This window comes from Bacillus sp. NP157 (genome assembly GCA_018889975.1).
Taxonomy (GTDB): Bacteria; Pseudomonadota; Gammaproteobacteria; order Xanthomonadales; family Rhodanobacteraceae; genus Luteibacter.
Map to the genome: position 1 here is coordinate 1205002 of CP076546.1, position 228755 is coordinate 1433756.

Annotated in this window: 212 protein-coding genes and 1 pseudogene (2 of these 213 only partly in view); 106 read left to right on the forward strand and 107 right to left on the reverse strand. The window is 66.1% G+C overall.

Annotated elements, in window-relative coordinates; genetic code table 11:
* On the forward strand, positions 1-211 hold the 3' portion of the coding sequence (locus KPL74_05415; GenBank protein QWT21441.1) for a hypothetical protein. The gene continues 128 nt to the left of window position 1, outside the view; the window shows 211 of its 339 coding nt (coding positions 129-339); its start codon lies beyond the left edge, outside the window; it ends in the stop codon at positions 209-211.
* Positions 212-394: 183 nt separating this feature from the next.
* On the opposite strand, the gene KPL74_05420 is transcribed toward KPL74_05415, so the two are convergent.
* From KPL74_05420 to KPL74_05430, 3 genes are read right to left on the reverse strand one after another with little or no spacing between them, the layout of a single operon-like run.
* Complete coding sequence (locus KPL74_05420) at positions 395-1081, reverse strand: SOS response-associated peptidase (protein ID QWT21442.1); 687 nt, start codon at positions 1079-1081, stop codon at positions 395-397.
* A gap of 58 nt (positions 1082-1139) precedes the next feature.
* On the reverse strand, positions 1140-1517 hold the full coding sequence (locus tag KPL74_05425; protein QWT21443.1) for a hypothetical protein: 378 nt from the start codon (positions 1515-1517) through the stop codon (positions 1140-1142).
* Positions 1518-1566: 49 nt separating this feature from the next.
* Complete coding sequence (locus KPL74_05430) at positions 1567-1971, reverse strand: hypothetical protein (protein QWT21444.1); 405 nt, start codon at positions 1969-1971, stop codon at positions 1567-1569.
* Between the two features lie 142 nt (positions 1972-2113).
* Between KPL74_05430 and KPL74_05435 the strand changes: the two genes are divergently transcribed.
* The 6 genes from KPL74_05435 (at position 2114) to KPL74_05460 (ending at position 6941) form a co-directional block, all read left to right on the forward strand.
* The gene (locus tag KPL74_05435; GenBank protein ID QWT21445.1) at positions 2114-2518 is read left to right on the forward strand and encodes a hypothetical protein; all 405 of its coding nucleotides are present in this window, start codon (positions 2114-2116) and stop codon (positions 2516-2518) included.
* A gap of 88 nt (positions 2519-2606) precedes the next feature.
* A complete protein-coding gene (locus KPL74_05440; protein ID QWT21446.1) occupies positions 2607-2843 on the forward strand; it encodes a hypothetical protein in 237 nt (78 codons plus the stop codon).
* Between the two features lie 117 nt (positions 2844-2960).
* The gene (locus KPL74_05445; protein ID QWT21447.1) at positions 2961-3185 is read left to right on the forward strand and encodes a hypothetical protein; all 225 of its coding nucleotides are present in this window, start codon (positions 2961-2963) and stop codon (positions 3183-3185) included.
* 87 nt (positions 3186-3272) lie between these two features.
* Positions 3273-5690 (forward strand): DEAD/DEAH box helicase, encoded by a 2418-nt coding sequence (locus tag KPL74_05450; GenBank protein ID QWT21448.1) that lies wholly within the window; start codon positions 3273-3275, stop codon positions 5688-5690.
* A complete protein-coding gene (locus tag KPL74_05455; GenBank protein ID QWT21449.1) occupies positions 5687-6565 on the forward strand; it encodes a ribonuclease H-like domain-containing protein in 879 nt (292 codons plus the stop codon). Before KPL74_05450 ends, KPL74_05455 begins: the two co-directional genes overlap by 4 nt.
* A 229-nt stretch (positions 6566-6794) precedes the next feature.
* Positions 6795-6941 carry a hypothetical protein gene (locus KPL74_05460; protein QWT21450.1) on the forward strand — a complete coding sequence of 49 codons (147 nt, stop codon included), beginning with the start codon at positions 6795-6797 and terminating at the stop codon, positions 6939-6941.
* Between the two features lie 86 nt (positions 6942-7027).
* Here the strand turns inward: KPL74_05460 and KPL74_05465 are convergent, their stop codons facing one another.
* A complete protein-coding gene (locus KPL74_05465) occupies positions 7028-7609 on the reverse strand; it encodes an FMN-dependent NADH-azoreductase (protein ID QWT21451.1) in 582 nt (193 codons plus the stop codon).
* A 130-nt stretch (positions 7610-7739) separates the two neighbouring features.
* Between KPL74_05465 and KPL74_05470 the strand changes: the two genes are divergently transcribed.
* The 3 genes from KPL74_05470 to KPL74_05480 are packed head-to-tail and all read left to right on the forward strand — an operon-like array spanning position 7740 to position 10711.
* Entirely contained in the window at positions 7740-8768 is a 1029-nt protein-coding gene (locus KPL74_05470; GenBank protein QWT21452.1) for a LysR family transcriptional regulator, read from the forward strand.
* A gap of 9 nt (positions 8769-8777) precedes the next feature.
* Positions 8778-9923 (forward strand): pyridoxal phosphate-dependent aminotransferase, encoded by a 1146-nt coding sequence (locus KPL74_05475; protein ID QWT21453.1) that lies wholly within the window; start codon positions 8778-8780, stop codon positions 9921-9923.
* Positions 9911-10711, forward strand: coding sequence for an amidohydrolase (locus KPL74_05480; GenBank protein QWT21454.1), 801 nt, complete (start codon positions 9911-9913; stop codon positions 10709-10711). Before KPL74_05475 ends, KPL74_05480 begins: the two co-directional genes overlap by 13 nt.
* Before the next feature lie 13 nt (positions 10712-10724).
* Here KPL74_05480 and KPL74_05485 read toward each other — a convergent pair whose 3' ends face one another.
* From KPL74_05485 to KPL74_05500, 4 genes are read right to left on the reverse strand one after another with little or no spacing between them, the layout of a single operon-like run.
* The gene (locus KPL74_05485; GenBank protein ID QWT21455.1) at positions 10725-11855 is read right to left on the reverse strand and encodes a C13 family peptidase; all 1131 of its coding nucleotides are present in this window, start codon (positions 11853-11855) and stop codon (positions 10725-10727) included.
* Positions 11839-12522, reverse strand: coding sequence for an acireductone synthase (gene mtnC, locus KPL74_05490; protein QWT21456.1), 684 nt, complete (start codon positions 12520-12522; stop codon positions 11839-11841). Before mtnC ends, KPL74_05485 begins: the two co-directional genes overlap by 17 nt.
* Before the next feature lie 53 nt (positions 12523-12575).
* Positions 12576-13145 (reverse strand): acireductone dioxygenase, encoded by a 570-nt coding sequence (locus KPL74_05495; GenBank protein QWT21457.1) that lies wholly within the window; start codon positions 13143-13145, stop codon positions 12576-12578.
* A complete protein-coding gene (locus KPL74_05500; GenBank protein ID QWT21458.1) occupies positions 13142-13786 on the reverse strand; it encodes a methylthioribulose 1-phosphate dehydratase in 645 nt (214 codons plus the stop codon). Before KPL74_05500 ends, KPL74_05495 begins: the two co-directional genes overlap by 4 nt.
* A 1012-nt stretch (positions 13787-14798) precedes the next feature.
* Here KPL74_05500 and KPL74_05505 point away from each other — a divergent pair.
* Positions 14799-15131 carry a high-potential iron-sulfur protein gene (locus tag KPL74_05505; protein ID QWT21459.1) on the forward strand — a complete coding sequence of 111 codons (333 nt, stop codon included), beginning with the start codon at positions 14799-14801 and terminating at the stop codon, positions 15129-15131.
* 456 nt (positions 15132-15587) lie between these two features.
* On the opposite strand, the gene KPL74_05510 is transcribed toward KPL74_05505, so the two are convergent.
* From KPL74_05510 to KPL74_05520, 3 genes are all read right to left on the reverse strand, one after another.
* Entirely contained in the window at positions 15588-17027 is a 1440-nt protein-coding gene (locus KPL74_05510; protein ID QWT21460.1) for an amino acid permease, read from the reverse strand.
* Between the two features lie 88 nt (positions 17028-17115).
* On the reverse strand, positions 17116-18606 hold the full coding sequence (locus tag KPL74_05515; protein QWT21461.1) for an amino acid permease: 1491 nt from the start codon (positions 18604-18606) through the stop codon (positions 17116-17118).
* 214 nt (positions 18607-18820) lie between these two features.
* Entirely contained in the window at positions 18821-19780 is a 960-nt protein-coding gene (locus tag KPL74_05520) for a hypothetical protein (GenBank protein QWT21462.1), read from the reverse strand.
* A gap of 148 nt (positions 19781-19928) precedes the next feature.
* On the opposite strand from KPL74_05520, the gene KPL74_05525 reads away from it, so the two are divergent.
* Entirely contained in the window at positions 19929-20474 is a 546-nt protein-coding gene (locus KPL74_05525; GenBank protein ID QWT21463.1) for an NUDIX hydrolase, read from the forward strand.
* A gap of 62 nt (positions 20475-20536) precedes the next feature.
* On the opposite strand, the gene KPL74_05530 is transcribed toward KPL74_05525, so the two are convergent.
* Positions 20537-21067, reverse strand: a complete 531-nt coding sequence (locus tag KPL74_05530) for a 3-hydroxyanthranilate 3,4-dioxygenase (GenBank protein QWT21464.1) — start codon at positions 21065-21067, stop codon at positions 20537-20539.
* A gap of 106 nt (positions 21068-21173) precedes the next feature.
* Between KPL74_05530 and KPL74_05535 the strand changes: the two genes are divergently transcribed.
* Positions 21174-22451: an FAD-binding oxidoreductase gene (locus KPL74_05535; GenBank protein QWT21465.1), complete on the forward strand. Its 1278-nt coding sequence runs from the start codon at positions 21174-21176 to the stop codon at positions 22449-22451.
* A 97-nt stretch (positions 22452-22548) separates the two neighbouring features.
* Here KPL74_05535 and KPL74_05540 read toward each other — a convergent pair whose 3' ends face one another.
* From KPL74_05540 to KPL74_05555, 4 genes are all read right to left on the reverse strand, one after another.
* Positions 22549-23475 carry an MBL fold metallo-hydrolase gene (locus KPL74_05540; GenBank protein ID QWT21466.1) on the reverse strand — a complete coding sequence of 309 codons (927 nt, stop codon included), beginning with the start codon at positions 23473-23475 and terminating at the stop codon, positions 22549-22551.
* A gap of 206 nt (positions 23476-23681) precedes the next feature.
* Positions 23682-24878: an acetyl-CoA C-acyltransferase gene (locus KPL74_05545; protein QWT22579.1), complete on the reverse strand. Its 1197-nt coding sequence runs from the start codon at positions 24876-24878 to the stop codon at positions 23682-23684.
* A 62-nt stretch (positions 24879-24940) separates the two neighbouring features.
* Positions 24941-27310, reverse strand: coding sequence for a 3-hydroxyacyl-CoA dehydrogenase/enoyl-CoA hydratase family protein (locus tag KPL74_05550; protein ID QWT21467.1), 2370 nt, complete (start codon positions 27308-27310; stop codon positions 24941-24943).
* 37 nt (positions 27311-27347) lie between these two features.
* Positions 27348-28010, reverse strand: coding sequence for a TetR family transcriptional regulator (locus tag KPL74_05555; GenBank protein ID QWT21468.1), 663 nt, complete (start codon positions 28008-28010; stop codon positions 27348-27350).
* Between the two features lie 240 nt (positions 28011-28250).
* On the opposite strand from KPL74_05555, the gene ndk reads away from it, so the two are divergent.
* From ndk to moeB, 8 genes are all read left to right on the forward strand, one after another.
* Complete coding sequence (gene ndk, locus KPL74_05560) at positions 28251-28676, forward strand: nucleoside-diphosphate kinase (GenBank protein QWT21469.1); 426 nt, start codon at positions 28251-28253, stop codon at positions 28674-28676.
* An 8-nt stretch (positions 28677-28684) separates the two neighbouring features.
* Positions 28685-29809: a 23S rRNA (adenine(2503)-C(2))-methyltransferase RlmN gene (gene rlmN, locus KPL74_05565; protein ID QWT21470.1), complete on the forward strand. Its 1125-nt coding sequence runs from the start codon at positions 28685-28687 to the stop codon at positions 29807-29809.
* Complete coding sequence (gene pilW, locus KPL74_05570; protein QWT21471.1) at positions 29799-30584, forward strand: type IV pilus biogenesis/stability protein PilW; 786 nt, start codon at positions 29799-29801, stop codon at positions 30582-30584. Before rlmN ends, pilW begins: the two co-directional genes overlap by 11 nt.
* 86 nt (positions 30585-30670) lie before the next feature.
* Positions 30671-31636, forward strand: coding sequence for a DUF4115 domain-containing protein (locus KPL74_05575; protein ID QWT21472.1), 966 nt, complete (start codon positions 30671-30673; stop codon positions 31634-31636).
* Positions 31637-31775: 139 nt separating this feature from the next.
* A complete protein-coding gene (locus tag KPL74_05580; protein QWT21473.1) occupies positions 31776-32426 on the forward strand; it encodes a tetratricopeptide repeat protein in 651 nt (216 codons plus the stop codon).
* Entirely contained in the window at positions 32423-33619 is a 1197-nt protein-coding gene (gene bamB, locus KPL74_05585; GenBank protein ID QWT21474.1) for an outer membrane protein assembly factor BamB, read from the forward strand. Before KPL74_05580 ends, bamB begins: the two co-directional genes overlap by 4 nt.
* 22 nt (positions 33620-33641) lie before the next feature.
* On the forward strand, positions 33642-35051 hold the full coding sequence (gene der / locus KPL74_05590) for a ribosome biogenesis GTPase Der (protein ID QWT21475.1): 1410 nt from the start codon (positions 33642-33644) through the stop codon (positions 35049-35051).
* A gap of 133 nt (positions 35052-35184) precedes the next feature.
* Positions 35185-36315, forward strand: coding sequence for a molybdopterin-synthase adenylyltransferase MoeB (moeB, locus tag KPL74_05595; protein ID QWT21476.1), 1131 nt, complete (start codon positions 35185-35187; stop codon positions 36313-36315).
* Between the two features lie 40 nt (positions 36316-36355).
* On the opposite strand, the gene KPL74_05600 is transcribed toward moeB, so the two are convergent.
* On the reverse strand, positions 36356-36910 hold the full coding sequence (locus KPL74_05600; protein QWT21477.1) for a GNAT family N-acetyltransferase: 555 nt from the start codon (positions 36908-36910) through the stop codon (positions 36356-36358).
* Between the two features lie 49 nt (positions 36911-36959).
* Between KPL74_05600 and folD the strand changes: the two genes are divergently transcribed.
* The 4 genes from folD to KPL74_05620 all read left to right on the forward strand — a co-directional run bounded on the left by folD (position 36960) and on the right by KPL74_05620 (position 42788).
* Positions 36960-37814: a bifunctional methylenetetrahydrofolate dehydrogenase/methenyltetrahydrofolate cyclohydrolase FolD gene (gene folD / locus KPL74_05605; protein ID QWT21478.1), complete on the forward strand. Its 855-nt coding sequence runs from the start codon at positions 36960-36962 to the stop codon at positions 37812-37814.
* A 104-nt stretch (positions 37815-37918) separates the two neighbouring features.
* Positions 37919-39373, forward strand: a complete 1455-nt coding sequence (guaB, locus tag KPL74_05610) for an IMP dehydrogenase (GenBank protein ID QWT21479.1) — start codon at positions 37919-37921, stop codon at positions 39371-39373.
* Positions 39374-39495: 122 nt separating this feature from the next.
* On the forward strand, positions 39496-41052 hold the full coding sequence (gene guaA / locus KPL74_05615; GenBank protein QWT21480.1) for a glutamine-hydrolyzing GMP synthase: 1557 nt from the start codon (positions 39496-39498) through the stop codon (positions 41050-41052).
* Between the two features lie 176 nt (positions 41053-41228).
* Positions 41229-42788, forward strand: a complete 1560-nt coding sequence (locus KPL74_05620; protein ID QWT21481.1) for a Fic family protein — start codon at positions 41229-41231, stop codon at positions 42786-42788.
* A 38-nt stretch (positions 42789-42826) separates the two neighbouring features.
* Here KPL74_05620 and KPL74_05625 read toward each other — a convergent pair whose 3' ends face one another.
* On the reverse strand, positions 42827-43771 hold the full coding sequence (locus KPL74_05625) for an AraC family transcriptional regulator (protein QWT21482.1): 945 nt from the start codon (positions 43769-43771) through the stop codon (positions 42827-42829).
* Positions 43772-43870: 99 nt separating this feature from the next.
* On the opposite strand from KPL74_05625, the gene KPL74_05630 reads away from it, so the two are divergent.
* On the forward strand, positions 43871-44899 hold the full coding sequence (locus tag KPL74_05630; protein ID QWT21483.1) for an aldehyde reductase: 1029 nt from the start codon (positions 43871-43873) through the stop codon (positions 44897-44899).
* Between the two features lie 136 nt (positions 44900-45035).
* Positions 45036-45323 carry a hypothetical protein gene (locus tag KPL74_05635; protein ID QWT21484.1) on the forward strand — a complete coding sequence of 96 codons (288 nt, stop codon included), beginning with the start codon at positions 45036-45038 and terminating at the stop codon, positions 45321-45323.
* A gap of 8 nt (positions 45324-45331) precedes the next feature.
* Here the strand turns inward: KPL74_05635 and KPL74_05640 are convergent, their stop codons facing one another.
* A complete protein-coding gene (locus tag KPL74_05640) occupies positions 45332-46006 on the reverse strand; it encodes a class I SAM-dependent methyltransferase (GenBank protein QWT21485.1) in 675 nt (224 codons plus the stop codon).
* A 167-nt stretch (positions 46007-46173) separates the two neighbouring features.
* Here KPL74_05640 and KPL74_05645 point away from each other — a divergent pair, with 167 nt between their 5' ends.
* The 7 genes from KPL74_05645 (at position 46174) to KPL74_05675 (ending at position 50791) form a co-directional block, all read left to right on the forward strand.
* Positions 46174-47934, forward strand: coding sequence for a DUF4166 domain-containing protein (locus KPL74_05645; protein QWT21486.1), 1761 nt, complete (start codon positions 46174-46176; stop codon positions 47932-47934).
* Positions 47934-48668 (forward strand): hypothetical protein, encoded by a 735-nt coding sequence (locus KPL74_05650; GenBank protein QWT21487.1) that lies wholly within the window; start codon positions 47934-47936, stop codon positions 48666-48668. Before KPL74_05645 ends, KPL74_05650 begins: the two co-directional genes overlap by 1 nt.
* Before the next feature lie 69 nt (positions 48669-48737).
* The gene (locus tag KPL74_05655; GenBank protein QWT21488.1) at positions 48738-49382 is read left to right on the forward strand and encodes a glutathione S-transferase family protein; all 645 of its coding nucleotides are present in this window, start codon (positions 48738-48740) and stop codon (positions 49380-49382) included.
* 97 nt (positions 49383-49479) lie between these two features.
* Positions 49480-49884 (forward strand): hypothetical protein, encoded by a 405-nt coding sequence (locus KPL74_05660; protein ID QWT21489.1) that lies wholly within the window; start codon positions 49480-49482, stop codon positions 49882-49884.
* Between the two features lie 83 nt (positions 49885-49967).
* On the forward strand, positions 49968-50108 hold the full coding sequence (locus KPL74_05665; protein ID QWT21490.1) for a hypothetical protein: 141 nt from the start codon (positions 49968-49970) through the stop codon (positions 50106-50108).
* Between the two features lie 30 nt (positions 50109-50138).
* Complete coding sequence (locus KPL74_05670; protein QWT21491.1) at positions 50139-50459, forward strand: hypothetical protein; 321 nt, start codon at positions 50139-50141, stop codon at positions 50457-50459.
* Positions 50460-50689: 230 nt separating this feature from the next.
* Entirely contained in the window at positions 50690-50791 is a 102-nt protein-coding gene (locus tag KPL74_05675; protein ID QWT21492.1) for an excisionase family DNA-binding protein, read from the forward strand.
* Here the strand turns inward: KPL74_05675 and KPL74_05680 are convergent.
* Both KPL74_05680 and KPL74_05685 read right to left on the reverse strand, forming a co-directional pair.
* Positions 50788-51237, reverse strand: coding sequence for a PaaI family thioesterase (locus KPL74_05680; GenBank protein ID QWT21493.1), 450 nt, complete (start codon positions 51235-51237; stop codon positions 50788-50790). The two genes, KPL74_05675 and KPL74_05680, sit on opposite strands and share 4 nt — an antisense overlap.
* A 69-nt stretch (positions 51238-51306) precedes the next feature.
* On the reverse strand, positions 51307-51972 hold the full coding sequence (locus KPL74_05685) for an O-methyltransferase (protein ID QWT21494.1): 666 nt from the start codon (positions 51970-51972) through the stop codon (positions 51307-51309).
* A gap of 84 nt (positions 51973-52056) precedes the next feature.
* Here KPL74_05685 and KPL74_05690 point away from each other — a divergent pair, with 84 nt between their 5' ends.
* On the forward strand, positions 52057-52695 hold the full coding sequence (locus tag KPL74_05690; protein QWT21495.1) for a TetR family transcriptional regulator: 639 nt from the start codon (positions 52057-52059) through the stop codon (positions 52693-52695).
* Here the strand turns inward: KPL74_05690 and KPL74_05695 are convergent.
* Positions 52692-53573, reverse strand: coding sequence for an AraC family transcriptional regulator (locus tag KPL74_05695; protein ID QWT21496.1), 882 nt, complete (start codon positions 53571-53573; stop codon positions 52692-52694). The genes KPL74_05690 and KPL74_05695 overlap by 4 nt on opposite strands.
* A 171-nt stretch (positions 53574-53744) precedes the next feature.
* On the opposite strand from KPL74_05695, the gene KPL74_05700 reads away from it, so the two are divergent.
* The gene (locus tag KPL74_05700) at positions 53745-54584 is read left to right on the forward strand and encodes an oxidoreductase (protein QWT21497.1); all 840 of its coding nucleotides are present in this window, start codon (positions 53745-53747) and stop codon (positions 54582-54584) included.
* A 5-nt stretch (positions 54585-54589) separates the two neighbouring features.
* On the opposite strand, the gene mgrA is transcribed toward KPL74_05700, so the two are convergent.
* The gene (gene mgrA / locus KPL74_05705; protein ID QWT21498.1) at positions 54590-55630 is read right to left on the reverse strand and encodes an L-glyceraldehyde 3-phosphate reductase; all 1041 of its coding nucleotides are present in this window, start codon (positions 55628-55630) and stop codon (positions 54590-54592) included.
* A gap of 213 nt (positions 55631-55843) precedes the next feature.
* Here mgrA and KPL74_05710 point away from each other — a divergent pair, with 213 nt between their 5' ends.
* The 4 genes from KPL74_05710 to KPL74_05725 all read left to right on the forward strand — a co-directional run bounded on the left by KPL74_05710 (position 55844) and on the right by KPL74_05725 (position 58991).
* On the forward strand, positions 55844-57004 hold the full coding sequence (locus KPL74_05710) for an NADH:flavin oxidoreductase/NADH oxidase (GenBank protein ID QWT21499.1): 1161 nt from the start codon (positions 55844-55846) through the stop codon (positions 57002-57004).
* Positions 57005-57025: 21 nt separating this feature from the next.
* Positions 57026-57487 carry a nuclear transport factor 2 family protein gene (locus KPL74_05715; protein ID QWT21500.1) on the forward strand — a complete coding sequence of 154 codons (462 nt, stop codon included), beginning with the start codon at positions 57026-57028 and terminating at the stop codon, positions 57485-57487.
* Positions 57484-58044 (forward strand): DNA-3-methyladenine glycosylase I, encoded by a 561-nt coding sequence (locus tag KPL74_05720; GenBank protein ID QWT21501.1) that lies wholly within the window; start codon positions 57484-57486, stop codon positions 58042-58044. The genes KPL74_05715 and KPL74_05720 overlap by 4 nt, the downstream gene beginning before the upstream one ends.
* 86 nt (positions 58045-58130) lie before the next feature.
* The gene (locus tag KPL74_05725; protein QWT21502.1) at positions 58131-58991 is read left to right on the forward strand and encodes a tetratricopeptide repeat protein; all 861 of its coding nucleotides are present in this window, start codon (positions 58131-58133) and stop codon (positions 58989-58991) included.
* A 92-nt stretch (positions 58992-59083) separates the two neighbouring features.
* Here KPL74_05725 and KPL74_05730 read toward each other — a convergent pair whose 3' ends face one another.
* Both KPL74_05730 and KPL74_05735 read right to left on the reverse strand, forming a co-directional pair.
* Positions 59084-60067 (reverse strand): hypothetical protein, encoded by a 984-nt coding sequence (locus KPL74_05730; GenBank protein QWT21503.1) that lies wholly within the window; start codon positions 60065-60067, stop codon positions 59084-59086.
* A gap of 98 nt (positions 60068-60165) precedes the next feature.
* On the reverse strand, positions 60166-60633 hold the full coding sequence (locus KPL74_05735) for a carboxymuconolactone decarboxylase family protein (protein ID QWT21504.1): 468 nt from the start codon (positions 60631-60633) through the stop codon (positions 60166-60168).
* Between the two features lie 108 nt (positions 60634-60741).
* Here KPL74_05735 and KPL74_05740 point away from each other — a divergent pair, with 108 nt between their 5' ends.
* Positions 60742-62145 (forward strand): PLP-dependent aminotransferase family protein, encoded by a 1404-nt coding sequence (locus tag KPL74_05740; GenBank protein ID QWT21505.1) that lies wholly within the window; start codon positions 60742-60744, stop codon positions 62143-62145.
* A gap of 87 nt (positions 62146-62232) precedes the next feature.
* Complete coding sequence (tadA, locus tag KPL74_05745; protein ID QWT22580.1) at positions 62233-62664, forward strand: tRNA adenosine(34) deaminase TadA; 432 nt, start codon at positions 62233-62235, stop codon at positions 62662-62664.
* On the opposite strand, the gene KPL74_05750 is transcribed toward tadA, so the two are convergent.
* Positions 62661-63491, reverse strand: coding sequence for an NAD-dependent protein deacetylase (locus KPL74_05750; protein QWT21506.1), 831 nt, complete (start codon positions 63489-63491; stop codon positions 62661-62663). The two genes, tadA and KPL74_05750, sit on opposite strands and share 4 nt — an antisense overlap.
* Before the next feature lie 8 nt (positions 63492-63499).
* Positions 63500-64327, reverse strand: a complete 828-nt coding sequence (locus tag KPL74_05755) for a hypothetical protein (protein ID QWT21507.1) — start codon at positions 64325-64327, stop codon at positions 63500-63502.
* Positions 64328-64396: 69 nt separating this feature from the next.
* Here KPL74_05755 and KPL74_05760 point away from each other — a divergent pair, with 69 nt between their 5' ends.
* The 9 genes from KPL74_05760 to KPL74_05800 all read left to right on the forward strand — a co-directional run bounded on the left by KPL74_05760 (position 64397) and on the right by KPL74_05800 (position 73572).
* Complete coding sequence (locus KPL74_05760) at positions 64397-65035, forward strand: response regulator transcription factor (GenBank protein QWT21508.1); 639 nt, start codon at positions 64397-64399, stop codon at positions 65033-65035.
* A 73-nt stretch (positions 65036-65108) separates the two neighbouring features.
* Positions 65109-66866, forward strand: a complete 1758-nt coding sequence (pgm, locus tag KPL74_05765; protein QWT21509.1) for a phosphoglucomutase (alpha-D-glucose-1,6-bisphosphate-dependent) — start codon at positions 65109-65111, stop codon at positions 66864-66866.
* Between the two features lie 2 nt (positions 66867-66868).
* Positions 66869-67417: an inosine/xanthosine triphosphatase gene (gene yjjX, locus KPL74_05770; GenBank protein QWT21510.1), complete on the forward strand. Its 549-nt coding sequence runs from the start codon at positions 66869-66871 to the stop codon at positions 67415-67417.
* A 161-nt stretch (positions 67418-67578) separates the two neighbouring features.
* On the forward strand, positions 67579-69066 hold the full coding sequence (gene zwf, locus KPL74_05775) for a glucose-6-phosphate dehydrogenase (GenBank protein ID QWT21511.1): 1488 nt from the start codon (positions 67579-67581) through the stop codon (positions 69064-69066).
* Between the two features lie 120 nt (positions 69067-69186).
* Positions 69187-69648 carry a peptide-methionine (R)-S-oxide reductase MsrB gene (gene msrB / locus KPL74_05780; protein ID QWT21512.1) on the forward strand — a complete coding sequence of 154 codons (462 nt, stop codon included), beginning with the start codon at positions 69187-69189 and terminating at the stop codon, positions 69646-69648.
* On the forward strand, positions 69645-70145 hold the full coding sequence (msrA, locus tag KPL74_05785; protein ID QWT21513.1) for a peptide-methionine (S)-S-oxide reductase MsrA: 501 nt from the start codon (positions 69645-69647) through the stop codon (positions 70143-70145). Before msrB ends, msrA begins: the two co-directional genes overlap by 4 nt.
* A gap of 130 nt (positions 70146-70275) precedes the next feature.
* On the forward strand, positions 70276-71301 hold the full coding sequence (locus tag KPL74_05790) for a histidine kinase (protein ID QWT21514.1): 1026 nt from the start codon (positions 70276-70278) through the stop codon (positions 71299-71301).
* A complete protein-coding gene (locus tag KPL74_05795) occupies positions 71298-72038 on the forward strand; it encodes a LytTR family DNA-binding domain-containing protein (GenBank protein QWT21515.1) in 741 nt (246 codons plus the stop codon). Before KPL74_05790 ends, KPL74_05795 begins: the two co-directional genes overlap by 4 nt.
* A gap of 163 nt (positions 72039-72201) precedes the next feature.
* Positions 72202-73572 (forward strand): beta-lactamase family protein, encoded by a 1371-nt coding sequence (locus KPL74_05800; GenBank protein QWT21516.1) that lies wholly within the window; start codon positions 72202-72204, stop codon positions 73570-73572.
* A gap of 2 nt (positions 73573-73574) precedes the next feature.
* Here the strand turns inward: KPL74_05800 and KPL74_05805 are convergent, their stop codons facing one another.
* The gene (locus tag KPL74_05805) at positions 73575-74222 is read right to left on the reverse strand and encodes an HAD-IA family hydrolase (protein QWT21517.1); all 648 of its coding nucleotides are present in this window, start codon (positions 74220-74222) and stop codon (positions 73575-73577) included.
* 26 nt (positions 74223-74248) lie between these two features.
* Positions 74249-74944 (reverse strand): TetR/AcrR family transcriptional regulator, encoded by a 696-nt coding sequence (locus KPL74_05810; protein QWT21518.1) that lies wholly within the window; start codon positions 74942-74944, stop codon positions 74249-74251.
* Positions 74945-75031: 87 nt separating this feature from the next.
* Here KPL74_05810 and KPL74_05815 point away from each other — a divergent pair, with 87 nt between their 5' ends.
* Complete coding sequence (locus tag KPL74_05815; GenBank protein ID QWT21519.1) at positions 75032-76585, forward strand: MFS transporter; 1554 nt, start codon at positions 75032-75034, stop codon at positions 76583-76585.
* 4 nt (positions 76586-76589) lie between these two features.
* Here the strand turns inward: KPL74_05815 and KPL74_05820 are convergent, their stop codons facing one another.
* The 4 genes from KPL74_05820 to KPL74_05835 form a co-directional block, all read right to left on the reverse strand.
* A complete protein-coding gene (locus tag KPL74_05820; protein ID QWT21520.1) occupies positions 76590-78005 on the reverse strand; it encodes a cytochrome c in 1416 nt (471 codons plus the stop codon).
* Positions 78005-79591, reverse strand: a complete 1587-nt coding sequence (locus KPL74_05825; GenBank protein ID QWT21521.1) for a GMC family oxidoreductase — start codon at positions 79589-79591, stop codon at positions 78005-78007. The genes KPL74_05820 and KPL74_05825 overlap by 1 nt, the downstream gene beginning before the upstream one ends.
* Before the next feature lie 19 nt (positions 79592-79610).
* Positions 79611-80192: a sorbitol dehydrogenase family protein gene (locus tag KPL74_05830; protein ID QWT21522.1), complete on the reverse strand. Its 582-nt coding sequence runs from the start codon at positions 80190-80192 to the stop codon at positions 79611-79613.
* A gap of 99 nt (positions 80193-80291) precedes the next feature.
* The gene (locus KPL74_05835) at positions 80292-81317 is read right to left on the reverse strand and encodes a LacI family DNA-binding transcriptional regulator (GenBank protein ID QWT21523.1); all 1026 of its coding nucleotides are present in this window, start codon (positions 81315-81317) and stop codon (positions 80292-80294) included.
* A gap of 136 nt (positions 81318-81453) precedes the next feature.
* Between KPL74_05835 and KPL74_05840 the strand changes: the two genes are divergently transcribed.
* Positions 81454-81792 (forward strand): hypothetical protein, encoded by a 339-nt coding sequence (locus KPL74_05840; protein ID QWT22653.1) that lies wholly within the window; start codon positions 81454-81456, stop codon positions 81790-81792.
* A 19-nt stretch (positions 81793-81811) separates the two neighbouring features.
* On the opposite strand, the gene KPL74_05845 is transcribed toward KPL74_05840, so the two are convergent.
* The 9 genes from KPL74_05845 to pilV all read right to left on the reverse strand — a co-directional run bounded on the left by KPL74_05845 (position 81812) and on the right by pilV (position 93481).
* Complete coding sequence (locus KPL74_05845) at positions 81812-84880, reverse strand: discoidin domain-containing protein (protein QWT21524.1); 3069 nt, start codon at positions 84878-84880, stop codon at positions 81812-81814.
* Between the two features lie 13 nt (positions 84881-84893).
* Positions 84894-85736 (reverse strand): hypothetical protein, encoded by an 843-nt coding sequence (locus tag KPL74_05850; GenBank protein QWT21525.1) that lies wholly within the window; start codon positions 85734-85736, stop codon positions 84894-84896.
* 68 nt (positions 85737-85804) lie between these two features.
* Complete coding sequence (locus tag KPL74_05855) at positions 85805-86203, reverse strand: VOC family protein (GenBank protein ID QWT21526.1); 399 nt, start codon at positions 86201-86203, stop codon at positions 85805-85807.
* A 48-nt stretch (positions 86204-86251) separates the two neighbouring features.
* Positions 86252-86845 carry a GspH/FimT family pseudopilin gene (locus tag KPL74_05860; protein QWT21527.1) on the reverse strand — a complete coding sequence of 198 codons (594 nt, stop codon included), beginning with the start codon at positions 86843-86845 and terminating at the stop codon, positions 86252-86254.
* On the reverse strand, positions 86842-87273 hold the full coding sequence (locus KPL74_05865; protein ID QWT21528.1) for a prepilin-type N-terminal cleavage/methylation domain-containing protein: 432 nt from the start codon (positions 87271-87273) through the stop codon (positions 86842-86844). The genes KPL74_05860 and KPL74_05865 overlap by 4 nt, the downstream gene beginning before the upstream one ends.
* Position 87274: 1 nt before the next feature.
* Positions 87275-91042, reverse strand: coding sequence for a hypothetical protein (locus KPL74_05870; GenBank protein QWT21529.1), 3768 nt, complete (start codon positions 91040-91042; stop codon positions 87275-87277).
* Between the two features lie 11 nt (positions 91043-91053).
* The gene (locus KPL74_05875) at positions 91054-91641 is read right to left on the reverse strand and encodes a pilus assembly protein (GenBank protein QWT21530.1); all 588 of its coding nucleotides are present in this window, start codon (positions 91639-91641) and stop codon (positions 91054-91056) included.
* Positions 91638-92966: a PilW family protein gene (locus tag KPL74_05880; GenBank protein ID QWT21531.1), complete on the reverse strand. Its 1329-nt coding sequence runs from the start codon at positions 92964-92966 to the stop codon at positions 91638-91640. The genes KPL74_05875 and KPL74_05880 overlap by 4 nt, the downstream gene beginning before the upstream one ends.
* Positions 92963-93481, reverse strand: a complete 519-nt coding sequence (pilV, locus tag KPL74_05885; GenBank protein QWT21532.1) for a type IV pilus modification protein PilV — start codon at positions 93479-93481, stop codon at positions 92963-92965. The genes KPL74_05880 and pilV overlap by 4 nt, the downstream gene beginning before the upstream one ends.
* A 479-nt stretch (positions 93482-93960) precedes the next feature.
* Here pilV and KPL74_05890 point away from each other — a divergent pair, with 479 nt between their 5' ends.
* Complete coding sequence (locus tag KPL74_05890; GenBank protein ID QWT21533.1) at positions 93961-95538, forward strand: hypothetical protein; 1578 nt, start codon at positions 93961-93963, stop codon at positions 95536-95538.
* On the opposite strand, the gene KPL74_05895 is transcribed toward KPL74_05890, so the two are convergent.
* The 5 genes from KPL74_05895 to KPL74_05915 form a co-directional block, all read right to left on the reverse strand.
* A complete protein-coding gene (locus KPL74_05895; GenBank protein ID QWT21534.1) occupies positions 95513-96055 on the reverse strand; it encodes a DUF2878 domain-containing protein in 543 nt (180 codons plus the stop codon). The genes KPL74_05890 and KPL74_05895 overlap by 26 nt on opposite strands.
* Positions 96056-96159: 104 nt before the next feature.
* Positions 96160-96459: a hypothetical protein gene (locus tag KPL74_05900; protein QWT21535.1), complete on the reverse strand. Its 300-nt coding sequence runs from the start codon at positions 96457-96459 to the stop codon at positions 96160-96162.
* A 67-nt stretch (positions 96460-96526) separates the two neighbouring features.
* Positions 96527-97747, reverse strand: a complete 1221-nt coding sequence (locus KPL74_05905; GenBank protein ID QWT21536.1) for a DUF2252 domain-containing protein — start codon at positions 97745-97747, stop codon at positions 96527-96529.
* Positions 97748-97818: 71 nt separating this feature from the next.
* Positions 97819-98736 carry a cupin-like domain-containing protein gene (locus KPL74_05910; GenBank protein QWT21537.1) on the reverse strand — a complete coding sequence of 306 codons (918 nt, stop codon included), beginning with the start codon at positions 98734-98736 and terminating at the stop codon, positions 97819-97821.
* A 355-nt stretch (positions 98737-99091) separates the two neighbouring features.
* Positions 99092-100882, reverse strand: a complete 1791-nt coding sequence (locus KPL74_05915; protein ID QWT21538.1) for a hypothetical protein — start codon at positions 100880-100882, stop codon at positions 99092-99094.
* Positions 100883-101019: 137 nt separating this feature from the next.
* On the opposite strand from KPL74_05915, the gene KPL74_05920 reads away from it, so the two are divergent.
* Together KPL74_05920 and KPL74_05925 are read left to right on the forward strand one after the other, a co-directional pair.
* A complete protein-coding gene (locus KPL74_05920; GenBank protein QWT21539.1) occupies positions 101020-101562 on the forward strand; it encodes a GNAT family N-acetyltransferase in 543 nt (180 codons plus the stop codon).
* The gene (locus KPL74_05925; GenBank protein ID QWT21540.1) at positions 101559-102035 is read left to right on the forward strand and encodes a hypothetical protein; all 477 of its coding nucleotides are present in this window, start codon (positions 101559-101561) and stop codon (positions 102033-102035) included. Before KPL74_05920 ends, KPL74_05925 begins: the two co-directional genes overlap by 4 nt.
* Before the next feature lie 129 nt (positions 102036-102164).
* Here the strand turns inward: KPL74_05925 and KPL74_05930 are convergent, their stop codons facing one another.
* On the reverse strand, positions 102165-104633 hold the full coding sequence (locus tag KPL74_05930) for a membrane-bound PQQ-dependent dehydrogenase, glucose/quinate/shikimate family (protein ID QWT21541.1): 2469 nt from the start codon (positions 104631-104633) through the stop codon (positions 102165-102167).
* Positions 104634-104876: 243 nt separating this feature from the next.
* On the opposite strand from KPL74_05930, the gene KPL74_05935 reads away from it, so the two are divergent.
* Positions 104877-105896: a LacI family DNA-binding transcriptional regulator gene (locus KPL74_05935; GenBank protein ID QWT21542.1), complete on the forward strand. Its 1020-nt coding sequence runs from the start codon at positions 104877-104879 to the stop codon at positions 105894-105896.
* Positions 105897-105905: 9 nt separating this feature from the next.
* Here KPL74_05935 and KPL74_05940 read toward each other — a convergent pair whose 3' ends face one another.
* The 7 genes from KPL74_05940 to KPL74_05970 form a co-directional block, all read right to left on the reverse strand.
* Entirely contained in the window at positions 105906-107981 is a 2076-nt protein-coding gene (locus tag KPL74_05940; GenBank protein QWT21543.1) for an acyltransferase, read from the reverse strand.
* A gap of 256 nt (positions 107982-108237) precedes the next feature.
* The gene (locus tag KPL74_05945; GenBank protein ID QWT21544.1) at positions 108238-108552 is read right to left on the reverse strand and encodes a J domain-containing protein; all 315 of its coding nucleotides are present in this window, start codon (positions 108550-108552) and stop codon (positions 108238-108240) included.
* Positions 108549-109262 (reverse strand): hypothetical protein, encoded by a 714-nt coding sequence (locus KPL74_05950; GenBank protein ID QWT21545.1) that lies wholly within the window; start codon positions 109260-109262, stop codon positions 108549-108551. The genes KPL74_05945 and KPL74_05950 overlap by 4 nt, the downstream gene beginning before the upstream one ends.
* A gap of 8 nt (positions 109263-109270) precedes the next feature.
* Positions 109271-110107, reverse strand: a complete 837-nt coding sequence (locus tag KPL74_05955; protein ID QWT21546.1) for a DUF2167 domain-containing protein — start codon at positions 110105-110107, stop codon at positions 109271-109273.
* Positions 110108-110279: 172 nt separating this feature from the next.
* Positions 110280-112220 (reverse strand): hypothetical protein, encoded by a 1941-nt coding sequence (locus KPL74_05960; GenBank protein QWT21547.1) that lies wholly within the window; start codon positions 112218-112220, stop codon positions 110280-110282.
* A gap of 116 nt (positions 112221-112336) precedes the next feature.
* Positions 112337-112630, reverse strand: a complete 294-nt coding sequence (locus tag KPL74_05965) for a hypothetical protein (protein ID QWT21548.1) — start codon at positions 112628-112630, stop codon at positions 112337-112339.
* 79 nt (positions 112631-112709) lie between these two features.
* Positions 112710-114110, reverse strand: a complete 1401-nt coding sequence (locus KPL74_05970) for a hypothetical protein (protein ID QWT21549.1) — start codon at positions 114108-114110, stop codon at positions 112710-112712.
* Between the two features lie 219 nt (positions 114111-114329).
* Here KPL74_05970 and KPL74_05975 point away from each other — a divergent pair, with 219 nt between their 5' ends.
* Positions 114330-122846 (forward strand): hypothetical protein, encoded by an 8517-nt coding sequence (locus tag KPL74_05975; GenBank protein ID QWT21550.1) that lies wholly within the window; start codon positions 114330-114332, stop codon positions 122844-122846.
* Positions 122846-123064 carry a hypothetical protein gene (locus tag KPL74_05980; protein QWT21551.1) on the forward strand — a complete coding sequence of 73 codons (219 nt, stop codon included), beginning with the start codon at positions 122846-122848 and terminating at the stop codon, positions 123062-123064. Before KPL74_05975 ends, KPL74_05980 begins: the two co-directional genes overlap by 1 nt.
* 1 nt (position 123065) lies before the next feature.
* Here the strand turns inward: KPL74_05980 and KPL74_05985 are convergent, their stop codons facing one another.
* Complete coding sequence (locus KPL74_05985) at positions 123066-123449, reverse strand: GFA family protein (protein QWT21552.1); 384 nt, start codon at positions 123447-123449, stop codon at positions 123066-123068.
* A 73-nt stretch (positions 123450-123522) separates the two neighbouring features.
* Here KPL74_05985 and KPL74_05990 point away from each other — a divergent pair, with 73 nt between their 5' ends.
* From KPL74_05990 to KPL74_06000, 3 genes are all read left to right on the forward strand, one after another.
* A complete protein-coding gene (locus KPL74_05990) occupies positions 123523-124080 on the forward strand; it encodes a hypothetical protein (protein ID QWT21553.1) in 558 nt (185 codons plus the stop codon).
* 88 nt (positions 124081-124168) lie between these two features.
* The gene (locus KPL74_05995; GenBank protein QWT21554.1) at positions 124169-125116 is read left to right on the forward strand and encodes a hypothetical protein; all 948 of its coding nucleotides are present in this window, start codon (positions 124169-124171) and stop codon (positions 125114-125116) included.
* 80 nt (positions 125117-125196) lie between these two features.
* A complete protein-coding gene (locus KPL74_06000) occupies positions 125197-125763 on the forward strand; it encodes a hypothetical protein (protein ID QWT21555.1) in 567 nt (188 codons plus the stop codon).
* Between the two features lie 793 nt (positions 125764-126556).
* On the opposite strand, the gene KPL74_06005 is transcribed toward KPL74_06000, so the two are convergent.
* Positions 126557-127237 (reverse strand): hypothetical protein, encoded by a 681-nt coding sequence (locus KPL74_06005; protein QWT21556.1) that lies wholly within the window; start codon positions 127235-127237, stop codon positions 126557-126559.
* 281 nt (positions 127238-127518) lie between these two features.
* Between KPL74_06005 and KPL74_06010 the strand changes: the two genes are divergently transcribed.
* On the forward strand, positions 127519-129531 hold the full coding sequence (locus KPL74_06010) for an oligopeptide transporter, OPT family (GenBank protein QWT21557.1): 2013 nt from the start codon (positions 127519-127521) through the stop codon (positions 129529-129531).
* Positions 129532-129572: 41 nt separating this feature from the next.
* Here the strand turns inward: KPL74_06010 and KPL74_06015 are convergent, their stop codons facing one another.
* Together KPL74_06015 and KPL74_06020 are read right to left on the reverse strand one after the other, a co-directional pair.
* Positions 129573-130361 (reverse strand): polysaccharide deacetylase family protein, encoded by a 789-nt coding sequence (locus tag KPL74_06015; GenBank protein QWT21558.1) that lies wholly within the window; start codon positions 130359-130361, stop codon positions 129573-129575.
* On the reverse strand, positions 130358-131161 hold the full coding sequence (locus KPL74_06020; GenBank protein QWT21559.1) for a hypothetical protein: 804 nt from the start codon (positions 131159-131161) through the stop codon (positions 130358-130360). Before KPL74_06020 ends, KPL74_06015 begins: the two co-directional genes overlap by 4 nt.
* A gap of 262 nt (positions 131162-131423) precedes the next feature.
* On the opposite strand from KPL74_06020, the gene KPL74_06025 reads away from it, so the two are divergent.
* The 6 genes from KPL74_06025 (at position 131424) to KPL74_06050 (ending at position 140373) form a co-directional block, all read left to right on the forward strand.
* Complete coding sequence (locus tag KPL74_06025; protein QWT21560.1) at positions 131424-132113, forward strand: hypothetical protein; 690 nt, start codon at positions 131424-131426, stop codon at positions 132111-132113.
* A gap of 223 nt (positions 132114-132336) precedes the next feature.
* Positions 132337-134712 carry a hypothetical protein gene (locus KPL74_06030; GenBank protein QWT21561.1) on the forward strand — a complete coding sequence of 792 codons (2376 nt, stop codon included), beginning with the start codon at positions 132337-132339 and terminating at the stop codon, positions 134710-134712.
* A complete protein-coding gene (locus KPL74_06035) occupies positions 134709-135974 on the forward strand; it encodes a hypothetical protein (GenBank protein ID QWT21562.1) in 1266 nt (421 codons plus the stop codon). Before KPL74_06030 ends, KPL74_06035 begins: the two co-directional genes overlap by 4 nt.
* 23 nt (positions 135975-135997) lie before the next feature.
* Positions 135998-136315 (forward strand): hypothetical protein, encoded by a 318-nt coding sequence (locus KPL74_06040; GenBank protein ID QWT21563.1) that lies wholly within the window; start codon positions 135998-136000, stop codon positions 136313-136315.
* Complete coding sequence (locus tag KPL74_06045) at positions 136312-137418, forward strand: hypothetical protein (GenBank protein ID QWT21564.1); 1107 nt, start codon at positions 136312-136314, stop codon at positions 137416-137418. The genes KPL74_06040 and KPL74_06045 overlap by 4 nt, the downstream gene beginning before the upstream one ends.
* Before the next feature lie 12 nt (positions 137419-137430).
* Positions 137431-140373 (forward strand): M15 family metallopeptidase, encoded by a 2943-nt coding sequence (locus KPL74_06050; GenBank protein QWT21565.1) that lies wholly within the window; start codon positions 137431-137433, stop codon positions 140371-140373.
* On the opposite strand, the gene KPL74_06055 is transcribed toward KPL74_06050, so the two are convergent.
* The 3 genes from KPL74_06055 to KPL74_06065 form a co-directional block, all read right to left on the reverse strand.
* Positions 140354-141130: a hypothetical protein gene (locus tag KPL74_06055; protein ID QWT21566.1), complete on the reverse strand. Its 777-nt coding sequence runs from the start codon at positions 141128-141130 to the stop codon at positions 140354-140356. The genes KPL74_06050 and KPL74_06055 overlap by 20 nt on opposite strands.
* Positions 141131-141226: 96 nt before the next feature.
* On the reverse strand, positions 141227-142363 hold the full coding sequence (locus KPL74_06060; GenBank protein ID QWT21567.1) for a hypothetical protein: 1137 nt from the start codon (positions 142361-142363) through the stop codon (positions 141227-141229).
* A gap of 159 nt (positions 142364-142522) precedes the next feature.
* Entirely contained in the window at positions 142523-142852 is a 330-nt protein-coding gene (locus tag KPL74_06065) for a hypothetical protein (GenBank protein QWT21568.1), read from the reverse strand.
* Between the two features lie 153 nt (positions 142853-143005).
* Here KPL74_06065 and KPL74_06070 point away from each other — a divergent pair, with 153 nt between their 5' ends.
* Positions 143006-143887: an SDR family NAD(P)-dependent oxidoreductase gene (locus KPL74_06070; protein QWT21569.1), complete on the forward strand. Its 882-nt coding sequence runs from the start codon at positions 143006-143008 to the stop codon at positions 143885-143887.
* A 56-nt stretch (positions 143888-143943) separates the two neighbouring features.
* Here KPL74_06070 and KPL74_06075 read toward each other — a convergent pair whose 3' ends face one another.
* Together KPL74_06075 and KPL74_06080 are read right to left on the reverse strand one after the other, a co-directional pair.
* The gene (locus KPL74_06075) at positions 143944-144810 is read right to left on the reverse strand and encodes a type 1 glutamine amidotransferase domain-containing protein (GenBank protein QWT21570.1); all 867 of its coding nucleotides are present in this window, start codon (positions 144808-144810) and stop codon (positions 143944-143946) included.
* Positions 144811-144841: 31 nt separating this feature from the next.
* Complete coding sequence (locus KPL74_06080; GenBank protein QWT21571.1) at positions 144842-145651, reverse strand: SDR family oxidoreductase; 810 nt, start codon at positions 145649-145651, stop codon at positions 144842-144844.
* Positions 145652-145939: 288 nt separating this feature from the next.
* Between KPL74_06080 and KPL74_06085 the strand changes: the two genes are divergently transcribed.
* Positions 145940-147310 carry an NAD-dependent succinate-semialdehyde dehydrogenase gene (locus tag KPL74_06085; GenBank protein QWT21572.1) on the forward strand — a complete coding sequence of 457 codons (1371 nt, stop codon included), beginning with the start codon at positions 145940-145942 and terminating at the stop codon, positions 147308-147310.
* On the opposite strand, the gene KPL74_06090 is transcribed toward KPL74_06085, so the two are convergent.
* Complete coding sequence (locus tag KPL74_06090) at positions 147267-148259, reverse strand: GlxA family transcriptional regulator (protein ID QWT21573.1); 993 nt, start codon at positions 148257-148259, stop codon at positions 147267-147269. The genes KPL74_06085 and KPL74_06090 overlap by 44 nt on opposite strands.
* Positions 148260-148499: 240 nt before the next feature.
* On the opposite strand from KPL74_06090, the gene KPL74_06095 reads away from it, so the two are divergent.
* Positions 148500-149393, forward strand: coding sequence for a LysR family transcriptional regulator (locus KPL74_06095; GenBank protein ID QWT21574.1), 894 nt, complete (start codon positions 148500-148502; stop codon positions 149391-149393).
* A gap of 9 nt (positions 149394-149402) precedes the next feature.
* On the opposite strand, the gene KPL74_06100 is transcribed toward KPL74_06095, so the two are convergent.
* The 3 genes from KPL74_06100 to KPL74_06110 all read right to left on the reverse strand — a co-directional run bounded on the left by KPL74_06100 (position 149403) and on the right by KPL74_06110 (position 152181).
* Complete coding sequence (locus tag KPL74_06100; GenBank protein ID QWT21575.1) at positions 149403-150290, reverse strand: type 1 glutamine amidotransferase domain-containing protein; 888 nt, start codon at positions 150288-150290, stop codon at positions 149403-149405.
* A gap of 97 nt (positions 150291-150387) precedes the next feature.
* Entirely contained in the window at positions 150388-151335 is a 948-nt protein-coding gene (locus KPL74_06105) for a GlxA family transcriptional regulator (protein ID QWT21576.1), read from the reverse strand.
* Positions 151336-151428: 93 nt separating this feature from the next.
* Positions 151429-152181, reverse strand: coding sequence for an SDR family oxidoreductase (locus KPL74_06110; GenBank protein ID QWT21577.1), 753 nt, complete (start codon positions 152179-152181; stop codon positions 151429-151431).
* Between the two features lie 105 nt (positions 152182-152286).
* On the opposite strand from KPL74_06110, the gene KPL74_06115 reads away from it, so the two are divergent.
* Positions 152287-152823, forward strand: a complete 537-nt coding sequence (locus tag KPL74_06115) for a MarR family winged helix-turn-helix transcriptional regulator (GenBank protein ID QWT21578.1) — start codon at positions 152287-152289, stop codon at positions 152821-152823.
* On the opposite strand, the gene KPL74_06120 is transcribed toward KPL74_06115, so the two are convergent.
* From KPL74_06120 to KPL74_06130, 3 genes are read right to left on the reverse strand one after another with little or no spacing between them, the layout of a single operon-like run.
* Positions 152824-153975: an epoxide hydrolase gene (locus tag KPL74_06120; GenBank protein ID QWT21579.1), complete on the reverse strand. Its 1152-nt coding sequence runs from the start codon at positions 153973-153975 to the stop codon at positions 152824-152826.
* 58 nt (positions 153976-154033) lie between these two features.
* A complete protein-coding gene (locus KPL74_06125) occupies positions 154034-154435 on the reverse strand; it encodes a nuclear transport factor 2 family protein (protein QWT21580.1) in 402 nt (133 codons plus the stop codon).
* Between the two features lie 29 nt (positions 154436-154464).
* Positions 154465-155199, reverse strand: coding sequence for an SDR family oxidoreductase (locus tag KPL74_06130; protein QWT21581.1), 735 nt, complete (start codon positions 155197-155199; stop codon positions 154465-154467).
* A 106-nt stretch (positions 155200-155305) separates the two neighbouring features.
* Here KPL74_06130 and KPL74_06135 point away from each other — a divergent pair, with 106 nt between their 5' ends.
* Together KPL74_06135 and KPL74_06140 are read left to right on the forward strand one after the other, a co-directional pair.
* Positions 155306-155668 (forward strand): helix-turn-helix transcriptional regulator, encoded by a 363-nt coding sequence (locus KPL74_06135; GenBank protein QWT21582.1) that lies wholly within the window; start codon positions 155306-155308, stop codon positions 155666-155668.
* A gap of 76 nt (positions 155669-155744) precedes the next feature.
* Positions 155745-156965: a PQQ-dependent sugar dehydrogenase gene (locus KPL74_06140; protein ID QWT21583.1), complete on the forward strand. Its 1221-nt coding sequence runs from the start codon at positions 155745-155747 to the stop codon at positions 156963-156965.
* 83 nt (positions 156966-157048) lie between these two features.
* Here KPL74_06140 and KPL74_06145 read toward each other — a convergent pair whose 3' ends face one another.
* From KPL74_06145 to KPL74_06160, 4 genes are all read right to left on the reverse strand, one after another.
* Positions 157049-157381 (reverse strand): nucleotidyl transferase AbiEii/AbiGii toxin family protein, encoded by a 333-nt coding sequence (locus tag KPL74_06145; GenBank protein QWT21584.1) that lies wholly within the window; start codon positions 157379-157381, stop codon positions 157049-157051.
* 174 nt (positions 157382-157555) lie between these two features.
* Positions 157556-157978 (reverse strand): helix-turn-helix domain-containing protein, encoded by a 423-nt coding sequence (locus KPL74_06150; protein QWT21585.1) that lies wholly within the window; start codon positions 157976-157978, stop codon positions 157556-157558.
* A gap of 132 nt (positions 157979-158110) precedes the next feature.
* Positions 158111-159016 carry a hypothetical protein gene (locus KPL74_06155; protein QWT21586.1) on the reverse strand — a complete coding sequence of 302 codons (906 nt, stop codon included), beginning with the start codon at positions 159014-159016 and terminating at the stop codon, positions 158111-158113.
* A gap of 154 nt (positions 159017-159170) precedes the next feature.
* Complete coding sequence (locus KPL74_06160) at positions 159171-160457, reverse strand: MFS transporter (protein QWT21587.1); 1287 nt, start codon at positions 160455-160457, stop codon at positions 159171-159173.
* Between the two features lie 159 nt (positions 160458-160616).
* Here KPL74_06160 and KPL74_06165 point away from each other — a divergent pair, with 159 nt between their 5' ends.
* Positions 160617-161705, forward strand: a complete 1089-nt coding sequence (locus KPL74_06165; GenBank protein QWT21588.1) for an alkene reductase — start codon at positions 160617-160619, stop codon at positions 161703-161705.
* 40 nt (positions 161706-161745) lie between these two features.
* On the opposite strand, the gene KPL74_06170 is transcribed toward KPL74_06165, so the two are convergent.
* Positions 161746-162537, reverse strand: coding sequence for a TOBE domain-containing protein (locus KPL74_06170; protein ID QWT21589.1), 792 nt, complete (start codon positions 162535-162537; stop codon positions 161746-161748).
* A 185-nt stretch (positions 162538-162722) separates the two neighbouring features.
* Here KPL74_06170 and KPL74_06175 point away from each other — a divergent pair, with 185 nt between their 5' ends.
* Positions 162723-165179 carry a TonB-dependent receptor gene (locus tag KPL74_06175; protein QWT21590.1) on the forward strand — a complete coding sequence of 819 codons (2457 nt, stop codon included), beginning with the start codon at positions 162723-162725 and terminating at the stop codon, positions 165177-165179.
* Between the two features lie 42 nt (positions 165180-165221).
* On the opposite strand, the gene KPL74_06180 is transcribed toward KPL74_06175, so the two are convergent.
* Complete coding sequence (locus tag KPL74_06180; GenBank protein ID QWT21591.1) at positions 165222-166148, reverse strand: LysR family transcriptional regulator; 927 nt, start codon at positions 166146-166148, stop codon at positions 165222-165224.
* A 107-nt stretch (positions 166149-166255) separates the two neighbouring features.
* On the opposite strand from KPL74_06180, the gene KPL74_06185 reads away from it, so the two are divergent.
* A complete protein-coding gene (locus KPL74_06185) occupies positions 166256-167224 on the forward strand; it encodes a pyridoxamine 5'-phosphate oxidase family protein (GenBank protein QWT21592.1) in 969 nt (322 codons plus the stop codon).
* 8 nt (positions 167225-167232) lie between these two features.
* Here KPL74_06185 and KPL74_06190 read toward each other — a convergent pair whose 3' ends face one another.
* Genes KPL74_06190 through KPL74_06200 form a run of 3 tightly spaced genes read right to left on the reverse strand, consistent with a single transcriptional unit; the run spans position 167233 to position 170161 of the window.
* Positions 167233-167919, reverse strand: coding sequence for an NAD(P)H-binding protein (locus KPL74_06190; protein QWT21593.1), 687 nt, complete (start codon positions 167917-167919; stop codon positions 167233-167235).
* A 52-nt stretch (positions 167920-167971) separates the two neighbouring features.
* On the reverse strand, positions 167972-169126 hold the full coding sequence (locus KPL74_06195) for an NAD-dependent formate dehydrogenase (GenBank protein ID QWT21594.1): 1155 nt from the start codon (positions 169124-169126) through the stop codon (positions 167972-167974).
* 18 nt (positions 169127-169144) lie between these two features.
* Positions 169145-170161 (reverse strand): aldo/keto reductase, encoded by a 1017-nt coding sequence (locus tag KPL74_06200; GenBank protein ID QWT22581.1) that lies wholly within the window; start codon positions 170159-170161, stop codon positions 169145-169147.
* 190 nt (positions 170162-170351) lie between these two features.
* Between KPL74_06200 and KPL74_06205 the strand changes: the two genes are divergently transcribed.
* Positions 170352-170897, forward strand: a complete 546-nt coding sequence (locus KPL74_06205; GenBank protein ID QWT21595.1) for a glyoxalase — start codon at positions 170352-170354, stop codon at positions 170895-170897.
* A 5-nt stretch (positions 170898-170902) separates the two neighbouring features.
* The gene (locus KPL74_06210; protein ID QWT21596.1) at positions 170903-172729 is read left to right on the forward strand and encodes a monovalent cation:proton antiporter-2 (CPA2) family protein; all 1827 of its coding nucleotides are present in this window, start codon (positions 170903-170905) and stop codon (positions 172727-172729) included.
* On the opposite strand, the gene KPL74_06215 is transcribed toward KPL74_06210, so the two are convergent.
* A complete protein-coding gene (locus tag KPL74_06215) occupies positions 172730-173884 on the reverse strand; it encodes an MFS transporter (protein QWT21597.1) in 1155 nt (384 codons plus the stop codon).
* Positions 173885-173978: 94 nt separating this feature from the next.
* Positions 173979-175421 (reverse strand): catalase, encoded by a 1443-nt coding sequence (locus KPL74_06220; protein ID QWT21598.1) that lies wholly within the window; start codon positions 175419-175421, stop codon positions 173979-173981.
* Positions 175422-175659: 238 nt separating this feature from the next.
* On the opposite strand from KPL74_06220, the gene KPL74_06225 reads away from it, so the two are divergent.
* On the forward strand, positions 175660-176580 hold the full coding sequence (locus KPL74_06225; GenBank protein ID QWT21599.1) for a hypothetical protein: 921 nt from the start codon (positions 175660-175662) through the stop codon (positions 176578-176580).
* A gap of 45 nt (positions 176581-176625) precedes the next feature.
* Here KPL74_06225 and KPL74_06230 read toward each other — a convergent pair whose 3' ends face one another.
* Positions 176626-177051: an SRPBCC family protein gene (locus KPL74_06230; protein ID QWT21600.1), complete on the reverse strand. Its 426-nt coding sequence runs from the start codon at positions 177049-177051 to the stop codon at positions 176626-176628.
* Positions 177052-177104: 53 nt separating this feature from the next.
* On the reverse strand, positions 177105-178109 hold the full coding sequence (locus KPL74_06235) for an aldo/keto reductase (protein ID QWT22582.1): 1005 nt from the start codon (positions 178107-178109) through the stop codon (positions 177105-177107).
* 206 nt (positions 178110-178315) lie between these two features.
* Between KPL74_06235 and KPL74_06240 the strand changes: the two genes are divergently transcribed.
* Positions 178316-179413, forward strand: a complete 1098-nt coding sequence (locus tag KPL74_06240) for an alkene reductase (GenBank protein QWT21601.1) — start codon at positions 178316-178318, stop codon at positions 179411-179413.
* 6 nt (positions 179414-179419) lie between these two features.
* Entirely contained in the window at positions 179420-180667 is a 1248-nt protein-coding gene (locus KPL74_06245; protein QWT21602.1) for an MFS transporter, read from the forward strand.
* Here KPL74_06245 and KPL74_06250 read toward each other — a convergent pair.
* The 3 genes from KPL74_06250 to KPL74_06260 all read right to left on the reverse strand — a co-directional run bounded on the left by KPL74_06250 (position 180664) and on the right by KPL74_06260 (position 183223).
* Positions 180664-181611, reverse strand: a complete 948-nt coding sequence (locus KPL74_06250) for an MBL fold metallo-hydrolase (GenBank protein ID QWT21603.1) — start codon at positions 181609-181611, stop codon at positions 180664-180666. The two genes, KPL74_06245 and KPL74_06250, sit on opposite strands and share 4 nt — an antisense overlap.
* Before the next feature lie 79 nt (positions 181612-181690).
* Entirely contained in the window at positions 181691-182707 is a 1017-nt protein-coding gene (locus KPL74_06255; protein QWT21604.1) for an aldo/keto reductase, read from the reverse strand.
* A gap of 183 nt (positions 182708-182890) precedes the next feature.
* Positions 182891-183223, reverse strand: a complete 333-nt coding sequence (locus KPL74_06260) for a hypothetical protein (GenBank protein QWT21605.1) — start codon at positions 183221-183223, stop codon at positions 182891-182893.
* A 219-nt stretch (positions 183224-183442) separates the two neighbouring features.
* Between KPL74_06260 and KPL74_06265 the strand changes: the two genes are divergently transcribed.
* Positions 183443-184264, forward strand: coding sequence for an aldo/keto reductase (locus KPL74_06265; protein QWT21606.1), 822 nt, complete (start codon positions 183443-183445; stop codon positions 184262-184264).
* On the opposite strand, the gene KPL74_06270 is transcribed toward KPL74_06265, so the two are convergent.
* A complete protein-coding gene (locus KPL74_06270) occupies positions 184230-184721 on the reverse strand; it encodes a hypothetical protein (protein QWT21607.1) in 492 nt (163 codons plus the stop codon). The genes KPL74_06265 and KPL74_06270 overlap by 35 nt on opposite strands.
* 236 nt (positions 184722-184957) lie before the next feature.
* Here KPL74_06270 and KPL74_06275 point away from each other — a divergent pair, with 236 nt between their 5' ends.
* Both KPL74_06275 and KPL74_06280 read left to right on the forward strand, forming a co-directional pair.
* The gene (locus KPL74_06275; GenBank protein QWT21608.1) at positions 184958-187999 is read left to right on the forward strand and encodes a hypothetical protein; all 3042 of its coding nucleotides are present in this window, start codon (positions 184958-184960) and stop codon (positions 187997-187999) included.
* 170 nt (positions 188000-188169) lie between these two features.
* Positions 188170-190689, forward strand: coding sequence for a hypothetical protein (locus KPL74_06280; GenBank protein QWT21609.1), 2520 nt, complete (start codon positions 188170-188172; stop codon positions 190687-190689).
* On the opposite strand, the gene KPL74_06285 is transcribed toward KPL74_06280, so the two are convergent.
* Positions 190627-191028: a transcriptional regulator gene (locus tag KPL74_06285; GenBank protein QWT21610.1), complete on the reverse strand. Its 402-nt coding sequence runs from the start codon at positions 191026-191028 to the stop codon at positions 190627-190629. The two genes, KPL74_06280 and KPL74_06285, sit on opposite strands and share 63 nt — an antisense overlap.
* Before the next feature lie 133 nt (positions 191029-191161).
* Positions 191162-192061: a LysR family transcriptional regulator gene (locus KPL74_06290; GenBank protein QWT21611.1), complete on the reverse strand. Its 900-nt coding sequence runs from the start codon at positions 192059-192061 to the stop codon at positions 191162-191164.
* A gap of 188 nt (positions 192062-192249) precedes the next feature.
* Here KPL74_06290 and KPL74_06295 point away from each other — a divergent pair, with 188 nt between their 5' ends.
* The 4 genes from KPL74_06295 (at position 192250) to KPL74_06310 (ending at position 195345) form a co-directional block, all read left to right on the forward strand.
* Positions 192250-192891, forward strand: a complete 642-nt coding sequence (locus KPL74_06295) for a response regulator transcription factor (protein QWT21612.1) — start codon at positions 192250-192252, stop codon at positions 192889-192891.
* A 76-nt stretch (positions 192892-192967) separates the two neighbouring features.
* Positions 192968-193900: a LysR family transcriptional regulator gene (locus tag KPL74_06300; GenBank protein QWT21613.1), complete on the forward strand. Its 933-nt coding sequence runs from the start codon at positions 192968-192970 to the stop codon at positions 193898-193900.
* Between the two features lie 87 nt (positions 193901-193987).
* On the forward strand, positions 193988-194497 hold the full coding sequence (locus KPL74_06305) for a helix-turn-helix domain-containing protein (protein ID QWT21614.1): 510 nt from the start codon (positions 193988-193990) through the stop codon (positions 194495-194497).
* Between the two features lie 152 nt (positions 194498-194649).
* Positions 194650-195345, forward strand: a complete 696-nt coding sequence (locus KPL74_06310) for a transcriptional regulator (GenBank protein QWT21615.1) — start codon at positions 194650-194652, stop codon at positions 195343-195345.
* Here KPL74_06310 and KPL74_06315 read toward each other — a convergent pair.
* Positions 195300-198437 carry a helix-turn-helix transcriptional regulator gene (locus KPL74_06315; protein ID QWT21616.1) on the reverse strand — a complete coding sequence of 1046 codons (3138 nt, stop codon included), beginning with the start codon at positions 198435-198437 and terminating at the stop codon, positions 195300-195302. The genes KPL74_06310 and KPL74_06315 overlap by 46 nt on opposite strands.
* Before the next feature lie 145 nt (positions 198438-198582).
* Complete coding sequence (locus KPL74_06320) at positions 198583-199065, reverse strand: hypothetical protein (GenBank protein ID QWT21617.1); 483 nt, start codon at positions 199063-199065, stop codon at positions 198583-198585.
* A gap of 229 nt (positions 199066-199294) precedes the next feature.
* On the opposite strand from KPL74_06320, the gene KPL74_06325 reads away from it, so the two are divergent.
* The 3 genes from KPL74_06325 to cydB all read left to right on the forward strand — a co-directional run bounded on the left by KPL74_06325 (position 199295) and on the right by cydB (position 202877).
* Positions 199295-200314: a proline iminopeptidase-family hydrolase gene (locus KPL74_06325; GenBank protein QWT22583.1), complete on the forward strand. Its 1020-nt coding sequence runs from the start codon at positions 199295-199297 to the stop codon at positions 200312-200314.
* A 137-nt stretch (positions 200315-200451) separates the two neighbouring features.
* Positions 200452-201864, forward strand: coding sequence for a cytochrome ubiquinol oxidase subunit I (locus KPL74_06330; GenBank protein ID QWT22584.1), 1413 nt, complete (start codon positions 200452-200454; stop codon positions 201862-201864).
* A 5-nt stretch (positions 201865-201869) separates the two neighbouring features.
* Positions 201870-202877 (forward strand): cytochrome d ubiquinol oxidase subunit II, encoded by a 1008-nt coding sequence (gene cydB / locus KPL74_06335; GenBank protein QWT21618.1) that lies wholly within the window; start codon positions 201870-201872, stop codon positions 202875-202877.
* Positions 202878-202999: 122 nt separating this feature from the next.
* On the opposite strand, the gene KPL74_06340 is transcribed toward cydB, so the two are convergent.
* Positions 203000-204985 (reverse strand): hypothetical protein, encoded by a 1986-nt coding sequence (locus KPL74_06340; GenBank protein ID QWT21619.1) that lies wholly within the window; start codon positions 204983-204985, stop codon positions 203000-203002.
* A gap of 92 nt (positions 204986-205077) precedes the next feature.
* Complete coding sequence (locus KPL74_06345) at positions 205078-205680, reverse strand: YjfI family protein (GenBank protein ID QWT21620.1); 603 nt, start codon at positions 205678-205680, stop codon at positions 205078-205080.
* A 135-nt stretch (positions 205681-205815) separates the two neighbouring features.
* On the opposite strand from KPL74_06345, the gene KPL74_06350 reads away from it, so the two are divergent.
* Together KPL74_06350 and KPL74_06355 are read left to right on the forward strand one after the other, a co-directional pair.
* On the forward strand, positions 205816-206301 hold the full coding sequence (locus KPL74_06350; GenBank protein ID QWT21621.1) for a YaiI/YqxD family protein: 486 nt from the start codon (positions 205816-205818) through the stop codon (positions 206299-206301).
* Between the two features lie 341 nt (positions 206302-206642).
* The gene (locus KPL74_06355) at positions 206643-207653 is read left to right on the forward strand and encodes a VirK/YbjX family protein (protein QWT21622.1); all 1011 of its coding nucleotides are present in this window, start codon (positions 206643-206645) and stop codon (positions 207651-207653) included.
* A gap of 7 nt (positions 207654-207660) precedes the next feature.
* Here KPL74_06355 and KPL74_06360 read toward each other — a convergent pair whose 3' ends face one another.
* Complete coding sequence (locus KPL74_06360) at positions 207661-208605, reverse strand: LysR family transcriptional regulator (GenBank protein QWT21623.1); 945 nt, start codon at positions 208603-208605, stop codon at positions 207661-207663.
* Between the two features lie 132 nt (positions 208606-208737).
* On the opposite strand from KPL74_06360, the gene KPL74_06365 reads away from it, so the two are divergent.
* Positions 208738-209259: a lipocalin-like domain-containing protein gene (locus tag KPL74_06365; protein QWT21624.1), complete on the forward strand. Its 522-nt coding sequence runs from the start codon at positions 208738-208740 to the stop codon at positions 209257-209259.
* A 15-nt stretch (positions 209260-209274) separates the two neighbouring features.
* Here KPL74_06365 and KPL74_06370 read toward each other — a convergent pair whose 3' ends face one another.
* From KPL74_06370 to KPL74_06390, 5 genes are all read right to left on the reverse strand, one after another.
* Complete coding sequence (locus KPL74_06370; GenBank protein QWT21625.1) at positions 209275-209904, reverse strand: phosphatase PAP2 family protein; 630 nt, start codon at positions 209902-209904, stop codon at positions 209275-209277.
* Between the two features lie 106 nt (positions 209905-210010).
* Entirely contained in the window at positions 210011-210793 is a 783-nt protein-coding gene (locus tag KPL74_06375) for an ABC transporter permease (protein ID QWT21626.1), read from the reverse strand.
* A complete protein-coding gene (locus tag KPL74_06380; protein QWT21627.1) occupies positions 210790-211407 on the reverse strand; it encodes an ABC transporter ATP-binding protein in 618 nt (205 codons plus the stop codon). Before KPL74_06380 ends, KPL74_06375 begins: the two co-directional genes overlap by 4 nt.
* A complete protein-coding gene (locus KPL74_06385) occupies positions 211404-212981 on the reverse strand; it encodes a glycosyltransferase family 39 protein (GenBank protein QWT21628.1) in 1578 nt (525 codons plus the stop codon). Before KPL74_06385 ends, KPL74_06380 begins: the two co-directional genes overlap by 4 nt.
* 100 nt (positions 212982-213081) lie before the next feature.
* Entirely contained in the window at positions 213082-214218 is a 1137-nt protein-coding gene (locus KPL74_06390; protein QWT21629.1) for an erythromycin esterase family protein, read from the reverse strand.
* A gap of 583 nt (positions 214219-214801) precedes the next feature.
* Between KPL74_06390 and KPL74_06395 the strand changes: the two genes are divergently transcribed.
* On the forward strand, positions 214802-215149 hold the full coding sequence (locus KPL74_06395; GenBank protein QWT21630.1) for a hypothetical protein: 348 nt from the start codon (positions 214802-214804) through the stop codon (positions 215147-215149).
* 370 nt (positions 215150-215519) lie between these two features.
* Complete coding sequence (locus tag KPL74_06400; protein ID QWT21631.1) at positions 215520-215882, forward strand: hypothetical protein; 363 nt, start codon at positions 215520-215522, stop codon at positions 215880-215882.
* Between the two features lie 7 nt (positions 215883-215889).
* On the opposite strand, the gene KPL74_06405 is transcribed toward KPL74_06400, so the two are convergent.
* Entirely contained in the window at positions 215890-216438 is a 549-nt protein-coding gene (locus KPL74_06405) for a peroxidase-related enzyme (GenBank protein QWT21632.1), read from the reverse strand.
* A gap of 122 nt (positions 216439-216560) precedes the next feature.
* On the opposite strand from KPL74_06405, the gene KPL74_06410 reads away from it, so the two are divergent.
* From KPL74_06410 to KPL74_06425, 4 genes and pseudogenes are all read left to right on the forward strand, one after another.
* Entirely contained in the window at positions 216561-217454 is an 894-nt protein-coding gene (locus tag KPL74_06410) for a LysR family transcriptional regulator (protein QWT21633.1), read from the forward strand.
* A gap of 110 nt (positions 217455-217564) precedes the next feature.
* Positions 217565-217927, forward strand: a pseudogene (locus KPL74_06415) (pirin family protein).
* Between the two features lie 107 nt (positions 217928-218034).
* On the forward strand, positions 218035-218268 hold the full coding sequence (locus tag KPL74_06420; protein QWT21634.1) for a hypothetical protein: 234 nt from the start codon (positions 218035-218037) through the stop codon (positions 218266-218268).
* Positions 218269-218309: 41 nt separating this feature from the next.
* The gene (locus KPL74_06425; GenBank protein QWT21635.1) at positions 218310-219194 is read left to right on the forward strand and encodes an EamA family transporter; all 885 of its coding nucleotides are present in this window, start codon (positions 218310-218312) and stop codon (positions 219192-219194) included.
* Between the two features lie 6 nt (positions 219195-219200).
* On the opposite strand, the gene KPL74_06430 is transcribed toward KPL74_06425, so the two are convergent.
* Complete coding sequence (locus tag KPL74_06430) at positions 219201-220094, reverse strand: LysR family transcriptional regulator (protein ID QWT21636.1); 894 nt, start codon at positions 220092-220094, stop codon at positions 219201-219203.
* 121 nt (positions 220095-220215) lie between these two features.
* On the opposite strand from KPL74_06430, the gene KPL74_06435 reads away from it, so the two are divergent.
* Positions 220216-220998: a dioxygenase gene (locus KPL74_06435; protein QWT21637.1), complete on the forward strand. Its 783-nt coding sequence runs from the start codon at positions 220216-220218 to the stop codon at positions 220996-220998.
* Here KPL74_06435 and KPL74_06440 read toward each other — a convergent pair.
* Positions 220995-222311 (reverse strand): sorbosone dehydrogenase family protein, encoded by a 1317-nt coding sequence (locus KPL74_06440; GenBank protein ID QWT21638.1) that lies wholly within the window; start codon positions 222309-222311, stop codon positions 220995-220997. The two genes, KPL74_06435 and KPL74_06440, sit on opposite strands and share 4 nt — an antisense overlap.
* Positions 222304-222747, reverse strand: coding sequence for a hypothetical protein (locus KPL74_06445; protein QWT21639.1), 444 nt, complete (start codon positions 222745-222747; stop codon positions 222304-222306). Before KPL74_06445 ends, KPL74_06440 begins: the two co-directional genes overlap by 8 nt.
* A 212-nt stretch (positions 222748-222959) precedes the next feature.
* Here KPL74_06445 and KPL74_06450 point away from each other — a divergent pair, with 212 nt between their 5' ends.
* On the forward strand, positions 222960-223496 hold the full coding sequence (locus KPL74_06450; protein QWT21640.1) for a YaeQ family protein: 537 nt from the start codon (positions 222960-222962) through the stop codon (positions 223494-223496).
* A 16-nt stretch (positions 223497-223512) separates the two neighbouring features.
* On the opposite strand, the gene fabR is transcribed toward KPL74_06450, so the two are convergent.
* A complete protein-coding gene (gene fabR / locus KPL74_06455; protein ID QWT21641.1) occupies positions 223513-224193 on the reverse strand; it encodes an HTH-type transcriptional repressor FabR in 681 nt (226 codons plus the stop codon).
* Positions 224194-224289: 96 nt separating this feature from the next.
* Here fabR and KPL74_06460 point away from each other — a divergent pair, with 96 nt between their 5' ends.
* Entirely contained in the window at positions 224290-225363 is a 1074-nt protein-coding gene (locus KPL74_06460) for a ferredoxin reductase (GenBank protein ID QWT21642.1), read from the forward strand.
* Positions 225364-225374: 11 nt separating this feature from the next.
* Positions 225375-226490, forward strand: coding sequence for an acyl-CoA desaturase (locus KPL74_06465; GenBank protein ID QWT21643.1), 1116 nt, complete (start codon positions 225375-225377; stop codon positions 226488-226490).
* 86 nt (positions 226491-226576) lie between these two features.
* Here the strand turns inward: KPL74_06465 and KPL74_06470 are convergent, their stop codons facing one another.
* Positions 226577-228040, reverse strand: a complete 1464-nt coding sequence (locus tag KPL74_06470; protein ID QWT21644.1) for a PQQ-dependent sugar dehydrogenase — start codon at positions 228038-228040, stop codon at positions 226577-226579.
* 149 nt (positions 228041-228189) lie between these two features.
* Positions 228190-228755, reverse strand: the 3' portion of a protein-coding gene (locus tag KPL74_06475; protein ID QWT21645.1) for a hypothetical protein. 106 nt of this gene lie beyond the right edge of the window; 566 of the gene's 672 nt are visible here — the last part of the coding sequence; the start codon falls outside the window, past its right edge — the gene reads right to left on this strand; it ends in the stop codon at positions 228190-228192.

Sequence of the window (228755 nt, forward strand, 5' to 3'; positions counted from 1 at the left end):
GGTGCCGAAGTGGCAGGCGCTGTCGAAGGACGCCAAGGGTGATGCGAAGGACGACAAGGGCGTCGTGACCTCCGGTTCCGACGGCAAGCACGAGCGCCTGGAGATCACCGCCAACGGCTCCGGTGCCCTCGTGGTCATGCGCGAACTGCAGAAGACCAAGAACAACGAATACGACGGCACCTTCCGCGACGAAGCCATCTCCTGCCTGTAACCGCCAGCTCCCTGTGTAGGAGCGCACCTGTGCGCGAACCCTCGGGTTGGGATGGGGCGAATGATGGATTGCGTTGATCGGGATTACATTGATCGGGATTGCATTGATCGGGATTGCATTGATCGATGCGGATCGCACCAGTCCATACGCATATCCCATCCCCCATCGCGCGCAGGCGCGCTCCTACACGAGCAGCGGCTGGACTAGCGTCTCGGTGTCGTTCTTCGGTGACCCCACTGCCTTCGGCACGGGGTAATAGACCAGCTCCGGTTCCGTCGCCGCCTCCAGTAGCGGCAACGCCACGTCCGCCGGTGCGAACAGCCAGTCTTCCCACGCATCCGGCGCGAGGATCACCGGCTGGCGGTCGTGGATATCCCCGCCGACCTTGCCCGGCTCGCCGGTGATGATCGTGTACGTGCGCAGCGGCTCGCCGTCCACGCCACGCCAGGCCTCCCACAAGCCGGCGAACAGCATCAGCTCGCCACCGGGTGGCTTGATGAAGTAGGGCTGCTTGCTGCCTTTCTCGCCCTGCCACTCGAAGTACCCCGACGCGGGCACCAGGCAACGGCGCTTCTTCACCGCGGCGCGGAAGGCCGGCTTCTCGGCCAGGCCTTCGCGACGGGCGTTGATCATCCGGCTGCCGATCGACACGTCCTTCGCCCACGAGGGCACCAGACCCCAGCGACTGAGCCCGACCTCGGCCTGCCCATCGCCGCCCGTGACGACCAGCGCGCGCTGGGTCGGCGCGATGTTGAAGCGATCCTCGCGCTGGTTGATCTCGCTGGCGAGGTCCAGTTCCAGCCGTTCGAGCACGTCACGGGCTTCCCGCGACAGGCTGGCCGGTCCATAGGTGGCATAGCGTCCGCACATGGCCCGAGCATACGACGCGCCGGGCATGGCTGGCGCGACGGGCAAGCGACCGTTGGATTCAGCCGCGGGGGCGCGACTCGCGGGCGCGGTCGATGGCGTCCAGCAGCTGCGAGCGATCGAACGGCTTTTCAAGGAAAACAGCGCTGAGCGGGAACGGCTCGAGGTCCTCGGGCATCCGGCTGGAGACCACGACGATCGCCGTCCTGGGACGCTCGCGCAGCACCGCCTGGAGCAGGGCCGTGCCACGACGTTCGCCGGGCGTGTCCGCGTGGATCACGATCAGCGACAGGTCGGGCATGTTCTGGAAGGCGCGCTTGGCGTCGCGATAAGTCACCGTGGCCCGCGCCGCATAGCCGGCATCGTCCAGCACCATCGCCACGGTTTCGGCGACCATGCTGGCGCGATCGAAGACAAGGGCGTCGGGACGTAGGCTCATGGCGCGATTGTAAGCCCCACCTGCCACGTTCGTGCAGATTTCGCGCAGGTCAGCCGACGGGTGTTTCCGGCGGCCACTCGCTGTTGATCGACTTCACCCGGGCCATCAGGTCGCGCACTTCCTGGTTGCGGTCGGCGATCCGGCGTTCTTCCGCCGCTTTCTGCGCGGCGTAGTCGCGGTTGGTACCCTGGACGGCTTCATGGACCAGCCGGCAGGTGTCCTCCACATGGGCGGCACGGGTGTGGAAGCCAAGCCGGTCGGCGATGATCTCCATGCGCAGGCCGGGGTGGGTCTGTTCCAGGGCGCGGGCGCGCACGGCGAAGAACTGCTGCCACTCACGCTCGGGGGCACCACTGAGAACCGCCTCAACGCGCGGAATGTCCGGGCGGTCGAACTGGTCGATGTCATCGACGGCCTCGAACGATTCGATGTCGATCCAGTCACGGCTGGCCATGCGCGCTTCCTTGAAGGTATGTGGTGGGCAGGTTCGGGGGCGCATTGTTGGGTCCTTGGCGTGGAAACGGCGTCACGGCACTTCACCTGGGTTGCACGCTTGCGAAAGAATGCTGTGCCAAGCCCCCAGGGAGACACCTGCCATGCGTTACCTTGCCTTTGCCGGCCTTGCCTTGCTCGCCGGCTGCGCCACCCAGAACGACCGCCACGTCGGCATCCACGACGTGCTCTCCAGCACCACCTTCAAGTACCAGGATGCCGCCGACGGCGACGCCACCCTGACCATCGTCCGCGACCAGGGCCTGTGGGGCGCCGGTTGCTCCAGTGCGATCTATGTCGACGACCAGGCCGTGGCGGATATGGAGATCGGCCAGCAGCTGGTCCTGCACGTGCCCTCGGGCAGCCGCAAGTTAAGCGTGATGCCGCACGGCGCATGCAGCAGCGATCGGGTGGACGTGGATGCCACCGTGGGCCAGGGCGAGACGAAAACGTTTTCGATTCCCGCCAGCGGCATAGGCCTTGGCGCGCAGGCGGCACCGAAGGCCTGAATCGATCAAAAAATCCTTGTCATTGGCGACGCGAAGGCGCAAAAATCCCCTGTGACCGCCCCGCGTCGCCATACGGGAGACCCGTGATATGCATCGACGCATCGTTGGCCAGTACTGTGTCGAGGTGCGTACGCTCCGCAATCCTGCTGGTTTGTGGAAGGCCGCCTATATCGTCGAGCACGCGCATGCGGGCCCGCGCGATTTCGTCATGATCACGCTGCTGGAAGAGTTCCTCGACGAGCGTGCCGCCGTCGACGCCGCCATGGACAAGGGCTGCCAGCACGCTGGCTGGCTTGCCGCCGCGCGCAACGCCTATTCCCCCTGAGTTCGTTCGCCCGGGCGTGACCGCCGTGGGCACCTCGCCGTAACGGAGCCGCGACGAGGCCACACCTACGTTCGGGCCATGGAGGGCGATGGGCCCTCCCGTCGCGGAGCGCCTCCCTTGGCACGCACCACCCTCTACCTTCCGTTCAATGCCGCGCCGCGTGGCCAGTGGATCGTGCGCCGGAACTACGACCTCGTCGGCCAGTTCCCCACCCAGGACGAAGCCCTCCGGCACGCCCATGCCTTGCTCACCGTCATCCGCGCCCAGCCGGGGCAGGATGCCGAGATCAAGGTGGAAGACGAGCGTGGCCTGTGGCGACTGGAGGCCGAAGTCGCCAGCTGACGGGCTGTCAGGCGGCCCGGGACGCGCCGTCGCAGGATTTGAGATCAGTCTCGGCGATAACGGGCACCCCCACGTGTCCGAGTCGCCATGGCCGCCTACCTGCAAGCCCGACGCACCGACGAGGCCGACGCGGCCCTCGCTACCACCCATGACGGCCGCACGCTGGCCCACCGCCTGACGGACAAGTACGCCGACCGGGTCGCCTCGGCGTTCACCGTATTCGGCCGTCCCGGCGACTTCGTCCCGCTGCCCGACGACCTGCCGCCCCGGCTCGCGGCCGCGCTGACGGCGCGCGGCATCGACAAGCTCTACTCGCATCAGCAGGAGGCCTGGCAGGCGGCCCGTGCCGGCCGTAACGTGCTGGTGGCCACGCCCACCGCCTCGGGCAAGACGCTCTGCTACACCTTGCCGGTGATCTCCTCCGTGCTGGAGGCGGGCGCCAAGGCCCTGTACCTGTTCCCGACCAAGGCGCTGGCGCAGGACCAGGTGTCCGAACTGCTGGAGCTGAACCGGGCAGGGGATCTCGGCGTGAAGGCCTTCACCTTCGATGGCGACACCCCGGGCGACGCGCGGCAGGCGATTCGCCTGCATGGCGACGTGGTGGTCAGCAACCCGGACATGCTGCACCAGGCCATCCTGCCGCATCACACCAAATGGGCGCAGTTCTTCGAAAACCTGCGCTACGTGGTGATCGACGAGATCCACACCTACCGCGGCGTGTTCGGCTCGCACCTCGCAAACGTGCTGCGCCGGCTCAGGCGCATCTGCGCGTTTTACGGCGTGCGTCCGCAGTTCGTGCTGTGTTCCGCCACCATCGGTAACGCGCAGGAGCATGCCGAGGCGCTGATCGAAGATGACGTGCTGGCGATCGCACGCAGCGGCGCACCCAGTGGCGACAAGCACGTGCTGTTGTGGAACCCGCCGGTGGTCAACCCCGACCTCGGCCTGCGCGCGTCCGCACGCTCGCAGACCAACCTGATCGCCCGCGTCGCGATCAAGGCGAAGATGAAGACACTGGTGTTCGCCCAGTCGCGCCTGATGGTCGAGGTGCTGACCAAATACCTCAAGGACGTGTTCGACCACGACACGCGCAAGGCGCCGCGGATCCGTGCCTATCGCGGCGGCTACCTGCCGACCGAGCGGCGCGAAGTGGAGCGAGAGATGCGCGCGGGCAACGTCGACGGCATCGTGTCGACCTCGGCGCTGGAGCTGGGCGTGGATATCGGCAGCCTCGACGCCGTGGTGCTGAACGGCTATCCCGGCTCTATCGCCGCGACATGGCAGCGTTTCGGTCGTGCCGGGCGCCGCCAGCAGCCGTCGCTGGGCGTGCTGGTAGCGACCAGTGCACCGCTGGACCAATACCTGATGCGCCATCCGGCTTTCCTCACCGAGGCGACGCCGGAGCACGCCCGGATCCAGCCCGACCAGCCGCTGATCCTGCTCGACCATATCCGCTGCGCGGCGTTCGAGCTGCCGTTCATCGGTGGCGACCCGTTCGGTCCGAACGACGCCGAGCCTTACCTGCAGGTGCTGCAGGAAGCCGAGGTATTGCATCGCGAGGGCGAACGCTGGGAGTGGATCGCCGACAGTTACCCGGCCAACGCGGTCAGCCTGCGTTCGGTCGCCGACGGCAATTTCGTCGTGGTCGATCGCACGGAAGGGCGGCAGAAGATCATCGCCGAAGTGGACTATTCCGCCGCGGCGCTGACCCTTTACGAGGGCGCGATCCACATGATCCAGAGCGTGCCCTACCAGGTGGAACGGCTGGACTGGGAGGGACGCAAGGCCTACTGCACGCGCACCCATGTCGACTACTACACCGACGCCATCGACTACACCAAGCTCAAGGAACTGGAGTGTTTCGACGGGGCGAAGGCGGGGGAGGGCAGTGCACGGCACGGCGAGGTGCACGTGGTACGGCGTGTGTCCGGTTACAAGAAGATCCGTTACTACACGCACGAGAACATCGGCTATGGCCCGGTGAACCTGCCCGACCAGGAACTGCATTCCACGGCGGTGTGGTGGCAGTTGCCGCAGGCCGTGCTGGATGAGGTATTCCGTTCGCGCCAGCATGCGCTGGATGGCTTCCTCGGCGCGGCGTACGCGCTGCACACGGCGGCCGTCGTCGCCGTGATGGCCGAGGCGCGTGACCTGCAGAAAGCGGTGGGCTCCGGCGATGGTGGCTGGTCCGCGCAGGTGGATGCCGGTGGCCGTGGGCAGATCCGCGCACCGGATGGTTCGCTGGCGCTCCCCGATGCGTTCGACCGCTTCCTGCCCACGGTCTATCTCTACGATAACTTCCCCGGCGGCGTCGGCCTCAGCGAGCCGTTGTTCCGGCGCGCACCGGAGCTGGTCCGTGACGCGCTGGCGTCGGTACTGGGCTGCGAGTGCAAGGCCGGCTGCCCGGCCTGCGTCGGGCCCGTGCTCGCCGCCGACGAGCACCGCGAAGCGACGCCCAGGGCCCTGGCGGCGAAGGTGCTCGAGTTGCTTGGAGCGCAGGCGTGAGCGACCTTGCCGCGCGACTGAAGGCGCTTCGTGCGCAGGCCGGGGTCAGGCAACCGGTGGTGGCGAAACCTGCGCCCGCCAAAGCCCCAGCCACCGTCGACCTTGCCGCGTTGCGGCGCATGGCTGGCGTGCGCGATCGACTGGGCCTGGTCCGCGCCGTGCCGTCGCGCCCGGCGACACGCGAGGTACCCGGCGAGGAAATCGCCCCCGGGCTGCGCCTGCTGGAGCAGCACTTCGCGTGGCCGGAGCCGCCCGAAGAGTTCGACCTGGCCTTCGCGCGCCTCACCACGGCGCGGCGCGAACACCTGCTGCATTTCGATACCGAGACCACCGGCCTCGCCGGCGGCACCGGTACGCGCGCTTTCATGATCGGCGCCGCCGACTGGGTCGGCGGCCGCCTGCGCGTACGCCAGCTGTACATGACCAGCATGGCGGCCGAGACGGCCATGCTCAGCGAGTTCGCCCGCTGGGTGCATGCCGACACGGTGCTGGTCAGTTACAACGGCAAGTCCTACGACGCGCCGCTGTTGTCGACGCGATACCGACTGGCGCGCCTGGCCAACCCGCTGGTGGGGCTGGTGCACGTCGACCTGCTGCACCCGATGCGCCGCCGTTATCGCCAGGTGTGGGAGAACTGCCGCATGCAGACCGCCGAGCGAAAGCTGTTGCGCATCGTGCGCGAGGATGACCTGCCGGGATCGGAAGCGCCGCGCGCCTGGCTGACCTATCTGCGCGGCGGCTCGTCGACCGACCTGGTACGCGTCGCCGAGCACAACCTGCAGGACGTGCGCAGCCTCAGTGGACTGCTGATCGAGGCACACGGCTGGGCCGCGCGGGATGCGCAGGACGCTTCGCTGGCCAGTAACGAAAAATAGACGCCGTGCCGCGCACGCTCCCGGATGCTTCCGGTGGCGAGGAGACGAGGCATGAACGAAGCAATGAAACCGTGCGACCACGTGGGTTGTGGATGCAAGGTCCCCGTGTCGCGCGACTACTGCAGCGAAAGCTGCCGCATGGCAGCCGAATCGCAGAATGTGGGCAGCGCCTGCGAATGCGGCCACGCCGAATGCCAGCAGCGACACTGATCCAGCGGAGGTACGCCAGATGACGAACGACGACAAACAATCGACCCCGGGTTACAAGGAAGAAAACCCCAAGCCGCACAGCGGCAAGGATCGCGTCCCGGGCGAAGGGCATCCGAAAGAACACCAGAACATGCCCGACAAAAAGCCCGGCAAACAAGGATCTTAAGCAAGATCTCTCTGTAGGAGCGCGCCTGCGCGCGACAGGGTCAACGTCACCCCCCATCGCGCGCAGGCCAGGCCCCGGGACAGGCCTTACGCAGCCTTGCGCAGCAACCCACCAATCCCCGCCACCGCACCATCAATGGCCTTGGCCTTGTTCTCATCGCCCATTGCCACGCCTTCGGCGCGGACGACCTCGATATCGGTGACGCCAAGGAAGCCCAGCACGGCACGCAGGTACGGCTCCTGGAAGTCCATGCCGGCGGCCGGACCGGCGCTGTACACGCCGCCGCGGCTGGACGCGATGATCACGCGCTTGCCGCCTGCAAGGCCCTGCGGGCCGTTCGCGGTGTAGCTGAAGGTCTTGCCGGCGACTGCGATGCGGTCGATCCAGGCCTTAAGCGAGCTGCTGATGCCGAAGTTGTACATCGGCGCACCGATCACGACGACCTCGGCCGCCAGGAACTCTTCCATCACCTTGTCGGCTTCGGCGGCATTCGGGTCGTTTTCGCCAGCCGGCATCGCCCAATGGGCCAGCGGGGCGGCGTGGACGTCACGGTAGGTGACCTCGGTGCCCGGATGGTGCTGGACGAACTCCGCGACGATCGCCTGGGTCAGGCCGCGCGAGACGGAATAGGCGCCCAGGGCGCTGGCGTCGATGTGAAGGAGTTTCATGGGAAGGTCCTCAGTCAGGGGTCCCACCGTCGGTGGGTATGGCGAGCAAGGTACCCTTCGGACAATCAATTGATTAGTCGGTCTGGAGTAGACTGATTGTTCTGGCTAGGAAACGACCGAAGGATCCCTGATGGAAGGCGCCCTGCAAGACCTCAACGACCTCTATTTCTTCGCCTCCGTGGTCGAACATGGCGGTTTCTCGGCCGCCGGACGCGCCCTGGGCATCCCCAAATCGCGTCTTTCCAAGCGGATCGCCCAGTTGGAAGACCGGCTCGGCGTGCGCCTGCTGCAGCGGACCACCCGCCGTTTCGTGGTCACCGAGATCGGCGAACGCTTCTACCAGCACTGCCGGGCGGTGCTGGAAGAGGCGAAGGCGGCCCAGGATGCCGTCGACGAGCTGCGCACCGAGCCGCGCGGCGTGGTCCGCATCAGCTGCCCGATCTCCATCGCCCAGAACATCCTCGGACCGATGCTGCCGGCCTTCATGCTGGAGCATCCGAAGGTCCAGGTGCGCCTCACCGCGACGAACCGCCGGGTCGACCTGATCGGCGAGGGCTACGATATCGCCGTCCGCGTACGCGAGAAGCTCGACAGCGACGCCACCCTGGTCCTGCGCAGCATCGGCTATGCGCGGAGCCTGCTGGTGGCCAGCCCGAAGTTCCTCGACAGCCACGGCCGGCCCAAATCGCTGGAGGAACTGGCCCAGCTGCCGGCCCTGTCGATGTACGAGCACGAAGGCGCCCAGGTCTGGGAACTGGTCGACGCGCATGGCAAGAAAGCCGCCGTGGAGGTCAAGCCGCGGCTGGTCAGCGGCGATTTCACCGTGCTGATCTCGGCCGCCGTGCAGTGCTGCGGCGTGGCCCTGCTGCCGGAAGACTACTGTGCGCCGATGCTGACCAACGGCCAGCTGGAGTGGGTGTTGCCGGAATACACCACGGCCCAGGGCACCTTGCATTTCGTTTATCCGAGCCGCCGCGGCCTGCTGCCGGCGGTGCGCAGCTTCGTCGATTTCCTGGCCGAACGGCTGCCCAAGGCCCAGGCCGAGTTCCACAAGGATTGCGAGAAGGTCGCGCTGGATCCCTCGAGCAGGGGGGCGATCGCCATGCAGCGCATGTTAGGATCGGCGGATACGGCCGCGTTTGGCCGTCCAAACGAATAAGGGCGTTCGATGCAGGTCGAAACCAAGCTTCCCAAGGTCGGCACGACCATTTTCAGCGTGATGAGCCAGCTCGCGCTCGAGCACAAGGCGGTGAACCTCGGCCAGGGCTTTCCTGATTTCGAGCCGCCGCCGGCGTTGCGCGAGGCGATCACCCGGGCCATGGCCGAGGGCAAGAACCAGTACGCGCCCGGCGTCGGCATCGCGAAGCTGCGCGAGCAGATCGCGCTGAAAACCGAGCGCCTCTACGGCCACCGGGTGAGCCCGGATACCGAGGTCACGGTCACCTCCGGTGCGACCGAGGCCCTGTTCTCGGCGATCGCCGCGGTGGTCCGCGCCGGCGACGAAGTCATCGTGTTCGACCCGTGCTACGACAGTTACGAGCCCGCGATCGAGCTGCAGGGCGCGACCGCCGTGCATATCCCGCTGGAACTGCCCTCGTTCGGCATCGACTGGCAACGCGTGCGCGATGCGATCACGCCGAAGACGCGGATGATCCTCGTCAACTCGCCGCACAACCCGTCCGGCGCGGTGCTGTCGCGTGGCGACCTCGACGAGCTGGCCGCGATCATCCGCGACACGCCGATCGTCGTGCTGTCCGACGAAGTCTACGAGCACATCGTGTTCGACGGCGCCGAGCACCAGAGCGTGCTTCGCCACGAGGAACTCGCCGCGCGCAGCATCGTCGTGTCGTCGTTCGGCAAGACCTACCATTGCACCGGCTGGAAAGTCGGCTACGCGGTGGCGCCGAAGGCGCTGACGGCCGAATTCCGCAAGGTGCACCAGTACCTCACCTTCTGCACCTTCCATCCAGCGCAGGTGGCGTTCGGCGAATTCCTTGAAACGTCGCCCGAGCACTACCTCGAGCTGCCGACGTTCTACCAGGCCAAGCGCGATCGTTTCCGCGCACTGCTGGCCCCGTCGCGGCTGAAGCTGCTCGACGTCCCGGGTGGCTACTTCCAGTTGGTCGACTACACCGCCATCCGCGACGTGGACGACATCAACTTCAGTGAGTGGCTGGTCCGCGAAGGGGGCGTCGCCGCCATCCCGCTCAGCCCGTTCTATGAAAGCGCGCCGGACACACGGCTGGTCCGGCTGTGCTTCGCCAAGAACGACGCCACGATGGAAGCCGCCGCGGAGCTGCTGTGCAAACTCTGACCGTCACCCTGGTGCAAGGCGCGACCCGCTGGCATGACGCGCCGGCGAACCGCGAGTACTACGGACGCCTGGTTCGCGGCGCGGCGCAGAGCGACCTCATCGTGCTGCCGGAGACCTTCCTCTCCGGCTTCACCAACGACACGCTCGGCAATGCCGAGACCATGGACGGCGAAAGCGTGGCCTGGCTGCGGGCACTCGCCACCGAGGTGAAGGCCACCGTCACCGGCAGCCTGGTGATCCGCGAGGGCGAGACGGTATTCAACCGGCTGATCTGGGCGTCACCGGATGGCTCGATGGCGTATTACGACAAACGCCACCTGTTCCGCATGGCCGGCGAACACACGCGCTACGGCGGCGGCAACGAGCGACTCATCGTCGAGTTGAACGGGTGGCGGATCCTGCCGCAGGTCTGCTACGACCTGCGTTTCCCGGTGTGGCTGCGCAACGGCCGCAACGAGGCGGCAGCGGGAGGCATGGATTACGACCTGGCCCTGTTCGTGGCGAACTGGCCGGCGCCACGCCGCCAGCCCTGGCGCACGCTGTTGCGCGCCCGCGCCATTGAGAACCTGGCCTACGTCATCGGCGTGAACCGCGTCGGCGTGGACGGCAACGACCACCCTTACGCGGGCGACAGTGCCGTGATTGATCCGGTCGGTGAGCCGCTGGTGGAGCTGGGCGCGCTGGAACAGGTCGTGACGCTGGCGATCGATCCCGCGCCGCTGCAGGCCCACCGCGAACGCTTCCCCGCGTGGATGGACGCCGACCGCTTCAGCCTCCAGGCCGACTGACCCGCCCAGCCGCCTAGGGTTTCGCCGGCGCGACGAACGGTACCGCCGGCCCGATCTTCGCCGTCTTGCGCCACGCCGCCAGCTTCTCGGCAATGCCGGCGCCGACGTCGATCTGCGGTTCGGACGGCGTCACCGCGTCTCGCTTCTCCCACCCGGCGATCTCCACCTTGGCGCGGTCGAACGCTTCGATGAAATCCGGCGTGTCGTTCAGCGCGTCGGCGAGCCAGGCGTGGCCGAAATAGGTGATGTCCGAATCGCTGCCGCAGCCGAACGAGGTGCGGTCCTTGCGTGCCGAGGTCATGACCAGGGCGCCGTCGCCACGCAGCGTCGGCACGAAGCCGCCGGAGTAGCAGGCGTTCACGACCACGACCTTCCAGCGGAAATCGTGTTTGGCGAGGATCGACTTCAGGCCGTCCGGATCCAGCTGGTCGAGCGGGATCGGATCCATGTCGACCAGCAGGCTGTGGTCGCTGCCCCCATGGGTCGCGATGTAGAGCAGGAGGATGTCCTCTTTGGGGTTCATCACCTTGCCGAGGCCGTCGAGTGCCGCTTCCAGGTTGGTCCAGCTGGCAAGCGGATGGCTGGACAGCGTGTCGGGGTGGTTCTCCAGCACCAGCGTGTGCCCCGGGCTGCCGAAGCGGCCGCCAACCAGGCGGTCGAGGTATTCCGCCTCGTTGCGGAACACGTCCTCGGAGCCGTCGCCGCCGAAGGCCACCGCGTAGACGTTGGGCTTGCCGGGGGTGCGTTTGGCCAGGTGGCCGATCGCGGCGCGCATGGCATCCGGCTGGGCGGCGAAGACCTGTTCGGGCGTCGGCGCGTTGTCCGGCCAGTTGCCCACGTCCAGTTGCATGCCCTCGTCATCCTCGGCGTCGGCGACGCTGGAGGCCTCGGCGGGCGCGGGCGTGGCGGTTGCCGTGGTCGTCGCGTGGGCGGGCTTCTTCGAAGCCACCGTCGCCGGGGTCGCAGGCACGGGCCCGGTCTCCACGGCGGTGGTCGTGGCGGGGGCCGGCAGGCCACCCACCGTGGTGGTCACGACGGGGTGGGGCCCAAAACGCAGGACGCCGGCGGTCAGCACCGCGCCGGCGATGAAGCCGGCCAGCGTGTAGATCGCCGTGCGCCGGCGTGGATCAAGGTTGGATGGCATTGAAATCCGTCACCGCCGGGTGGCCAGCGTCCTGGAGGATCAGCGGCGGCCGGACCAGGTGGGTCGTACGCATGCCGGCGTCGCGTGCGGCGTCCAGCTCTTCGCGGATGTCCGACAGGAACAACACCTGCGCCGGCGCCAGGCCGATCGCTTCGGCGATGCGCCGGTAGGAATCCACCTCGCGCTTGTGCCCGGTCTGGGTGTCGAAGTAGCCGGAGAACAGCGGGGTCAGGTCGCCGCTTTCGCTAAAGCCGAACATCAGTTTCTGCGCCGGCACCGAGCCCGACGAGTAGACGTACAGCTTGAGGCCGCGGTCGTGCCACGCCTTGAGCTGGCCGGCGACCTCGGGATACATGTGCGATACGTAGGCCTGGGCCTCGTAGCCTTCGCGCCAGATCATGCCCTGCAGGGCCTTCAGCGGCGTGGCTTTGCGATCTTCGTCGATCCAGCGGATCAGCAGGTCGATCACCTCGGTACGCGAGGCCTCGACCAGGCCGGCTTCCTTCGCCGCCTCATGCAGCCAGTGCTGCACCTCGGGTTCGTCGGCGTGCGTTTCCACGAAGGCCGGCAGGTGTTGCCGGGCATAGGGAAAGAGCACGTCCTTCACGAAATCGATCGAACTGGTCGTGCCCTCGATGTCGGTGAGGACGGCGCGGATGTCGGACATGGGGAAAACCTGCGGATCGGGGATATCCGCAGGATAGCCGAGCGGCGATGCCTTTACGACGCGCGCGCCGCCGACGGGTGGGGGTCCATGCGCGGGAAGCGCTCGGCGATGTCTTCGCCGGTGAACTTCGCCACCCAGCCTTCGGTATTGGTGAACAGGCGGATGGCGACGAAGTACGGCGCCACGCTCATGTCGAACCAGTGCGGCGTGCCATCGGGCACGCCGATCAGGTCGCCCGACTCGCACAGCACTTCGTAGACCTTGCCCTCGATGTGCAGGGTGAACTGGCCCGCGCCGGCGACGAAGAAGCGCACTTCGTCTTCGCTGTGGGTGTGTTCGTTGAGGAACTTCGAGCGGAACGCGGCGCGGTCCGGGTTGTCCGGCTTGAGGCTGATCACGTCCACGGCCTGGTAGCCGTTTTCCTGCATCAGGCGGTCGATGTCACTGCGGTAGGCGGCGATCACCTCGTCCTGGCTCGCGCCCGGCTGGATCGGCTGGTTCGCCTCCCACTGTTCGAAGCGGACGCCGACCTGGCCCAGGGCGGCGGCAATGGCGGCGTGGTCTTCATGGACCGCGACGGGGGCGTCGTGGTTGGCGTCGTCGTAAATGCGCAGACGGCTCATGGGGAAAGCCTCCGAAGGTCGAGTTCGCAGCCCAGCAGGAATTCGAGAGCCTCGAGATGGCGGCGGGTCTCCGCCATGTCGCGGCCCCAGGTGTAGATGCCGTGCCCGTTGATCAGGTAGGCGTACAGCGGCTTGCCGCTGTCGATCCAGGCATCGACCTGGGCTTCGAGCTCAGGCATGTGCTGCGTGTTGGGGAAGACGGGGATCTCAAGGACGCTGTCGTGCGTGGTGTAGCCGGCGATGGCTTTCTGCAGTTCCCAGCCTTCGAGCCTGATGCGGCCTTCGGTGGCGAACAGCCGGGAGGCGACGCTCTGGGTGCGGGAGTGGGTGTGCAGCACGACGTTGGCGTCGGGGAACCGTTTGTAGACCTGGGTGTGCAGGCCGGTTTCGGCGGACGGCCGGGACTGGCTGCCGACGGCGTTGCCGTCCATGTCGATGACCATGATGTCGTCGCGGCCGAGCCGGCCTTTGTCGCGGCCGGAGATGGTGATGGCGGCGAGGCTGTCGTCGAGGCGCATCGAGAAGTTGCTGCTGGTGGCGGGTGTCCAGCCGGCGGCGGCGAGCTCGCGTGCGGCGTCGGCGATGGCGTCGGCGCGTTGGGCGAGCAGGGCGGGTTCGATGTGGTCGTGGGTCTTGGTCATGGGTTTGGACGTCTAAATCGTGCCATCACTATACCATGGGGGTCATGACACCCATTTTCAGCCCTGTACTGACGACCTCCGGCCGAACCGCCGCCCTGTGGGGCGCACCTGTGCGCGATGGCCGGCCGCGCGGCGCTCTGGCGTGGTCGCAGGACAGCCCTCGGTGCCTACCCTCGCTGCTCAGACAGGTCCTCCGCGCTCGACAAGGTTGGCCGCAGCCGCGGCCCGTGTACTTATTGGCCTGCGGCCGCTCGCTTGTGCGGAACTCGCCTCGAGGGTAGGCACCGAGGGCTCTCCTCATCCGTGTCGCGAGCTGGTTGGACAGCCGGCCTCGCGGCGGCGGCTCGTGTAGGAGCGCGCCTGCGCGCGAACAGCCAACAGCGCGGCGATGCAGCAACCTGATTCACCGAAACCGCCTGGGCGCCTTCAAACCACGTCGAAGACATACGCAGGCTTCCTCGTTTCCATGACCCACGAACCACGATGTCGTCGGGTGAATCACTTGCCTGCATCAATGCATGGCCTCATTCGCCCGACGCCATGCTGAGGGTTCGCGCGCAGGCGCGCTCCTACCAGAGCCGTGGCGTCAGCGGTCGTTGGTGCCGGCCGTTCAACCCAGTTCGCGGCAAGGTTAAGGAGAGCCCTCGGTGCCTACCCTCGAGGCGAGTTCGTGGCGGCGAGGGTGGCGGGCGGAAGAAGCCCGCAGGGGGCCGGCCACGATGGCCGGCCGTTTCTGCCGAGACAGGAGTCGAGTCAGAAACCGCCGCCCGGCACCCGGTGCGCGGCCGTAGGCCAATAAGAAGATGGGCTGCGGAGCAGCCCCTCCTATCGCACGCCAGAACGCTGTCTGAGCAGCGAGGGTAGGCACCGAGGGCTGTCCTGCGACCACGCCCGAGCGCCGCGCAAAGGTGGGCCACCGCGCCGCGTTCAATCGTGCGTCGGTTAATGCGAATTATTCCGGATTCTGGTTTTGCGTAGGATGTCGGCATCCGTTTTGAACGAAGGTCATGGCATGTCGCAGAACGATGGGAAGGTTGAGGGGCGTCGCCGTTTTCTGAAGGTGGCAGCAGGGTCCGTAGCGGCTGCGACGGTGCTGGGAGGCCTGCCGCGCGTGGGACAGGCGCAGGATCTTCCGCATCTGCTGCCGTCGGACCCGACGGCTTCGGCGCTGAAGTACGTCGAAGACGGCACCAAGGGACAGGGTCGTAAGTCGCCGAACGATTTCTGCGCCGACTGCAGCTTCTACCAGGGCAAGGCCGGTGGCGCCTGGGGTCCGTGCCAGCTGTTCCCGGGCAAGGCCGTCGCCGCGAAGGGCTGGTGCGTATCGCACGCCCACGTCGCCTGAGTTCGGTCTCACAGATCGTTGCGACAAGGGTTTCGGGTTAAAGCCAGCCAACGAGCCAGCCAGTCGGGCAGCCAGCCCTGGTCAAGCGCCAGGAGCCAGCCGGTCCCGTCGCCAGCGATGTCAGCCAGCAAAGCCGCCGGTAGCGATTAGCCAGCCAGCCGAACCCCGGAAACACAAAGGCCAGCCGCGAGGCTGGCCTTTTTTTCATCGCTACACAAAATGCAGCCCTAGCGCGCCAGGCCGAGGAGCTGACCCGCCTGACGCGCAGGGCGGCAATCCGGGGCCCACTGCCAAGTGATTTACCCACGGAACCGGGATCATACTCCCCTCGGGGCGCGACCGGCCAATGGCAGTTAAATGACAGGCGTATTTTTGCGCATTTCGTCGCAAAAACATAAACTTAACGCATAACGTTAAGGCGATGTAAGAAGCCCCTGTAAGGGCGTCCGCGGCGCCTTATTCCGGGCGGCGGATGCGGCTGTGACGGAAGCTGTAAGCGAAGTAGACGATCACGCCGAGCAGCGTCCAGACGCCGAGCAAAACCCAGTTGCGCAAGCCGAGCGAATACAACAATGCGATGCAGCTCAGCACACCGAGCGTGCACGTCACCGGCGCGAACGGCACACGGAACGTGCGCGGTGCATCGGCTGCGGTGCGACGCAGGATCAGCACGCCGATGCACACGGCGCAGAATGCGACGAGCGTACCCATCGAGGTGAGATCGCCGAGCAGGTTCAGCGGGAACACCGCGGCGAGTGCAGCGATGCCAACACCGGTGATCACCGTGTTGAGATGCGGCGTGCGGTACTTCGGATGGATCGTCGTAAACACTTTCGGGAGCAAGCCGTCACGGCCCATGATCATGAAGATACGCGGCTGCGCGATGATCATGACCAGCACCACCGACGACAGGCCGATGAGCGCGCCGATCTCGACCAGGCCACGCAGCCAGTTCAGTTCGGGATGCTGGCGAATGGCGGTGACGACGGGCTCGGCGGTACCCAGTTCCGAGAACGGCACCAGGCCGGTCAGCACTGCCGCCATGGCGATGTAGAGCACCGTGCAGACGCCGAGCGATGCGAGCGTACCGATCGGCATGTCGCGCTGGGGATTCTTCGATTCCTGGGCGGCCGTGGAGGTGGCCTCGAAGCCGATGTAAGCGAAGAACACCAGCGAGGCACCGCGCATCACGCCCGACCAGCCGTACTTGTCGCCGCCCTGGTTTTCGGGGATGAACGGGTGCCAGTTGGCCGTATCGATGTGGCTTGCGCCGACCACGATCACCACGATGATGAGCGCGACTTTCAGCACGACCATCGCCATGTTCAGGCCGGTCGATTCCTTGATGCCCACGTAGCAGAGCCACGTCAGCGCAAGCACGATGCCGACGGCAGGCAGGTTCAGCAGGGCGCCCGTCGTGACCAGGTGGCCGTCGATGAAATCGACCGGCGCATTGGTGAGCGCGGGCGGGATGTGGATGCCGACATGGTCGAGCAGGCTGACGAAGTAGCCGGTCCAGCTCACGGCAACCGCGGAAGCGGACACGCCGTACTCGAGGATCAGGTTCCAGCCGATGAACCACGCAGCGCCTTCGCCGAGGGTGGCGTATGCGTAGGAGTACGCACTGCCCGACACCGGCACCAGCGACGCGAATTCCGCGTAGCAAAGCGCCGTGAATACGCTGCAGATCGCGGCGAGGATGAAGGACAGGATGATCGCCGGCCCCGCGTGCTCAGCCGCGGCCACGCCGGTAATCACGAAGATACCGCCGCCGATGACTGCGCCGATGCCGAGCGCGGTCAGGCCCCACGGCCCCAGCGTTCGGCGCAGGGCCGGGCCGTGGGAGTCGTCGGGATCGGCGTGCGCGGTTTTCTTGGCGAGTAACTGCTTGAGCATGGAGGGCTCGTATGACGGTGACGAAAGGAGGATAGCCGTAAAACGGCAGAGGCCGGCGGAACACCGCCGGCCTCCTGGGCGCGTTGGATCAGGTGCCGGACTTGCGCAGCTTGCTGTGCGCGAAGCCGTAGCCGAAGTAGATCAGCTGACCGATGACGATCCAGCCGAGCATCAGGCGCCAGTGCTCCTCGAACGCCTGCCAGAACAGGTAGATGCAGGCCAGGGCGCCGACGATCGAGATCGGCCACACCATCGGCACGCGGAAGCTGCGCTTCAGGTCCGGACGGGTGTAACGCAGGATCAGGATGCCGATGCACACGGTAGCGAAGGCCAGCAGGGTTCCCATCGAGACCAGCTCGCCCAGCACGCTGACCGGGAACAGGCCAGCCATGGCGGCAGCGGCGACGCCGACGATGACGGTGCCGACGTGCGGCGTGCTGAACTTCGGATGCACCTTCGCCATGGCGGGCGGCAGCAGGCCGTCGCGTGCCATCGAGAAGAAGATGCGCGGCAGGCCCATCAGCATGACCAGGATGACCGACGACAGGCCGGTGATCGCGCCGAGGACGACGATCGCCTTCAGCCAGGACAGCTGCGGGTAGAGGCCAAGGGCGGTGGCGACCGGTTCCGGCGTATTGAGGATGCGGAACGGCGCGATGCCGGTCAGGACCAGGGCGACGGCGATGTAGAGGATCGTGCAGATCGCCAGCGAGCCGAGGATGCCGATCGGCATGTCGCGCTGCGGATTCTTCGCTTCGCCGGCCGCGGTCGAGACCGCATCGAAGCCGACGTAGGAGAAGAAGACGATGGTGGCGGCGCGGAAGATGCCGCTCCAGCCAAACGTGCCTTCACCTTCGTTCGGCGGGATGAACGGGTGCCAGTTGGCCGGGTTCACCACCTTGATGGCGAAGGCCAGGAACAGCAGGATCACGGTGACCTTGATCGCCACGATGATCGAATTGACGAACGCCGACTGCGTGATGCCGACGTAGCACAGGCCCGACAGCGCCGCGATGATCACCACGGCCGGCAGGTTGATGAAGGTGCCGGTGGCCTGGATGTGGCCTTCGACGAACTGGAACGGCGCCGAGGCGAGGGCGGCCGGGAGCGTGATGTCGCTGCCGACCATGCCGCCGATCAGGCCGAGTAATTCGTTGAAGTAACCCGACCAGCCCGCGGCGACGGTCGCCGCGGCGAACAGGTATTCGAGCACCAGGTTCCAGCCGACGAACCAGGCGACGTATTCGCCGAGGGTGGCATAGGAATAGGAGTAGGCGCTGCCCGAGACCGGAAGCATCGCCGCGAATTCGGCGTAGCACAGGCCTGCCAGGGCGCAGGCGAAGCCCGCGATGATGAAGCTGATGACCAGCGCCGGACCCGCGTGCAACGCAGCGGCCTGGCCGGTGATGACGAAGATACCGGCACCGATGACGGCACCAATGCCGAGGAGGATCAGGTGGCGTGCGGTAAGGACGCGCTTGAGCTGGCCGTTGCCATGCGCGCCAGTGTCGATATGTTCGCCAGCATCGACGTGCGGCGCGGCCTCGATGGGATGCGTCGCGAAAAGTTGTTTGAACATGTGTCTCCCCTACAGGCGGAAATGCTCTTTATTTTTTTGAGACCGCCGTGGTCACCACGATGGCACGCCGCTCCCCGGATGAGTCGGCACGGCACCATAGCCCAGCGGGGCAGGACCGTACAAGCTGCGATGCGAGGCGCGCCAATGCCTTGCATGGGGAGTGGCCGATGTCACCATGACTTACGGCGGTTGTGCGTGGAACGGTGGCGATGCGTCAAAGCACCATGTTTACGGCGACCTGCGGCGCCACGTAGCTGGTCGCGTTGCGCCCTGCGACGGTGAACTGCACGCCGGCGATGAGGCCGAGGCTTGGCCCGACGTGGTATTCCACGGCGGGCGCGAGACTGAGATCCGAACTGGGCCGCGACCGCCAGGCGCGTACGCGGCCGTACGTGACGCCGCGCATCGCGGTGCTGCCCAGGTGATTCCAGATAGCTTCGCCCACCAGCACCCAGCGGCTGTCGAGCACGTACTCCGCCGCGAGCGAGGAATTCCACGCCTGTCCCGGCCGCGCCGTGCCACGAAACCCTTGCTCCGTCCCATAGACGCTGCGACCGCGCACCGAGACGCGTCCAGGCGATGGCCCCCAGGCCAGCTGGCCACGCCAGCGCAGCGCGTGGTCGTTGGCCAGCCACTGCAGCTTCTGCGCACCGACGGACAGCGTCGTCCGCGCGGTACCGTTGCCGGTGCCGTTCAGGGGATTGGCGCCGAGGTGGTGGTAGTCCCCGGTCGGGATGCGCTGCGTGACGGAAACGGCGCTGACCCACGCCGTGCCCTGGTCACCCGGTCCGCTCAGTCGCTGCTGTAGGCGGACGGCGCTGTCACCCATGCGCAGGCCGTCGGTGTGCCCGCTACGCGTGCTCGTGCGCATGGCGTTGAGCGTGAGCTGCACATTGGTGGTGTCGGACAGCCCGTAGGCCATCGGCAGGGCGACCTGCCACTGGCGGGTCGTCCAGCGGTCGCCGTGTCGCGACCGCGCGTTGTCGTAACTGCCGCGCGCATTGGTATGGATAAGGTATGGCTCGATGTTCAGGACGCCCTGCGGGAGCGTGTTCACCGCTGGGGTCGCGAGTGGGCCGGTGAAGTTCGGCACGTCTCGTGCCGGATCGGCACTGGCCAGCGCAGGCAGCAGCGCAGCCAGAGGGGTGGCGTAACGGACGAGGGATGGTGTCATCGCGGTTCCTTGCCTGGGGCAGCCGTGCTGCGGGGTCGGTACGCTCCTTGCGCACGTCCTCATGCTAGGCAGCACAACGCGGATCCGAATATCGGACTTGTCTTAAAATGACGTGCGAAAATGGCGTGTCTCCCTGAGGAATTCCCTGATGCCTGCGTTGCACTCGTCCCTCGCCGCCGCTTTCGATGCCTATGCGGCCCGCCACCCTGGCGAGAGCGATATCGCGCATTGCCGCGCGTGGCTCGACACCGAGGCGCGCCCGTTCCATCGCGAGACGCTGGACGGACACTTCACCGGATCGGCGTGGCTGGTCAGCGCGGATGGCGAGCGCGTGCTGTTGATGCACCACCGCAAGCTGCAGCGCTGGCTGCAGCCGGGTGGCCATGCCGATGGCGACGCCGATCTTGCCGGCGTAGCCCTACGCGAGGCAGGGGAGGAAACCGGCTTGCGCGATCTCACCGTGCTGCCTGCCATCTTCGACGTAGACCGCCACCAGATCCCGTCGCGCGGCAGCGAGCCGGCCCACTGGCACTACGACGTGCGCTACGTGGTCGTGGCCGGCGGATCGGAAGCCTTCGAAGCGAACGAAGAGTCGCTGGGCCTCGCCTGGCGCCAGGTCAGCGAGATTGCCGGCGACGAGGACGCTGACGCGTCGTTGCGGCGGATGGCGACGAAGTGGCTGGATCGCGGATGAGTCCGCGAGGCGGGCGCCAATGGTAAGGCGCCCGCGGGGCAACACGTGGCCGTCGACGAGTCCTACGCGGTCTCGCTGTAGCGCGCCGGCGCAGGGTGCACGGTGCCGCAGTTCGGGCAGGTCCGCGCCGCCTCCGACCGGTAGAAGGTGTCGAATACGGGCGGGAAGTCCGTCTCGATGCTCTGCAGCTCGAAGTAACGCTCGAACAGCTTCGTGTTGCAGTTCCCGCAGAACCACATCAGGCCATCGCGTTCGCCCGCGAGGCGACGGCGTTCCACCACCAGGCCCACGGACGCCGGCATGCGCTGCGGCGAGTGCGGAACCCGCGCCGGCAGGTAGAACATCTGGCCAGCGCGGATCGGGATGTCGCGCGCCACGCCGTCGTCCTGGACCTTGAGCACCATCTCGCCTTCGAGCTGGTAGAAGAATTCCGGGCCTTCGTCGTAGTGGTAGTCCGTGCGTGCGTTCGGGCCGCCCACGATCATGACGATGAAGTCGCCGTCCACGATGCACTTGTTGCCGACCGGTGGCTTGAGCAGGGCGCGGTTGTCGTCGATCCAGCGCTGCAGGTCGATGGGAGGCGTGAGGCTCATGCGGCGTCGCTTCATGAATGGATGGGCCGATCATACTCCCGGCGGGTACTTCCGGCCGGACGCCGCGTGGCGTACAACGACGGTCCTGCCCAGAGGAATGCCCCGCATGGCGTCGTGGTACCACGCCCGCCAACCCGCGCCTGCGCCCCGGCCGCCGCCGCCGCGAGGAAAGCGAGAGGCCGCCGTCGTCATCGTCGGCGGTGGCTTCGCGGGCCTGAACACCGCGCTGGGCCTGGCCGCACGCGGCGTCCGTGACGTTGTCCTGCTCGAGGCGCAAACGATCGGTTTCGGTGCGTCGGGACGCAATGGCGGCTTTGTCTTTGCCGGCTACTCCCTCGGCGAGCGGGCGCTGCTAGCCCGGCTGGGCGAAGCGCGAGCGCGTGACCTGTATGCCCGCACCGTCGCTGCGGTAAACCTCATCCGCCAGCGCATCACGGCACTGGCGATCGATTGCGACATGGTCGACGCCGGCGTGGTCTGGGCGAACTGGTTCCGCGATGCGCGCATCCTGCGCGACCGACAGCAGTTGCTGGCCGAGACCTACGGCAGCGAGTGGCAGTGGATTCCAGCGGACGCGATGCACGAGTTCGTGCGCAGCCCGCGCTACCACGATGGCCTGTACGAACGGAACGCGCTACACATCGATCCGCTGGCCTATGCACGCGGCCTGGCCACGGCGGCGGAAGGCGCGGGCGTCACCATCCACGAAGGGTCGCGGGTGCGCATGCTGGAGCGGCGCGGTTCGCGCTGGATCGTACGGGTCGGCGATGCCGAGATCGAGGCCGCCGATATCGTCCTGGCCTGTGGCGGTTACCTCGCCGGCCTGGATCGGGCGATCGATCGCGCGGTGCTGCCCATCGCCACGTACGTCATGGTCACCGAGCCGCTGGGTCCGCGCCTGGCGGAGTGCCTGCGCACCCGTGCGGCCGTTTACGACACCCGTTTCGCCTTCGATTATTACCGTCCCTTGCAGGACACCCGCCTGCTCTGGGGTGGGCGGATCTCCGTGCGTGATCGCAGCCCGCGCGCGGTGCAGCACCTGTTGTCGCGCGATCTTGCACGGGTGTTCCCGTCGCTGAAAGGGGTGAAGATCGAGCACGCCTGGTCAGGCCTGATGAGTTACGCGCGGCATGAGATGCCCCAGGTGGGGACGCATGGGAACGGGCTCTGGTATGCGCAGGCATTCGGCGGACATGGCCTGGCGCCGACGTGTGCGGCGGGCGAGACGCTGGCGGATGCGATTGCGTCGGGGGAGAAAGCCGTTCCGGCGTATGCGGCGTTTGGGTTGGAGCCGGTGCATCGGCCGTTCGGGTACCTGGCGGCGCAGGGGACGTATTGGAAGTTTGAGTTGGGGGACTGGATGAAGGGGCGGTTGGAGGGGTGAGGGTGGGGCGGGAGATGGGGTGGGCGATGGGGTGGGTGGTTGGACGGGTGAGTTATACGGGGAGGTTGGGGCGGGTGGGTCGCGCGCGGGCGCGCTCCTACAGGGTGGTGGCTTTGTCGAGCCAGATGAGGACGCCGTCGGCGTTCAGGCGGATGTCGACCTTGAGTAGCTTGAGGATCTCGTCGGGCGACAGCGCGACGCCGTGTTGCCTGGCGCGGCTGGCGTAGAGTTCGCCGAATGCCGTGGCGACGCGGGCCTTGCGATCGGGATCGGTGGCATGCCGGCGGGCGATCGCGACCATCGCGTCGATCTGTTCGTGCAGGTCGTTCGCCAGGCGTTTGACGTCGCCCACGCGATCGTAATGGGTGAGGTACATCGCCTCCGGCTCGTAGCGCATCATCCGCTCGATCGACGCATGCGCCTCGTCCGGATCAAACTGCACGGGTGAGGTCGTCGGGACGATGAACGGGCCGTTCGCCGTGTCGAATTCGCGATACGACAGGCCAAAGATGTCGCCGGTGAAGAACGCGTTGGCGCGTTCGTCGTGGATGGCGATGTGGTGCCGCGCATGGCCGGGCGTGTCCAGGCAGAGCAGCGCACGGCCGGCGAGATCGACGACGAAGCCATCGGATGCCTCGATCACGCGATCCCGGGCCACGGGCACGATCGTGCCGTAGTCGCGGCGCACGATGTCTTCACCATACACGGTGGTGGCGCCGGCGATGAGCGCCGACGGGTCGATCATGTGCCGGGCGCCGCGCGGGTGCACCGCGAGCATGGCGTTCGGCAGGTGTTTCATCAGCTCGCCCGCGCCGCCGGCGTGATCGAGGTGGACATGGGTGAGGATCAGCCAGTCGATGTCCGCGGGGCGCAGGCCGGCGGCGTCGATGGCGTCGAGGAAGCGGGGCAGGGAATGCGTCGTCCCGCTGTCGACCAGGGCACCGCGACCGCGTTCCACCACCAGGTAGGCGGCGTCGAAGGACGGGCGGCCGAAACCGGTATCGATGGTATGGATGCCGTGCATGGACATGAGCGTATCGCCATCCGGGTAGTCAGCGCATGTGTAGGAGCGCGCCTGCGCGCGACAGGTTTTTGCGATGGATGGCCAGACTGTGGTGGTCCATCGCGAAAAACTTGTCGCTATTTAGGAAATACCTCGCGCGGCAGAAAATAGCTGGCGCGCAGTAAATTCCCATCGCGCGCAGGCGCGCTCCTACATGGGGTTTGGCGTTAGAGGGCTTCGAAGATGCCGGCGGCGCCCATGCCGGTGCCGATGCACATGGTGACCATGCCGTACTTCTGCTTGCGACGGCGCAGGCCGTGGATCAGCGTGGCGGCACGCACGGCGCCGGTGGCGCCGAGCGGGTGGCCGAGGGCGATGGCGCCGCCCAGCGGGTTCACCTTCGACGGATCCAGGCCGAGGTCACGAATCACGGCCAGGGCCTGGGCGGCGAACGCTTCGTTGAGCTCGATCCAGTCCAGCTGGTCCTGGGTGATGCCGGTCTGCTTGAGCGCCTTCGGAATCGCTTCCTTCGGGCCGATGCCCATGATGTCCGGCGCCACGCCGGCCACCGAGAAGCCAACGAAGCGGGCCAGCGGGGTCAGGCCGTAATCCTTGATTGCCTTCTCCGAAGCCAGCAACAGGGCACCCGCGCCATCGGACATCTGCGAGGAGTTGCCCGCGGTGACCGAGCCGCCGAACTGGCCGTTGCGGAACACCGGGCGCAACTTGCCGAGCACGTCGAGCGAGGTATCGGCACGCGGGCCTTCGTCGATCGAGATGATCCGGCGGTCTTCCTTCACCGTGCGGTTCTTCAGGTCCGGGTAGCGGTCGTCGAGCTGGAACGGGGTGATCTCGTCCTTGAACTCGCCGGCCTGGATGGCCGCCAGTGCGCGCTGGTGCGACTGCAGGGCGAACGCATCCTGGTCCTCGCGGCTGACCTTCCAGCGCTCGGCCACCTTCTCGGCGGTGATGCCCATGCCGAAGGCGATCGCGCGGTTTTCGTCGTTCTCGAAGATGGCCGGGTTCATCGCCACCTTGTGGCCCATCATCGGCACCATGCTCATCGACTCGGTGCCGCCGGCCAGCATCAGGTCGGCTTCGCCCAGGCGGATGCGGTCGGCGGCCATGGCGATGGCCTGCACGCCCGACGAGCAGAAGCGGTTGATGGTGACGCCGGGCACCTGCTCCGGCAGGCCGGCCAGCAGCACGCCGATGCGTGCCACGTTCATGCCTTGCTCGGCCTCCGGCATGGCGCAGCCGATGATCGCGTCGGCGATCAGGGCCGGGTCGATGCCCGGGGCCTGCTCCATCACCGCACGGATGACGTGGGCGAGCAGGTCGTCGGGACGGGTATTGCGGAACACGCCACGCGGCGCCTTGCCAACCGGGGTGCGGGTGGCGGCGACGATGTAGGCGTCTTGCACTTGCTTGCTCATGGGATCGTTCCTTTAAGTGGGCAGGTCGTTGGGTAAGAGCGCGAGGCGCGTCAGTTACGCAGCGGCTTGCCCGTCGTCATCGTGTGGGCGATGCGGGCCTGGGTCTTTTCGGTCTGGGCGAGCTCGACGAAATGCTTGCGCTCGAGGGAGAGCAGCCACTCTTCGTCGACCGGCGAACCACGTTCGATGCGGCCGCCCGACAGCGTGTCGGCGATGCGGCTGGCGATCTCGATGTCGTGCGGCGAGGCGAAGTAGCCCTCGGCAAGGTTGGCCAGCGACGCGCGGAACGTCGCCGTGCTGGTATCGCCCGCGGCCGGGATGGCACGCGCCGGCATCGGCGGGCGGTAGCCCGACTCGGCCATCGCCACCACCTGGGCCTTGGCCACGTGCAGCAGCTCGTAGGCGTTGAACACCACGATGTCTTCCTTGCGCAGCAGGCCAAGGGTCTTGGCCTCGAGCGCGCTGGTCGACACCTTGGCCATGGCGACGGTCTCGAACACCTTCTTGAGGTATTCGAACGGGTCTTCCGGGTTGGCCTGCGCGGCGCGCACGGCCAGCTCCTTCAGGCCACCGCCCGCGGGAAGCAGGCCGACGCCAGCTTCGACCAGGCCAATGTAGCTTTCCAGCGCCGCGACGGTGCGCGCCGAATGCATCTGGAATTCGCAGCCGCCACCGAGGGCGAGGCCGCGGACGGCGGCGACCACCGGGACCAGCGAATGCTTGATGCGCATGCTGGTCGCCTGGAAGTTCGCCACCATGGCTTCGAACTCGGCCAGCTTGCCGGCCTGCAGCAGGCCCAGCGCACCCTTGAGGTCGGCACCGGCCGAGAACGGCTCGGACGCCTGCCACAGCACCACGCCGCGGAACTGCTGCTCGGCCAGGCCGATCGCATGCTGCACGCCGTTGAGCACGTGGTCGTTGACCGTATTCATCTTGGTCTTGAACGAGATCACGCCGATGTCGTCGCCGGTGGTCCACAGGCGCACGCCATCGTTTTCCCAAACCGTCGTGCCCTGGTCGAATTTCTCGCCGAGGATCGGGTCGGGGAAGGCCTGGCGCGCATACACCGGGTGGGTGGAACGCGGCTTCTCGGCGTTGGCGCTGGCCGAGTACGAACCCGCCTTGCCGTGCACGCCGGTGCGGCCGTCGGTCACCCATGCCGGCAGCGGGGCGCTGCTCATGGTCTTGCCGGCGGCGATGTCCTCGGCGATCCAGCCGGCGACCTGCTGCCAGCCAGCGGCCTGCCACAGCTCGAACGGGCCGAGCTTCCAGCCGTAGCCCCAGCGGATGGCGAAGTCGACGTCACGCGCCGTCTCGGCGATGTCGGCCAGATGGAAGGCGGTGTAGTGGAACAGGTCGCGGAACACGGCCCACAGGAACTGCGCCTGCGGATCGGACGAGGCGCGCAGCTTCGCGAACTTCTCGGACGGATCCTTGATCGCGAGGATGGCGGCGACCTCGTCGGAGGGCTTGCCCTCGGACGGGCGGTAGTCCTGCTTCTGCAGGTCGAGCACCACGATGTCCTTGCCCGCCTTGCGGTAGAAGCCGGCGCCGGTCTTCTGGCCCAGCGCGCCCTTGTCGATCAGGCCCTTGAGCCATGCCGGCGGCTGGAAATACTGATGCCACGGATCGTCCGGCAGCGTGTCGCCCATGGTCTTGACCACGTGCGCCAGGGTGTCGAGGCCGACCACGTCGGCGGTGCGGAAGGTGGCGCTCTTCGGGCGGCCGATGGCCGGGCCGGTCAGCGCATCCACGGTGTCGAAGCCCAGGCCGAATTTCTCGGTGTGGAACATCGTCGACAGCATCGAGAACACGCCGATGCGGTTACCGATGAAGTTGGGGGTGTCCTTGGCGTAGACCACGCCCTTGCCCAGGGTGGTGGTCAGGAACGCTTCGAGGCCGTCAAGCACGTTCCTGTCGGTGAGCCGGGTCGGGATCAGCTCGACCAGGTGCATGTAACGCGGCGGGTTGAAGAAGTGCACGCCGGTGAAGCGGTGGCGCATCTCTTCGGGCAGCGCTTCGGCCAGGCCGTTGATCGACAGGCCCGAGGTGTTGCTGGCCAGCACGGCGGTCTTCGACACGTGCGGGGCGATCTTCTGGTACAGGTCCAGCTTCCAGTCCATCCGTTCGGCGATGGCTTCGATCACCAGGTCGACGTCGGCCAGCTGGGCCAGGTCGTCTTCGTAGTTCGCCGGGATGATCGCGGCGCCCAGCGACTTCTCAGCCAGCGGTGCCGGCGAGAGCTTGGCCAGGTTCGCGATGGCCTTCAGCGCGATGCCGCTCTTGGGACCTTCCTTTGCGGGAAGGTCGAACAGCACGGTTTCCACGTTGGCGTTCGTCAGGTGCGCGGCAATCTGCGCGCCCATGACGCCGGCGCCGAGTACCGCGGCCTTGCGAATGCGTAGCGGTGTTGCGGTCATGGTGATCTCCAGGGTGCAAAAAGTCGTCCCGGCCAGCTCAGCGGCTGGCCGGGGCGTTCGAAACGGATGGGTGGCGCATGCCGGCCGCGGCGAAGCGGATCAGGTGCTCGGCGGCGGTCTCGCGGTGGTCGCGCTCGGCGACGTCGCTCTTGCGCTGGATGATGCCGAAGTCGGCCATCGCGTAAGTCAGGGCGCCGGTGACGATGTCCAGGCGCCAGTAGATGTCTTCCTTGGCCAGGCCGGGCAACAACCGGCCGAACTCGGTGGCGAACTGGCGCAGGATGTGGCCGTAGTTCTCCGACAGGAACCGGCGCAGGGTCTCGTTGTGTTCGGCGTAGGCGCGGGCCAGCACGCGGACGAAGGCGGCGCCGCCACCGTCGGTCCGGGACAGGTCCAGTGCCGGGCGGATGTAGGCGTCGAGGACATCCTCGAGGGTGGTGCCGTCCTTGCCGGCCAGCCGGTGCAGGGCGGCCAGGCGACGGCTGTTCAGCTCGTCCAGACGGCGCCGGAACACTTCCTCGATGAGCTTGTCCTTCGAGCCGAAGTGGTAGTTCACCGCCGCGAGGTTGACCCGGGCCGCGGCGGTCACCTGGCGGAGGGATGCGCCCGCGAAGCCGTGGGTGGCGAACAGGGCCTCCGCGGCGCCAAGGATCCGTTCCTTCGTACTGCGCTCACGAGAGGCGTAGGGGGCAGGGGTCATGGCGGGCCACTCCGGCTGGGTCAGTTTGAATCAAACGATCGTTTGAGAATACGCCTGCCCCGATTTGGTGGTCAATGTGCGCCGCACAACCCTGCAATCGACTTGCGGATGAGCTAGAATCCGTCAAGAATTCGTGAGCTAAGTCAGTCATTCCTGACGGCTTTGCCCCCAGACTTTCACCGGGCGCTCCTGCGGGCCCCGGCATGATCCGTTTCTTCCATCCTTTCCCGGAGCACCCGTATGGCGCTGGAGCGCACCCTTTCGATCATCAAGCCCGACGCCGTCAAGAAGAACGTCATCGGTGAAATCCTGGCCCGTTTTGAAAAGGCCGGCCTCAAGATCGTCGCCGCCAAGATGAAGCAGCTGACCCGCGAAGAGGCCGAAGGCTTCTACGCCGTCCACAAGGAGCGTCCGTTCTTCGGCGCCCTGGTCGAGTTCATGATCTCCGGCCCGGTGATGATCCAGGCGCTGGAAGGCGAAGGCGCGGTCCTCAAGAACCGTGACCTGATGGGCGCCACCAACCCCAAGGAAGCCGCGGCCGGTACCATCCGCGCCGACTTCGCCGAATCGATCGACGCGAACGCTGTGCACGGTTCGGATTCGCTCGAGAACGCCACGAACGAGATCAAGTACTTCTTCAACGACTCGGAAGTCGTTTCGCACTGAGAATTGCCGTGAATACGCCTGCCGACAAGGTCAACCTGCTCGACTTCGATCGCCAGGGCCTGCGCGATTTCTTCGCCAGCCTGGGCGAGAAGCCGTATCGTGCGGACCAGGTCATGAAGTGGATCTACCACCGTCTCGAAGACAAGTTCGAGAACATGACCGATGTCGGCAAGGCGCTTCGCGAAAAGCTCACTGCCACCTGCTATGTCGGGCCACCGTCTACCGTGTTCGAAAAGGGCGCGGTGGACGGCACCCACAAGTGGCTGCTTGGCATGGAGAGCGGCAACGCCATCGAGACGGTTTACATCCCGGAGCCGACCCGCGGCACGCTTTGCGTGTCGTCGCAGGTGGGCTGCGCGCTGAACTGCCAGTTCTGCTCGACGGCGACCCAGGGCTTCTCCCGCAACCTGTCCACGGCCGAAATCATCGGCCAGATGTGGGTCGCGGCCAAATTCCTCGGCAACGTCACGCACCAGCAGCGCCGCATCACCAACGTGGTGATGATGGGCATGGGCGAGCCGCTGCTGAACTTCGACAACGTCGTGAAGGCGATGAGCCTGATGCGCGACGACCTCGGCTTCGGCCTGGCCAGCAAGCGCGTCACGCTGTCCACCGCCGGCCTCGTGCCGATGATCGACCGCCTGTCGGCCGAGAGCGACGTGTCGCTGGCCGTGTCGCTGCACGCCGCCAACGACGAGCTGCGCACCGAGCTGGTGCCGCTGAACAAGCGTTACAACCTGGCCGAACTGGCCGCCGCCTGCGAGCGCTACATCCGCCGCGCGCCGCGTACGCACATCACGTTTGAGTACACCCTCATGAAGGGTGTGAACGACCGTCCCGAGCACGCGCGCCAGCTGATCAAGTTCATGCGCCGCCTGCCGGGGCCGAACAAGGTCAACCTGATTCCGTTCAATCCGTTCCCCGGCACGCGCTTCGAGCGCTCGGAGCCGGAGGAAATCCGTGCGTTCCAGACCCAGCTCCTGAGCGCCGGCGTACTTACCATGCTTCGTCGCACCCGCGGTGACGATATCGACGCAGCCTGCGGCCAGCTCAAGGGCCAGGTGGTCGACCGCACCCGTCGGCAGGCGGAGTTCCGCAAGAAACTCGAGGAAGGGGTAGTGAATGCGGCTTGAGCGGTGGGGGATGTTGGCGGTGCTCGCCCTGGCGTGCGCTGGCTGCGTGACGACGGGGACGGATGCGCCCGGTGCCCGGCTTAAGCAGGACACCAAGGCCGACGAAGCCCGTCACAGCGCGGAAGTGCACACCGAGCTCGGCCGTCGCTACATGGAGCAGGGCAACCTGGAAGGCGCCATGGAGAAGCTGAACAAGGCGGTCCAGTCCGACCCCAACTATGCGCCGGCACGCACGGTGCTTGCGGTGCTGTACGAGCGCATCAAGGATCCGGCCAACGCGGAGCTCAACTATCGCAAGGCCATCGCGATCGACCCGAAGAAGGGCGATGCGAACAACAACCTCGCCGTGTTCCTTTGCCAGCAGGGCAAGTCGGCCGAAGCGAAGCCTTACTTCGATCGCGCCCTGGCCGACCCGTTCTACGCCACGCCGGACGTCGCCCTTTCCAACGCGGGTACCTGTGCTGTGAAGGCCCAGGACTACGACGGTGCCGAGGGTTACCTGCGCCAGGCGATCGAGCGCAACCCGAATAATGCGGATGCCCTGTTTCAGATGGCAAACGTGTTGTACCTTAAGAACGATGCTTTCCGGGCAAGGGCCTTTCTACAGCGTTTCGACGCGCTGGGAGCGGTAAGTCCGGATTCGTTGAAGCTCGGTCGCGATATCGAGCTCCGTCTGGGCAACGGGGAGGTTGCCCAGGAATATGCCAAACGCCTGCGTGAAAAGTTCCCGGATTCGGAACCCGCGCATGCCCTCGAAGCCACTGCACGTCAATGACCTCTGTATCGTCGAATTCCAACGGTCGGGACGGGCGCGAACAAGACCTGTTCGCCGGCATCGAGCCTCAGAACAGGGAGGACGCCATGGACCCGCAGACTGATTCCCAGGCCGCCGATGGCGGTCGCGTCCTGATCGACCACGTGCCTGGCCAGGCGCAGTTCGGTTCCCGCCTGCGCGCAGCGCGCGAAGCCCGTGGCTATAGCGTCGAGGCCTGTGGACAGGCCCTGCGCCTGCCGGTGCGCCTGCTGCGCCAGCTCGAGGCCGGCGAGTACGGCGGCATCGATTATCAGGTTTATCTCAGCGGTTACCTGACCAAGTACGGCCGCCATGTCGGCGTGGACGAAGAAGCCATCCAGGCCGAACTCGCCCGCCTGACCCCGCGCCAGCCGACCCTGGTGGTCACCGGTGGCGTTTCCCATTCGCGCTACCTGCTCGAGCGCTACGTCACCGCGGCCACCTATGTGGTGCTGACCGCGATCATCGTGGTGCCGATGGTGTGGCTGGGCGTGCGTGGCACGCTGGATCGCGACATGCCGCGGCTCGCGCCGCTGGATGCCGCCCCGGTGGCCCAGCAGGATGCCCCTGCTTCGTCCTCGACCAGCGCGACGGCCGTGGCGGCTGCCCAGCCGCAGGCCACCGCGCCGGCCGAGCAGCGTGCCGAAGACCAGCAGCCCGTGCTCGCGTCCATGGCGATGTTCCCGCCGCTGGACCACAGCGCAGCGAAGGCGCCGCTGGCCACCAGTCCCGTGGCCCCGGCCAGCACCGGCACCGGCCAGGGCGGGCATGACCTCACCCTGAGTCTTCCGGCCGCCAGCTGGGTCGAAGTCACCGATGCCACGGGCCAGCGCCTGGAGTACGGCATCCTTCCCGCCGGCACGCAGAAGTCATATCACAGCGACAGCCCGCTGGACGTTCGCATCGGCAACGCAGGTGGCGCGCAGGCGACCGTCGACGGCCAGCCGGTCGCGATCGAAAGCTTCCGCCGTGCCAACGTCGCCCGCTTCCGCGTCGACGTGCGCGATGGCAAGGCCGCACCCGTCGCTTACTGACGCGCGGCCAGCCCGGTGCGCCGCCTTGCGGCGCTTTTCGGGTATCCTTACCTATTGATCCTCGCCGGCCGTCCCCGATGGCCGACGCGGGCCCGTTCTTTCCAAGGTTTGCTGCGCCTGGTGCGCAGTGGGTGATTGCATGGCATTCGACATTTACGACGACTACGAACAGGGCGAGCGCGTCCAGCAGTGGCTCCGCAACAATGGCGTTTCCATCGCCGTCGGCATTGCCCTTGGCCTGGTCCTCATCTTCGGCTGGCAGCAGTGGAAATCGCACCGCGCCGGGCATGAGCAGGAAGCTGCGGGTGTCTATTCCTCGCTGCAGGCCGCGAATGCCACCAACAAGGCGACCGAGAGCGACGTCCGCACCGACAGCCTGATGAAGGACTACGCCGATACGGCGTGGGCCGTGTTCGCAGCGAGCGAACGCGCGCAGCGCAATGTCCTGGCCGGCCAGTTCGACAAGGCCGCCGGCGACCTCGAATGGGCGCAGTCCCATGCGAAGGACGACACTCTCAAGGCCCTGGTCGGCTTGCGCGTTGCGCAGCTGAAATACGCCCAGGGCAAGCCGCAGGATGCACTGAGCGCGATCGACGCGCTGCAGGGCAAGGCGTTTAACGCCACTGCGCAGGAACTCCGTGGCGATGTTCTGGTCAAGCTGGGACGCCAGGACGACGCTCGCAAGGCCTACGAGGCAGCGATCGCCGCCATGGGCGACAGCGCACCGCAACGCGGTGTGGTTCAAACCAAACTCGATGATCTGGCCGTGGCCGGGAAGCAGGGTGCATGAAACGTTTCTGGGCAATTGCTTTGACTTCATCGCTGGCCGCCGTGGCCGGCTGCCACTCGTTCAAGAAAGAAAACGTCGAGCCGCCGACTCCGCTCGACAAGAAGTTCGAGCCGACCGTCAAGGTCGAGCGCCTGTGGAAGTCCAGCGTCGTTGACGGCGCCGCTGAATCGGGTATCCGCATGCGTCCGGCCGTGGCCGATGGCGTGGTCTATGCGGCAAGCACCGACGGCAAGATCCGCGCCTTCGACGCCAACAGCGGCAAGACGCTGTGGTCCAAGAGCACCCGCCAGCACGGCTGGTTCGGCTGGGGCGATGCCAAGCGCGAAGACGCCCGTTTCTCGGGTGGTCCCGGCGTAGGCGGTGACCTGCTCGCCGTCGGCACGCTCGATGGCCACGTGTATGCGATGAATGCGAAGGACGGCGAGCGCCGCTGGGCGGCCGAAGTGTCGTCGGAAGTCGTCACGGCGCCGGTGATCGTCGGCGACCTGGTCGTGGTTCGCTGCAACGACGGCCGCGTCTATGGCCTCGACGCCAAGAGCGGCGAACGCCGCTGGGTGTACGACCAGTCGCAGGTCCCGCTGCTCAGCCTGCGCGGCAACGGCCGCCTGCTGGTCGCCAACGGCGTGGTGTTCATGGGTACCGATGCCGGCAAGCTGGCCGCGGTGCGCCTGGACAACGGCGAGAAGCTCTGGGAACAGACCCTCGCCAGCGGCGAAGGCCGCACCGAAATCGATCGCCTCAACGACGCCGACGGCGCGATCACCCTGGACGGCACCACGCTTTACGGCGGCGCCTACCATGGCCAGCTCGCGGCGTTCGACGGTCCCAGCGGTCGCCCGCTGTGGAACCATGCGTTCTCCACCTTTACCTCGCTGGATATCCACGGCAACTCGCTGTACGGCGCGGACGACACCTCGCAGGTGTTCGCCTTCGACAAGAGCAGTGGCGCCAATATCTGGAAGCAGGATGCGCTGAAGTGGCGCTGGGTCACGGCTCCGGCCGCGCAGGGTGATTACGTCGTCCTCGGCGACCTCGACGGCCACGTCCACTGGCTGAACGGTGTCGACGGCAAGATCGTCGCCCGGGAGCGTCTCTCCAAGAAGGCGATTCGCGCCCAGCCGGTTGTTTCCGGTGACACCGTGTACGTTGAAGACGTGGAAGGCCACGTCGGCGCGTACCGCGTCGCCCATTAATTGAAGGATTGCTGTTTCCCCCATGTTGCCTGTCATCGCCCTGGTCGGCCGCCCCAACGTCGGTAAGTCGACCCTATTCAATGCGCTGACGCGTAGCAGGGATGCCCTTGTCGCCGATATGCCCGGTGTCACCCGTGATCGCCACTATGGCGTTTGCCATGTCGGCGAGCGGCCGTTCGTGGTCGTGGACACCGGTGGCCTGTCGGGTAGCGACGAGGGTATCGAGGGGTTGACCGCAAAGCAGGTTCGCCTCGCGATCGGCGAAGCGAACCTGCTCGTCTTCGTGGTGGATGCCCGTGACGGCATCCTCCCCCTCGACGCCAGCATCCTCGGCGAACTCCGTCGTAGCGGTAAGCCCGTCATCGTCGCGGTCAACAAGACCGACGGCGTCGACGAGCCGTCCGCCATGGGCGAGTTCGCCCGCTTCGGCGTGGCGGAAACGCTGCCGATGTCCGCAGCCCACAATCGTGGCGTGGACAAGCTCATCCTCCACATCATGCCGCACCTGCCGCCGGACGAAGATGCCGACGAAGAAGGGCGCATCCCGCTGGCGGAGCAGGGCATTCGCGTGGCCATCGTCGGCCGTCCGAATGCCGGCAAGTCGACCCTGATCAATCGCCTGCTTGGCGAAGAACGCCTGATCGTTTCCGACTTGGCGGGCACCACGCGCGATCCGATCCGGGTGACCCTGGATCGCGACGGCAAGCGCTTCACGCTGATCGACACGGCTGGCGTGCGACGCAAGGCGCGCGTGGAAGAGGCGCTAGAGAAGTTCAGCGTTATCAAGACGTTGCAGTCTATTTCTGCGGCGCAGGTTACGGTGATCATGATCGATGCGCGGGAGAACCTGGCAGACCAGGACCTTACGCTGATCGGCCACGTGATCGAAGAAGGCCGTGCGCTGGTCGTGGCGGTGAACAAGTGGGACGGGATGGACGCGTACGACCGCGACCAGACGGTCAAGGCGCTCGAGCGCCGCCTGCAGTTCGCCGACTGGGCCAAGACGGTGTTCATTTCCGCGCTGCACGGCACCGGCATGCGCGAGCTGATGCGCGCCGTGGTGCGGGCCCATGCGGCCGCGACCAAGGTCATGACGTCGAACGACCTGACCCGTGCGGTGGAGCAGGCCTACGAGGCTTACCAACCGCCGCTGGTGCGTGGCCATGCCCCGAAGCTGCGCTACGCGCATCCGGGCGGCCACAACCCGCCGACCATCATCATCCACGGCAGCCGCACGAAGCACATCGCCCCGGCGTATCGGCGCTATCTGGAAAACTTCTTCCGCAAGCGCTACAAGCTGGAAGGCACGCCGGTCCGCATCGACTTCCGCGACGGCGAAAACCCGTTCGCCGGCAAGAAGAACGTGCTTACCGCCGGCCAGGCCCGCAAGCGCCAGCGCATGATCCGCAACGCCAAGCGCCGCGAAAAGTAACTGTAGGAGCGCGCCCGCGCGATGCTCTGGCGGACAACGCCCCAGCGCACGATGCTCTGGCGGACGATGCCCCAGCGCGCGATGCTCGAGCGCGCAAGGCAACCCGCCCGCGCCGGATCCAGGAGTCGCCCGCATGCCCACTCCCACCGACCGCGACAGCCTGCTCGCCGCATCGCGCTCCCGTACCCGCGAAGTGACACCCGCCGATGCGCTCGCACGGCAGCGCGCCGGCGCCCTGTTGCTCGACGTCCGCGAGGACAACGAACGTGCCGGCGGCATGGCGGCCGGTGCCACGGGCCTGTCCCGCGGCTTCCTCGAACTACGCATCGACACCCTCGAGCCCGACCACGACCGCGAGATCGCCGTGATCTGCGGCAGTGGCGTGCGTTCGCTGCTGGCGGCAGGCACGCTCCATGCGATGGGTTACCGGCGCGTGGTGTCCGTGACGGGCGGCATGGCCGCGTGGCGGGCCGAGGGCCTGCCCATGACGGAAGGCCAGCTCGATGCGGACGCGGCCGAGCGCTACGCCCGGCAGGTATTGCTCCCGCAGGTTGGCGAAGCCGGCCAGGCCCGCCTTGCCGCCGCGCGGATCTGCGTCATCGGGGCCGGCGGCCTCGGCTCGCCCGTGTTGCTCTACCTCGCGGCGGCTGGCGTCGGGCATCTGACCGTCGTCGACGACGACCATGTCGAGCGGTCCAACCTGCATCGCCAGGTCGTCCACGCCGACGCCCGGGTCGGCCTCGCCAAGACCGAATCCGCCCGGCTCGCCATGGCGGCTCTGAACCCGCGTACGCGGGTCGATGTCGTGGCCGAGCGCCTGGTGGCCGGCAACGTCGAGGCGCTGCTCGCAGGCCACGATGTCGTCGTCGATGGCGCCGACAATTTCCCCGCACGCTACCTGATCGCCGCCGCCACCCGGCGGCTCGGCATCCCGATGGTCTACGCGGCGATCGAGCGCTTCAGCGGCCAGGCCAGCGTGTTCGACCCGCGCCGCGAGGACTCGCCGTGCTATCGCTGCCTGTATCCCGAGCCGCCGTCGGCCGGGGATGCGCCGAACTGCGCCGAGGCGGGCGTGCTCGGCGTGCTGCCCGGCCTGCTCGGCATGGTCCAGGCCACGGAAGCGCTGAAGCTCGTGCTCGGCATCGGCGAGCCGCTGGTCGGTCGCCTGGTGGCCTACGACGCGCTCGCCATGCACTTCCGCGAGTTCACCCTACGCCGCGACCCCGCATGCCCCGGCTGCGGCAGCATTGCGATACCCCTGTAGGAGCGCGCCTGCGCGCGAACCCACGGACTAACGAACCACCTCACGGAACAACAGAATACATCGCCGCATCAATAGGCGATCCATTAATTATCAACCGATTACGCAACAAACCTTCGAACCTGCCTCCAATACGCTCCGCCGCCTTCCGACTCGCCCAGTTGTCATGCGCGGCAACGATCTCGATCCGCGTCTCCCCAATCACATCGAAGGCGAACCCCAGCGCCAGCTTCCCCGCGCGGGTGGTCAGCCCCCGACGCTGCGCCGACTCACGCACCCAATAGCCGAGGTTCGCGAAGCGATGCTGGCGATGGCGCTGGTTGATGCCCATGCCGCCGAGGAACCGGTCCGTCTCGGCGTCGACGATGATCATCTCGAAGCCATCCCCCAGCAGCCACGCCTGTTTGCACAGACGGATCCAGTCCTGTGCCGTGGCGACGTCGTAATCGGCGGTGCACCACTCCAGCCACGGGCCGGCGGTGGCAACCGATTCGCGGACGGCCTCGGCCAGTGCTTCGGCGTCGTCGTCGCGATACGCTCGCAGGCGTACGACGCCATCGGTCAGGTCGCGCGGGTAGGGCACGGTATCAATGGTCATTGCCCATTAAATCACGGATAATGCACCGCTTTTCGCAGGCGAACTTTCCATGACGGCACGCATCCTCGACGGCAAGCGCATCGCCCACGAACTGCTGGAGCACATCGGTCGCCGCGTTGCGAAACGCGTCGGCGAAGGGCACCGCAAGCCGGGCCTGGCCGTCGTGCTGGTGGGCGAGGATCCGGCGTCGGCCGTGTACGTCAAGAACAAGCGCCGCGCCTGCCAGCAGGTGGGCTTTGAATCCTTCGCTTATGACCTGCCTGCGGAAACCTCGCAGGAGGATCTGTTCGCCCTGATCGACGAGTTGAATGCCGACCCTGCGGTGCACGGCATCCTCGTGCAGTCGCCGTTGCCGCACCATATCGATGAAGACGCGCTGGTCGATCGCATCGACGCGCGCAAGGACGTCGACGGCTTCCAGGCGGTGAACGTCGGTCGGCTGGCCTTGCGCCGGTTTGGCCTGCGCCCGTGCACGCCCAAGGGTGTGATGACCCTACTTGGCCATACCGATCGCCCCGTGCGTGGTCGCCATGCGGTCATCGTCGGCGTGTCCAATCATGTCGGTCGTCCGCTCGCACTGGAGCTTCTAATTGCTGGTTGTACAGTGACTTGCTGCCATAAGTTCACGCAGGGTCTAGATACCTTCGTCGGCCAGGCCGATATCCTCGTGGTCGCCGCCGGCAAGCCGGGCCTGGTCAAGGGCGAGTGGGTGAAGGAAGGCGCGGTCGTGGTCGACGTCGGCATCAACCGGCTTGAGGACGGGCGACTGGTTGGCGACGTGGAGTTCGCGCCGGCCGCGTCGCGGGCGTCGTGGATCACGCCGGTGCCGGGTGGCGTGGGGCCGATGACCGTGGCGACCCTGATGGAGAACACGCTGGAGGCGGCGGAAGCGCTGGATGGCTGAGGGCGGCGCCCTACAACATGCTCTGGTTTTCGGATGGGTTTGACACATTCCCTTGTGCTGCATTGCAGGGTATAATGGCGTGATTTACTCGCGGGACTAATGCTATGCGCATCCTTGCCGAGGCACTCACTTACGACGACGTGTTTCTGGTTCCCGGCCACTCCACGGTTCTGCCGCGTGATGTGGATACTTCGACGCGGTTCACTCGCGGCCTTCGCCTGAACATCCCGATCGTGTCCGCTGCCATGGACACCGTGACGGAAGCCCGCCTCGCCATCACCATGGCCCAGAACGGCGGCATCGGCATCATCCACAAGAACCTGACGCCCGCACAGCAGGCCGAAGAAGTTCGCCTGGTGAAGAAGTTCGAAGCGGGCGTCATCCGCAGCCCGATCACGGTCGGTCCGGATACCTCGATCGGCGACGTCATCGCACTGACCCGCGCCCACAACATCTCTGGCGTGCCCGTCGTCGACGGTGGCCGCCTGGTCGGCATCGTCACCGGCCGCGACACGCGCTTCGAGCGCAAGCACGACGACCCGGTGCGCAACATCATGACCCGCGAAGAGCGACTGGTCACGGTGAAGGAAGGCGCCTCGCACGACGAAGTCCTCCAGCTGCTGCACAAGAACCGCATCGAGAAGGTGCTCGTCGTCGACGACGCGTTCCAGCTGCGCGGCCTGATCACGGTCAAGGACATCCAGAAAGCCCGCGATAACCCCTACGCCGCCAAGGACTCGCACGAGCGCCTGGTCGTCGGTGCCGCGGTGGGCGTCGGTGGCGATACCGAACAGCGTGTCGAAGCCCTCGTGGCCGCCGGCGTGGACGTCATCGTCGTCGATACGGCGCACGGCCATTCGCAGGGCGTCATCGAGCGCGCCGGCTGGGTGAAGAAGCGCTACCCGCAGGTGCAGGTCATCGCCGGCAACATCGTCACCGGCGAGGCAGCCCGCGCGCTGCTCGACGCCGGCGTGGATGCCGTGAAGGTCGGCGTGGGCCCGGGCTCCATCTGCACCACCCGCATCGTCACCGGCATCGGCGTGCCGCAGATCACCTCGATCGACCTGGTCGCCACCGCCCTCAAGGGCGAGATCCCGCTGATCGCCGACGGCGGCATCCGCTATTCCGGCGACATCCCCAAGGCACTGGCCGCGGGTGCGTCCTCGGTGATGCTGGGCTCGATGTTCGCCGGCACCGAAGAGTCGCCGGGTGAAGTCGAGCTGTTCCAGGGCCGCCAGTACAAGAGCTATCGCGGCATGGGCTCGATCGGCGCGATGCAGCTGGGCTCGAAGGATCGTTACTTCCAGGACGAAGCCGACGCCGACAAGCTGGTGCCCGAAGGCATCGAAGGCCGCGTCCCGTACCGTGGCCAGATGCGCAACATCATCCATCAGCTGATGGGTGGCCTGCGCGCGTCCATGGGCTACATGGGCACGGCCAACATCGAAGAGATCCACCAGAAGGCCCAGTTCGTGAAGGTGACCGGTGCCGGCGTGCGCGAAGCGCACCCGCACGATGTCCAGATCACGAAGGAAGCGCCGAACTACCGCCTGGACTGACGCCGCCAGGCGCTCGCTCCAGGTGACCCAGGACGCCCGCTCGCAGTGGGCGTTCTGCTTTTTGAAGGGGCTGCGCGCCATGTCGCGCGGTTCCACCGATTGACTCCTTGCAGGCCGCCACGATGACCGACATCCACAGCGACAAGATCCTCATCCTCGATTTCGGCTCGCAGTACACGCAGCTGATCGCCCGCCGCGTGCGCGAGATCGGCGTCTATTGCGAAGTGTGGGCGTGGGATCACGCACCGGACGAGATCCGCGGCTTCAACCCGCGCGGCGTCATCCTTTCCGGCGGCCCCGAGTCGGTTACCGAGGTGGATTCCCCGCGTGCGCCGCAGGTGGTGTTCGAGCTGGGCGTCCCCGTGCTGGGCATCTGCTACGGCATGCAGACGATGTCCGAGCAGCTCGGCGGCAAGGTCGAGGCCGGCCACCACCGCGAGTTCGGCGCGGCGACGGTCACCTTCGCCTCGTGCGGCCTGTTCGACAACGTCATGGCCGACGGCGAAGCGCTTGGCGTGTGGATGTCGCACGGCGACCGCGTGACGAAGCTGCCGGACGGCTTCCGCGCCACCGCGTCGACCCCGAGCCTGCCGCTGGCGGCGATGGCCGACGACGAGCGCCGCTTCTATGGCCTGCAGTTCCACCCGGAAGTGACCCACACGAAGAAGGGCATGGAGCTGCTGCGCCGCTTCGTGGTCGACCTGTGCCAGGCGGCCACGTTGTGGGATGCCGCGCACATCATCGAAGACGCCGTGGCCCGCGTCCGCGAGCAGGTCGGCTCCGACCGCGTGCTGCTCGGCCTCAGCGGCGGCGTCGATTCCTCCGTCGTGGCGGCCCTGCTGGAGAAGGCGATCGGCGACCAGCTGGTCTGCGTCTTCGTCGACACCGGCCTGCTGCGCTTCCAGGAAGGCGACCAGGTGATGGCCACCATGGCCGAGCACATGGGCGTGAACGTCATTCGCGTCGACGCGAAGCAGCGTTACTTCGACGCGCTGGCTGGCGTGGAAGATCCGGAAGCCAAGCGCAAGATCATCGGCCGCCTGTTCGTCGAGATCTTCGACGAGGAATCGGCCAAGCTCGAAAACGTGAAGTGGCTGGCCCAGGGCACGATCTACCCGGATGTCATCGAATCCGCCGGTAGCAAGACGGGCAAGGCCCACGTCATCAAGAGCCACCACAACGTCGGCGGCCTGCCGGAGCACATGAAGCTCAAGCTGGTCGAGCCCCTGCGTGAACTGTTCAAGGACGAAGTCCGCCGGATCGGCGTCGAACTCGGCCTGCCGCGCGAGATGGTCTACCGCCACCCGTTCCCGGGCCCGGGCCTCGGCGTGCGCGTGCTCGGCGAAGTGAAGGCGGAATACGTCGACCTGCTCCAGCGCGCGGACGCGATCTTCATCGAAGAGCTGCGCGCGCATGACCTGTACGACCGCGTCAGCCAGGCGTTCGCCGTGTTCCTGCCGGTGCGCTCGGTCGGCGTCGTCGGTGACGGTCGTGCCTACGAGTGGGTGATCGCCCTGCGCGCGGTGGAGACCATCGACTTCATGACGGCGCACTGGGCTCACCTGCCGTATGACTTCCTTGATAAGTGCTCCACGAGAATTATCAATGAGTTGCGCGGTATTTCTCGCGTTGTTTATGACATTTCGGGCAAGCCGCCCGCGACGATCGAGTGGGAGTGATCGGGAACTCGCAGGGTCGAGTTCTCTCCGAACCGCACCAATAAAAGCCGGGCATAATCGTATTTTTCCAAATATGCCCTTTCCTAATCGATTTGATGCAGGTCTAATCGCTTTAAGACGATTTCCTGCGTTTCTAATCGATTTTGCGCGGCACGCGCCGTGCAGGCTGAGGTGGCATGAACACGTTTCCGGTCGACGGCATTGGCGCGGCGTGGTTGGCCCGGACGTACCAGGTCGCGCCACTGGCGCGTCTTCCCGTCGTCAGTCAGGTGGGCACCCGTCGTGCAACGGAAACCACGGATGGCTTTCGGCTCGAGACCTACGTTGAGTCGATGCGACCGCCGGACGAGCCGGCGGCGCACCTGCAGTTCCATCTGCGGCACGAAGTACCACACCTCGAATTCCTGGCACGCCTGTTCCAGGCGACGGGCCCGTCGATGGTGCAGTCGTGGGTGGACGCCGAGGCCACGGGTCAGTACGCGAGGCGGGCGGCGTTCCTCTATGAATGGCTGACGGGGGAAAGCCTCCAGGTACCCGCGCGCCTGGGTGGCAATTACGTTGACGCGCTCGACGCCGCCAAGCTGGTCACTGCGTCGCCCGATCGGATACGTAAGGTCGCGCGCTGGCGGATAAACGACAACCTGCCTGGCACGCCGTTCTTCAGCCCGACCATCGTCAAGACCGACGCCACGGTCCAGGCGGCCCAGCTCGACATTGCAGGCCTGCTTGGCCAGCTGACCGCCGAATTCGGCGAAGACTTGCTGATGCGTGCCGCAAGCTGGCTGACACTTCGCGAAAGCAAGGCCAGCTTCGCGATCGAGGGCGAGGCGGATCAGTCTTCACGCGTGCAGCGATTCGCTGACGTGATGGCACGTCGGACCGGAGAAGGGGAGGTTCCCTTGAGCGAGGCGCGCCTGGCTGAGCTTCAAGGCGACATCCTGGGCGACAGGACGACGGTGACTCGACTGGGTTTACGTCAATCGCCGGTCTTCGTCGGCGAAACGTTTCGTTTCGAAGAAGTGGTGCACTACGTGGCACCGCCGGCGTCGGATCTCGGGTCGATGCTCGCAGGCTTGTCCGAGTTCCTGCATCGCACGGAAGGGCAGTCGCCGGTGATGCGCAGCGCCGTTACCGCGTTCGGCTTCGTCTATATCCACCCGCTCGCGGATGGCAATGGCCGCGTCCACCGCTTCCTCATCAACGACGTCTTGCGCCGTGACGGGGTCGTGCCACCTCCCGTCATCCTCCCCGTTTCGGCGGCGATTACCGATGACTCGGCCGAGCGCAAGGCTTATGACGGAGCGCTGGACACCGTGTCCCGGCCGCTTATGGAAGCCGTTCGGAGAAACGTGTCTTTCGAAGACCATCAGCATATGTACCCGGACGGGGTCGTCTCGAACTTCCGCTTTTCTGGCGATGCGATCGCCAGGCCCGCGTGGCGGTTTCCTGACCTCGGGGCCCATGTTCGTTTTCTGTCCGGCATTCTCCGCAGGACGATTACCGAACAGATGCATGACGAGTCGCTCTACCTGCGTCGCCATGGGCGCGCGCGCGTCGCCATCAAGCAGGTGGTGGAAATGCCGGATGCCCAGGCAGACCGCATCCTGCGATCCATCGAGCAGAACAAGGGACAGCTCAGCAACGTGCTTGCGAAGGAGATGCCCCTGCTCAAGACGGCGGGCGTATGGGACGCGTTGGTCGACGCGGTTACGTCGGCGCTCGATGGCGATTCGTGACGCGGCGTCTCCCAGGATGTTGCTTTCGTCCTGGGTCGCTAGGGATCGATAGCATCGGGCTCCGGCTGTGCCCGTGCCGCGAGCCGGAACGCCCTCGGTGACTCGCCCGTTGCGCGCTTGAATGCCGTGCTGAACGCGCTTTCCGAGCCGTAGCCCAGCTCGTCCGCGAGGGCGGCCACGCTGGTCTTGCCCTCGCGCAACGCGCGTGTCGCGAGGTGCATGCGCCATGCGCCGAGATAGGCCAGCGGCGTGCTGCCCGCCACGTCGCGGAAGCGATTGGCGAAGGTCGTGCGCGACATGGCGCATGCCTGCGCCAGCTCCTCCAGGCCCCATGCGCGTGCGGGTTCGGCGTGCATCAGGCGCAGGGCGGGCGCGATGCGCGGATCGCCGAGCGCACGCAGCCAGCCGGCAGGCATCGGGCCCGAGGTCTGCAGGTGCGCGCGCAGGATCTGGATGAACAGTAACTGGGCCAACTGGGCCGAGGCGAGCTGCGTGCCCGGCTGCTCGGTGCGTCGTTCCGCGACGAGTTCGGCAAGCAACCAGCGAAACGACGTCGCCTGGGGCGAGTCCGCCGGTACGTGGATCCAGGCAGGAAGGACGTCCGCCAGCAGGCGCCCGCTGGCAGGATCGAGCTTCACGTGGCCGCCGATGTGGGCGAAGTCGGCACCGTCTCCGAGCATCGCCACGCTCTTCCCGGAACCCGAGAACACCGCCATCGCGTCGGCAGGCGGGAGCGCCAGGTCGCTGGCCAGCACCAGGCGCCGTGGGGCCGTGATCAGTCCGACATCGCCCGTGCCGAACCATGCAGGCTCTGCTTCGCCCTCGATGCGCACCCAGCAGCCGCCTTTGACCACGGCGAAGAACTTGATGCTGGACGGTGGCGGGAAGGCGATCGACCAGGGGCCGCCCGCGGAGAATCCGCCGGTGACCAGCGATTCCGCCTGGGTGAACCTGAGGATGTCGGAGAACGGGTCGGCACTCATGGCTGTACTCGCGAGCAAGTAACACGCACTCTATCGCATTCAAAGTACCGTTCGCGCTGCCTAACCTTGTCGCATCCCCACACCGACAGGTTCCAGACCATGGCAAACGAACGCGTCCTCGTCACCGGCGGCACCGGCTTCATCGCCCAGCACTGCATGGTGGCGTTGCTTCAGAAGGGCTACACCGTCCGCACCACTGTCCGCTCGCTGCAACGCGAGGACGAGGTGCGTGGGCACCTGCACACGGCGGGGGTCGATGCCGGCGAACGGCTTTCCTTCGTCCGTGCCGACCTCGGCGACGACGCGGGCTGGGCCGATGCCGTCGCGGGCTGCGCGTACGTCATCCATGGCGCCTCGCCGACGCCGTCGGGCGACCAGGTGACCGAAGACGAATGGGTCCGCCCGGCGGTGGACGGCAACCTGCGGGTGCTCAGGGCGGCACGGGCGGCCGGGGTCAAGCGGGTCGTGTTGACCTCCGCCTTCGGCGCCATTGGCGCAGGGCACAAGGCCAGCCACCGCCGACCGTTCGACGAGACGGACTGGAGCGATATCAGCGGCGACGTCTGGCTGTACCAGAAGTCGAAGACGCTGGCGGAGCGCGCGGCGTGGGACTTCATTGCGCGCGAAGGCGAGGGCCTTGAGCTGTCGGCGGTGAACCCGACAGCCGTGATGGGCCCCGTGCTCGGCGCCGACTATTCCCATTCGATCCGTCTCATCAAGAACCTGCTCGAAGGCCAGCAGGGCGTACCGCGGATCAACTCGGGATTCGTCGACGTGCGCGACGTCGCGGACCTGCACCTGCGCGCCATGGTCGATCCGGCGGCCGCCGGCGAGCGCTTCGTCGCCACCGCGGGCGAGAGCCTGTGGCTCGTAGACGTCGCCAGGATCCTGCGCGAACGGATGGGGCCGGTCGCCGCGAAGGTCACCGATCGCGTCCTGCCGAACTGGGTGGTCCGGATGGCTGCGAAGACCACCCCCGCGATTCGCTCGACGCTGCCGCTGCTCGGCATGGATCTCAATGTCACCGCGGCGAAGGCTGAGCGTATCCTCGGATGGACGCCGCGCTCGCGCGAAGACGTCATCGTCGCCACCGCGGAGAGCCTGGTGCGGCTTGGTCTTATCGCTTGAGCGCCGCGCTCGGCGGCTCTCACGCCTATCGCCCGCGGCCTACGTTCCCGTTCGGAACTCACCGACATCGCGGGCGAATGTCGCGCGTCAACATCCTCGAGGAGATTGGCGCGCGACGGCGTGCGGGAGTAAATCCATGGAATACATCTTTACCTTGAAGTACAAGCTCGCCGCTGACGACCGGAACTTCGACGAACTCGTTGAGCGACTGGGCGAGGCTGGATGCGACGACGCACTGATTGGCATGGGGCAACCTGGCCGGCTGGCGCTGGAGTTTAAGCGCGAGGCGGCTAGTGCATGCTCGGCCATGCGTAGTGCCTTGTCGGACGTCCAGCGCGCGGCCCCGTCCGCCGTGTTAATCGAAGCGAGCCCGGATTGGGTCGGCTTTACAGATACCGCCGGATGCGGTGAGCACATGGCGTGACAGGGGCATCACCAGCGCTCGCTGACCCAGCCCTTGAAGGTAAAGGCCGCATAGAACAGCTCGACGTTGCCAAAGCCCGCTTCTTCAAGGGCGACAACGTCCTGTTCGGGCGAAAGCACGGGCAGGTTTTCCTTCATTATTCGGATGCTTTCGGCGGCCTTGGCCGGATCGACAGGGGAGGTCGATACCAGCGCTGCATTTCGGCCCAGCCACTTGTCCTTGCCGGCATCGTCCGTGGGGAAGCTGTGATGGACGGTGATGAGGCGCCCACCGGGCTTCAATCGCTTGTGGATCTCCCTCAGCGTGCGGATGCGCTGGTCCTGCGGCAGGAAGTGAAGCGTGAGAAGGCAGGTCGCGCCATCGTAGGGCCCATCGGGAGCATCATCGATGTAGCCCTCATGGAACGTGACGCGCGAGGCGAGGTCGCCGAGCGTGCGACGCGCCAGCTCAAGCATCGGCGCCGAGGGATCGACACCTGTGAATCGCCAGCCCGGCTGAAGCTCGGCCATCGCTTTCAGTTCCAGTCCGCCACCGGCGCCGACGACAAGAATCCGACCATCGCTGGGAACGCACTCGGCAAGCAGCAGGCCGACCATGCGATGCAGGTCGCGCAGCCCCGGCACGTGGCGAGCCACGCGCTCGGCGTAACTGGCGACTTCGGCGGGATCGGAGAATGACGACATGAGGCTTCCTTCAGATTTAGTTGGGAGGCGGTGGCGCCTTCAACTCATGTAACATCATATGTTGCGAGAAATTCCGGCGTCAAATCGTCAGCCTTACTAAGCTGGCTTGACGCCAGCCCGGCCATTCGCAACAGTGCGGCGGTCAGCCAGAAAGGATGCTCAGGCGCATGGCGGTACCGATTCCAGGGGGCGTGTCCGAGCCGACCGTCCCGTTCGAAGCCTCGTCCATGGCACCGCCTGCTGCCACGCAAGCGAGCAAACTCGACACCATCCTGATCCTGGGCGGCTACGGTGTCTTCGGTGGCCGTCTCGCCGAACTGCTCTCCGACCTGGACGGCCTCGAACTGCTGGTCTGTGGCCGCGACCTCGCGAAAGCCACCGACTTCTGCCGGCGCTACGAAGGGCGCGCTCGCGTCCGCGCCATGCGCGTTGATCGTCGCGACATGGCCCATGTACTGGCGACGGAGCGGCCTGGGCTGGTCGTCGATGCCTCGGGTCCGTTCCAGGACTGTGGCGACCGCCCCTATGCCGTCATCGAGGCGTGCATCGACGCGGGCATCGACTACGTCGACTTTGCGGACGCGGCCGATTTCGTCTTCGGCGTTGCCAGCCTCGACGAACGGGCGAAGGCGGCCGGCGTGTTCGCGCTGTCGGGCGTCAGCAGTTTCCCTGTGCTCACCGCTGCCGTCCTGCGCGAACTCGCCAGGGGCATGGACATTGTGAGCGTGCAGGGCGGCATCGCGCCTTCGCCGTATGCCGGCATCGGCCTCAACGTGATGCGCGCGGTGGTTGGTTACGCGGGTGCGCCGGTCAAGCTGTGGCGCGACGGCAAGCCGGGGCAGGGCACGGGCCTCGCCGAAAGCATGCGCTTCACCATCGCCGCACCAGGCAAGCTGCCCTTGCGGAACATCCACTTCTCGCTGGTGGATGTTCCCGACCTGCAGGTGATCCCGCCGGAACACCCGACGATGACCGACATCTGGATGGGTGCCGGCCCGGTGCCCGAGGTCCTGCATCGCATCCTCAACCTGCTTGCGAAGGCGCGCCACCGGCTGCGCCTGCCGTCGCTGGAACCACTCTCGCCACTGTTCTACCGGGTGCTGAACCTGATGCGCTTTGGCGAGCATCGCGGCGGCATGTTCGTACGCGCCCGCGGCCATGCGGATGGGCAACCGGTCGAACGCAGCTGGCACCTCCTCGCCGAAGGCGACGACGGTCCGTACATCCCATCGATGGCGATTGAGGCGATCGTGCGCAAGCTGATCAAGGGAGAGCGCCCGGCGGCCGGCGCGCGACCGGCGACGCGAGCGCTCGAACTGGCCGATTACGACGCGCTGTTCGCGAACCGGTCCATCCATACCGGCTTTCGTGCGGACGACGCCACCGCACCGCTCTATCGCCGCGTACTCGGCAACGCGTTCGACACGTTACCGGCGACCTTGCAGGCGCTGCATGGCATCGCGGGCCACCGACAGTGGCGTGGCCACGCCGACGTACGCCACGGCAGCGGCATCCTTGCCCGGATCGTCCGGGCGCTGGTGGGCTTTCCGAAAGCCGGTTCGCACGTGCCGGTGACCGTGACGTTCACTCCGGAAGCCGATGGCGCGGAACGCTGGACCCGCTCGTTCGGCTTCAGGGATTTTTCTTCGCTACAGGCGCTGGGGCGCGGCCGTGGCGCGCACCTGCTCACCGAGCGCTTCGGCGTGGCCAGCTTCGCGCTGGCCCTCGTCGTCGACAACGGACGCCTCGCGCTCGTGCCGCGGCGCTGGTCGGTGCTCGGGATTCCGATGCCTCGATTCCTCCTGCCCCGGGGCGTCAGTCATGAATACGAGGCCGATGGCCGGTTCCACTTCGATGTCGAGATATCCGCGCCACTGGTCGGGCTGATCGTGCATTACCAGGGCGAACTTCAACCAAGGACGAGCTGATGACCCAATCCGTAAACCGCATACCCTGGGCCGATGCCGACGGCGACATCGCCTGCAACCTCGCCATGGGCCTCATGGTCCAGGCGCTGCCACAACGCCTCGCCATCGACGGGCGCCTGCACGCGGAAACGTATGTCTCCGCTGCCGGCGTGATCGCCGGATACGCCGCGCAACGCACGCTGTTCGGCGAGATGACACCGGTACCCGGAGAGAACATCCACCTGATGACCACGCGAGACGGCGGGAAATACTGGTTCGGCGATGCGCTCAATAATCTGCTCCTGCATCGCGATAACGAGGATGCGCCTCGGCGCGTGTGGGCCATGGCCGCGGCGGGGGCGATGCAGGCCGGGCTGACCGAAGCCGACCTGCCTGTGGTCGGCACGCTGTTTTCCTACGTCGCCTCGAGCATCGGCGGCGCGAACGAGGGCAGGTCGTCCGTTCCCGAGAAGCACCAGGCGCACCTGCCGGCCCGCGACCTGCTCAAGGCTGTCTGGCCGTTTGCCCTGAAGTGCTTCAATGATCCCCTCCCGGGTGCACCGCCGCAGATCGGCAAGGCGCCGGTGGCCTGGTGGGCCGCGATCGCCGCGCAGGCCGCGCTGAAACCGATCGTCGATGTCCAAAGCGTGCTCGAGCCACGGATCGCGTTGACGCTACTGATGGAGTCGGCGATCTACGCCAGCAAGCTGGACGCGACGCTGATCGGGGGTGAGTTGGCATCGGCCGTGGCCTGAACGGCCGTGGCGGCCCACGAAGTCGGTGGGGTACGCTCCGGGAACCCTGAGGCAACCGGAGATCTCGCCATGTCCGCGCTGACGCTGCACACCTTCGACTGGGTTCCCGAAGCGCCGCGCGGCTACGTCCGTGATCTGCGGGTCCGCTGGGCGCTTGAAGAAGCCGGCCTGCCGTACACGGTTCGCGGCGTGCCGTTCGCCGAGCGTGGCAGCGAACACTTCGCCCACCAACCGTTCGGGCAAGTGCCGTGGCTGACCGACGGCGAGATCTCGATCTTCGAAAGCGGCGCCGTCCTGATGCACCTGGGTAGTCGCAGCGCCCGGCTGCTGCCGACCGATCCACGCGGCAGGGCGGAGGTCACCGAATGGGTCTTCGCCGCGTTGAATTCGGTGGAGATGGCCAGCCTGCCGTGGTCGATCCTCGCCTTCTCCGGCGAGGGCCGGGACAGCTCGGCGTGGGCGCGGCTGGACGAGTTCCTCACCGCGCGCCTGCGCCACATGGATGCGGTACTGACCGGTCGCGAGTGGCTCGCCGGCCCGTTCACCGTGGCCGACATCCTGATGTCCGACGTGCTCCGCCTGGTCGATCGCTTCGACGGTCTCGAAGCGTTCCCCGCCTGCAAGGACTACGTGGCAAGGGCTACGGCGCGTCCGGGATTCACCAAGGCCAGAGCCGACCAGATCGCCCATTTCGCGGCGGCGGACGCCGCGTAGGTCCGCCCTGGTCGCGTCGGTCGACTAACGCTTCATCACCAGGAACGTCGACGTCGCCGACGTACGATCCTAAACTTGGGCAATGGATGCGCCAAAAATGAACAAGAATCGTGATTTGGTTTTCGATGAATTCCGCAAGCTTTGCGAACACATAGCTGAACTGGAGGCTTCGTACTCGCCAGAACTTGAGGCTGGTTATGAGAGCTTGCTATGTCTTATCGAGGGAGAGCCTGATAGCGAAGAACTATTCTCTGATGCGATGATCTCCTCAATACGCACCTATCGGAATGTGCGAAACGGTGGAAAACCGCTTTTGTCCATTGACGCCATAGCGTTCTGCATGCACAGATTGCGGTGGAAGGCGGTCCTTGCAACGGCAGAAAGGGAAAATGAAGAATTCTTCGCAGCGAGAGCCGACAATTCGCTACTTAGATTAATCGACTCGTTTACTGATAATTGGCGCGAGGCGGATGACTACCGGATATATCGCGAACAAGATTAGCCTTCGAAATCGTCGCTTGAACCATAAAACAACAAGTCTCTGAAATCATGCTCAGGCATTACTTTCGTCAAGAGAGTGCGTGCATGAGCATCGTGACCGAACAATCGATCAGCGAACATGACCATCGGGAGCCGCCGTCGTCCGCAACGTCGATTTCTGGGGGGCACGTCTGCAAGGCCAAACGTTTCGTTCCGAACAGGCATTCATACGTGGCGCGCGGCTGACTATTTGAAAGATATAGGGCGAGGTAGCCGATGACACGGTCGACATCACAAAGAGCTGAAGAAAGCGACTGGTTATTCAACCGGATCGTATCGAATCTCCAGTCGCTATTTGGGCATTCGAGTGACGCGGCAGTCGCACTTGCCATGGACTATTACAGGCTTTTTCAAGACCAGACTTTTTGCGAATCCATTGGAATCAGTGCTCAAGATAAAGATTTCTTTGAGCACGAGGCGCCCATGGGAATGGCGGTGAGAATTCACTACTATCTGGCACTGAAGGGAGACCCTGATCCTCAAAAATTCCTGTTTTGGCGTAGGGATTTTCAATTACGCCTACGCGAACAAAAATAACACGATCGGGCAGAATGAGAGCTACAAAGTAACCTGCGGTGGAGGAGCGAAATTTTGGCCGTACTGATTGAAGGTATTTCCGTAGTGGTTCGGTGCGAAGCGGTGATTGCCCTCTATCCCCGGGGAATTCACGCCTTCTGCGGAGATGTGCCGAACGGTTCGCACTCAATCCAAGAATTGAGAGCTCGGACCGTGACATCGGAAGCCACGCAGACAGGTAATAACTCGTCTTGAATGTGTCCCGACCGCACACGGTGCAATTGCTTGAGCAGGGCGCCCTTCCATTTCACCGTACCGGGAACCATCGGCGCATGCGCTTCGCCGACCCTTAGCGTTCCATCACCAGCAACGTCGAAGTTGCCGACGCATAGAGCTTCCCCGCCGCGTCCTTCAACGTCGCTTCCGTGAACGCCACCCGGCGACCGATGGTCAGCACGCGGCCTTCCGCCCGCATCACGCCGGTGTCTGCTGTGATGGCCTTGTGGTACGCCGTCTTCAGTTCCAGGGTCGTGTACGCCTGGGTCGGCGACAGCTTCGAGTGCACCGCGCAGCCGCATGCGGAATCGAGCAACGTGGCAGCGAAGCCGCCGTGCACCATGCCGATGGGGTTGTAGACACGCAGCGACGGCACGCCTTCGAACACGGCGATGCCGTCGCCTGCCTCGACCAGGGTGATGTCCATCGTCTCGCCGATCGGCGCACGGCCGCCCATGGCGATCATCTTGCGTAGTTGCTCCAGGCCGGTGAGGCCTGGGCCCAGCTCTTTGGCGATGTCCATCACGCAGCCCTCGTTTGACGTATGCCCATAATATGAAGGCGGACGTGGTTTACGGCAACCGTCGGCGCATCAGCCCAGCCGCATCGACAGTTCCACGTCGTCCGAGAAGGGCACGGACAGATAGCCGCTCGCGGGGGAACGGACCTTTGCGATGTATTCGGGGCTGTAGTCCGCATTGTCAGCGACGATCAACGCGCCCGGACGCAGGCGCGGTTCGAGCAGGGCGAGGATCTCCGGATAAAGCGCTTTCGCACCGTCGAGCAGCACGAGGTCGATCGACGCCGGCAGCCCGCGCGAAAGCGTTTCTAGCGCATCACCTTCGCGCAGTTCGACCAGGTCGAGGACACCGCCCGCGGCAAGGCTGTCGCGAGCGCGAACGATCTTCGACGCCTCGAACTCGGTGGTGATCAGCTTGCCGCCGCCGTTGTCGCGCAGCGCGGCCGCGAGGTGCAGGGTGGAGATGCCGAACGAGGTGCCGAACTCGATCACGCTTTGCGCGCGGATGCTGCGTGCGAGCATGTACAGGAGGGCGCCGGTTTCGCGCGATACCGGCAGGGGCATGTCGCCCATGGCGCCGTAGAACTCCAGGTACTCGGTCTTGCTCTGCATCAGGCGCACGTGGTCGTCGCTGGTCAGGTTGGCTAGGGCAGGATTGTTCGCCCAGGAAACCTTGTCGGCTTCGATGAAAAGATGGTCGATCAGGCCGGCCAGCGGTGCGGTGGTGAGGGTGGTCATGGGACTCTCCGGTTGACGTGATGGGGTGCCGGATTAGAATGTGACGAATTCGTCAGGTTTTCTATTCGCATTGCCGGGACAGCCATGAACACCCCCTCCAATCCCCCGATTTCCTCGCGAAAACAGCCCAAACAGGCGCGCTCGACCGAGCTGGTGGCGGCGATCCTGGAGGCGGCAGCTCAGGTTTTGGCGAAGGAGGGCGCGGCGCGTTTCACCACCGCGCGGGTCGCCGAGCGCGCCGGGGTGAGCGTGGGGTCGGTGTACCAATACTTCCCGAACAAGGCGGCGATCCTGTTCCGCCTGCAGAGCGACGAATGGCGCGAAACCAGCGGCATGCTCACCGCCACGCTGGCCGATGACGGCACGCCGCCGTTCGATCGCCTGCGCCGCCTCGTTCACGCCTTCATCCGCTCCGAATGCGACGAGGCGGCGATGCGCGTGGCGCTGGACGATGCCGCGCCGCTTTATCGCGACGCACCCGAGGCACGCGAAGCGAAGGCTTCGGGCGCACGCGCGTTCGAAGCCTTCGTGCTCGAAGTGCTGCCTCGCGCCGACGAGGCAACGCGCGTGATGGCGATCCGCCTGCTGCTGTCGACCTTCAGCAGCGTCGGCAAGGACTACTCGTCCACGCCACGCGAGCCCGCGGCGATCGCGACCTTCAGCGATGCGCTGGCGGATATGTTCTGCGCTTACCTGCGCGAGTTGCAGGCGCGGACGGCTTAGCCTGCCGTGCGCGCGATGTCGGCCGTGGGCGGTGCGCCGAACAGGCGCTTGTAGTCGCGGGTAAACTGCGACTGGCTATCGTAGCCAACGCTCGCCGCCACCGCGCCGGCCTGGCGTGGCGAGGTCAACAGCAGGCGCCGGGCTTCCTGCAGGCGTAACCGTGTCCGGTACTGCACCGGCGTCATCAGGGTGATCGCCTTGAAGTGGCGATGGAACGAGGTGGCGCTCATGCCGGCGACCTCGGCCAGCGCTTCGATCGACATCGGCGCGGCGTAGTGGGTCTTGATCCAGTGCGTCGCGCGGCGGATCTGCGCCACGTGCGAGCCGCTGAGCGCGAACTGCCGCAGCGTGTCGGCAAGGCTTCCGCGCAGTAGCCGGTAGTAGATTTCCTGCTCGATCAGTGGGCCGAGGTAGGGAATGTCGTCGGGGCGATCCAGCAGGCCGAGCAGGCGCGAAAACGGCTCGAGCAGGTCGGGCGTGAGCCGCGCGCTGGCCACGCCGGCAGATGCCTGCGCCGGGCCCTTTACCGCTTCGGCGGGCAGGCGGGCGAGCACGTCCGCAAGCCGGTCACGGTCGATATCCAGGGCCAGCGCGAGGTGTTCGCGGCCGTCCGGGTCGAGGAAGACCTGGGTGGCCACGGGCACGTCGACCGTCACCAGCAGGAAGGTCGAGGGATCGGCGACGAAGGGTGCCTCGCCGGCGGCGATCGTCTTGCTGCCACGCAGGATCACCACCAGCCGGGGCTGGTAGAACGTGTGCGCCGGGTGCATCGGGTAGCCGATGCGGAACAGGGTGAGGCCGGGCAGGGCGGTCTCGTGCCGCGGGTGGGCGGCATGCCGTTCGACGGCTTCACACATGGCTTCGAGCATGGCTTCCATGTGGCCATTATGGACCCGATCGACACGTCGCCTGAACAGCCGGGCTGGCAGATTGGCAGGATCGTGCAAAAGGCTGGCAGCATCCCGGTAGTCGCCCGGGGTCCACGGGTCGATCCTGTGGACGTGCCAGCCTGGCCTGGCCAACCTCTCCCCCACGACAAGGCATTCCCCATGTCCGATTCGAAGATCTGGTTCATCACCGGCTGTTCCACCGGCTTCGGCCGCGAGCTCGCCCAGCAGGCCTTGCAGCGCGGCGATCGCGTGGTGCTCACCGCACGCAAGCCCGAACAGGTGCGGGACATCGCCGAGGCCTACCCGGAGACCGCCCTCGCGCTGGCGCTCGACGTCACCGACGAGCAGGCCATCCGCAAGGCCGTCGCCGACGCGGAAGCGCGCTTCGGCCAGGTCGACGTGCTGGTGAACAACGCCGGCTACGGCTACTTCTCCGCGATCGAAGAAGGCGAGCCGGAAGAAATCCGCCGGCAGTTCGAAACCAACGTGTTCGGCCTGATCTCGCTCACCCAGCGTGTGCTGCCCGGCATGCGCAAGCGTCGCAGCGGCCACGTGGTCAACGTTTCGTCGATCGGTGGCCTGCTGGCGTTCCCGGCCACGGGTTATTACCACGCCACCAAGTGGGCGGTGGAAGGCTTTTCCGAATCGCTGTCGAAGGAAGTCGGCCCGCTCGGCATCAAGGTCACCATCGTCGAACCCGGCCGCTTCCGTACGGACTGGGCCGGGCGCTCGGTGATCGAGTCGAAGACCGTGATCGACGATTACGACGCCACCGCAGGCGTGCGCCGACGCCAGGCCAAGGAATACACCGGCACCCAGCCGGGCGACCCGGCGCGTGGCGCGGCGGCGATCATCAAGGCGGTGGATGCCCCGGAACCGCCGCTGCGCCTGCTGCTGGGCTCGGACGCGTACCAGTTCGCCAGCGAACGGCTGGTCGAACTGAAGGCGAATTTCGAGGCCTGGAAAGACCTGTCGACGAGCACGGACTTCCCCGGCTAAGCCGATCAGCCCTTGCCGATGCGCGACGACACGTCCCACAGGTCGACGCCGCCGTCGCGCGCATGCTGGTCGATCTCGGCCAGCTCGGCATCGCTGAAGGCTAGCTGCCTGACCGCATCCAGCGAGTCATCCAGCTGCTCGACGGTGCGCGCGCCGATCAGTGCCGAGGTGACCCGCGGATCGCGCAGCGTCCACGCAATGGCCATCTGCGCCAGCGTCTGCCCGCGCTTTTCGGCCATGCCGTTGAGCGCGCGGATATGCGCCAGGTTTTCCTCGCTGAGCATGGCCTTCTTCATCGAGCCGTCGCGGGTCACGCGGGCGTCGTCGGGAATGCCATTGAGGTACTTCGAGGTGAGCATGCCCTGGGCCAGCGGCGAGAACGCGATGCAGCCGGTGCCCCAGGCTTCCAGTGTGTCCAGCAGGCCGTGCTCGATGCTGCGGTTGAGCATCGAGTAGTTCGGCTGGTGGATGAACAGCGGGACGTTCTCGGCGGCGAGGATCGATGCCGCCTCGCGGGTGAGTTCCGGCGAATAGGACGAAATGCCGACATAGAGCGCCTTGCCCTGGCGATGCAGGTGCACGAGCGCGTTCATCGTCTCGTCCAGCGGCGTGTCCGGGTCGACGCGATGCGAGTAGAAGATGTCCACGTAGTCCAGGCCCATGCGGCGCAGGCTCTGCTCGCAGCTGGCGATCAGGTGCTTGCGCGTGCCGGTGGGGCCGCCATAGGGGCCGGGCCACATGTCCCAGCCGGCCTTGCTCGAGATCACCAGCTCGTCGCGATGGGGCGCGAAGTCGGCGGCGAACCAGCGACCGAAGTTTTCCTCGGCGGAACCGAACGGCGGGCCATAGTTATTGGCCAGGTCGAAGTGGGTGACGCCGCGGTCGAACGCACGGCGCAGGATGGCGCGGCCGGTCTCGAAGCGGTCGACACCGCCGAAGTTCTGCCACAGGCCGAGCGAGATCGCCGGCAGCACCATGCCGCTGCGGCCAACGCGGCGGTAGGGCATCTGGCCATCGTAGCGGGACGGGTCGGCAACGTAGGTCATGGGGATTCCTTGCGTGGGGGCGTGGGGACAGGCAGGACCCCCGATGGTAGCGAATCCCGGCGCGCACGGATTCCCCCGAAGGCGGGAATGGGCGCGGCCGCGTCGATCGGCGGATGCAGCTACGGCTAGACCGTACATACGAACGGATAAGAGCCCTTGCACCCGTGGTCGTTTGGCCCAACCCTGCGGATACGTCTTTCGCAGGATCACCGCATGCCGTCCCCCGTCCTGTTTTCGCCGCTGAACGTCCGCGGCCACGCGCTGGCCAACCGCATCATCATCGCGCCGATGTGCCAGTACTCGGCCGTCGACGGGCAGATGAACGACTGGCACCTGATCCACCTGGGCCAGCTCGCCCTCTCGGGCGCGGCGCTGCTGACCATCGAGGCCACCGCGGTGCTGCCCGAGGGGCGCATCACCTGGGCCGACGTCGGCCTGTACGACGACGCCACCGAAGACGCCATGCGGCGGACGCTCGAGGGCATTCGTCGCTGGTCCGACATCCCCGTGGTGGTCCAGCTCAGCCATGCCGGGCGCAAGGCCTCGACCGACACGCCCTGGGTCGGCGGCGCCCAGCTACCCCCGGGCGATCCGCATGGCTGGCAGACCGTGGCGCCGTCCGGCGTGCCGTTCAGTGACGGCCAGAACGCACCGCTCGCGCTGGATGCCGATGGCCTGAAGCGGATCGTCGAGGCCTTCGTCGCCGCGGCGAAGCGCGCCGACCGGATCGGTGTCGACGGGATCCAGCTGCATGGCGCGCATGGCTACCTGCTGCACCAGTTCCTCTCGCCGCTGTCGAACCAGCGCACCGATGCCTACGGTGGATCGCTGGAGAACCGGATGCGGTTCCCGCTGGAGGTCTTCGACGCGGTGCGTGCGGCGCTGCCGGCGGAAAAGCTGCTCACGATGCGGGTCTCCGCGACCGACTGGGTCGACGGCGGCTGGGACGTCGAACAGACCGTGGCGTTCGCCAAGGCCCTCGAGGCGCGCGGCTGCGATGCCATCCACGTCTCGTCCGGTGGCCTGGATCCACGCCAGCAGATCGCGGTGGCGCCGGGTTACCAGGTGCCGTTCGCGCGCGCCGTGAAAGACGCCGTGTCGATCCCGGTCGTCGCCGTGGGCCTGATCACCGAACCGGAGCATGCCGAGGCGATCGTCGCCAATGGCGATGCCGACCTCGTCGCGCTGGCACGTGCCGCGCTTTACGATCCACGCTGGCCGTGGCACGCCGCCGCCGCCCTGGGCGGGCAGGTGAGGGCGCCTAAGCAATACCTGCGCTCGCAACCCTCGCGGCACCGGCACCTGTTCCACACGGAGACCGCCATGCGCCCCGCCGCCGGATGGCAGCGTGGCGCTGACGGCCACTATTCCTGATCCCCGACCCGGAGCCTCGCCATGGCCGCCCCCGTCCCTCCGTTTACTCACGAAAGCGCCGTCCATAAGGTCCGCCTCGCCGAGGACGGCTGGAATAGCCGCGACCCCGCCAGGGTGTCGCTGGCCTATTCGCCGGACAGCGTCTGGCGTAACCGTTCCGAGTTCGTCACCGGCCGCGAGGCCATCGTCGCGTTCCTCACCCGCAAATGGCAGAAGGAACACGAGTACCGCCTGATCAAGGAACTGTGGGCGTTCACCGGCGATCGCATCGCGGTGCGCTTTGCCTATGAGTGGCATGACGACAGCGGCAACTGGTTCCGTTCCTACGGCAACGAAAACTGGGAGTTCGATAGCGAAGGCCTCATGCACCATCGTTATGCGTCGATCAACGACCTGGCGATCAGGGAGTCGGAGCGGAAGTTCCACTGGCCGCAAGGGCGTCGCCCCGACGACCACGCCAGCCTGTCGGAGCTCGGCCTTTGACGACGCGTTGCAGCTGGGCGGGCAGCGACCCGCACTACATCGAATACCACGACAGCGAATGGGGCGTGCCGCTGCACGACAGTCGCATGCTGTGGGAGCAGCTGATGCTGGAAGGCTTCCAGGCAGGCTTGTCGTGGATCACCATCCTGCGCAAGCGCGAGAACTTCCGCAAAGCGTTCAAGGGCTTCGATCCGGCGAAGGTGGCGCGCTTCGGCGAAAAGGACATCCTTCGCCTGCTTGGCGACGAAGGGATCATCCGCTCGCGGGCCAAGATCGAGGCGACGATCCAGGGCGCGAAGATCTACCTCGACATGCAGGCGAAAGGTGAGACGTTCGACGATTACTGTTGGTCGTTCACCGACGGCAAGATCCTGCGCGGCGATGGCGTCACCGTTCATGCGCAGACGCCGTTGTCGGCGACGATCTCGAAGGACATGAAGAAGCGTGGCTTCAAGTTCGTCGGGCCGACCATCGTCTATGCATGGATGCAGGCGGTAGGCATCGTCGACGACCATGCGGGCAGCTGTTTCCGCCACAAGGCGGTGAAGGCAAGCTAACCGCAAGCTTTTGCGGTGTGATCCATCGTGCGAACTTTCGTTTGATCCACTACTCAAATGGCCCACACGGAGCCCGGAACCACGTCATGCATAAGTTCATGCTTTCCTTCCTCCTGGTCGCCCTGGCCTCGGTGGCGAGCGCCAACGATTCGCCCAAGGATGTCCAGGCGATGATCGCCCGCGGTGACTATCCGGCGGCGGAAACGGCGTTGCGCGAGGCGGTCTCGGAACATCCCAAGAGTGCGAAGGCGCATTACGTGCTGGCGGAAGTGCTCGCCCACGAAGGCAACATCGGCGAGGCGAAGACGGAGGCCGGCAAGGCTGCGGCGCTCGATCCGCAGACGACGTTCACCGACCCGGCGAAATTCCAGGCCTTCCGCCAGAAGCTCGATGCCGCGCTCGCGCCGGCGACCGCCCGTCCGTCGTCATCGTTGCGCAACGTCGATGCGCCGCAGGCGGCGGTCGGTGCGCCACGCGAGGCCGGTAGTTCGCACCTGACGGGCTGGCTGGTGTTCGGCGCGGTCGTGGCGCTGGTGATCTTCCTGTGGTCGCGCCGGCGCAATGCGTCGAACGGCCCGCAGGGTTACGGCGCGCCGCAGGGCTACGGCTCGGTGCCGCCCATGAACAACCCGCCGCCGTACGGTGGCGCACCGGGCTACCCGGGTTATGCACCGCCGCCGTCCTCGGGCATCGGTTCGACCATCGCCGCCGGCGTGGGTGGTCTCGCCGCGGGCGCGCTGCTCGACGAGGCGCTACGCGGGCATCGCGAAGGTGGTGGCGATGTCACCCGCGATGTCGGCTCGACGGGGTTTGTGCAGCCGGATCCGTCGGCACAGGCCTACGACGATCTGCGCGATGATCCGATCGACATGGGTAACAACGATAGTTCGTGGGATGACGGTGGGTCTTCGGATGACGGCGGGTCATCTGACGATAATTCGTGGTGATTTAAAGCATTCGCGCGCAGGCGCGCTCCTACATGGGGTTCCGATGCCCGGGTAGGAGCGTGCCTGCGCGCGATGGCGTTTCGCGATGGCCCTCAATACGACCCAGGCGGCGCCTTCTCCCCCCACCATCCCTCGTCCGGCCGGTGGTGGGCCCTGATCCCGCCGTAAAACGTCAGCGCCCGCAGCGCCCACTGCCGCGACACCCCCAGCAGGTAACCCAACGGCGCCTTTGCCCGGTCGAGCCACGCATGCTGCCCGGGAAACGACGGCGTCATCCCGAGGTATTTGCGGCACACCCGGTTGAACTGGTGGACTCGCGCGTTGCGCACGGTCTGGCTGGTGTAGAAGGTCACGCCGATCGAAATCGACACGCCATCGTCGCCATGCACCCAGTCGGTGTCCGACCGGGTCATGTGCGGCGAAGTCGTCGGGAAATACACACCATCGCCGGGGCCGCTGTCGAAATCGTGGCTGGTGGCGCGCGACGCGTCGTCCAGGCGCACGTCGCGCAGGGTGTGGCTGACGATGAAATCCTCGACGTGCCTGGCACTCACCGCGTCGCGGTTTTCCGGCTCCCACACGCTCAGCGTCTTCCGGCCATGCAGTTGCATCCAGAAGTTGTTTTCGCGATCGATGTGGAACGGCGTCACCGACGGCGGTGCCGAGATGAAGATGAAGCCGGTGACGTTGAAGATGCCAGGCTGTTCGCGCTCGATCAGCGGCCGCAGGCCATCGATGATCTCTTCGAGCAGCGCGCGGTAGCGCGGCACGGCTTCCACGTTGTACAGGGCGATCCACGAACCGCTCTGCTGGATCTTCTCGAACACCTGCTCCAGGTCGCGTCCGTCGGTTGGACGCGGCTCATGGCGAAAGGCCGAGTCCTGCTGCAGCCCCGGCTTGACGAAGCGGCACTGTTCCTTCGGCATCAGCTCGCGGGCGAGGTTGGCCAGTTCCGGTAACTGGAACAGCGGATGGCGGTGGAAGTTGTGGCGCAGCCGGGTAATCCGTTGCGTGGAGAACCCGGCCGGGTCCAGGGGCCACACGATGTGCGGCTCGTCGATGGCGCGCTGATCCATGGTCGCTCCCCTTGAAGCATTCAAATCCCCTGCCAGCAAGGAAAGCCTCGTACGAAATTTCGTAGGCCGCCAGTCGACGGACGGCCTAACCGCATGGATTAGCTGGCGCGGGCCAGTCGCGAGGCCGCCATCGGCTCGTTGCGGAAGGCCACGCCGAGGCGGTTGAACGCACTCATCAGGGCGATCGCCACCGACAGGTCGGCGAGTTCCTTCTCGTTGAATTCGGCGGCGGCCGCGGCGTAGTCCGCGTCCGGCACGGCGGTCTCGGCCACGTTCGCGACGGATTCCGCCCAGGCCAGCGCGGCCTGTTCGCGCGGGCTGAACACCTCGCCGGCTTCGCGCCATGCCGAAGTGAGGATCAGCTTCTCGAACGGCACGCCGTGCTTGTGCAGGTCCTGCGAGTGCATGTCGATGCAGTAGGCGCAGTGGTTGATCTGCGAAACGCGCAGGTAAACGAGGTCGACGAGGTTCTTGTCCAGTCCGCTCGAGGCGAGGTAACCGTGGGTGGCGATGAAGCCTTTAACCGCCTCCGGAGCGGCCTTCATGTAGTTGATGCGCTTGCTCATGTCATTCACTCCGATAGCGAGGGTGGGTTTTGCGATAGGCATAGCGTGCGCCCCACTTGGTCTATTCGATAGAGCCAAGAATGCGGCTGACGGATGTACCATGGCCGCATGGACGGTTCCTTTGGCATTCGCATCGACCGGGGCGCGCGGCAGTCGCTGAGCGCGCAGATCGCCGACGGCATACGCAGCGCGATCCACGAGGGACGGCTGGCACCGGGCGCGCGGTTGCCGTCGTGGAACGATCTCGCGGCCCAGCTGGGTGTCGCCCGTGGCACCGTCCGAATGGCCTATGAGCAGCTCGCCGACGGGCAATACGTGCTGCCGCAGGGCGCCGCCGGCACGCGCGTCGCCGGTCGTTTGCCGGCGCAGCGGCAGCCACTGGAGGCCGCGCGGCCGCGACCGTCGCTCGGCACGTTCCCGGCCGGCGCCACCGCCCCCGTGCCGTTCCAGATGGGCGTGCCCGCGGCGGACCTGTTCCCCGTGGCCCTGTGGAGCCGCGTGCTCGCGCAGGCGGCACGCGAGGCGGCCGCGGTGCCGGTGGGTTACCCCGATCCGCGCGGCGAGCCTGCGCTTCGCTCGGAAGTCGCGGCGTATCTTGCCGTGGCCCGTGGCATGGCCTGCCAGCCCTCGCAGGTGTTCATCACCCATGGTTACGCCGGCGCCCTGAGCACCATCCTGCGCGTGCTTCGGGTGCAGGGGGCGGACGCCTGGTTCGAGGAGCCGGGCTATCCGTTCGCCCGCACGGCGCTGGGCTGGGCCGGGTTGCGACCGGTGCCGGTACCGCTCGACGGGCAAGGCATCGACGTCGAGGCGGGCAGGGCGCTGGCACCCCACGCCGCGCTGGCCCTGGTCACGCCCGGCCAGCAGGCACCGATGGGCATGACCATGTCGCTGGAGCGCCGGCTGGCCTTGCTCGACTGGGTGCATGCGGGCGAACGCTGGATCGTCGAGGACGACTTCCTCGGCGAACTACAGCTGTCCCGGCGTGCCGCACCGGCACTGGCCTCGATCGACGGCCGCCGGGTCGTCCACATCGGCACGTTCAGCAAGACCATCGCGCCGGCGTTGCGCATCGGCTACCTCGTCGTGCCCGTGGCGCTGGTCCCGTCCGTCGAAGAAGTGGTCGGCACGCTCGAGCCCGCGCCGCCGCCGGTCGTGCAGCGCGCGGTGGAAACCTTCATGCGCGAAGGCCATTACCTGCGCCACCTGCGACGGATGAAGCGCGCGTACACCAGCCGCCGCGACGCCTTGTCGGCGGCCCTGGATCGGGCGGGCCTGACCCATGAAGGTGGCGGCCTGGCGCTGCGCGTGCCGTTGCCCGATGCCGTGGACGATGTCGCCATCGTGCAGGCGGCGCTCGGCGAAGGGCTGTCACCCGTGCCACTGTCCGCGTGGTACGCCGGGCCCGCCCGTCGATCCGGCCTGTTGCTGGGCGTGACCAACGTGCCTGAAGCGCAGGCGCAAGCGCTGGCGGACCGTCTCGCGGCGGTGATCCGCGCAGCGACCGGCTAGAATGCGCGGCCAGCCAGGAAACCCCGCTTGAACACGCCCGTGCCTACCGATAGCCCCACGCCCTTCGACGACGCCGACCGCGCGTGGATGGCGCGTGCGCTGGAGCTGGCGGCGCATGCGCGCGACGCGGAAGGCGAAGTGCCGGTGGGTGCCGTGCTGGTGATGGAGGGCAAGGCCGTCGGTATCGGCTGGAACCGCAACATCACGTTGAACGATCCGACCGCACATGCCGAGATCCAGGCCCTGCGCGCCGCGGGCGAAGCCTTGCAGAATTACCGTTTCCCCGGCGCGACGCTTTACGTCACCCTGGAACCCTGCGCCATGTGCGCGATGGCGATGGTCCACGCACGCGTGGGACGCGTCGTCTACGGCGCTGCCGACCCGAAGACCGGTGCGGCGGGCAGTGTGTTCGACACCCTGGTGTCCGAACGGCACAACCACCGGGTGAGCGTCGCGGGCGGCCTCGAGGCCGAGGCGGCGGGCGACATGCTGCGCCAGTTTTTCCGCGCACGCCGCTAGGCGTACGGTGCGAGCGCCTCGGCGCAACCTTGCTCGATCTTCAACGTAAGCAGGGCGTCGGCGCGGGTGACGCCGAGATTGAGCGACGCGATCGGCAAGCCGAGTCGCGAGCCTTCCAGCACGAAGCGATAGCCCGAGTACACCATCAGCGACGAGCCGACCACCAACACGGCATCCGCGCGCGCCAGGTGAGCCCAGGCCGTATCGACGCGGGCACGCGGCACGTTCTCGCCGAAAAACACCACGTCGGGCTTGAGGATGCCGCCGCATACCAGGCACGGCGGCACGTGGAACGTGGAGAAATCCAGGCCATCGAGGTCGGCGTCCCCGTCGGGCGCGATGCGTGCGTCGAGGTCGGTCCACGCCGGGTTGTCGGCCTGCAGCCGCTGCTGCATCGCATTGCGCCGGGTGATCTCGCCACACTGCATGCAGCGCACGCGATCGATCCGGCCATGCAGGTCCACGACGTTGAGGCTGCCCGCGGCTTCGTGCAGGCCGTCGACGTTCTGGGTGAGCAACAGCTCAATCCGACCCGCCTGTTCGAGCTTCGCCAGCGCACGGTGCGCGACGTTGGGGCGGATGCCGTCGAAGTAGCGCCAGCCGATCATCGCCCGCGCCCAGTAGCGTGCCCGGGCGGGCTCGCCGCTCATGAACATCTGCAGGGTCATCGGTGGGCTGCGCTTCCACTGGCCCTGGCCGTCGCGATAGTCGGGAATGCCCGAATCGGTGCTGATGCCAGCGCCCGTGACGACGAACATGCGCCGGTGCGCTTCCACGAAGTTTCGGAGGGCGTCGGCGTGGTCGTCCGTGGCGTGGGGCGCGTTCACCTGCATGACTATAACGGATCGCCTGCGGCGACGGCGCGCAGGCGGGCGAGGGCCCACGATGCGTCCGCCGCGAAGCGGCGCACCTGTGCCTCGACCTCGGCCAGCGGCTGCGTCGCTACCGCGTGCTCGAGCCGGATCCCCGTGCTGGCCAGCGTAGTCGCCTCGGCCATGCCGAGTGCGCCCGATACGCGATGCAACCACTGCTGGATCGCCAGCGCATCGGCGCTGGCCAGCATGGCGTCGAGGGCGCGGAGGTCGGTGGTCAGCGCATGGTCGAGCGTGGCGACGACCTCGCGCATCGCGGCATCGCCACCCAGCGTCATCCGCAAGGCGTCGATGTCGATGTGCGGTGGCCGCGGCGGCACCACGAACTCCAGTTCGACGATGGCACGCGGCGTGGCGCCGGGTTCGACGTGGAAGGTACCGCCGAGGGCCTGCACGACATGGCGTGCATGCGGCTCCTCGCTCGCGCCGACGACCGTGAAGTGCACCGTCTGTCGCGACGGCGCATCACGCACTACGTCGACCCGCAGGGCGACGTGGCCATGCTCGTCGTGGCCATGTCGGATCGCCTGCACGAGCAGGACGGCGATCGCTTCGCCGAGGCGGGCGTGCGGACCGTCGAGGTCGCCTTCCAGCGCGGGATCGACATCCAGTTCGATGGCGACGCCGTGGCGTCGCGCCAGTGGCGCATAGCCACGCCCGAGCCGCTCGAGCAGGTCGGGCAGGTTGTTTGCGAGGTCGACGCGGGCACGTCGCGCCGCGTGGCGAAGCGCCAGCGCATCGAACCATGCCAGCAGGCGATCGGCTAGCGCATACAGGCGTGTTGTGCTCAACTCTGCGCCCCGTCGCGGAAGCCAGGAAGCTGGCGGGTCAATGGAACCTGGAACACGGAAGGACTACCCATGGCGTATCGCGTCATTATCGCCGACGATCATCCCGTCGTACTCAAGGGCATCGGCCTTGCACTGGCCAGCGATGGTGTAGGGCAGGTCGTCGGCGAAGCTCATTCGCCTGCCGTGCTGCTGCGCATGCTGGACGACACCGCATGCGATGCGCTGATCACCGACTTCAGCATGCCGGCAAGCACGCACGACGGCCTCGCCATGCTGAAGGGCGTGCGCGATAGCTATCCCTCGCTGCCGGTGATGGTCATCACCACCATCGCCAACCCCGCCTTGTATCGGGAAATCCTCGCCCTCGGCGTGCTCGGCCTCGTCGGCAAGTCGGGCGATGCGCGCGAAATACCGGAAGCGCTGCGGGAAATCATGGCCAGGCATGTCTATCTGGGTACCTCGGTGCAAACGATGTTGGGTGTTGAGCAGGGTGCCATCCTCGGGACGGAAGGCACGCTGGCCGACCTGTCGCCGCGGGAGCTGGAAATCCTGTGCCTGTTCGCCGGTGGCAACAGCGTGACCGACATCGCTCGAAGCACCGGCCGTGGTCTCTCCACCATCAGCCAGCAAAAGTCGAACGCCATGCGTAAGTTGCACCTGGCCAGCGACGCGGAAGTCTTCGAGTACGTCGAACGGCTCCGCCTCTAGGCATCGCGCGAACCTTGCCACCATAGCCAGCCGGCGAGGCCGCGGACATGGAAGATTTCTCAAAAGGGCGCGTATGCTTGGCCGCTCGCACGCGGCGCTGCCTGCACGCCCGCTTGACAACCCCGGCCGACGGCCGCGACTACAATGCCCGACCGGACGCCACGGGGCGGCCGCAGCAAGGAGATCCACGGTGAGTGCCAAGATCAGCCCCCTCGCGGGTAAGCCCGCCACCGACGGCACGCTCGTCGACATCGTCGCCCTGGTGGATGCCTATGCCGACCTGAAGCCCGACCCGTCCGTGCCCGAACAAAGGGTCGTGTTCGGCACCTCGGGGCATCGCGGCTCGTCGTTCGAGCGCTCCTTCAACGAAAGCCACGTGCTGGCCGTGGTCCAGGCGATCTGCGAATACCGCCAGCGCACCGGCGTCGACGGCCCGGTTTACGTGGGCATCGACACCCACGCCCTGTCCCAGCCGGCGTTCGAGAGCACGCTGGAAGTGCTGGCCGGCAATGGCGTCGAGGCACGGGTCTCCAGCGGCGGCGAGTACACGCCCACGCCGGCGGTGTCGCACGCGATCCTGGTGCACAACCGCGGCCTCGAGCGCGGCCTGGCCGATGGCATCGTGATCACACCGTCGCACAATCCGCCGGATAGCGGTGGCATCAAGTACAACCCGACCCACGGTGGCCCCGCGGACACCGACGCGACCAGGTGGATCGCCGATCGCGCCAACGCGTTGATCGAAGGCGGCCTGCGCGAGGTCAGGCGCATGCCGTATGCGCAGGCGCTGAAGGCGTCGACTACGCACGAATTCGATTTCCTGCAGCGCTACGTGGGTGACCTCGGCGATGTGCTCGACCTGGACATCATCCGCGCCGAGGGCGTGAAGATGGGCGTCGATCCGCTCGGCGGTGCGGGCGTGCACTACTGGCGCGCCATCGGCGAACGCTACGGGCTCAACCTCACCGTGGTGAGCGAGACCGTCGACAAGACGTTTTCCTTCATGTCACTGGACTGGGACGGCAAGATCCGCATGGATCCTTCGTCCTCTTATGCCATGCAGCGCCTGATCCATCTCAAGGATCGCTTCGATGTCGCCTTCGCCTGCGACACCGACCACGATCGCCACGGCGTCGTCGCGCCGAGCACCGGCCTGCTGCCCGCCAACCATTACCTCGCCACGGCGGCCTGGTACCTGTTCCAGAACCGTCCCGGCTGGCGGCCCGACGCCGCGGTCGGCAAGACCGCCGTGAGCACGGGCCTGCTCGATCGCATCGCCGACCACCTCGGCCGGCCGTTGCTGGAAGTGCCGGTGGGCTTCAAGTATTTCGTGCCGGGCCTGTTCGACGGCAGCCTCGGCTTCGGTTGCGAGGAAAGCGCGGGTGCCTCGTTCCTGGCCAAGGACGCCTCGCCGTGGTCGACCGACAAGGACGGGATCGTCGCCGCCTTGCTCGCTGGAGAGATGACTGCGCGACTGGGCCGCGACCCGGGCGATGTCTATCGCGAGATCACCGGCAAGCTCGGCGACCCGGCCAACGCGCGCATCGATGCACCGGCCAGCCACGCGCAGAAGCAGAAGCTGTCGAAGCTCGCCCCCGCGCAGGTCACGACCCGGACGCTGGCCGGCGATCCGATAGTCAACGTGATCAACCAGGCCGACGGCCAGCCGATCGGCGGCATCAAGGTGATGTCCGAGCGCGCATGGTTCGCGGCGCGCCCGTCGGGCACCGAGGACATCTACAAGGTCTACGGCGAAAGCTTTGCCGGCAAGGACCATCTGGCCCGCGTTCTGGAAGAAGCGCAGGCGATGGTCGACCAGGCGCTGGGCTGAGCATGGACGCAACGCCGCTGAAGGTGCTGGTCGGTTCGCATAACCCGGTGAAAGTGGGCGCCGTGCACAACGCGCTGGCCCCGCTATTCCCCGGGCGGCTGGTCGAGTGCGTCGGCATGCATGCCCCGTCGGGCGTGCCAGACCAGCCGATGACCACGGCGGAAACCCGCGAGGGGGCGTTGAACCGCCTGAACTTCTGCCGGCAGAACGGCGACGCGGATTACTTCGTCGCCCTGGAAGGCGGCGTCGAAGTGACCGAAGACGGCCCGGGCACCTTCGGCATCGTCGCCATCGCCTACGGCGAGACCGTTTCGGTGGGCCGCAGCGCGTGGCTGCCGTTGCCGCCGGCGGTGTACGAGGCCCTGCTGGATGGCGATGAGCTGGGCGACGTCATGGATCGCCTGTTCGGCACGGTCAACATCAAGCAGCAGGGCGGGGCGATCGGCCTGGTCACCAACGGCCACGCCACCCGCGAGAGCGCCTACACCCAGGCACTGGTGCTGGCGATGGCGCCGTTCCTGCATCCGGAACTCTACGGCGTCAGCCTGTAAAGCGCGCGACGAAGGGCCGGCGGAGCCTCGCGGCACAACACCTATGCCGCCCGGGCAATGATTTAGATCGATCCAGCCCCTTGAATCCGGGGCATTACCCCTTATCCACGTATCCATCGACGACGGCACCGCCGCCGCCTTCCTTCGTCCCGGATACCGTCATGCCCGCCTCCAGCCAGCTCGAACCCGTCGCTTCCTTCGATTACGTCATCTTCGGCGCCACCGGCGACCTGACCATGCGCAAGCTGCTGCCTGCGCTGTACCGGCGCTTCGCCGAAGGCCAGGTCCCCGCGGACGCGCGGATCATCGGTACGGCGCGCTCGCCGCTCGACGACGCCGCCTACCGCGAGCGCGCCCGCAAGGCGCTCACCGACTTTGTCCGCGGCGACGAGTTCGTCGACGCCACGGTCGAACGCTTCCTGGGCCTGATCCACTACGTGAGCCTGAATGGCGCGGAGTCTGGCGGCAACTGGGCCGGCCTGGCCGACAAGCTGGGTGGTGCCGGCCCGAGCGAGCGCGTGCGCGTGTTCTACCTGGCCACCGCGCCGGATCTCTACGGCGACATCGCGAAGAACATCGACGACAAGGGCCTGCGCACCGAACAGTCGCGCATCGTGCTGGAAAAGCCGATCGGCACCGACCTCGACACCGCGCGCAAGGTCAACGAAGGCGTCGGCCGGCATTTCCCGGAAAACAGCATCTATCGCATCGACCATTACCTGGGCAAGGAAGCGATCCAGAACATCATCGCGCTGCGTTTCGCCAACCCGATGCTCGAGCGCATGTGGGATCGCGAGTCGATCGAATACGTGCAGATCACCGCGGCGGAAACCGTTGGCCTGGAGGGCCGTGGCGGTTACTACGACGGCTCCGGCGCGCTGCGCGACATGATCCAGAACCACCTGCTGCAGGTGCTGACGGTGGTCGCGATGGAGCGCCCCGCGTCGCTGGATGCCGATGCGCTGCGTGACGAGAAGGTCCGCGTGCTGCGTTCGCTCAAGCCGCTCGACCGGCACAACCTCGCCGCCAACGTGGCGCGTGGCCAGTACGTGGGCGGTGTCGCCGGCGGCCAGTCCGTGCCGGGCTATCGCGACGAACTGCCGGACGCCACCCCGAGCAACACCGAGACCTTCGTCGCGCTCAAGGCCGAGATCGACGCGCCGCGCTGGCAGGGCGTGCCGTTCTACCTGCGCTCGGGCAAGCGCATGCCCGAGAAGCTGACCGAGATCGTCATCCAGTTCCGTGCCGGCGAGCCGGGCCTGTTCGGCGAGGCACGCCCGGGTAGCCGCCTGGTCATCCGCGTGCAGCCGAACGAAAGCGTGGTGCTGCCGCTGTTCGTCAAGCAGCCGGGCAGTGCGCTGGGCCTGGACGAGGTGGATGCGCTGTCCAACCTCGGCGAGCCGGGGCGGATGCGCTTCCGCGACTCCTATGAAGGCCTGATGCTGGATGCGGTGAAGGGAAGCCCGGCCCTGTTCGTGCGCAAGGACGAGACCGAGGCCGCGTGGGAGTGGGTCACCCCGATCCTGCAGGGCTGGAGCGATGCGGCGAAGGGGCCGGATGCGTACGAAGCCGGCACCTGGGGCCCGGATTCCGCCCGCGAACTGCTGGCCCAGGCCGGCCATGCGTGGGTGGAAGACATCGCCGCCTGAGCATCGCCTCGGCCCCGGGTTCACCCGTTGGGGGCATTGCATACACGCCGCCAGCCCGCATTATGTGGGCAGCGGCGACGCGGACGCCCGCGACGCCGGTCTTCCCCTCTGGAGGCCCCCATGTCCGATTACCGCAAGTCCCCCGAGGCCCTCGCCCGCCTCAGCCCCGAGCAGTTCCGGGTCACCCAGCAGAATGGCACCGAGCGCCCGTTCCACAACGCGTTCCATGAAAGCAAGGACCCGGGCATCTATGTCGACATCGTGTCAGGCGAGCCGCTGTTCTCCTCGCTCGACAAGTTCGACAGCGGGTGTGGCTGGCCCAGCTTCACCCAGCCGCTGGAAAGCGAGCACGTGGTGGAAAACCGCGACACGACGCACGGCATGATCCGTACCGAGGTGCGCTCGACCCATGGCGACAGCCACCTGGGCCACGTTTTCCCAGATGGCCCGCGTGACCGCGGCGGCCTGCGCTATTGCATCAACTCGGCGTCGCTGCGGTTCGTCCCGCTTGCCGACCTCGAGAAAGAGGGCTACGCCGAGTACGCCCAGCTATTCGCCAACACGAAGGGAGGTGTCGCATGAGTTCCCGTGCCATCCTGGCCGGTGGTTGCTTCTGGGGCATGCAGGACCTGATCCGCAAGCAGCCCGGGGTGATTTCCACCCGCGTCGGCTACACCGGCGGTGACGTACCGAATGCCACCTATCGCAACCACGGCACCCACGCCGAGGCGATCGAGATCGAGTTCGACCCGGCGAAGCTGACCTATCGCAAGGTGCTGGAGTTCTTCTTCCAGATCCACGACCCCAGCACGCTCAACCGCCAGGGCAACGACCTGGGCCTGAGCTACCGTTCGGCGATCTTCTACCTGGACGACGAGCAGAAGGCGATCGCCGAGGACACCATCGCCGACGTGAACGCGGCGGGGCTGTGGCCGGGCAAGGTGGTGACGGAAGTCGCGCCGGCCGGCCCGTTCTGGGAAGCCGAACCCGAGCACCAGGACTACCTCGAGAAGTACCCGAACGGCTACACCTGCCACTTCATCCGGCCGGACTGGGTCATCCCCAAGCGCGCCGCCTGAGTGCACCGCCCGCCGCCGGCTCTGGTATAAGAGCCGGCGGTAGGGTTCGAGGGGACAAGCCATCGTGGCCAGCGCGGGCAGGTCAGTTCCATCCGCGTGGCGGCGACACGCCGCATGGGCGTGGCTGGCCTTGCTGGTGGCGATCGGCCTGCTGCGCGCCTCCAACCGTTACCTCGTCGACGTGGCCAACGGCCATGCGACCATCTTTCTTCCACGCTTCGTCGAAGAACTCACCGGCTCGCTGAGCTTCGGTGCGTGCCTGCCGTTGCTGTTCATCGCACTGCGGCGGATGCCGCGCACCTGGTGGGCGCACGCGCTTGTCTTCAGCCTGCTGTCGCTGGTGCAGACCAGCCTGATGATCGCCTCGCGCCAGGTGGTGTTCCGCCTGCTCGACCTCGCCTCGTGGGCCTATCCGCCGAACGTCTGGCGCTACCTGATGGAAGTGCCGACCCAACTGTTTTTCTATGCGGTGATCGTCGCCGGCGTTTGGCTGTTTGATCGCTACCGCGAGGGCCAGGCGCGCGAGCTGCGCAATGCCCAGCTGGAATCGGCCCTGTCCGAAGCCCGGCTCGAAGCGCTGCGCCTGCAGATCAATCCGCATTTCCTGTTCAACACCCTCAATGCCGTGTCCGAGCTGATGTACGAGCGGCCGCGCGCGGCCGACGAGATGCTGGCCCGGGTCGGCGCACTGCTGCGCGCCACGCTGGCGGCGACGGGGCAGGAGCACAGCTTGCGCGAGGAAGGCCAGTTGCTTGAGCTGTACCTCGACATCCAGCGTGCGCGTTTCGCCGACGGCCTGGATGCCGAACTGGCGATCGACGAAGGCGTCGCCGGCGTGCGCGTACCGTTCCTCGTGCTGCAACCCCTGGTGGAGAACGCGATCGAGCACGGCGGCGTCGGCGATGCACGCTTCGTCCGGATCGACGCCCGTCGCGACGGGACACGGGCGGTGGTCACGGTGCGCGATGGCGGCGGCCGGGGCGATGCGGTCGCCATGGAGGCGACGCCGCGCGCCGGCCATGGCATCGGCCTCGGCAACGTCGCCGCACGGCTCCGCCACCTGCATGGCGATGCCGCGGGCGTGCGCCTCGATGCGGCAGCCACGGGGTCGGTGGTGACCGTATGGCTGCCCGCGCGCGAGGCAACGCCGCCATGACCCTGCGCGCCGTGGTCATCGACGACGAAGCGCCGGCGCGCGCAAAGCTTCGCCGCTATCTCAGTACCTGCGACGGCGTGGCCTGGGTCGGTGAAGCGGCGGATGGCCCGACGGCCGTGGCACTGGTCCAGCGTGAGCGTCCGGATGTGATCTTCCTCGACATCAGCATGCCCGGCATGGATGGCTTCGGCGTGCTGCAGGCACTGGGCGATCCGCTGCCTGCGGAGATCGTGTTCGTCACCGCGCATGCGGACCAGGCGGTGCGCGCGTTCGAGGTGCATGCCTTCGATTACCTGCTAAAACCGGTGGGGCCGGACCGGTTCGAGCGCACCGTGCGCCGCTTGTGCGCGCGGCTCGTGCCGTCGGCGGCGAAGCTCGACGGGCTGCTCGGCGACCTGCCGGCGCCGACGCATTACGCCGAGCGCCTGTTGCTGCCGCTGCCGGGCGCCGACGGCGCGGAGCTCGTGCCGGTCGAGCGCATCGACCGGATCGCGTCCGACCGCAACTACCTCGAGGCCTTCGTCGATGGCGTGCCACGCCGCCTGCGCGGCACGCTGGACGCCATGCAGGCGCGCCTGCACCCCTCGCGTTTCGTCCGGGTCAACCGCTCGACCGTGGTGCGGCTGGACGCGATCGCCGAAGTGCAGCCGTGGCCGGATGGCGAAAAGCGCCTCGTGCTGCACGACGGCAGCCGGGTGACCTGGACCCGGCGTTTCCTCCCCGACGATCTTCGCTGAAGGCCGTTCGCCGGCTGCGCCGGCGCGCGCTCCCGGGTGGTGACGATATTCGTCCCTGGGCAATGCCGGTGTTCGTCCCCGGGCGGCGGCCCTTCGTCCCGGACGGTCGTCCGCCGCGGCCGCCTCCGCGCGATGCTCGGCTCCAGCCACCGGGAGCCTCGCCATGCGTAAGCGCACGATCATCGCCACCGCCGTCGCCCTGGCCATCGCCGTGGGTGCCTGGGCCACCACCCGGCCCGACCAGGCCATCCGGGTTGCCGCGGGCGTGGCCGCCCATCATGTCTGCTCGATGACCTTCGTCGGCAGGCAGGATCCCGACACGATCTATCGCGAGCTGGTGACGCCGATGATCGGGGCGACGCCGGCGAAGCTGCTGAAGGTGCACGTCGACCGCGAGGCGCAGACGGTTACGGTCAACGGCCTGGTCTCGGCGCTGGCGACGGCGCGTTATACCCCAGGCTACGGCTGCCGGCTGGCGCTGCCGGGCAATCGCCCGCTGGCGGCGGTGACGGCACGGGTCGCCGCCCGCGACGACGGCTTCGCGCCCGAAGCCGTGGTCACCACCGACAAGCCCGCCGTCACCGCGGCGCTGGACCGGGTCTTCGCTGAAGCGCCAGGCGCACCGCCGAAGGTGGTCAAGGCCGTGGTGATCGTCAAGGACGGCAAGGTCGTGGCCGAGCGTTACGCGCCGGGCTATGGCATCCACTCGGCGCTGATCAGCTTCTCGGTCGCCAAGTCGTTCACCAACGCGTTCCTCGGCATGCTGGCGATGGACGGCAAGGTCGACGTGAAACGCCCGCTGGGTGCCGCCGAATGGTCGGCGCCCGGCGATCCGCGTGGCGCGATCACCATCGAAGACCTGATGCGCATGCAGAGCGGCCTCGCCGCCGAAGAAGCGGAATCGGCCTTCAGCCCGGTGGCGAAGATGGAATTCCTGCACGCCGACATGGCCGGCTTCGCCGCGATGCAGCCGGCGAAGGAAGCGCCGGGCAAGACCTTCGAATACACCTCGGCCGACACCGTGTTGCTCGATCGGATGCTCGGCGAACGCATCGGCGGTGGCGCGGCGGGCTTGCGCGACTTCGCCCGCAGGCGCTTGTTCGATCCGATGCACATGGGCGAGGTGACCATGGAAGTCGACGGGCAGGGCACCTTCGTCGGCTCGACCTATGTGTTCACCAGCGCTCGCGACTACGCGCGTTTCGGCCTGCTGTATCTCAAGGACGGCGTCGCGCCGGACGGCACGCGACTGCTGCCGCCCGGCTGGGTCGACTGGTCGCGCCGATCGGCGCTGGGCGCGCCTTACGGCGCCGGCTTCTGGACCAACGACGGGCCGAGCGACGTCGCCCGGCAGCGCGTGGAGGGTGGCTTCCCGAAGGATGGATTCTTCGCCAGCGGCACGATGGGCCAGCGCATCTACATCGTGCCGTCCGCGCATCTCGTCATCACGCGCTTCGGTTATTCCGCGCCGCCCAACTACGGCATCGAAGACGATGTCCGCCTGGTCAAGGCGGCCATCGAGGCCTGGCGCTGAGCCTACAGATCGAGCAGCTGGGGCATGCGGTCGATCACGGCGACTGCACCGGCGCTGGCCAGGTCCAGTGACTTGCGATAGCCGTAGCTGACCATCACCAGGGCGACCCCCGCATCGTGCGCGGCCAGCATGTCGCTTTCCGAATCGCCGACCATCAGCACCTTGTCGAGCGCCACCCCGGCCTGCGTGGCGAGGTACTGCAGGGGCACGCCACTGGGCTTGCGCTGCGGCAGGGTGTTGCCGCCGGTGATGCCGTCGATGTACTGGAGCATGTCGCGTGCCTCGAGCAGCGGACGGACGAATTCTTCGTTCTTGTTCGTGCACACGGCGAGCTTCACGCCTTGCGCGTGCAACGCGGCCAGCGTGTCGACCACGCCGTCGTAGGCGATGCCGTCCAGGGCGGTCTCGGCATAGTGCTCGAGGAAGCCAGGCATCACCTCATCGATGCTGGCGTCGCTGCCGGCATCCTGGAAGGCGTAGGTAATCAGCTGGCGCGAACCTTCGCCGACCCAGCCGGTGATGGTGGCGACGTCGTAGGTCGGCAGCTTCCAGTCGCGCAGCGTGCGGTTCACCGATTCGGCGATGTCGGCGGCGCTGTCGACCAGGGTGCCGTCGAGGTCGAAGATGACGAGCGAGTAGGGAAAGGCCAAGGGTCCGCTCCGGCAAAAGGTCGATTCTACGCCTTCGCCGGCCCCAGCCCATGGCCGAGCAGGGCCGCCGCATGGCGACGGATGGATGCCTCGTCGATTTTCTTGCGGATGGGATCGTCCTTCCATTTGCGCAGCGCCGTCATCGGCAGCATGGTCAGCGACATGATCGATACCATCACCAGCGCCGGATCGAGGTCCGGATGCATGCGTCCTTCGGCCTGCCACTGGCGGATCTTGTCGATCAGCGCGGCCTGGCGTGCATGGTCCACCGATTTCTTCATGTGCTTGCGGAACGAGTCGTCGTCGGTGAGCAGGTCGCCAAAGAACACCGGCGCGATCCACGAATGCTCGGTGGCCAGGTCCATGAAGCGCATCGCTACCTCGGTGAAGGCCGACACCGGGTCGTCGGCGTGCTCCTGGAAGATCGCCTCCACGCGGCCGCGCATCGGCGCGATGTGGGCGGCGTGGATCTCCTCGAACAGCTGTTCGCGGGTCCTGAAGTAGTAGTGCACGGCGGCGGGCGTCATCCCGGCGGCGCGGGCGATGCCCGCCAGCGTGGTGCCGGCGTAGCCATGCCGGGCGTACAGCGCGAGTGCGATCTCGATCAGGCGGGTGCGTTGGTCGGTACCGTCCGGCTGGCCCTGGGGGCGGCCGGGTGGCCGGCCGCGGCGCGGTGCCCGGGTGCTGGCCGTCTGGGGGAGGGGTTTGTCGGTAGTGCTCATCGGGAATCAATAACACGCGGCTGGGCCCTTGCCTTGCGACCCGTTGCCGCATATATTAACTGACGACTTAATTAATTACATCCCATCATGGCCGTAGCCCATCGCCCCGAACCCGCCGACACCCCCGCCGGCGTGGTTGAACCCAGCCTCGCTCCCGTCCCGCCACAGCCCTCGCTACGCCTGCTCTTCCCGGCGCTGATGCTGGTGATGCTGCTGGCGGCGCTGGACCAGACCATCGTCTCCACCGCCTTGCCGACCATCGTCGGCGAGCTCGGCGGCCTCAGCCAGCTGTCGTGGGTGGTCACCGCCTATCTGCTGACGTCGACCGTCGTCGTGCCGCTCTACGGCAAGTTCGGCGACCTGTTCGGGCGCAAGATCGTCCTGCAGACGGCGATCGTCATCTTCCTGATCGGCTCGGTGCTGTGCGGCCTGGCCCAGGACATGGACTGGCTGATCGCGATGCGTGCGCTGCAGGGCCTTGGCGGTGGTGGCCTGCTGGTGATCACCATGGCGGCGATCGGCGACGTGATCCCGCCCGCGGACCGCGGTCGTTACCAGGGCCTGTTCGGCGGCGTGTACGGCCTGGCCACGGTGATCGGCCCGCTGCTCGGCGGCTTCATGGTCGACCACCTGTCGTGGCGCTGGATCTTCTACGTGAACCTGCCGCTGGGCATCCTTTGCCTGCTGGTGATCGCCGCGGTGTTCCATCCGCATACGCGCCACGTCAGGCACGCGATCGACTGGTTCGGCGCGTTCTTCCTCGCGCTCGCGCTCAGCTGCATCATCCTGTTCACCACCGAGGGCGGCACGCGGCTGCCGTGGGATTCGGTCGAGCTGTGGGCGATCCTGGCGATGGGCCTGGTCGCGGTCGGCGGCTTCATCTACGAAGAGCGCGTGGCCAGCGAGCCGATCATCCCGCTGCACCTGTTCCGCCATCGCACCTTCTTCCTCTGCAGCATGATCGGCTTCTTCGTCGGCACGGCGCTGTTCGGCTCGACGACCTACCTGCCGCTGTACCTGCAGGTGGTCAAGGGTGTGTCGCCCACCGGCGCCGGCATGCAGTTGCTGCCGCTGATGGGTGGCGTGCTGGTCAGCTCGATCGTCGTCGGTCGCGTGATCAGCAAAATCGGTCGCTACCGCATGTTCCCGATCATGGGGACCTTCATCGGCGCCGTGGCGCTGATGCTGCTGGGCAGCGTGGAGGACGACGACCCGCTGTACCTGATCTACACCTACGCCGGCATCCTCGGCCTGGGCATCGGCATGGTGATGCAGGTGTTGATCCTGGCCGCGCAGAACAGCGTGGAGCCGAAACTGATGGGCGTCGCCACCTCGGGCGTCACGCTGTTCCGCTCGATCGGTGGTTCGATCGGCGTATCCGTGTTCGGCGCGCTGTTCACCCACGGCCTGCAGTCACGCATGGCGGACGTGATGCCCGCCGATGGCATGGCTGGCATGGGGCCGCGTGCGTTCGGGCCGGATGCCGTGGCGAAGATGCCGCCGGAGATCCACGAGCGTTACCTGCATGCGTTCGGTTCGTCGCTGCACGTGGTGTATCACGTGGGCGCCGCCGTCGTGTTCTCCGGCTTCCTGCTGGCGTGGTTCCTGCGCGACGTGCCCTTGCGCGGAAAGGGCACGTGAGCGCTTAGCGGCGTCGGCGTCGGCGGCGGAGCAGGGCGAGCACCAGCCAGAACAGCAGCACGACCACCACCACGCCGCCGACCATCAGGTACGGGGTGAGGCGTAGCAACAGCGGCTTCGGTCCGCCGGAACGGATCGATGCGACGTCGGCGGCGCTGACCGTCACGCCCGGGTTGCCGAAGTGTTGTTCGACATAGGTCGCGACGGCGGCCACCTGGGCATCGTCCATGTCGCGCGCGAACGCCGGCATCGACACATGCGCATCCGCACCCCGGCGATCGACGCCATGCAGGATCGCCATCACGAGGTTGTCGGCGTGCGACAGGCCGACGGCGCGGTTGTGGCTGAGCGACGGGAAGTACTGATCCTGCGTACCACGGCCGTCGGGCTGGTGGCAGCTGGCGCAGGCACCGGCATACAGCGTCGCGCCGTCGGTATCGTTGGCGAGGCGCAGGGCCGACGGATCCGCGTTGCCATCCACGCGCTGCGGTTCACGCATGCCCAGCGCGGGTAGCGGCGCACCGCCCTGGTAGTCGTACGCCGGATGCGTATCATCGGCGTCCCGGATCGGCGCCACCGTCTTCAGGTAGCTCGCCATCGCGAACAGGTCGTCGTCGGACAGGTGGCTGAGGCTTTGCTCGACCGCTTCGGCCATGCCACCCGCGGCCTGGCCCTTGCCCTTCACGTGGCCGTTCTTCAGGTAGCCGGCGAGTTCTTCCGTGGTCCAGCCGCCGATGCCGCTGACCGGGTCGGAGGTGATGTTCGGTGCGATCCAGCCGTCGATCTTCGCGCCGCCCAGGTAGGCAGCCTGGTCTTCGGCCATCAGGAAGGTGCGCGGGGAATGGCACGAACTGCAGTGGCCCAGCACGTCGACGAGGTACTGCCCGCGCTTGACCTCGCCCGGCTGCGCTTCGTGCAGGCCGTTGCCGAGGTAAAGCAGGTTCCACCCGGCCATGGTCCAGCGCATGCCGTAGGGGAAGGGCAGCTTCGTCTCGGGCACGGCGTTGTCGTCGGCCGGCACGCCGTGCATCACATAGGCGTAGAGCGCGTGGATGTCGTCGTCGGTCATGCCCGCGTAGGCGGTATACGGCATCGCCGGGTACAGGTGGCTGCCCTTTGCGTTGACGCCCTTGCGCACGGCGTCGGCGAACTGCGCTTCGCTGTACCCGCCGATCCCGTGGCCGGTCGATGGGGTGATGTTGGACGCGTAGATATTGCCCATCGGCGAGCCGATCGCCCGGCCGCCCGCCAGCGGATGCGCCGGGCTGGAGGTGTGGCAGGCGGCGCAGTCGGCGGCGGTGGCGACCGCCTTGCCGCGTGCGATCAGCGCGGCGTCCTGGGCGTGCCCGGGCGTCGCGCAAAGCGTGGCCAGTGCGAGGGCGGCGCCGGGAAACCATCGAAGCATGCGTTGGATTCGCATCAGATTTCCTTGTGGATGGTGTCGGCGATGCGGATCGCCAGCGCAACGCCGGTCAGCGTCGGATTGATCACGCCGGAGGCGGGGATGACGCCGGTGGTCGCGAGGAACAGGTTGTCGTGGTCGTGCGTGCGGCATTCGCCGTTCACCACCGAGTCCTTCGGGTCGCTACCCATGATCACCGTGCCCATGATGTGGTCGCGGTTCTGCCAGCCCGATTCGTCTTCCACCACTTCGGCGTTGAAGATCTTCGCGAAGCGCGCATAGTCGGCCTTCGCGACGGCCTTGCCGGCCTTCACGTAATCGTCCACGTCGTAATGGACGGTCAGCATCGGGATGCCGAGCGCGTCTTTCTTCGCGCTGGGCGTCACCCGGTTGCTGGCCCGGGGCAGCATCTCGAACACGGTGCCGACGTCGATCCAGCGGGCGGCATCGTGGCGGATGCGCTCGTCCAGCTCGGGACCGACGATGCCTTGCTTGAGCAGGCGCTCGGCCACCGTGCGATTGGGCACGGCGTTCGACATCGAGTGCTTCACCGCCGAATGCTGCTTGCGGAAATCGCCATCGCGCCAGTTGAAGATGCCACCCTGCTGGACGGCCCCGCGACCCGGCCACAGCGGTTCGTCGCCGATCATCAGCAAGCCGATGCCGGTGTGGTCCATGAGGTTGCGGCCGACCTGGTCGGAAGAGTTGGCGACCTCGGAGATCAGCAGCAGCTTGGGCGTTTCCAGGCCATGTGCCGCGACGATGAAGTAACGGGCGGTGATCCGCGTATCCGTGCCGTCCGGCTTGCGGTAGTGCACGGCGACGATCTTGCCGCCCGCGCCCTTTTCCAGCTTGTAGGCGGTGGATTCGGTGAGCAGCTTCACCCCCGCGTTCTCAGCGTGGGTGGCGTGCATGTCGCCGCTGTACATCGCCCCGATCGGGCAGACCGGCATGCAGTTGTTGTTGCCGCAGCAGGCCGGGCGGCCATCGTAGGGCCGGGTGACGCGACCGTTCGGCTCGTGGATGTAGTGGTAGCCCTCGGGGGCGAGGCGCTTGTCCAGCTGCTGGTTCATGTACGTGGTGGCATCGGGCGGCAGCGGATACGGCTGCGAGCGCGGCGGCCATGCCTTGCCACCCTGGCCGCTCTGGTCTTCCTCGCCGTTGCCGGCGACGCCCAGCGCGTACTCGGCGCGCACGTAGTACGGCTCCAGCGTGTCGTAGTCGATCGGCCAGTCACGGCCGACGCCGTACAGGGTGTTCAGCCGCATGTCGTTGGGCAGGTAGCGCCAGCAGGCCGCGGCCCAGTGCCAGGTGGTGCCGCCGACCAGCTTGAGCATGCCGGGGCGGAAATTGAACGAACCGGTGTTCTCGAGGTAATCCGGGTCGTAGGACGTGTGCGCCCACGGCTCGTTCGGATACGGATCGTTGAAGTTGGCCTTGCGCGACGACGTGCGGAAGTTCTCGACGATCTTCCAGCGCGGGATGCGCGAGCCGGCTTCGAGCATGATGACCGAATGGCCCTGCTTCGCGAGTTCGAACGCGGCATTGCTGCCAAGCGCGCCCGAGCCGATGACGATGACGTCGGCGTCGTAAGTGATAGTCATGGGGATGTCCTGCGCCGGGTCAGTCGCTGGCGATGGTGGTGGGCGCGGCGGCCCAGTAGTCCGTGCCGGCACGGGCGTAGGTCGGGATCACGGTGACGTCGTGCGTGGGCTCAAACATCAGCGCGCCGGTGTAGGTGATGAAGGCGGTGTCGTCCTTCGCCACCAGCGACTTCGGCTCGCCGGTGTAGCCGAGGTACCAGCCGCTGACGATGCTGACCACCAGGGCTTTCATGTCCGGGTCGCGATCGACCGGCGAGTCCTTGAACCTGCGCATGTCGTCGATCCCGGCGGCGTCGAGCGCACGCGCGAGTGCGGCGATGCGCGCGGGAAAACCGCGGTCGCCCCCGGCGAGGGCGACGAACAGGCGTGCGGAGATGTCCGCAGGGAGGCCGTCGCGACCGGTGAGGCGGCGACCGAGCGTGAGGAAGGCGTCGAGTTCGGCCGCGCTGGCCTGGGCGGGCGTGGCCGCGTAGGCCATGCGGGACCAGGGGAGCAGGGCGCCTGCGGCGGCGACCAGGCCGGCGGAAACGAGGATACGACGGCGCGCCGGGTTTTCAGGCATGTCGCCGCCAGGCCCCGTTGTCGCATGGGGAGCATGCATGGTGGCTTCCTTGGAGGGTGGCTGTGGATGCAAAGCCGCCGAAGTATAGGAAGCGGTTTTGAGGTAAACCCCTCAAAAAGCCATCTTGATGGTTTTACCTCAACCGACTTCCGGCAGGTTCTCGCGCATGACGATGCTGCTCGGCTGCAGGTGCGGCGCCGGCGTGGCTGAGCGCCCGAAGCGCGCGAGTACATGCTGCAGTGCGCGCGCGACCTGTGCGGCGAGGTTCTGGTCGAGCACCGCGTCCATCCGCCCCAACTCGAGCAGGCGCCGGTTACTGTCGGTGAGGTCGTGGCCGATGAAGACGACGTCGCGCGGGCGGGTCTGTTCGACGAGGACCTGGGCCACGCCTTCGTCGCCCACCGAGGTGTTGTAGATCCCGCGCAGCCCAGGCACGGCGCGCAACACGTCACGGGTGATTTCGGCGGTGCTGAGCGGATCCTCGCGGCTGTCGCCGCGGGCGATGATGTGCGCACCGGGAAAGTTTTCGCGCAAGGCGTCGGCAAAGCCGCGCTCGCGCTGTTCGTGGCTGCGGAAGTGGTGGTAACCCTTGATGACGAGCACCGGACCGCCCTGCGGGCCGAGGAAACGTCCCATCAGCTCGCCGGCGAGGCGTCCGGCCGCATGGGTGTCCGTGCCGACGTAGGCGATCCGGCCGCTGGAGGGGATGTCCGATGCGAGGGTGACCACGGGGCAGTGGCTGGCGACGCGGCGCACCGCCTCGCGAACCACGGGATGGTCGTGGGTGGTGAGCACGAGCGCATCGGCGTGGCGGGCCTGGGCTTCGATCTGTTCGGCGATTTCCCCGGGCACGATCGATGCGAACGGATGCACCTGGCAGCGCACGCGCAGCTGGTGCATGGCGACCTGGTGGCCCTCGAAGCGGCGCGACAGCTCGTCGTAGAAATGGATGGTGGGCGACTGCATCAGGATCGGCACGTTGAGCCAGCGCGCCGGCGGCGTGTCGATCACCCGGTTGAGCTTCAGTCGCTTCGCGGCTTCGAGTACCCGGGACTGCACCCGTTCACTGACTCCGCCACGTCCATTGATCACCCGATCGACCGTGGCCGGGCTGACCCGCGCGGCGGCAGCCAGGTCGACGATCCGGGTTTTTTGCTTGGGCATGGTCGCTAAAGTTTGATGCAGTGCACAAATCCTACCACCCATCCCCTGTATGGGCGGCCCCCGGTCGCGACATTTCCTCGCGAAAACCCTCCGATTCGCCGTTGCATTATTCGTTACCGTAACGAATAATAGCCCCATGAAAAAGAACATCAACGCCACCCGCGATCCGAACACGGCCGACATGTTTCCCATGGCGAAGCGCAGCCGCGGCCGTCCGCGCAAGCCGGATGCTCTGACCAATGCGCAGCGACAGGCGCGCTACCGCGCGCGACGCAAGGCGATGGGCTTCGATAGCCGCGGGATCAACACCGCGGCCGTGCAGCTATTGGCCAGCACGTTCCGTGACCTGATCGAGGCCGACGCGCGGGCAGGGCAGTTGCTGGATGTGGTGCAGGACGTCGGCCACGCCGATGCCGCCAGCATGGCCCGGCACCTGCGTCAGCTGGTCGAGAAGGCGACGCGTCGTTTTGCGTGACGCGTAACGGAAATTCGAATCAGTCGAAGCGCGCCTCGAGCACGCGGAACGGATGGTCCACGCGAACGCCGTCCGCGTCCCACGTGGTGGCTGGCTTCCCGTCGACGACGACGCTGGCTGGTCGCATGCGTCCCGGCCAGAACACCCGCACAGGCGTACCGGCACGAATGCCCTTGTCGAGCGTCACCCGCAGCACGTCGCCTTCCCGGCGTGCCGTCATCGTCAGCACGCCGTAGGCGACCGGCAGCTTCGCCACCGCCAGCCCCTTTCCGGCGACCCATGCCGGCGGCGTGCCAGGCAGCAGGTACAGGCCATCATCCGCCTCGCGCATCAGCATCCCGAACAGGGTGCGGGCATACTCCGCGCCGATCCACGTATGCGGCATGTCACCCAGGTAGCCCGGGTGACGCAGGCGCGAGTGCACCACCTCGGCCCACATGTTCCATTCCGGCGGCCGGCGATCGCGCACGATGGTGCCGAGCAGTTCCGCCGCATCCGCAGGACGGTCGAGGTAGACGTAGGTCAGGACGTTTCGCAGCTCGTAAGGCGTGTACGCGAACAGCTCGCCAGGCGCCTCGCGCTTGCGCACGTCGGCAAGGTAGCGATCGAAGGTGCGCACCAGTGCATCGCGTGGCAGCACGTCCATCTGCCCGGCCGGGTCGAGCGCGATCGACACGCTGGTCGGGTCGCCGTCGCCAAGATCGGCCGCGGCGGGCAGGGTGTCCACGCCCTTCCAGGCCATGGTCGCGCGGATCGATGCGCCGACCGACTCACGCAACGCGGCGTATTGGGCGTGCGCGTAGGCGGCCAGCTCCCTGTCGCCCCACTGCCCGGCCAGCCACGCGCCGTCATGCCAGCCCTTCAGTGCCCACCAGTCGTCCCAGTAACTATGGGTCGGGCTGGAATAGCCTTCATGGCTGATCGAGGGCGCGATGATGCCGTGGAAGCGCTGCGCGGCGGGCAGGTCGGCGAGATAGCCCGGGACCATGGTCCGTTCGCGCAGTTCCTGCATGAAATGCATCGCGGCGCGGACCCTGGGCAGGTAACTGCGGACCGACTCCGGGCCACCGCCGAACCGCGCCACGTCGGCGACGAGGTTGATGAATTCGCCCTGGCTGTCGTACTCGATATCCGAGCCGAATCCACGGTTGACGCTGCCGTCGGCATTGAGGATTGGCGAGACCAGGCCATTCTCGTGTACCGCATGGCTGGCGTACCAGTCGAGGTAGTCGCGCGCGGTCTTGACCTCGCCCATGCGCAGCAGGATCGACGCCGTGGCCGCGCCGTCGCGGATGAAGGAACGGTTGTAGTTGCGTGGGCCGGCCTGCATGGCATGGCCGGTCTGGTTGACCAGCATGTAGGCCGCCTGCGAGCGCAGGATGTCTACCAGTGATTCGTCGGGCAGGGAGAGGCCGACGCTGCCGAGTCGCTTCTGCCAGGCGTCGGAAACCTTGTCGGCCAGTGCGTCGAAGCGGTCCGCGCGAATGCGGCTGCGATCCAGCGGCGGCGGCTCGGCCAGCGTGCCATCGGCGTTGGCCGGTGTCGTGCCGAGCGGGAAGGCGAGCACGATGTCCTGGCTTGCGCCCGCCGCGAGGTGTACGTCGTAGGCCAGTGCCCCGGCCGCGAGGCCCTGGGCATCCTCCGCCTGGCTGGCCGCGGGCAGCCGGCCGGTCGCGATGGCCTGGGTGATCTCCGTCGCGCCGTGGTCGCCGAACGGCGCGCTGCCCGTGGCATCGGGCTTCGTCAGTGGCACGAACAGCGTACGACCATTCACGGCCACCTTATCGGCGTCGACCGCGATCGCGTGGATCGGCGACGGGCCACCGTTCTGCCACGGCGGATTGACCTGCATTGGGCGCACGACGAGGAACAGCTTGCCCATCACCGGGGCATCGCCGTGGTTGGTCAATCGATGCCGGAGCAGGACGACGGGCTGCCCTTGGTCGTCGATCGCGAAGCTCTCACTGCGCACGTCGAGCCCGGACTGTGCCGTCCAGCCCACCGAGGGCATCGGCTTCCAGCGGTCACGCAGCGCGTGGCTGCGCTCGCTGGCGTCAGCGATGCTGGCCTTGCCGTCGTCGCTGCGCCAGATCGCCTGGACCAGCGGGCCGCCCTTGAACGGTTCGATGTCGCCGTATTCGTCGAAGATCGCCTTCTGCAAGCCGGCCGGCACGCCGACGTCGGTCCAGTACACCTGCTGCATGTGCAGCGACGACGGGAACAGCGACGCATTCGCCCGCGAAGCGGCGACCTGGTAGCGCTTCATCGGAGTCATCACCCGCGGCGCGGCCAGGAAGCGCAGTCGCGCGATCCGTGGCGTCCCGCTGCCGGCGCGGATGGCCAGGCGCAGGTCGCTTGCACTGAAGGTCTGCGCGGCGGCGAGGAATGACGTGGCGCCAAGTGAGCCGGGGTCGCTGTCGACGACGGACCAGTGGCCTTGCGCATCCTTCGACTGCAGTTCGACACCCTCGCGCGGGCCGGCCCAGGTGACTTCGATGCCGGCGATGTCGATGGGGTGCGCCATATGGATGTCGACGTTGCGCACGTCGCCCCCGCCCCCGACATCGCGTGGGCCGCCGTCGGCCCACAGCGAGGCGCCGTCGTCCTTGCCGGCCAAGCCGCGGATGCGTGCGACGTCGGTCGCCGCCATGGGTTCGAACTCGAATACCGAGACGCCCCAGTCGGCGGTGCGCGCCGGTGCGGCCAGGCGAACATAGCGTGCGTCGGTCGCGGGGAAGACGAGGTATTCCGTGCCGCCCGGCGAGTCGGTCACCGTGTAGACCGGGTGGAACGACGTGCCGTCCGTCGATACCTGGATCGAATAGGACGCGGCGAAACCGCTGTCCCAGTGGATCCGCACGCCGCCCACGCGCGAGACCTTGCCCAGGTCGACCTGGAACCACTGGCCCGGGCTGAACGAGCCACCCCAGCGGGTTGTTTCGTCGCCGTCGATCGCGTGCTTCGGCGCGAGGGCCGGCACCTGTTGCGACGAGCTGGTGGCCTGCCAGCCGCTGCGCGGAGGCAGGGCGTCGGCAAATGCGGTGGTGGCGAGCAGCGACGTGACGCAAAGGGCGAGGAGCGTGCGCATGGATGCCTCCGGGTTATCGGCGATTCGCGAACACGCCGTCGAGCATGGGCCGGGCCTGGAAGCCCGCTTTCTCCAGCCGGATCGTGACTTCCGCGGGCACGTCGCGCCCCGAGGTCAGCCTGTTCGGGCTGCCGGTGTAATGGAACAGCCGGCCGCCACGACGGATCACCCGCGCCAGTTCGTTGTAGAACGCCTGCGAGTACAACTCGCCGGCGATGCCGAAGCGCGGCGGATCGTGCAGGACCGCATCGAACGAGCCGTCGCCAAGTGCCTTGATCGCTTCCGACACGTCGCCGTGGTTGAGTCGCAGCCGACCCGCCGATGCAAGGGCGTCGGGATCGGGCGACCACGGGTTGATGGTGCGCAGCCAGAGCACGTCCGGGTTCTTTTCGAAGGACACCACCTGGCCCACGTCGGCATCGAGGCAGCAGGCGGCGAAATAGCCGAGGCCGCCGCAGGTATCCAGCACGACCTTGCCACGCGGTTCGACCAGGGCCACCTTCCGGCGCGCGTCATCCAGCGGCGATTCCTTCGACGTGGGCAGCATCTTGATGCCGTCGATCTCGAAGGTGGGCACGCCCCATTCGGTCGGCACCAGCTTGATCAGCGAGCCGGCGAAGCGGGACACCGCTTCGAAATCGCCGTCGATCCATGCGTAGGCCGTGCGCGGGCGCACCTTTCCCGGATAGGGGTAGTCATGGCCAAGCCAGCGCCAGCTTTCCTGGCCCAGGGTCGCCGCGTGTTCGCTACGGCCGAGGTCGAGCGAGCCGACCCATTCGGTCGCGCCGGCCTTTCGCGCCGCGGCCAGCGACTGGGCGGTCTCTTCGGTAAGCAGCGGGCCGGTGTAGTGCGCCAAGGGAATGCCATCGTGCGGAACGGGGCAGTCATCATACGCGCCCCGGCCGCGCGGGTGGCCAGGGCGGTTCAGCCGCCGAGGCGGGCCTGGCCGTGGAACACGGCCTCGATGTTGTGGCCGTCGGGGTCGAGGATGAAGCCGCCGTAATAGCCTTCGTGGTAGTGCGAGCGCGGGCCCGGCGGGCCGTTGTCGCGGCCGCCGGCGGCCAGCGCGGCCTCATGGAACGCATGCACCTGTTGGCGCGTGGTTACGCGGAAGGCAACGTGCACCGGCGGCCGGTTCGGTTCGCCCTTATAGATCCAGAAGTCGGCCTTGCCACCTTCGCCATAGCCGGCGACGTCGGTACGGCCCGTCACCGAGGCGGGGAAGATCGCGAGCAGCTCGTAGCCGATGCTCGCCAGCACCGTTTCGTAGAAGGCCTTGCTACGTTCGAAGTCGCTTACCGTGACGCCAGTGTGGTCGATCATCGGGGTCTCCCGCGCGAAGTGGACATGCCGCGGACTGTAGCGCAAAAGTCAGGGCGTACAGGTGTCCGTCGCAGAGAGCTTCGTGCCGGCCACGCCACCGTAGGTGCTGATGCCGATCCGCGAGCCCGGTACGCGGGTGGTGTTCTGCCCTGGCATCGCGCTGCCCGAGGTCACGGCACACAGCACGAAGGCCATGGGTTGCGTCGCATTCGTTCGTGACGCGACGGCCTCCAGCTGGCCTTGCTGGCCGAACGTCACGACATTGCCATCGGTACCGCGCGCGGAGACCAGGTTAAGCGCCTGGCCGACGCGGAGCAGGAGCATGCCGTTGGTACCGGCGGTGTACGTGGCGCTGGCGGTCGTGGTGGCTACCGGGTGTGCATACACCAGCCAGCCGGTTTCGTACGTGGCGGCTGCGGAGCACGTGCTGCCGTCGGCGCTGGCACAGACCGAGACGTAGGTTGCGCGCAGCATGGCTTCGGCGCGCGCGTATTCCACGGCGGACTGCAGGTTGTCCGTAGACGTACGCAAGCGGTGTTTCTGGATCGTGCCGCGCAGCGACGGCAGCGCCATGGCGAGAAGGATCGCCATGATGCTGACGGTGACCAGCATCTCGAGCAGCGTGAAGCCGCGCGCTTTCACCAGCAGGTCCCGTTGGTCGTCGTTGCCGTCGAGCTCTTCAGGCCCGTGTCGGTGATGCTGAGCGAGCCGCACGTATCCTTCGCCTGGGGGCCCGTCGGCACGGCCGTGGCGACGTAGGACTGCGCCGCGAAGCTGTTGACCGCGCCCACGGTGATGGTGGCCGTGTAATAACCGCTATCGGAGGTCGCCGTTGTCGTGGCGGCGTAGCCGATGGTCTTCACGTCGGCGTATTTGTTCTGCTGCGCGAAGTAGCGTTCTTCGGCATTGGCCAATGCCATCAACAGCTTTTGGCCATCGCCGCGCCGCGCGCGGTAGGTGTAACGGCTGTACTGCGTCACGGCGAGCGCGGCGAGGATGGCGACGATCGCCACGGCGATCATCAGTTCGATCAGGGTGAAGCCGCGTTTGCGCGTGCGTAGGCTGGCCATTTCAGTTCTCGCTGTTCAGGACGCGCCACGAGCGGCGGCGGGCCGTGGGGATGCTGGAGCCAAAGGTGGTACCGGCGGCGGTGATCTGCCCGGCGGAATAGGACATGCCACCACTGAGGCTGGCCGCCGTGTACAACGCGCCGGACGTGGCCGCGCCGGTCACGCGCGCGCCCGCCAGGGTGAAGCCCGTGCCGAAGCTGGCCGCACTGCCGATCGAGACGCCATACGCCGCCGTGCCGGTGGTGCCGTCCAGCGCGAGGATGGAGCCCGATGTCGCCGTGGTGCAGGGATCGTTCGCCGTGGGAATCAGGGTGCTGAAGGTCACCGTGTTCGAACTGGCATCGAGCGCAGGCGTGACCACGACGCGCTCGCCCTTCGGGCTTTCCAGCTGCAGGTACCAGCCCGATTTGGTCGCCGGCACCGCGTTGTTGGAGACGCCTATGCCGCCGCTGTTCGCGTCGACCGTCATCGTCTGTTGCGCGAGCGACGCGATGCCCACCGGGGTCGTCACCGTGGTGCCCGGCTCGCGCACGCCATACAACGACTGCGTGGTGGTGTCGGAGGTATCCGACGTGCTGAGGAAACGGCCCGTGCCGAAGACCACGATGAAATACGCCGAGTTGGGATCGGCGATGAGGCGTGGCGCGGTGGTGATCGATTGCGCGTTCACCGTGGCGGGCTTGAACAGCAGGCTGACGCCAGCCGTTTGCGTCGTCGAATTCAGCGACGCGCTGGTCAGGTCGATTCGCCACATGTTGCCGTCGAGGTCGCCGGCGAAGGCGACATCGGCGACCTGGTCACCGTCGTAGTCGCCCAGCGAGGGCGTGGTCAGGCCGTGGCTCGCCGTGGCTCCGCTGCCGGAAGGCGTGCGGATCTCCTTCAACAGGGTGCCGGTCTGCGCGTCGAGGACGAACAGCGAGCTGTAGGTGTTGTTCGCCGCGGCCGCCGTGCTGCCGTCGGGGAAGTAACCGCCGGGCACCAGCACCACCCAGCGACCGACGGTCTTGTCGGTATTGGTCCAGGCGACGCGTGCGATCACCGGCGTGCCGAAGGTGTAGCCAAGGTTCGCCGGCGTGCCTGCCGTGGAAATGCTGTCGCTGTTGAACTCCCACAGGATCTTCGAAGCGACCGCCGTGCTCGTGCCCAGCGTGCCGAGCGATGGGTCCGTGATATCCACGCCAAACACGCCGCGGCCACCGTAGCGGAGCGAGCCGACGAGCAGGGTGTGCCAGCCCTTGGTGGTCTTGTTGACCGTGTTGGCCTGGTTGAAGAACACGTCGCCGGTGACCGGGCTGCCATCGACGGTCGGGGTAAACGAGAAGTTGTTGAGCTTGCTCTGCGCGGGCAGGTTGGCGTAGACGCTGGCCGGCACGTAAGCCCACAGCTCACGTCCGGGCGTCGCGCCGGATACCGAAGCAAGCCGCGCGTCGAAGGCGTGGAACATGCCGTCGTTCGCGCCGACGTACACCGTGGCGGGTCGGTTCGCCCAGGTGTTCAGGAAGGCGGCATAGGTCATGGTCGGATCGCTCGTGGCTGCGGCCTCGGGCGACCCGGTGGGGAAGCTGTCGCTGTAGTTGCCCGAAGGCGCGCCGACGTAAGTGGGCTGCGAGCCGAAGATCGCACCGAGCAGGGAAGAGCGCGTGCGCAGGGTCGCGCCTTCGAGCGTGCGGTTGCCACTGAGCCAGGCCACGCGCTGGCGGCCCAGGTTGTCGATGCTGGAAAGCAGCCCCGTCCCGTCCGAAGAGTTGATCGCCGCCTGTTCGGCCAGGCTGAGGTTGTCGTAGGCGAACGTGGTCGAGGTACCCGTGCCCGGCGCCGTGCTGGTGGCGATCAGGCGCGGATCGCTGTCCGGGCTGCGCGGTTTGAGCTTGTCTTCCGCAGCCCACAGCACGCCGCCGACATCGCCGGTCGAGGTCAGCGACTTCGCGCTCAGCGTCCCGCCCCAGCTGGTCGTGTCGTAGCCCGCGTAGTAGGCCACGGCATTCGTCGTCAGCACGTTGGTGCTGAGGCTCAGCGTCAGTGCGGTGGAGCTGCTGGCGATCACGGACGACAGGATGCTGCTCAGGCTGTTGACCAGCGAGGTCGGGTCGGCCGCGCTGAAGTAGCCGCCGCGGCTGTTGATCGCGGCATGCCAGGTGTCGTCGATATTGGTCGCGCCGCCGCTGGTATCCGGGCTGGGCCAGCTCTTCGTACCCAGGCGCAGCGCGTTGTAATCGTCGTCGTAGGCCAGGGTGCCGGAGATGCCCATGGTCACCATGTATTGCGACATGTGCTGCCACGTGGCCGGGTCGTTCGCCGGGTTGAAGTAGACCTCGGCATTACTCCCCGGCGATCCGGCGCTGACGGTGGAAGCGGCGGCGGTGACGCCGGTGGTCAGGTCCGGCCAGTACGCCGGCACGTTATTGTTGAGCGTGGGCCGCAGGTCGGTGGCCCAGTAGGCAAACGCGATATCGGAAAGGCTCGGGTTGACCGAGGAGCTGGCCTGGTTCCAGAAGATCTTCGAGCGTGCGTCCGATACCGAGAACGAGACACCGTCGGGCAGCGTCGTGGAGGCGGAATCGGTCGGCGAGACCTTGCTTGGGGAGTCGCCATTCCAGTAGCCGTCGGTCACCAGCATGTGGAAGTTCTTGCGGCACGAAAGCTCGCCCGGCGTGCTGGTGCTACCGTTCCAGTACGGATCCTGTGCTGGTGTCGTACCCAGCGTGCGCTTGAAGAACTCGCCCGCGTTGATCGTCGCCACGCGTGTCGGGGTGCCGCCGCTGGCGGGCACGCCGTAGATCCAGTTCATGAACTGGCTACGCCAGCAGCTGTCGGACACGCTCGTCGCCGAACAGCCCGTCGTGGCGTTGGCAAGCTCCAGCACCTTGGTCGAGCTGACGATCGGGCCGTACGCCGGGCCGCTATAGAAAGAAGCGCCCGTGTAATAGCTGGAACTCGCCGACTGGCTCTGCAGCGTCTGCCAGGCCACGCGTACCGCGTTGTCGCCGATGGCGCTGAAAACGCGGCCGATCGCGGCACGCGCGTTGAGGTTGCGCGTGCGGTAGTAGCTGTACCAGATGGCGAAGTTCTGTTGGACATCGGCCGATTCGCTCGACACCAGGTGATAGGTGCAAGTGCTTTCGACGGTGGGCGAGGTGCAGACGTAGTAGAACGCACCGGTATCGTAGGTCGTGACCTTGTTGTTGCCGGTTCCTGTCGTCTTCGAGCCGCGCACCGCGGTCGGGATCTCGAGCACGTTGCAGTTCGCGCGGTTGCCGCTGGTGCCGTACCAGCCCGCTTCGTTGGCATCGCGCGGGCAGGGCGAGTTGCCGGCCAGCACGTTGGTCAGGAAATTGGTCGAGTAGGTCGTGCCGAGGTTGACCGTCTTCGGCGCGAGGTAGATGCCATTGCCGGGCGACCAGCACAGCTTGGTCAGCGTATTGGCGCAATACCCGTCACGCCATGCCGCGGCGAAGGTGGGCGTGCCGATCGGTTGCCCATAGGCATCCGGCGGGACGACGTAAGTCACCGTGGGATCGAAGTAAATCGGGTTTCCCGCCGCCGAGTAGTAGTACTTCTTGTCGTAGTTGTCGTCCATCGAATCGGGGATGGACGTGGAGTTCATGGAGCCGGAATCGTCGAAGGTCACGACGATGTTCGGCGCGACCTTGGAGGTGACGCCTGGCGGAGTCTTGGTCAGCGTGACGGTGGTCGCCGAGGCGGCCGAGCCGACCAGTAGCGTGGCGACAAAGGCCAGCAGCATGCACCAGGTGGCAGTGGGGGACGACATGGCGACAGCCTTCAGCTCAGCGTACAGGTAAGGAGATTGGGCGTAACGAAGGTGGACTCCACCACCCGGATCGTGTTCGGGCTTCCGCCGGTGGCGCGCGCGGTTATCCGATAGAGATAGAACCGCGCCGTGGCGCTGCCGCTCGCACCGACTTCCCTCGCATTGCTGTTGCCATTGCTCGGCGAGCGGTCCTGGCCGATCAGCTCCACCGTGTACCAGGGGTTGGCGGCGAGCACGGCCGTGCTCATCACCGGATCGGTCGTGGCGGCCTTGTAATTCGTGCTCACCGCCGCGCCCTGGTATTCCGTCGCACCCGCCGTGACCCAGGTCGAGGACTGCCGGAACGCGGTGACCTTCGCGCTCACCGTGGCCGGGTTGCTGGAGTTGTAGCAGCCCAGGCTGGCATCGCCGGAAAACAGCCGCCACTCCACGCCGCGCAAGGCATTTTCGGCCGACCAGTCCGCCTGCTGCGCGTTGCGCAAGGCACCGGCGAGGCGTTCCTGGATCAACGACCGGCTGGAGCTGCTTATAGCCACCATGGTCAGCAGCAACAGGAAGATGAGTGCGAGGACCAGCACGGCACCGCGTTCGCGTTTCATGGGTTGTAGTTCCTCACCGATACGAGCGTGGAGAACTCCCGGCGCAGCATGTGGTTATCGAAACCTTGCTGGCTGGGTTTCACGGTGCGACTGGCATCGTCGGGCGACGACAACCCACTGACGCCGGCGTCGCCGAAATACTGGTATTGCATGTCGGTGTCGGTGAGGCTGAATAGCGGTTTCTGCCCATCCATCAGCAGATGGACCTCGATGCTTTGTACCGACCGCCACAGGCACCCAGGGTCGCCGCCCAGCGTCGCCACGGCGGACGATGCGCAGCCAGTGGCATTGTCGATATCCGACGCGGTGCGGAAGCTGGTGTTCCCATTGGCGTCCATCACCCCGTAAAGGAAGTCCAGGCGTTCCACGCCGCGAACCACTTCGGCGCTCACGCCATTGAGGCGGCGCATCAGGGCGCCGGTTTTGGCGCCATTGTTGTCGTCGACCACCTGCAGGTAATACGTCACCGTCTGGTAATCGCGGTTGAAGTCGAACAGGCGTGGCGAGACGCCCGATGGCTGGGCAAGGGGTGTGTAATTGGAATCGGCCGTGACCACGGCGCCGGCGACCTTGGCGCTGAACACCTGGGCACCGTTGCAGTCGGCCAGCATCATCAGGTCGCCGCCCTTGATATCGGTCAATGGCGGCTCACCCGTGGCCGGCGAAACGGTCACGCTGGTCACGGCCTGGCCGGTCAGCGTCATGCGGCTGTTTACGCCGTCGAGCGTCCAGCCGCGCGCGCCATCGACATAGCGGACCGTGATGATGTCGCTGCCGATCACGCGCGAGCCGGTGGCGGTGCCCTGTGCGGGAATCGCGCCACTGGTGTTGGCCGGGCGGGCGGGATCGACCGGCGCACAGGCCGTCACCGTGCAGTCATACCCGCGCATGCCGAACCACGAGGGCAGTGAGAACGGTGCCGTCGGCGACGCGGGGTAGGTATTCGAACCGCTCTTCGTCGCCCATGTCGTGGTGTTGTCGCTAAGCGCGGCCTGCAATGCCGCGCCCGATACGATCACCTGGGGCGTCCGCAGGTAGCGGTCCAGGGTCACCGCGCCGTTGGCCAGCGGAGCGGACTGCCCACCCATGTTCGAGCAGTACTGGCCGTTGGCCATGCGCAGGTCGTTGGCGAGCGAGGTGACCGCGAAGCGACCGCTTTCCTGCAAGCGGGCCAGCTGGGTCTGCGACTGGCTGCTGCCGGTGGTCGTGGTGAAGATGTTGACGATACCCAGCGCGACGAGCAGGCCAAGCGCCATCGCCACCATCAGCTCGATGAGGGACACGCCGCGCACGCGACGCCCGGCGAAGGCAAGGCGGTCGTTCATGGCTGGAAGTTCCATGCATAGGAGCGCTTGACCACGCTCGCCGTGTTCGCGTCGCCCGCGGTGCGTTCGCTCCAGTTGATCTGCATCACGCAATTGCCCGCATACGGCGGGCGCATCTGCAGTTGCGTGGGATCGGCGGTGGCACCTTTGGTGCAGGCGATCGATGCCGTCGCGTTGGGCAGGAACGTCGTCAGCTGGTTGCTGAACTGATACTGGTCGCGTTTCGCCAGCTGTGCCGGCGTGCAGGCGCTCGTGGTCGTGCAATCCTGCGTCGCGGTGACCGGATACGACGTGGAATCGTAGCCACCCGACCAGACGCCAAGCGGGTTGGCGCGCATGCGGTCAGCCATGCCCGATGCGATGAATTCGGCCTGCGTACGCAGGTAGCCGACTTGGTTGGATCGAAAGGAGACGATGAGCAAACCGGCAAGGCCGATGATGCCGACCCCGAACACCAGGACTGCGATCAGGACCTCGATCAGGGAAACGCCCCTGACTCGCGCTGGTGAAGCCATACCACCCCTAAAACTGCAAGACACATAACGTCGCACGCAACGAGCGCGCACATGCAAAGGATAATTGCTAAACCGTTCCACGTGCCGCATGGGAGCACACTGTGAACATTTCTTCACGTATCGCACGGCGCCTCCATGAACGTCGAGGCGGCGCTGCATGGTATCGATGCGCCACCGCCATCATGCTGCAAGTGCTTGGTGCGAACACTGCAATTACGGCATTTACTGCCTTGTGGGGCCGCGGCAGTGCGCGAGCCGTTATCGACGCGTGACGCGTGTGCCGCACTTTCGTCAGTGGACGATAACGCGTGAGATTTTTCGTAGCACACGCACCGATTTGCGGTGCGGCGCATGTATCAACGACGTTACAGCCGGCCATTGCCGCGATTACCTACGTCTTACGGCGTATTGAGTGCGGGCCTCGCGCGGGCGTCGAATAGCGTTTTGCCGCCATCGCGGTGGCTCGCAGGGGAGCAGGCATGGCTATCGATGCGCGGTATCCGATCATCTACGTGCGCGGCTACGCGATGACCGGCGGGGAAAAAGACGAAACCGCCGCGGATCCGTTCTGCGGCTTCAACGTCGGCTCGACGGTCTATCGCGCGGTGTCGCAGCGTGACAAACCCGCCCAGCGCTTCGTCTTCGAATCGCCGGTAATCCGGCTGGCGAAGGATTTCGGTTACACCAACGTCTACCAGGATGGTCTCGATATCCTCGATCCTGGCTACGCTGGCAAGCTGTCGCCGCAGTCGATCATCATATACCGTTACTACGACGACACCGCGCCGCTGCTCGGCGGCACGGTCAAGCCATCGATCGAGGGCTTCGCGCAGGGGCTATCGACGCTGATCCTGAAGATCCGCGACATGGTTTGCCGCGGCGAGCCCGGTTGTCCGAGTCCGGAAGCCTTTCGTTGCTACCTCGTCGCGCACTCGATGGGTGGGCTGATCTGCCGTGCGTTCCTGCAGAACGCGGCGAACGATCCCGGCAACGCGCGCGCCCTGGTCGACAAGTTCTTCACCTACGCGACGCCGCACAACGGCATCGACGTCGCGGGTCTGAATGTTCCCCGCTGGCTGGGCCTGTTCGACATCAACACGTTCAACCGGCAGAACCTCGCCGCGGATTTCGGCTACGACGCGGCACTCACCGCGAAGGGCCGTTCGGATTACCTGCGCGACCCGGGCGACATCCCGATCAGTCGCTGCTTCTGCATGGTCGGCACCAATCGCAGCGACTACGAGGTGGCGCAGGGGCTTTCGCGGACGTTTGCCGGCCACGGCAGCGACGGCCTGGTCCGGATCGAGAACGCGACGCTGTGTGGCGTCGATGCCAGGGGTGTCGAGACCGTCGTCGCCACGGCCTACGCCTACCGCTCGCATTCGGGCTACTTCGGCATCGTCAACAGCGAAGAGGCCTACCAGAACCTCACGCGTTTCCTGTTCGGCGACGTCCGCGTGGACGTCTCGGTCGACGTCGCCAGCGTCAGCCTGCCGCCGAAGGTGGAGCAGGCACGCCAGGCCGGCAAGGCGATCGATGCGATGTACCAGTTCGAGCTCCTCGCATCGCCGCGAGGGAAGCCATGGTTCCTTAGCAGGCGCACGGCCGAAGAAGACTCGGTCGCCTGCCGCAGCCAGGCCGAGCTCACCGCCACCGACGCCACCGCACGAAAGAACGTGTACCTGTCGACGATCTTCCTGGCCAACATCGCCCGGGTCGACCCGACCCGCACGTCGCTGTCGTACAGCGTCACGCTGGGCGTCCGCGTGCCGGATTACACCGTCGACCACGCCCTGTGGTTCGACGAGCACTACGAAGGGGCCTACCTGTTCCGCGACACGCTGATCGTCGAGATCGAGCCGCCCGCGGCCGGTAGCACGACGTGGCAGCAGCGGACACGCTGGCAGAGCGAAGCGGCGGCACCGACCGACGCACCGTATGCGCCGGTCGCGCTGGTCGACGGCAAGGCGATGCTTCGCGTCGCCTTCGCCAGCGGCAGCACGCCAGGCATCACCGGATCGATCGCCTTCGCTATTTCGGCATGGAACGTGGGCTAGGGGCGGTGCGCGATGCCGTGACCCGGCTGGCGAGCAGCGGCATGGCCAGTCCCCAGCCCACGGCGAGCCAGCCGACGAACAGCAGCGTGGACGGCGGCAGGTGGACGGCCTGCCACCCGCGCGCCGCGCCCAGGTAAGCCAGCGGCCCACCGATCGCGCCGAGGGCCGCGGCGAGCCACAGGCGACCCTGCAGGAACGATAGCGAGCGGTCGATGGTGGTGGCGAAGCACGCCCACAGGGCGAGGATCCACAACGGCGCGCCGTGCGGCGGCAGCGCGGGTGCCGGGCTGGCGTAGCTCCACCAGTCGAGCAGGGCAGGGACGCCGTCGACCACCAGTCCCGCGAGCACCGCCAGGGCTACCCGGCGCAGGTCCTGCCGGGGGTCGTTCGCGGTGGCGGCCTGCCAGACGACGAAGGCGGCCGCAGGGACCAGCGCGAGGCCAGTCGAGCCGTGCGCGGCACCGATGACCAGCGCGAACCAGAGCGCCTGGTAGAGGATGAAGTTGATCCAGCGCATCGGCATCGCGTCCGTGAGGCCGGTTGGCCCGTAACCGTTTTACGGTCGCGGAAGATGGACGGATGCACCGCCGCGTATGGAAACGGGAGGGGCGTCGGGCGGAATCAGCTCGCCCCTTCCTTGGCCCGGGCCCCTTCCTTCGCCAGCGCCACGATTGCGGGGTCCCGCCGGGTCGGCTCGGCCGGCCGTGCGCGCGGCAACCCAGGCACCGACGGGGCGGTACGACCGAGGGTGATGTTCTTCGAGGCGCGGACCTCGCGGTTGGCGAAAGTCCAGATCTCACCGGTCTCCGTGATGAACACGGTCCAGTAGAGATCCGACTCCGGGCCGTAGTCGATCAGGAAGTGGGCAAAGCCCTCGCCCTTGGGCGTGTTGAGGGGCAGGGGTGGATTCAGTTGCAGCATGCGGTACCTCCGTTTTACCGATTAGCGCGCCGCCCATGTCCTCGGTCGGTGAATGGCGCCCGCGTGTTCATTCACGCGGGTCGAGCCGGTTGGCGAAGCGCCGGCAGTGCTCCAGGTAACCGCCCTCGTGGGCCTGGACGAGCTCAACGACGCTGCGCCACAACCAGGATGGCGCATCGATGCTCTTGGGCCGGTTGCGCGACAGCTCGCCCAGCCAGGCCTTGCGCCGCTTCCACGGCAACTGGCTGGCGTGGGCCCGGCCGACCACGTTGCCGAGGTAGTGGGCCACGCGCATCGCCTCGGCCTCGTCGAGGTCTTCCAGGTCGATCTTGAGATCCTGTGGGCGCAGCTCGCGGACGAACACCGAGCGTCCGGCGACGCGGCCGGTGATCATCCGCTCGCCAAGGTTCGGTGCAAGGTGCAGTGCCGCCTCCTTCACCCGCTGGGCGTGGTCGGCCGGCATGTCCACGCCAGGCTCGCTCGGTGCGGCCGCCGTGATCGCCTCCTTGATGTCGACCAGGCACAGTTCGTCGCGCTGGCCATCGTTGACCACGCGCAGCAGCAGCGCGTAGCGCAGGCGGCCGAGTGAGCTGCATCCCTTCACCCAGTACTTCGCATCGAGCAGCTCGATGCGTGCGTCGTCGTCGCGATGGACCAGCTGGGTGACGAGCACCCGCATGCCTTCGCTGTCGACGAGGGCTTCGATGTCCTTCAATTCCTCGTCGGTGACCGGCCAGAAGTGACGGCCTTCGGGGATGTCGGGACGCTGGCCATCGATGCGTTCCTGGGCCAGGTGCTTCCAGCGACGCTTCAGCGCGGCCTTCATCACCAGCGTGATCGACGCGGGTCGCGGCACGCTGCGGAGCTCCTTGCGGCCGCCACCCATCGCGCGTTCGTACCCGTCGATCAGCTGCTCGACCATGCGCGTGGTGACGACGCCGGGCAGGTCCGAGCCGCGTGCGGCCGTCGCCAGCGACACGGCGAGCCGGACAATGTCGTGCGACGGATTGCCGAGCACGGCCTGGTCGAGGTCGCGGACCTGGATGTCGATACCGCCTTCGCTGTCCGCGACCGGACCGATGTTGCTGACGTGGCAGTCGCCGCAGATCCAGATCGCAGGACCTTGCGGTAGCGTGCGGTCGGCCTCTTGCAGCCACTCGTAGAACTGCTCGGTGTTACCGCGCACGAAGGCATGCGCCGAGCGCGCCATCTTCAACTGGCGCAGCGCGGTGAGGCGCGGCTTGCGATCGGCAGGGGCGACGGGCTGGTGCTTCGGTTTACGTGGCATGGGCGAGCGGCAACGACGGTTGGAAGGGATCGCATTCTGTTGCCGCCCAAATGAATTCCACGCGATGCCGCTCAGTCGTCCACCGCGTAGGCGTAGCGATGGCGAAGCGACGGGCAGGCCGGCTTGTGTCCACCCGGGCCACCGCAGGCGACCAACGCGGACGATGCGACCCATGCCGCCGTGTCGAAGCTGATGTGCGCACCGGGCGACGGCGCACTGAAGCCCATCCGGCGCAGCGTGTCGCGCAGGACATGGATCTTGCCCAGCCGACGCGTCGCCGCGGTGTTGTAGGTGAAGCTGATCGTGGTCGAGGCTTCGTCGCTGGTCTCGACCATGTGCGGGCTGGTCAGCGGCATGTATACGCCCGTGCCCGGCGTCAGCCGGAACACGTGGGCGCGTTCGCGGAAGGTTTCCTGCCAGCGCGTGCGGCTGAGGTCATGGCGCGCGTGGAAGATATCGCGGGCCTGGTCGTCGACGGCCACGCGGTCATCCGGGTCCCACACGTACACGGTCTTGGTGCCCGCCACCTGCAAGAGCAGCACGTGGCTGCGATCGATGTGGAAGGGCGTCACGGTGTTCGGCGATGCGGAGAAGATCCATCCCGCACGGTAATACACGCCCGGATCGCTACGCTCGATGTCGTCGATGATGGGAGCGAACGCCTGGTCGACCAGGGTGCGGTAGGTAGGATCGATCTGGATGTGCCTGAGCAGCACCCAGGCCTTTGCGTCCTCGATCGCGTTCAGCGAGGCCACCGCGGATTGCGCGCTGGGGTATAGCGACGCGGCCGCATCGAAGTCGGTGTCGGCCTTCACGCCGTTGGCAAAGCTATACCAGCGGCTGGTGCCGCGGCAGCGCTTGCCCAGTTCAACCAGCGCCTCACGCTGCAGCAGGGGGTGATCGGTGAAGGTGTGGGTCAGCGGCGTGACGCGCCACGGATCGAAAGCGTTCCAGTCGGTGCTGATCAGGGGAGCGGTCGCGGAAGTCATGAGCGGTCACCGTTTGTACGCACGCCGACGCGGCGTGGGAGAGCCTGCCTGACAGCGTTATACGCCCGGCAATCACGGTGTTTCGCTCGGCTTTAGGCGCTATGGCCGGACGATCTACGAGCAACGTTGCGAAGCGGCGCACCATCCTTCGACGACGCATGAAATTACGGGTCGAAGCGCGCGGAGGAAGTCCTCCGCGATCATTGTTCTTCCGCTTCATTTCCGTTTCCGCGCAATACGTATCGCAAGATGTTGCGCCTCGTTGCTCGTCATTTGATGCGACGCCTGGCTCCATGAAACACAAACGGCGCCGCTCTTCCGAACGGCGCCGTCCACCAGGCATGCATGGCGTGGGTCAGAACGCGCCCGGATCCTCCGTCCGCGAGGTGTCCGGCGAGCCATCCGGATGGGTGAACCACAGCAGTACGTTGCGGCCGCGTGCACAGCCGCCACCGTCGGAGGCCGAGGTCAACACGCCTGCCGACGTCGCGACGTCACGGCCATAGCAGCTGCCGAGGTTGTCGCTGAAACGGTACGCCTGGGTGCTCTGCTGGCCGGTGTGTCCGGTCACGGCGCCGCCGGTAAGGGCCAGCGTATCCGCAGTGCTGATCCGGTTGTCCACGGCGGAGCGATACAGCGTCAGGCCACCCAGCTTCTTCGTGAACTGGCGCGAGAAGCCCTGCTGCACGCTGCTCGGCGCCGTCACGATGTTTCCGTCGGTGTCGAAGGTGTACTGGAAATTCGCGACAAGCGGGTAGGCGAAGTGCGCCTCGCTGGTCACCGTTATCCCCAGCGGCCCCTGGCGTGTGCGGGTCGTGCTGTCTACGCTGGTGCTCTGGTCGATCGCCTGTTCATACCGCGTGGCGTCGATGGTGAAGCCCTGCGTGTTGCGGAACGCCACGGTCTGGGTCACGTCGGTACTGACCCGGCCGCGCGACGTATCGACGTAGCCCGCCGTGCGGAAGCTGCGCGACGCCTGGGTAGCCACCGAGCCACCGATCACGCCGTTGCTGTCGGTCAAGCCGTCGGTGACGGTGGCGACCGGTGCCTGGCCTTGCAGCGTGTTGGTGGTCACCGCGCCCGTCAGCACCTTGCGCCCGCGATCGAGATAGACGAACAGGTTGCCGGTGACCGCGAAGTAGCTGTTCGCGCCCGTGACGCCGACGGATACGGCGTGCGGCTTGCCATCGTTCAACAGCGCGGCGAACGGAGTCAGGTCGACCCGGTAGGGCAGGAAGTTAAGCGTCTGCACTCCGGTGGTCGGGCGCCACATGTATGGATCGATGCCGCCGGTGAAGATCCACGGATAGACCGGTGCCACGCCAGCGGCGACGCCGTCGATGGAAACCTGCACTTCCCGGAACGAACCGCCGCCGCAGCTCTGCGCCTCGTCGGCCAGCGCGTCGGGCACGCACGAATACCAGAACTCATCGCCGCCCTGGCCCTGGGCAAACACGTCCAGGTAGGCGCGCTCGATGTTGGTCGGCAGCGTGAAGGTGCGCGACAGGCTGTCGGCACCGGTGTTGAGGTTCACCGGTCCGCCGGCGGTGCCGTCGGACAGCGGGAACACCGCATCGGGTGCATCCACCTTCGGCGCGAGGATGTTGGCCGGATAGAACACCAGCCGCGCCGAACCGCTGATGACGCCGGTGTATGTGCCATCGACGATATTGCCGAGGATCGCCTGGCCGGTCTGTCCGTTTTTCAGCAGGCTGGCGAAGTCGCTGACGTCGCGCTCCACGTGCCAGCTCGGTGATACGGCGGCCGAGGGCTCCTGGGTGGTGCCGAAGTAGATGTTGGCCCCACCCAGCCAGAACGACGCGGTGCGATCGAATTGACGGCCCGCGGTCACGGCGAAGTCCGCCTCGAGCACGACCTTCGACCACGAGGTACCGCAGCCCACCGGCGGTGCGTAGGTATACGGGTGGTTGGAGAAATCGCTGAAGGTGAAGCCGTTGAACAGCTGCACCGTGCAGGATTTGCCCGGCGGCCGCGGCACGGCGGGATCCGCGATGGCAACGTTCGCCGAACCTACGTTGAAACCGGGCGCCGTGGCTGCGAAAGCGCCCGGTGCAAGCACCGTCATCGCACAGCCCAGCCATCCCGCCCACAGGCCCTTGCGGCCCGCCCCAAAAGTGACAGCCATGCGTAACCCCTCGTCACGGATCTGCCCCCTGCCGGAAAAACGTAGCACACCTGCCGCAGGCGTGGGGGTGACTTCTTCACATCGAACAGGGGATCGGGAGCCGCTACCATCGGGCATCGGCAGCGAGGCGGCTACTCATGGACCAGACGTATACGTTCACCGTTCCCCGGCTGGAAACCGCGCGGTTCCACCTGCGCGAGTATCGACCAGGCGATTTCGAGGCCTTCGCGGCGCATCTCGCCGATCCGGAAAGCATGACCCACCTCAACCTGTCCGATCGGAAGACGGCGTGGCGGGTGTTCGGCTCGCATGCCGGGCTCTGGCTGCTGGGTGGTGCCGGGTGGTGGGCGATCGAGGATAAAGCCACCGGCCAGGTGCTCGGCAACGTCGGTGCATTCTTCCGCGACGGGTTCGAGACGCTGGAGATGGGCTGGAATACCTATCGCACGGCGTGGGGGAAGGGTGTCGCTCGCGAGGCGGGTGCGGCAGCGCTGGCATACGCACTCGATGTCAGGCGCGAGGCGAAGGTGCAGGCGTTGATCTCGGATGCAAACGAGGCGTCGAAGCGCGTGGCGGCACGGCTGGGCTTCCGCTACGAAGGCGAGGTGCTGCTCAATGGCAAGACGACTGGCTGCTATGTAATCCGACAGGGCGACGCGTCGATGGAGGCCGCACGATGATCGAATTCGATGTCGGCGACGAGGCGTTCTTCCGCTTCTCAAACAGGCAACCGGTGGCTGGGAAGGATGGCCTGGTCGAGGTGTTCAGGGTGCCTTCCGCGCGGGTGCTGCTGGCCAGTCGCGGCGTGGATTTCCTGGTGCTGATCGTGTTTCTTGCGGGATTCGCGTCGCACGCGGACCGGTTCACTTACTCGGCGGTGTTGCTGGGGGTGCAGGTAGTCCATGCCGCCGTGAAAGTGAGGACGTGGTGGCGGCCCGTCAGGGTCGAGCGGACGACGCTCCAGGATCCACGGGCTGCGCGGCAGACGCTGCAGTTCGAACACACCAGCTATCTCACGACGGTCTGCCTGATCCTGCCCGGGGTGATGGGGTATCCGCCGGCGTTGTTGTTCTATGCGTCGGCGGTGTTGCTGCTTGTAGTGATGGTGGCGATGTTTCGGACGTTGCGGCCCAGGAGGGTGGTGGTGTGGTGAGGGGGTGTGGGGTGGATAGGGCGGATTCGGACTGATAAAAAAACCCCGGGGTTTGGGCCCGGGGTTTTTGGTTTTCCTGTTTTGCCCGGTGGGTTGGGTCGCGCGCGGGCGCGCTCCTACAGGGGGTGGTTAGTGCTTGGGTAGGGCGTAGGCTACGACGTAGTTGCCCTTCGGCGTGTGCATGAAGTGGTGGCCGGTGGCGGTGATGACCACGAATTCGCGGCCGTCCTGCTCGTAGACCATCGGCATGGCCTGGGCGCCCGCGGGCAGCGGTGCGGACCAGATGGTTTCGCCGGTGGTGATGTCGATCGCGCGGATCAGGTTGTCGGTCGCCGCGGCGATGAACACCAGGCCGGACTTCGTCACCACCGAGCCACCGTTGTTCGGCGTACCGATCTGGATCGGCAGGCCGGTCGGCAGGCCGAACGGACCGTTTTCACGCGCGGTGCCGAACGGGCGGTCCCACACGGTGCGGCCGTCACGGATGTCGATCGCGCGGATGCCGCCGTACGGGGGCTCCTTGCACAGCATGCCGGTGGCCGGGAGCTGCCAGCCTGCGTTGACGTTCACGGCGACCGGGACGCCTTCCTGCGGATCGCCTGCGCCTTCGGCACGGGCTTCCTGCACCGGGTCGTTGAGCACGTCGCGTGCCTTCCAGCCCAGCTTGTCGGCTTCGGCGCGGGTCACCAGGTTCACGTAGTTCGGCATGTCGTTGTAGTTGGAGATGATCAGGCCACGGGCCGGATCGAACGCCACGCCACCCCAGTCGACGCCACCGTTGTAGCCCGGGTAATCGATGATCGGGTGCTTCGTATCCGGCGGCGTGAACTTGCCGCGGTAGTCGGCCTTGGCGAACTGGATGCGGCAGACGAGCTGGTCGATCGGGGTCAGGCCCCACATATTCTCGGGCTTGAGGTCCGGCTGGGCCACCGAGTTGAACTTCGAGAACGGCTGGGTCGCGCTGCGCGCCGCCGGCTCGAGGCCACCCTGCGGCACCGGACGCTCTTCCACGCCGAACAGCGACTTGCCGGTCTCGCGGTTGAGGACGTAGAACTCACCGTTCTTGGTCGGGAAGATGATCGCCGGCACCTTGGTGCCGTCCGCCTGCGGATAGTCCACCAGCGTGGGCGGGGAACCCGGATCGTAATCCCACACGTCGTGATGGGTGTTCTGGAAGGTCCAGCGCGGCATGCCGGTTTCGACATCCAGCGCGGTGAGCGACGGCGAGTACTTCAGCTCGTCGGCCGTGCGGCTGCTCGAGTAGTAGTCACCCGATGCATTGGCGACCGGCAGGAAGACCAGGCCAAGCTTGTTGTCGCCGGTGAACGAGGTCCACACATCGGGCGAGCCGCGCTTGTAGAGGTCGTCGCCCTGGCGCGGAGCCGGATCGTTCGGCGCAGCGGCATCCCAGGCCCACTTCAGGGCACCGGTCTTGACGTCGTATGCCTTGGTGACGCCAGCCGGGCCGAAGGCGCGCTGGCCGTCGACGGTGGTGTGGCCGACGACGATGGTGTCGCGGATCACGACCGGCGGCGAAGTGATCGCCACGTAGCCGTGGTAGACCTTGCCCATGTCGACGGTGAGGCTGACTTCGCCGTTCTGGCCGAAGCCCGTGCAACGCTGGCCGGTCTGCGCATCGAGCTCGATGACGCGTGCGTCGAGCGTGCCGACGATGATGCGACGGTCGCACAGTGCGCCGGTGGCCGGGGCGGGTGCGGCCGCGTCGGGCGTGCCCGTCGTGGCCTTGGCCGTGACGCTGGCCGGGTCTTCGTAGAAGCTCATCGAGCGGCACGACGGGGTGTACGGCACCGACTTCGGCGTGATGCCGGGGTCGAATTCCCACTTGTGCTCACCCGTGGCCGCGTCCAGTGCCACCACCTTGTTGAGGTAGCCGCAGACGTAGACCAGGTTGCCGATCTTCAGCGGGGTGTTCTGCACGCCCCAGCGCGTATCGGTCGGGATGTCGCCGACCTTCGCGGTCCAGGCGACCTGCAGGTCCTTCACGTTGGCCGGGGTGATCTGCGTGGCCGAGGTGTAGCGCTGCGCCGCCTGGTTGCCGCCGTAAGCGGGCCAGTCGGTCGACGGGATGCCGCTCTCGGTGCTCGGGCCGGTGTCGGCCGCGAACGGATTGTCGCCGACCGCCGGCACGTTGCTCGCTGCCGTGACGTGGTGCGGCACGAAGGCCAGGCCACCGGCGACCACGAAGGCGGCGATCAGCAGCGCGGGGATGCCGCGGGTGATGGCCTTCGACAGCTGGCCGCGATGCAGGCTCGGCAGCAGGAACGAGAAGGCGATCGCGAAGATCAGGATCAGCGCGAAGCGCGGCACCCAACCCCAGTAGTCGGCACCCGACTCCCAGATCGTCCACAGCAGGGTGAGCACGAACAGCACGCCGAACCACAGCGTGGCGCTGGTGCGGCGGCGGAAAAGGCCCACCGCGCTGGCGATGCTGAGGACGCCGGCGATGGCGTAGTACCAGTTACCGCCGAGGCTGATCAGGCGTGCACCGCCGACCAGCATGGACAGGCCAAACAGGCCCAGCACCAGCGCAAGCAAAAGCCTGCCCCAATGTGCGAGGGCACTCTCCGATGAAGTCATTTGGATCCTCGCTGAGGAATTGCCTCCCGCCAGCGTCATCCCACGCCCTGCGGTGGTTTGGGCCAGAAGGGGAGGCGGATGCGGGGAGCACTCACCGTCGCGGGTCTGGCGATGGAAACAAGGGTCCACCTCATGTGGGCCCGGGTCCGCGAGCAGGCACCCCTGGCAAAACGTCGCGCCTGCATAGCTATGCAAGATTACGCCCGCGAAGGGCGCTAAGCAAGGAAATGCTACGCTGGGGCCATGTCCCGGACCCTGCCTAACCCGCCAGGCGCGACGCGCGCCCAGCCTTCCTCCACCGCCGTTGCACGCCTTGCCGGGGTCTCCCAGTCCACCGTGTCACGGGTGTTCAGTGCGAGCGGTGCGGCAGTGTCGCCGGCCGTGCGCGAAAAGGTGATGAAGGCCGCCGCCGAGCTCAACTACCGCCCGAACGCGTTGCCGGCGATCCTGCAGACCGGGCGCTCCGGCATCGTCGCCGTGGTCGTCGGTGGCTTCTACAACCCGTTCTTCACCGAGTTCCTGCGTTGCGTCACCGAGGTACTGCGCGCGCACCGCCTCGAGATCATGCTGGTGGACACGCACAGCGACGATAACCTCAACGAGATCGTGGGCGAGCTGTCGCGCTACCGGATCGACGGGGTGATCAGCGCCATGGCGATCGGCTCGGCGCGCGTGGCACGGACGCTGGAAAGCGCCGGCATCCCGATCGTCGCCGTGAACTCGAAGCGGGTAGGCACGTTGCGTACCGTATCGACCGATAACCGTTCGGCCGGTGGCGTGGCCGCCGACCTGCTGGTGGACGGCGGCTGCCGGAAGATCGCTTACCTCGCCGGTCGTGAGAGCCAGTCGCAGACCGAGCGCGAGAAAGGCTTCCTCAAGCGACTGCAATCGCGCGGGATGCCGGTGCCGGATCGCCTCGTCGCCGGCTTCAGCTACGAGGAAGGCTACGCCGCGGCGAAGGCCTTGCTGTCCTCGGGCAGCCGCCCCGACGGGATCTTCTGCGTCAACGACCTGGTCGCCATCGGCGCGATGGACGCGTTGCGCATCGAGTACGGGCTGTCCGTGCCCGGCGATATCCAGGTCATCGGCTTCGACGACATCCCCATGGCCGGCTGGCGGGCGTACGACGTCACCACCTTCCACCAGGATATGCAGGCACTGGCGGAAGGCAGCGTCGCGCTGCTGGCCGACGAGCCGGTGAAGCCGTCGATCACCATCCCGCCGCGGCTGGTCTTGCGCGGCACGACGCGTCCACCGCGCTAGCTGGGGTCGTCAGGAACGGGTCGCGCGCATGGCCCGTTCAAAGGCGGGCAACAACAGGCGGTTGGTGAAGCCGCTGACGTGGTCGCCGTCGAAGAACAGCGGATGTCCGTCGAGGTAGGCGTGGCAGACCGGTCCGGGCGGACACATCAGCGGGAACGGATCCCAGACCGACGCGTTCGGTTGCGAAGCGGCGAGTTCGTGCACGGCGGCCAGCATCGGCGCACGCTGTTTTTCGAAGGTGGCACGATCGACATCGGCACCCGCACGACATACCGGGTTCATCCGGTCGTAGCTATCCGCGCAGCGGAACAAGGGCAGCTTCAGTAGCAGGTTCGGTGCGGTGATCACCGTGCGTGCGCCGGTGGCCTGGATGCGGGCCAGCACCGGCTCGCCGCGGGCGACCGACGCCTGCAGCGTGTCGCCGCCTGCCGAGGCAGGTTGCGGCGCCGTGCCACCACTGCCCGTGCCGCTGTCGACGACGGCCCACTGGTCGACATGGCGCGGCATGCGCAGCGAGGGCAGGAACACGACGTCGCCCGGCTTCACTCGCGTGACCAGGTCGTCGAGCACGCGCTGGCTGCTCGCCGCGCAATGCACCGTGTCGTCGCGCCACGCCTGCAGGCTGAGGAAGGGGCAGCCTTCGTTTTCGTAAAGCGTCACGACGGCACCCGTGTCGCGTGCGTAGCCGGCGAGCATTTCGCTTAAGGCCACCGCATGCGAATCGCCGATGACGTAGACGTTCGGTGCCGTCGGCTCCGACGTGCAGCGGCTGCCTTCGAAGGTTTGCCGCGAGCCCTTGCCGAGCGCGACGCTGGTCGAAGGCACGGCACACGCCGGCGCCTCGCGCGCGATGCGCCCCGCGTCGGGGTACCAGTCACGCGCATGCGTCGTCACCGTGGAGACGGAGAGGACGGGCTGCGAGTGGGTGATCTGCTTCATCACCCACAGGCCGCTGAAGACGAAGGCCAGGCCGAGCGCGGCCACCATCGGCCGCGGCAGCCGGCGCAAGCCCTCGGCACGTCGTGCGGGGGTTTCGATGTAGCGATACGAGGCGACGGCGAGGATCCCGGACAGGGCGACCGCCAGCCCTTGCAGCGGCCAGGTCGCCAGCCCGATGGTCCAGCGGAACAGCACGAACACCGGCCAGTGCCACAGGTAGAGCGAATACGAGAGCCGTCCGACCGTCGCCATCGGTCCCTCGGCGAGCACGCGGACGAAGGGGTGCGTGAGTTCGACGTGCCGCAGGCACAGGAGCAGGCCCAGCGTGCCGAGTACCGGCATCCATCCACCCGGCGCAGGGAAACTGCCCGGCTGGGAGACGACGAAGCCGGCGATCACCAGTGCGAGGGATGCCAGTGCACCGACGAGCCAATGGCGCTGGCTGGTCGCCGCATCCTGCAAAGGCGCCGCGGGCCACAACGCCTGCAGCTGGTAGAGCAGCACGCCCGCACCGATTTCCCAGAAACGGCTTCCCAGCAGATAGAAGGCCTGCGTCGGATCACGCGGACCCAGCCATGCGCCGTAAACAAGCGACGACAATGAAGCCGCCGCAGTGACCGCGGTGACGCCCCAACGCCAGCGTCCGCCGCGAAGCCACAGGAAGAACAGCACGGGGAACAGCAGGTAGAACTGCTCCTCCACGCCGAGCGACCAGGTATGCGTATACGGGTTGAGCTCGGCGATCGGCGAGAAGTAGTCGTTGTCGGCACGCGCCATCACGACGTTGCTGAAGCCGAAGAACGCGAAGCGGCCGGTCACCTGGTTGCGGTGGCTGAGCCATGCATCGGGTACGAAGACGGCATCGACCAGGGCGGTCACCAGCAGGCACACGACCAGCGCCGGCGCGATGCGCTGCAAGCGGCGGGCCACGAAGTAGCTGGCGAAGGAAGGCAGGGAGGCCTGCGGTCGCGAGCCGACCGAGGTGGCGACGACGTAGCCGGAGATGACGAAGAACACGTCGACGCCCGAGAAGCCACCCGGCAGCCACGCACTGTTGAGGTGGTAGAGCATGACCGCCAGCACGGCGAGGGCGCGCAGCCCATCGATGTACGGGAAGTAGGTATGGCCGTTGGCTTGGCTTTTCATCGTCGAGCTCGGGACGCGCATAGCCACCGCGGATGGCAGTGGTGGGTGCTGGCAGGCGGTTCCGCACGCGGCAGTGGGGACTGGCGGGCAGGGGGATTCGGGTGGCGTTCGCTAGCCTACTAGTAGGATGGGTTATGTCAAGGGCGGCATCGGACAGATGCCTCAACGGGCACCGTTACGGTGCAATTGTCGGCAGGCTGCCTTTCGTTCGGCTGACAGTAAGCGGGACGGTCCCCGGGCCTCTGCCGGAACGGGGTCAGGCGACCTGGCGCAGCGCCTCGTCATAGGCGACGTTGATTTCCGCCGCGCGCTGTTCTGCCTCGTCACGGGCTGCCTTACCCTGATTGACCACGCGATCCGGGTGGAACTCACGGATAAGACGGCGGTAGGCGTCCACGATCTGCTCGCGGGTGGCGTCCGGTGCGACGTTCAGCACTTCATGCCATGGCCGCCTGATGTTGATCGGCGCCAGGGTGTTTCGCGCCTGTTTCGGCTTGCCGATGAACGAGGCGGTGATCTTGTAGCCAAGGAACAGCGCGACCACGATGACGAAGATTTCAGTGCTGGTCATGCGAGCGCGCCTTCGATGTGCCGGGAGTAAGCCTGGAGTTGCCGGTGCCGGTCACTGTCGAGGTCGACAAGAGCCATCTCGTCGCGGACACGGGCCTGGATGGCGCGGGTGAGTCGTTCGCGCTCGGGGGCGTCGAGCAGGGCGTGCGCGACGGAAACGATGTCGAAGCGATCGCCCGCGCGCTGGCCCTGCTTGCGCATGACGTTCAGCGCGTAGGGTGCGCAAAGCAGCGCGTCGGAGCTGATGCTGGTGGCGTCCTTGCGACTCAATCCCGTCAGGCGCCGGACGCGCCACAGGCGCAGCACGGCGGCAAGGATCGACACATACAGCGCGGCCATCCAGCCGAGGATCACGTGGATCGGGCTGTAGACGACCGCGGGCATGGCGGCGAAGACGCAGGCGACGAGCAACACGGGCCCCGCGCAGGCGGACACGCCGATACGCCATGCACGCAAGCCGTGCAGTGGCGCGGCGTGCGCGGGTGCCTGCAGCGAGGACCAACGAAGGCGAAGCAGGCTGCGCGCGGGTGCGAGCATCGGCGGCAGGAACACATGACGACCGGCGAGCTGGAAGTCCGAACCCACCGAGACCGACCAGCGGCCGTTGCGCCCTTCCTGGAACACCACTTCGTTGTGATAGAGCAACAGCACGGCGTCGTAGACATACATCGCTACGACGCCTGCCAGCAGCCACCACGCGTGTGCAAGCATCCGCGAGGTCAGCCTTGCTTGCGGCTGAAGATCCGCTTGAAGAAGGTGCCCACGGCGGCGAGGCCGACAAGCACCAGCTTCCAGCCCGCGGCGAGCGCGCTGAGGATCACGGCGAAGAAGCCCTTCTTCGCGGCCACGGCCGCGGCACCGCCGACGATCAGCGCGCCCAGTCCGTATTCGGCCACGCGGTCACCGGTGTGGAAATCGGTGTAGGCCTGGCCGGCGTTGAAGGCGAAGCCGCCGATCGCGCTCTTGAACTGGCCAATGGCCGTGGTCAGGTCTTCCGGGTCAGCCACCAGCACGACGCTCATCACGCCGCTGCGGCCGAGCAGGCGCGCGTTGTAGTTCACCGATTCGTGCTGGGTCTTGTTGTTGCGAAGCACGAACGCCCAGGTCAGCGACTTGAACGTCGCGTCGTACTGCGGCCTGGTCTTCCAGCCGGTCACCGACAGAGGATCCCAGCCGTTCTGCAGGCGTTCCTTGTTGCTTTCCTCGGTGCCTTCGGTGACCGACTTCAGCAGGTCGTCGGCGTCGAGCTTTTCGTCGTCCTTCACGTAGCCGACGTCGTCATAGTCGAAGAAGGCCGCCCAGTCGAGAGCCTTCGGGGCCAGGGTATAGGTGTCGCTGTCGCTGGACGGGTTGTGCATGATCTTGTCCAGCCGGCGGGTGCCATCGGGACCGAGGAAGGCATAGCCCTCCGGCACATCCATGCTGGCCTGCGTACCGACCTGCACCTTGGTCGGGCCGACCTGCCAGGGCAGGTCCTTGATCTCTTCGGCGTGCGCCACGAAGGCAAGCAGCGAGAGCGCGAGCAGGGTCGCGAAACGATGGACGAACTTGGACATATCAATCTTCCTGAGCGTGCGCGACGACGCGCGAATACGACCCGCCATGGGCGAGCCCCTTGTCCTTACACATGCCGAAGTCCCCTGACGCGGCAGGTAAAAAGTGTGAAGGCGTGGGGGCGGGGCGTCAAGCGCGCCTGGCGGCGGGCACGCAGGTGGCGTGCCCGCTTCGTCACGTCCTGGGCCGCAACAGCGCGGTGAGACGGTCCGGACGCGTCGGGTCGCGCTGCAGATGCGGATAACGGAGACCCTGCGCGTAGTCCAGTTCCGCCGTGTGCGGCTTACCGTCGAGTTTCCAGCTCAACACAACGCGATGCTGCGGCGTCTGGCGGACCGCACTCAGAAGGCCTGCGCTCGTAAAGGGCTGGTCATTCACCTGGGTGATCGTCTCGCCGGGAGCCATCCGGGCCTTAAACGCGGGACTGTCCCACACGACACCGACGACGCGTCCCTTCTCGTCGACCGACAGACCGATCGAGCTGCTTAGATTCGTCGCACCCGACTCTTTCTCATCCTGCAGGAACGTCGCCGTGGGCGTATCGGTGTAGGCTAGGGTCCAACCCATCTTTTGCAAACCCTGCAAAACAAGGTCATCCCTGGCCTCGAGGCGCTGGCTCAGATAGGTTTGCCAGTCACCCGGTGCAAGGCCGGCAAGGGTGCCGGCGATATCCGCCATGGTGTACGTCGATACGTCGCCCGGCGTGCCAGTGACGGCAAAAAAGCGGTGGGCGAAGTCGTCCATCCCGACCCGGCCATGACTTTGCGCGTCGAGCTGTGCGTGCACGTCCAGCCACAGCAGCACGCCTTCGCCGTAGTAATCCTTGCGACGCTGCCATTCGGGCCAGACCGTCGTCCGCCCGGTGACGTAGAGGGGGTCGTTGGTGGTGTCTTCGAGACTCTTCCATGCCCGGCCCCGGACCTGGGCCACCGAGGCAGCGTCCATCGCGAGTTTGTCGAGCGTTTCCTCGACGGTGCGCATGCCGCTGCGCGCCGCGAGGACGCGACCCCAGAACTCGGTCTGGCCCTCGTATACCCAGAGCAGACTGTTACGCGCGACGACGTTCGGCGAGGCCACCCAGCTGTCGGCAGGCTGCCGCCAGCGGCCATTCCAGGCATGGACATGCTCGTGTGCAATCAGGTCGCGATTGTTCAGCTGCGTGGCAGGCTCACGAAAATAGCCAGCAGGGAGGTGGATTTCGGCGGAGCTGACATGCTCGTTTCCACCCGTGGAGAAGTCGTCGCTCAGGACGACCAGGCCGTCGAAGTGATCGTAAGGTGGGCGTCCCATGACGGCACCGGTCTCGCGGACCAGCTTCTTCAATGCAGCCAGGTCGCCAGCGCCTATCGCCAGGTCAGCCGGGTCGCTGGCCATCACGTCCAGCTGCATGGGCGGCTGACCGGTAGCGCCCAGGGCCACGCGTTTGGAGAATCGGGAGGCAAGTACCGGAGAATCCAGCAGCGTGCCAAGCGACACCGGACTGAAACGTGTCTCTCCTGTCGCCGGATCGGAGCCGGCCGTGGTGAGCGATGACGCCAGGGTCATTTCCTTAGGCAGCTTGAGGCTTGCCTGGACGGGAATGTTTCGCACCGACCAGCCCGCGGGATAAACCAGCACGTGCTGCCAGGCGACGCTGACCAGGTCATCGCGAAGCAGGTGCTCATCCACGCGCGTGATGTATTGCAGGTCGACCATCAACGAGCCGGTGCCTTCCGGAACCGAGAGGTGGAACGCGTGCATATCGACGGCGTCACGCGTCCAGGGAATAGGCACGCCGTTGGCGGTGATGGCCAGGCCGGCCAGGCTTGCCGCAGAGACGGTGCGGCCATGACTGGAGATCTCCCATTCCGGGTAGAGCAGCGTGAGTGGTCCTGCGGCCTGGACCGGTATCACTTCATGTGCCCGGAAAATCTTCTGCGCCGTGTCGGTGGCATCCACGTCGAGCGTGATCTGTCCCGCGAATGCGCGGTCGGTCGGCGGTGCGATCACGCCGGTGGCCTCCTGCGCGGCATCGACTCCGCCCGGGTGCTTCGCCGCCGGCGCCGCAGCGACGCAAGCTGACGCACACGCAAGAAGAGCCACTGCGACGGGCAAGCGGCGGGCAGGCGACGGCATACGCATTCCAAGGCAGGCGGGGCGCCAATTATTGTCCGGCATCGGTGGCGCGCAAAGGGGCCGTCGGCAGTTCACCTTCTGACATCCGCCAACGGTGATGACCAGGCTGACTCGGCCTAACGACGGGATCGCGCCGTTAGCGTGACGGTCACGGCGAGCGCGGCGAGAATCCAGGCCACGATGAAGGCGGTCGCCGGGCTTCCGTCGAGCATCGCCAGGATCCACAGCTTTAAGGCTGGAACGTCGCCGGGCGTCGACGTGACGAAGTAGCCAGCGCAAAGAATCCCGATCAGGGAAGACAACGCGAACGCGGACCATCGGCCTCGCGATGTCTTGCCAAGCAGGAGGGCCAGCAGGCGGGTGACGACCGCGCCAGCGATGATTCCCCAGAGACCTGCGATCACCAGCATGGATGCGCGCTCCCGGACGTGACTGACATGAAAACCGCGAGGTCCGATCGCCATGTAAGCACACCCGTGTGGCTGGCGACTACCTCCTGGTGATGAACGCCCGCAAGTCCCGTGCGAGCACCGGCCGCTGCGCCGGGTCTTCCCCGATCGTGTGCCCGGACGGATAGACGTGGCTGCTCCAACGGTCGCTGGGGACGCCAGCCTGGCGCAGGGTGAGGATGCCCGCGTAGACCGGCGTGCTCAGGTCGTAGATGCCGCCGGCGGTGAACAGGCGGAGCGACGGGCTGGCTTGCATCGCGCTTGCCAGGTAGCCCGCGAATGGCCATTGGTCCGGGCCGCCACCGTAGTCCCAGCTCCTGTTGATGCTGAGGTTGAGCATGCGGTAGGCAACGTTGGAGCGGTAGCCGAGCGTGAGCAGGTAACGCGCCATGAGGGTGGAGGGCCGCTTGCCCAGGGTCATGCCGGGGTCGTTGTACGGCGGTGGCAGCGAGCCAAGGGTCTTGTCGGCGGTGGCGCGTGTGTCGAGGCTGCCGACGACCAGGCCCTGGTCCTTGAGCAGGTCGTGCCGGAATGCGGGGGATTCGGGCACGCCGGTGTTCTTTTCGCCGGCGGTGGGAGCGGTGCCGGTCCAGTCGCTTATCTGTGTTGGCGAAGCGGCCGACGTGTCCACCGCCCGGGCGTAGGCATCAGCCCCCGACGGCAGCCCGGTGCTGCCCTTGTGGTGGTACCACGCGGTGGCGGCCATGCTGGGAAGTCGGCCGCTCGCCTGCATCGCAGGATCGGGCAGTCCACCCAGCGCGAGCGAAAGCAGCACGACCCCGTGGATGCGCGATGCGTCCTCGGCGGATGCAAAGTGCAGCATCGCCGTCGCCCGCGCCGTGCCATAGCTCTCGCCAACGACGAAGACTTTGGCGTCCTCGCGGCCGTGGTTGGCCAGCCAGGCGTCCATCGCCTGGAGGATCAATCGGGCATCGCCTTCCGCCGTCCATGCCGCCCTGGGCGTGGTCCCGTGGAACGGGGCGCTGGCACCGGTCCCCAGCGGGTCGATGAAGACAAGGTCGGCGACGTCGAGCAAGGTGTCCGGGTTGCTTGCGAAATCGTCGTGGCCTGGGTCATAGCGGACCGGCCCGAAGCCCTCCAGGTGCAGCGACCAGGACGACGCGCCGGGGCCGCCGTTGAACAGGAAGACGACGGGGCGCGTACGGTCGGCCGGGAGCTTCGTGTAGCCGAAGGTGGTGACCAGGCCTACGGTTTGGCCTGCCTCGGTCGCTGGGTATTCATCGACGGAGGCTTCGTACGGCATGGATCCTGCCGCGGCCTGCCAGGATCGGGCGGCCCGAACGTGGATCGGCTCGCGGGGCGCCTGCTCCGTAGTGGGGGCGAAGGCCAGCACAGCAGCCTGGCCCGGCGAGAGATCGCCCGCCATGGCGGGCAGGGCGCAGGAGAGGAGGGCGGCAAGCAGGAGCGGGTAAGGGCGCATCGGCTCGAATCGTCTGACGAGGGCTCAAGCATTGTGCCGGGACGGATATGCAGGGCGCATGTGCATCACAGGTGCCATGTGCGGGCCTGCGCCTGCCGTCGCCACGTGACCCTCTCACTGCCGTAACGCGCTGGGTGGGAGTCTGGCAGCTTCGGGAGCGTGCCGCCCCCTCGCAGGACCAAAATCCATGAAGATCCTCGCACCACGTTCGGCGGGGACTTGATCCTGGCTGGCGTTCGCCGGAGACGCACCTCGGCACGCATCGAGCGTGAGCCTGTCATACGCGCGGAGCTCTTCAACGCAGACCAACTGGAAGCCCACGGGCCGATCCTCGCCAGCCGCCACCGGCTCGCCAAGGTGCGTACGCCCGAATGGCTGTTGCCACGCCTGGCGGACAACGAAGAAACCCTGCTCGACGCTTGCCGAGGTCTCATGCTGGCGAGCGAACACGGCCAGGCGACGACGCCGGCCGGCGAATGGTTGCTGGATAACCTGTATCTCATCGAGGAGCAGATCCGCACGGCCAAGCGGGATTTCCCCGACGGTTACAGCCGCGAGCTGGTGCAGCTCGACGACGGCGCGTCTAAGGGCTTGCCGCGTGCCTACGACATCGCGCTGGAAGTGATCGCCCACGGCGATGGCCGCATCGACGAGGCCGCCATCACGCGTTTCCTCGTTTCCTATCAGTCGATCGCGCCACTGAACCTCGGCGAGCTATGGGCCGTGCCCATCATGCTGCGCCTCGCCCTGATCGAGAACCTGCGCCGCATCGCCGTGCGCGTGACGCTCGATCGGGCCGGCCGTCGGCGTGCGACGCGATGGGCCAACGCCATGACCCGCAAAGCCGCCGAGGACGCGAAGAACGTCGTGCTCGTCGTCGCGGACATGGCGCGCTCGTCGCCCGTGATGAGCGCGCCGTTTGTCGCCGAGCTCGTCCGACGGCTGCAGGGGCAGGGCCCGGCGCTTGCCATGCCGCTGGGTTGGGTCGAGCAGCGGCTCGCGGAGTCCGGCCAGAGCATCGACTACCTCGTCCAGATGGAGTCGCAGCAGCAGGCCGCGCAGCAGGTATCGATCGGCAACAGCATCGGCAGCCTGCGCACGCTCGCCACGATCGACTGGAAAAAGCTGGTCGAGCGCACCAGCCTGGTCGAAGCGACCTTGCGCGCCGACCCCGCCGCCGTCTACGCACGGATGGATTTCGCCAGTCGCGACGACTACCGCCACCGGATCGAGCGACTCGCGCGCAAGGGCAGGCTCGACGAACTGCATGTCGCGCGCGCCGTCTTGGAAGCAAGCCAGGCCGGCACAGGCCTGTCCCGGCACGTCGGCTACCACCTGAAGAGCGACGGCCTGCCGGCGCTGAAGCAGCAGTTAGGCATCGCCGGCGGCCGGACGAAGGCGCGTGTCGCTTCACTGCCCAGGTCGCCATTCCCGTTTTCACTGGCGATCTTCGTCACGACCACGGCAGCGCTTACGTTCGCCCTGATGAGCGCAGGCAGCGTCGCGGATCGGGGCGCCGTGATGGTCGTGGTGCTGGGTCTGGGCGCCGCGATACTGGCGAGTCAGTTCGCGCTTGGCCTGCTCAACCTCGCGACGTCCTTGCTGACCCATCCCGACCGACTTGCCCGCATGGATTACAGCGAGGGCATCCCGGCCGAGGCCAGCACCCTGGTCGTCGTACCGACGCTGCTTGGCGAGCTGGGCGATGTCGATGAATTGGTGGAGGCATTGGAGATCCGGTTCCTGGCGAACCGCGACGATGCCCTGCGGTTCGCACTGCTGACCGACTTTACCGACGCGATGTCCCCAACGCTGCCAGGCGATACAGCGATACTCCAGCACGCGCAGGCGCGCGTCGATGCGCTCAACACGCGTTATGCCGCTGGCGGGACTGACCGGTTCTTCCTCTTGCATCGACCCCGCGAATGGAGCGAAACCGAACGAAGCTGGATCGGTGCGGATCGCAAGCGCGGCAAGCTGGCCGCGTTGAACGCCTTGCTCAGAGGGCAGGGCAGGGAGCGCTTCCAGCTCATCGTGGGACGCTTCGAAGAGCTGCCGGCCATTCGCTACGTGATCACGCTCGATACCGATACCCATCTTCCGCGCGACACGGCCCATCTCTTGGTTGGCGCGATGGATCATCCGCTGAACCGGCCGGTATTCGATGCCAACCATGCGGTCGTGGCGTCGGGCTACGGCATCATGCAGCCGCGTGTCGGCATCGCGCTGCCGGCCCTCGCGCGCTCGCTGCATGCCCGGCTTTACGGCGCCGATGCCGGTGTCGATCCTTACACCCGCGCCACCTCCGATGTGTACCAGGATCTCTTCCACGAGGGATCCTTCATCGGCAAGGGCATCTACGACGTCGATGCCTTCGAGCATGCGATGGCCGGTCGCTTCGAGCCCGAGCGCGTGCTCAGCCACGACCTCATCGAGGGCTGCGTGGCCCGGTCCGCCTTGCTCAGCGATGTGCTCGTCTTCGAAGCCATGCCCGACCGCTACGTCGACGAAAGCCAGCGCCGCCATCGCTGGATGCGTGGCGACTGGCAGCTGCTGCCCTGGCTGCTACCCGTGGTGCCGTCGGCAGAGGGCTGGCGGCGCAACGACCTGGACGGCCTGTCCCGCTGGAAGATCTTCGACAACCTGCGCCGTAGTGTCGTCCCTGCGGCGACCTTGCTCCTGCTGGTCGTGGGCTGGTTCGCGGTCGCGCCGGTGGTGACCTGGACGCTCGCGGTGCTCTCCATGGCGCTGCTGCCGATCCTGTTGCAGGCCACCCTCGATGCCGTGCGCAAGCCGCGCGACATCGGCTGGCGGCAACAGGCGCATGTCGCGCTTGCCGCGCTGGGCAACCATGCTGCCCGGCTCCTGCTGGCGATCGCATCGCTACCGCATGACGCACACTCGGGCCTGGACGCGATGTTCCGATCCGTCTGGCGCGTCGCGATCAGCCGGCGACACCTGCTCGAGTGGCGTTCTTCGAGCGTCGTGGCAAAGCTCGGCCGTGACCACCGGGGCGTGCCGTGGACCGCGTTGTGGGCCGGCCCCGCGGCGGCCCTCGCCGTGGCGGTGCCGCTGATCATCCTGCGGCCCATGGTCGTGGCCGTGGCGCTGCCCTGGCTGCTCCTGTGGGCGATCTCGCCCGTGATCGCGTGGTGGGTCAGCCGGTCGCCGACGAGTCGACGCTACGCGCCCGGCGACACCGATCTCACCTTCCTGCGCCATCTGGCACGACGCACGTGGGCGTTCTTCGATACACACGGTGGGCCCGACGATCACTGGCTGCCACCGGATAACCTGCAGATGGTTCCGCAGCCGCACGTCGCGCGGCGCACCTCGCCGACCAATATCGGCCTGGGCTTGCTGGCCAACCTCGCCGCGTACGACTTCGGCTACCTGGGTGCCGGCCGCGTCCTCGAACGCGTCCGCGCCACGCTGGGGACGCTTGGCCAGCTCGAGCGGTACCGGGGCCACTTCCTCAACTGGTACGACACCGAGACGCTGCAGCCACTGCATCCCCGCTATGTTTCCAGCGTCGATAGCGGCAACCTCGCAGGGCACCTGATCACCCTGCAGCGTGGCTTATTGGCGCTGGTCGACGAACCCGTGTTCCGGCGCGAATCGATCGGCGGCCTGCGCGATACGCTCGGCGTGCTCGAGTCGGCGCTGACGATCGCCAGTCCGGTGGGGTTGCGCGACTGGTCGAGCGATCTTGCGATGGCCATCGATGCACCGCCCGCGTCCATGAGCGAGGTGCTGGAATTCGCGCTGGACCAGCGTGCCCGCGCCGAAGCGCTGCACGCGTCGCTATCGCTGGAGACCGCCGACGATGCCGCCTTCTGGCTAGGACAGCTGGCGACGCAATGCGCCGACCTCGTTGCCGAGGCGACGTCGTGGCATGGCGCAGGGGTGGGTACGTTATCCATCCCGTCGCTCGCCCAGATCGCCACGGAAGAAGGTACAGAGCGCGGTGAGCGAGCCCGTTCGCAGGTCCGCCTGCTCGAAGCCGCCGCGGCCGATGCGGCGAACTTCGCCGTGATGGACCAGACCTTCATGTACGACGAGCACCGGCACCTGTTCTCGATCGGCTACGACCTCGAGCGTCATGCGCTGGACGTGTCCTTCTATGACCTGCTTGCATCCGAATCGCGCCTGACCACGTTCGTAGCGATCGCCCAGGGACAGGTGCCGCAGGAGAGCTGGTTCTCGCTGGGACGCCTGCTGACCACGGCCGACGGCCTGCCGGTGCTACTGTCCTGGACAGGCTCGATGTTCGAGTACCTGATGCCGGGCCTGGTCATGCCGACGTACGAAGGCAGCCTGCTCGACGAGACCATGCGCAATGCCGTGGCACGGCAGATCGAGTACGGCAAGCAACGCGGCGTCCCCTGGGGCGTGTCCGAATCCGGGTACAACGCCGTCGACGCGCGGATGACTTACCAGTACCGTGCGTTCGGCGTGCCGGGGCTGGGCCTGAAACGTGGCCTCGGCGACGACCTCGTCATTGCGCCGTACGCGACCGTGCTCGCGCTGATGGTGTCGCCGGCGGCGGCCACCAGCAATCTCTGGCGCCTCGCCGAGGCCGGCATGGCCGGTCGCTACGGGCTGTACGAAGCGGTCGACTACACGCCTTCGCGGCTGCGTCCGGGGCAGGATGCGGCGGTCGTGCAGTCCTACATGTCGCACCACCAGGGCATGTCGCTGCTGGCGATCGGCCACGCCTTGCTCGACCAGCCCATGCGCCGCCGGTTCGAGTCGGACCCCAACGTGATGGCCACCACGCTGCTCTTGCAGGAACGGGTACCTTTCTCCTCCAGTGAATACCTCAAGCACACGGGCATCGGCGACAGCGTGCAGCAGGCCGCCGCCCCCGAGTCGCGGCTGCGCCTGTTCACCGATCCGAACCGGCCGCGCCCGGCGGTGCAATTGCTGTCCAACGGTCGCTACCACGTCATGGTGAGCAGCGCCGGTAGCGGCTACAGCCGGCGCGATGCCATGGCGGTGACACGCTGGCGCGAGGACCTCACGCGCGATCATCACGGCATGTTCTGCTACCTGCGCGATCCGTCCAACGACGAAGTGTGGAGCACGGCTTACCAGCCCGTGATGCGCGAAACGGAACGCTTCGAGGCCATCTTCGCCGAGTCACGCGCCGAGTTCCGCGTACGCCAGCGGGGCTTCGAAACGCATACGGAGATCGTCGTCTCGCCCGAGGACGACATCGAGCTGCGCCGTACCCGCATCACCAATCGCCACAAGACCCGGCGCACGGTGGAACTGACCAGCTACGCCGAGGTGGTGCTCGCCGATCCCGCCAGCGATACCGCGCACCCCGCCTTCAGCAAGCTCTTCGTCACCACCGAGATCGTGCCATCGGTGCAGGCGTTGCTCTGCACGCGACGTCCGCGCTCCTCGGCGGAGAAGTCGCCGTGGATGTGCCACCTGGTCGCCGTCCACGATGCCGACATCGACGAAATCTCTTACGAGACCGACCGTGCCCAGTTCATCGGCCGTGGCCGCAGCACGGCGGATCCGGTCGCACTGTCGCCCGCGACCCGCCGTCTTTCCGGCACCGCGGGGCCGGTGCTGGATCCCGTGGTGGCGATCCGCGTACGCATCACCCTCGAGCCCGAGCAGACCGCGACGCTCGATTTCGTCACCGGCATCGGCGACGAACGCAGCCACTGCATGCGGCTCATCGAGAAATACCGCGACCGCCATCTTTGCGACCGTGTGTTCGACCTCGCCTGGACGCATAGCCAGGTGAACTTGCGCCAGGCCAATGCCACGCTGGCCGATGCGCAGCTGTTCGAGCACATGGCTACCTCGATCATCTACGCGAACACGGCCATGCGCGCGGCCCCATCGCTCATCGCAGCGAACACCCGCGGGCAGTCCGGACTCTGGGGACAGGCCGTCTCGGGCGACCTGCCCATCGTCCTGCTCCGCATCGGCGACATCGCACGCCTTGATATCGCCCGCGACCTCATCCGCGCCACCGCATACTGGCGGCTGCGTGGGCTCGCCGTGGACCTGGTGATCTGGAACGAAGACAGCACCGGCTACCGCCAGGCCCTGCACGATGCACTGATCGGACTGCTCGCCTCCGGTGCGGAGGCGAGCCTGCTGGATCGCCCCGGCGGCGTGTACATCCGCGCGGCACAACCCCTGTCGTACGAAGACAGGCTGGTGATGGAAGCGAGCGCACGCATCGTCGTCGTGGATACGCTGGGCTCCCTGCAGGAGCAGATGGAACGGCATCATGTCGAGCCTCGTCCGCCGATCGCCGCACCGGCGGGGTGGCTGCCGGGCGTGCCTGAGCGCGCACTCGCCGCCACCCAGGCCAGCGGTGCGTTCTCCGCCGACGGCACGGAATACGTGATCGTGCAGGAGCAGGGTGCCGCCACGCCAGCACCGTGGTGCAACGTCCTGGCCAACGCCGGCTTCGGCAGCGTCATCTCGGAAAGCGGCAGCGCGTATACGTGGGCCGGCAACGCGCACGGCTGCCGGCTGACGCCGTGGCAGAACGATCCGGTGGAAGACGCCTGTGGCGAAGCGCTCTACCTGCGCGACGAGGCGACCGGCCACGCCTGGTCGCCGTCGGCGTTGCCGATGCGCGGGGAGGGCAGCTATACCACCCGCCACGGCTTCGGCTACACCGTGTTTGAACACACGGAGCGCAACGTGGCGACGCGGCTGGAGGTATTCGTCGCCCGCGACGCCCCCGTCAGGTTCCAGGTGCTCAGCATCACCAACCACGGTGTCGACCCGATCCTGCTCACGGCGACGGCCTACGTGGAGTGGGTGCTCGGCGACATCCGCGAGAAGAACGCCATGCACGTGGTGACCGAGGTCGACCCGAGCACCGGGGCCTTGTTCGCACGCAATGCCTATAACGGCGAGTTCCCCGGTCGGATCGCGTTCTTCGATATTGGCGACGCCGACCGCGAGATGGGTGGCGACCGTGGCGATTTCCTCGGCCGCAACGGTCGCGCCTCGTCGCCGCTAGCCATGCGGCGGCAGGGCTGGACCAACCGGGTCGGGGCAGGGCTGGACCCGTGCGGCGCCTTGCGCGTGAGCATTCCCCTCGCACCGGGTGAGTCGCGCGACGTGGTCTTCCGGCTCGGCATGGGCGCCAACGCGGAAGAAGCGCGTGAGCTGGTCCATCGTTTCCGCCAGGACGGCGCCGCGGCGCGTGAGCTCGCCGACGTACGTGCGCAGTGGCATGGTCTGCTCGGCGCGGTACAGGTGCAAAGCCCAGAACCGGCCATCGACATGTTCGCGAACGGCTGGCTGCTCTACCAGACCATCGCGAGCCGGCTGTGGGCACGCAGTGGGTACTACCAATCCGGTGGCGCGATCGGTTTCCGCGACCAGTTGCAGGATTCCATGGCAGCCCAGCATGCCGCGCCCGCGATCGCGAGGGCGCAGTTGCTGACCTGCGCAGGCCGCCAGTTCGTCGAAGGCGACGTGCAGCACTGGTGGCACCCGCCGTCGGGGAGAGGCGTGCGCACGACCTGCTCGGACGATTTCCTCTGGTTGCCGCTCGCCGCGAGTCGTTATGTCCTTGCGAGCGGGGACGTGGCCGTGCTCGAAGAGTCGATCGAGTATCTCGAGACACGTGCCCTGCGTCCCGAAGAGGAATCCGTCTATGACCTTCCGCGTCTTTCCGGGATCCGGGGCACGCTTTACGAGCACTGCGTCCGGGCGCTGGAACACGCGACGCCGCGCGGGGAGCATGGCCTGCCGCTGATGGGTGGCGGCGACTGGAACGACGGCATGAACCGGGTGGGCGAGGGCGGTAAGGGCGAAAGCGTCTGGCTGGCGTTCTTCCTCATCCACGTCCTTCGGCAATTCGCGCCGATGGCGGCAGGCCGCGGCGACGAGGCTTTCGCGGCGCACTGTACCGACGAGGCGAACCGCCTTGCCGCGAGTGTCGAAGCGCATGCCTGGGACGGCGACTGGTACCTGCGCGCATGGTTCGACGACGGCACGCCGCTGGGCTCGGCCAGCAACGACGAGTGTCGCATCGACGCGGTGGCACAGAGCTGGGCGGTGATTTCCGGGGGAGCCACCGACGGGCGCGCCCGCCAGGCCATGCAATCGCTCGACGCGCACCTGGTACGCCCAGCCGCGCGCCTGATCCAGCTGCTGGATCCGCCGTTCGATCGTACGGTCATGGATCCGGGCTACATCAAGGGTTACCTCCCAGGGGTGCGTGAGAATGGCGGGCAATACACGCATGCCGCGGTGTGGGCGACCATGGCCTTCGCAGGCCTGGGCCAGACGGAACACGCCTGGGACCTCGCACGGATGATCCTGCCGTCCGCGCATACCTGGGATGCGGCGTCGGTCGACACATACAAGGTCGAGCCCTACGTGCTCGCCGCCGACGTCTATTCGGTGGCCCCACATGTCGGCCGTGGTGGCTGGACCTGGTACACCGGTTCGGCCGGCTGGATGTACCGGCTGCTGATTGAATCGCTGCTCGGCCTGTCGCTCGTCGAAGGCCGCCTGCGTATCGCGCCCCGCGTGCCGGCGAGGTGGGAGGGTTATACGATGACGTACCGGCACCTGACAGCGACGTATGCGATCGAGCTGCGCCGCGCCGGCCCCGGTGAAGCCACGTCGTTGACCCTCGACGATGCCTTGCTCGAAGGCGACAGCCTTCCCCTGGCCGACGACGACGTCGAACACAAGGTGCTGTGTATCTACCTGCCCGAGAGAGGTGAGGTGTGATGGTCAATCTCCCGCCCAGCGACCGGCATTCGCCGGCGCCGCACGAGATCCGCGAAGCCATGCTGCGCGACTACGACAAGGCCGCGGCTACCGAACCCAAGGCCTGCGCCACGCGTGTGCACGATGGAACAGGGAAGGTGCATACGCTGACGGAAACGCAGCTGCGGCACAGGAAGGCGGCGGAGTGGGCACCGGGGGTGCTTGCGCCGCCGTTGTAGCTCAGCGACGATCGCGCGGGTACTGAGGGATGGGCAGGGGCGGCAGCCAGGGCTCTCGCCGCTGGGTCCACACCTCGTACCCCGGCGCAAAAAGTCCTGCTGAGGGGAAGTGACCGGCGTAGAGCTCGATTTCCTGTGCATCGTCATCGGCCCACAACATCACCGATCCACAGGCCGCGCACGCTTCCCGGCGGTCCGTCCTGCTTTCCACCTGCTTTGTTGCACCGGTGACGATTACATCCGAAGATCGGAAAACGACGAAGACCACGAAGGGAGCGCCCGTTCGGCGCCGACAATCGAGGCAATGACAGATGCCACACCGCAAGGGAGTGCCATCTACCCGGCAGGTCACGGCGTTACATCGGCAGCGCGCTTCGGTCATCATGGCTGTGCCTCGTGGCGGCTGTGTCTTGGCGGCGCGAACACGCTATATATCAAATTGGAATGAAGCAGACAGCATGGGACGGCTGATGAGCAAAACATCTTCAAAAGTGACAATGCTCCTGTGCGCATTCGTGTCATTGACCGTGACCTGTGCCCAGGCGCGCTCCGAGGTACGTTTCGAAACCTTTTCGGCATTCGTTGATGCCGTAGGTCAGGAAGGCCTCGCATCGCCTCGACTGCCCGAGACCCTCGCCAGCCACGGCGTCTCACTCGTCGCCTCGGGGGATTCCCGTGGAACCCTTCGTGGGAGTGACGTCCTCTTCGATGACGGAACGTCGTTGTCGAACCTGTATGTCGAACCGGACACACCGACGCAGGTCGGTCGCATCACCGGAACCGTGGGCCCTGGTGCGTGCGTAAAAGTCGATTCGCTGAAGGCCGGCTACGGAATGCATGACGTGTTTGCCGCGGTGACGGCGCCTGCGCCATCTCCGTCACCACCACGCGGGCCGGCTCCGCATGCGCGGGCGATGGAAGGTCGCGTCGGCAAGGTCACCCTGGGCATCACCTATGCCTCGGTAGCGGGTCGGCCTGCCGATGCCGACTGTGTGTTCAACTTTGGTCTTAGATAAGCGGACGATCGGTGGATCAAGCGGCTTCTATCTTCCTGTAGTGGACTGCGGGTCGTTCTGACCGACAACCGAAGGCGCCCTAGAAACAATGAATCGACGACTCATCCTGGTCATAGCGTTGGCAGCTGCGGTCGCAGTTGGCACCGCAGCGCTGGTCTTGCGAACAAGCCATTCGACAGGCGATAGCGACGCGCGCCCACGGTCAGGTGAAGCCGTTGCGGGAGCTTCGCCAGGCGAAGCATCAACGGCGCTTCCACCCCAGGGCGTGCCGCTGCGCACCTCCTTTGCCAGACTGTACGGCGAAGCGGCGTCCGGGAACCCCATCGCCGCGGAAAGGCTCTTTGGCGAAGCTGCGGCGTGCCTCCACACCGCTACGGTCCGTGAGTCGCTGGATCACCTGGCCCGCAGGCAGGACTGGTTGACCACGAGCAGCGGCTACTTCGAGGCGGAAGGAGAGGCCGGAAAGGCGAGGCAGGCGAAGCTCCTTGATGAGGTGGCGCAGAACATCCAGCGGGTCGAGGCCTCCGCCAACGCGTGCGAGGGCACGGATGCGCTCCTCGCAAACGGACGGATCTACGAGTTCGCACGGGTGGCGGCGGAGCAGGGCGACGATACTGCGGCCGCGTGCCTCCTCACACCTGTATTTCCAGGTCGCCACCTCAGCGATGCCGAAGGCAGGGCCTATCGCGACGATGCGATGCGCCTGGGTAAGGCCGCCATCGACCGCGGGAGCTGGCAGGCGGTCGAGGCCATGCTCTCGACTTACAACCCGCCATACCCCGCCGGCTATGAGGTCTACCTCGCCCAAATCGATCCCGCTGGACGACTGAGGTACACCCGCCTGCTGCGCATGGGTACGCCCGACGGCTCACAGTTTGCGCAAACCCTGGACCAGGCCATCGCCATGCTTGCCGCCAGCGTTGGACCGGAGGGCGATGATGCTGCTCGTGAGTGGGCAAGCCAGGCATTCCAGAAGAGCTTCTTCTACTCGGGTCCGCCTGATCCGAGTTTTACGAGCTGCTTCCATGCTGGCTAGTGGCACGCACGCACGCGGCGCCCGCCTTCCGTGCTAAATACTAGAGACGTGTTGAGGATTCCATCAGAGAGGGGTAGGGAATGCCTTACGGATTCGAGCGGGGACACGGCCGTGATTCACTGGGGAACGATCGATACCGCCTGCGCGTTGGAGCGGCGGCACTGGCTATGGTTGTAGCTGGCTGTGCGACGGTCGATTTGGTTTGCGTTGGAGTGGTTGGCCTGACCATGGCGGCCGATGCTTCCGCCAACAACGAATCCACGCAAGAAAATTTGCGGCCAGTCCAAGTCTCCATTTGCGACTTGGCGCCACACATGAACGCCTACGAAGGCGCCCGAGTTCGATTGGCAGGAACGTACGAATCAGACGGAGCGCACTGGGAATTTATTTCTGATGCGAAGTGCCCCGGCGGCGGCCGATTGATCAGTATTGGAAGACATGGCGAACAACCTTCCGTAAAGGCGTTTTACGCCGCGAAAGAACGACGATGCCAAGCGACGCATCAACAGTTTCTGTGCATCTCTAAGTTTCCGATCGACGTAGTCGGAGTCGTGCGGCTATTGAACGGTGAATACGTGTTCGATCCGGTAGAAATTATTGATGCAAAGTTGCCCAAGGATGCTGGTAGAAAGGTCGTTGATGGTTAACCGCTCAGTCTAGCGGCCAAGTCTTAAACGTAATGTCCGTTGACTGGTTCGACGCAGGCAAAGCTCTCCTGGCTATGGAGAACGTTCTGGCCAGTGCCTGGGGCGGCACGCCGCAGCGGTCAAAAGCGAAAGCCTGCGTTACCGGGGACGGATCCATGACGTAGGGAATCCCTGATTCTCGTGTAGTCCTTAGACGACATAATATACATTATGCGCATATATGGATGGATTCCGGTGTAGGCCGAACGCCCTGTCTCGTTGCGTCCAAAGCTACCGACCGACCCATCTTTATCAAAAGATGCTCGCCTAGCGCCCGCAGATTCTCGGCCGTACCTCCCAGTGCAGCGACCGCCGTGAATCCCTGGATATCTGCTCGCCGTTCTCGAAGCTGTCGTAAGGAATGCTTCCATCGAGCGACGCCCCAGGCTCGATCCGGACCGTGCCACATCCGCCGGGACAATACATATCGCCCGTTGGCTTCAGTTTGTGGACCCCGTCCGAGGCACTGACTTCGGCACCAAAAAAACCAGGAGGCCGTTGGCCTGACCCAGGCCAGCTGTCGACACTCATGCAAAGCGCCTGCGACGCGTGCGAAACGAGATGAACGTCAAACCTTTGGTCGCTCGGGTTGTCGTCAACCACAAGCGAGAAAGCAGATGGTGGCGCAAGCTCAGATGGCCTGCTCGAAGCACACCCGGCTAACAGAGTGGAAACCAAGCCGCACGTGAGCAACGCCCTCATGGTCAACGGCTTCTCACCGAAGATTGTCCGGGACAGTCGGCTCCGCGCATGCTTATCGATGGCCTCTCAAAAGCATCCAACGCCCAGTTAGAGCACTCCAAAGCGGATACGTCGGACAACCAATCAGCGTGCCGACGGCAAGCAGGATATGGATGATCTGGTTCGCCTTTTCGGTTCCCGCAGGCGCGTGACCGTTATCGGAAATAGGGCCGTGCAGGATGGCCGGGTCGACGAACCATGCGTAACCGATCGGGAAAACACCGACCAACACGAGCCCTACTCCCGCCACGACGCCCAGCCAGCGAAGGCCTTTCGACAGCCCGATCGTGTTCCGCCCGCAGACGACGATGAGCCATACGCCAAGCGCGCCCTGGGGAACCATGTAGAGCACATCCGCGACGATGCTGGCGGAGCCCAGCACCATCAGGGCAACGATAAGGGTGAGAAACACAACGGCCGCGATCGCCCCGCCCCTCCCCGAACCTGGCGAACGCCGACGAGCGATGGCGCTCAGTGCGAGCACCAGGGGGATCAGGCACAGAGACTGGACGATGACTCCCGCGTCATGGCTCCTGAGCAGGATGTGTGCGGTCTGCCGGTCGGCGGGCCGCATCACCAGGAACACGATCAGGCATGCAAAGGCCGCCAGGCCGACGATGCCGCTGACGATCGCCAACCAGCCGGCACGTCGCGTTCCCTGGGCGGGACTGACGGAAAGAGTCTGTGCGCTCATTCGAGTTCTCCATCACTACGCTGCGAACGATGGTTCATCCCGTGCCCATCCGCAGGAACGCCCCAGTCCCGTTGTTTCTATTCACTTTCCCAATGCAAGTGAATAACACGCGCCTCGGCGCCCGGCAATAAGCCTTCCGACGTCCCCAGCCCCGCCGCCCCATTGCGATTCCCGCCAAATCCGGCAACCCTACGCGCTGGCTTGCCGTCCGTGGCGGGCCTTACGTATCCACGCCGACCAAGGCGCGCACCAAGGGGACACCACATGAACGGACGACTTTCGTGAGCGGCACCAACCTCCCAACCGAGAATCGCAAGGAGCTGACCGTTCGCGGCCTGGTCCTCGGCGTGATCATCACGGTGGTGTTTACCGCCGCCAACGTGTTCTTCGGCCTGAAGGCCGGCCTCACCTTTGCCACCTCGATTCCCGCGGCGGTGATCTCCATGGCCCTGCTCCGCGGATTCAAGGATTCCACCATCCAGGAAAACAACATCGTGCAGACCATCGCTTCGGCGGCGGGCACGTTGTCGTCGATCATCTTCGTGCTGCCCGGCATGATCATGATCGGCTGGTGGGCGGACTTCCCGTTCTGGACCTCCTTCGCCGTATGCGCGCTCGGCGGCGTGCTGGGCGTGATGTATTCGATCCCGCTGCGCCGTGCACTGGTCACCAACTCCGACCTGCCCTACCCCGAAGGCCTCGCCTGCGCCGAGGTGCTGAAGGTCGGTAGCGGCGACGACGCGGATGCCAACAGCGTCGACGAAAGCCGTGCCGGCCTGCTGGCCGTGCTGTGGGGATCGATCGCGTCGGCCGTGTTCGCGGTGATCGTCGCCACCCAGGTGTTCGCCAGCGACTTCGTCCGCTACTTCCGCGTCAACGACCGCGGTGCCGTCAGCGGCTTCGACTTCAGCCTGTCCTTCGCCCTGTTCGCCATCGGCCATCTCGTCGGCCTGTCGGTGGGCATCGCCATGCTGATCGGCGCGATCATCGGCTGGGGTTGGGGCGTGCCGCACTTCTCGATGCTCGGCGACCTGACCCAGCCGATGTCCGACCTCGCCAACGCGACCTGGAGCCACAAGGTGCGCTTCGTCGGCGCGGGTGCGATCGGCGTCTCGGCAATCTGGACCCTGGCCAAGCTGGTCAAGCCCGTGATCACTGGGCTGACCTCGGCCATGGCCGCCGCCAGGGTCCGCAAGGCCGGCAACGCCGACACCCTGCCGCGCACCGAGCGCGACATCCCGATCGGCATCGTCGGCCTGGTCACCCTGGCCTGCTTCGTGCCGATTGCCTGGCTGCTTGGCTACTTCGCCAATACGGCGGGCCTCGGCGCCCACGTCGGCGTGCTGGCCATCGGCGGCGTCGCCTTCGTCGTGTTGATGGGCTTCTTCGTCTCGACCGTGTGTGGCTACATGGCCGGCCTGATCGGCTCGTCGAACAGCCCGCTGTCGGGCGTGGGCATCCTCGTGGTGATCGCTGCCGCCTTGTTGCTGGTTGCCTTCGTCAAGCCGTACGTCGGCGTCGCCGAAGGCAAGGCGATGGTGGCCTTCGCGCTGTTCATCACCTCGGTGGTGTTCACCGTCGCGGCGATCGCCAACAACAACCTGCAGGATCTGAAGACCGGCCAGCTGGTCGACGCCACGCCGTGGCGGCAGCAGGTCGCGCTGGTCATCGGCGTGATCGCCGGCGCGGCGGTCATCCCGCCGGTGCTGGACCTGATCAACCGGGCCTACGGATTCGTCGGCGTGGCAGGCGCGGGTGCCCACGCACTGCCGGCGCCGCAGGCAGGCCTGATCTCCGCGCTGGCCCAGGGCGTTATCACCGGCAATATCGACTGGAGCCTGATCGAGATCGGCGTCGGCATCGGTATCGCCATCATCGCCATCGATGAAATCCTCGCGCGCACCACCAAGGGCGCACGCATGCCGCCGCTGGCCGTTGGCCTGGGTATCTACCTGCCCACCGTGAGCACCCTGATGGTCGTCGTGGGTTCGGTCGTCGGCTGGTACTTCGACCGCCGCGCCGATCGCTCGGCACGTCCGGAGAGCACGAAGCAGCTCGGCGTGCTGCTCGCCTCGGGCCTCATCGTCGGCGAGAGCATCATCGGCGTGGTGATCGCCGCGATCGTCGCCTTCGCCGACAAGCTGGGTTTCAGCAACCTGCAGGCGCCACTGGCGCTGGTGGGCGAAGACTTCGGCGGCAAGGCGCAGTGGATTGGCGGCATCGTCTTCGCGCTGATCGTGATCTTCCTGTATCGCTGGGTGGCCCGCATGGCCAACGGCATCGGGAGGAAGTGATCCAACCGGTCGCGCCTGCGTGATGCGGGCGCGACCGAACCTCAGGCCTGCATGCGATCGTGCAACAGGCGCTCGCGGGCGAAGCGGTAGACCGGGCCGGCCCAGCGTTTCAGCGGCTTCTTGACGTTCCACGCCGCCCACTGCTTCAGTCGTGCCCCACCCTCGCCACTGGCGAGTGCCACGGCCATGGCCGGTGCGGAGTCCTGCAGCAGGGCGTAGCGACCCAGCACGGCACAGGTCCCGACGTGCTGCCCGTGCGTGGTGGGCTCCGAGGTAAACAACGTGCGTATGCCGGCGGCTTCCGCGGCATGCAACACCGACGTCGACATGAAGCCGCCCGGCACGGATGCGGTAAGCACTTTTTCGCCGAGCACCTCTTCCAGCGTATCGACGCTTCGCCGCCATTCCTCGTGCAAGGCGCGCGTATCGAGCTGGGCGATGTTCGCCGGATGCGTATGCGAATGGCTGCCGATCAGGTGCCCGTCCTGGTGCATAGCACGCAGGTCTTCCGCGGTGACGAAGCCTGGCGTGCCGATGCGTGCGGTAGTAATGAAGAAGGCTCCGCGGATGCCCCTTTGCAACATGACCGCGCTGGTGGAGCGGGCGCTTGCGCCGCCATCGTCGAAGGTCAGCAGACAGCCTTCGAAGGTACCGGCCGCCACGGCGTTCGGATCGGCGAAGGGCGTTCCTGCAGCGCACAGGGCGTCCAGATGCGCGTCGAAGGCGGTGACGTCGAGCTTGTAGTGCGCCGCTGCGCTGCCGGGAAAACCGCTATCGTCCCAGCGGCCCGCGGCCACCACGTCGTGGTACATGAGCGTGGCGAGGCTCATTCGGCGGGCACCGCGGTGGGGTGCCTGTCGAGCGCGGCGCGTTTCCAGCGCAGGTAGCGGCTCAACCAGGGCTGGCCCCATACGCCGCTTTGCCGGCCCGCGACGTCGACCGGCCGCGCCGTGCCGGCGACGATGTCGCGCATGCGCTGGGCCAGTGCATCGAGGTTCTCGAGGACCATGCGGTACTGCACGCGGACGTGTGATTCGTTCGCCTCGTCGAAGGGATAAGTGAAGTACCCATAGACCGGACCGGTGTCGATGCCGGCATCGATGCGCAGCAGCGTGAGTCCCACGCGGTCGAGGTCACGCTCGGCCAATGCCCAGAAACAGCCGTGGGCATTCCGGTACTCGGGGCAGATGCCAGGATGCATTACCAGACAGCCGTGTTTGGGAACCCGATAGATGCGTCGTGCCAGCAGCTGCTTGCTGCGGGCGATCATGAGGTCCGGTTTGCACTCGGCCAGGAAGGCGGCCACTTCCGGCGCGTTGCCGTTGGCGACGCGCAGCTCGGGCACTCCGGACACGTCGCCGAAACGGTTGCGGAGCGCCGCGAGGCTGGCGTCCATCCACGCATGGTCCGCCGCGGCGAGCCGGAATCGGTAGTAGAAGCGCATCGCAAGGACGTCGAGGAAGCGCAACGGACCCACGCGTTGCAGCTCGCGGCGTACGCGCGCCCGCTTCTGCACGCCGGTCTCCTCGATCAGGACCAGTCCGGCGAGGTCGGAAAACGATGCCAGCCATGCCGCCAGGCCCTGGCGGTCGAAGCTGTCGTCGGCGTGGCACATCAGTACGGTGCGCATGGATCGCACTCAGTGTGGAGGCGGCCCATTCTGGCGCCCTGCTCCGCCGCTCGCGATTGGTCGGAGGGTCTATGCCCCGGCTCACGACGCGCCCTGCGTGCCCACTAGACCGAAAGTTATATCGCCCCCTTCCCCACCGAGGCGTATGTTCCTGCGCTTGGGGGCGAACCATACGTGCAGTCGCGGCAAGTGCGCCACGCCCGCTGCCTCATCCACCGCTTACGATCGGCGTGGCAGTCACGCGCCGCGGGGGCGCTTGGTGGTGAAAAAGATCGCCGACGGTATCGCGCGTCACATTGCCATCCTCGGGCGCCTTGGCGTGTACCCGATGATGCGGCTGTCCCTGCCCGGCCGGCGCCTGCTGGCGTACCTGGCCCTGAAACGGCAGCCCTTGCCGCGTGGCGTCGCGGCGGCCCAGCTCTGGCCGGACATGCCGGACGACGCGGGTCGCGCCAACCTGCGCCGCGCGCTGTGGCACGTTCCCGGGGGCTGGATTTCCACCTTGGGCGACGACCTCGTCCTCGATGCCGACTGCGACCTCGAAACGGCGCACGCCGTCGCCGCGCGTGCGCTCGCCGGGGAATCCGTGGCGTTGGAAGAGATCGCCCTGCTCTCGAACGACATCCTCCCCGGTTGGTACGAAGAGTGGGTTCTGCCCGAACAGGAAGCCTTCCACCTCCTGCGCGTGCAGGCGCTGGAAGCCATCTGTCGCAGCATGCTCGCCGCAGGCCAGCACGCGCTGGCGATCCAGGCCGGCGCCGCGGCGATGGCCGCCGATCCCCTGCGCGAATCCGCGGCGGAGGCCCTGATCGACGCGCACCTCGCCCAGCGCAACCGGTACGACGCCGTGCGCTGCTTTCGCACGCTGGCCGCGCAGCTGGATCGCGAGCTGGGCGTCGCGCCCGATCCGGCGCTGGCCGAGCGCGTGGTGGGGCTGGGTCGATCGGGCTGACGCCATGCGTCATCCCGGACGTTTCGTGGACGCCTGGCGGACGCCGGCGCGACGCAGCGAAGACGCCCGTTGCACGGCACGTCCATGCCACCGCGTTGCAAACGCCACGACGCCGTGATGCACCGCCCACGCACCGGCAGCACCCACGCAACGCTCCGGCACACAGCCGTGGATGGCCCCTGTGGTCGACTGGCGCCACCTGCTACCCGCGTGGAGCCCTCCCATGACGATCGACCAGCAATCCGAGCGGAACCCCTTCGATGAGGCTGTCTACGCATCGGAGGACGTTACGGCCACGACGGAAGCGCCGTCGTCGTACGAGGTGAGTTACACGCCCTTCGCCGAAGCGGCCGGGATGCCGGTATCCGAATCGGAGACCGATAGGATGTTGATGGAAGCCTTTGCCCAGCTGCGTGACGAAGCCTTCGATGGCGCCGTCGCCTTCCTCGCCGAAGAAACCGAGCAGGCCATCGCCGACCGCTTCACCGACGAATCGCCCGCGTCGGCCGCCGAGCGCGAGCGTTATGGCGATGCGCAACTCTCCGCCGTCCGCTTCGAAGCCCAGCAATACCTCGCATCGCTGGAAGCCGGGCTCGCGGGCGAGCACATCGACGCCATGTCGGAAGACCAGCTCGGTGAAGCGCTGGATCGGCTGGATCCCCAGCCGGGCGAACTGACCCCGGCCGGCGAAGAGTTCCTTGGCTCCCTGATCAAGAAGGCCAAGAGCGCGGTCAAATTCGTGGCGAAGGCCGCGAAAGGCGTGGGCTCGGTGGTCGGCAAGGTCGCCGGCACCCTGCTCGGGCCGGTGCTGCAGAAGCTTCGCGCGCTTATCAACCCGCTGCTGAAGCGGGTCCTTTCCATTGCGATCGGCCGGCTTCCGGTCGCGCTGCAACCCAGTGCACGGGCGCTGGCGAAGCAGATCGCTTCCGAAACATGGCAGGAAGGCGGCGGCGCCTATGAAGGCGTCGCTTCGCCCGCCAGCCTGGCCGACCCGGCATCACTCGCCGAATCGTTCGATGCGTCGCTGGCCGAAGCCCTGGTCTCCGATTCGGCGAACAACTTTGCCGGCGAAACCTATGAAGACGCCGACCGCGAAGCGCCGGCGGACGGCCGGGCCCTCGAGCGCCTCGCCGAGGCACGCGGTGAGCTGATCGACCGGATCCGCACGGCGCGCGACGAAGAGGACCTCGCTCCCGCGATCGAACAGTTCGTGCCAGCGCTGCTGGGTGCACTGCGCCTTGGCATCAAGCTCGTCGGCCGGCCCAAGGTCGTCCAGTTCCTCGCACGCTACCTGGGCCAGGTGATCCGCGGCTGGGTCGGCCCAACGCTCACCGCACCGCTGTCGAGCGCGATCGTCGACACCGGCCTGCGCCTGGTCCAACTGGAAACGAACGGTGAAACCAGTGCATCGCGCATCGACGAGGCCGGCCCGGTCGCGTTGGCCAGCGTGGTCGAGGACACGACGCGGCGTCTTGCTGAAAGCGAGGAATACATCTTCGACAACGAAGACCTGACCCAGCTCGCCACCGCCGATGCGTTCGGCGAAGCGGTGGCCACGCACTTCCCGCAACGCTTCGTGCGCGCCGCCCTGCGCCAGGCACCGTCGTTGGGTGGCACCTTCGTCGCGCGACGCCCGCGCAGCGTTCGTACCTATCGCAAATACAGTCGCACGCCGGAGGTGGAGATCACCGCGCAGATCGCCGACGCGTTGCCGACGTTTGGCGGCACGACCGTCGGGGCCGTGCTGCGTGCTGCCGGCGCGACCTTCCCGGTCCGTGCGCGGCTGCATATCTACGAAGCCGTCGCGGGAACCACCCTGCCACGCATGCTCCGGGTGGACCGCGCCAACGGCGGCAGCGGCCATGCCGCGTCGTCGCAGGTGCATCCGTTGACGCCTGAAGCGGCGGGATTGCTGCTGCACGAGCCGAAGCTCGGCGTCGCCACCGCACCGGCGTTCCTGCAGTCCCGTACGCGGATCGCCGTCGGCCAGCGCTTCTACCTGATCGAACCGATCGGGGCGGCCGGTGCCCTGGTGCTGTCGGAAGCCGCGCCACGCGCAGCGGCGGCCCGCCTCGCGCCGAGCCGCGCATGGACGGTGGCCAACCTGCGTCGGTCGACGATCACCGTCGGCCTGTATTTTTCCGAAGCCGATGCGCAGGGCCTTGCCGAGAGCATCCGCCAGGGTCGCGGTCCCGCGGCACTGTTGCAGGCCCTGTCGACGCTCTACCGCACGTCGGCCCAGCCCTCCGCCGCCGCGCCCCATGGCCACCTGCGCCTCGTCCACGAGGACAGCGAAGACAACGAGGAACTCGCGCCGTCGGCTGGCCACGCCTTGCCGGGCCATGTCGTCGCGGGCCTGCGCCGTCGCGTGGAAAGCTGGGTGCTGCCTGCGCTGGCGGCCTGGGTGAAGGACAACAGCGAAGCGTTCGCACGGGCCGCGGCCCATCCCGATGCCGGTGTCACCGTACGCATCCGCCTCACCGCCGTGCCGGGCCTCGACGCGCTCGCACAGGCCACGTCCGCGGCCAGCGCCGAGGCCGCGCTGCGCGGCACACCCTCCATCGCGATCAGCGTGGCGTCGGGCAAGGGTCGGAAATGAGCAACGTGTCCGCCATCGACCACCGCCTGGTCATCGCCGACCTGGAACGCCAGGTCGCGCACTGGCTGGCGGCGTCACGCACGTTTCGCGATGCGGAAGACTTCGCGTCGCTCGCGGCGTGGACCTCGGTCGAGCGCGAGATCGGCGTTCCGCTGCGTCGCCAGATGAACGCCACGGTGGAAGACCTGGTCGCGCTGGGCGATGCGACCGCCACACTGATCCAGAAGGCCCGCAACGCCCCTGCCCTGCTCGTCCAGGCCAACGCCGCGGTGCAACGCTTCCGGCACCGCTACGTGCAGGTCGATACGACCCTGGATTTCCTTGGCGATGCGGTGAATTCGCGGACGAGCCCGTCGCTGTGCGCGACGCTGTCGACGCTCGACCGGCTGGCCGTGGCGAGCATGGCGCCGGTCCTGCAACGCGCGAACAAGCCGGTGCCTGGCGTGCTGGTCTACCAGGACAAGGGCACCGGTGCATCGATCCTGCGCGCCGGCGTGCGGCTGTGGGCACCGGGCACGATCATGCCCGTGGCGGCGATCAAGATCGTGCGCCATAACCTGTATCGACCGACCTCGCTGTTCCACGAGACGGGACACCAGGTCGCTTACCTCACCGGCTGGACGGCCTCGGTACGCCACGCCATCGGCGCCGTCCTTGCCGACGATCCACCGCTGCAGGCGATGTGGACCGCATGGGCTTCGGAGATCACCGCCGACGTCTACGCCTTCCTGCACACGGGATACGCCTCGGTCGCCGCGTTGTACGACGTGGTCGGCGATGCACAAACGATCCTCATGTGGCCCATGGGCGATCCCCATCCGATCGGCTGGCTGCGCACCGCGCTCGGCTGCGCCTTCTCGAAGCAGTGCTTCGGCGCGACCGGGCCGTGGGTGCACCTGCAACGCGCGATGGAAGCCTGCCACCCGGCGAGCTCCGCGGACGAAAGCGTGCAACCGCTGCTCGCGCGATCGCTGGAGGCCATGCCGCGGATCGCCGCCGCCTGTCTCTCCGCACCCGTGCCCGCCTTGCATGGCCGGCCGATGACCGACGTGCTCGATCCGCAGCGCGTCTCGCCGACCGCGCTGGCCGACCTCGAGCGCTACGCCGGATCGGCACTGTGGACGTCGTCGCACTGGCGCCACGCGGAAGGCATCCGGATCGTCGCCCTGGCCGGCCTGCGCGAGGCCGAGCAGCCCGAAACCGCGCCACGCTGGATCGAACGGGCGCGCACCTGGTTTACCGCAGGAGTCCGCGCGGCATGAACAAGCGAACGAGGAGAACCGACATGCGTCAGCAACCACCCGATGAGCCCGGTGAGGAAAGCCAGCAGCATCTCGCCGACATGCGCCGCGAGATGGAAGAGATGAGGGTGCTGGTGCGACAGCTGATCGGCACCAACGCGGTCGAGAACGTGTTGATCAACGGTTTCTGCAAGCTATCCGCGCAGCTGGAGCCTCTGGCCGAGCTTACCCCGCCGCGGCGTACGCCGATGGATCCGAAGGACATGGCCCGCCTGGCCCACGTCCGCGCGGAACTGAAACGGCCGACGTGGATCGGTACCGGCTCCCTCGAAACACCCCACCCGTCCTGGAGCACGCCATGATCCAGCAGCTTATCCAGCGCATGATCGATGCGGGCTACACGCAGAATGCAGCGGCCCTGGAAGTGCTCACCGCCGATCCGCTCGACCTGGCCCTGCACATGGAGCAGGTGTGGAGCGCAGCGGGACATCCGATCGGGCCAGCGCGACAGGCCTTGTTGAACACGGGGAAGTTCGCGCCATTCGCACCGCCCAGCGGTAATCGCGCGTGGGACCATCTCGGCTACAGCTATGCGCTGGAGAACACCCGCGCCGTGCAGATCCTGCGTCGCGTGGTGCGAGCATTCCGCTCCGGCGAAAGCCTCGGCATCCCGCTGGTGGATACGCAGCGCTGGCTGGACGCGACCGAGTCGCTGCTGTTCGGCGCGGCGAATCCGCTGCCGCCGTGGCTGTCGACCAGCGAGGTGCGCCGGCCGGCCGAAGACGTACGCCGCAATGCCTACGACCGCGTGTTCGGCGTGCAGCTGGCCTTCGGCACCGACGACAACCAGCCATCCACCTACGACCGCCCCAACGTCAGCAACACCCAGTTCGTGCACCTGTTCGAGGAGTTGTTGTTCGAGGTGTGGCAGGCGATCTCGAACGTGAAGAACTCCTCCGGCGTGAACTCGTCGGACGACGACCGGATCTATCGCATTGCCCAGGAGCTGCAGTTCACCCTGCAGTCCCGGCGGCAACAGCAGCTGCTCGACCGCGAGGAGCTTGCGGCAGCGACGGTGCTGGGCTGGACCGAGCTCAGCTTCAACGCCAACACGCCCTTCATCAGGGACTGCGGTGTCACCGGCACGGACGAGGCCAGCCGCTGCAAGTCACTCGGCCTGAAGGTGGGGCTGCCTGCGCACGGCCGGTCCGAGGCGATGTTCGCCATGGCGCCCGACCTGTCGCTGTTCCTGCGCACGCTGGAGTCCGACGTCGTGAAAAAAGGCACCGCGTGGGTTCTCTACCTCGACCAGCCGCCGGCGACGGCGCCACCCGGTTCGCCGGACCCGATCGGCGAAGAGAGCCGTCGCCTGATCACGGAGTGGGCCGCCGCCACGGGCAAGGACCTGAAGGTGCGTGCCAAGCCCGTCGATACCCAGCGTCCGCGGCTCGTCAGCGTGCAATGAGGAAGTAACGCCATGTCTAGCCCATCTAACTCGTACGACGAACTCGGCCTGGATACGCCGTTCGCGTTGGGACAAGGGGATCGGGAGGCCCTGGACACCGAACCGACGTGGCACGCGTTCGACGAATCGCCTTTCGCCCGGGAGAGCGACGAGAACGGATCCGGCCTCGCGGCCGACCCGTACGCCGGCGAAGAGCTGGCATGGCTGGACATGCCCAGCGTCACCGCGGCGCCGTCGCTCGAACACCTGGACGACGAAGAGCGTGACGCCAGCGAGACCGATGCCGTGGGCGAATCGCAGGAGTATGCCGACCCCGAAGCCGAAGAGCCTGCCACCACGACGACACCACTCACGGCACAGCAACGCGCATGGGTCCTGGCCCTGGATCGCTCGGCCATGGAACGCCTGCCAGATGCGGCGATGCGCGACCGTTTCCTCGGCCAGGACTGGTCGGGCATCGAGTTTCCCGGCAATGTTCCCAGGGGCGAGCACGCCACCGACGAGATCAAGCGGCACTGGACCCTCGCACGCTCGTTGTTCAACGCGATGGCCGGGGTAACGCCGGAACGCCGCGTACCGTCGATGCTGCGCTTCCACGAACATCCCGCCCGGCCCGTGCCCGGGCAGCCCGCGCAAAAGCTCTTTGCCGAAGCGCGCGATGCGTTCACCCGCATGCGCGATGCCGCACGGGCGGATGGCGTCGGGCTCGTGATCCTGTCGTCGTGGCGGAGCCGGACGCAGCAGGCGTCGATCAGCGCGAACCAGCCCAATCCCAATGCCGCCGCCCGCGGTGTGTCGGCGCACATGTACGGCCTCGCCATCGATCTGCAGATGAGCGTCGGCGGCTTGCCGGTGAAGGAGATCAACACGCGCGTCGACCGCGCCAGTGCCGCGAAGGCGGGGACCGCCGCGAAGATGGGTAACCTCGTGCGGATGTACCGGTCACCGGTCTACAAGTGGATGGCCTTGCGCGGCCGCGACTTCGGCTGGTTCCCGTATCGCAACGAGCCGTGGCACTGGGAGTACAACCCGCCGGGATTCAAGGCGCGCTTTGAAGCGCCGCAGGGTTCGCCTGTCACCTCCGAGTCCGAAGACGAAGCGCCGGGCGCGGCATCGGTGCGTACGTTCACGGCGAAGGCCCTGGGCGTCAGGGTCGCCGTCTACGTGACACAAGCCGCGCGAAACGCCTCGCGCGTGGAGATGCTCGTCTTCGCCCACGGCCTGGACCTGTGCAAGCCGGTGTTGAAGAACCGCCCGGCGTCGTTCATCACCGGCCGCCCGTTCGAGCTCGGTGCGCTGGTCGAAGCCTCCGGACGGCCGATCGTGCTGCTGGTGCCCTTCCTCGACTGGGAGCACCTCGCCGCGAACGGCATGGCCTTCGGCCCGAAGTGGCACCGGCTGGCCCAGCCGGAAAACTTCAACGCCGTGGCGGCGGAAGCGCTCGAGCAGGCCCGCATGCTGACGGGTGCCGCGACGCCACCCCGGCTCTCGCGCCTGATTCTCTCCGGCCACTCGCGTGCCTACGGCTTCTTCGATGCCCTCGCCCATGCGCATGCGTCGGCCGCCATGCATGCGGGTGCGCTCGGCCAGCCCACCCACGTCTGGGCACTCGACACCACGTACTCGGCACCGATCGCCGACTGGCGGGCGTGGCTCGCCTCGCGCGACGACCTGCAGGCCACCGTGGTCTATCGCCATGCGAAGGGAGCCGAGCGCGACCTGACCACCGGCCTGCGTGGCCGCGAGTTCGGCAAGCTCGCCACGACGAGCCAGGGCCGCCTTTCCGTGATTCCCGTCGACGCTGGCAAGGTGGCGCATTGTTCGATACCCGCCACTTACCTGCCCCGTCTCCTCGCCGCCCTACCGTCGGTGGCGAGCGAAGCCGAAGCCGATAACGAAACCTATGAGCAAGGCATGGGCGAGGCCTTCGATGAAGGCGAGGATCTCGCCAGCCAGGTCACCGAGGCCGACAGCCTGGCTTCGGAGGATGCGCCGGGCGCGGGCAGCAACGAGGACAGCCCCTCGCGCTTCGACGCGTTCAACGACAGCCGCGACATGGAATGGGGTGCGGAATCCAGCGAAGAGACAACGCCGTACGCCGAGGCGGACGAAACACTGGCATTCGCGCAAGACGAGACGAGCCTTGCCAGCAGTGGCCTGACCGCTTCGGAACAGCGCGCGGTGGAGATCACCACCCTGTTCGAAACCGGTAAGCCCGGCGGCTTCTATGGGCTGAGCGGCAACTTCGACGGCCAGGGCCTTTCCTTCGGCATGGTGAACTGGACCATCGGCACCGGTAGCCTGCAGCCCCTGCTACGCGATTTCGCGAAAGAGAACCCCGATCGCTGGGTCCGGGTGTTCGGCACGGATGCATCGCGGTTCCTGCAGCTGCTGGCCCGCAAGGACAGCGACGGCATCAAGGAGCAGCATCGCTTCGCCGTGGAGCAGATGAACACCTCGTCGATCGGTGCCCGGGGCAAGCGCATCTGGACGGTGCGGCAGCCGTGGGTCGGTTACTTCAAGGCGCTCTCCGAGGACACGGCGTTCCAGAAGATCCAGGTGCGCTACGTCCGCGACCTGCTCGCGCGAGCCGATTACTACTGCCAGGCGTTCCACCTCACCAGCGAGCAGTCGTTCTGCTTCATGTTCGACGCCGTGGCCAGCCACGGCAAATGGTGGACGAAAAAGAAGTTCGATGGCGTGGAAAAGCGCCGTGTCCTGGTCGAGCAGGCGATGAAGGCGCTGACGGCCCGCTTCGGCGCAGGTGCCATCCCCGAAGCCGAGGTCTTGCTCGCGATCGCGGACGTCCTTGCCACGACATCGGCGCAACGCTGGGCCGACCAGGTCCGTCGCCGCAAGCGCTGGTTCGTCACCGGCCAGCACCCGCGGGCCCGCGAGCTCGCGCCGTACAGGCCGCGATCCGGCGTGGCGTACGCTACTTCGCGGGCTTCCTGAAGCGAAGCATGAAGCGGTCGGTCTTGCCCTTCACCGCCGGGTCGAAGATCTTCATCGTATGGTCGTCCGCCGCGTTGGCCAGCAGCGCGGATTCCTCGTCGAGCACGAAGCCGGCCTTCTCCACTTCGGCCTTCACGGTGGCCACCTCGATGCGATGCAGGTCTTCGGTGTTCTTCAGCCCCTGCCCCTTCGCTGCCGCGTGGTCGACGATCACGTAATAGCCGCCGGGCTTCAGCAGCTTGAACACGGCCTGGTTGAACGCGTCGACGCTCGCCCCCTTCATGAAGCTGTCGTGCAGGTCGTGGTAGTTCTCGAAGGTCCAGATCACGTCGAAGGTGTTGAACATCTTCGCGGGCGGCGGCGAGGCAAGCGGGTCCGAGATCGCTTCGATGTTGTGGTACGCCGGTTCGGCCGCGAGCGCCCTGGCGATGGCCAGCGGGTCGCTCTTGAAGCTGGTGATCTCGGCCGGGACGTACGCATAGACCTTGCCCTTCGGCCCGACCACCGGCGAGAACAACCGGCTCCAGTAACCGCCACCCGGCCACACGTCCATCACCGTGTCGCCGGCCTTCACCTTCGAAAAGGCGACCAGCTCCGCCGGGTGCCGGACCGCGTCCTCGTCGGTGTCCTTGGCCGGGCGGTGCGAACCGGCCACCGCCGCCGCGATGGCGGGGTTGGCGGCAGGCGGCGCGGCCGATGCCGCCGTAACGGAAAAGACCGCCGCGGCGATCGCCACGGCCAGGAGGGTGGACTTCATGACTCGCCTTGCCTTGGGCACTGGGCCCCTTGGTCTACGGGAGCCCTAGCCTATTCCCCCGGCCGTCCACCCGCCATATCCCCGTGCAACCGATCGTCAGTGCAGGCTGATCACATAACTGAGGTCCACCGTGTACGCGATGACGCCGCCTACGCCGTGGCGTTCGTAGCGCATCACCTGCCCTGTTCGCTGCGTGCCGGTGAACAGGTCGTACAGGGTGAGGTAGACGCCCTGGGCCAGGGCCACGGTGTACTTGCTGGCCGCCAGGTAGGCTCCGATCGACTTGCTCACCGACGCCAGCCCCGCCTTGCTGATGGCGACGTCATGCGTCTTCGCGAGCGACTCCGCGGCCTTCTCGAAAAGGCTGTGGGCGGGTCCCGCATCCTTGCCCTGCAAGGCCATCGCCGTGGTCTTTGCCGCGGCGGTGAACACGCTCGCCAACGGCCCCGAGCCGTCGGTGCGAGACTGGATGACGGAGGCCACCATGTGGTCCGCGACCCAGGTCGGCAGTCCCAGCGAGAAGTCCTGCTGGAATTGCAGCGCGGGGCTGGTCGAATTGTCCGTGATGTAAGCCGTCATCACCTTGCCGCTCTTGCTGACCAGCGTGATCGACACCGCACCCGACGACCAGTGCCCTGCCCATTCGGCGGGCTTGAGGTCGGTATTCAACTGCATCGTTTTCGCGCCGGTCGGTGGTCCCGGGAAGTCACCGACGAACTGGGGCGGCGAGGACTCCTTCACGGCGAAGAACGCGTTCGCGTCGTTGTACGACCTGACGTTCCAGTTGGCGATGAAATATGGCGCGAAAAGGAATCCATCTAACGAGGCCTCGACGTCGCCGCCTTCGGCCTTCGCCAGGTTGGGTGGCGTCTCACCGTTCGCCTCGATGAACCATGCGACCTTCAACACACTGCTAGGCGCGTTGCTGAAATCGAGTGTCGCCGTGGCGTTTGCGGAGTTTCCCCCGATGAAGGGGTTGTCCCAGTGCACGTCGAGGAATTCGGTATGTCCCGAGCTGCCTTCGATCACGGCCGTGCTATAGCGAACGGTGCCTTCCGTTCCGGTCATGAAGCCATCGGATTCGGAACGCCACTCCGCCATCCCGCCGGGCGCGATGCTTGCAGGCGGATACCAGGGGTCGGTGAACTGACCATGGTCGTGGTGATCGGAGACGTACGAGAGGAATGACGATGTCTGGTTGCTAAACAGACACCGCACGCTGCGAGCTGCCATGATCTGACTCCTTCCGGTATGAAGGCCGCCGGATCCCCCTACGCTCGCGATATTCTGCGTGTCGCAGGCGCAGGTCTATACGGTGTTCGCTCCCTGCGGAACACATAGGGCGAAGGAGTTAAGTAAAACTTCGCAGCGCGTCGCAGCTGGCGAGATCCATCAAAGCACGACGGTCACGCCCGATGTCGTCCGTGATTTGACGTCGTAGCTGCAGCGAAAGGTGAAGGTCTGCCCGGAGCCACCGGTCCCGGCGAAGCTCCCGTCGCCCGATACGTCGACGCGGTTGTCTCCGGCGACCGAACCATCGGAGTGCAGGACCTTGACGCTACCCGCCGAGGGCATGCGCGAACGCACTTCCTGGCTGGCGGCATCGCTGCAGGCACTCACCGAGAAGGGGTCGACCGTCTGGTGATCGCGTGCGTCGAAGGATGACCATTGCGCGGATGCGACGGCGGGAATACACGCCAGGGCGAGAAACCAGAGCTTCATGCCAACTCCCAGCCGGCCCACCGATGGGCCGACAGGTGGCAGCGTTCGCCCGGAGGCGTGCAAGAGGAGTGACTGCCGCGTGTGCACCCGGCACGCCGATGGACAGCCATGGCCGGAATCGACGTTTATCCGCCATGGCCGGCGCCCCATGGCATGTCTACGATCCCGGGATTCCCGGCGCTGTGCCGGGCCCGATCGGGAGACATTCCGTTGAGTGATGACGTAAATAAGCCCGTCGCACTGGTTACTGGTGCATCGTCCGGCATGGGCAAGGATTTCGCGCTGAGGCTGATCGACGAAGGCTATATCGTCTATGGCGCGGCGCGCCGCACGGTCCGCATGACGGATGTGTCCGACGCCGGTGGGACCGTGATCGCGATGGACGTTACCGACGATGCATCGATGGTCGACGCGGTCGAGCGGATCATCGCTGCCCACGGCCGGATCGATGTGCTGATCAACAATGCGGGCTATGGCCAGTTCGGCGCACTGGAAGACGTCCCCATGGAAGAAGCCCGCCGCCAGATGGAGGTCAACCTGTTCGGGCCGGCACGGCTCATCCAGCTCTGCTTGCCGCACATGCGGGCACGGCGCTTTGGCAAGATCTTCAACATCTCGTCGATCGGTGGAAAGCTGGCGACACCGCTAGGCGGCTGGTACCACGCGTCGAAGCATGCGCTGGAGGGCTTTTCCGATTCACTGCGCAACGAGGTGCGTGCGTTCGGTATCGACGTCATCGTGATCGAGCCAGGCGCCATCGCATCGGAATGGAGCGGGATCGCCGCGGAAGAAGCCGACCGGTATTCTGGCCGCGGCGCGTATGCCAGGCTCTCGTCCAGCTTCCAGGCATGGCATGCCCGTGCGGGCAATGCACCACCGCCGAGCGTCATCAGCGACCTGGTGGTCAAGGCGCTGCGCACCACGCGACCGGCGACGCGGTACCACGGAGGCGGCCTTGCCGGGACGATGCTGTTCCTCCGGCGCTGGCTGTCCGACCGCATGTTCGACAAGGTCGTGATGTCGATGTATCGCTGACAGGAAAGCCGGGGCAGCTAGCCCCGGCTTGTGCGTCACGCACGCCCGCCAATCGATCAATGCTTGTGTGCCTTGAGTTTGGCGACCAGCACGTCACCGAACTCCGGGGCCGACATCGGCTGCTGGCCGGTGATCAGTTCGCGGTCGACGACCACGTTGCTGTGCCAGTTGGCGACCGTATCGACATGGGCGCCGGCTTCGGCCAGCGCGTTCACTGGATAGAACTGGACCGACCCACCGAGGCCCTGCGGGCCTTCGAGCTGCTGCTCTTCGCCGGTGGAGAACACGGTCACGCGGTAACCCGCATACGGCCAGCCCCTGGCAAGCTCGTTGGCCTTGCCGTCGTTGGCGATCATCGACGCCACGAAGGCATCCGGATCCTTCAGTGCCGATAGCAGCACGATCGGCCCGTGGCAGATGATGCCGGTCGGACGGCCCGTGTCATGGAAGCTGACCAGGATCTTGCCGAGGTTCTTGTCCTTCAGCAGGTCGACCATGGGCGCATGGCCACCCGGGATGAACAGGCCTACGTAACCGTTGGTGCCTTCGGCCACGACCGATGCGAGCGTCTTCGGGTGCTTCAGCTGGGCGATGCCCTGGGCGTACTTCAGCGCATCGGCGCGTGCCGCATCGTCGCCGCCGAAGAACATCTTGTTGTTCGAATTGACGTCCATCACGGGTTCGTCGCCGTTCGGGTTGACGATGACCGGCTCGTATCCCGCGTCGACCAGCTTGCGGTACGGCACGACGAACTCATTGAGGTAGTAGCCCGTCGAGTACGTCTTGCCGTCCTTCAGGTCCAGCTCGTGGGCACTGGACATGACCACCAGTACCTTGCCTTTGGACTGGGCCGACGCCGTCGGTGTCACCATGCCGGCCGTCGCCATGGCAAGCACGGCCGTGCTCCATTTAAAAATATTCATGATCGTTTCCTCGGTGATAGGGGGAGTTGAATCAGGCCTTGCCAGCGGCTGTGCGCAGGTAACGCGGTGCCGGCTTCGCATTGGTGAAGCTCGGGGAGATGGCGAGGCGTGCCTTTTCCCAGGCGAGCCACTCGTTGTTGTCGTGCAGGCTCGGGATGGTCACGAGCTCGCCGAGGTCCAGGCCGGCCAGTGCCGCGTCGACCAGGTCCTGCGCGGTCATCGTGTTCTCCGAGTGCTTCTGCGGCGCGTAGCCGGCAACGTCCCAGAATTCGGTTCCGGTGGCGGCAGGCAGCACGGTCTGGATACGCACGCCCTTGTCGGCGAGATCGCGCTGGAGCACGTGGCCAAAGCTCAGCACGTACGACTTCGATGCGCTGTAGACGCCGTTGAGCTTCTCGACGGCGATGGCGACGGCCGAACTGATGTTGATGATCGTGCCGGCGCCGCGGGCGACGAAGCGCGGGGCGATCGCATAGGTGAGTCGGGTGAGCGCGGTGATGTTGAGGGAGATCATCGCCTCCATCTCGTCGACGTTCTCCTGCAGCACCGAGGCAACCGAGCCGATGCCAGCATTGTTGACCAGCATGCTGATGCTGTCGTCTTCGCGGAGGGTCTTTTCGACCGCGGCCAGGCCGGCCCTGTCGTTGAGGTCGGCGGCGATGGTCTTCACGGAACGGCCCGTGTCGGTGGCCAGGCGGCCAGCCAGCGCATCGAGGCGTTCGGCATTGCGAGCGACCAGGATCAGGTCATAGCCACGCCGTGCGAGCCGGTCGGCGTAAATGGCGCCAATACCGGTGGAGGCGCCAGTGATGAGCGCAGTACCTTTGGATGAGTGAGTCATGTCGTTTCTCTCAGGTTGGCCCGACGACGTGTCGGTGCATGGACTGAATTGTGAGAACGGCGGCCCGCATCCTCAATGTCATAGATGCAATGATTTAGGCCATGTCCGAAATCGCCTTCCCAGACGCACAAGGAATAGCTCCGCGATAGCGCGACGAACATGCCGTAGACATGGCGATTCAGGACACCCTCGACGCCGGGCGATGGCCTGAATTCCGTGCTTATCCGACATATGGCAGCGAACGCCACACGCCTACGATCAGGCCTCGATTCCTAGAGGAGCACCTACATGGCTTACCAAACCATCAATCCGACGACGGGCAATGTCGTCAAGACCTATCCGAACCACACGGATGCCGATATCGAGGCCGCACTGGCTGCCGCCCACGCGCTTTACAAGTCATCCTGGTCGAGGGCGCCGATCCAGCCGCGCCTGCAGGTGCTCGAGCGTCTTGCGGATCTCATCGATGCACGCAAGGAAGAACTGGCCCGGATCGTCGTCCAGGAAATGGGCAAGCTGATCTCCGATGCACGCGACGAGGTATGGATCATCGCCGAGATCGCACGCTTCTACGCTCGCAACGCCGAGGCATTCCTCGCCCCGGTGAAGATCGAATCCGGGCTCGGCGAAGCATGGATCGAGCACCATCCCCTCGGTGTGCTGATGGTGGTCGAACCGTGGAACTTCCCTTACTACCAGCTCATGCGCGTGTTCGCGCCCAGCTTCGCCGCCGGTAACCCGGTGATGGCCAAGCACGCCAGCATCGTCCCGCATTGCGCCACGGTCTTCGAGGAACTGGTCAGGGAGGCCGGCGCACCGCACGGCGCATGGGCCAACCTGTTCATCACCTCCAGCCAGGTCAGCGACATCATCGCGGACGACCGCGTGGTGGGCGCCGCCATGACCGGGTCCGAAGGCGCGGGCACGGCGATCGCTACGCAGGCGGCGAAGCACCTGAAGAAATCGACCCTGGAGATGGGTGGCAACGACGTCTTCGTCGTCCTCGACGACGCCGACCTGGACAAGGCACTGGAAGCCGGCGTCTTTTCGCGCCTGCACATCAGTGGCCAGGAATGCATCTGCGCTAAGCGCTTCGTGTTGCACGCCGCCATCGCCGACACCTTCCTCGAACGGTTCACCAGGGCCATGGCCGAGGTGAAGATCGGCGATCCCATGGACGAGACCACGAAGCTTGGACCGCTCTCGTCCGCCGACGCGGTTGCCGGCCTCGCCAGGCAGGTCCGTGCCGCGGTGGAGCATGGGGCCACGCTGCACCTCGGTGGCCAGCCGATCAAGCGCGACGGCAACTTTTTCGAGCCGACGATCCTCACCCACGTGACCCGCGACAACCCGGCGTATTTCGAGGAGTTCTTCGGTCCTGTGGCGCAGGTCTACGTGGTGCAGGACGACGAGGAGATCATCGAGCTGGCCAACGATTCGCGCTTCGGCCTCGCCGGCGCGATCTTCTCGAACAATATCGAGCGCGCTCGTGAACTGGCGTCGCGGATCGAAACGGGTGGCGTCTGGATCAACACGTTTGCGAGCACCGCGCCCGAACTGCCCTTCGGTGGCGTCAAGCGTTCCGGCTATGGCCGTGAACTGTCGCACCTTGGGATCAAGGAGTTCGTGAACCAGAAGCTGGTGCTTGTGAGTCACTGAGCCTGGTCGCGAACGCGCCGCGCCTCGCCAACCTGCGCAGCAACTGTGGCGACTGCCCGAACGAACGCAGGAAGGCGCGGCGCATCCGGTCCCGATCGCTGAATCCGGTCTGGCGCGCGACCACGTCCATGGGGTGCCGGCTTTGTTCGACCAGGGCGCGTGCGCTTTCTACCCGCATCGACTCGATCGCCCGCGCGGGCGACTGGCCGGTTTCGGCGTGGAAGGTGCGGCTGAAGTGACGCAGGCTCAGGCAAGCAGCGTCCGCCAGGTCTTCGACGGTCAGCGGACGGTGCAGGTTCTCGCGCGCATAGGACAGCGCCGTCTGGATGCGGTCGGATTTCGGTGCCAGGTCCAGGAGTGCGGAGAACTGTGACTGTTCTCCGCTGCGTCGATGATAGATCACCAGCTCGCGCGCGACGGATGCCGCGAGTTGGACGCCAAGGTCCATCTCGATCAGCTTCAGGCCGAGGTCCAGCCCGGCAGCTCCGCCTGCGGTCGTCCAGATCGGGCCGTCATTCATGAAGATGCGATCGCGATCGATCTTCGCCCTGGGAAACCGGCTCTGCAGTTCATCGGCATGCAACCAGTGGGTCGTGGCATGCCTGCCGTCCAGCAAGCCCGCTTCGGCCAGCACGAACGCGCCGGTACTCACCGCGGCGATGCGTCGATGGCGCCGCGTCGCCTTCCTGACGAAGGCAATGAGGCCTGCGCTCGCCGTCACCGGGTGGGTCGCACCGCCCAGCACCAGCGTGTCGAACGGCATGTCCGAGAAGGCTTCGCTCTCGACCATCATCCCAGCCGAGGTCCTGATGGGGCCGCCCGACTCGGAGACGAAGTGCAGGTCGTAGGGCTGGCCGAAGGCAACCGAATTGGCCACCTCGAAGGCCATGGCGATCGTCAGCGCCACAACGGAATAGCCGGGATAGACAATGAAGGCGATATCACGCAAAGGAGGCGCTCCTGTGGAGAGTGGTGCATGCGCCCTGAATCCTTTTCGTCGGGTCCGGAACGGCGACGGTGCCATGGGCACTCCGTCGTCATGGATGACTCTAGCTTTTCCGGATGCCGGGGTTTATACCTTCCGACTCACAAGGGCTTGTGAGCGTGGTTCATCAATCGCGCGGCCCCTGGTGCAATGTGCGAAGAGAGGCGTCGTGACACCTGGGCATGCGGGCATGGGAGGACCACGATGAAGCGGGGAGAACTCGACGAGCTGTTCGCCTTCGTCACGATTGCCCGCACGCGCAGCTTCACGCGTGCCGCTGCCGAGCTCAATCTCTCGCCTTCAGCGCTGAGCCATACGATGAAGGGACTGGAAGCTCGCCTGGGCGTTCGCTTGCTGGCCCGGACGACCCGCAGCGTCGCGCCGACCGCCGCCGGCGAACGATTGCTGCGCTCGGTCGAGCCCGCGCTGAAGGAAGTCCAGGCCGGCGTCACCGCGCTCGGTGACTGGCAAGACGAGCCACACGGCCACCTAAGGCTGACCACGTTCATCTACGCGGCGCGTACCGTCCTTGCACCGGTGCTACCGCAGTTCCTGATCGACCATCCGAAGGTCACCGTCGAGGTCGTCCTGGACTCGCGCCTCAGCGACCTCATTGCCGAAGGCTTCGACGCGGGAATCCGCTTCGGCGAATCGCTCGAACAGGACATGGTCGCCGTGCCGGTGGGACCGGATGCCCGCATGGTGGTCGTGGGCTCGCCAGCCTATTTCGAACGGCATCCGCGGCCGCAGACGCTGGCCGACCTCGACGCGCACAACTGCATCAACTATCGCCAGATCGGCTGCGGCGGATTGATGCCGTGGGAGTTCGATAGCGACGGCAAGGAGCTGCGCGTACGGACCAGCGGCCAGCTGGTCGTCGACGATGGCGATCTCGCGGCAGCCGTGATCATGGGCGGCGCCGGCCTGGGCTACATGATCGAGGAGCACGCACTGCCTTACATCGCCCGGGGGCAGCTCATCCGCGTGCTGGACGAATGGTGCGCCCCGTTCCCGGGGCTGCACCTCTGCTATCCCAGCCGACAGGTGACGCCAGCCCTGCGTGCGCTGATCGACGCCATGCGCTGGACCCCGCCCTAGCCTACCCTGCTACTTCCTTACCTGACCGGCGTGCGCTTCTTCCAGCTTCTGCAACAACGCCGCGGCGAACGCGTGGTCCGAGAACGGCTGCTGCGCCGTGATCAGCTCTCGGTCCTGCACCACCCTGGGCGTCCACGGCGCCGCGTTTTCCAACACGGCGCCCGCCGCCGCGAGGGCCTCGTCGTTGTAGTAAGGCGCCGGACCACCCAACTGCGGCGTCTCGATCTGCTGTTCCTCGGCCTTCGAGAACACGGCGACGTGGTAGCCCGCGTAAGGCCAGCCGTGAGCAAGCCCACGCAACGCGCCCGTGTCCTGCCTGTTGAGTGCCGCATCGAACGTCTCCGCATCCGGCATGGTCGACACAAGCGCCATGGGACCGTGGCAGATCAGCGCGGTGGGCAACCCACGATCGTGGAAGCTGCGCAGGATGGCGCCAAGGCTCTTGTCCTTGACCAGGTCGATCATGGGCGCGTGGCCACCCGGAACGAACACGGCGACGTAATCCTGGGTATGCCCGACCACGCTCGCCAGCTTCATCGGGTGATGGACGCCGGGAAAGCTATCGACCAGGCGAAGCGCCGCCATGCGAGCGTCGTTGCTTCCACCGAAGAACTTCGGATCGTTGGAGCTCGCATCCATCGAAGGTGTATCGCCATTCGGGTTGGCGAACTCGGGCGTGTAACCCGCTTCGATCAGTGCCTTCAGGGGCACGGCCAGCTCGTTGAGGTAATAGCCCGTGGCGTAGGTCTTGCCGTCGCGCAACGTCAGCAGGTGTCCACCGGACATGACGACGAGCACCTTGCCCTTCGTTGCCTGCGTGGGCGTCGCTGCATGGACCGTTGCCATGCCACCGATCAGTAGCGTCGCCACCAGCGCTTTGAGTGCATATCGTTTCATGGTCTTACTTCCCGTGGATTGATCGTCGTTGCCGACCAATGTAGGAAGCCAGGCCCCGGCCATCCATGCCGAATAGACAGGGTTTTCAGGCCACGCGTCAGATCGCCAGTTCGGACGCGGCGGAGGCGCGCTGGATCGACTGCGGCGACTGGCCGAAGGCACGCAGGAAGGCCTGCCGCATCCGTTCGCGATCGCCGAAGCCGGTCTCCCGGGCGATCACTTCGATCGGATGGCGACTGGTTTCCATCATCATCCGTGCCGCCTCCACGCGTAGGCGTTCGACGGCCTTGGCCGGCGACTGCCCCGTCTCGTCGCGGAACACACGGCTGAACTGCCGGGGGCTCAGGCGGGCCGCTTCGGCGAGCGCCTCGACCGAGAGATCGTTGCCGAGGTTTTCCTTCGCATAGGCGAGCGCCATCTGCACGCGGTCGGACTTCGCATTGAGTTCGAGCAGCGCGGAAAACTGGGACTGCCCTCCCCCACGCCGCTGGTAGATCACCAGCTTGCGCGCGACCGTGCGCGCGATCTCGACGCCGAAGTCTTTCTCGACGATGGCCAGTGCGAGGTCGACGCCCGCACTCATGCCGGCAGACGTCCAGACCTGGCCATCGATGACGAAGATGCGGTCTTCCTCGAGTTTCACCCTGGGATAGCGCTTCTCGAAGTCTCGCGCGTGATACCAGTGCGTCGTGGCCCGCTTGCCGTCGAGGAGGCCCGCTTCCGCCAGCACGAAGGCACCGGTGCACACCGACGCGACGCGGCGGGAATGATTCGGGGCGTCGCGCACGTAGTCGAGCAGGTTGGCGGAAGGCAGGCGGCATTCGTTGTCGCCCGTCACGATCAGCGTGTCGTAGCCTTTTTCACTGAGCGGATCGGTATTGACCGAGAAGCCCTGCGAGGACATCACCGCGCCACCGGTTTCCGAAATCAGTCGCAAATCATAGGCAGGCTCGCCCTGCATGAGGTTCGCGTACTCGAACACGGTGGCAACCGCGAGACCGAGCGATTGGAAGTTGGGATAAACGAGCAAGCCGACGGTATGCATGATGCGCCTCGCGACCGATGTCTCAAATCATTGGATGATGATTAAATAAGACGTGCCGGTGCGAATATCAAGCGCATTTCGTCGAATGCAGGCTCAGACCTGGGCGATGCCTCCGTCCACGAACAGCTCGCTGCCATTGACGAAGCTGCTCTCGTCGGAAGCGAGGAAAGCCACGACGTTTGCCACTTCGGCATCGCTGCCGGTCCTCGCCAACGGGGTCATGCCGGCGGCGAAATCGAAAAAGCCCCGGGCCTCGTCCCTGGTCGCGAACATCTCGTCGTAAGCCGGCGTTTCGATGACGCCGGGGCTCACGGCATTGACCCGGATGTTCCGGCCACGCAGGTCCGATGCCCACGTGCGCGCGAACGAACGGACGGCGGCCTTCGTCGCGCTGTAGAGGCTCCACGTTGCGAAGCCCTTGCTGCCGACGATGGACGAGCTGAGGATGATCGACCCGCCCGATCCCATCAGCGGGAGGGCCTTCTGTACGGTCCAGATCACCCCTTTCACATTGGTGCCGAGGAGTGCGTCGACGTGTTCCTCGGACAGCTCGCCGAGCGGCGCGGCGGCAGCGAAGCCCGCATTGGCAAAGACGATATCGAGCTTGCCCCCGTCCGCCCGCACTCGCTCGACTACCCGGTCGAGGTCGGCCTGGCGGGTTACGTCGCCCTGCACGGCCACGGCCTGGCTTCCCAGGGCGGCAACCGCTGCGTCGAGTTCCCCAGTGCGACGGCCGGTGATGTAGACCCTGGCTGCGCCATCGCGGAGAAACGCTTTGGCGGCCGCCAGGCCGATCCCGGAGCTTCCTCCGGTAACGAGGGCAATTTTTCCAGCGAGTCGTGACATGTCGTTGTCCTGCGATGGGGGCGAGATTGGTGTTACTTGAGGGCTCAAGCGTATGCCTGGCATTCCGGCCTTGTCAATGGTCGAGTACTCAACCAAAATGCAGGCATGAACAAGGCCAAGCCCCAGCCAGCCGCCAGGCGTCCGCGCAAGACGCGCGCCGTCGACGTCGATTTCCGGGACATGCCTGCGTGCACCAACACTGCGATGCGACTGGCGTCACGGCGCCTGGGCAATCTCTACGACGATGCTTTCGCGAGCGTGGGCCTGAAGGCGACGCAGGTGAGCCTGCTGGCCGAGGTCGATCGACTCACCAGCGCAGGCCAGGGCAAGCCACCGACCTTGCAGGAGCTCTCGCTCAAGCTCGCGATCCTGATGTCGGCACTGACCCATGCGCTCCGTCCACTCGTGCGCGACGGCCTGCTTGAACTCAGGCAGGATGCGGACGACGGGCGGACGAAGCGTGCGGCGCTGACCCGACTGGGCGTGACGCGCCTTGGCGAGGCTGGCGAGCGCTGGTCAGTGGTCAACCAGTCGGTCGAAAAAGTACTAGGTACCGAGTCCGCCGCCACGCTGCGGGCTTTGGCGGACCGCGTCGCATCGGACGAGTTTCTTCTCGCGTTTCAGAAGGTCGCTTCCGGGTGATCAGCGCAACGCCCTGAAAAAGGCGCGAATGTCCCCGGCAAGTGCTTCCGGCTCCTCCATCGCAGCGAAATGCCCGCCCGCCCGCATCGTAGTCCAGCGCTGCACGTTGAATCCGCGTTCGACCCAGCTTCGCGGCGGCGTCGGCAGTTCGTGCGGGAAGTGCGCCACGGCGAAGGGCACCGGGCTTCGTTGTTCCGAAGTGAGATGCATCGGTCGCTTGCGGCCCTCTACATACATGCGCATGGCCGGGCCCATCGAGGCGCGGAACCAGTAGAGGGAGACGTTGGTGAGTATCTCGTCGAGCCTGTCGCCCTGGAGCATCCGGTCTGGATCGCCGCTCCAGCCATGGAATTTCTCGAGCATCCACGCCAGCAGGCCGGCGGGTGAATCGGTCAATGCGGGTGAGAGAGACTGGGGCTTCGTGCCGTGGACATGCGCATAGCCGCCCTCCGCATTCGTCCATGCGGCCGACCTGTCGAGGAATGCCTGTTCTTCCCCGCTGACGGGAGGCTCGCCAGCGCCAAGCGGAGGCCGGTACGAACCGGGAATGAAATTGAGATGCGTGCCGATGACGGCGTCCGGATGCCGCAACGCCATCCAGCTGGAAACGCCTGCGCCGATATCGCCGCCCTGCGCGGCAAAGCGGTGGTAGCCGAGCCCCGCCATGAGCGACACCCAAGTATCGGCTACCTCGCGTTGCCCGATCCCGGGGCGCGCCGGCGCCGGTGAGTAGCCGAAGCCTGGCAACGACGGCACGACCACGGTGAATGCGTCGGCAGGGTCCGCACCGTGCGCGCCCGGGTCAGCAAGGAGCGAGGTGAGCCTGCCCATCTCCACGAACGAGCCGGGCCAGCCGTGCGTGATCACGATGGGCATCGGCGCGGGGCCCTTTCCCTGTGCATGCACGAGGTGGACATGCATGCCGTCCACATCCGCGATGAACTGCGGCTGTGCATTCAGGCGCCTTTCCGCCGCCCGCCAGTCGAACCGGTGCAGCCAATCATCGAGGACGCGATCCAGCGTCGCCGGATCACATCCCTCGTCCCAACCGATCGCATCCATCACCGGCGGAAGTCTCGTACGCGCGAGGCGATCCCGTAGATCGACGAGGTCGGCTTCGGGAATGTCTATCTGGAACGGCTGGATATCCATGGCTCATCTTGCACGAAGCTTCGCGGGCGCGCAGTGAAGGCGTCGCAGCGAACGTGCATCAGGCCGACGAGGCGGCTTCAGCAAGCTCCTGCGTGTCGATGTATTCGCGGATGTGGGTGACCTTGCCATCGCGGACCCGCATCGAGAACACCCAGTGGTCTTCGAACGGTTTGTTCGTCGCCTTGACCTTCCCTTTGGCGACGCCGATGACCATCACGCGATCGCCTTCGGCGACGTACTCGGCGGCCTCTGGCGACGTCGTCTCCATCGTTTCCGACTCGGTCTTGAGCAGATGGGCAACGCCCGCATGCCCGCGATGCGTGCCAGCCAGTGGCCAGTCCTTGCCCGGGATGATCCATTCGATATCCGCGGCGCACAGGTCCAGTAGCCCTTGCTTATCGCCACGCCCCACGGCCGCGAAGAAATCCTTCACGACCTGGACATTCGTCTTCTCGCTCATGGATGCGTCTCCGTCATTCGATTCGGTGGTCAGAGTTGCGCGAGGCCGCCGTCGACGGCCAGCTCGCTCGCGGTCATGAAGCTGCTGTCCGACGAAGCAAGGAAGGCTGCCGCCGCACCGATTTCCGAGGGATCGGCCATGCGCTGTAGCGGCGTCATGGACGCGAACACCTTCTGCCCTTCTTCGCCCAACGCGGCCTTGGCGAGCTCCGTTGCGGTCGCGCCGGGCGACAGCACGTTGACCCGGATGCCCGTGCCCTTCAGGTCTTCCGCCCAGGTCCGCGCGAGGTTGCGCACGGCGGCCTTGCTCGCGCTGTAGGCGCTCATACCCGGCGCGCCGGTGGTACCCGCGCTGGATCCGGTCAGGATGATCGAGCCGCCCTCACCCATCAGCGGCAGCGCCTTCTGTACGGTGAAGATCGCGCCCTTCACATTGGTATCGAAGGTTTCGTCGATGTGCTCGGCGGTGATCTTGCCCAGCGCAAGCTGGGTGCCTGCCCCCGCGTTGGCGAAGACGATATCGAGCGTGCCGCGTTCGGCCTTCACCGCCGCGTAGAGGCGATCCAGGTCGGCCGGGTCCGAGACCGAACCCTTTACCGCGCGGGCATTCGGACCCAGTTCGGCAAGGGCGGCATCGAGTGCATCCTGGCGACGGCCGTATATGAAAACGAAGGCGCCTTCTTCGATAAAGCGCCTGGCGGCCGCAAGGCCGATGCCGGTGGCGCCGCCGGTAATCACGGCGGTCTTTCCGTTCAATCGCGTCATGTCGTGTGTCCTCATAGCGTGGTGCAAGCAGGTAGTTGCTCGCTTGAGGACAAGAATGGCGACCTGATAACCTTCGGACAAGTATGCACTTTTAGGTAAGTATCAAATGACGACGCCTCCTGAAATCTGCGACACCGGCTGTGGCCTAAATGCCACGCTCCGCGTCATCTCCGGGAAGTGGAAGCCGCTGATCCTGTTCTTCCTGCGCGATGGCTCGAAGCGTTACGGTGAGCTCAAGCGGCTTGTCGGTGGCGTGAGCGACAAGGTGCTGATCCAGCAATTGAAGGACCTGGAAGCCGACCAGGTGCTCGCGCGAACCAGCTATAACGAAGTGCCGCCGCGCGTCGATTATTCCCTGACACCGTTGGGCCGGAGTCTCGCCGAAGCGATCCTGCCGCTGTGCGCCTGGGGTACCGCGAATGCCGCGGAAATGGCCCGCATCTTCGCCGGCCGCGACGCGCAGTCGTAGCGGGCGACGCGATCACACCGACATGGCATCCTGCCCCTTACGATGCCCCGAGACACTCGGACCAAGGAAACTACCAATGAATAAGCTGGCCAACGGGTTCCTGCTCGCCGCACTGCTGACAAGCGTCGCCCATGCACAGACCAACGCAGGCGACCAGAAATCCGATACCGAGCTTCCCTTCAAGATGACCAAGGTGGCTGACTTCGAGTTGCCCTGGCGCATCGCCTTCCTCCCCGATGGCCGCATGCTGGTAACCGAGAAGGTCGGCCGCGTGGACCTCGTGACGCAGGATGGCAAGAAGACCGAACTGAAGGGCGTGCCGGCCAGCTATTACGAAGGCCAGAACGGCATGCTCGGCGTCTTCCTCTCGCCGCATTACGCGACGGACCACTACGTCTACCTCACCTATGTCGCCCCCGGCGACTACGGCGGCGGCCTGGCCATGGGCCGGGGCAAATTGGTGGTGGACGGCGGCGAGCCGCGCATCGACGACTTCCAGGTGCTGTGGCGCCAGTTGCCCACGGGCAAGGGTGGCCAGGCCGGCGCGCAGATCGCGTTCTCGCCGGACGGCAAATACCTGTTCCTCACCGTGGGCGATCGCCAGCGATTCACCCCGGCGCAGGACCCCAACCAGCCGGAAGGCAAGATCCTGCGACTGACGCTGGACGGCAAGCCCGCACCGGGCAATCCGTGGGCCGGCAAGGTCGGCGCGCGCACCATCCCGCTGATCGATCCCGCCGCCAACACCGAGGCAGCGAAGACCGCGCCGGTCGTGAGCACGTACACCTTCCCCGGTGCCAACCTCACGCCGTCGGAAACCTGGTCGACCGGTCACCGCACGCCTTATGGCCTCGCGTTCGCTCCCGATGGGCAGCTGTGGGAACTCGAGCATGGTCCGCGCGGCGGCGACGAACTCAACCTGATCCAGCGTGGCAAGAACTATGGCTGGCCGCTGGTTTCCTACGGCGTCAACTACGACGGCGTGCCGATCCCGAGCACGGACACGCGGCCGGACCTGGTCAAGCCGGTGATCTACTGGGTGCCGGTGATCGCGCCGGGTAGCCTCATGTTCTACACCGGCAGCATGTTCCCCGAGTGGAAGGGCAGCGCGCTGATCAGCGGCCTGGTCAGCCAGGGCATCATTCGCGTGACCGTGGACGGCAAGGGTGGCGCCACGGCCGTGAACCGCTGGAGCCTGGGCAAGCGCATCCGCGACATCGAACAGGCGCCCGATGGATCGGTGTGGATTATCGAGGATGCAAAGTCCGGTGGTTTGTTCCGGCTGACGCCGAAATAAGAGCCGACGCTGGACGAACACGTCGCCGCCGAACCGGACCGTTTGGTGGCGACGCGTCGAGCTCGACGCATCGCGACCAAAGTCTATCTCCCCCAGGCCTTCGCAAGGTTCGCCTGGATCACCGGGATCAACGCCTCGTCCATCGACATGGCCTCGATACAGCGCCTGAGATAAGCGTCGTCCGCAACCATCGCAGCGCTTCTGTCCCAAGACTTCCGAACGGACGTGCCATAGGCGGCGGTGGCTTTGTCGACGGACTCGCCCCGTACCTGCCCCCATGCATCGATCATCATCGCAAGGTCGATGACGTCGCGACTCATCGTCGAACGATCAGCACCACGGTCGGCATTGGCGAGCAGCTTTTCAGCGAAAGAATCAACGCGTGTGAGGACCGGGACACCCTCGATGTCGAGCACACTCGGCTCGAACGCGATGCGCGCTTCCCGGACAAGTTCGAAACGAATGGTCGCTCCGTCGACATCGAGAAACGTGGAGATCTTGTCACGGTCGGTTCGAACGTCGCGGACATGCCGGACGGGTTTCCTCAGACGCTTGCCCGGACTTGGGCGATTCGCTGGTGATGGAGACGCTCAAACATGAAGGACTCCATTGCCATAGCGGTCGACGAGGAGCTTCAGCAGAGCGCGTTCGGCATCGTCCATCGCATCGCGATCGACCAGGTCCCAATTCCGCTCATAAAGCGCGAGCGCTTCGGGCTCGGCAATGGTCCGCTTGCCAGGACGGTTCCAGGCCAACCGTCGCAGTTGCGGAAACGCATCGATGGCGACCATGGGTTGGGCAACGGCGGGAACGAGGTTCAGCGCGCGCATCACCGCGGCATACGTTCCCATCGCCACGGACGGCCTGCCCTGCTCGACTTCGATCAGCTTTTGCCTGCCAACGCCCGCCGCCCTGGCGACCTCGGCCTGCGTGCGGCCCAGCCGGGCGCGCTCGGCCCGGATGGCTTGCCCGAGATCGTGCAGGGGATCTGGATGGAGGGTGTGAGCTTGCATGTCTCGAATATACGACATTTACGCCAAATGTCACGTTTACGAGACATGCGCGGTCACGCTGGGGCACGGGCGCGTCGCCGGATTGCATGACAACGAGGCTCACTCCCTGGTCGATAGCCGCGTCCGCGGGCCTCAACTGCCCGGCGTCAGCCCCGCAGAAATGGCCCCGGCATATCCAGCCGAGAGGCTCCCGCCGTTGTAGGTTTTGCCTGCGACGTCGTCGTAGAGCCAGAGGAAGGCGCCGGTGACACCGCACTGCCCTTCCCATCCGGAAATGGTCGTCTGCGCCGACGGCACCGACACGCCACCCGACACCGTCGTGTCGGCGATGCCGGGATAGACCGGCACGCCGCCGAAGTTCCAGCCCGAGCATGGGTTGTTGCCGGAGCCACCCGAGTAGGCCTGCAGGTGCACGCCATCGATGGTGCCCGCCCGCTGCTGGTTGACCTGTGACACGACGCCGGTCCAGTACGATGCGTTGGTGTAGGCATCCGGCATCACGTGGTAGCCGAGCTTGCCGAGCATGACCGAGAAACTCACCGTCGATGCGGTGTCGTAGCTGTTCTCGTCATCCAGGTCGATGGCATCGATCGAAGGAATCGCGGCCTTCAGTGCCTGGAAGTTCCGGTACAGGATGCCCTGCGCGCCGACGCCGCCGTTGGCACCCGTGTCGTTCGCCAGCGCCTTGATGTGCTGGAAATCGCCCACGTTGGACGAGCCGATGCTGAAGGTGATCCGTTTGACGCCGGCCGATTTCAGACTGGCCAGCGTGTTGGCAAAGCCCGGATAGGTCTGGTCGCCGACGTAGCTGCCATTCGACACGATCGGAAACTCGCCGTTGATGTTCAGGTCGCCATTGGACGCGACTTCGACGCTCCAGACGATCACTTCATCGAAGCCGGATTGACTGAGTTCAGGCAGAGCGGCCGACGGATTCTTGTAGATCGGGCCGCCCGTGAAGATGCCGACGTAGCCAGTGGATGCTGCGAAGGACGCCTGGCTTCCGAGCAACCCCGTCGCCACAAGGGCAAGGGCCATCAGTGACTTCGCGCGGAGCGGTCGAATCGAATTGCGCATGTCGCGGTTCTCCATCGTGGTGAGGGCAGCTCGGATGCGATATCGCAACCATGCTGGCTACCGCGACCACGACGTGCCGTGACCTGTTCGGCAAAACGGGCGTGAAGAGACGCCTTCACTTTCTTGCGGTTCGCCACGCCAGTGCATCACCGGCGTTGCATCCACCGACGCCACACGACGCGTCGAGTTGCCTGCGATTGGCAAACCACAGGCCCAGTGACCCAGACGAAATGGCGCCAAGGATCAGGAAAGCGCCTTCGTAGCCAATCGACTCAGCGATGACGCCACCCAGCGCAGGACTGAGCGCCGCACCGATCCCTTGCATCGTCATCACCGCACCCTGCGCGACATTGACGCGCCCCGTACCCTGCATCAGCTTCGCCACCAGCGCCGGTACCGCGACGCTCTGCAAGCCGGCGCCGATGCCGTCCAGCGCCTGCACGGGATAGACACCCCACCGATTGATGAAAAGCGCGGCAAGCAGTCCTCGCACGGGCAGCGCGATGAACGTGACGAGGATGATCCACCAATAGCCCGTGCTGCGGATCATGCGCATGGCGACGAGCGAGGCCACCACCATCACCAGCTGCGCCACGACGATGGTCAGCGCCGTGAACGCGCTGGGCTCGCCCTGGTGCGCGGCGACCACGGCCAGGCCATACAGCGGCAGCATCGCCGCGTTGCCAAGATGGAACAGCGCCAGTGCACCGGATAGAAGCAGCAACGGACGGCATGTCAGCAGGATCGAAAAGCCCGATGGCGCTTCGTCCCCGGCATCGTGTGCTTCGAGTCCACGCGCGGCGCGATGGTCGATCGCATCGCCGGGGATAAGCAACACCGACACCACCGCGAGCACGCCGAACACCGCGGCCACGAGGAACACACCGCCGAAACCGAACTTCCAGCCGATATAGCCGGAGACGCTCGCCCCGACCACGTTGCCCGCGTGGTTCGCGACTTGGTTGCGGCCGAACTGATGGGTGAAGCCCCTCGCCCGGGTCATGCCCAGCGTCATGCCGGCGATGGCCGGCCCAAGCAACGCACCGGCGACCGCGGTCGCCACCTGGGACAGCACCACCATCGAAAAGGAGTGCGCATACCAGACGACGCACGAGGCGATGACGGTGCAGATGCACGAGACGACGATGGCCAGGCGTTTGTGCCGGGTGGCATCGATGACGGCGCCCGCAGGCGCGGTGACAAGCAGGCCTGCGACGCCGCCGATCGTCATTACCGTACCGATGGCCCCGGTCCGCCAGCCGATCGACTGCAGGAACACGCCAAGGAAGGGCCCGATCCCTGCCTGCACGTCGGCAACGAAGAAGTTCAACGCCTCCAGCGAGCGATGGCCCCTCACAAGGGGCTGGCGATCGCTGCCTGCGTGGGGAGACGCTTTGGACATGATGCCGACTCTTGGGAATGGTCGATCCTAGGTCGGCAGATTGCACGCGTTTGTGAAGGCTGGGGGATTGCATGGCTTCACGTGGACCAGAACCCCGTCGTGATGCCATGGCGCGCCAAGCCGAGCGCGCCCCGGCGCTTTTTCCCAAAAGGAAACCGCATGACCGACCTTGCCCCTCTCTTCACGCCCTTCCGTGCCGGTGACATCGAGCTGGCCAATCGCATCGTCATGGCGCCGCTGACCCGCGACCGTGCCGGTCCCGGCATGGTGCCCCGCCCGATCGCCGCCGAGTATTACGGCCAGCGAGCCGAGGCCGGCCTGATCGTCACCGAGGCGACGCAGATATCGCCGCAGGGCCAGGGCTATCTCGACACGCCGGGCATCCATAGCGCGGCGCAGGTGGCGGGCTGGAAGAACGTGACTGACGCGGTGCATAAGCGTGGCGGCAAGATCGTGCTGCAGCTGTGGCACGTGGGCCGCATCTCGCACACCTCATTGCAGGAAGGCGGCAAGGCACCGGTTGCACCGTCGGCCATCCGCGCGAAGAGCCGCACGATGACGGCCAAGGGCTTCGAGGCGACGTCGGAACCACGCGCGCTGGGCGCGGATGAAATCCCGCTGATTGCGCACGCCTACGCCCGCGCCACCGAACTCGCGCTGGATGCCGGCTTCGATGGCGTGGAAGTCCACGCAGCGAACGGCTACCTCATCGATCAGTTTCTCCGCGACAGGACCAACCAGCGCACCGATGCATGGGGTGGCAGCATCACCAACCGCCTTCGCTTCCTGCGCCTCGTGCTCGACAAGGTCATCGGTGTCGCGGGTGCGGGCCGGACTGGCATCCGGATTTCCCCGACCACGCCATCGAACGACATCGCCGACTCGCAACCTTGGCCGCTGTTCAGCGCCGTCGTCGACGAGCTACGCACGCGGCAGCTTGCCTATGTGCACGTGATCGAAGGCGAAACCCAGGGCGACCGCAACGTCGTTCCCTTCGACTACGAAGCGCTCCGCACGCGCTACGCCGGCAACTGGATGGTGAACAACGGCTACAACGGCGGCATGGCGGCCGATGCAGTCAGGAATGGCCTTGCCGATCTCGTGGCGTTCGGGCGTGACTTCATCAGCAATCCGGATCTCGTCACGCGCCTGCGCAACGGTTATCCGCTCGCGCCATCCAACCGCGATACGTATTACGGCGGCGGTGCCGAGGGATACACGGACTATCCGGCCTACGGCGCGAAGTGATTGACGCCGAGGGGTGTCAGACCGGTGCGCGTCGGCCGAGCTAGTCGGTCACGCCCACGATCACCGAACCTGCGTCGAAGATTGCGACGACGGCCATGCCATCCCGCAGGCCGAGGTCTTCGGCACTGTCCCTGGTGATGATCGACGCCAGGGTCGCACCGCCCTCGATCGACACCGTCACTTCGGTGTTCACGGCACCCGGGGTGACGCGGGCCACGGTGCCCGGTAGCTGGTTGGAGGCCGACAGGCTCCCCTGCCCAGGCAACCCGAGGATAACCCAGCTCGCCTTGATGAGCGCCACCACGGGGCGCCCAGGCACCAGGCCGAGATGATCGGTGCTGTCCCGGGTCACGGTGGCGACCAGTCGAGCGCCGCCCGTGGTGCGAATGGCCACGCTGTCGTTCACCGCCCCCTGCTGGACATGGTCGACGACGCCGGCCAGCTGGTTCCTCGCGCTCGTTCGCATGGTCAGGTGCCTCAGCAGATGGATGTCATGGGTGGCCTCGTCGCCAAGCGACGCGAGGTGTTCGACGAACAGGCGATGGGCTGCTTCGATGCTGCGAAACGAGGCGACGAGGCGCTCGGCGCGCGGCGTGAGGGTTGCGCCGCCCCCGCCCTTGCCGCCCGTGGCACGTAGCACGAGCGCTTCGCCAGCGAGGTTGTTCATGGCCTCGACCGCGTCCCAGGCGCCCTTGTAGCTCATGCCGACGGCCTTCGCGGCCGCGGTGATCGATCCGGTCTGGCCGATCTGGAACAGCAGGTCCACGCGGTCCTGGCCGCCCCAGCGCCGCGAACCATCCGTAAGCCAAAGGGAGCCGTCGTACTGAAGCATGCCGCGCCCGCGCCGTGGGAGACCGGACCAGTCTACCGCTCTCCCCGGCGGCCGAGCCGGGGCCGGCCAGGGTCGAAATTTACAGGCCGCTGGCCGACGGGCTCGTGTAGCCTCAAGAAATCGCTGTATACCTCGCTATATATCGCGAAGGACGTTCCGGACTGCCTGGGGAATGGGGAGACACCATGAAACGACTGATCTTCGGCGCCGTGGCGCTGCTTTGTCCCGTGTTCGGCGCGATGGCCCAGGTCGCAGATGCGCCTTCGGCGGTCGACGACAGGAAGGACGCGACGACCCTCGACAACGTGACGGTCTCCGCCCGGCAGCGCGAAGAAAACCTGCAAAAGGTCCCCATCGCGGTCTCGGTGGTCAGCGGCGAATGGCTCGACCGCGCCTACACGGTCAACACCCAGCAGCTGAGCCAGCTGGTTCCCTCGCTCTACTACAACTCGGCCAATCCCCGTAACACGGCCTATACGATTCGCGGACTCGGTTCGAACACGCTGTCGGTCAGCGCGGCGAACGATGGCATCGAGCCGGGGGTCGGCTTTTATGTCGACGGCGTGTACCACGGACGCCCGGCCACGGCGGCGTTCGACTTCACCGATATCGATCGCATCGAAGTCCTGCGCGGACCGCAGGGCACGCTGTTCGGAAAAAACACGACGGCGGGTGCGATCAACATCACGAGCCGCGCGCCCACGTTCGTGCCGGAGGGCAATGGCGAGATCTCCTACGGCGAGCAGGGTTTCGTGCAGGCCAAGGGCACGGTATCGGGCCCGATCACCCAGACCGTTGCGGCACGCGTGTCGGCGCAGTTCACAGAGCGCGACGGCACCCTGCACAACGTGGCGAACGGCAAGGACGAGAACGCGATCAAGAACTACGCCTTGCGCGGCCAGCTGCTGTTCAAGCCCGACGATGACCTCAATGTACGGCTGATCGGCGATCTCTCCAGCCTGAACTCGGACTGCTGCACGCAGAACTACCTGCGTGTCGGCAAGACCCTGAAAAGCGCCGCGCGCCAGTTCGATGGCCTGTCCGCCAACCTCCCCGCCCACGGCCTTCCCGCGTATTCGCCACCCAGCCGGAACATCTACGATCGCCTGACCGACATCGATGCGCCACTGCACATCGACACGCAGGATGGCGGCGTCTCGCTCAACGCCGACTGGAACGTGGGCCCGGTCACGCTGACCTCGATCTCCGCATGGCGTTACTGGAAATGGGACGTGGCGAACGATCGCGATTACACCGGCGTTCCCGTGCAGCTAATCCAGCGCATCCCGTCGCGCCAGGACCAGTACAGCCAGGAATTCCGCGTGGCCTCGAACGGCGATGGGCCCTTCAGCTACGTGGGCGGCCTGTATTTCTACACGCAGGAGATCAACGGCAAGCCGATCAGCGTGTACGGCCCCGCCGCGGCGTACTGGCTGATCAGCACCACCAGCTTCCCGAACATGCCGGACAACCTCGCCGATGGTTACGGCCAGTACGGCACCTCGCACTACCGGATGAAGAGCTACGCCGCGTTCGGCGAGATGAACTACCAGTTCACCGACAAGCTGACCGGGACGCTCGGCGTGCGCTACACCTACGAGGACAAGAACGGCACGTACGCCACCACGGTATCCGGTGGCCTGCCGACGACCCCCGGCACGATCCAGGACAACGCGAAACTCTCGCTGTTCCGGCCACAGAGTTATCGGGCCTCCGACAACGGTGGCAATCCGTCGGGCAGGATGAACCTCGCGTATCAGTTCACCGACCAGCTGATGGGGTACGTCGGCTACGCGTACGGCTACAAGTCCGGCGGCCTCAACATGTCGGGCCTGCCGCTCGATGCCACCAATAATCCCGCGCTTGCGACGGCCGTGATCAAGGATGAAACGAACCGCACCGTCGAAGCCGGCTTCAAGTCCGCCTGGTGGGACGGCCGTGCCACGGCGAACTTCGCGGCCTACCGCACGGTGGTCAGGAACTACCAGGCCAACGTGACCTCGAGCACGGAGACGGCAGCCCTGCGCACCTACCCGGCGAACATCCCCGAGGTGCGCGTGAAGGGCGTGGAGGGCGACGTCGCGGCCCTGCTGTTCCGTGGCTTTACGCTACGGGCTTCCTTCGCCTACGCCAACGGCAAGTACACCGACTACCCCAAGGGACCCTGCCCACTGGAATGGCAGAACCCGAACGCCGCCGGTGGCTGCCAGCCCCTGGTCGCACCGGCCAGCCTGGCCAACAAGACCTCGAACCCGCGGGGAAACCCGGATGTGCCCGGTGCCTATGTGCTCACGGGGCTACCGCTCGCCGGCCTGTCGAAGTGGGTCGGCTCGCTCGGCTTCGACTACGAACTGCCGATCGGCAACGATGCGTTCCTTGTCCACGCCGACGCGAGCGCGCGCAGCGACTACAACTCGGACACCACGAACTCCATCTACACGAGGATCGCCGGGTACACCGTGGTCAACGGCAGCATCGGCTATCGCTTCCACGACAACTGGGAAGTCGACGTGTTCGCGCGCAACCTGTTCGACCGCAACTACGTCACGGCCTTGACCGTGCAAACCGGCAACTCCGGCCTGATCCTCGGACAGCCCAGCGACCCGCGCATGGTCGGGGTGACGCTGCGCGCGCACTTCTGATGTGCGGCAGCCGCCGCGCCCAGACATCGGCACCGCGGCGTGCTACGACGTCGCGCGCAGCAACGGCCCCGGCTGCAGGTGCGGATGGCTGCGCAGGTGCCCGGCCAGCATGTCGATGAAGTGGCGTACCTTGGACGAGCCGAACTTGCTCTCGCGATGCAGGATGTGCACCGGCCAGGGCTCCTCTTCGTAGTCGGCGAGGATGATCTTCAGCTGGCCGGAAGCCAGCTCTTCACCCACCTGGTAGGAGAGCAGCCGCGCGATGCCCAGCCCCGCCGCGGCGGCGCCGATCGCCGCGTCGTTGGCGGTCACGGTGAGGCGCGGCTTGATCCGCACCATCGTCGGATCGGATGCGTTACCGAACTTCCAGTCGACCCGGGGCGAGATGCCGCTGGCGGCGATGATCGTATGCCGCAGCAGGTCGCCCGGATGCTCGGGCACGCCGTGCCGGGCGAGGTAGGCCGGCGACGCACAGAGGATGCGCCGCACCTGGCCCACCCGTAGCGCCTTCATGCTCGAATCGGGCAACGGGCCAATACGCACGGCCACGTCCACGCCCTCCTCGGTCAGGCTGACCAGGCGGTCGAGGAAATACGCGGTGACGTCGACGTCCGGGAAGTCCTGCAGGAACTTCACGATGCATGGCGTGATGAAGGTTCGCCCGAACAGCACCGACGCCGTCACCGAAAGATTGCCCTTGGGCGTGGCGTTGATGCCTGCCGCCGCCTCATTCGCTTCGACGATGCTGGCGAGGATGTTGCGGGTGTCGTCGAGGTAACGCCGGCCCGCCTCGGTCAGTTTGACGTTGCGTGTCGTCCGGGCCAGCAGGTTGACGCCCAGGTCTTCCTCGAGCGTCGCGATCGCCCGCGAGACGGCCGCGGGGGACAGGTCGAGCCGGCGCGACGCCGCGGCGAAGCTTTCTTCCTCGCCGACCGCGACGAACACTCTCATCAGGTGGATCTGGTCCACGCGCTATCTCCGCCCGGCCTGCAAGCCCCGCGTGGTCCATTTTGACATCACTGCTGCGCCCAGCGGAATGGTGAATTGCCTGCGGCCACGTTCCCAGGCGGGCGGCCATGGCCAAAAATCGCCGTATTCCATACGAGGGTGAGGTCATGGGAAACAACACGCCCTTCCATGGCGGTGAGCGCGCCGTCCAGCAACGCGCCGGCGAGGCGGATATCGCCGATCGCAACGTCGCGGTGCTGAGCGACACGGTCATCGGCGGGGCTCGCCCGTTCATCGCGAAGCAGTTCATGGTCGCCCTGGGTAGCGTAGGCCCCACGGGTGACGTGTGGGCGAGCCTGCTGTTCGGCAGGCCGGGGTTTCTCCACACCCCCGATGGCAAGTCGATCCAGGTCGACGTCCCACGCGGGCTGCGCGACCCGGTCGACCCGCTGTGGTCGAACATCGAAGCCTGCAGCGACCTGGGCATGCTTTTCATCGAACTGGGCTCACGCCGGCGCTATCGCGTCAACGGCGTGGTGGGCCGGATCGACGACGAAAACGTCGAGGTCGCGATCCGCGAGGCCTACCCAAACTGTCCCAAGTACATCCAGCGTCGGCACCTGCGGGCGCTCGGCGAACCCGGGCAGGAGTCGCAGGCCGCTTACGGAACCGTGCTGCGCGGAAACGTCGTCGAGCTGGTCAGGCAGGCTGACACGCTCTTCGTCGCCAGCCACCACCCCGACACCAGTGCAGACGCATCCCACCGGGGTGGCGATGCGGGGTTCATACGGATGGTGGACGAGCGGACACTGCGGATCCCCGACTACCACGGCAATAGCCTGTTCAACACGCTCGGCAACTTCCAGGTCAATGCCCGCGCGGGCGTATGTATCCCCGACTTTGCCAACGGCCAGTTATTGCAACTGACCGGCGAGGCGAGCGTGCAATGGGACCAGGACGACCCGGGGAATACCACGGGCGGGACGCATCGATTCTGGGAGTTTCGGATTGCCAAATGGATACTTCGCGATGCCGTTCCACGGGCGGAATGGGAGTACCTCGATGCGTCGCCCTTCAACCCACCTGTCGTCCCGTGAGGAAGCCATCATGAACTACGTTCTGGCCGACCGTGCCTGAGTTGGCCATCGATCCATTCGATGGCGGCAGCAACCGGGGTATCGCCTGCGGTGACCTCGAGGATCACGCGGGACACCGAAGGCGTCAGGATCAGGCCGGCCAATGTGGACGCCACGTCATCGCGGGTCACCTGCGTGTGGCACTGGGCGAAGCCAAGGCTCACCGTTCCAACACCCGGCGTGTCCAGGAGGACGGAGGCACGAAGGATGACCCATTCCAGCCCCGAGGCGGCCAGCTCAATTTCGCTGGACTTCTTGATACGTATGTATCGCTCGAAGCTTGGATCCACGTCGCCACCGCGGAGCGCCTCAGGAAACGCAGACACGAGGAAGACCCGCATGCCTCCGACCCGCCGCGCCGCGGCAATCGTCTTCGTGACGCCGTCGCGATCCACCCGGTCCATCGCATCGTCAGGCTCGCTGTCCGCGGCACCCGCGGTGAAGACCACGACGTCGGCCTTGCCGAGCAGGACGGCGAGCGTGTCGGCATCGATATCTGCGATGTCGCCAAGCGTCGCCGTCATGCCGTTACTCGCCAGCTCCTCGACCTGGCCAGGATGGCGGGCCAGGCCATTGACGCCAACACCCGCCTCGCACAGCCTTCCCGCTAGCCGTCGGCCCGTGCGCCCCGCGATCCCGATGATGAACGCCTTCATGGAAAATTTCCTCGCGGGGCTGGGACTGCCGCTGGCAACGTCGAGATACCGATCACACCGTGTAGGCGAGTGCCCCAGTGCCGGCAAGCTTGCCGCCATCCACGATCAGGTACTCGTCCCGGATCGGGCGGCCTTGGAACCAACACTCCAGGATCTCGCGCGTCCCCGCCGCGTACCGGGCCTGTCCCGAGAGGGACGTTCCCGACATGTGGGGAGTCATGCCGTTCCACGGCATCGACCGCCAGGGGTGGTCTTTCGGCGCCGGCTGCGGATACCAGACGTCGCCGGCATAGCCCGCCAGTTGCCCGCTCTCGAGGGCCCGCACGATCGCATCGCGATCACAGATTTCCGCACGCGCCGTGTTGACGATATAGGCGCCGCGCTTCATCTTCGCCAGCAACGCATCATCGAACATGCCCATGGTTTCGGGATGCAAGGGCACATTGATCGTAACCACGTCGCAGGCACCCACCATGCCTTCGACCTTTCCATGGTAGACAAGCGAAAGTTCCTCCTCGACCTGCGCAGGCAGGCGCTTGCGCGCGTTGTAGTGCAGGTGGACACCGAATGGCTTCAGGCGTTTGAGTACGGCAAGTCCGATCCGGCCAGCGGCCACCGTGCCAACATGCATTCCCTCGATGTCGTACGAGCGCTCGACGCAATCGGCGATGTTCCAGCCGCCATTCTTCGCCCACTCGTGCGCGGGAAGGTAGTTACGCACCAGCGAAAGGATCATCATGACCGCATGCTCGGAGACGCTGATGCTGTTTGATCCCGTCACTTCGGCGACGGTGACACCGTGCTTGATGGCGGACTCGAGGTCGACATGGTCGGAGCCTATCCCGGCAGTCAAGGCGAGCTTCAGCTTCTTCGCCTTTGCAAGCCGCTCCGGGGTAAGGTAAGCCGGCCAGAACGGCTGCGATATCACCACGTCCGCGTCAGGCAAGTGCTTCTCAAACTCGGAGCCCGGCCCTTCCTTGTCCGACGTGACGACGAACTCGTGGCCGAGGCCTTCAAGGTAGGCGCGTAAACCTAGCGCACCCGACACGCATCCGAGTAATTGGCCAGGCTTGAAGTCGACCGTCGACGGCGTAGGCGCCGTCTGGCCGTTGTCGTACGTAGTGATCTGGGGAATGTCGTCCCGGGCATACGCCTTAGGCATGCCGTCGACGGGATCGGGATAAAGCACGCAGAGGATCTTCGCCATATGGGTTCTCCCTTCGCCTTATTTGTCGATGGGCAGCGGGGCGGTCGGATCCACCACGCCACTCTTTCGAAGGTCGACCCAGAAATCGTTGGGAACCTTGAAGTTGAGGGCGGCATAATCCTCGGCAATGCGCGACGGACTGCTCGCCCCGGGCACGATGGCCGCGACAGCGGGGTGGGCGAGGGAAAACTGCAGCGCCGCCGCCTTGATGGGCACCTTGTGCTTGTCGCAGAGGGCCTGGATCTTCACGACTTTCGCAGCGATCGCGGGCGGAACGGCTCCATATTCGAAGTGCTTGCCGCCGACCAGGACGCCCGAGCTGTAAGGGCCCCCGACGATCACGTCCACGCTCTTTTCGACGGCCATCGGCAGAAGACGCTGCAACGCGGATGCGTGGTCCAGGATCGAATATCGGCCGGCCAGGAGCATGCCATTGGCGCGTGGCTTGTCCAACTCCATCATGATCTCGATGGGCTCGACCTTGTTGGTGCCCTGGCCCCATGCCTTGATGACGCCTTCGTCGCGGAGCTTGTCGAGGGTGGGGAACGCGCCGCTTTGCGCCTCCTCGAACTTGGATACCCATGCGTCTCCATGGAAATCCTTGGCGAGGTCGTGGATGAAGACATAATCGAGGCGATCCAGGCCCATTCGCGCAAGGCTGTCCTTGATCGACTTCAGCGTGCCTTCCGTCGTGTAGTCATAGGCAATCTTGTTGGGCCGTCCATCCTTGAAGATATGTCCCTTCTCGCCGAACGTCCGCGTATTCGGATCATCCAGCTCATCGAGGACCAGCCGGCCCACCTTCGTCGCGATCACATACTCGTCCCTTGGCCGCTTCTTCAAGGCCTTGCCAAGTCGAATCTCCGACAGTCCAGCGCCGTAGAACGGCGCGGTGTCGAAAAACCGCGTACCCGCGTCCCAGGCCGCATCGACGGTAGCCTCGGCCTCCTCTTCCGTGATCGCGCGGTACATATTGCCAAGCGGTGCCGTGCCAAATCCCATCGGTCCGGCGAGAAGTGTGCTTCGAATACTCATGACGTATTTCCACGGGTTGGGGTGGGTACCCCTACGGTAGGACGACGAACATGGACGGCGAAACGTAATTGGTGTTAATCGGCGATAAAGACGCGAAACCACTTGATTTACGCTACTTCACGACGATTGATCACCGTTCGTGTCGATGGCGACGTAGGCTGTTATCTCCACCCCAACCCTGGAAATCGCCATGTCGTCTTACTATCCCGTTGCCGTAACTCACGTCGGACTGACCGTAACCGACGTTTACGCCGCCACCAAGTGGTATACCGATTTCATCCACTGCCGGCACATCATTGGACCGCTGCATATCCGCAACGACGGATCGCACATCGGCAGTGTCTTCAAGGGCATCTTCCACGACAGGTTCCAGGAGTGCTACGTCAGCCACCTTGCCACCGCGAATGGCGTGGGCATCGAGTTGTTCCAGTTCGTTGTTCCGCCGACCGAGACGCCGTCCGACAACTTCGAATACTGGAAGACCGGCGTGTTCCACTTCTGCCTGGTCGATCCGGACATCGAGGGCCTTGCCAAGCGCTGCGTCGCGATGGGCGGCAAGCAGAACTCCGAAGTCTTCTCGCTGTTCGAGGGCGAGTCGTTCAAGGCTGTTTATTGCCAGGATCCGTGGGGCAACCTCTTCGAAGTCTATTCGCATTCCACCGAATTGATGTACGCGAACCGCGATACGGATGCGTTCCTGGTGCCGCGCAACTCGAAGCTGGAAGACCACCGCTAGGTGCCATGCCCACTGACGCAAACGATAATCTTCTGGTCCAGGCTGTTGCGCTACTGAGCGTCGCAGTGCTGCTCGTTCCCGTCTTCCGGCGCTTGGGATTGGGATCGGTGCTGGGTTACCTCACGGCAGGACTCCTCGTCGGGCCGTACGGACTGCGTTGGTTCAGTAACCCAGCGGCCATTTTTCACTTCGCCGACCTGGGCGTCGTGATGTTCCTCTTCGTGATCGGCCTCGAAATGCGCCCGTCGCGACTGTGGTCCCTCCGGCGCTACATCCTGGGCCTCGGCTTCCTGCAGACGTCGGCATCTGCCGTGGGCCTCACCTTGTTGGGCCTGGCCGCCGGCCTGCCCGTGCGCGAAGCGTTCATCGGCGCCATGGGCTTCGCCCTGACCTCAACGGCGATCGTGATGCAGATACTCGGCGAGCAGCGGGGCACTGCCGAGCCGTATGGCCAGAAGATCGTATCGATCCTCCTGTTCGAAGACCTCCTCATCGTTCCCCTGCTGGCTTACGTCGCGTGGATCTCGCCTGGCAACACGCACGAAGGTGCCGTCGTGGAATGGATTTCAGTGGCGAAGGGCGTCGCCGCGCTTATCCTCCTTCTCGTCCTTGGCCACTGGTGCCTCAACCCCCTGTTCCGCATCCTTGCCCAATCCCGCGTGCGCGAACTCCTGTCCGCCGGCGCACTGCTCGTCGTGTTGGGTGCGGCCCTGCTCATGCAACTTGGCGGCATGTCCATGGGCATGGGCGCATTCATCGCTGGCGTACTGCTGTCCGAGTCCAGCTTCCGACACCAGCTCGAGGCTGACATCGAGCCCTTCCGCGGCATACTCCTCGGGCTCTTCTTCCTGGGCGTCGGCATGGCACTGGATATTTCGACCGTGCGGGCGCACTGGGCATGGATCGGCGCCGGGGTGTTGGCCATGAGCACCGTCAAGGCGACGTGCGTCTACCTCGTTGCACGCCTGACCAGGAGCAATGCCGCCGAGGCGCTGAATCGGGCTTCGCTGATGGCATTGGGTGGGGAGTTTGCCTTCGTGTTGTACGCCGCCGCCGCCAGCGCCGGGCTGATCAGCTCGGCATTGAATGCGATCTTCACCGCCGACGTCGTGCTGTCGATGGCTCTCGGGCCCCTGTTCAACCTCCTCGCAGGACACTTGCCAGCACCCCGCCCGGCCGTCGCCCCCCACGCGGCGGATGTACCGGAAGGACTGAAAGGCAACGTGATGATGATCGGATTCGGTCGATTCGGACAGGTCGTCAGCCAGTCCCTGTTGGCCAGGGACGTGGATGTGACCGTGATCGATACCGATGTCCGCATGATCCGTGCGGCATCCGACTTCGGGTTCAAGATCTACTACGGCGACGGAACGCGGCTCGATGTGCTGACGGCGGCGGGCGCGGGCCATGCCGAGGTGATCGCTGTCTGCGTGGACGATCGGTCGACGACCAATGCCATCGTCGACCTGCTGGTCTCTGCCTTCCCAAAGGCTACCCTGGTGGTCAGGACCTATGACCGTGAACATTCCCTTCAGATCGTTGCCAAGGGTGCCGAGGCACACGTTCGGGAAACATTCGAATCGGCGCTGTGGTTCGCGAACGTGACGCTCGGGAAGCTCGGTACGTCGCGGGAAGAGGCCCAGGCCATTGCGGCGGATGTCAGGCGACGCGACGAGGCACGCTTCGAGAAGGAGAGCGCCGGCATCGATTGGGCAACCGCGGGCGCATTGAGCTTCGCGCGACGACCGAGGCCAGAGCCTCTTATCACGCCCAGGCATGGTAGCCAGCCCCTGAACCAGGAAGCAGCAGTCGCGACGCACACGGCGGACTGACTACTTCGCTGCCAGCGAACCGGCGTTCCTGTACGACATCGCCATTGCGAAGCAGGCGAGTAACGCCATGGCGATGCAGAAGCTCACGGCGGCTCCCGCCAAGCCGACGCGATCGGCGGCGACGCCAAGCCCAAGCACGGGCAGCGCAACCCCGAGGTATGCAACGACGAACAGGACAGCCATGTTCTCCGCCCTTTCGCCAGCGGCAGCGGTGAGTCCCACTTCCCCGATGCTTGCAGCGAAGACACCGCCCTGGCCCACGCCGACGACAACCACCGCAATCACCATCATGGTCATCGAGTGGCCGATAAGCGAGCACGCCAGTAGCACCGCACCCAGCGAAAGCACCGCGCACGCCGACGGTACCCGGCGCTGCTGCGGCAGCCGGCCCTGGATCAACTGGCCGACAAGGGAGGCGGCAAAGACCACGCACAGCAGCAACCCGATGGCTGCCCTGCTCGCCACATGCAGCGTGTCGCGAAGGAGTGTCGGCTCAAGCGACGTCATGAGCCCAATGAGGGCAAACGCCGCGAACGACGCCATGGCCAGTATGGGGAACACTCGTCGGGTGTCGGGCGACAAGCGCAGGGCACGCGGTCGCAGCTTCACCTCGCTGGCACGCCGCACCGTTTCCGGACACGCCATGACCACCAGGACGCATGCCGCTATCGCGACGGCGTGGAGAACGAAGACCAGACGCGTTGGCCAGGGGAGATATGCCGAGACGACGCCTGCGAGCAACGGGCCGAGCCCCAGGCCACCCATGTTCGCCGCACTGGCCATGATGCCCGCCCGAGCCTTGCGGTCGGCTGGCGCAAGCTCAACGATGGCTACCGTGCCCGCGGCTGTGAACAGGCCGGCGGATAGCCCGGATAAGGCGCGAGCCACGAGCAGTGACGACATATGCTGCGCCTGCAAGAAAATCGCGTCACTTATCAACGCTGCAGCCAATGCCGCGTAAAGCAGTGGCTTCCGGCCCAACTGGTCGGACCACGACCCTACCAACACCAGGCTACCCAACACTGCGAGCGCGTAGATCGCGAAGATCACCGAGACATCGGTGCCTGTGAGCCCCATCATCCCCTGGTAGATCCCGTACAGCGGCGCGGGCAGCGTGGTCCCCGCCATCACCGCACAGAACACCATGGCGAGCATGGGGGCATGGCTGCGCGGATGGGACGCGCCTGATGCCAGCGATCTACCAGGGGAAGTCATACGAAACTCTCCTTCGTCTTTACGTCAGCTCAGTTCAACCCAGCTTCGCGATGGCGTCGGCTACGCCCTTGCCGTATTCCGCGTGGCAGGCCTCGCAGTGCTCGATATGCCGGTCGACGACGGGCTGCGATGCGCCCTTGATGGCCCTGGCCGTGTTTTCGAACAGCGCCTGCCGCTGGGAGGGCGACATCATCTCGAAAAGCTTTCTCGGCTGTGAGTAATTATCCTTGTCCTCACGCTGGTCCCAGTGCCTGGCGAGTGCGTGGGCCACGTCGATGGCCAACGGCGGTTCGGCGAAATCTGGCTGGGATTGCAGCGCACCGCGTGTATTGGGTGCATAACTGGTCGTATCGCTGCGGGCGGCATCCATGCGCATGGCTCCATCGCGGTGATAGCTATGGACTGGACACTTGGGCGCGTTGACAGGGATCTGGGCATAGTTGACACCGAGGCGGTAACGCTGGGCATCGCCGTAGGAAAACAACCGCCCCTGGAGCATCTTGTCTGGCGAGAAGCCGATGCCCGGCACGACCACGGCGGGCGAGAACGCTGCCTGTTCGATGTCCTGGAAGAAATTGTCGGGATTCCGATTCAATTCGAAATAACCGACCTCGACCAGGGGATAGTCCGCATGGGGCCACACCTTGGTCATGTCGAAGGGATTGTAAGGGGTGTTCGCGGCATCGGCTTCAGGCATGATCTGCACATACAATGTCCAGCGCGGAAACTCTTTACGTTCGATGGCATCGAACAGATCTCGCTGGCTGCTCTCCCGATCACTCGCGATGATGGCACCCGCTTCGGCGTCGGTCAGATTCTTGATGCCTTGCTGGGTGCGGAATACAAACTTTACCCAGGATCGCTCGTTGGCCGCGTTGATGAAGCTATACGTATGGCTTCCAAAGCCATGCATGTGGCGGAACGACGCCGGAATACCTCGTTCGCTCATCACGATAGTCACCTGGTGGAACGCCTCGGGCAGGCTGGTCCAGAAATCCCAGTTGTTGTCGGCACTGCGCATGCCGGTTCGCGGATCACGCTTGATCGCATGGTTCAGGTCGGGGAACTTCAGGGGATCACGGATATAGAACACCGGCGTATTGATCCCGGCGAAGTCCCAGTTACCTTCTTCCGTATAGAACTTCAGCGCGAAGCCATGGATGTCGCGTTCCGCATCGGCCGCCCCGCGTTCGCCGGCGACCGTCGAAAACCGCGCCATCATCTGCGTAGCCTTGCCCACGACTGAAAAGATCTTCGCCCGGGTATAGCGGGTGATGTCGTGCGTCACGGTAAACGTACCGAAGGCGCCGGCACCCTTCGCATGCATCCGCCGCTCTGGAATGACTTCCCGATCGAAATGCGCGAGTTTCTCCAGGAACCAGACATCCTGCAGCAAGGCCGGGCCGCGCGGACCAGCCGTCATGGTGTTGTCGTCATCGACGACGGGAGCGCCGAATACCGTAGTGAGTTTGCTCATGACCGATGCCTCTCCAGACCTGTGCGGGGGTGCATCCAACCTAACGATGCCGCGGCCACCTATCGAGGACATACGAGGGGAGAGTTGCAAAATCGAGGGGAACTCCTGCACTCATGACGAGTGGGCGGCCGCAGGCATCGGAATGGGAAACAAGGGCGCGCAGATGTTTCACTGATCGTGCAAGCACCATCGCTCACATCCGGCTATTACCCCTACCAGGTCCCCATGAGCTATCACGATGAAATCCACGCCACACACGGACGGCGGATCACGCCCCTTCACGCTCACCCGTCGCTCTTTCGTCCTTGCCGGCATCGGTGCCATCGCCTCGGGATCCTCGCGCGCGCATCCGGGGGAGCAGCGTGTTGTCACGCTGGGCGCGGTCTCCCTGAGCTTCTATGCCGTAACCGGCGCCATCGTTCGCGAAGTACTCGAGCGCCTGGGGCATCCCGTCGTGGTCCGGCAAGGAACGCACGAGCAGATATTCCCCATGCTCGCGGATGGAGCGATCGACCTGATGGCTGCCGCGTGGCTGCCAGGAGGCCATGCAGCCTACTGGGCGCATTACGGCGCGCGGGCCACGGAGGTGGCGCAGCTGTACCAGGGTGCCAGGTTCTTCTGGGCCGTGCCGAGCTACATTCCCGAGGATCAGTTGCATTCGATCGATGGGCTGGCCCAACCTTCGGTGATGCGACGCATGCCGCGCACGATCCAGGGCATCGGGACCGGAGCCGCGATCACCAGCCTCTCCGAGCAGGCCATCGAGGTCTACGGACTGGAATCGGCGGGCTACATCCTTCGGCCGGGGACGCAGCAGGAGTGGCTGGATGCGGTAAATACGGCATTGACAGGAGGGCGCTGGGTTGTCTTCCCTACATGGGCGCCTCAGTACCTGAACAAGGATGGTGCGCTACGTGCGCTCCAGGATCCGCTTAACGTCCTCGGGGGCGTGAACCATGCATCACTCGTGGCCCCGCGCGATCGCTTCCAGACCCTGCCCGTGCGAACGCGTAAAGTGCTTTCCCGGATCGACATCGGCATGGATGGCGTGACGGCCATGGATTGGTCCGTCAATGTCGGCAAGCTGACGGAGCGGGACGCCGCGCGAGAGTGGATGGCAAACAACAGCCAGCGTGTCGACGGATGGTTCGCCATCTGAATGAACCCGTGCCGCATGGCCCGGGTCCGCTCGATGCGGGCAGTTCTACCTTGCCTTGAGGTAGGAGTCGGCGAGTGCCTTCAATCCATCTTCGTAAATCTTCCGGAAGATCTCGGATGCCTCGCTGTCACTCACACCCTTGTCTGGCGTGAAGCGACCCGACCATTCTACGCGTGATGCCTTCCCGTCCTGGGCATCTTTCACAACCAGCGTGGACAGGTAGTCGGTGACCGGAAACGGCGCTTCGAGGATCGCATAGCTGTAGCTCCTGCCGGTTTCGTCGAACGCCATCAGGCGTTCGACGATGGCTTCGCCGCCGGGATTGGCCAGGGTACGGATCCTTCCCCCGTCGCTCAGCTGGCTCTTGGGAATGTAGGGCAACCAATCCGGTAGCGAATCGAATCCACCGATCAGGTTCCAGACCTGGGCTGGCGGGGCCGGAATCTCGACGAAAGCTGAAGCGTTAGCCATGTGATTCTCCTGCAACGATGGATAAGTGGTGTCACGGAGCCCTGCCGAACTGCTTACTCCAATGGCACGGGCGCCCCGGGACTGATCAGCCCATTGGCGCGAAGGTCTCGCCAGAATCCGGGAGGCACCTCACGTTCGAAGGCGTGGCGATTCGATGCGATCTGCGCTGCGGAACTCGAGCCCGGGATCACCGACACCACCGCCGGGTGATACAGGCCGAACCAGAGTGCGGCGGTCTTCACGTCCACACTGTGCTCGTCGGCGACCTCGCGGATCCTCGCCACCCGGGCAAGGATCTCTGGCGGTGCCGGTGCGTACTCGTAGGTTGCACCACCCACCAGGACGCCTGAGCTGTACGGGCCTCCGACCACGATGCCCAGTCCACGCTCCGCGGCAAGGGGCATGACGCGTTGCAAGGCAAGGGCGTGGTCGAGCAACGTGTAACGGCCGGCCAGGAGAAACCCGTCGGGACGCGGCCCCTTCAACCCCATGAGCAGTTCGATCGGTTCAACGCGGTTGACGCCCAATCCCCAGGCCCGGACCGTACCCATCGCCTTGAGCCGTTCCAACGCGCGGAAGGCGCCGGTACGCGCTTCCTCGAACCTGCCGATCCACTCGTCGCCGAAGAAATCCTGGGCGACGTCATGGACCCAGACGATGTCCAGATAGTCCGTTCCCAATCTCTCCAGGCTGTCTTCCACTGACTGGAAGGTCGCCCGCTCAGAGTAGTCCGTCACGATCCGGTTGGGCCGCCCGTGGCGAAACACGCCGGCTTTCTCGCCCAGGTCGCGCGCGTCGACATCCTCCATCTCGTCCATGACCAGGCGACCGACCTTCGAGCTGACGACGTACTCGCCCCGGTTACGATGCTTCAACGCCGCACCAAGCCGAAGCTCCGCCAGACCTGCGCCGTAAAGCGGCGCGGTATCGAAATAGCGGATGCCGTCGTCCCATGCTGCGTCGATCGTCCGCTGCGCTTCAGCGTCCGGAATGTTTTCGAACATGTTGCCGATGGGAGCCGAGCCGAAGCCTAACGGGCTCCTGAGTATCTCGAGGATGGACATGGCGTCTTAGCGAAAGAGTGGTCCTGGCAAAAAAGCTACCACTCACGTCGCCGCCCCGCGGTCAAACATCGTTAAGCGCTGCGAAGGAGTCGTCCTTGTTTGACGCGAGGCACACGGATGCAAGCCTGAGCATCGTGCTGAGAGCGCTGGAAAACGCCGCGGACTACGGTCGGGGCTCACTCCGCTGACCGGAACATGACATGGACTCCACAGCAACTTCCTTGTTCGAACCGACGAGGATCGGCGCTATCGATGTCGCCAATCGCATCGCCATGGCACCACTGACCCGGTCGCGCGCTGGCATGGATGGCGTACCCAGCGAACTGGCCATCGAGTACTACCGGCAGCGGGCGACGGCCGGACTGATCATCAGCGAAGCCACCACGATCAGCCAGCAAGGCCGTGGCTATGCCTACACGCCGGGCATCTACAACGACGCGCAGGCCGAGGCCTGGGCGAAAATCACTGCCGCCGTCCATGACATGGGCGGGAAGATCGTCTGCCAGCTCTGGCACGTGGGCCGCATGTCGCATACGACCCTGCAGCCGAACGGAGGTGCTCCCGTGGCGCCATCGCCGATCCAGGCGGGCGACCTCGTCTACCTCGAAAGTCGCGAGCAGGTAAGGCCTTCGATGCCACGGGCGCTCTCGGCAGCGGAAATCCCGGGCATCGTGGATGACTATCGTCACGCCGCCACGCTCGCCATCGCCGCGGGTTTCGATGGCGTCGAGGTGCACGCGGCAAACAATTACCTTCTGGAACAGTTTCTTCGCGACAGCACGAACCATCGGTCCGGCAACTACGGCGGTTCACTGGAGAACCGCGTTCGCTTCCCTGTCGAGGCGATCAGGGCCGTCGCCGGCGCCTGCGGTGCCGATCGCGTAGGCGTGCGCCTCTCGCCGATCACGCAAGCCGTGGGCGATACGCCACTGGATTCGGATCCTGCCACCACGTACGGCCACCTGGCGCAGGAGCTGGGCAAGCTCGGCCTGGCCTACCTGCACTGCGTGGAGGGCCAGACGCGTGGTGCCAATGCCGCCTCAGCGTTCGATTTCGCAGGCCTGTCAAAGACGTTTGGCGGAAGGTACATCGCCAACAACAGCTACGACCGCGATGCAGCGATGGTGGCCGTGGCGTCTGGCCATGCCGACATGGTTGCCTTCGGCCGCCCTTTCATCGGCAATCCGGACCTCGTGGAACGCCTGCGGCGGAACGCGCACCTCATGATCGCACCCATCTCGACGTATTACGGCGGCGGTGCACATGGCTACACAGACTTCCCGGTTCTGGAGGATTGAGCGCACATGTACGAGAAAGCCTATGAATCGCAGTGCGCTGCCGTCGACAAGCATTCTGCCGACCCGCGAGTAAGGCGCCGCTGCGCCCTGACGCTGTTCGCGCTGGCCCTGGGCTCCTTCTGCATCGGTACGTCGGAGTTCGCCAGCATGGGCATCCTGCAGCTTTTCGCCGGCGACCTTCATATCGACGTTCCCGCGGGGACCCATGCCATCACTGCCTACGCCTTCGGCGTCGTGATCGGCGCACCCGTCGTAACGATCGCTGCCGCGCGTTTCAATCGTCGCAGCCTGTTGTTGGGGCTCATGGCGCTGTTCCTCATAGGCAACGTGCTATCGGCACTGGCGGGAAGCATCGGCTTGCTCGCCGTAGCCCGATTCATCAGCGGGCTGCCCCAAGGCGCTTACTTTGGCGCCGGTGCAGTCGTTGCCTCTTACATCGTCGGACCGAACCAGGGTGGCAAGGCTTTCGCCATCGTCATGACGGGGCTGACGGTCGCCACCATCATCGGATCGCCACTGGCGACGTTCATGGGCCAGCACGTCGGCTGGCGAAACACCTACCTTGCCGTAGCGTGCATCGCGGCGCTGGCGCTTATTGCGCTCTATGCGTGGATCCCGCGCACCCATTCGCTCGATGGTGGCTCGGTTCGTAGCGAATTTTCTTCGCTCAGGAGCGGTCGTAGCTGGGGAATCATGCTCGTCGCGTCGCTGGGCGTCGCGAGCATCTTCGCCGTGTATACGTTCATCGGTCCGATCGTCACGGATGTGACGCATCTCAATCGCGGCTGGATTCCTGGCGCCCTGGCGCTGTTCGGACTTGGCATGACGCTGGGGAACCTGCTGGGCGGCGAGCTAGCCGATCGTTACCGGTCCAGCGGGCTCGTCGGTGGGTTTGGCTGCGCCCTCATCGTCCTGGTCATCCTGGCGACGCAGGGAGCCCACCCATGGGTCCTGATGGCCTCCCTGTTCGCCGTCGGAGCCACGATGATGGCTGCCATCCCCACGCTGCAGGTACACCTGACCCAGTCGGCGCCGAACGCCCCGACACTGATGGGAGCGATGAACCTGGCGTCGCTCAACCTCGCGAACGCGCTGGGTGCCTGGGGTGGCGGACTGCTCGTGGCCAACGACAACGGCTACCTTTCCGCGGCATGGGCCGGCTTCGCGCTCACCGGCCTCAGCCTCGTCGTCTTCGGTGTGTTACAGCGAACGTCCCGTGTCGCCGGCACCGTCAACCTGCCCGGCGGCGCCTAGGGAAGGAGCTCCGGCTGCCAGGCATAGCTTCCGTCCTTACGGACGATCTTTCCGACCCCGGGGAAAGGGAAATGAACCGCGAAGATCCGTTGGCCACTGGCGGCCAGGCGCGGCACGAGCGCGACGCGGCTCGCCTCGGCGGTCGCCGGGTCGTTATCGAAGGCGATTTTCCAGGCCGGTTGTTCAACCGAAACGACAGAACTATGCATCGCATCCCCTACGTAGAACAGATCCTGGGGCGCGGTGCCAATGTCGTACCCGGAGTGACCGGGCGTATGGCCGTCGATCTCCACGGCCTTGACCAGCCCTGGCAGGACCGTCGCACCCGGCTGGAACGCCGCGACGTGGGAACGGATGGTTGCTACGACCCTTTCAACGTCAGGCACGCCGATCTTTGCGCCGTCGGCGTCCTTCATGTGGCTCAGCCATTGCCATTCCGGAGCGGACATGTGGATGGTGGCCTTTGGGAAGAACAGCTTTCCTGCCATGGTCACAAGGCCACCGATGTGGTCGCCATGCGTATGTGAAATGAAGATATCGGTGACCGTTGCGGGGTCGACGCCTGCCTGGGCAAGCGACGCGGGGAGCTTGCCTGACGCGGGTCCGAAATAACGACCCGCGCCCGAGTCGAACAGCAGGACGTACGTTCCCGCCTTCACGAGGAGCGGGTGGATGGCAAGCTCGACGTGGTCACCGGGTAGTCCCGCCTTGGTGAGCAACGTCGCCACGGCAGCCGGCGACTGGTCGGTGACGAAGCTCTTTCCATCGTTGGGCTCGGTGAGGGAGCCGTCGTTGATGGACATCGCAGTCATCTCGCCGATTCGGAACGAGGCCGAGGGCTGCGTGCTTGCGGCAGGCGTCGTACCGCCTGCGAATACGTTGAAGGACGTCGTGCCAAGCATGGACGCGACGAATAAAGCGAGGCAAAGCGGTCGAGCGTTCATCTCATGGATCTCCTTATGGCATGGCAACGCACGCGCGATGCGCGTGCGTCCCCTGCAACATGGCCAGGCAACCTGGGGCTCAGTAATCGATCGGAAGCGGCGCGAAGCGTGACACCAGCCCTTCGTCACGCAGGGCCACCCAGAACGCGCTGGGTACATCTTCGTTGAGTGCCGAGAGATCTTCCGCGATACGGGACGGCTTGCTTGCCCCGGGGATCACGGCGGCGACGGCCGGATTGGCCAGCACGAACTGCAGGGCTGCCGCCTTGATGCTCACGCCGTGCTTCGCTGCGAGCGCCTTGATGCGTTCCACCTTGCGCACGATCTGGTCAGGCGCCTTCTGATACTCGAAGTGCGAGCCACCGGCAAGGATCCCGGAGCTATAGGGTCCGCCGACGACGATATCGAACCCCGCGTCGGCTGCGGCGGGCATCAGCCGCTGCAGGGCACGATCGTGGTCGAGCAGCGAGTAGCGGCCGGCGAGCAATGCGCCATCCGGTTGCGGCTCGTCGAGGTCGAGTACCATCTCAACCGGTTCGACGCGATTGACGCCCAGGCCCCACGCCTTGATAACGCCCTCGTCACGGAGGCGGCCGAGCGCGCGGAACGCCCCCTTGCGCGCTTCGTCGTAGCGAGAGATCCAATCGTCACCGTAGAAGTCCTGGGCGATATCGTGCACCCAGACGATGTCGATGCGATCGACGCCCATGCGTTCCAGGCTGTTCTCGATGGATCGAAGCGTTGCGTCGGCCGAGTAGTCGTTCAGCACCTTGTTCGGGCGACCGGCGGCAAAGAGTCCAGCTTTCTCACCGAGGTCACGAGCCTCCTTCTCGATCTCATCCAGCACGATCCGGCCGATCTTCGTGCTCAGCACATACTCGTCCCGATTTTTCCCCGAAAGCACCTTGCCCATGCGCATTTCCGACAGGCCCGACCCGTAGAAAGGCGCGGTATCGAAGTAGCGGATGCCCTGGTCCCACGCCGCTTCGACGGTCGCGAGGGCTTCATCCTCGGGGATGTCGCGGAACATATTGCCCAGCGGGGCGGCGCCGAACCCAAGGACATCGTCAGCGGGTAGAACATGCTTGAGGCTCATGGTGTTTCTCCGGCCCGGTGGGCGCAGTGGATGAGAGATAGGAGTATAGAAACGGAGACTGTGCTCCCGCATGGAGAAAACGCCCGCCTTCACTCCGTTTAACCGAACTTGACGCCATCCGGCGGCGGTCGGAATACGCGACTGAACCTGCGTGTTGCTCGTCGGAGGATCATCATCCTGGCATCAATCCAGCAAGGAGAGATCACCCGACAACCGGTAAAGACGGTGGTCCGGCGTGGTGTAGAACGAGAGCGAACGTCCTCTTGCAAAGTCATCGATGTGTACCACGGTTGCATCGTCGCTCTCTTGCCAGGAGATGGCATAGACCCCTTCGCCAAGATCGGCCCACTTGTAGGACACCGTTCCCTTGTTGCCTTTGCCGGAGCCCTCGGTGATCTCGTACGCCATGGTGACCCCATCCTCCGCGTAGGCATTGGTGGCGCTCAGTTCGGCATATCGCACAAGGTACGTGCGGCCGACGAATCCGGGAACGACACAATCGACGGGCTTTGACATGGCGCGATCCTCGATAGGGGTCGCCCTTTTTAGGTGGACCGTTGCCGGCCTGCCTTGTATGGCCTGGCGCACGGATGCATGCGATGACTCGGCGCACCGCCGTTCCGCGGTCCGACCCGGCGCGCAGTCCACGCGTGCAATCGCTCGCACACCGGCAATAGCCGCGTGCTGCCCGAGAGTCGTATACGAAACCCTCTCCATGACTCCTGAGGACAGACCATGCAAACGGATCGTCTTGGCAGCGCCGGCATCCCCACCCTTGGCTTCGGTACGTATCGCATGAGCGACGCAGAGGTCGAGCACATCTTCCCCTATGCGATCGGCGCCGGCTTCCGACACTTCGATACGGCGCAGATTTACCAGAACGAGGGAGCGCTTGGCCGCGCCATCCAGCGCGCTGGCGTGCCGCGTGAAGAGCTGTTCCTGACCACGAAGGTCTGGGTCAGCAACTACTCTCGCGAGAGGTTCCAGGCTTCGATCGAAGAGAGCCTGGCCAGGCTGAAAACAAACTATGTCGACCTATTGCTCTTGCACTGGCCGAGCGATGCCGTGCCACTCGTCGATCAGGTCGCTGGACTGGACGCTGCCCAACGCACGGGCAAGGCCAGGCATGTGGGTGTCAGCAATTTCACCATCGGGCTGGTCGAGAAGACCATTGCATTGGCGGAGTCGCTCATTGCAACCAATCAGGTCGAGTGCCATCCCTACCTCGACCAATCGGCACTGCTCAAGGCCATGGGCGAGCTCGGCATCCCGGTCACGGCCTACTACGGCATGGCCGATGGGCGGGTCTTCAAGGATCGAGTGCTTCGCGATATCGCCAACGCCCATGGCAAGAGCGTCGCCCAGGTCGTGCTGCGCTGGCTGATCCAGCAACACATCGTTGCCCTGTCCAAGACCGTGAGTCCGGCCAGGGTGGCCGAGAACATCACCATCTTCGACTTCGCCCTGAGCGCCGAAGAGATGTCCAGGATCCACCGTCTTGCACAGCCGGGTGGGCGCATGGTCAGCCCCCCAGGCCTCGCTCCAGCCTGGGATTGACTCCCCTATCGGCCGGGATACCCAGCAATGCGGCTATCTCGGCCATGAAAGCCCCAAGCGATCGTTCGTTATCGAAGACGAAGTGCCAGTGCTGGCCGGCCTGCCATAAGCGTACGGATGTATCGCTGGCGGGACACCCCGCGCCGGGGGCGACCGCTTGCAAGCCTTCGAAGTGGCACAGGGGCTTTCCATTCCTGAGGGGAAAGCCCGCGTCGCGTACCATCGGCCGCTGATGGCTAAGGGCGGATGCCCTTGCCATCGCCGCATCCATGCTGTCGCAATACTCGATAAGCGTGCCGTCACTCTCTCGGAACACCGCCGCATAGACCCTGCTGGCGAGGATGCGGTGCGACGCATCGGCGGTCATCTCGAGCAGTTTCACTTCGCATTCGGCACCGCAGAACGCGCCTGCCGTTCTCTTCTGGCCGGTCACCCGACCGGCGATCTTCAAGCTCATTCCGATCCACCTGGTTTCGCTGTAAGAGCAGGGGGACATCTTGGCCGTCGCCTTGCCGCGCGCGCTTGGACCGGTGCGCTCGGCCCTGCGGCCCCATGCAGGTGGCCGAACCGTTTAGGCTATCCGCAACCGTCGATCGCAACGTGTATAACGTTATGGTTGACGGGTGCAAGACACCCGCGACGCTGACGGTTCCGTCGCCATTCCGAGACTGCCAAGGCCCGGCCATCCATCCCGTGATCCGCATCCTGTCTTCCATTGCGTTTGCGCTGGCCATGCTCTGGGCTCCCAAGGCGACGCCTGCGGACGATGCAGGCGCAGGTCCAATCGACGCGGAGGAATACGTCCACCAGTCATGGACGATGCGCGACGGGGCACCACCTGCCATTTGTGCGATCGCGCAGGGACCGGATGGCTACCTGTGGCTCGGGACTGGCCTGGGGCTCTACCGATTCGACGGCATCGAATTCAGCCGCTACCAGCCAGCATCCGGGCAACACCTGGTCGCGAAGAACATCACCGCGCTACTGTTCTCGCGTGAGGGAGGGCTTTGGATCGGATCGTATGAAGGCGGCGCCACCTACCTCAAGGACGGCCGGCTGCAATCGTGGACCACTCGCGATGGCATGCCTCCCGGCTGGGTGAACACGTTCGCGGAAGGGCCTGATGGGGAGACCTGGGTGGCCACCGGGCGCGGCCTTGGCCGCTTTGAAGCCGGCCATTGGCAGCAGGTTGGCAGCGACTGGGGTTACGACGGCCAGGCCGCGGACTGGGCGGCGTTCGATCGGCAGGGAACACTCTGGGTCGCCACAGGATCCCGCCTCGTATACCTGCCCTTGCACGCACGGCAATTCCAGGTGACACAGGTGCTGCTTTCACCCGCGGCCAGCATTGCCGTCGCCCCCGACGGTACGATCTGGGTGACAGACCGGATTCACGGCACCCGCGTGGTCGACGTGACCCGGGTAGGCGGACCCGCCGCAAATGAGCCGACGCCTGCCGCGTCCCAGCGGATCCATGCCGCTTCGCGGATGGCCTTCGACCCCGCTGGCGGGCTGTGGGCCACTGCCGTGGACAATGCATCCGTCTTCCATGTCCAGCGGGACGGACGGCCCGCTCCGGGCGCATCGGTTGGAGACGCCGCCATCGCCGACGTATTCCCGTCCCCCCTGCTGCTGTCCTCGAACACGGCCATCCCTGTCGCCGTGGACCACGAGGGCACGATATGGGTCGGTACTGGCGTAGGGATCGACAGCTATCATCGCAGCCCGATCGGCCAACTGCGTGATGCACGCCTCGATACAACCCACCTCGGCATGGCCGTGGACGCGGAAGGGCACCTCTGGGTGTCCAGTGCGAACAGTGTCTTCGCACTACGTGGTAACGCCCTGGTCCCTATCGCCGCCGGACTGCCCGACACGATCGGGAGCCTTGCCTTCGATCATGCTGGCGTTTTGTGGATCATCGGCTACCACGACCTGTTCCGGATGCGAGACGGGGCGCCCGAAAAGCTGGCATTGCCGAACCAGTCGTTGGCATCGCGGATAAATTTCGTCGCACCGGGCGTTGGCGGTGCCTTATGGGCGTCCATCGAAGGGCTTGGAATCTATCGTCTCGACGGGAATCGCTGGTCTTCGTGGACACCACGAACACGGGGGCTCGAAACGAGCCCGACGACAGGCTGGATCGACACCGATGGGGCCATGTGGTTCGGATATGCCGATGGCACGATTCTCCACGTGGATCGCGCGGGCAATGAATTCGCATACCACTTTCCCCCTGGCAATGAGATCGGCACGGTCACCAGCATCGGGAAGGGTGCGGCCGGGTTGCTCATTGGCGGTACAGCGGGCATCGCTTCCCTCGCCAACGGACAGCTTTACTCGATAACCGACAAGACCCTCCCGCTGCTCTCGGGCATTACGGGGATGATCCAGGAAGACAACGGTGATACCTGGCTCAACACGGGCCGCGGCATTGTCCGATACACGCACGCCGAGCTGGCACGGGCCTTCACCGATCCCACGTATCGGCCGGAGGCGCAGGGTTTCGATTTCAGGGACGGGATACTCGGTAGTGCGAGGCAGGGTAAGCCCGTCGGCACCATGCAACGCGATGCGGAAGGTCGACTCTGGTTCCTGACGAACGAAAACCTCTACTGGTTCAAGCCCCCGTGGCGACGCGACAACCTTGGACCACCTCCCGTGCATGTCAAGGCCGTCATCGCCGACGGGCGTCGGATCGAACCCGGCGAGGGCGTCACGCTGCAAGCCGGCACGACGTCCCTGCAGGTGGATTACACGGCGCTCAGCTTCGCATCCCCCACCCGGCTTCGCTTTCGTTACATGCTGGAAGGAGAAGACAGCACGTGGGTCGAGGCACGGTCGCGTCGCCAGGCGTACTACACCAACCTCGGCCCAGGTCACTATACCTTCCGGGTCATGGCCTCGAACGACCAGGGCCTCTGGAGCGAGCGGGAAGCGAAGATCGGGATCGTCATTCCGCCACGCTTCTACCAGGCGTGGTGGTTCCATGCAGGCATCGCCGTGCTCCTGGCGCTTGCCGTGGCGCTGGTATATGCAAGGCATGTGCGGCACGTCACGAGGACGATCCGCTTGCAGGCCGATGCTCGCCATGAGGAGCGCGAGCGAATCGCACGCGAACTCCACGATACGCTGCTGCAGGCGATCTACGGCATCGTGCTGAAATTCCAGGCCATCGTCGCGGCGATCCCCGACGGCGACCCGCTGAAGAAGAGTATGCGGGGCACGCTCAAGATCGCCAGCGACTTCATCGTCGAAGGGCGAAATCGCGTTCGCGACCTGCGCATGCGCCTGTTGACGACCAGCGCCCTCGGCGATGCCGTGGTGGACCTGCTGGAGAGCCTCCGCGACGCAGAGTCCGTCGTTTTCGAGAGCCAGGTCGCGGTGGTGGACCAGCCCATCGATCCGGCGACGGCCGAAGAAATACTCGCCATATGCCGGGAAAGCCTGGTCAATGCGGTTCGTCATGCGAAGGCATCGCGCATCGATGTGTCGCTTCGCTCCACGCGCGAGGGGATATTCCTGACGGTGAGCGACGATGGCGTAGGTATCGATCCCGAAGCACTGGCCACGACGCACGCAGGGAAATGGGGCATAGCCGGCATGCGCGAGCGCGCCATGCGCGTGGGCGGCGACCTGTCCATCCACTCGGTGCCCGGCAAGACCTGTATCGAGCTGGTTGCACCCTTGCGGCCAGCGCCGCCCCATGCAAGGCACCGGCCGGCATCTCGGTAGCGGCGGCCAACTCATATCGCTGCGGCAAAACCCGAACTGGATCACGGTCGCGTGGCGGCCATCGTCACGAATAGCCCCGCCTTCACGCGAATTCACCAGGATTAACATGCCTCGCGGCCACCCCGCTGTTACAACGCGGCGTCTGCCCATGCCGGGTAAAGGGGAATCGCATGAAATCGCTTCGCGCCGCCATCGCGGCACTGTGCGCCATTGGCCTTCCATATGCCGCGAGTACGCAGGCCAGCACGGTCGTCATACCCGTCGAAGTGCTTTCGAACGGCACGAACGGCGTTCCCGTCGTCGTACCCGTCCAGCTTTCACTCGAGACCGGGGACATCGAGCGCGCCACCGAGCTCTACGTGGTCTGTAGCCGCTGCGGACGCTACGGTGCACCGGAATTCCTCCACACGTTTTTCCCGATTCCGGCGAATACGGCGAGCATGCGTTTGCTTGGCGGGGTCTCTTCACCAGCCGCCCAGGCTGGGATACCCTGGATGGATATTGCCGATGCCAACGTGGGCCTTCCCATCGAGGAACGTCTTGCCGGTGGCGTGAACGGTGGCTTCTACACGGTGCATGCCATCATTCCGCTCACCGATGAGATGCGCAAACGACTCGTTTCGGGCGCGGCTGCCAACACCATCGAGTTCCGCTTCAATGGCACTGATGGCATGACCAACGGCTTTCGCATCGTCGATATTGCCTTCCGTGACGCCGGGCATCGTCGCCTGGGCCATAACGACCTGGTCCAGGCGGACCCGTTGGTCGAGCACAAAGCCGGAGCCGTACATACCGGCGACGCCGACCGTGGTCAGGCGCTGTGGGCCTCCGGACACCTGCTCAAGTCCAAGCTGGTGCATCTTCCGATCAACGCCACCTGCGGTTCGTGCCATGCCAGCCACGGCCAGGACCTGCAGTATTTCAACTACTCCGACCATGCCATCGAGCAGCGCGCGCAGTACCACGGCTTCTCGGCCGAGCAGGCGCGACAGGTTCGCGCGTACATCCGTTACGCCAATCGGGACCTGCCTTACGCGCCGAACGCACGCCCGTACAATCCCCCGTACCAGCCTGGCCCCGGGCTGGACATGAAGGATGTCAGCCAGTGGGCCGCGGGAGCGGGGCTCGATGCCGTGGTGACCACGGCCGCCGATGCGGCGCGAGCTGCCTTCGGCAAGGATGCCACCGCGCTTACGCAGGCGGACGTCGATCGCACGATGAGCGCGAACGCGACACTGAATACGCGCGAGACCGCCCTGCCCCTGCAATTGCCTGACTGGAACGCCTGGCTGCCCACCATTGCACCCGAGGATGTCTGGCCAACGACGGGTGGATCCGGGCGTGGCTCGTTCTTCGCCGGCGCGACCTTCGCCGATGGTGGCTTCACCGACCCATGGGGCAAGTACAACGGCATCCTGACGCGGCTCAGCAGCCTCGCGCCGACGACGGGCCCCACGCACGACTGGGCGCTGGTCAGGCAGGCAGACCGTACGTCGCTACGAATGCAGTTCTTCCTGTGGGGAGCGGATGTCTACGCCTTCCTCGGCGGCCAGCGAGGCAACCACATCAAGGGCGGCGGACTTCGCTGGGGCGCCGAGGAAGGCGCGCTCTACCTTGAAGGGATCGCCGATTCGACCCACAAGGGCGCGGGCATGAGCGGACCCTACTCCCACGAAGCCTTCGTGGAACGCGCCGTCAGCAGCCTCCTGCAGTGGAACATCGTCAAGCAGTGGGAGATCGTGCACGATGCGAACCTGGAAGGCGACCAGCAGCTGATGTTCGGCGACACCGTCGACGGAGCATGGGTGCCGCGTGGCGAGCGACGTGGCTGGATGTTCAATGCTGCCGGTGTGTTCTACGTGGCACCCCACATGATGTACCAGAAGGAAACCCTGCCGGACGGCAAGGTCCGCGAAAGCCGGTTTGCCTGGGAAACCAGCGTGCCGGCGTCGGTCTACCGCACCAATGCCTGGTACCAGCTGCAGATGGTGATCAACGCCGGGGCACAGGACAAATTCGGAAACCTGACGGTGGACTGGCCGTACGCCTTCGATTTCGACCAGCAGGCCGTCGATGAACTGGTCGCCGATGGCGCGACCGACGCAGCCGCCGCCCAGGCCATTCGGCTGCTGCAGGCGCACGTCAAGGCTGCCCAGTACGTGAACAACCATATCCTCATCAACGATCCGGACCAGCCCGATCTCCTGCGCAACCCAGGTTTCGGTTCCAAGGCGATGGCCGACAAGCACCTGACGCCCGCCTATTACGTCGACTACCGTGACCCGCTGGAGCCCGTGAGCCGGTTTCGCCTGCTGGACACGATTGCTCCCGGTCTCCAGCTGAAGACAGTGAACGGGGCCATCCTCGAGACCAATGAGCTCTATTCGATGACGGATGTCGGCGCATGGCGACGTTGCGCACCCCCAGGTGTCAGCACGTCATTCGGCAACGACGAGGCGATGGCGGGCTTCGCCTTCTGTCTCGATGAAGCGCCACGCGCACTGCCGCTGGACAGGAAGGGTAACGCCTACCTGCCCTGGTACTTCCGAACGCTTTACCAGAACACGATATGGGGCTACGCGTCGGCACGGGCCCTCGGTGCAGAGCCATCGCGCATGGCTACCTGGCTAAACTGGATCCAGCGCGCGTGGCCCGGATATACCCTGCCCACCATCACGCAATCGAACTGATGCCTGCGTCGGCGCCTGGCCGGGCAGCCTGTCCACGTCGGCAACGAAGCAATAGCCGCGTCCGGCGACGGTAGCGATGTACCGCTCGCCGACGCGCATGTCACCGAGCGCGCGGCGGAGGTTTGCGATCTGGACCCGTATGTTCGAGTCCACGACGATCAGACCCGGCCACGCCGCGCGCATCATCTCCCGCGGGGTGACCACGCTCCCCGGATGCTCGACCAGTGCGACGAGCAAGTCGAACGCGCGACTGCCGAGCGGAACCTCGGCACCCTCGCACGACAGCGATCGTTCTTGCGGTATCAAGCGAAATGAACCGAATACGAAGGCATCATTCATCACGGCATTCCTCATTATGTCCGGTGTGCCGCATCCAGCGGATTGAGATGGCTCAAGCTAAGACCGTCCAGCCGCCGCTGCTTGGACATTCGAAGCAGCGCCTGCACCGCTGGAGCAACGATGGCTCCGGCGATCACGCGACGGCAGTGGGAGTGCACTGACCGGCTTCGGCGGCCCGACGCAGCCACGCGGCGAGAGCACGCACAACCCCAGCCGAACCGTTCCCTTTCAGGTGGGCGAGGATGAGCGGCAGTGCATCGCCCGCGACGTTGGGGAGCACGCGGATGAGCTTACCCGCGCACAGATCGTCGCTGACCTCGAGCAGCGGACGGAAGGCAATCCCGTGACCCTGCATCGCCCAGCGCCGGACCAGGTCGCCGTCGTCCGTGCACCAAGCGCCGCGAACGGGCAGCCCTACCCTCCCCCTGCCGGTCGTAAACTGCCAGGTTTCGGTACTGTCCGCCGTCGCGGTGATGCACGCGTGCCGTGCAAGGTCTTCCAGCGACGCAGGATCGCCGTAGGCGGACAGATACCCGGGTGAGGCCACGAGCACGCGTTCACTGTGCGAAGCGATGACATCGCATGCCACGCTCGCGTCGACCCTCGTACCGTAGCGCAGCAACGCATCCGCACGTGCCATTTCGCCTGCTCCAACGCAGAGGCGCACGCGCAGGCGCGGGTGCCTGCGGTGGAAGGTCGCGAGCCATGGTGCGAGAAACGCCCGACCGACCCCGGCCGCGACGCCGATGGCCAGGTCACCTTCGAAGTCCTGGGCCTGCGTGCGAACGCTGTCGCGACCCAGTCGAACTGCCGACAACATATTCCGTGCGAGCGGCAAGTACAGCTCGCCTTTTCGCGATAAGCGGACGTGCCTGGTATTGCGGATGAACAGGTCCACCCCGAGCGCCGCCTCGAGCCGCTTGATCGCCACGCTTGCCTGGGCCGGCAAAAGACCCTCGGTGCGCGCAGCCGCGCTGAAGCTACCCGATACAGCGACCGCGATGAACAAGCCAATGTCGTCCAGTCGAATCATCTATTCGCTACCCGCGGTTCTTTGCTTGTTCCAAGCCTACGGACGAGGACCTGTCAATGGACAGACCCGGACGGCCATGGGCGCTCCCCCTGCACGTTGGGCGAATTTCCCCCTATTTGGGTATTGCACCCGGGTCACCGAAGGGCACCCAATGCGCTATCGTTGCCCGGAATCGGTGGGGGGCATGCATGTCAGGAAAGCACGAAGAATCCAAGCAAATTCGCGTGCTCATTACGGATGATCATCCCGTGATGCGCCATGGATTGCGGGCGGCTGTGTCGGTAGAACCCGATATGGGCCTGGCCGGGGAAGCATCCAACGGACGGGAGGCGGTAGACAAGTATCGTGAGCTACGTCCCGACGTCGTACTGATGGACCTGCAGATGCCGGGCATGGACGGTCTCGAGGCTATCAGCACCATCCGCGCCGAGTTTCCGGATGCGAACATCATCGTATTGACGAGCTATCCTGGGGATGCGCGGATCATGCGCGCCCTGATGCTCGGCGCGACATCTTACCTCCTCAAGTCCGCCAGCCTTGACGAAATCATTCGCGCGATCCGATCGTCGCTGGTCGGTCGCCATGTGGTTCACCCCGATGCAGCCCACGATCTCGCGCGCCACGCAGGCTCGGAGGCGCTCACCGATAAGGAGATCAGCGTGCTCAAGCTGGTCGCCAACGGGCAAAGCAATAAAGCCATCGCGCAGGCACTCAGCGTGTCGGAGGAAACGGTCAAGTCGCGCCTGCATAGCATCACCGGCAAGCTCGGCGCGCTGGACAGGACGCACGCGGTAATGATCGCCATCCAGCGTGGATTCCTCCAGCCCTAGGCGCGATTGAAACAGGCAAGCCATGACCCAACGATGTTGGCATCATGCGGCTCGCCACCGGCCTGAATCCGCCGCCATGTTTCGCCTCAGCGACCTGACACTTTTTACGCGCGTTGCCGTACTGGGGAGTTTTACGGCGACCGCCAACGAGGCTGACCTTGAACCAGCGCAGGTCAGTGCCGCCGTGCGGCGCCTCGAGCAGGAACTCGGCGTGGCCCTGCTCGTGCGACATGGTCGATCCGTCCGTCTCACCGAGGAGGGCGAGCGCTACCTTCCCCATGCCGGCGACATCCTCCTCCGGCTGCGCGAAAGCATGGACCTGCTGATCGCCGATGACGAGCGGCCAGTGCAAGCGACGCTGCGCATCGCCGTGCCGACCGACCTTGGCAGGAACCTGCTCATGGCCTGGCTCGCTGCCTTCCGGAACGCCTATCCAGGCATCCAGCTGCAAGTGGCGGTAAGCGATGAGGACGTCGACCTTTTCAACGATCCCTTCGACGCCGCCATTCGCTATGGCGTGCCTTCCGACGGCAACCACGTCTCGCTAGCGCTGGCGCGCCACAACCGACGCGCACTGGTGGCCTCGGCCGAATACCTCGCTGTGCACGGGCGCCCGGAAAGTCCCGCGGACCTCGTCCACCATGCGTGCCTGGTCGATGTCGCGGGTGGACGGATTCGAAACCGCTGGCAGTTCCCCGGTGCGGAACCGCGGTTCGTCGACGTAGCGGCGCATCGATCGAGCAATGACGCCGAGCTGGTCCGGCACTGGGCCATCGCAGGCGATGGCATCGCCTATAAGTCGTGGCTGGACGTCTCATGCGACGTGGAGGCAGGCCGGCTGATCGTCCTCATGCCCGACGTTCCAGGCGACCCGGCACCGCTCAACCTTGCCTGCGCCACGCGACGACAGTTTCTTCCGGCCGTACGCCGGCTGCACGCATGGATCGCCGAAGCGGCCGTGGCACACCTGTCCAGCCACCCGGTACCGATGCCCGCCGTTTACCCCTGATTACCGGACAAGACTTGTCCGGCCGGATGCCTGTTTTCGGCACTTACTTCTGGCGAGCATGAGCCGTCACCCTGACGGAGTGCTTCGATGAACGCCCTTCCCGCTACCATGCCCCATGACGCCTCGGTTCGCGATTGCATGTTCCTCCTGCGTGCTGCCATCGAGGAGTTCGATCAGGATCTCGCGCTGACCCGCCAGCGCATTCTCCGTGCAGCGTATCTCCTGGGGCTCAAGCCAGCGCCTGCTCCTGTCGCCGTGGGCGGAACGCTGCCGTTCCCCCCGCGGAAGCGGGAGGCCGTATATAACTTCATTCAGCAGAACCTCGATCGACCGATCTATGTCGTCGAACTGGCTGAGCACCTGGACGTGAGCACGAGCCATTTCTGTCGTGCCTTCAAGGCGAGCTTTGGCATGTCCACGCACAGGTACATCGTCGAGCAGCGGCTCAAACAAGCCGTCGAACTGATGCGCACCACCACCATGCCACTTACGGACATTGCCCTTGAGACCGGGTTATGCGACCAGTCACACCTGAGCAACCTGTTCCGACGGCACTTCGGTGACTCACCGAGCCGCTGGCGGCGGCAGCATTCCTGACGAACCACGGGCAACGACGTTGACCACTTTTTACCGGAATTAACCTCGCCAGCAAGGCGAAGTCCGGTAAAAAAGCGTGGCCTCCCGTTAAGCGCCTCGCATCCCTCGCCACGTCGCTCCTGAATGCCTGGAACGGCCAGCGGAATCGTCCCATGACCCAAGCCCATATTTTTGGCGCGTTTCGCCTTACTCCCCAGGCGCGCCGCCTGGAGCGCGACGGTATCGATGTGTGCATCGGTAGCCGCGCCTTTGACATGCTTGTCGCGCTGGTCGAGCGCCCCGGGCAGGTCCTGTCACGCCGCGACCTGATGGCGGCGGCATGGCCCGGCCTTGTCGTTGAAGAATCGAATGTCCGGGTCCAGGTGGCGAACCTGCGTCGTGCAGTGGGCTGCGGCGAGTCGGGTATCCGTCACATCGCCAGCATCGCGGGCCGAGGGTATGCGTTCGTGACGAAGGTAGAGCGGGTAACCATCGACGATGCGCACCACGGCGATGCATTCGCTGGCGAGAGGCAGGACCGGGTGCTCGATCGCCTGTCGATCTTCGACACGTCCTTCTCGCTGGCCGAGGCCATCGCCGTGGCCGCCTTCGGGCCTGTCGGCGCACGTGACGTAGCCGAAGCCGTCGCGGGTTTCGTCAGCAAGGCGTTCTTGCTGGCAACGGCCGGGGACGGTAGCCCAGCCTATCGCCTGGAGCCAGGCATCGCTGCGCCGGCCCGGGCGCGCCTGACGGCCCACCGCGACTATGCACAGGTCGCCGAGCGCCTGGCATTGATCGAGCACGACAAGCGACCCAGCGCTGCTTACTCGGGCACGGCCTGCCCTGTGTCACGCTCAACCTGTTCGTAGTGCGCGGCGAGGTCTCGTCCAGCACGCAGGGCGAACGAGCGCGCCCCCATGGCCTGCGCAAGTTGGAGAGCCCGGTCGAAACAGGCCCTGGCTTCGACGCTATCGCCATTTTTCGCGCATAGCCTTCCCCTGACGCGCCAGACTTCGGCCTGGCACCAGAATTCGCACTGCGCGTCCATGCGTGACCTGGCCAGGTCCACGGCTTTGTGCGCCGTGTTTACATTTCCGTATCCAAGCGCCGCTTCCGCCAGCATCGCGGCGTACATGGGGACGCGAACGACGAAACGGCTAGCGATCAATGCGGCGATCGCCTCCTCCATCGTGGCGATGCCCCTGGCGTCGCCACGCGCCGACTGGATAGCCCCTTGATAGAACCTTCCGACCGGGGTCCATATGCCCAGTCCACGCTGGTTGAGCCTGTCGGTCAAAGCGCGCAGGTGATCGCTGGCCTCGTCGAGAAGCCCGTTCCAGACAGTTACCGGGAGCGCCGCCTGTGCGAGCGCGTTGGCGTGGGACGCAGCGTGATCCAGCGCCGAGGCCCGTTCGAGCGCCATGTGCGCATAGGCCAGCGCCTGTGCAGGATCGCCGGCAACCCAGGCTGGCGTCGATAGCGAAACATATAGCCCGACCTGGCGATCAATCTGGAATCGGGCCAGGCGTGCGCGCGCATCACCGACCGCATGGCCCGTCATCATCCTGTGTAGACCGTCCAGCGCCCCACGCAGATCCCCGGCATAGAACGTCGTGTTGCAGCGAAGGCGCTCGCCATCCGGCATGGCAGCCGCATCGTTGCTGGCCACGGCACTGGCCTGGAACCTTACGAGCGTAGCCAATGCGTTCCGGTGATGGCCGGTGAAGCTTTGGTAGACGGCCAGGCCCCATAGCGCCCTAAGCTCGTAGTCAGCATCCCTGGATGCCACGGCTAGGCGGAGGCATGCCTGCCAGGCCTCTTCGGAAGCCGGCGCGAGGTGCTCCGCGTAAGTCAGCCCCCAGGCGCGAGAGGTCATGAGTTTCAACACCACCACATGGCCAGCCGCCTCGAGGGCCGTCGGGTGCGAAAGCGCCTGCTCGATCCGTTGCCTGCTTTCAGCGATGGACGAAAGTTCATCCCACAACGGGATGGCCGCGGCCGTCAGGCGTACGCCGAGTTCGGCGCGGCAACCCTCGCCCAGCGACCAGTCGATCGCTTGCCGCAGGTCGTTCATCCGGTGCCCATAGCTGTGCGTCCACTCCTCGCCTGGTCGCCAGCGCCATTCGTCTTCGGCTCGGGTAAACACCGCCAACATGGAATCGGCATGTGCTTCCATGCTGGATTGACGCTCGCCATGCTCGCGCAGCTTGCCGGCGGCATACCAACGCACGGTGTCCAGGAGCCGGTATTCGATCCCCCTCGCCTGCCAGCGCCTGGCGACCAGCGACTTCGATACGAGCGACTCGGTGAGCGACGCGACTGCCTCAGGCGGAAGGCCGAGCGGCGACGAGACGGCGGCGAGGTCGCCCAGCGAGAATCCCCCCATGAACACCGACATGACGCGCAGGAGCCGTGCCTCCTGGCGCGATAACAGCCGGTAACTCCATGCCAAAGTGGCGGCCAGGGTGCGCTGGCGAGAGGGGACACCGGGATCGCGACTGCCCAGCGCATCGAGGCTCGCCGCTAATTGCGCGTCGAGTGCCATCGGGGACAAGGTGGTCGTCCGCGATGCCGCAAGCTCGATCGCCAGGGGAAGGCCATCGACGCGCTTGCAGATGCGAGCCACCGAGGGAACGTCCGCGTGGGTGAGGATGTATCCACTGGCTTCGTGCGCACGGCGCACGAAGAGCTGCACCGAGGCACCCGACATGGCCGACGCCATCGACTGCCCTTCCCGACCGTCCACTACGGCGAGCGGCGGCAGCATGAACGTCGTCTCCATCGCGCAATGCAGTGGCTCCCGGCTGGTCGCGAGCAAGGTCACATCGGGGAGAGCTGCGTACAATTGCTCGGCAAGGGTAGCTACCGCGCTGCGCAGGTGCTCGCAGTTATCGAGCAGGATGATGACGCGACGCGCAGCAAGCGCCTCAACCACGCCAAGGACCAAGTTCTCCATGCTCGCCCCCACGCCGAGCGCCGTGGCAACGGCCGGCGTCACAAGCTGGGAGTCCGTCACGGACGCCAGGTCGACGAAGCAGGCGCCGTCGCTCCATGCCGCACCGGGATAGCTGGCGACCGCGATCGCGACAGTCGTCTTGCCTACGCCGGCGGGGCCAGTGATCGTGACGAGCCGGTTGTCGTCAAGCAGCCCCAGTATGGATTCGATGTGTCCGTCACGGCCGACGATCCCCTGGCTTGGCGGCAGCTCACCCGCAGTCGGGCTCGTCAGCTGGATATATTCGTCGTGCACGGGTACCGCGAAGCGGTAGCCACGACCAGGAACCGATACGATGGACGGTAGCACGGTGTCGTGGGAAGCCAGTGCACGGCGCAAGGCGGCAATGTTGACCTTGAGGTTCGCGTCGTGCACATAGGTTCGCGGCCATGCTGCGCGCATCAACTCGTCCTTCGTAACGATGCCACCTGCCCGTTCAAGCAGGATCCGAAGAAGGTCGAGCGCGCGCACGCCGACGCGAACGCGGGACATCCCCCGGAGAAGGAGCTGGCGACCCGGCACGTAGCGGAAATCGCCGAAGCGCCTCACCAGCTCGCGGCCCCTCGCAACCGCCGTGATCGGCAGCTCTTGCGCAACGATGTCCCGCCGGCCTGGCCGATTGTCGCCGAGGCGTTCGACAGGCACGGCGAAGCGATAGCCGCGTCCCGGGCATGTCTCGATGTAGGGCCTATCCATGCCGGACGGACCGAGCGCCTTGCGCAACGCCGCCATGTGCACCTTTAGACTACCGGCCTCGACGACGGTCGTCGGCCACGCCTTCGCGAGCAGCTCCGCCTTGGAAACCGGATCGCCGGCGTGGGCAAGAAGCGCCTCCAGGATATCGAACGCCCGGCTGCCGATCGGTACGGGCGAGTCGCCACGCAGGAGCAGCTGCCGGCAGGGCAGGAACTGGTAGGGGCCGAACCGAAAGCCGTGCCCGGCGCCGTCGTCGCGCAGAGCCGTCATGGACCGTTTCCTTATTGGCGAGGCAGGAACTTACTACACGCCAGCGCGCACGAGACGCTGGATGACGGCTGGTTCACGACACTTCACAAGATTTGACGATCGCATGTTCATTTTTCGCGCCGACCCTGTGGCAGGGCCGGTGGTCTCAGGGCTTTGATATCTCTTCGACCGGTACCAATTCATCAGTGGCGATCAGTGCAAGCCGACGGTCCGTATCGTCGTCGGGTGTGCGGCCGGTTCCATCCCACGAATCGATGAAGTAGGCCACGGAAAGTGCGCGATCACGCTCGCATACCAGCACACCGTAGCGATCGGCCGGCTCGGAAGGCGTCTCACGCACATCCGCACACTCGGTGTGCAAGCGCGGGAAATATCCGTAGACGAATCGAAGGCCGGGATCGGGATTGTCGCCGCGGAGCAACCGCAATGCGCGGTCACCCGTCTGCGCCGTCGGGCGCACGTTGGCCCTCGATGTCACGGCGTTGCTGCAAGCAGCGAGCATGAGGATCGCGAAGATAGCGAGGGCGGCGGCAGCCGCGATGACGCAGCGCTCACTGGTGGACGTTGTCACGGCATGCATCTTGATCAACCTCGCGGGCAACTCGTCATGGGGATTCGTCTTCACCATACGACCGCTCGTCGTTGCGCCACTTGTGTAATCCAGCCAGGCATCCTTGCAAACGCTCACCAGTCCATGAAGGCCTGTCGCGAACGGTGAATTCTGGTGAAGCCCGTCCCGGATGGATGCTTCCGAAAGGTATCGTGTCGCTATCGGCGATCGCGTGTCGCTCGCCAAGCGTGCGCATACCCTGCCACCTGCCCCTTCCTCTCAACGGTTCCCGGAGTCTACAAATCCTATGCCCAGGTTCCTCGCCTTCCTTTCATCGCTGCTCCTCGCCGGCGCGGCGTTCGGATCGACCACGCCTTCGTACTTCGATTCACCCCGCGAGCAACGTCCGCTCGATGGCGGCGTGCAGATGGTCACCATCGACACACCCAAGGGCCACTTTCGCGTCTGGACCAAGCGCGTTGGCAATAACCCGCGCATCAAGGTACTCCTGCTGCATGGCGGCCCCGGGATGACGCACGAATACCTCGAGGTATTCGACAGCTTCCTTCCGCGGGAGGGTATCGAGTACATCTACTATGACCAGCTCGGCTCAGCGTACAGCGACCAACCGAAGGACGAATCGCTTTGGGAATTGCCACGCTTCGTCGAAGAAGTCGAGCAGGTCCGCCAGGCGCTGCACCTGGACCACGACAACTTCTACCTTTACGGGCACTCGTGGGGCGGCATACTCGCCATCGAGTACGCCCTGAAGTACCAGCGGCATCTCAAGGGGCTGATCATCTCCGACATGATGGATAGCGCGCCTGCCTACATACGCTATGCAAAGGATGTACTCCAGCTCGCCATGGACCCTGTGAAGTTGGCAGAGGTGAAGAAGCTCGAGGCCGAAGGTCGCACCGAAGACCCGGCCTACATGGCGCTCCTCATCCCGATGCACTACGAACAGCACATCCTACGGATCCCCGCCAGCGAGTGGCCCGAACCCGTGCTTCGATCGTTCGCCCACGTTAACCACCAGATCTACGTTTCCATGCAAGGGCCTAGCGAACTGGGTTTGAGTGGCAAGCTCGAGACGTGGGATCGAAGTGGCGACCTGAAGCGCATCACGGTTCCGACCCTGGTCATCGGCGCCACCCATGACACCATGGACCCCGCCTATCTGGCTGGAATGGCACGCCGCCTGCCCCGCGGTCGATTCCTGCTGTGCGCCAATGGCTCCCACCTATCGATTTACGACGACCAGCAGGCGTATTTCGGAGGACTGGTGCGGTTCCTGAAGGACGTCGATGCCGGGGGTCGGATCTAAGACGCGCACGCCCCAAGTCGGCAGGCCCACCGCCCTCGGCGGTCGTTTGACGCATCGGCTGGCGCGTCCGTCCAAGACCGCGGCGCGTCCCGCTGCCATCGTCCGGAACGACTCCCTCCGAGCGAGGCACCGTGAACATCTCCCCCGACGCGCTCTTGCTTGCCCGGTGGCAGTTCGCCTTCACCGTGTCCTTCCACATCATTTTCCCGGCCATCAGCATTGGCCTGGCATCGTTCCTGGCCGTGCTCGAAGGGCTCTGGCTGAAGACCCGGAAGCCGGTCTACAAGGACCTGTTCTTTTTCTGGTCGAAGATCTTCGCCGTGGGTTTCGGCATGGGTGTCGTCTCGGGCGTAGTGCTCAGCTACGAGTTCGGCGCGAACTGGTCGGGCTTCTCCCTCGTGGCCGGCGCCATCACCGGCCCGCTGCTCGCGTACGAAGTGATGACGGCGTTCTTCCTGGAGGCCGGCTTCCTCGGGATCATGCTGTTCGGCTGGACCCGGGTCGGGCCACGGGCGCACTTCTTCGCCACCTGCATGGTCGCCGTGGGCACGCTCATCTCCACGTTCTGGATCCTGTCGTCCAACAGCTGGATGCAGACGCCACAGGGCTACGCGATCGCCAACGGCCGCATCGTCCCGGTCGACTGGCTCGCCGTGATCTTGAACCCGTCGTTCCCCTATCGCCTCGTCCACATGACCCTGGCCGCGTTCATCGTGGCGGCGATGCTCGTCGGCTCGTGTGCCGCGTGGCACCTGTTGCGTGGCCGCCAGGATCCGGCGATCCGCAAGTCGCTGTCCATGGCGCTGTGGATGTCGCTGGTGGTGGTGCCCATCCAGATTTTCGTCGGCGATGCGCACGGCCTGAACACACGCAAATACCAGCCGGCGAAGATCGCCGCCATCGAAGGCCTCTGGGAGACCGAGCGCGGTGGCACCTCGCTCAACCTCGTCGGCTGGCCGGACATGGCGCATGAGACCACGCGCTACGCGGTGAAGGTGCCGCACCTGGGCAGCCTGCTGCTCACGCACAGCTGGGACGGTGAGATCCAGGGCCTGAAGAGCTTCGCCCCGGAAGACCGACCGAACTCGACCATCGTGTTCTGGAGCTTCCGCACGATGGTCGGCATGGGCGTGCTGATGCTGCTGCTCGCCTTCCTCGGCCTGCTGCTCCGTCGTGGTGGGCGCCTCTACGACGCAAGGTGGTTCCTGCGCTTCGCCTTCGCGATGGGCCCATCCGGCCTCATCGCCCTGGTCGCCGGCTGGGTCACCACGGAAGCCGGACGCCAGCCCTGGGTCGTCTACGGCATCCTGCGCACGCGCGACGCCGCGTCGCCGCTGACGGTCGACCAGGTGGGCACGTCGCTGATGATCTTCATCATCGTGTACTTCCTGGTCTTCGGCACCGGCATCTATTACATGCTGAAGCTGATGGCCACCGGCCCGAACCTGCCGCGCGACCAGCGCGAGATCGATACGCAGGACACGGGCCGCGGACGCGATCGCTTCGACCATCGTCCGCTATCCCGCCCCACCGACCCCATCGACGAGTAACGAGCATGGCTATCGACCTTCCCATCGCGTGGGCTGTGATCATTGGCTTCGGGGTGTTCCTGTACGTGGCGCTGGACGGCTTCGACCTGGGCATCGGCCTGCTCTTCCCCCTTTTCAACCATCCCGGCGACCGCGAGGTGATGTTCAACACGGTCGCCCCGGTGTGGGACGGCAACGAGACCTGGATGGTGCTCGGTGGCGCGTCGCTGTACGCCGCCTTCCCCGTCGCCTATTCGGTGCTGTTGCCAGCGACCTACCTGCCCATCGTCGCCATGCTGTGCGGCCTGATCTTCCGTGGCGTGGCCTTCGAGATCCGGGCCAAGGCACGGCGCACCCAACACCTGTGGGACCTTGCCTTCATGCTCGGCTCGGGCGTGGCCACCTTCGCGCAGGGCGTGATCCTGGGCACCCTCCTCAACGGGATCCCCATTCGCGACGGCCAGTACGCGGGCGGCCCCTTCGACTGGTTCTCGCCGTTCAACCTGTTCACCGGGCTGGGCCTGCTGGTGACCTATGCCACGCTGGGCTGCGGCTGGCTACTGATCAAGACCGGTGGCGACCTGCACCGGCGGATGCGGCTGGTGATGTGGCCGCTTTGCATCCTGCTCGGCGCGGCCATCGGCATCGTGAGCCTCTGGACCATTTCGGCGCAGCCGGCGGTCGTCGCGCGCTGGTTCAGCCGGCCCAACCTGTTCTTCTTCCTGCCGGTGCCGGTGCTCGTGCTGGTGTCGCTGGCCGGCATCTTCGCCGGCCTGCGCCGCGGCAAGGACCACATTCCATTCCTGCTGACGCTGGCGATCCTGTTCCTGGGCTACACCGGCTTCCTCATCAGCATCTTCCCAAACATCATCCCGCCGTCGCTGGATATCTGGGCGGCATCATCGCCGCCATCGAGCCAGCTGTTCGCCCTGGTCGGCGCACTGGTCATCATCCCGATCATCCTTGCCTACAACGGGATGGCCTACTGGGTGTTCCGCGGCAAGGTCGACATCAACGACAGCGGGTATCACTGATGATCGTCTCGCCGCGGACACGCCAGGCGGCCTGGTTCATTACGCTATACGTGGGCGGCGTCCTTGCCGTGTTCCTCGTTGCCGGCGTGATCCACCTGGCGTTCGCGGCGCGCTAGCCACGGTCAGGACGCCTGCAGCGCCTTGCCGTCCGACAATCCGGCATCCGCGCGTTCGGCCAGCAGCGAACTCGCCAGCTGGATCAGCGACGACAGCCCGTTGCCGCCGACATCGGCACCACCCAGCGAGATCTTCGGCACGATGGCGACATGCCCGTCGCGGATCGCCTCGGCGAATTGCGCGCCCAGCGTGTTGACCAGCTGCAGCCGGGCACCCTCGCCGGTCAAGGCCTGCGACTTGGCCTGGATCGCCTCGGCTTCGGCCTTGCCCACGGCGGCGATCGCCGAGGCACGGCCATCGCCTTCAGCCGTCAGGCGACGGCGTTCGGCATCCGCGTCGATGCCGATCACGTTCGCACGCTTGCTCGCCTCGACTACGTTCGCCTCACCGACGTTCTTCTTGATCTCGATGTGGATCACCGAATTGGTCAGCTCGGCCTGGATGTCGGTCTTCGCACGTGCCTCGCGCAACGAACGCTCCTTCACCGCCGACTGTTCCTGCAGTTCGAAGGTGGCCACCTGCTCGATCGCGACCTGGCGATCGCGCAGCTGGTTGAGCAAGGTATCGATGCGCGCGCCCGATGCATTGCCCGTGCTTCCGTGCGGCGTGCCGATCAGCACTTCCTGTAGCTCCAGGTTATAGGCGGCGAAGCGCTCCATCATTTCGACGCTGGCCACGCGCTGGATATCCGCGCGATTCTGGATCAGCTGGATCAGGGTCCGGGTCTGGCCGATGTTCTTGAAATAGGCGCTCACCATCGGGTCCAGCGTCTGGTCGACCAGGCGCTTGATGTCGCCGAAGCGCTGCACCACCAGCGGTGCCTTGCGGTAGTCGATGTGCACGACGACCGACAGCGGCAGCAAGGGCTCGAAGGCGTCCTTGGTGATCAGCGAGACCTCGGACAGGTTCTCGTCGAACTTGTGCACGTTGGTCACTTCAGGCGTCCACTTCAGGATGAAGTTGGTCGTCGGCACCATCTGGATCTTGCCGGCATAGGTGTTGAAGGCGTACTTGCCCGGCAGCAGCGGTTCCTTCCACACGCCGCGGCACGCACTGTCGACCAGCTCGCCGTGCGAATAACCCTCGCCCGAGCGATCGGTGCCGGCCTTGCCGATGTACGACACGACCACGCCGACGAAGCCGACCGGCACCACGGTCTTGGCAATGAAGTCCACCGTGGCGAACAGGCGGTTGATGTAGTACGTGCCCTCGACCAGCACCTGGTGCTGGCGACCGCGGTTACCGCCGGCGCGCAGGAACGCGTCGATGTTCTGGAAGTTGTTGTGGAAGGTGGTTTTGTCGGCGACGTCCTCGCCCACGCGCGGGGCGACGATTTCATCCGGCGGTAGCACCGGGCCGTCGTGCACCGTGACGACGCCGAGCATGTCGTTGGCCGTGTCGTCGGCATCGGCCGAGGCCTTTTCGCGACGGCCGCCGATGATCACCGGCGAGAAGCCGCCGCGCTCGTTGAGCACGCTGCCCATGTGGTCGATGGTGCCGCGCTCTTCCTCGGACAGCAGCAGACCGTGCACGCGCGAGGCGGTGATGATCGCGAACTGCGCGACGTTGAAGGCGTAGGTACCTTCGCGGAGGATCGTACGCTGCGGGCCTTTCTGGCCGCCGGCACGCAGGAACGCGGCGACGTCCTCGATGCCCGGGGGCACCGTGCGGCCCAGCGCCTGGCCTTCCTCCAGGTCATGGCCGTCGCGGGCAAAGACATAGCCGATCTCGCCCTGCGGGATCGTCACGAGGTCGACCTTATGCACGCGGTACTGGAACGGCGTGAAGTAATGCAGGCCACCGCGCAGTACGGTGGGCTGGTAACCCACTTCGCCGTTGAGGGCGATGAGTCCGCGGGTGACCGAAGGCGCGCCCCACAGGCGTTCGACCACGCCGACGCGGTCGTTGGGGATGTAGACGATGACGCGGGAAGCAACGACGAGCACGATCAGTACGACAACGGCGACTGCGATAGCAATAAGCCAGGTCATGGCTGAGTGTCCTTGGTGAGGATGAAGAGCCGCCACCGCCACGAGGGCGGAACGGCGTTGGGTGGATTCGGGGGGGGCTGGCGGCGCGGGGCTTAGCCGATCAGTTCGGAAAGCTCGGCCTGCGCGTCGATCACGTTCTGGCCCATGACGTCGAGCTCCTCGACGATGTTGGCGAGGGGAGAACGCGCGGAAAGCTGGCCGAACAGGATGTAATGCGAGCCGACCAGACCCACGTTCGACAGCGGCATGTTGGGCCCGAGCCGCAGGCAGGCCTCGTTGAAGCGCAGCGGATCCTTCACCGCGGCCTGGTCGCAGAGCAGCGTGGTCATGAGGATCTCGTGCTCGGTGACCACCAGGTGCACGGGCTGGTCGCCATAGCTGGCCAGGGCCAGTTCGATCGACGCCGGCGTGGCCTGCAGCCACACGCGTGACAGTTGCTGGTGCACACCGGCATGTTCCTGCAGCGCGTCGAACAGGCGCTGCGTCGTCCATCGCTGGCTCATGGCCTGCAAATCCATTCCACCGATCAATCGATCGGTCCGCTCGTGGCGGTGGTGGCGCAGGAAGTCGCGTACCAGCCCCTGCTCGCCCTCGGACATGTAGATCCTGGGGATCGTCATGCCCATCCGTGTCATCCGGTCACGGAACGCCTTCTGGCGCTTCGCTCCGGTGGTGACCTGCTTCGTGGGTGGCATGGGGGGACCTGGATCCGTCTCGACGGGGGTGTTAGGCGTAACGTTACGCGTAACCTACGCCGAAGCCCGGTGCTACACAATCACATCGTGCGTGGCGGCTGTATCTGGCCGCCGGGGTGTGGCAAGGTGCGCCGCATGCAGACCCCCACCACGCCCCGCCCCGCGCCGTCGATCTGGGTCGACGCCGATGCTTGCCCCAATGTCATCAAGGACATCCTGTTCCGCGCCGCGGACCGCTCGCAGGTCGAGGTCACCCTCGTCGCCAACCAGTGGATCCGCACGCCGGCGTCTCGGTTCGTCCATTCGATCCAGGTGCCGGGTGGTTTCGACGTCGCCGATGACGAGATCGTCAGCCGCGTGCAGCCGGGCGACCTCGTCGTCACCCAGGACATCCCTCTGGCCGCGTTCGTCATCGAAAAAGGCGCGCTTGCCCTGCACCCGCGTGGCGAACTGTTCACGAAGGACACCATCGCGGCGCGCCTGTCGATGCGCAACTTCATGGAAGAGCTGCGCGGCGCCGGCGTCAACACCGGCGGACCGGCGGCGATGCATCCGCGCGACCGGCAGAACTTCGCCAACGAACTGGACAAGTGGCTGGCGCGTCGACCGAAGTCCGGCTGAGTCATTCGACGAAAGACTGGTGAAAGTCACTGTCAACGCAATGATCGCCAGCGCATCCAATGACAGTCATTTTGCTGTGCGACACGCCTTTGCTAACACGCTATTGCCATTGAGTTTTTTCGGCCATCAAAACGCAGCCAACTGCGCATAAACGCAGCATGATAAAAACGGTTGACTTGCTTCGATCGCCACCCCTATTGTCCGCCCGCGCTCGGGCCCTGGCTCGCTGCGCCGAGCTGTTCAGGGGTGGGCAGTACCACTGGAAACAGCCGCCACCGCGTGGCGTGCTGCAGGGCTAATGGTTTGTCATCGCTTGTCGGAGCCTGGCTTCCGAGGGTGAGGTGCGCCTGGCGAAAGCAGACGTTGCGTCACCCGTTCCTCCTGCTGGTTCCACTATGCGCCTGCTCAATGCCTGGATTACTTCGCTGCACGATCGCAATGACTGGCACGATCGGCCATTGCTCCGCGCGATTCGCTATCTGCTCAAGAGCTTTTGCCATCCCGTATTGCACGCCCGCTGGCTGATGCAATTACAGTGCACGGGCATGCACGCGGCGCGGCGTCGCGACGGGCACCTGCTCGAGCGATGGCAGCACCGATGGGCGAGTCGCACGTTTACGCCACGCGATCGCCTGCGCCGCCTGCTAGATCACCATGCCGCGGCCACAGGCTTGTTCGGGCACGAAACGCTGCATCAGTTGTGGCGTGGCACGCCCTTCGTCGCCGGCAGGACGACCTTGAAGGATGGCAGCCACCTCGAGCTCTGGCTGATGGCACCGCTATTACGCTGCCTCGAAGGCGAGTTGAAGCTGGCACTGGGCTGGCACGGCGAGGTGATCTTCTCCATGACGCTGACGCTGTGTCCCGGACACGGCGACAGCATCGTCGGATGCATCCAGGGCGCCAACACCCCGGGCGCACAGGAGGCCGTACGTGCCCTGACCCGGGCCTGCCATGGCCTTCGGCCAAAGGATTTCCTGCTTTCGATGGCCCGCGCCCTTTCGCGAGCGGCGGGCATAGAAACCATCCGCGGCCCGGGCAATCGCCATCACGTCCTCAACCGCACGGGCCGGCTGAAGGCGTGCTACGACACCTTCTGGCTTGAGGCCGGCGCGACGCTGACGAAAGACGGCATGTTCGCACTGAGTGCAGCGGAACCGGTTCGCGACCTTGCCCTCGTGCCGAGCAAGCACCGCTCCGCCGCGCGTGCACGCGACGCCCTGCGCGTCGACATGACGCAAGCCTTGCTGCGATGCCTGCATCGCGACAACGTCACCGCTCTCTTTCCGATGCTCGACCAGGACGTGCTCCTGCCCGTGCGCACGTCGATGGCGGCGGAACAGGCCGCCTGAGCAGGCGTCACAACGTTGCCGCGGTCTTCAAGGACGCCTGCTGGTAACCCTTCTCGTCGTCCGCGTCCATCTGGAAGCGTGGCGCCATCTCGGCTGCCAGGAAGTCGACGAAGCGGCGGATCCGCGGCGGCTGGAACGTGTTCGGGTGGTAGAGCGCGCTGATCGGCGCAGGGCCGGACCACTGCGGCGCATGGATCAACACCAGCCGGCCCTCACGCACATCCTCGGCGACCGACCATAGCTGCCGGTAGGCGAAGCCTCGGCCCGCGACGGCCCATTTACGGACCACTTCGCTGTCGGTGCTCTGGTGGAAGCGATTGACCCGCACGACAGCGGCGCCCAACCGCCATGCGTTCAACGGCCCGCTGGTCGTGGTGATGACCAGCGTCGGCAGGTTGCACAGGTCGTCGGGCTGGCCGGGCATGCCGTGCTCGGCGATGCAGGCGGGAGACGCACAGACGACGCGCCAGCTCATCGCGAGGTGCCTCGCGACGAGGTCCGTGTCGTCGAGCACGCCGACCCGGATCGCCACATCGATGTCGTCGGGGACGAATCGCGCGTTGGAGTCGGAGAGATTCAGGGCGATGCGCACGCCGGGATACCGGACCATGAAGCGATCGAGGATCGGCACGAGCACGTTCCGGCCCAGGTCGGAGGGTGCCGATATCCGCAACGTGCCGCTGACCGTTTCGGTGCCGCCGCGCACCGCGTCTTCCGCGGCACGCATCGTTTCGATCGCCGACCGGCACGCGGCGATGTAGGTGTGTCCTTCGTCGGTAAGGCGCAGCTCGCGGGTGGTCCGCTCGAACAGTCGCGCGGCCAGGGCCGCCTCGACGCGTTGCACGCACGCGCTCGCGGCGGCGGGTGACAGGCCCGCGCGGCGGCCTGCGGCGGATAGGCTGCCCAGTTCGGCGGCGTCCACGAGCAATTGCATGTCGGTCAGGCGGTTCATCGGCGGACTCCGCAAGCCAGGACGGCGGCCCGAGCATCTTCAAATCCTCTTTGAAGGTCAATCCATGGGCAGGCTCATTATCAAATGCCAGCAGGGATCGGATGATCCAGCCACCCCACCCAAGGACCCGCCATGAACCGCCTACCCCGCACCCTGCTGACCCTCTGCCTGGCCACGGCCGGTATCGCGACCGCGTCACCCGGCGTCGCTGCCGGCGCCATGCCCGTGCCCGCCGGCCTGGTCGGTGCGTGGACCCTGGTCCGCTGCGACAACGTCTATCCGGACGGCCATCGCGTGGAGCTTTATGGTCCGTCGCCCGAAGGCATGTGGCTGATCGACGCCCAGGGCGACTACATGATGCAAATCGTGCGCGCGAAGCGCATGCCGTTCGCGGTGAACGACAAATCGAAGGGGACGCCGGAGGAATATCGCGCCGCGTCGATGGACTCCAACGCACATTTCGGCCACGTCAGCGCCGACGCGCACACCATGCATAGCCAGATCCTGCGCGCATCGTTCCCGAACTGGGATGGCAAGGGCGGCGACACGGCGTACACGCTCAACGGCGACGAGCTCACCTACACGGTGGCGAAGCCGTCGAGCGGTGCCGCCGAGGGCGCGCATGGCGAGGTGGTCTGGCGCAAGGTGCGCTGAGGGCCCGCCGGACCGTCAGCGGAAGTGATGGATGAACCCCAGGCGGAAGCCGCCCGGCAGGAAGCTCAGGACGATCGGCGACTCGGTGCGATGGGCGCTCCAGATGCCGATGCCGACGCCCAGCGCGGTGCCGGCGATCACGTCGCTCTGCCAGTGCCCACGTACCTTCACCCGCGCGACCGCCTCGTAGGCCGGCAGCAGCGCCAACGCGTAGACGGCCGGGTATTCGTCGGCATAGTTGACGATGAACGGCGTGACGGAGGCGGCGATCACCGCGGTCTCGCCGCTGGGGAAGCTGTGGTTCTTGCTGCCCTTGAACCAGCGGTCGGGATCGTCGGTCTGCGACGGGCGTTCGCGCCGGAAGGTGTACTTGAGGGCGGTTGCGGCGAGGCTGGTGACGACGATGGAATCGGTCGTGCGCCAGAACGTGTCGCCCAGCTTGTTGTCGTCGCCTTCGGCGAGCGCGCCAAGGCTGACCGTAAGCAGGGTGCCGTAGAGCAGGACCTTCTGGTTCGAGCGCTTCCAGATGCCGCTGTTGTCGTAGGCCAGCCGGTGGTCGATGCCGAACGGACCACCTCCGGCGTGCGCCAGGCACGGCACGGCCAGCAACGAAAACAGCGCGATACGCAGGAATCTTACGGTCATGATGGTCCCCTCCCCGTCGGCAGCCCCTCCAACCGACGGTTAGCGGCTTCGATTAAACAGCGCGCACCTTAGATGGACCTGTCCGGGCATGCCAGCGCGGCTTGGCTCACGGGCGCAAACGATCCAGGCGCAGGCGTTCGCGCGGGTCGGTGAGCTGGCGCAGCGCCAGCCGGGTCGCGAGGATCGAGCCCAGTCCGCTGCCGCCCGCGAGCAGCAACATCAGCACGATCTGGTAGGTCGCGGCATGCAGCGGGTCCATGCCGGCCAGCACCTGGCCGGTCATGATCCCCGGCATGGTGATGATACCGGCCGCGCTCATCTGGTTGACCAGCGGCACCATGGCGCGGCGGATCGAGCGGCGCTCCAGTGGACCGGTCGCATCGCGGAACGCGTGGCCGAGCATCAGCCGGGCCTCGATCGCCGGGGCTTCCAGCACCACGCCCTCGAGGATGCCGGCCATGCCGAGGCTCACCGCGTTGAGTACGTTGCCGAGCAGGATGCCCGCGACCGGCACGGCGAACCGGGCCGTCCAGCCACCCTCGCCCGGCAGCAGCACCGCCAGTGCGAACAGGCAGGTGAGCAACGACGGTGCGCCGACGCTGGCCAGGCTGGTCAGGTAATGCCCCTGGCGCAAGCGCTGCTGCGGCCGCGCGCTGGCCTCGCGTGCCGCGGCCAGGGTCATGGCCAGGATCAGGGCGATCGTCAGCCACGCGCTGTCGATGGCGAACACGGTGCGCAGCACGAAGCCCAGTGCGACGAGCTGCAACACCATGCGCAGCGCGGCGATCGCGAGTGGCCGGTGGATGCCCAGGCGCATCCGGATCGACAACGCGCCGTCGACCAGCAGGACGATGCTGGCGATCGCGATGTCCCATGGCTGGAAGGTCACGGCATGCATTCGGCGTGCAGCCTCCCGTTTTCGAGCCGATGGACCTGGCTGGCCATGCGCAAGGCCTGGGCATGGTCGTGGCTGACGATGACGATGCCCGCACCCCGCGCGCGTTGCTCCGCGAGGCAGGCCTCGACCGCCAGTGCCGTCGGGGCATCCAGGCCGCTGGTCGGTTCGTCGAGCAACAGCACCGCGGGCTCCTCGACCATCGCGCGCACCAGGGCCAGGCGCTGCTTCTCGCCGGTCGACAGGCCGATCACCTGGCGATCGAGGATGCCAGTCGGCAGACGCATCGCCGCGCATAGCGTCGTTGCGCGGTCCGTCGTGGCGGGCGTGAAGTGCTCGATGACCGTGGGACCCCACCAGCCCGACACGGCCGGCACGTAACCCACGCGCTTGCGCCAGGTCGTCGCAGGCATCGCATCGCGCGGCTGCCCGTCGAGTTCGACGCGGCCTTCGCCGGGATCGAGGTCGGCGAGCAGGCGCAGCAGCACGGTCTTGCCGGCGCCGGAGGCGCCCATGATGGCGATGCATTCGCCGGCACGCAGTGCGAACGAGACGGGGCCGACGCGCGCATTGGAAAGGGCGTCGACCGCGAAGCGGACGGATGTCATGGGTGGACCTGGGCAAGGCGCGAAGCAGGCACCAGCCCCGCCCAGCCGTCGGCGAGCAGGATCGGCGTATCGACGTACGACGGCGGTTCTCCCCGGCCGCTATGCACCAGCGCCAGGCCACCCGGGTGCTCGCGCGCCCACGCGGCGGTATCGGTGATGCGCGGGAGCGGCGTGGACAGGCGGGCGAGGTACGTCACCATGGCCGGTTCGTCGTCGACGGCGGCCACGAGCATTCCCTCGCTGCGCCGTTGGAGCACCGCGTCGGCCAGTTCACCTGGGTCCATATGTGCTTTCACATGCATGCCCATCAAGAGTACGGAGGCCATGACGGCCGCGAGCGCGGCGAAGGACGCGCCGCGCAACCGGGACCCCGCGTCCCATGAGGCCATGCGTCGCGTGCCGATCGCGCCAAGGGACAACAAGGCGGCCGCGACCACCGCTGCAACGTACCACGTCGGGTTCCCGCGCATGCCGACCACGGCGTTGGCCACTGGCCATGTCCATGCGAGCGCCGCGGCGACAAGAAGCCAGCGGCCGCGACCGAAGGCGAACGCCTCGCGGTCACGCGTGGACAGTGCCGCGAAGCCCAGGGCGGCTCCCGGTAGCAAGGGAAGCAGGTAGTGGATCTGCTTGCCACTGATCAGCGAGAAGGCAATGAACGCGGGCAGCGTGGATGCGATCGCAAGCCGGCCTGCAGGCGACGCAGGAAGATGGAGCAAGCCACGCCGCAGCCGGGTCCAGCGCAGCAGGAACGTCCACGGTAGCAGGAACGGAAGAATCCACGGCACGTACCAGAGCGTGCTGCGATCATGGGCGAAGCTCTGGGACACGCGGCCCAACGACTGGTGCGTGAGGCTCTGGAGCACCGGCACGCCGTGGATGCGCATGGCATTGATAACGCCCCACGCTGCAAGCGGCGCGCAGGCGGCCAGCAGGCAGGCTGCGATTACCGCCGCCAGGCGCCATGGTCGGTCCAGGGCGTGGCCATGCCACCATCGCATCGCCGCCAGCGGACCGATGAGATGCACCAGGTAGACGGGACCCTTTGCCAGCATGCCAAGCGTGCTGGCGACCAGCAGGATCGCCGCGCCATCCGCCAGGCGACCTTGCATGCAGACGACGAGGCCAAGCAACGCGAGGACCACGAAGAACACGAGCGGCACGTCGAACATCGCGATCGGGGTGAAGGCCCCGAAGACGACGAAGGGCAACAGCATCCAGCCCGCTGACGCGGGATCCTCCAGCCCAAGGCGGCGCGCCAGCGACGTCACGGTGGCGACGGCGCCCGCGGCGAAACCGATGCAGACCAGCCGGGCGGCAAGCGTCGACACCCCGAACACCGCCCATGCGACATTCACCAGCCAGAACAGCAGCGGGGATTTGTCCATGTAGGGATGGCCATTGAGGGTCAGGCCAATGGCGTCGCCGGACTGGCGCATCTCCCACGCAATGGACAGGTACCGCGTTTCATCGATGGGCACGACGGGCAGCAGGGCTGCGGGAACAAGCCACAGGAAGGCGAGCGCCCACGGGCGGTCGTACAGCCATTCTCGGGCGAACCATCGTTTTTTCATGCGCGCAGCCTAGGAATGCGCGCTTAGTCATGACTTAGCCCTGGATGACAGTTCCGATTAACTCGGGATTTTCCCAAGGCATTCTCGTGAATGCATGGCGCTATGGGCCGGCTTCCGCTGCGGTTTCCCGATCGAGGATCACGAGACCGTCGATGTAATTCTTCCAGTCCAGTTCCTGGAACGATGCGTAGTTGAATGCCCTGCCCGGCCGCATGCCCTGCCGTTCCAGCACGGCCCAAGGCAGGAACCGAAAGTCGGCACCACCGGGTTCAGCGTCGCTGCCACCACCGTGCGTGGCGACGCGCTCAATGGCATCGACTGGCGGCGCGCCGAGCTCATGGTCCTTGCCCCGTCCGCCCGCCGAGCCGTACGACCCGGCGAGGGCGCTGAAGCCCAGCACATAGCTCCCGCTGCCCATGGCGTCGTGGACGTAGGTGCCGAAGGTGGGCGCCGCGGACCGACTGCCGGGGATGGGTGCCTTCGATGCATGCACCGATGCCGTCCATACGATGACCTTCGTGCCTTTCGGCCACTGCGCCAGCAACCAGGTGAGGTTCCGGTACATCCCCTTGTCGCGCGCAGCGGGATCGCCGCCACTGGGATTCGCCGAGTCGAGATAGAGGCGGTACGAAGCGGCCATCGCGGCCAGGCGCGGCGAAGCGGCAGCGGGATGCCGTGCGATGGCGTCGACCACGTGCGTGGCGCACTGCTCCAGCGTTCGAAAGGCGGCATCGTCGAATGGGTGGGCATCGTCATACGTCCACGCGTTATGCCGCGCCATGGCCGCCTGGCAGAGATCGCGTTCGTCGCGCGGGAGGACCGAGGCCAGCGCCACAGGCAACTGCGCGGGCGAATAGCGCGCCCCGACGCCTCCTACCTGTGGGTCCATGCCACCGACACGTAGTCGTTTCGCCTGGGCCTCGTCGAACAGCCACTGCTCGAACGGCTGGAAGATCGCGTAGCGCGACCATAGCGCACCGATGGCGCTGGCCAGTTGCGCCTCGCTTGCAGCGCCCGTGTCCAGCGAGCGCTGCAGGTCGAGCATGTCGTAGAACTGGCTTTCGAAGACGATGCCGCGAAACCCACAACGAGCGACCAACGCGTGGACGAGGCCGATCTTCACCGCGAGGGTCTGCGCCCCGGCATGGTTCGCGTCCTCGCCGAGGATCACCAGGGGTCGTGGACAAAGCGCGGCGACCGTGGCGGCCAGTGCCTTTTCCGTTACGGGTGACGGCATATCGGTCGCGCGGAGCGAGCCCGCCGCGAAGAAAGCAAAAAGAGCGAGCCAAACCGATGGCGGGCGAAGCATGGCGAATCCCTTCACGTCGTGATCCATGGAACCCAGCATATGGGAAGTTTTCCTATACCGGGAACTACCCGGCCCCCTCGGCATCCAACACCTTGGCCGCCGATGCGGCCCACGGGAGATCGAGGGAACGATGCCAGGGAACGCCCCACTGTCCATGCGACGCGTCGCGGCGACCGCCGCCGCGATCGCCGTGCATCTTGCACTGTGCCTGTTCGTGCTTCGCCCGGCGGCACCCACAAACGCAGCGTCGAACCTCGCCGAAGAGTCGTCGTCGACGCTGGCGCTTCGGCTCGTGCCCCGGCCCCGGTCATCCGCGCTACCGCGCGTGCCAGCCGCGACGGTAGCCGCTACGCCGAGCCGGCCCACGAGAAAGCCTTCCGCGGCCTTGCGGGGCACCACTGCAAAGCCATCAGCGCCACAAGTCCGCGTCATCACGGCAGCGCCCGCGTCTGTTCCCGCCTCACCCATGGCCAGCGCATCTGAATCAAAGGAGTCCGCGCTACCGCGGTCCATGACCACGCCCGATGCGTCAGTCGCCCCCGTCGCCACCCTTGGCGATGGCGGCTTCCAGCAACGCCTGCAGGAGGCGCAACACGCGCAAGACGTCCACGGCCTGCCCGGATCCGGCATCCAGCGTGCGCCCGGCATGCGTATGGCCGACCCGAGGACCCAGGGCATCGCCGGCGCGGCGCGTTTCGTCCAGTCGCTACTGGGCGTGAGGGACGGCCATTGCGTCGATGTCGATGCCTGGCAACGACTCAGCAAGGAAGAAATGCTTGCCCGCCAGCTGGATCCAAAGCAGGTCGAGGCCACCAGCCAGCAATACGGCTGCGGACAGCGGCGCGGCGTGGGGCTATAGGCAGGCGATGTCGCGCCAAACCCGCCGCCTGTCCCTGGGCCGGATCGCGGCCTGCGTGCTCGCGCTGGCGAGCCACCTTGGGCTTGTCCTGTTACTGCTTCGTCCGGCCATCTACGAAAGGGCGAACGACGCGACGCTGCCAGCGGATACCAAAGCGATGGCCATGCGATTCATTTCCGTCGAAGCCGTGGCAAGCAAAACGCGCATGGCCAACGACGCACCGCGCGCCGCGATGCCGCCGACACCTGCGACAAAGCCTCCGCGGCAATTTCGCCCCGTCCGGACAAGCGATCCCGTACAGGCGCGCGTCCACCCGATATCGCCCGTGCACGACGCATCGCCGCCACAGAATCCTTCCGCACCGCCGAGCATGTCGACGCCCCTCCCACCCTCGTCGAGTCCGTCGGGATCGATCGCGCCCACGTTCGGCGACGGGGGCTTCAGCGACCGGCTGTCGGGTGCGCGGCACGCGCAGGACATCCACGGGATACCCGGCTCCGACCTGCGTCGTGCACCGGGCATCCAGATGGTCGATCCTCGCAGCCAGGGCATCGGCGCCGTGATGCGTAACGCGCAACGCCTGTTCGGCGTCACCAGCAGGCATTGCATCGATGTCGAGACATGGGCGCGGATGAGCCCCGAGGAACTGATCGCACGGCACCTCACGTCCGCCGATGTCGAAGCGGCGAACCAGAAGTACCAGTGCAACCGCCCCCTCGGGCTCAGCTTCTGACGCCGTGTTACGCCGCGAACGGCGCCACCACCGGGAAGTCGATATCCGTGCCGGCGACTTCGTTGAGGTAGTTGGTCCACGTGTTCAACGCGACGTGCTGGACGATCTCGATGATCTGCGCGTCGGTGTAGCCGGCGGCGCGGACCACGTCGACATCGGCCTGGCTGACATGGCCGCGGGCCTTGGCCACCTTGGCGGCAAAGGCGACGGCCGCATCGGCCTTCGCATCGTTGGAGCCGCCCTTGCGGTTGGCTTCCATCTCCGCGTCATCCAGCCTGGCCAGGTTCTTGCCCAGGTAGCTGTGCGCCGAAAGGCAGTAGCTGCAGCCGTTGATCTCGGCGACGGCCAGTGCGATGCGCTCGCGGGTCGGCGCCGGCAGGGCACCCTTGGCCAGTGCGCCGTTCATGCCGAGGTAGCCCTCGAGGGCGGCAGGGCTGTTACCGATCAGGCGGAACATGTTCGGGACGACGCCGAGCTGCTTCTTGACCGCGGTAAGGAGCGGGCGCGAGGCTTCGGGGGCGTCTTCGATGGTGGCGGGGGTAGTGAAACGTGACATGGCATGACTCCGTGGTTTGCGGCCGGCGGCGCCGGCGGTTCGAACAACGAAGTGCTGCCTTCCATCCCACCGCACCAGATGGTGAAATGGAGAGGCAGCCTTTCAGATTCCGGAAGTGACCCATGGACCGCCTCGAAGCGATGCGCGTGCTGGTCGAAGCCGTCGACCGCGGCAGCCTCAGCGAAGCCGCGCGCAGGCTCGGCATGCCGCTGCCGACGGTCAGCCGCAAGGTGAGCGAGCTGGAGGAGGCGCTCGGCGCGCGGCTGCTGGTGCGTTCGCCACGCAAGCTCACGCTGACCGATGCGGGCGAGACCTATCTCGCGGCCGCCCGCCGGATCCTCGAAGACGTGGACTGCGCCGAGCGCATGGCGGCAGGCGAATACGCCGCGCCACGCGGCGAACTGGTGGTCACCGCGCCCATCGTCCTCGGCAAGATGCACCTGCTGCCCGCGGTCACCGCGTTCCTGGCCGCCTACCCCGACATCCGCATCCGGCTGATGCTGGTCGACCGCTGGGTCAACCTGGTCGACGAACAGGTCGACGTCGCGATCCGCGTGGGCGCCCTGCCCGACAGTGCGCTGGTGGCACGCCACCTGGCCAACACGCGCCTGGTGAGCTGCGCCAGCCCCGACTACCTCGAGCGACGCGGCACGCCGACGCATCCGTCCGAACTCGCCCAGCACGAATGCATCAACTTCGACGGCATCATGTCGCCGCGCCAGTGGGTGTTCGCGGAAAACAGACGCGACCTCGTCGTCCCGTTGGTGCCGCGACTGACCGTGACCACCGCCGAAGCTGCGATCGAAGCGGCGACGGCTGGCATGGGCATCACCCGTGTAGTCGCCTACCAGATCGTGGCACGCATGCAGGCCGGCACGCTGGTGACCGTGCTCGATGCGTATGAGCCCGCGCCGCTGCCCGTGCACCTGCTGTTCCCTTCCAGTGGACGACTGCCGGTGAAGGTACGAACGTTCATCGACTTCGTCATGCCTCACCTGGGTGAGGCGCTGAAATAAGCGCGTCAGGCGCTTCGACCGACGCAGCCGTCGGCCAGCCCGGTCGCATTGTGCAAGACCCCGCTGCCCTCGCCCGCTAGCGTGGACGCCTTTGCTCCCGGGAGATGCCCATGTTCGTCATTCGCCACGCCGCCGACCGCGGCCATGCCAACCATGGCTGGCTCGATTCCCATCACAGCTTTTCGTTCGCCGACTACCGCGACGAAGACCACGTGCACTTCGGACCGCTGCGGGTGATCAACGAGGACCGCATCGCGGCAGGCACGGGCTTCGGCACGCATTCGCATCGCGACATGGAAATCATCAGCTACGTGCTCGAAGGCGAACTGGCCCACGGCGATTCGATGGGCAACAAGGTGGTGATCAAGCCGGGCGAAGTGCAGATCATGTCGGCCGGCACCGGCGTCACCCATTCGGAAGAGAACCACGCGGACAAGCAGACCCATTTCCTGCAGATCTGGATCATCCCGAACGAGCAGCACCTGAAGCCCAGCTACGAGCAGACTTTTTTCCCGACGCGGAGAAGCGTGGCAAGCTGCGCCTCGTTGCCAGCCAGGACGGCGAGCACGGGTCGGTCACGGTGCACCAGGACGTGCGCCTCTACGCCGGGCTGTTCGGTCCGGACGAAAGCGCCCACCACGCCATCGGGTATGAGCGCATCGCCTATGTGCACGTGGTTCGCGGCACGGTGCACGTCAACGGCCACCCGCTGTTTGCCGGTGACGCCGCGAAGATCACCGAGGAATCGCGCGTGGTGATCAGCGACGGCGTCGACGGCGAGGTGTTGCTGTTCGATATGGCCCCGCTGGCGTAACTAGGCCACTATGGCCGATTCGCCACGCAGATCGGTTGGGCATGAACGAGTCAAAAGCCTCCGCGGGCGCCGTGCTGGCACTGGGCGCCACCGTCGTCATCTGGGCCTTCAGCTGGATCGTGATGAAGCTGGTCCTGCGCTACGCGGGGCCCTTCGACTTCTCGGCCCTGCGCTACAGCATCGGCGCGGCCCTGCTGTTCATCGTGCTGCTGGCGTTGCGCCGGCCATTGGCGCCACCGCCGCTGGCCGGCACGATCGTCACCGGCCTGGCCCAGACTGCCGCCTTCCAGGGCCTGGGCCAGTTTGCGCTTACCGCAGGCGGCACCGGCCACGTGGTCCTGCTCGCCTATGCGATGCCGTTCTGGGCCGTACTGCTCGCATGGCTGATGCTCGGCGAGCGCCCCCTGCGCCGGCACTGGGTCGGGCTCGGCCTGGCGGCCATCGGGCTGACCTGCGTGATCGCGCCGTGGCACGGCCTGGGCAATCCCATGAGCACGGCCTTCGCCCTGCTCGGTGGCCTGTGCTGGGCGCTCGGCACGGTGACCAGCAAGCACATGTTCCAGCGCCACCAGCCCGATCCGCTGACGTTCACCGCGTGGCAGATGGCCTTCGGCGCCGCCGGACTGGCGATCGTCGCCTTCATCGTGCCGCAGCGGGCGATCGAATGGAGCCCGGCCTTCATCGCCGGCCTCGCCTACTCGGTGATCCTCGCCACCAGCCTGGCGTGGACGCTGTGGCTGCTGGTGGTGCGCCGCCTGCCCACCGCGGTGGCGTCGGTGTCGTCGCTGGCCGTACCCGTGCTCAGCGTGCTGATGGCGTGGGCGGTGTTGCAGGAGACGCCCGCGCCCAGCGAATGGCTGGGCATGGCCTTCATCGTGGCCGGCCTTGTCGCCGTGAGTGGGGTCACGCTCCGTCGCAACGCGTGACGCCGGCTAGCTCCAGCGCACGCCATCGAAGGCATCGACGAGGAAGTCGACCATGCGCCGTACCTTCACCGGCAGGTGCTTGCGCGACGCATACACCGCATGGATGCCGATGCTGCCCGCGTCATGCGTCGGCAGCAGGTGGACGAGCCGGCCCGCGCGCACGTCGTCGCCCACGATGAAGTCGGGTTGCAGGGTGATGCCCTGCCCGGCCAGCGCGGCCACCCGCGAGGTATCGCCGTTGTTGCTGCGCATGAACGGCTTGACCGTGACCCGCTCGATCCGCCCATCCGCCGTCGTGAACTGCCAGTCGTCGGGCCAGTAGCTGTAGGCCAGCACGGCATGCGCGGCCAGTTCGGCCGGCGCACGTGGCGTGCCGTGCCCGGCGAGATAATCCGGCGAGGCGCAGAGCAGCATGCGGGTGGTGCCGAGCTGGCGGCTGACGAGGGTGGAGTTCGGCAGCCGCGAAATACGCACGGCGAGGTCGAAGCCCTCCTCGACCAGGTCGACGACGCGATCGGACAGGGTGATGTCCAGGGCTACCTGCGGATGCTCGCCGGCGAAGCGGGCCCATAGCGGCGCAAGGTGCAGCACGCCGAACGACAGCGGCGCGGTGATCCGCAGCAACCCGGTCGGCTCGCTACTGCGCGCGGTGAGCTCGGCCTCGGCCTCGGCGATGCCGGCCAGCAGGTCGCGCGAGCGGCTGTAGAAGGTCCGCCCCTCGTCGGTCAGCGACAGCCGGCGGGTGGTCCGGTGCAGCAGGCGCACGCCGAGCCGGCGCTCCAGGTCGGCGACGTGGCGCGATATCGCCGCCTTGGTCACGCCCGTGGCATCGGCGGCGCCGATGAAGCTGCCTGCGTCGACCACGGCGACGAAGCTGGTCATTTCCTGCACTTTGTCCATGCGCGCTCCCCGGCTGGCGCGGTCAGTGTCCCATATCGCGTGACACTCGGTTTCCCAAACGGTGGTTTATCACGTTATCGGCAACCAATACCTTGGTGTCATCGGCCCAAGGAGCCCTCCCATGTCACTCGCCCCCGTCCTGTTCATTTCCCACGGCGCCCCGACCTTCGCGCTCGAGCCCGGCGTGCTCGGCCCCAACCTGCAGCGCCTCGGTGCGCAGCTGGAGGGCATCCGCGCGGTACTGGTGGTGTCGCCGCACTGGCAGGCACCCGGCTTGCGCGTCATGACGGCCGAAAAGCCGGCGACGTTGCACGACTTCGGCGGCTTCCCCGAGCCGCTGTATCGCCTGCAGTATCCGGCGCCTGGCGCACCCGAGGTCGCCCGCGAAACCGCCGCGGTGCTGCGCGACGCCGGCCTGCAGGTGGACGAAGACCCGACACGGCCGTACGACCACGGCGCGTGGGTGCCCTTGCGTTTCCTGCTGCCCGCAGCCGACGTCCCGGTGTTCCAGCTGGCGATGCCGGCCGCGCTCGACACCCAGGGCGCCCTGGCGCTCGGCAAGGCCCTGCGTCCGCTGCGCGAGCGCGGCGTGCTGGTGGTCGGCTCCGGCAGCCTCACCCACAACCTTTACGAGATCCAGCGGACCAGCGACAGCGTCCCGTATGCAGCCGCCTTCGCCGCGTGGACCACCGAGGCCGTGCTGGCGCGCGACGAGCAGGCGCTGGTCGACTACCGCCGCGTGGCCCCCGCCGCCGAACGCGCCCATCCCACCCAGGAGCACTACCTGCCGCTGCTGGTCGCCATGGGCGCGAGCACGGAAGACGACGTGCCGGCACTTATTCCCGGCGGCATGACCTATGGCGTGCTGTCGATGGATTCGTATGCCTGGGGTGTCGCAAGCTAGGGGTTAGCCGCTGACACCCGCCACACGGTGTTGCCGACGTCGTCGGCGATCAGCAGCGCGCCGTCCTTGTCGAGCACCACGCCGACCGGCGCGCCGAACAGCTGCTTCTCGTCTTTCGAATAGAAGCCACTGACCAGGGTCTGCGGCTTGCCGACCGGCTTGCCATCCTGGAAGGCGACGAACACCACGGCGTAACCGCTGAGCGGCGAACGATCCCAGCTGCCGTGTTCGCCGATGAAGGCGCCGTTCTGGTACGGCTGCGGCAGCGCGGTTTTCTGGGTCAGCAACACTCCCAGGGCCGCGACGTGCGAGCCCAGCGCGTAATCGGGCTTGATCGCCTTCTGCACCAGCTCCGGCCGCTGCGGCATCACCCGGGTGTCCACGTTCTGGCCGTAGTAGCTGTAAGGCCAGCCGTAGAAGCCGCCCTCGGTGACCGAGGTCAGGTAATCGGGCACGAGGTCCGCCCCGATCTCGTCACGCTCGTTGGCGATCGCCCAGAGCTTGTTCGTGGTGGGATCCCACGCAAGCCCGGTGGGGTTGCGGATGCCGTGCGCGTAGATCCGGCTGCCCTTGCTGGCGACGTCCACTTCGAGGATGTCCGCGCGACGGTATTCGACCTCGAGCCCGTTCTCGGTGATGTTGCTGTTCGAGCCCACGCCGACGTAAAGCTTGGTGCCGTCCGGGTTGGCCTGAAGCGACTTGGTCCAGTGGTGGTTGACCGTGGACGGCAGGTCGGTGAACTCGACGCCCGGCGTCTTGATCTCGGTTTCGCCCTCCTGGTAGGGGAAGGTCACGATCGCGTCGGTGTTGGCGACGTAGAGCGTGTTGCCGATCAGCTGCACGCCGAACGGCGAGTGCAGGTTCTCGATGAAGGTGTGCTTCTCCCACTCGCCGCTGCCGCTGCCCTTGCGCAGCAGGGTGATCCGGTTGCCGCCCTTGGCACCCTTGCCCGAATCGTTCTTCACCATGCCGGCGATCAGCTGCTTGGGCGTGGTGAGCGCCTCTTCGCCGGGGCCGTTCGATTCGACCACGAGCACGTCGCCATTGGGCAGGGTCAGCAGCTGGCGCGGATGCTTCAGGTCGCCGGCGATCTTCTCGATCTTCAGGCCCGGCGCCACGGTCGGCATCGCGCCGTTCTTCCAGCCGGCGAAGTCGGGCACCTGCATCGGCGGCACGAGGAAGTTCTTTGCCTTGGGCAGCGAGGGCGCGCCGCCGGACTGCTGGGCGGCATCCTGCGAGGCTTTTTCACTGCACGCGCCGAGCAGCGCGACGCAGGCCATGGCGAGCGCGCCACGCATGAAGGACTTATCCATGGACATACTCCCGGCCCGACGAGTAGCGCACGGCGATGACGGCGTGGCCGATGGCGATCAACAGCACGGTGAGCGCGGAAAGCCACATTGCGGCCGGGACGATCGCGTAGGCGTCGCGACTATGGACGAAGGCGTTGAGGATGGCGGCGACGATCGCGACGAAGTTCAGCCAGAAGTCGACGTGGTCGGCGTGGGTGCTGGTCCGTCGCGAGGTGACGAAGACCTGGAACAGGCTGATCAGGCGCGGGATGATCGCGACGACCAGGCCCAGGCAGACCAGCCATGCCGCGGCCTTGCCGAAGAGTACGGTGGCGCTTTTCGCGTAGGCGATGTCGAAAACCAGCGCGGCCACGAAGCAGCCGAACGGGATCGGGTTGAGGATGCCGTAAACGGCATTGGCCACGGGCGAGCGGCCGGGCGCGACGGGATAGCTCATGGGTGGATGTCTCCAGGCAGCAGGCCGGGGTGGCGGGATCGATAGCGTTGTGTAGCCGTGCCCCCGTGCAGGCCGCGTATCGGCGTACCGGCGGGCAGCGGCATGATCGGTGCGCGGGCGCGTGCCCGGCTTGCACGAAAGCGCACTGTCCACGCACGCCGTGCCGGGGTCGTGTAGGCTTGGCGCCCGTTATCCGCCCCCGGCATCGCCCCATGGCACTGAAATCCACGGTCTACAAGGCCGACCTGCAGGTCAGCGACATGGACCGGCACTACTATCAGGGCCATGCCCTGACCATCGCCCAGCACCCGTCGGAAACCGACGAGCGGATGATGGTGCGCGTGCTTGCCTTCGCCCTGAACGCCGACGACGCGCTGGTGTTCGGCAAGGGCCTGAGCTCCGAGGACGAGCCGGACCTGTGGCGCAAGGAGCTCACCGGCGAGGTGGACCTGTGGATCGAACTGGGCCAGCCGGACGAGCAGCGCATCCGCCGCGCCGCCGGCCGCTCGAAGCGCGTGATCGTCTACACCTACAGCGGGCGTGGCGCTGAAGTGTGGTGGAAGAAGATGTCGTCCGCGGTGGCTCGCACGAAGAACGTATCGGTGATCGACGTGGATCCGGCCACGGTCGCCGCGCTGGCGGCGCTCACCGAGCGCACCATGCAACTGCAGTTCATGGTCCAGGACGGCCACGCCCAGGTCATCAGCGGCGACACCGTGGTGCCGATCGAACTGACCACCCTGAACTGAGCGGAGTCGCCGCGCTTCAGGCCGGCGAGCGGTTCAGTGCGTGCGAGCCGGTGATGATCATGCGCAGCATCTGCGAGATCTCTTCGATCAGCTCGGGGTCGCGCGCGGGCGGCTGGTCCATCGCCGTCGCGCCCATCGCGAACACCAGCCGGGTGATGGCGCGGGCCACCAGCGCGGGTTCGTGCAGCGTGGCGCCATCGGCCGCGGCCAGCCGGATCAGGTCCACCCGGAGCTCGTCTTCGAAGTAGGCGAGTTCGCGTTCGACCGCGTGCTTGAAGTCGTCCGTGCCGACCGCGCCCTCACGCAACAGCACGTGCAGCAGCTTGTCGTCGGCGCGCAGCTGTTCCATGAAGGTCTCGACCGAAACGCGGATGACGCTGCGTTCGGTGGACGTCGCGCGCTCGCGGGCCTGGCCGATGATCGTGCGCAGCGAACGGCCGGCCAGGTCGATCAGGGCGATCGACAACTCGCCCATGTCGCGGAACTGGCGATAGAAGCTGTTGGGGGCGATGCCCGCCTCGCGCGCGACTTCGCGCAGGCTCACCGTGGACAGGCTGCGGTTGGGACCGATCAGCTTGAGGGCGGCGGCCAGCAGGTCGTCACGCGAGATCCCGGTGCGCTTGCCTTGCGGGGCATCCGCCAGGGGTGCGTCGGCCCGGCGCGCGCCGGTCATGGGAGTCAGGACGATGGAGGTCATGGGTAGGCGGGGCCGCAGGCTAAGGCTGGATCATACATCGGACGGTAATATACATGTGTATACACGGACGTATATGCGTGCGTATAGTACGTACCCATGAATGCCCTCCCCACCCGAAAAACCCGCTGGCCCCTGCGCCTGGCCCGTCGCGCGGTGTCTCCTTCCCTGTTCGACTTCTGGGCGACCCGGGTCAACCCGCTGTGGACGCTCGAACAACCGTTGGCGCGGCTGGTCTCGCGCGCGCCGGCGAGCCGCGACGCGGTGACCCTGGTGCTGCGCCCCAACCGTCACTGGACGGGCATGCAGGCCGGCCAGCACGTCAGCCTCGGGGTGACCATCGAGGGGCGCCGGCTGGTCCGTAGCTACAGCCCGACCGTCATGGAGGATGGCAGCCTGGCGATCACCGTGAAGGCGATCACCGGCGGCGTGGTCAGCCAGTACCTCGCCAGCGAAGCCCGGGTGGGCGACGTCGTCACCCTCGACGCGGCGTTCGGCGACATGACCGTGTCGACCCCGCACGAAGGCCTGCTCCTGCTGGCCGCCGGCAGCGGCATCACCCCGATGCGCGCGCTGCTGCGCGACCTGGCCGCACGCAACATGCCGGTCGTCGCCGACCTGTTCTATTGGGCCCGCCAGCGCGACGAGCTTTGCTTCGTCGACGAGCTGGAAGCCATGGCCGCGGCGCATCCGCGCCTGCACGTGCATTTCCTGGCGACCCGCGACGGCGCTTCGCCGGATCCGCGCGTCGACCTCGCCAGCTTCGAGAGCGTGGCTTCGCTGAGCGACCGCCGCGTGCTTGCCTGCGGCCCGAACGGCTTCGTGGAAGCCGCCCGGGCGCGCTTCGCCGGCCAGGTCGCGCGCTTCGAGGCCGAAGCCTTCAGTCGCCCGCCTGCCCCCGCCATCGACGACGAGGGCGAAGTGGAAGTGCGCCTGGCGCGTTCCGGCCGCACGCTGGTGCTGCCGCGCGGCAAGTCGCTGCTCGAGGGGCTGGAAGCGCAGGGCGTGCGCCCCGCCAACGGCTGCCGCATGGGCATCTGCAACACCTGCGCTTGCGAGCGCCAGTCCGGCACCACCCGCCACATCCTTACCGGTGACCTTGGCAGCGAACCGTCGTCGCAGGTTCGCCTGTGCGTCAACGCGCCGCGCACCGACCTGATCCTGGATCTTTGAGGCCCCGCATCATGACCCATGTCCGCAACCGCACCCTCTCCGCCGCCGAGCTCAAGGCCTTCGGTGACGAACTCGATGCGATCCGCGCCAGCGTGCAGGCCACGATCGGCCAGCGCGATGCGCGTTACATCCGCCGCGTGGTCGCCGGCGTGCGCTGGACCGGCGTCGTCGGCCGCGCGCTGCTGTTCCTCGGCGCCTTCCTGCCGGTGGCGCTGGTGCCCGCGTGGATCGTCGGCACCCTGCTGCTGGGCCTGTCCAAGATCCTCGAGAACATGGAACTGGGCCACAACGTCATCCACGGCCAGTACGACTGGATGAACGACCCCAAGCTCAACGGCAAGACCTACGAGTGGGACATCGTCGCCACCTCGGCCAACTGGCGCAAGACGCACAACTTCCAGCACCACACGTATACCAACGTGCGCGGCATGGACGACGACATCGGCTATGGCCTGCTGCGGATCTTCCCCGAGCAGCGCTGGCGCCCGTTCTACCTGATGCAGCCGGTGATCGCGATCGTCTTCGCGCTGCTGTTCCAGTGGGGCGTGGCCATCCAGGACCTGCGCGTCGGTCGCTGGTTCGCCGGCAAGATGAAGCCGGGCGAGCTGCGCAACGCGTTCCGCCCGGTGGGTCGCAAGATGGGCAAGCAGTTGCTGAAGGACTACGTGGTGTTCCCGCTGCTGGCCGGCCCGTTCTTCCTGCCCGTGCTGCTGGGCAACCTGGTCGCCAACGGCCTGCGCAACGTGTGGACCTACACCATCATCTTCTGCGGCCATTTCACCGCGGATGCCGAAGTGTTCCCGAAGGAAGTGCTGCGCAACGAATCGCGCGGCCACTGGTACCTTCGCCAGCTGCGCGGCTCGTCGAACCTCACCGGCGGCAAGCTGATCAACCTGCTGTCGGGCAACCTCAGCCACCAGATCGAACACCATTTCTATCCGGACCTGCCGGCCAACCGCTACGCCGAGATCGCCATCGAGGTGAAGCAGGTCTGCGCTCGCTACGGCCAGCATTACAACAGCGGCTCACTGCCCCGCCAGTTCGGCCAGGTGATCTGGCGCATCCTCCGCCACGCCCTGCCCAGCCGCCCCCGCAAGCTGCGCCCGCGCGAAGAAGCCATCGCCTGACACCGGCCTCGAACGCCTAATGCTGCCTTTGTAGGAGCGCGCCTGCGCGCGAATGGTTATGCCGAACGCGCCCCATGCATCACGGCCTACCGTTTCGCACGCTCCTGCACAAGGTAATCCGCGATCAACCCCTGCTCCGCAGGCGTAATAACCGGATTCGGCGGCATGCCCCGGTCACGCAAACCGTTAACCATCAGCGCCTGCAGTGACGCAGCATCCGTGACGTACTGGAACCGGCGCTCGACGAGATTCGGCGCCGACCCCCCGCGCAGGTCGAGCCCATGGCACGCGGCGCAATGCGTCGCGATCGCCTGCTGGGTGGGCGTCAACGCCACCATCGACGCGACGACGCGCCGCGGCTCGATCGCCGGATAGGCGGCCGGGGCGTTGGCCGGCACCAGCCTCACGATCAGGTCATCGTCCTGGCGCGGCTGTCCTTCGGACGGGTCGTACTGCGACGTGCTGAAGTACAGGTAGCCCTCGGGACTTTCCGTTACGGCACGGATACGGCCGAAACCCCGGAAAAACAGCCTTCGCGGATTCGACAACGCATTTCCGTTACGGTCGAGCACCAGCAAGCCCTCGCCGCGCAGCAACGCCACGATCAGCTTCCCTTTCAGTTCGGGGAAGGCATCGCCGCGGTAGAGGATCGCCTTGCCAGGCGCGATCGACGGCGAGAATTCCAGCAAGGGCGAATGCATGCCGTCATGGGTCGCCGCATGGTCGATCACTGGCCAGCCGTAGTTGCCGCCGCGCTCGACGATGTTGACCTCGTCACCACCGTTCGGCCCGTGCTCGCTCTCGAACAGCGTGCCCGTGCGCGGATCGAAGGCCAGCCCCTGCGGATTGCGATGCCCGTAGCTCCATACCTCGGGCCGCGCGCCCGGGGTATGCACGAAGGGATTGTCCGCCGGGATGGAACCGTCGGCATCCAGCCTGAGGATCTTGCCGTTGAGCTGATCCAGTTGCTGGGCCTTCGCCGGCTCATCGGCATCGCCGGTGGTGATGTAGAGCTTGCCGTCCGGGCCGAACACCAGGCGGCAGCCGGTATGGTTGGTCGCCGCGGGAATGCCTTCGATAAGGGGGCGCGGCTCGACCAGCCGGCTACCGTCAAGGCGATAACGCGCGACCCGCAGCTTGAACTTCCGCGCCCCTTCGTTCGCGTCCGCATCGCCGATCACATAATCGTAGGCGACATACACGAAGTGATTGGAGGCGAACGCCGGGTCCAGCGCGAGCCCAAGCATGCCCATCTTGTTGCCCAGCGCGACAGCCGTGTGCAGCGCCGGTGCGGCGTCATGCCCGAGCAGGCACACATGTCCGTCGCGCTCGGTGAAGATGAGGGTGCCGTCGGGCAGGAACGCCAGTTCCCACGGCACGCGCAGGTCGAAGGCGACCCGCTCGAAGCGATGCGCAGTGGACAGGGTCATGTCCGGCACCGCGGCCACGGACTGGGTACTCGTCGTCGCACCCGATGGCGGCGCGGCCATGCTCGCCGAGAAGACGGCGGTGCCGGAAGCCGCCACCATGAGCCTGATCCAACCGTTCATATGCCCCGCCCGCGTCAGTGACGAAGGTCCAGCCTAGCATTGAGACGGGCGTTTTCTCACAGCAGAGTCAGGCCACCGTCGACTATGAAGGTCTGGCCGGTCACGAACCGCGCGTCGACCTTGTCGAGGACGGATTCTTGCTTGACTGCTCAGGAAGCACCTGCACTTCCATGGAACGAGCGACCGCTTTCAACGTCCGGTCGAAGCTGGCCTGCTTCAGCGCAACCGCCGCGGGCCGCGGCAACCTGGATGCCTTCATCGCACCTTTGGTATCCATAAAATCCTCCTTCATCTTCATGCGGGACTGCAATTTGCCGAGCCAATAAACCGCAGCCTTCAACACCGCCTGGCCGGCAGAACCTATCGGACAATCGACAATACCATCGTTCAAGTACCTGATTGACCGCCAGGAAATATAACTGCATGACGGACGGCCTCGCGGTCAGATACGACACGATAACGTTCGTGAGTAATCTCTGAAATCCCCAGATTCTCACGCCGTCCGGGAGAGGCGTCTGGCGGAACGGCGCATCCGGAGATGCGTCCGCCCGATAAAATTTCACTGTGCGCGAGTCTGCCATCAGATCTTCGCCTGGATGGAATCGAGCGTGTCGTCGCGCCATGCTTCGCGCAAACTCAAGATCGCCTGCGAAGTCTTCATTGGAAAATGCGGCGACATACCAAGTACTCATTCCCACCCTGAACCCGACGATGT

Excerpts from the sequence above, each read along its gene's own strand:
- KPL74_05420 (QWT21442.1), bottom strand. The coding sequence starts at position 1,081 with ATGTGCGGACGCTATGCCACCTATGGACCGGCCAGCCTGTCGCGGGAA.
- KPL74_05425 (QWT21443.1), bottom strand. The coding sequence starts at position 1,517 with ATGAGCCTACGTCCCGACGCCCTTGTCTTCGATCGCGCCAGCATGGTC.
- KPL74_05430 (QWT21444.1), bottom strand. The coding sequence starts at position 1,971 with ATGGCCAGCCGTGACTGGATCGACATCGAATCGTTCGAGGCCGTCGAT.
- KPL74_05435 (QWT21445.1), top strand. The coding sequence starts at position 2,114 with ATGCGTTACCTTGCCTTTGCCGGCCTTGCCTTGCTCGCCGGCTGCGCC.
- KPL74_05440 (QWT21446.1), top strand. The coding sequence starts at position 2,607 with ATGCATCGACGCATCGTTGGCCAGTACTGTGTCGAGGTGCGTACGCTC.
- KPL74_05450 (QWT21448.1), top strand. The coding sequence starts at position 3,273 with ATGGCCGCCTACCTGCAAGCCCGACGCACCGACGAGGCCGACGCGGCC.
- KPL74_05460 (QWT21450.1), top strand. The coding sequence starts at position 6,795 with ATGACGAACGACGACAAACAATCGACCCCGGGTTACAAGGAAGAAAAC.
- KPL74_05465 (QWT21451.1), bottom strand. The coding sequence starts at position 7,609 with ATGAAACTCCTTCACATCGACGCCAGCGCCCTGGGCGCCTATTCCGTC.
- KPL74_05470 (QWT21452.1), top strand. The coding sequence starts at position 7,740 with ATGGAAGGCGCCCTGCAAGACCTCAACGACCTCTATTTCTTCGCCTCC.
- KPL74_05475 (QWT21453.1), top strand. The coding sequence starts at position 8,778 with ATGCAGGTCGAAACCAAGCTTCCCAAGGTCGGCACGACCATTTTCAGC.
- KPL74_05485 (QWT21455.1), bottom strand. The coding sequence starts at position 11,855 with ATGCCATCCAACCTTGATCCACGCCGGCGCACGGCGATCTACACGCTG.
- mtnC (QWT21456.1), bottom strand. The coding sequence starts at position 12,522 with ATGTCCGACATCCGCGCCGTCCTCACCGACATCGAGGGCACGACCAGT.
- KPL74_05495 (QWT21457.1), bottom strand. The coding sequence starts at position 13,145 with ATGAGCCGTCTGCGCATTTACGACGACGCCAACCACGACGCCCCCGTC.
- KPL74_05500 (QWT21458.1), bottom strand. The coding sequence starts at position 13,786 with ATGACCAAGACCCACGACCACATCGAACCCGCCCTGCTCGCCCAACGC.
- KPL74_05505 (QWT21459.1), top strand. The coding sequence starts at position 14,799 with ATGTCGCAGAACGATGGGAAGGTTGAGGGGCGTCGCCGTTTTCTGAAG.
- KPL74_05510 (QWT21460.1), bottom strand. The coding sequence starts at position 17,027 with ATGCTCAAGCAGTTACTCGCCAAGAAAACCGCGCACGCCGATCCCGAC.
- KPL74_05515 (QWT21461.1), bottom strand. The coding sequence starts at position 18,606 with ATGTTCAAACAACTTTTCGCGACGCATCCCATCGAGGCCGCGCCGCAC.
- KPL74_05520 (QWT21462.1), bottom strand. The coding sequence starts at position 19,780 with ATGACACCATCCCTCGTCCGTTACGCCACCCCTCTGGCTGCGCTGCTG.
- KPL74_05525 (QWT21463.1), top strand. The coding sequence starts at position 19,929 with ATGCCTGCGTTGCACTCGTCCCTCGCCGCCGCTTTCGATGCCTATGCG.
- KPL74_05530 (QWT21464.1), bottom strand. The coding sequence starts at position 21,067 with ATGAGCCTCACGCCTCCCATCGACCTGCAGCGCTGGATCGACGACAAC.
- KPL74_05535 (QWT21465.1), top strand. The coding sequence starts at position 21,174 with ATGGCGTCGTGGTACCACGCCCGCCAACCCGCGCCTGCGCCCCGGCCG.
- KPL74_05540 (QWT21466.1), bottom strand. The coding sequence starts at position 23,475 with ATGCACGGCATCCATACCATCGATACCGGTTTCGGCCGCCCGTCCTTC.
- KPL74_05550 (QWT21467.1), bottom strand. The coding sequence starts at position 27,310 with ATGACCGCAACACCGCTACGCATTCGCAAGGCCGCGGTACTCGGCGCC.
- KPL74_05555 (QWT21468.1), bottom strand. The coding sequence starts at position 28,010 with ATGACCCCTGCCCCCTACGCCTCTCGTGAGCGCAGTACGAAGGAACGG.
- ndk (QWT21469.1), top strand. The coding sequence starts at position 28,251 with ATGGCGCTGGAGCGCACCCTTTCGATCATCAAGCCCGACGCCGTCAAG.
- pilW (QWT21471.1), top strand. The coding sequence starts at position 29,799 with ATGCGGCTTGAGCGGTGGGGGATGTTGGCGGTGCTCGCCCTGGCGTGC.
- KPL74_05575 (QWT21472.1), top strand. The coding sequence starts at position 30,671 with ATGGACCCGCAGACTGATTCCCAGGCCGCCGATGGCGGTCGCGTCCTG.
- KPL74_05580 (QWT21473.1), top strand. The coding sequence starts at position 31,776 with ATGGCATTCGACATTTACGACGACTACGAACAGGGCGAGCGCGTCCAG.
- bamB (QWT21474.1), top strand. The coding sequence starts at position 32,423 with ATGAAACGTTTCTGGGCAATTGCTTTGACTTCATCGCTGGCCGCCGTG.
- der (QWT21475.1), top strand. The coding sequence starts at position 33,642 with ATGTTGCCTGTCATCGCCCTGGTCGGCCGCCCCAACGTCGGTAAGTCG.
- moeB (QWT21476.1), top strand. The coding sequence starts at position 35,185 with ATGCCCACTCCCACCGACCGCGACAGCCTGCTCGCCGCATCGCGCTCC.
- KPL74_05600 (QWT21477.1), bottom strand. The coding sequence starts at position 36,910 with ATGACCATTGATACCGTGCCCTACCCGCGCGACCTGACCGATGGCGTC.
- folD (QWT21478.1), top strand. The coding sequence starts at position 36,960 with ATGACGGCACGCATCCTCGACGGCAAGCGCATCGCCCACGAACTGCTG.
- guaB (QWT21479.1), top strand. The coding sequence starts at position 37,919 with ATGCGCATCCTTGCCGAGGCACTCACTTACGACGACGTGTTTCTGGTT.
- guaA (QWT21480.1), top strand. The coding sequence starts at position 39,496 with ATGACCGACATCCACAGCGACAAGATCCTCATCCTCGATTTCGGCTCG.
- KPL74_05620 (QWT21481.1), top strand. The coding sequence starts at position 41,229 with ATGAACACGTTTCCGGTCGACGGCATTGGCGCGGCGTGGTTGGCCCGG.
- KPL74_05625 (QWT21482.1), bottom strand. The coding sequence starts at position 43,771 with ATGAGTGCCGACCCGTTCTCCGACATCCTCAGGTTCACCCAGGCGGAA.
- KPL74_05630 (QWT21483.1), top strand. The coding sequence starts at position 43,871 with ATGGCAAACGAACGCGTCCTCGTCACCGGCGGCACCGGCTTCATCGCC.
- KPL74_05635 (QWT21484.1), top strand. The coding sequence starts at position 45,036 with ATGGAATACATCTTTACCTTGAAGTACAAGCTCGCCGCTGACGACCGG.
- KPL74_05640 (QWT21485.1), bottom strand. The coding sequence starts at position 46,006 with ATGTCGTCATTCTCCGATCCCGCCGAAGTCGCCAGTTACGCCGAGCGC.
- KPL74_05645 (QWT21486.1), top strand. The coding sequence starts at position 46,174 with ATGGCGGTACCGATTCCAGGGGGCGTGTCCGAGCCGACCGTCCCGTTC.
- KPL74_05650 (QWT21487.1), top strand. The coding sequence starts at position 47,934 with ATGACCCAATCCGTAAACCGCATACCCTGGGCCGATGCCGACGGCGAC.
- KPL74_05655 (QWT21488.1), top strand. The coding sequence starts at position 48,738 with ATGTCCGCGCTGACGCTGCACACCTTCGACTGGGTTCCCGAAGCGCCG.
- KPL74_05660 (QWT21489.1), top strand. The coding sequence starts at position 49,480 with ATGAACAAGAATCGTGATTTGGTTTTCGATGAATTCCGCAAGCTTTGC.
- KPL74_05665 (QWT21490.1), top strand. The coding sequence starts at position 49,968 with ATGAGCATCGTGACCGAACAATCGATCAGCGAACATGACCATCGGGAG.
- KPL74_05670 (QWT21491.1), top strand. The coding sequence starts at position 50,139 with ATGACACGGTCGACATCACAAAGAGCTGAAGAAAGCGACTGGTTATTC.
- KPL74_05680 (QWT21493.1), bottom strand. The coding sequence starts at position 51,237 with ATGGACATCGCCAAAGAGCTGGGCCCAGGCCTCACCGGCCTGGAGCAA.
- KPL74_05685 (QWT21494.1), bottom strand. The coding sequence starts at position 51,972 with ATGACCACCCTCACCACCGCACCGCTGGCCGGCCTGATCGACCATCTT.
- KPL74_05690 (QWT21495.1), top strand. The coding sequence starts at position 52,057 with ATGAACACCCCCTCCAATCCCCCGATTTCCTCGCGAAAACAGCCCAAA.
- KPL74_05695 (QWT21496.1), bottom strand. The coding sequence starts at position 53,573 with ATGGAAGCCATGCTCGAAGCCATGTGTGAAGCCGTCGAACGGCATGCC.
- KPL74_05700 (QWT21497.1), top strand. The coding sequence starts at position 53,745 with ATGTCCGATTCGAAGATCTGGTTCATCACCGGCTGTTCCACCGGCTTC.
- mgrA (QWT21498.1), bottom strand. The coding sequence starts at position 55,630 with ATGACCTACGTTGCCGACCCGTCCCGCTACGATGGCCAGATGCCCTAC.
- KPL74_05710 (QWT21499.1), top strand. The coding sequence starts at position 55,844 with ATGCCGTCCCCCGTCCTGTTTTCGCCGCTGAACGTCCGCGGCCACGCG.
- KPL74_05715 (QWT21500.1), top strand. The coding sequence starts at position 57,026 with ATGGCCGCCCCCGTCCCTCCGTTTACTCACGAAAGCGCCGTCCATAAG.
- KPL74_05725 (QWT21502.1), top strand. The coding sequence starts at position 58,131 with ATGCATAAGTTCATGCTTTCCTTCCTCCTGGTCGCCCTGGCCTCGGTG.
- KPL74_05730 (QWT21503.1), bottom strand. The coding sequence starts at position 60,067 with ATGGATCAGCGCGCCATCGACGAGCCGCACATCGTGTGGCCCCTGGAC.
- KPL74_05735 (QWT21504.1), bottom strand. The coding sequence starts at position 60,633 with ATGAGCAAGCGCATCAACTACATGAAGGCCGCTCCGGAGGCGGTTAAA.
- KPL74_05740 (QWT21505.1), top strand. The coding sequence starts at position 60,742 with ATGGACGGTTCCTTTGGCATTCGCATCGACCGGGGCGCGCGGCAGTCG.
- tadA (QWT22580.1), top strand. The coding sequence starts at position 62,233 with ATGGCGCGTGCGCTGGAGCTGGCGGCGCATGCGCGCGACGCGGAAGGC.
- KPL74_05760 (QWT21508.1), top strand. The coding sequence starts at position 64,397 with ATGGCGTATCGCGTCATTATCGCCGACGATCATCCCGTCGTACTCAAG.
- pgm (QWT21509.1), top strand. The coding sequence starts at position 65,109 with ATGCTTGGCCGCTCGCACGCGGCGCTGCCTGCACGCCCGCTTGACAAC.
- yjjX (QWT21510.1), top strand. The coding sequence starts at position 66,869 with ATGGACGCAACGCCGCTGAAGGTGCTGGTCGGTTCGCATAACCCGGTG.
- zwf (QWT21511.1), top strand. The coding sequence starts at position 67,579 with ATGCCCGCCTCCAGCCAGCTCGAACCCGTCGCTTCCTTCGATTACGTC.
- msrB (QWT21512.1), top strand. The coding sequence starts at position 69,187 with ATGTCCGATTACCGCAAGTCCCCCGAGGCCCTCGCCCGCCTCAGCCCC.
- msrA (QWT21513.1), top strand. The coding sequence starts at position 69,645 with ATGAGTTCCCGTGCCATCCTGGCCGGTGGTTGCTTCTGGGGCATGCAG.
- KPL74_05795 (QWT21515.1), top strand. The coding sequence starts at position 71,298 with ATGACCCTGCGCGCCGTGGTCATCGACGACGAAGCGCCGGCGCGCGCA.
- KPL74_05800 (QWT21516.1), top strand. The coding sequence starts at position 72,202 with ATGCGTAAGCGCACGATCATCGCCACCGCCGTCGCCCTGGCCATCGCC.
- KPL74_05810 (QWT21518.1), bottom strand. The coding sequence starts at position 74,944 with ATGAGCACTACCGACAAACCCCTCCCCCAGACGGCCAGCACCCGGGCA.
- KPL74_05815 (QWT21519.1), top strand. The coding sequence starts at position 75,032 with ATGGCCGTAGCCCATCGCCCCGAACCCGCCGACACCCCCGCCGGCGTG.
- KPL74_05820 (QWT21520.1), bottom strand. The coding sequence starts at position 78,005 with ATGCGAATCCAACGCATGCTTCGATGGTTTCCCGGCGCCGCCCTCGCA.
- KPL74_05825 (QWT21521.1), bottom strand. The coding sequence starts at position 79,591 with ATGACTATCACTTACGACGCCGACGTCATCGTCATCGGCTCGGGCGCG.
- KPL74_05830 (QWT21522.1), bottom strand. The coding sequence starts at position 80,192 with ATGCATGCTCCCCATGCGACAACGGGGCCTGGCGGCGACATGCCTGAA.
- KPL74_05835 (QWT21523.1), bottom strand. The coding sequence starts at position 81,317 with ATGCCCAAGCAAAAAACCCGGATCGTCGACCTGGCTGCCGCCGCGCGG.
- KPL74_05840 (QWT22653.1), top strand. The coding sequence starts at position 81,454 with ATGAAAAAGAACATCAACGCCACCCGCGATCCGAACACGGCCGACATG.
- KPL74_05845 (QWT21524.1), bottom strand. The coding sequence starts at position 84,880 with ATGCGCACGCTCCTCGCCCTTTGCGTCACGTCGCTGCTCGCCACCACC.
- KPL74_05855 (QWT21526.1), bottom strand. The coding sequence starts at position 86,203 with ATGATCGACCACACTGGCGTCACGGTAAGCGACTTCGAACGTAGCAAG.
- KPL74_05865 (QWT21528.1), bottom strand. The coding sequence starts at position 87,273 with ATGGCCAGCCTACGCACGCGCAAACGCGGCTTCACCCTGATCGAACTG.
- KPL74_05870 (QWT21529.1), bottom strand. The coding sequence starts at position 91,042 with ATGTCGTCCCCCACTGCCACCTGGTGCATGCTGCTGGCCTTTGTCGCC.
- KPL74_05875 (QWT21530.1), bottom strand. The coding sequence starts at position 91,641 with ATGAAACGCGAACGCGGTGCCGTGCTGGTCCTCGCACTCATCTTCCTG.
- KPL74_05880 (QWT21531.1), bottom strand. The coding sequence starts at position 92,966 with ATGAACGACCGCCTTGCCTTCGCCGGGCGTCGCGTGCGCGGCGTGTCC.
- pilV (QWT21532.1), bottom strand. The coding sequence starts at position 93,481 with ATGGCTTCACCAGCGCGAGTCAGGGGCGTTTCCCTGATCGAGGTCCTG.
- KPL74_05890 (QWT21533.1), top strand. The coding sequence starts at position 93,961 with ATGGCTATCGATGCGCGGTATCCGATCATCTACGTGCGCGGCTACGCG.
- KPL74_05895 (QWT21534.1), bottom strand. The coding sequence starts at position 96,055 with ATGCGCTGGATCAACTTCATCCTCTACCAGGCGCTCTGGTTCGCGCTG.
- KPL74_05900 (QWT21535.1), bottom strand. The coding sequence starts at position 96,459 with ATGCTGCAACTGAATCCACCCCTGCCCCTCAACACGCCCAAGGGCGAG.
- KPL74_05905 (QWT21536.1), bottom strand. The coding sequence starts at position 97,747 with ATGCCACGTAAACCGAAGCACCAGCCCGTCGCCCCTGCCGATCGCAAG.
- KPL74_05910 (QWT21537.1), bottom strand. The coding sequence starts at position 98,736 with ATGACTTCCGCGACCGCTCCCCTGATCAGCACCGACTGGAACGCTTTC.
- KPL74_05915 (QWT21538.1), bottom strand. The coding sequence starts at position 100,882 with ATGGCTGTCACTTTTGGGGCGGGCCGCAAGGGCCTGTGGGCGGGATGG.
- KPL74_05920 (QWT21539.1), top strand. The coding sequence starts at position 101,020 with ATGGACCAGACGTATACGTTCACCGTTCCCCGGCTGGAAACCGCGCGG.
- KPL74_05925 (QWT21540.1), top strand. The coding sequence starts at position 101,559 with ATGATCGAATTCGATGTCGGCGACGAGGCGTTCTTCCGCTTCTCAAAC.
- KPL74_05930 (QWT21541.1), bottom strand. The coding sequence starts at position 104,633 with ATGACTTCATCGGAGAGTGCCCTCGCACATTGGGGCAGGCTTTTGCTT.
- KPL74_05935 (QWT21542.1), top strand. The coding sequence starts at position 104,877 with ATGTCCCGGACCCTGCCTAACCCGCCAGGCGCGACGCGCGCCCAGCCT.
- KPL74_05940 (QWT21543.1), bottom strand. The coding sequence starts at position 107,981 with ATGAAAAGCCAAGCCAACGGCCATACCTACTTCCCGTACATCGATGGG.
- KPL74_05945 (QWT21544.1), bottom strand. The coding sequence starts at position 108,552 with ATGACCAGCACTGAAATCTTCGTCATCGTGGTCGCGCTGTTCCTTGGC.
- KPL74_05950 (QWT21545.1), bottom strand. The coding sequence starts at position 109,262 with ATGCTTGCACACGCGTGGTGGCTGCTGGCAGGCGTCGTAGCGATGTAT.
- KPL74_05955 (QWT21546.1), bottom strand. The coding sequence starts at position 110,107 with ATGTCCAAGTTCGTCCATCGTTTCGCGACCCTGCTCGCGCTCTCGCTG.
- KPL74_05960 (QWT21547.1), bottom strand. The coding sequence starts at position 112,220 with ATGCCGTCGCCTGCCCGCCGCTTGCCCGTCGCAGTGGCTCTTCTTGCG.
- KPL74_05965 (QWT21548.1), bottom strand. The coding sequence starts at position 112,630 with ATGCTGGTGATCGCAGGTCTCTGGGGAATCATCGCTGGCGCGGTCGTC.
- KPL74_05970 (QWT21549.1), bottom strand. The coding sequence starts at position 114,110 with ATGCGCCCTTACCCGCTCCTGCTTGCCGCCCTCCTCTCCTGCGCCCTG.
- KPL74_05980 (QWT21551.1), top strand. The coding sequence starts at position 122,846 with ATGGTCAATCTCCCGCCCAGCGACCGGCATTCGCCGGCGCCGCACGAG.
- KPL74_05985 (QWT21552.1), bottom strand. The coding sequence starts at position 123,449 with ATGATGACCGAAGCGCGCTGCCGATGTAACGCCGTGACCTGCCGGGTA.
- KPL74_05990 (QWT21553.1), top strand. The coding sequence starts at position 123,523 with ATGGGACGGCTGATGAGCAAAACATCTTCAAAAGTGACAATGCTCCTG.
- KPL74_05995 (QWT21554.1), top strand. The coding sequence starts at position 124,169 with ATGAATCGACGACTCATCCTGGTCATAGCGTTGGCAGCTGCGGTCGCA.
- KPL74_06000 (QWT21555.1), top strand. The coding sequence starts at position 125,197 with ATGCCTTACGGATTCGAGCGGGGACACGGCCGTGATTCACTGGGGAAC.
- KPL74_06005 (QWT21556.1), bottom strand. The coding sequence starts at position 127,237 with ATGAGCGCACAGACTCTTTCCGTCAGTCCCGCCCAGGGAACGCGACGT.
- KPL74_06015 (QWT21558.1), bottom strand. The coding sequence starts at position 130,361 with ATGAGCCTCGCCACGCTCATGTACCACGACGTGGTGGCCGCGGGCCGC.
- KPL74_06020 (QWT21559.1), bottom strand. The coding sequence starts at position 131,161 with ATGCGCACCGTACTGATGTGCCACGCCGACGACAGCTTCGACCGCCAG.
- KPL74_06030 (QWT21561.1), top strand. The coding sequence starts at position 132,337 with ATGACGATCGACCAGCAATCCGAGCGGAACCCCTTCGATGAGGCTGTC.
- KPL74_06035 (QWT21562.1), top strand. The coding sequence starts at position 134,709 with ATGAGCAACGTGTCCGCCATCGACCACCGCCTGGTCATCGCCGACCTG.
- KPL74_06040 (QWT21563.1), top strand. The coding sequence starts at position 135,998 with ATGCGTCAGCAACCACCCGATGAGCCCGGTGAGGAAAGCCAGCAGCAT.
- KPL74_06045 (QWT21564.1), top strand. The coding sequence starts at position 136,312 with ATGATCCAGCAGCTTATCCAGCGCATGATCGATGCGGGCTACACGCAG.
- KPL74_06050 (QWT21565.1), top strand. The coding sequence starts at position 137,431 with ATGTCTAGCCCATCTAACTCGTACGACGAACTCGGCCTGGATACGCCG.
- KPL74_06055 (QWT21566.1), bottom strand. The coding sequence starts at position 141,130 with ATGAAGTCCACCCTCCTGGCCGTGGCGATCGCCGCGGCGGTCTTTTCC.
- KPL74_06060 (QWT21567.1), bottom strand. The coding sequence starts at position 142,363 with ATGGCAGCTCGCAGCGTGCGGTGTCTGTTTAGCAACCAGACATCGTCA.
- KPL74_06065 (QWT21568.1), bottom strand. The coding sequence starts at position 142,852 with ATGAAGCTCTGGTTTCTCGCCCTGGCGTGTATTCCCGCCGTCGCATCC.
- KPL74_06070 (QWT21569.1), top strand. The coding sequence starts at position 143,006 with ATGTCTACGATCCCGGGATTCCCGGCGCTGTGCCGGGCCCGATCGGGA.
- KPL74_06075 (QWT21570.1), bottom strand. The coding sequence starts at position 144,810 with ATGAATATTTTTAAATGGAGCACGGCCGTGCTTGCCATGGCGACGGCC.
- KPL74_06080 (QWT21571.1), bottom strand. The coding sequence starts at position 145,651 with ATGACTCACTCATCCAAAGGTACTGCGCTCATCACTGGCGCCTCCACC.
- KPL74_06085 (QWT21572.1), top strand. The coding sequence starts at position 145,940 with ATGGCTTACCAAACCATCAATCCGACGACGGGCAATGTCGTCAAGACC.
- KPL74_06095 (QWT21574.1), top strand. The coding sequence starts at position 148,500 with ATGAAGCGGGGAGAACTCGACGAGCTGTTCGCCTTCGTCACGATTGCC.
- KPL74_06100 (QWT21575.1), bottom strand. The coding sequence starts at position 150,290 with ATGAAACGATATGCACTCAAAGCGCTGGTGGCGACGCTACTGATCGGT.
- KPL74_06105 (QWT21576.1), bottom strand. The coding sequence starts at position 151,335 with ATGCATACCGTCGGCTTGCTCGTTTATCCCAACTTCCAATCGCTCGGT.
- KPL74_06110 (QWT21577.1), bottom strand. The coding sequence starts at position 152,181 with ATGTCACGACTCGCTGGAAAAATTGCCCTCGTTACCGGAGGAAGCTCC.
- KPL74_06115 (QWT21578.1), top strand. The coding sequence starts at position 152,287 with ATGAACAAGGCCAAGCCCCAGCCAGCCGCCAGGCGTCCGCGCAAGACG.
- KPL74_06120 (QWT21579.1), bottom strand. The coding sequence starts at position 153,975 with ATGGATATCCAGCCGTTCCAGATAGACATTCCCGAAGCCGACCTCGTC.
- KPL74_06125 (QWT21580.1), bottom strand. The coding sequence starts at position 154,435 with ATGAGCGAGAAGACGAATGTCCAGGTCGTGAAGGATTTCTTCGCGGCC.
- KPL74_06130 (QWT21581.1), bottom strand. The coding sequence starts at position 155,199 with ATGACGCGATTGAACGGAAAGACCGCCGTGATTACCGGCGGCGCCACC.
- KPL74_06135 (QWT21582.1), top strand. The coding sequence starts at position 155,306 with ATGACGACGCCTCCTGAAATCTGCGACACCGGCTGTGGCCTAAATGCC.
- KPL74_06140 (QWT21583.1), top strand. The coding sequence starts at position 155,745 with ATGAATAAGCTGGCCAACGGGTTCCTGCTCGCCGCACTGCTGACAAGC.
- KPL74_06150 (QWT21585.1), bottom strand. The coding sequence starts at position 157,978 with ATGCAAGCTCACACCCTCCATCCAGATCCCCTGCACGATCTCGGGCAA.
- KPL74_06155 (QWT21586.1), bottom strand. The coding sequence starts at position 159,016 with ATGGCCCTTGCCCTTGTGGCGACGGGGTTGCTCGGAAGCCAGGCGTCC.
- KPL74_06160 (QWT21587.1), bottom strand. The coding sequence starts at position 160,457 with ATGTCCAAAGCGTCTCCCCACGCAGGCAGCGATCGCCAGCCCCTTGTG.
- KPL74_06165 (QWT21588.1), top strand. The coding sequence starts at position 160,617 with ATGACCGACCTTGCCCCTCTCTTCACGCCCTTCCGTGCCGGTGACATC.
- KPL74_06170 (QWT21589.1), bottom strand. The coding sequence starts at position 162,537 with ATGCTTCAGTACGACGGCTCCCTTTGGCTTACGGATGGTTCGCGGCGC.
- KPL74_06175 (QWT21590.1), top strand. The coding sequence starts at position 162,723 with ATGAAACGACTGATCTTCGGCGCCGTGGCGCTGCTTTGTCCCGTGTTC.
- KPL74_06185 (QWT21592.1), top strand. The coding sequence starts at position 166,256 with ATGGCCAAAAATCGCCGTATTCCATACGAGGGTGAGGTCATGGGAAAC.
- KPL74_06190 (QWT21593.1), bottom strand. The coding sequence starts at position 167,919 with ATGAAGGCGTTCATCATCGGGATCGCGGGGCGCACGGGCCGACGGCTA.
- KPL74_06195 (QWT21594.1), bottom strand. The coding sequence starts at position 169,126 with ATGGCGAAGATCCTCTGCGTGCTTTATCCCGATCCCGTCGACGGCATG.
- KPL74_06200 (QWT22581.1), bottom strand. The coding sequence starts at position 170,161 with ATGAGTATTCGAAGCACACTTCTCGCCGGACCGATGGGATTTGGCACG.
- KPL74_06205 (QWT21595.1), top strand. The coding sequence starts at position 170,352 with ATGTCGTCTTACTATCCCGTTGCCGTAACTCACGTCGGACTGACCGTA.
- KPL74_06210 (QWT21596.1), top strand. The coding sequence starts at position 170,903 with ATGCCCACTGACGCAAACGATAATCTTCTGGTCCAGGCTGTTGCGCTA.
- KPL74_06215 (QWT21597.1), bottom strand. The coding sequence starts at position 173,884 with ATGCTCGCCATGGTGTTCTGTGCGGTGATGGCGGGGACCACGCTGCCC.
- KPL74_06220 (QWT21598.1), bottom strand. The coding sequence starts at position 175,421 with ATGAGCAAACTCACTACGGTATTCGGCGCTCCCGTCGTCGATGACGAC.
- KPL74_06225 (QWT21599.1), top strand. The coding sequence starts at position 175,660 with ATGAAATCCACGCCACACACGGACGGCGGATCACGCCCCTTCACGCTC.
- KPL74_06230 (QWT21600.1), bottom strand. The coding sequence starts at position 177,051 with ATGGCTAACGCTTCAGCTTTCGTCGAGATTCCGGCCCCGCCAGCCCAG.
- KPL74_06240 (QWT21601.1), top strand. The coding sequence starts at position 178,316 with ATGGACTCCACAGCAACTTCCTTGTTCGAACCGACGAGGATCGGCGCT.
- KPL74_06245 (QWT21602.1), top strand. The coding sequence starts at position 179,420 with ATGTACGAGAAAGCCTATGAATCGCAGTGCGCTGCCGTCGACAAGCAT.
- KPL74_06250 (QWT21603.1), bottom strand. The coding sequence starts at position 181,611 with ATGAACGCTCGACCGCTTTGCCTCGCTTTATTCGTCGCGTCCATGCTT.
- KPL74_06255 (QWT21604.1), bottom strand. The coding sequence starts at position 182,707 with ATGAGCCTCAAGCATGTTCTACCCGCTGACGATGTCCTTGGGTTCGGC.
- KPL74_06260 (QWT21605.1), bottom strand. The coding sequence starts at position 183,223 with ATGTCAAAGCCCGTCGATTGTGTCGTTCCCGGATTCGTCGGCCGCACG.
- KPL74_06265 (QWT21606.1), top strand. The coding sequence starts at position 183,443 with ATGCAAACGGATCGTCTTGGCAGCGCCGGCATCCCCACCCTTGGCTTC.
- KPL74_06270 (QWT21607.1), bottom strand. The coding sequence starts at position 184,721 with ATGAGCTTGAAGATCGCCGGTCGGGTGACCGGCCAGAAGAGAACGGCA.
- KPL74_06280 (QWT21609.1), top strand. The coding sequence starts at position 188,170 with ATGAAATCGCTTCGCGCCGCCATCGCGGCACTGTGCGCCATTGGCCTT.
- KPL74_06285 (QWT21610.1), bottom strand. The coding sequence starts at position 191,028 with ATGAATGATGCCTTCGTATTCGGTTCATTTCGCTTGATACCGCAAGAA.
- KPL74_06290 (QWT21611.1), bottom strand. The coding sequence starts at position 192,061 with ATGATTCGACTGGACGACATTGGCTTGTTCATCGCGGTCGCTGTATCG.
- KPL74_06295 (QWT21612.1), top strand. The coding sequence starts at position 192,250 with ATGTCAGGAAAGCACGAAGAATCCAAGCAAATTCGCGTGCTCATTACG.
- KPL74_06300 (QWT21613.1), top strand. The coding sequence starts at position 192,968 with ATGTTTCGCCTCAGCGACCTGACACTTTTTACGCGCGTTGCCGTACTG.
- KPL74_06305 (QWT21614.1), top strand. The coding sequence starts at position 193,988 with ATGAACGCCCTTCCCGCTACCATGCCCCATGACGCCTCGGTTCGCGAT.
- KPL74_06310 (QWT21615.1), top strand. The coding sequence starts at position 194,650 with ATGACCCAAGCCCATATTTTTGGCGCGTTTCGCCTTACTCCCCAGGCG.
- KPL74_06315 (QWT21616.1), bottom strand. The coding sequence starts at position 198,437 with ATGACGGCTCTGCGCGACGACGGCGCCGGGCACGGCTTTCGGTTCGGC.
- KPL74_06320 (QWT21617.1), bottom strand. The coding sequence starts at position 199,065 with ATGGTGAAGACGAATCCCCATGACGAGTTGCCCGCGAGGTTGATCAAG.
- KPL74_06325 (QWT22583.1), top strand. The coding sequence starts at position 199,295 with ATGCCCAGGTTCCTCGCCTTCCTTTCATCGCTGCTCCTCGCCGGCGCG.
- cydB (QWT21618.1), top strand. The coding sequence starts at position 201,870 with ATGGCTATCGACCTTCCCATCGCGTGGGCTGTGATCATTGGCTTCGGG.
- KPL74_06340 (QWT21619.1), bottom strand. The coding sequence starts at position 204,985 with ATGACCTGGCTTATTGCTATCGCAGTCGCCGTTGTCGTACTGATCGTG.
- KPL74_06345 (QWT21620.1), bottom strand. The coding sequence starts at position 205,680 with ATGCCACCCACGAAGCAGGTCACCACCGGAGCGAAGCGCCAGAAGGCG.
- KPL74_06350 (QWT21621.1), top strand. The coding sequence starts at position 205,816 with ATGCAGACCCCCACCACGCCCCGCCCCGCGCCGTCGATCTGGGTCGAC.
- KPL74_06360 (QWT21623.1), bottom strand. The coding sequence starts at position 208,605 with ATGAACCGCCTGACCGACATGCAATTGCTCGTGGACGCCGCCGAACTG.
- KPL74_06365 (QWT21624.1), top strand. The coding sequence starts at position 208,738 with ATGAACCGCCTACCCCGCACCCTGCTGACCCTCTGCCTGGCCACGGCC.
- KPL74_06370 (QWT21625.1), bottom strand. The coding sequence starts at position 209,904 with ATGACCGTAAGATTCCTGCGTATCGCGCTGTTTTCGTTGCTGGCCGTG.
- KPL74_06380 (QWT21627.1), bottom strand. The coding sequence starts at position 211,407 with ATGACATCCGTCCGCTTCGCGGTCGACGCCCTTTCCAATGCGCGCGTC.
- KPL74_06385 (QWT21628.1), bottom strand. The coding sequence starts at position 212,981 with ATGAAAAAACGATGGTTCGCCCGAGAATGGCTGTACGACCGCCCGTGG.
- KPL74_06390 (QWT21629.1), bottom strand. The coding sequence starts at position 214,218 with ATGCCGTCACCCGTAACGGAAAAGGCACTGGCCGCCACGGTCGCCGCG.
- KPL74_06395 (QWT21630.1), top strand. The coding sequence starts at position 214,802 with ATGACCACGCCCGATGCGTCAGTCGCCCCCGTCGCCACCCTTGGCGAT.
- KPL74_06400 (QWT21631.1), top strand. The coding sequence starts at position 215,520 with ATGTCGACGCCCCTCCCACCCTCGTCGAGTCCGTCGGGATCGATCGCG.
- KPL74_06405 (QWT21632.1), bottom strand. The coding sequence starts at position 216,438 with ATGTCACGTTTCACTACCCCCGCCACCATCGAAGACGCCCCCGAAGCC.
- KPL74_06410 (QWT21633.1), top strand. The coding sequence starts at position 216,561 with ATGGACCGCCTCGAAGCGATGCGCGTGCTGGTCGAAGCCGTCGACCGC.
- KPL74_06425 (QWT21635.1), top strand. The coding sequence starts at position 218,310 with ATGAACGAGTCAAAAGCCTCCGCGGGCGCCGTGCTGGCACTGGGCGCC.
- KPL74_06430 (QWT21636.1), bottom strand. The coding sequence starts at position 220,094 with ATGGACAAAGTGCAGGAAATGACCAGCTTCGTCGCCGTGGTCGACGCA.
- KPL74_06435 (QWT21637.1), top strand. The coding sequence starts at position 220,216 with ATGTCACTCGCCCCCGTCCTGTTCATTTCCCACGGCGCCCCGACCTTC.
- KPL74_06440 (QWT21638.1), bottom strand. The coding sequence starts at position 222,311 with ATGGATAAGTCCTTCATGCGTGGCGCGCTCGCCATGGCCTGCGTCGCG.
- KPL74_06445 (QWT21639.1), bottom strand. The coding sequence starts at position 222,747 with ATGAGCTATCCCGTCGCGCCCGGCCGCTCGCCCGTGGCCAATGCCGTT.
- KPL74_06450 (QWT21640.1), top strand. The coding sequence starts at position 222,960 with ATGGCACTGAAATCCACGGTCTACAAGGCCGACCTGCAGGTCAGCGAC.
- fabR (QWT21641.1), bottom strand. The coding sequence starts at position 224,193 with ATGACCTCCATCGTCCTGACTCCCATGACCGGCGCGCGCCGGGCCGAC.
- KPL74_06460 (QWT21642.1), top strand. The coding sequence starts at position 224,290 with ATGAATGCCCTCCCCACCCGAAAAACCCGCTGGCCCCTGCGCCTGGCC.
- KPL74_06465 (QWT21643.1), top strand. The coding sequence starts at position 225,375 with ATGACCCATGTCCGCAACCGCACCCTCTCCGCCGCCGAGCTCAAGGCC.
- KPL74_06470 (QWT21644.1), bottom strand. The coding sequence starts at position 228,040 with ATGAACGGTTGGATCAGGCTCATGGTGGCGGCTTCCGGCACCGCCGTC.